This window comes from Clostridioides sp. GD02377, from assembly GCF_045899875.1.
GTDB classification, from domain to species: Bacteria; Bacillota; Clostridia; order Peptostreptococcales; family Peptostreptococcaceae; genus Clostridioides; species Clostridioides difficile_A.
Window position 1 is genome coordinate 57672 of record NZ_JBJODA010000002.1, and the last position, 205463, is coordinate 263134.

174 protein-coding genes, 5 pseudogenes and 2 riboswitches (1 of these 181 only partly in view) are annotated in these 205463 nt (G+C 28.4%); of the genes and pseudogenes, 145 read left to right on the top strand and 34 right to left on the bottom strand.

Annotated features, from left to right (window positions below):
• Positions 1-1002, top strand: partial view of a DUF262 domain-containing protein gene (locus Q3304_RS02100; RefSeq protein WP_407814583.1) — the 3' portion only. 291 nt of this gene lie to the left of the window's left edge; the window shows 1002 of its 1293 coding nt (coding positions 292-1293); the start codon falls outside the window, past its left edge; its stop codon occupies positions 1000-1002.
• Positions 1003-1229: 227 nt separating this feature from the next.
• On the opposite strand, the gene Q3304_RS02105 is transcribed toward Q3304_RS02100, so the two are convergent.
• The 4 genes and pseudogenes from Q3304_RS02105 to Q3304_RS02120 form a co-directional block, all read right to left on the bottom strand.
• Positions 1230-1415 (bottom strand): IS3 family transposase, encoded by a 186-nt coding sequence (locus tag Q3304_RS02105; protein WP_407814582.1) that lies wholly within the window; start codon positions 1413-1415, stop codon positions 1230-1232.
• Positions 1416-1444: 29 nt separating this feature from the next.
• Entirely contained in the window at positions 1445-1669 is a 225-nt protein-coding gene (locus tag Q3304_RS02110; protein ID WP_407814581.1) for a hypothetical protein, read from the bottom strand.
• Between the two features lie 266 nt (positions 1670-1935).
• A complete protein-coding gene (locus Q3304_RS02115; protein WP_083273925.1) occupies positions 1936-2178 on the bottom strand; it encodes a transposase in 243 nt (80 codons plus the stop codon).
• Between the two features lie 3 nt (positions 2179-2181).
• Positions 2182-2229: pseudogene (locus Q3304_RS02120) on the bottom strand (hypothetical protein); the annotation flags it as partial.
• A gap of 494 nt (positions 2230-2723) precedes the next feature.
• Here Q3304_RS02120 and Q3304_RS02125 point away from each other — a divergent pair.
• The 21 genes and pseudogenes from Q3304_RS02125 to Q3304_RS02225 all read left to right on the top strand — a co-directional run bounded on the left by Q3304_RS02125 (position 2724) and on the right by Q3304_RS02225 (position 26665).
• Positions 2724-3734, top strand: a complete 1011-nt coding sequence (locus Q3304_RS02125) for a Wadjet anti-phage system protein JetD domain-containing protein (protein WP_009891516.1) — start codon at positions 2724-2726, stop codon at positions 3732-3734.
• Positions 3734-5353, top strand: a complete 1620-nt coding sequence (locus tag Q3304_RS02130) for a hypothetical protein (RefSeq protein ID WP_407814580.1) — start codon at positions 3734-3736, stop codon at positions 5351-5353. The genes Q3304_RS02125 and Q3304_RS02130 overlap by 1 nt, the downstream gene beginning before the upstream one ends.
• A 17-nt stretch (positions 5354-5370) precedes the next feature.
• Positions 5371-6099: a DUF6063 family protein gene (locus Q3304_RS02135; protein WP_407814579.1), complete on the top strand. Its 729-nt coding sequence runs from the start codon at positions 5371-5373 to the stop codon at positions 6097-6099.
• Positions 6086-9313, top strand: coding sequence for a hypothetical protein (locus tag Q3304_RS02140; protein ID WP_407815407.1), 3228 nt, complete (start codon positions 6086-6088; stop codon positions 9311-9313). Before Q3304_RS02135 ends, Q3304_RS02140 begins: the two co-directional genes overlap by 14 nt.
• A gap of 239 nt (positions 9314-9552) precedes the next feature.
• Positions 9553-10440 carry a hypothetical protein gene (locus Q3304_RS02145; protein WP_407814184.1) on the top strand — a complete coding sequence of 296 codons (888 nt, stop codon included), beginning with the start codon at positions 9553-9555 and terminating at the stop codon, positions 10438-10440.
• A 320-nt stretch (positions 10441-10760) separates the two neighbouring features.
• Positions 10761-10883 (top strand): hypothetical protein, encoded by a 123-nt coding sequence (locus Q3304_RS02150; RefSeq protein ID WP_407814185.1) that lies wholly within the window; start codon positions 10761-10763, stop codon positions 10881-10883.
• Positions 10884-11146: 263 nt separating this feature from the next.
• Positions 11147-11254 (top strand): annotated as a pseudogene (locus Q3304_RS02155) (helix-turn-helix domain-containing protein); the annotation flags it as partial.
• 170 nt (positions 11255-11424) lie between these two features.
• Complete coding sequence (locus Q3304_RS02160; protein ID WP_407814186.1) at positions 11425-12387, top strand: helix-turn-helix transcriptional regulator; 963 nt, start codon at positions 11425-11427, stop codon at positions 12385-12387.
• Positions 12388-12464: 77 nt separating this feature from the next.
• Positions 12465-13094, top strand: a complete 630-nt coding sequence (locus tag Q3304_RS02165; protein ID WP_407814187.1) for a type 1 glutamine amidotransferase family protein — start codon at positions 12465-12467, stop codon at positions 13092-13094.
• A 494-nt stretch (positions 13095-13588) separates the two neighbouring features.
• Positions 13589-14002, top strand: coding sequence for a hypothetical protein (locus tag Q3304_RS02170; RefSeq protein WP_407814188.1), 414 nt, complete (start codon positions 13589-13591; stop codon positions 14000-14002).
• A 60-nt stretch (positions 14003-14062) separates the two neighbouring features.
• Complete coding sequence (locus Q3304_RS02175) at positions 14063-14479, top strand: hypothetical protein (protein ID WP_407814189.1); 417 nt, start codon at positions 14063-14065, stop codon at positions 14477-14479.
• Positions 14480-14692, top strand: coding sequence for a helix-turn-helix transcriptional regulator (locus Q3304_RS02180; RefSeq protein ID WP_176702544.1), 213 nt, complete (start codon positions 14480-14482; stop codon positions 14690-14692).
• A gap of 470 nt (positions 14693-15162) precedes the next feature.
• The gene (locus Q3304_RS02185) at positions 15163-16206 is read left to right on the top strand and encodes an extracellular solute-binding protein (RefSeq protein WP_407814190.1); all 1044 of its coding nucleotides are present in this window, start codon (positions 15163-15165) and stop codon (positions 16204-16206) included.
• 238 nt (positions 16207-16444) lie between these two features.
• Entirely contained in the window at positions 16445-17437 is a 993-nt protein-coding gene (locus tag Q3304_RS02190) for an ABC transporter ATP-binding protein (protein ID WP_407814191.1), read from the top strand.
• 1 nt (position 17438) lies between these two features.
• Positions 17439-19133: an ABC transporter permease gene (locus Q3304_RS02195; protein WP_407814192.1), complete on the top strand. Its 1695-nt coding sequence runs from the start codon at positions 17439-17441 to the stop codon at positions 19131-19133.
• Positions 19134-19804: 671 nt separating this feature from the next.
• A complete protein-coding gene (locus Q3304_RS02200) occupies positions 19805-20695 on the top strand; it encodes a ketose-bisphosphate aldolase (RefSeq protein WP_054271611.1) in 891 nt (296 codons plus the stop codon).
• 24 nt (positions 20696-20719) lie between these two features.
• A complete protein-coding gene (locus Q3304_RS02205) occupies positions 20720-22615 on the top strand; it encodes a fructose-specific PTS transporter subunit EIIC (protein ID WP_407814193.1) in 1896 nt (631 codons plus the stop codon).
• Positions 22616-22830: 215 nt separating this feature from the next.
• Entirely contained in the window at positions 22831-24738 is a 1908-nt protein-coding gene (locus Q3304_RS02210; RefSeq protein WP_407814194.1) for a BglG family transcription antiterminator, read from the top strand.
• On the top strand, positions 24728-25177 hold the full coding sequence (locus tag Q3304_RS02215) for a PTS sugar transporter subunit IIA (protein WP_054271608.1): 450 nt from the start codon (positions 24728-24730) through the stop codon (positions 25175-25177). Before Q3304_RS02210 ends, Q3304_RS02215 begins: the two co-directional genes overlap by 11 nt.
• A 330-nt stretch (positions 25178-25507) precedes the next feature.
• On the top strand, positions 25508-26284 hold the full coding sequence (locus Q3304_RS02220) for a nitroreductase family protein (RefSeq protein WP_054271606.1): 777 nt from the start codon (positions 25508-25510) through the stop codon (positions 26282-26284).
• A 3-nt stretch (positions 26285-26287) separates the two neighbouring features.
• Positions 26288-26665, top strand: coding sequence for an ArsR/SmtB family transcription factor (locus tag Q3304_RS02225; RefSeq protein WP_407814196.1), 378 nt, complete (start codon positions 26288-26290; stop codon positions 26663-26665).
• Between the two features lie 164 nt (positions 26666-26829).
• Here the strand turns inward: Q3304_RS02225 and Q3304_RS02230 are convergent, their stop codons facing one another.
• Complete coding sequence (locus Q3304_RS02230; protein ID WP_407814197.1) at positions 26830-27579, bottom strand: EFR1 family ferrodoxin; 750 nt, start codon at positions 27577-27579, stop codon at positions 26830-26832.
• A 362-nt stretch (positions 27580-27941) separates the two neighbouring features.
• On the opposite strand from Q3304_RS02230, the gene licT reads away from it, so the two are divergent.
• The 3 genes from licT (at position 27942) to Q3304_RS02245 (ending at position 32384) form a co-directional block, all read left to right on the top strand.
• On the top strand, positions 27942-28784 hold the full coding sequence (licT, locus tag Q3304_RS02235; RefSeq protein ID WP_054271603.1) for a BglG family transcription antiterminator LicT: 843 nt from the start codon (positions 27942-27944) through the stop codon (positions 28782-28784).
• 146 nt (positions 28785-28930) lie between these two features.
• Complete coding sequence (locus Q3304_RS02240; protein WP_407814198.1) at positions 28931-30859, top strand: beta-glucoside-specific PTS transporter subunit IIABC; 1929 nt, start codon at positions 28931-28933, stop codon at positions 30857-30859.
• 97 nt (positions 30860-30956) lie between these two features.
• Positions 30957-32384: a 6-phospho-beta-glucosidase gene (locus Q3304_RS02245; RefSeq protein WP_407814199.1), complete on the top strand. Its 1428-nt coding sequence runs from the start codon at positions 30957-30959 to the stop codon at positions 32382-32384.
• A 361-nt stretch (positions 32385-32745) separates the two neighbouring features.
• Here Q3304_RS02245 and Q3304_RS02250 read toward each other — a convergent pair whose 3' ends face one another.
• Positions 32746-33294: a PadR family transcriptional regulator gene (locus Q3304_RS02250; protein WP_054277565.1), complete on the bottom strand. Its 549-nt coding sequence runs from the start codon at positions 33292-33294 to the stop codon at positions 32746-32748.
• Between the two features lie 190 nt (positions 33295-33484).
• Here Q3304_RS02250 and Q3304_RS02255 point away from each other — a divergent pair, with 190 nt between their 5' ends.
• The 7 genes from Q3304_RS02255 (at position 33485) to Q3304_RS02285 (ending at position 44516) form a co-directional block, all read left to right on the top strand.
• A complete protein-coding gene (locus Q3304_RS02255; protein WP_407814200.1) occupies positions 33485-34741 on the top strand; it encodes an OFA family MFS transporter in 1257 nt (418 codons plus the stop codon).
• Positions 34742-34759: 18 nt separating this feature from the next.
• Positions 34760-36715: an FAD-dependent oxidoreductase gene (locus Q3304_RS02260; RefSeq protein ID WP_407814201.1), complete on the top strand. Its 1956-nt coding sequence runs from the start codon at positions 34760-34762 to the stop codon at positions 36713-36715.
• A 232-nt stretch (positions 36716-36947) separates the two neighbouring features.
• Positions 36948-37808, top strand: coding sequence for a PRD domain-containing protein (locus tag Q3304_RS02265; protein WP_074179894.1), 861 nt, complete (start codon positions 36948-36950; stop codon positions 37806-37808).
• The gene (locus Q3304_RS02270; protein WP_054271596.1) at positions 37798-39669 is read left to right on the top strand and encodes a beta-glucoside-specific PTS transporter subunit IIABC; all 1872 of its coding nucleotides are present in this window, start codon (positions 37798-37800) and stop codon (positions 39667-39669) included. The genes Q3304_RS02265 and Q3304_RS02270 overlap by 11 nt, the downstream gene beginning before the upstream one ends.
• A gap of 19 nt (positions 39670-39688) precedes the next feature.
• Positions 39689-41131 carry a family 1 glycosylhydrolase gene (locus Q3304_RS02275; RefSeq protein WP_231301072.1) on the top strand — a complete coding sequence of 481 codons (1443 nt, stop codon included), beginning with the start codon at positions 39689-39691 and terminating at the stop codon, positions 41129-41131.
• A 767-nt stretch (positions 41132-41898) separates the two neighbouring features.
• Positions 41899-43107 (top strand): hypothetical protein, encoded by a 1209-nt coding sequence (locus tag Q3304_RS02280; protein WP_054277562.1) that lies wholly within the window; start codon positions 41899-41901, stop codon positions 43105-43107.
• Between the two features lie 29 nt (positions 43108-43136).
• Entirely contained in the window at positions 43137-44516 is a 1380-nt protein-coding gene (locus Q3304_RS02285; protein ID WP_243193260.1) for a M20 family metallopeptidase, read from the top strand.
• 164 nt (positions 44517-44680) lie between these two features.
• Here Q3304_RS02285 and Q3304_RS02290 read toward each other — a convergent pair whose 3' ends face one another.
• Together Q3304_RS02290 and Q3304_RS02295 are read right to left on the bottom strand one after the other, a co-directional pair.
• Positions 44681-46006, bottom strand: a complete 1326-nt coding sequence (locus Q3304_RS02290; RefSeq protein WP_407814202.1) for a hypothetical protein — start codon at positions 46004-46006, stop codon at positions 44681-44683.
• A gap of 124 nt (positions 46007-46130) precedes the next feature.
• Positions 46131-46307 carry a hypothetical protein gene (locus Q3304_RS02295; protein WP_407814203.1) on the bottom strand — a complete coding sequence of 59 codons (177 nt, stop codon included), beginning with the start codon at positions 46305-46307 and terminating at the stop codon, positions 46131-46133.
• 229 nt (positions 46308-46536) lie between these two features.
• Here Q3304_RS02295 and Q3304_RS02300 point away from each other — a divergent pair.
• The 11 genes and pseudogenes from Q3304_RS02300 to gatY all read left to right on the top strand — a co-directional run.
• Positions 46537-46719 (top strand): annotated as a pseudogene (locus tag Q3304_RS02300) (helix-turn-helix transcriptional regulator); the annotation flags it as partial.
• 27 nt (positions 46720-46746) lie between these two features.
• Complete coding sequence (locus Q3304_RS02305; RefSeq protein WP_407814220.1) at positions 46747-46962, top strand: AbrB/MazE/SpoVT family DNA-binding domain-containing protein; 216 nt, start codon at positions 46747-46749, stop codon at positions 46960-46962.
• A gap of 32 nt (positions 46963-46994) precedes the next feature.
• Entirely contained in the window at positions 46995-48170 is a 1176-nt protein-coding gene (locus Q3304_RS02310) for a macrolide family glycosyltransferase (RefSeq protein ID WP_407814204.1), read from the top strand.
• A gap of 293 nt (positions 48171-48463) precedes the next feature.
• Entirely contained in the window at positions 48464-48865 is a 402-nt protein-coding gene (locus tag Q3304_RS02315; protein ID WP_054271586.1) for a DUF3139 domain-containing protein, read from the top strand.
• A 314-nt stretch (positions 48866-49179) separates the two neighbouring features.
• Positions 49180-49359: riboswitch (Lysine riboswitch) on the top strand.
• 146 nt (positions 49360-49505) lie between these two features.
• Entirely contained in the window at positions 49506-50897 is a 1392-nt protein-coding gene (locus tag Q3304_RS02320) for a YfcC family protein (protein ID WP_054271585.1), read from the top strand.
• 13 nt (positions 50898-50910) lie between these two features.
• A complete protein-coding gene (locus Q3304_RS02325; RefSeq protein ID WP_407814205.1) occupies positions 50911-52098 on the top strand; it encodes a M20 family metallopeptidase in 1188 nt (395 codons plus the stop codon).
• Between the two features lie 95 nt (positions 52099-52193).
• Positions 52194-53354, top strand: coding sequence for a glycerate kinase (locus Q3304_RS02330; protein ID WP_231301069.1), 1161 nt, complete (start codon positions 52194-52196; stop codon positions 53352-53354).
• 240 nt (positions 53355-53594) lie between these two features.
• Positions 53595-54347, top strand: a complete 753-nt coding sequence (locus Q3304_RS02335) for a MurR/RpiR family transcriptional regulator (protein WP_407814206.1) — start codon at positions 53595-53597, stop codon at positions 54345-54347.
• 101 nt (positions 54348-54448) lie between these two features.
• On the top strand, positions 54449-55369 hold the full coding sequence (locus tag Q3304_RS02340; RefSeq protein ID WP_054271581.1) for a 1-phosphofructokinase family hexose kinase: 921 nt from the start codon (positions 54449-54451) through the stop codon (positions 55367-55369).
• Positions 55370-55371: 2 nt separating this feature from the next.
• Positions 55372-57303, top strand: coding sequence for a fructose-specific PTS transporter subunit EIIC (locus Q3304_RS02345; RefSeq protein ID WP_407814207.1), 1932 nt, complete (start codon positions 55372-55374; stop codon positions 57301-57303).
• 11 nt (positions 57304-57314) lie between these two features.
• Positions 57315-58184, top strand: a complete 870-nt coding sequence (gatY, locus tag Q3304_RS02350) for a tagatose-bisphosphate aldolase subunit GatY (RefSeq protein WP_407814208.1) — start codon at positions 57315-57317, stop codon at positions 58182-58184.
• Positions 58185-58647: 463 nt separating this feature from the next.
• Here gatY and Q3304_RS02355 read toward each other — a convergent pair whose 3' ends face one another.
• Positions 58648-59214, bottom strand: coding sequence for a CD3073 family putative ECF transporter S component (locus tag Q3304_RS02355; protein ID WP_054271578.1), 567 nt, complete (start codon positions 59212-59214; stop codon positions 58648-58650).
• A gap of 164 nt (positions 59215-59378) precedes the next feature.
• On the opposite strand from Q3304_RS02355, the gene Q3304_RS02360 reads away from it, so the two are divergent.
• From Q3304_RS02360 to Q3304_RS02385, 6 genes are all read left to right on the top strand, one after another.
• On the top strand, positions 59379-59900 hold the full coding sequence (locus Q3304_RS02360) for a CD3072 family TudS-related putative desulfidase (RefSeq protein WP_407814209.1): 522 nt from the start codon (positions 59379-59381) through the stop codon (positions 59898-59900).
• Between the two features lie 588 nt (positions 59901-60488).
• Complete coding sequence (locus tag Q3304_RS02365) at positions 60489-62567, top strand: TIM-barrel domain-containing protein (RefSeq protein WP_054277539.1); 2079 nt, start codon at positions 60489-60491, stop codon at positions 62565-62567.
• Entirely contained in the window at positions 62567-63346 is a 780-nt protein-coding gene (locus Q3304_RS02370; protein ID WP_021385973.1) for a PTS sugar transporter subunit IIC, read from the top strand. The genes Q3304_RS02365 and Q3304_RS02370 overlap by 1 nt, the downstream gene beginning before the upstream one ends.
• Positions 63333-64148, top strand: coding sequence for a PTS system mannose/fructose/sorbose family transporter subunit IID (locus tag Q3304_RS02375; RefSeq protein WP_223153229.1), 816 nt, complete (start codon positions 63333-63335; stop codon positions 64146-64148). The genes Q3304_RS02370 and Q3304_RS02375 overlap by 14 nt, the downstream gene beginning before the upstream one ends.
• A 19-nt stretch (positions 64149-64167) precedes the next feature.
• Entirely contained in the window at positions 64168-64650 is a 483-nt protein-coding gene (locus Q3304_RS02380; protein WP_044213929.1) for a PTS sugar transporter subunit IIB, read from the top strand.
• Positions 64651-64670: 20 nt separating this feature from the next.
• Positions 64671-65075 (top strand): PTS sugar transporter subunit IIA, encoded by a 405-nt coding sequence (locus tag Q3304_RS02385; RefSeq protein ID WP_054271575.1) that lies wholly within the window; start codon positions 64671-64673, stop codon positions 65073-65075.
• Between the two features lie 471 nt (positions 65076-65546).
• Here the strand turns inward: Q3304_RS02385 and Q3304_RS02390 are convergent, their stop codons facing one another.
• Positions 65547-66728 (bottom strand): ROK family transcriptional regulator, encoded by a 1182-nt coding sequence (locus Q3304_RS02390; protein WP_227832069.1) that lies wholly within the window; start codon positions 66726-66728, stop codon positions 65547-65549.
• A 208-nt stretch (positions 66729-66936) separates the two neighbouring features.
• Between Q3304_RS02390 and xylB the strand changes: the two genes are divergently transcribed.
• Both xylB and xylA read left to right on the top strand, forming a co-directional pair.
• Positions 66937-68487: a xylulokinase gene (gene xylB, locus Q3304_RS02395; RefSeq protein ID WP_407814210.1), complete on the top strand. Its 1551-nt coding sequence runs from the start codon at positions 66937-66939 to the stop codon at positions 68485-68487.
• 88 nt (positions 68488-68575) lie between these two features.
• Positions 68576-69913: a xylose isomerase gene (gene xylA / locus Q3304_RS02400; RefSeq protein WP_407814211.1), complete on the top strand. Its 1338-nt coding sequence runs from the start codon at positions 68576-68578 to the stop codon at positions 69911-69913.
• 87 nt (positions 69914-70000) lie between these two features.
• Here the strand turns inward: xylA and Q3304_RS02405 are convergent, their stop codons facing one another.
• From Q3304_RS02405 to Q3304_RS02415, 3 genes are read right to left on the bottom strand one after another with little or no spacing between them, the layout of a single operon-like run.
• Complete coding sequence (locus Q3304_RS02405) at positions 70001-71731, bottom strand: alkyl sulfatase dimerization domain-containing protein (RefSeq protein WP_407814212.1); 1731 nt, start codon at positions 71729-71731, stop codon at positions 70001-70003.
• Positions 71732-71761: 30 nt separating this feature from the next.
• The gene (locus Q3304_RS02410; protein WP_407814213.1) at positions 71762-73021 is read right to left on the bottom strand and encodes a DUF1254 domain-containing protein; all 1260 of its coding nucleotides are present in this window, start codon (positions 73019-73021) and stop codon (positions 71762-71764) included.
• Between the two features lie 14 nt (positions 73022-73035).
• A complete protein-coding gene (locus Q3304_RS02415; RefSeq protein WP_054271569.1) occupies positions 73036-73809 on the bottom strand; it encodes a sulfite exporter TauE/SafE family protein in 774 nt (257 codons plus the stop codon).
• Positions 73810-74144: 335 nt separating this feature from the next.
• On the opposite strand from Q3304_RS02415, the gene Q3304_RS02420 reads away from it, so the two are divergent.
• The 8 genes and pseudogenes from Q3304_RS02420 (at position 74145) to Q3304_RS02455 (ending at position 82834) form a co-directional block, all read left to right on the top strand.
• A complete protein-coding gene (locus Q3304_RS02420; protein WP_407814214.1) occupies positions 74145-75344 on the top strand; it encodes a S41 family peptidase in 1200 nt (399 codons plus the stop codon).
• 331 nt (positions 75345-75675) lie between these two features.
• Entirely contained in the window at positions 75676-76134 is a 459-nt protein-coding gene (locus Q3304_RS02425; RefSeq protein WP_054271567.1) for a helix-turn-helix domain-containing protein, read from the top strand.
• 20 nt (positions 76135-76154) lie between these two features.
• Positions 76155-76511, top strand: a complete 357-nt coding sequence (locus Q3304_RS02430) for a DUF4180 domain-containing protein (protein WP_074179882.1) — start codon at positions 76155-76157, stop codon at positions 76509-76511.
• Positions 76512-76670: 159 nt separating this feature from the next.
• Positions 76671-77423, top strand: coding sequence for an ABC transporter ATP-binding protein (locus Q3304_RS02435; RefSeq protein ID WP_407814215.1), 753 nt, complete (start codon positions 76671-76673; stop codon positions 77421-77423).
• Positions 77424-79331, top strand: coding sequence for an FtsX-like permease family protein (locus tag Q3304_RS02440; protein WP_407814216.1), 1908 nt, complete (start codon positions 77424-77426; stop codon positions 79329-79331). It begins immediately after the preceding gene.
• 151 nt (positions 79332-79482) lie between these two features.
• Positions 79483-80160 (top strand): response regulator transcription factor, encoded by a 678-nt coding sequence (locus Q3304_RS02445; protein WP_407814217.1) that lies wholly within the window; start codon positions 79483-79485, stop codon positions 80158-80160.
• A complete protein-coding gene (locus Q3304_RS02450; RefSeq protein WP_407814218.1) occupies positions 80157-81176 on the top strand; it encodes a sensor histidine kinase in 1020 nt (339 codons plus the stop codon). Before Q3304_RS02445 ends, Q3304_RS02450 begins: the two co-directional genes overlap by 4 nt.
• A gap of 627 nt (positions 81177-81803) precedes the next feature.
• A pseudogene (locus Q3304_RS02455) lies at positions 81804-82834 on the top strand (transglutaminase domain-containing protein).
• 115 nt (positions 82835-82949) lie between these two features.
• Here the strand turns inward: Q3304_RS02455 and Q3304_RS02460 are convergent.
• Complete coding sequence (locus Q3304_RS02460) at positions 82950-83924, bottom strand: aromatic acid exporter family protein (protein ID WP_407814219.1); 975 nt, start codon at positions 83922-83924, stop codon at positions 82950-82952.
• A 470-nt stretch (positions 83925-84394) separates the two neighbouring features.
• Here Q3304_RS02460 and pepI point away from each other — a divergent pair, with 470 nt between their 5' ends.
• From pepI to Q3304_RS02490, 6 genes are all read left to right on the top strand, one after another.
• Positions 84395-85276, top strand: coding sequence for a proline iminopeptidase (gene pepI, locus Q3304_RS02465; RefSeq protein WP_407815161.1), 882 nt, complete (start codon positions 84395-84397; stop codon positions 85274-85276).
• A 289-nt stretch (positions 85277-85565) separates the two neighbouring features.
• Positions 85566-86369, top strand: coding sequence for a hypothetical protein (locus Q3304_RS02470; protein ID WP_074179877.1), 804 nt, complete (start codon positions 85566-85568; stop codon positions 86367-86369).
• Positions 86370-86380: 11 nt separating this feature from the next.
• Positions 86381-87511 (top strand): ATP-binding protein, encoded by a 1131-nt coding sequence (locus Q3304_RS02475; RefSeq protein WP_407815162.1) that lies wholly within the window; start codon positions 86381-86383, stop codon positions 87509-87511.
• 3 nt (positions 87512-87514) lie between these two features.
• Positions 87515-88924, top strand: a complete 1410-nt coding sequence (locus Q3304_RS02480; RefSeq protein ID WP_407815163.1) for a VWA-like domain-containing protein — start codon at positions 87515-87517, stop codon at positions 88922-88924.
• Positions 88925-89138: 214 nt separating this feature from the next.
• On the top strand, positions 89139-89636 hold the full coding sequence (locus Q3304_RS02485) for a CarD family transcriptional regulator (RefSeq protein ID WP_054271555.1): 498 nt from the start codon (positions 89139-89141) through the stop codon (positions 89634-89636).
• A 1907-nt stretch (positions 89637-91543) separates the two neighbouring features.
• Positions 91544-92899, top strand: coding sequence for a peptide MFS transporter (locus Q3304_RS02490; RefSeq protein ID WP_054271554.1), 1356 nt, complete (start codon positions 91544-91546; stop codon positions 92897-92899).
• A gap of 200 nt (positions 92900-93099) precedes the next feature.
• On the opposite strand, the gene Q3304_RS02495 is transcribed toward Q3304_RS02490, so the two are convergent.
• Both Q3304_RS02495 and Q3304_RS02500 read right to left on the bottom strand, forming a co-directional pair.
• Entirely contained in the window at positions 93100-93981 is an 882-nt protein-coding gene (locus tag Q3304_RS02495; protein WP_407815164.1) for a PhzF family phenazine biosynthesis protein, read from the bottom strand.
• Complete coding sequence (locus Q3304_RS02500) at positions 93968-94720, bottom strand: TrmB family transcriptional regulator (RefSeq protein ID WP_407815165.1); 753 nt, start codon at positions 94718-94720, stop codon at positions 93968-93970. Before Q3304_RS02500 ends, Q3304_RS02495 begins: the two co-directional genes overlap by 14 nt.
• A gap of 254 nt (positions 94721-94974) precedes the next feature.
• On the opposite strand from Q3304_RS02500, the gene trxA reads away from it, so the two are divergent.
• Positions 94975-95292: a thioredoxin gene (trxA, locus tag Q3304_RS02505; RefSeq protein WP_407815166.1), complete on the top strand. Its 318-nt coding sequence runs from the start codon at positions 94975-94977 to the stop codon at positions 95290-95292.
• A 293-nt stretch (positions 95293-95585) separates the two neighbouring features.
• Here the strand turns inward: trxA and Q3304_RS02510 are convergent, their stop codons facing one another.
• Positions 95586-96860, bottom strand: a complete 1275-nt coding sequence (locus Q3304_RS02510; protein WP_407815167.1) for an aminotransferase class V-fold PLP-dependent enzyme — start codon at positions 96858-96860, stop codon at positions 95586-95588.
• Between the two features lie 1004 nt (positions 96861-97864).
• On the opposite strand from Q3304_RS02510, the gene Q3304_RS02515 reads away from it, so the two are divergent.
• From Q3304_RS02515 to Q3304_RS02555, 9 genes are all read left to right on the top strand, one after another.
• Complete coding sequence (locus tag Q3304_RS02515; protein ID WP_054271549.1) at positions 97865-98701, top strand: PRD domain-containing protein; 837 nt, start codon at positions 97865-97867, stop codon at positions 98699-98701.
• 434 nt (positions 98702-99135) lie between these two features.
• The gene (locus Q3304_RS02520; RefSeq protein ID WP_054271548.1) at positions 99136-100713 is read left to right on the top strand and encodes a PTS transporter subunit EIIC; all 1578 of its coding nucleotides are present in this window, start codon (positions 99136-99138) and stop codon (positions 100711-100713) included.
• Positions 100706-101887 (top strand): MalY/PatB family protein, encoded by a 1182-nt coding sequence (locus tag Q3304_RS02525; RefSeq protein ID WP_079739797.1) that lies wholly within the window; start codon positions 100706-100708, stop codon positions 101885-101887. Before Q3304_RS02520 ends, Q3304_RS02525 begins: the two co-directional genes overlap by 8 nt.
• A 19-nt stretch (positions 101888-101906) precedes the next feature.
• Positions 101907-102506, top strand: a complete 600-nt coding sequence (locus Q3304_RS02530) for an SIS domain-containing protein (protein ID WP_407814835.1) — start codon at positions 101907-101909, stop codon at positions 102504-102506.
• Between the two features lie 24 nt (positions 102507-102530).
• Positions 102531-103001: a PTS glucose transporter subunit IIA gene (locus tag Q3304_RS02535; RefSeq protein ID WP_054277507.1), complete on the top strand. Its 471-nt coding sequence runs from the start codon at positions 102531-102533 to the stop codon at positions 102999-103001.
• A gap of 239 nt (positions 103002-103240) precedes the next feature.
• On the top strand, positions 103241-103987 hold the full coding sequence (locus Q3304_RS02540) for a DUF2087 domain-containing protein (protein WP_407814836.1): 747 nt from the start codon (positions 103241-103243) through the stop codon (positions 103985-103987).
• Positions 103988-104054: 67 nt separating this feature from the next.
• A complete protein-coding gene (locus Q3304_RS02545) occupies positions 104055-104729 on the top strand; it encodes a 4Fe-4S binding protein (RefSeq protein WP_407814837.1) in 675 nt (224 codons plus the stop codon).
• A 184-nt stretch (positions 104730-104913) separates the two neighbouring features.
• The gene (locus Q3304_RS02550; RefSeq protein WP_407814838.1) at positions 104914-105846 is read left to right on the top strand and encodes a TDT family transporter; all 933 of its coding nucleotides are present in this window, start codon (positions 104914-104916) and stop codon (positions 105844-105846) included.
• Between the two features lie 105 nt (positions 105847-105951).
• Positions 105952-106419, top strand: a complete 468-nt coding sequence (locus Q3304_RS02555; protein WP_054277503.1) for a C-GCAxxG-C-C family protein — start codon at positions 105952-105954, stop codon at positions 106417-106419.
• A 118-nt stretch (positions 106420-106537) separates the two neighbouring features.
• Here the strand turns inward: Q3304_RS02555 and Q3304_RS02560 are convergent, their stop codons facing one another.
• On the bottom strand, positions 106538-107392 hold the full coding sequence (locus tag Q3304_RS02560) for a GRP family sugar transporter (RefSeq protein WP_054271541.1): 855 nt from the start codon (positions 107390-107392) through the stop codon (positions 106538-106540).
• A gap of 165 nt (positions 107393-107557) precedes the next feature.
• Here Q3304_RS02560 and Q3304_RS02565 point away from each other — a divergent pair, with 165 nt between their 5' ends.
• The 10 genes from Q3304_RS02565 to Q3304_RS02610 all read left to right on the top strand — a co-directional run bounded on the left by Q3304_RS02565 (position 107558) and on the right by Q3304_RS02610 (position 119724).
• Complete coding sequence (locus Q3304_RS02565) at positions 107558-109522, top strand: BglG family transcription antiterminator (RefSeq protein WP_407814839.1); 1965 nt, start codon at positions 107558-107560, stop codon at positions 109520-109522.
• Complete coding sequence (locus Q3304_RS02570; protein ID WP_054271539.1) at positions 109522-109980, top strand: PTS sugar transporter subunit IIA; 459 nt, start codon at positions 109522-109524, stop codon at positions 109978-109980. Before Q3304_RS02565 ends, Q3304_RS02570 begins: the two co-directional genes overlap by 1 nt.
• 2 nt (positions 109981-109982) lie before the next feature.
• On the top strand, positions 109983-110303 hold the full coding sequence (locus tag Q3304_RS02575) for a PTS fructose transporter subunit IIB (RefSeq protein ID WP_407814840.1): 321 nt from the start codon (positions 109983-109985) through the stop codon (positions 110301-110303).
• Positions 110304-110318: 15 nt separating this feature from the next.
• A complete protein-coding gene (locus Q3304_RS02580) occupies positions 110319-111419 on the top strand; it encodes a PTS fructose transporter subunit IIC (protein ID WP_054271537.1) in 1101 nt (366 codons plus the stop codon).
• A gap of 85 nt (positions 111420-111504) precedes the next feature.
• Positions 111505-114105 carry an alpha-mannosidase gene (locus Q3304_RS02585; protein WP_407814841.1) on the top strand — a complete coding sequence of 867 codons (2601 nt, stop codon included), beginning with the start codon at positions 111505-111507 and terminating at the stop codon, positions 114103-114105.
• A 472-nt stretch (positions 114106-114577) separates the two neighbouring features.
• Positions 114578-114910 carry a helix-turn-helix domain-containing protein gene (locus Q3304_RS02590; protein WP_021385918.1) on the top strand — a complete coding sequence of 111 codons (333 nt, stop codon included), beginning with the start codon at positions 114578-114580 and terminating at the stop codon, positions 114908-114910.
• A gap of 46 nt (positions 114911-114956) precedes the next feature.
• Positions 114957-116234 carry a cytochrome c biogenesis protein/redoxin gene (locus Q3304_RS02595; protein WP_407814842.1) on the top strand — a complete coding sequence of 426 codons (1278 nt, stop codon included), beginning with the start codon at positions 114957-114959 and terminating at the stop codon, positions 116232-116234.
• Between the two features lie 124 nt (positions 116235-116358).
• A complete protein-coding gene (locus tag Q3304_RS02600) occupies positions 116359-117747 on the top strand; it encodes a dihydrolipoyl dehydrogenase family protein (RefSeq protein WP_407814843.1) in 1389 nt (462 codons plus the stop codon).
• 275 nt (positions 117748-118022) lie between these two features.
• Positions 118023-118736 carry a DUF434 domain-containing protein gene (locus Q3304_RS02605; protein ID WP_407814844.1) on the top strand — a complete coding sequence of 238 codons (714 nt, stop codon included), beginning with the start codon at positions 118023-118025 and terminating at the stop codon, positions 118734-118736.
• Positions 118737-118863: 127 nt separating this feature from the next.
• On the top strand, positions 118864-119724 hold the full coding sequence (locus Q3304_RS02610) for an SH3 domain-containing protein (protein WP_255645736.1): 861 nt from the start codon (positions 118864-118866) through the stop codon (positions 119722-119724).
• A 180-nt stretch (positions 119725-119904) separates the two neighbouring features.
• Here Q3304_RS02610 and Q3304_RS02615 read toward each other — a convergent pair whose 3' ends face one another.
• Positions 119905-121050 (bottom strand): iron-containing alcohol dehydrogenase, encoded by a 1146-nt coding sequence (locus Q3304_RS02615; protein ID WP_054271532.1) that lies wholly within the window; start codon positions 121048-121050, stop codon positions 119905-119907.
• A gap of 338 nt (positions 121051-121388) precedes the next feature.
• Positions 121389-122165, bottom strand: coding sequence for an IclR family transcriptional regulator (locus Q3304_RS02620; protein ID WP_054271531.1), 777 nt, complete (start codon positions 122163-122165; stop codon positions 121389-121391).
• Between the two features lie 593 nt (positions 122166-122758).
• Here Q3304_RS02620 and Q3304_RS02625 point away from each other — a divergent pair.
• The 8 genes from Q3304_RS02625 (at position 122759) to Q3304_RS02660 (ending at position 131357) form a co-directional block, all read left to right on the top strand.
• On the top strand, positions 122759-123733 hold the full coding sequence (locus Q3304_RS02625) for a 2-keto-3-deoxygluconate permease (RefSeq protein WP_167641037.1): 975 nt from the start codon (positions 122759-122761) through the stop codon (positions 123731-123733).
• A 92-nt stretch (positions 123734-123825) separates the two neighbouring features.
• Entirely contained in the window at positions 123826-124131 is a 306-nt protein-coding gene (locus tag Q3304_RS02630; protein ID WP_054271529.1) for a UxaA family hydrolase, read from the top strand.
• A 157-nt stretch (positions 124132-124288) separates the two neighbouring features.
• Positions 124289-125449 carry a UxaA family hydrolase gene (locus Q3304_RS02635; RefSeq protein WP_021385940.1) on the top strand — a complete coding sequence of 387 codons (1161 nt, stop codon included), beginning with the start codon at positions 124289-124291 and terminating at the stop codon, positions 125447-125449.
• 51 nt (positions 125450-125500) lie between these two features.
• The gene (locus Q3304_RS02640; protein WP_407814845.1) at positions 125501-126403 is read left to right on the top strand and encodes a fumarylacetoacetate hydrolase family protein; all 903 of its coding nucleotides are present in this window, start codon (positions 125501-125503) and stop codon (positions 126401-126403) included.
• 81 nt (positions 126404-126484) lie between these two features.
• The gene (locus Q3304_RS02645) at positions 126485-127378 is read left to right on the top strand and encodes a dihydrodipicolinate synthase family protein (RefSeq protein WP_074179854.1); all 894 of its coding nucleotides are present in this window, start codon (positions 126485-126487) and stop codon (positions 127376-127378) included.
• Positions 127379-127517: 139 nt separating this feature from the next.
• A riboswitch (cobalamin riboswitch) is annotated at positions 127518-127703 on the top strand.
• Positions 127704-127929: 226 nt separating this feature from the next.
• Complete coding sequence (locus Q3304_RS02650) at positions 127930-129060, top strand: ABC transporter substrate-binding protein (RefSeq protein WP_054271525.1); 1131 nt, start codon at positions 127930-127932, stop codon at positions 129058-129060.
• Between the two features lie 72 nt (positions 129061-129132).
• Complete coding sequence (locus tag Q3304_RS02655; protein WP_054271524.1) at positions 129133-130158, top strand: iron ABC transporter permease; 1026 nt, start codon at positions 129133-129135, stop codon at positions 130156-130158.
• A 2-nt stretch (positions 130159-130160) separates the two neighbouring features.
• Positions 130161-131357, top strand: a complete 1197-nt coding sequence (locus tag Q3304_RS02660) for an ABC transporter ATP-binding protein (RefSeq protein WP_243193286.1) — start codon at positions 130161-130163, stop codon at positions 131355-131357.
• Positions 131358-131440: 83 nt separating this feature from the next.
• On the opposite strand, the pseudogene Q3304_RS02665 reads toward Q3304_RS02660, so the two are convergent.
• From Q3304_RS02665 to Q3304_RS02685, 5 genes and pseudogenes are all read right to left on the bottom strand, one after another.
• Positions 131441-131539, bottom strand: a pseudogene (locus Q3304_RS02665) (hypothetical protein); the annotation flags it as partial.
• A gap of 311 nt (positions 131540-131850) precedes the next feature.
• Positions 131851-132408, bottom strand: a complete 558-nt coding sequence (locus tag Q3304_RS02670; protein ID WP_074179851.1) for a hypothetical protein — start codon at positions 132406-132408, stop codon at positions 131851-131853.
• Positions 132409-132414: 6 nt separating this feature from the next.
• On the bottom strand, positions 132415-133425 hold the full coding sequence (locus Q3304_RS02675) for a hypothetical protein (protein WP_407814846.1): 1011 nt from the start codon (positions 133423-133425) through the stop codon (positions 132415-132417).
• Positions 133426-133828: 403 nt separating this feature from the next.
• Positions 133829-133960, bottom strand: a complete 132-nt coding sequence (locus Q3304_RS02680; RefSeq protein WP_407814847.1) for a hypothetical protein — start codon at positions 133958-133960, stop codon at positions 133829-133831.
• A gap of 354 nt (positions 133961-134314) precedes the next feature.
• A complete protein-coding gene (locus tag Q3304_RS02685; RefSeq protein ID WP_054271522.1) occupies positions 134315-135040 on the bottom strand; it encodes a pentapeptide repeat-containing protein in 726 nt (241 codons plus the stop codon).
• A 438-nt stretch (positions 135041-135478) separates the two neighbouring features.
• On the opposite strand from Q3304_RS02685, the gene nrdE reads away from it, so the two are divergent.
• The 16 genes from nrdE to Q3304_RS02765 all read left to right on the top strand — a co-directional run bounded on the left by nrdE (position 135479) and on the right by Q3304_RS02765 (position 152938).
• On the top strand, positions 135479-137578 hold the full coding sequence (gene nrdE / locus Q3304_RS02690; RefSeq protein ID WP_407814267.1) for a class 1b ribonucleoside-diphosphate reductase subunit alpha: 2100 nt from the start codon (positions 135479-135481) through the stop codon (positions 137576-137578).
• A 12-nt stretch (positions 137579-137590) separates the two neighbouring features.
• Positions 137591-138562, top strand: a complete 972-nt coding sequence (gene nrdF, locus Q3304_RS02695; RefSeq protein ID WP_407814268.1) for a class 1b ribonucleoside-diphosphate reductase subunit beta — start codon at positions 137591-137593, stop codon at positions 138560-138562.
• Positions 138563-138641: 79 nt separating this feature from the next.
• A complete protein-coding gene (locus Q3304_RS02700; protein ID WP_407811479.1) occupies positions 138642-139268 on the top strand; it encodes a GyrI-like domain-containing protein in 627 nt (208 codons plus the stop codon).
• Between the two features lie 63 nt (positions 139269-139331).
• Complete coding sequence (locus Q3304_RS02705) at positions 139332-140231, top strand: helix-turn-helix transcriptional regulator (protein ID WP_407814269.1); 900 nt, start codon at positions 139332-139334, stop codon at positions 140229-140231.
• 366 nt (positions 140232-140597) lie between these two features.
• A complete protein-coding gene (locus tag Q3304_RS02710; protein WP_054271517.1) occupies positions 140598-141227 on the top strand; it encodes a hypothetical protein in 630 nt (209 codons plus the stop codon).
• A complete protein-coding gene (locus Q3304_RS02715; RefSeq protein WP_407814270.1) occupies positions 141228-142010 on the top strand; it encodes an ABC transporter permease in 783 nt (260 codons plus the stop codon).
• Positions 142003-142881: an ABC transporter ATP-binding protein gene (locus Q3304_RS02720; protein WP_407814271.1), complete on the top strand. Its 879-nt coding sequence runs from the start codon at positions 142003-142005 to the stop codon at positions 142879-142881. Before Q3304_RS02715 ends, Q3304_RS02720 begins: the two co-directional genes overlap by 8 nt.
• A gap of 32 nt (positions 142882-142913) precedes the next feature.
• A complete protein-coding gene (locus Q3304_RS02725) occupies positions 142914-143873 on the top strand; it encodes an NrtA/SsuA/CpmA family ABC transporter substrate-binding protein (protein ID WP_407814272.1) in 960 nt (319 codons plus the stop codon).
• Positions 143874-144018: 145 nt separating this feature from the next.
• The gene (locus tag Q3304_RS02730) at positions 144019-144711 is read left to right on the top strand and encodes a response regulator (protein ID WP_407814273.1); all 693 of its coding nucleotides are present in this window, start codon (positions 144019-144021) and stop codon (positions 144709-144711) included.
• 261 nt (positions 144712-144972) lie between these two features.
• Positions 144973-145722, top strand: a complete 750-nt coding sequence (locus tag Q3304_RS02735; RefSeq protein ID WP_407814274.1) for an ATP-binding protein — start codon at positions 144973-144975, stop codon at positions 145720-145722.
• Positions 145723-145945: 223 nt separating this feature from the next.
• The gene (locus tag Q3304_RS02740) at positions 145946-146797 is read left to right on the top strand and encodes an undecaprenyl-diphosphate phosphatase (RefSeq protein WP_054277480.1); all 852 of its coding nucleotides are present in this window, start codon (positions 145946-145948) and stop codon (positions 146795-146797) included.
• Positions 146798-146905: 108 nt separating this feature from the next.
• Positions 146906-147652: an ABC transporter ATP-binding protein gene (locus Q3304_RS02745; RefSeq protein WP_054271510.1), complete on the top strand. Its 747-nt coding sequence runs from the start codon at positions 146906-146908 to the stop codon at positions 147650-147652.
• Positions 147652-149568: an FtsX-like permease family protein gene (locus Q3304_RS02750; RefSeq protein WP_407814275.1), complete on the top strand. Its 1917-nt coding sequence runs from the start codon at positions 147652-147654 to the stop codon at positions 149566-149568. The genes Q3304_RS02745 and Q3304_RS02750 overlap by 1 nt, the downstream gene beginning before the upstream one ends.
• A gap of 268 nt (positions 149569-149836) precedes the next feature.
• Positions 149837-150754: a helix-turn-helix transcriptional regulator gene (locus Q3304_RS02755; protein ID WP_407814276.1), complete on the top strand. Its 918-nt coding sequence runs from the start codon at positions 149837-149839 to the stop codon at positions 150752-150754.
• A 556-nt stretch (positions 150755-151310) separates the two neighbouring features.
• Entirely contained in the window at positions 151311-151739 is a 429-nt protein-coding gene (locus Q3304_RS02760; RefSeq protein ID WP_407814277.1) for an N-acetyltransferase, read from the top strand.
• Positions 151740-152020: 281 nt separating this feature from the next.
• Positions 152021-152938: a putative RNA methyltransferase gene (locus tag Q3304_RS02765; RefSeq protein ID WP_407814278.1), complete on the top strand. Its 918-nt coding sequence runs from the start codon at positions 152021-152023 to the stop codon at positions 152936-152938.
• A 186-nt stretch (positions 152939-153124) separates the two neighbouring features.
• Here the strand turns inward: Q3304_RS02765 and Q3304_RS02770 are convergent, their stop codons facing one another.
• Positions 153125-153904 (bottom strand): hypothetical protein, encoded by a 780-nt coding sequence (locus tag Q3304_RS02770; RefSeq protein WP_407814279.1) that lies wholly within the window; start codon positions 153902-153904, stop codon positions 153125-153127.
• Between the two features lie 293 nt (positions 153905-154197).
• Here Q3304_RS02770 and Q3304_RS02775 point away from each other — a divergent pair, with 293 nt between their 5' ends.
• The 5 genes from Q3304_RS02775 (at position 154198) to Q3304_RS02795 (ending at position 158832) form a co-directional block, all read left to right on the top strand.
• Entirely contained in the window at positions 154198-154746 is a 549-nt protein-coding gene (locus Q3304_RS02775) for a biotin transporter BioY (protein ID WP_054271498.1), read from the top strand.
• A gap of 16 nt (positions 154747-154762) precedes the next feature.
• The gene (locus tag Q3304_RS02780; RefSeq protein ID WP_407814280.1) at positions 154763-155899 is read left to right on the top strand and encodes a thiolase family protein; all 1137 of its coding nucleotides are present in this window, start codon (positions 154763-154765) and stop codon (positions 155897-155899) included.
• 3 nt (positions 155900-155902) lie between these two features.
• Positions 155903-157288: an AMP-binding protein gene (locus Q3304_RS02785; RefSeq protein ID WP_407814281.1), complete on the top strand. Its 1386-nt coding sequence runs from the start codon at positions 155903-155905 to the stop codon at positions 157286-157288.
• Positions 157289-157363: 75 nt separating this feature from the next.
• Positions 157364-158239: a dipicolinate synthase subunit DpsA gene (gene dpsA / locus Q3304_RS02790; protein WP_054271495.1), complete on the top strand. Its 876-nt coding sequence runs from the start codon at positions 157364-157366 to the stop codon at positions 158237-158239.
• 2 nt (positions 158240-158241) lie between these two features.
• The gene (locus tag Q3304_RS02795; protein ID WP_407814282.1) at positions 158242-158832 is read left to right on the top strand and encodes a dipicolinate synthase subunit B; all 591 of its coding nucleotides are present in this window, start codon (positions 158242-158244) and stop codon (positions 158830-158832) included.
• Between the two features lie 125 nt (positions 158833-158957).
• On the opposite strand, the gene Q3304_RS02800 is transcribed toward Q3304_RS02795, so the two are convergent.
• The gene (locus tag Q3304_RS02800; protein ID WP_074179836.1) at positions 158958-159146 is read right to left on the bottom strand and encodes a hypothetical protein; all 189 of its coding nucleotides are present in this window, start codon (positions 159144-159146) and stop codon (positions 158958-158960) included.
• 387 nt (positions 159147-159533) lie between these two features.
• Here Q3304_RS02800 and adhE point away from each other — a divergent pair, with 387 nt between their 5' ends.
• From adhE to Q3304_RS02885, 17 genes are all read left to right on the top strand, one after another.
• Complete coding sequence (adhE, locus tag Q3304_RS02805) at positions 159534-162188, top strand: bifunctional acetaldehyde-CoA/alcohol dehydrogenase (protein ID WP_407814283.1); 2655 nt, start codon at positions 159534-159536, stop codon at positions 162186-162188.
• A gap of 273 nt (positions 162189-162461) precedes the next feature.
• Positions 162462-164687 carry an EAL domain-containing protein gene (locus tag Q3304_RS02810; protein ID WP_407814284.1) on the top strand — a complete coding sequence of 742 codons (2226 nt, stop codon included), beginning with the start codon at positions 162462-162464 and terminating at the stop codon, positions 164685-164687.
• 250 nt (positions 164688-164937) lie between these two features.
• A complete protein-coding gene (locus tag Q3304_RS02815; protein ID WP_054271491.1) occupies positions 164938-165600 on the top strand; it encodes a B3/4 domain-containing protein in 663 nt (220 codons plus the stop codon).
• 327 nt (positions 165601-165927) lie between these two features.
• A complete protein-coding gene (locus Q3304_RS02820) occupies positions 165928-167337 on the top strand; it encodes a L,D-transpeptidase family protein (RefSeq protein ID WP_407814285.1) in 1410 nt (469 codons plus the stop codon).
• A gap of 95 nt (positions 167338-167432) precedes the next feature.
• Complete coding sequence (locus tag Q3304_RS02825) at positions 167433-167708, top strand: hypothetical protein (RefSeq protein ID WP_054271489.1); 276 nt, start codon at positions 167433-167435, stop codon at positions 167706-167708.
• A 629-nt stretch (positions 167709-168337) separates the two neighbouring features.
• A complete protein-coding gene (locus Q3304_RS02830) occupies positions 168338-168649 on the top strand; it encodes a hypothetical protein (RefSeq protein ID WP_054271488.1) in 312 nt (103 codons plus the stop codon).
• A 1-nt stretch (position 168650) separates the two neighbouring features.
• Entirely contained in the window at positions 168651-170576 is a 1926-nt protein-coding gene (locus Q3304_RS02835) for a V-type ATP synthase subunit I (protein WP_407814286.1), read from the top strand.
• Positions 170577-170578: 2 nt separating this feature from the next.
• Positions 170579-171070 (top strand): V-type ATP synthase subunit K, encoded by a 492-nt coding sequence (locus Q3304_RS02840; protein ID WP_021385913.1) that lies wholly within the window; start codon positions 170579-170581, stop codon positions 171068-171070.
• Between the two features lie 51 nt (positions 171071-171121).
• Positions 171122-171685 (top strand): V-type ATP synthase subunit E, encoded by a 564-nt coding sequence (locus tag Q3304_RS02845; protein WP_407814287.1) that lies wholly within the window; start codon positions 171122-171124, stop codon positions 171683-171685.
• A 14-nt stretch (positions 171686-171699) separates the two neighbouring features.
• Complete coding sequence (locus tag Q3304_RS02850; RefSeq protein ID WP_054271485.1) at positions 171700-172677, top strand: V-type ATP synthase subunit C; 978 nt, start codon at positions 171700-171702, stop codon at positions 172675-172677.
• Entirely contained in the window at positions 172670-172987 is a 318-nt protein-coding gene (locus Q3304_RS02855) for a V-type ATP synthase subunit F (protein ID WP_009893746.1), read from the top strand. The genes Q3304_RS02850 and Q3304_RS02855 overlap by 8 nt, the downstream gene beginning before the upstream one ends.
• A 116-nt stretch (positions 172988-173103) precedes the next feature.
• A complete protein-coding gene (locus Q3304_RS02860; protein WP_074179830.1) occupies positions 173104-174882 on the top strand; it encodes a V-type ATP synthase subunit A in 1779 nt (592 codons plus the stop codon).
• Entirely contained in the window at positions 174879-176252 is a 1374-nt protein-coding gene (locus Q3304_RS02865) for a V-type ATP synthase subunit B (RefSeq protein ID WP_407814288.1), read from the top strand. The genes Q3304_RS02860 and Q3304_RS02865 overlap by 4 nt, the downstream gene beginning before the upstream one ends.
• A 5-nt stretch (positions 176253-176257) precedes the next feature.
• Positions 176258-176926, top strand: coding sequence for a V-type ATP synthase subunit D (locus Q3304_RS02870; protein ID WP_054271482.1), 669 nt, complete (start codon positions 176258-176260; stop codon positions 176924-176926).
• A 287-nt stretch (positions 176927-177213) separates the two neighbouring features.
• Positions 177214-178263, top strand: coding sequence for a putative 2-aminoethylphosphonate ABC transporter substrate-binding protein (locus tag Q3304_RS02875; RefSeq protein ID WP_407814289.1), 1050 nt, complete (start codon positions 177214-177216; stop codon positions 178261-178263).
• 84 nt (positions 178264-178347) lie between these two features.
• On the top strand, positions 178348-179337 hold the full coding sequence (locus Q3304_RS02880; RefSeq protein WP_407814290.1) for an ABC transporter ATP-binding protein: 990 nt from the start codon (positions 178348-178350) through the stop codon (positions 179335-179337).
• A 4-nt stretch (positions 179338-179341) separates the two neighbouring features.
• Positions 179342-181060, top strand: a complete 1719-nt coding sequence (locus Q3304_RS02885; protein WP_054271479.1) for a putative 2-aminoethylphosphonate ABC transporter permease subunit — start codon at positions 179342-179344, stop codon at positions 181058-181060.
• Between the two features lie 80 nt (positions 181061-181140).
• Here the strand turns inward: Q3304_RS02885 and Q3304_RS02890 are convergent, their stop codons facing one another.
• A complete protein-coding gene (locus Q3304_RS02890) occupies positions 181141-182292 on the bottom strand; it encodes a GGDEF domain-containing protein (RefSeq protein WP_407814291.1) in 1152 nt (383 codons plus the stop codon).
• 206 nt (positions 182293-182498) lie between these two features.
• Positions 182499-184262, bottom strand: coding sequence for a bifunctional homocysteine S-methyltransferase/methylenetetrahydrofolate reductase (locus tag Q3304_RS02895; protein WP_407814292.1), 1764 nt, complete (start codon positions 184260-184262; stop codon positions 182499-182501).
• Between the two features lie 301 nt (positions 184263-184563).
• Here Q3304_RS02895 and Q3304_RS02900 point away from each other — a divergent pair, with 301 nt between their 5' ends.
• The 12 genes from Q3304_RS02900 (at position 184564) to Q3304_RS02955 (ending at position 196763) form a co-directional block, all read left to right on the top strand.
• The gene (locus Q3304_RS02900) at positions 184564-185925 is read left to right on the top strand and encodes an MATE family efflux transporter (protein ID WP_054271476.1); all 1362 of its coding nucleotides are present in this window, start codon (positions 184564-184566) and stop codon (positions 185923-185925) included.
• 94 nt (positions 185926-186019) lie between these two features.
• Entirely contained in the window at positions 186020-186724 is a 705-nt protein-coding gene (locus Q3304_RS02905) for a GntR family transcriptional regulator (protein WP_054271475.1), read from the top strand.
• A 200-nt stretch (positions 186725-186924) separates the two neighbouring features.
• Positions 186925-187236 carry a PTS sugar transporter subunit IIB gene (locus Q3304_RS02910; protein WP_407814293.1) on the top strand — a complete coding sequence of 104 codons (312 nt, stop codon included), beginning with the start codon at positions 186925-186927 and terminating at the stop codon, positions 187234-187236.
• 22 nt (positions 187237-187258) lie between these two features.
• Positions 187259-188566 carry a PTS sugar transporter subunit IIC gene (locus tag Q3304_RS02915; protein WP_054271474.1) on the top strand — a complete coding sequence of 436 codons (1308 nt, stop codon included), beginning with the start codon at positions 187259-187261 and terminating at the stop codon, positions 188564-188566.
• 82 nt (positions 188567-188648) lie between these two features.
• A complete protein-coding gene (locus Q3304_RS02920) occupies positions 188649-189959 on the top strand; it encodes a 6-phospho-beta-glucosidase (RefSeq protein WP_407814294.1) in 1311 nt (436 codons plus the stop codon).
• 22 nt (positions 189960-189981) lie between these two features.
• Complete coding sequence (chbG, locus tag Q3304_RS02925; protein ID WP_407814295.1) at positions 189982-190713, top strand: chitin disaccharide deacetylase; 732 nt, start codon at positions 189982-189984, stop codon at positions 190711-190713.
• Positions 190714-190725: 12 nt separating this feature from the next.
• Complete coding sequence (locus Q3304_RS02930) at positions 190726-191043, top strand: PTS lactose/cellobiose transporter subunit IIA (RefSeq protein WP_021385850.1); 318 nt, start codon at positions 190726-190728, stop codon at positions 191041-191043.
• A gap of 467 nt (positions 191044-191510) precedes the next feature.
• Positions 191511-192449 carry an ABC transporter substrate-binding protein gene (locus Q3304_RS02935; RefSeq protein WP_054271471.1) on the top strand — a complete coding sequence of 313 codons (939 nt, stop codon included), beginning with the start codon at positions 191511-191513 and terminating at the stop codon, positions 192447-192449.
• A gap of 123 nt (positions 192450-192572) precedes the next feature.
• A complete protein-coding gene (locus Q3304_RS02940; RefSeq protein ID WP_407814296.1) occupies positions 192573-193586 on the top strand; it encodes a FecCD family ABC transporter permease in 1014 nt (337 codons plus the stop codon).
• Positions 193587-193591: 5 nt separating this feature from the next.
• Positions 193592-194614 carry an iron ABC transporter permease gene (locus Q3304_RS02945; protein ID WP_074179820.1) on the top strand — a complete coding sequence of 341 codons (1023 nt, stop codon included), beginning with the start codon at positions 193592-193594 and terminating at the stop codon, positions 194612-194614.
• 14 nt (positions 194615-194628) lie between these two features.
• Positions 194629-195411: an ABC transporter ATP-binding protein gene (locus tag Q3304_RS02950; protein ID WP_167640469.1), complete on the top strand. Its 783-nt coding sequence runs from the start codon at positions 194629-194631 to the stop codon at positions 195409-195411.
• A gap of 11 nt (positions 195412-195422) precedes the next feature.
• Positions 195423-196763: an MATE family efflux transporter gene (locus tag Q3304_RS02955; RefSeq protein WP_074179818.1), complete on the top strand. Its 1341-nt coding sequence runs from the start codon at positions 195423-195425 to the stop codon at positions 196761-196763.
• A gap of 159 nt (positions 196764-196922) precedes the next feature.
• On the opposite strand, the gene Q3304_RS02960 is transcribed toward Q3304_RS02955, so the two are convergent.
• From Q3304_RS02960 to Q3304_RS02980, 5 genes are all read right to left on the bottom strand, one after another.
• The gene (locus Q3304_RS02960; protein WP_054271466.1) at positions 196923-198086 is read right to left on the bottom strand and encodes a UxaA family hydrolase; all 1164 of its coding nucleotides are present in this window, start codon (positions 198084-198086) and stop codon (positions 196923-196925) included.
• Positions 198087-198098: 12 nt separating this feature from the next.
• Positions 198099-198374 carry a UxaA family hydrolase gene (locus Q3304_RS02965; RefSeq protein ID WP_054271465.1) on the bottom strand — a complete coding sequence of 92 codons (276 nt, stop codon included), beginning with the start codon at positions 198372-198374 and terminating at the stop codon, positions 198099-198101.
• Between the two features lie 20 nt (positions 198375-198394).
• Positions 198395-199369 (bottom strand): 2-keto-3-deoxygluconate permease, encoded by a 975-nt coding sequence (locus Q3304_RS02970; RefSeq protein WP_054271464.1) that lies wholly within the window; start codon positions 199367-199369, stop codon positions 198395-198397.
• Positions 199370-199638: 269 nt separating this feature from the next.
• Entirely contained in the window at positions 199639-201546 is a 1908-nt protein-coding gene (locus tag Q3304_RS02975) for a sigma 54-interacting transcriptional regulator (RefSeq protein WP_407814297.1), read from the bottom strand.
• A gap of 197 nt (positions 201547-201743) precedes the next feature.
• Entirely contained in the window at positions 201744-202958 is a 1215-nt protein-coding gene (locus tag Q3304_RS02980; protein ID WP_407814298.1) for an NAD(P)/FAD-dependent oxidoreductase, read from the bottom strand.
• A 244-nt stretch (positions 202959-203202) separates the two neighbouring features.
• Here Q3304_RS02980 and Q3304_RS02985 point away from each other — a divergent pair, with 244 nt between their 5' ends.
• Both Q3304_RS02985 and Q3304_RS02990 read left to right on the top strand, forming a co-directional pair.
• Positions 203203-204585, top strand: coding sequence for a TldD/PmbA family protein (locus Q3304_RS02985; protein WP_054271461.1), 1383 nt, complete (start codon positions 203203-203205; stop codon positions 204583-204585).
• An 11-nt stretch (positions 204586-204596) separates the two neighbouring features.
• Positions 204597-205463: TldD/PmbA family protein (locus Q3304_RS02990; protein ID WP_407814299.1), on the top strand; the 867-nt coding region annotated here is incomplete at its 3' end.

The window sequence follows — 205463 nt, forward strand, 5'->3', positions numbered from 1 at the left end:
CATGTAATGGATGGGCAGCATCGTCTGAATGCTATATATAGGTATGTTAAGAATAAATATCCACTTAAAAATTTAGATATATTAGGCAATGACCCACTATATGATAATAAAAGGTTTTCAGAATTAGAGAAAAAAGATAAAATTAAAATATTAGGAAGTCATTTATCAATTCTAGAATTTGATGGTTTTGATAATCCAGAAATAGAAATAGAATTATTTAAAAGATATAACAGAAATACAAAACCATTAGAGATGCAAGAAATCGAGATGGCAACATATTTTTCAGAAACTAGTAAGTATATAAGTAAATTTATAAATACTCTAATAAAAGATAAATATGAGGGTGAAATAGATAAATCAGAATATAAATATGCTAATTACAAATCAGATTTACTTAGAATATATAACATAACTAAATCTCGTAATGATAAACAAAAAAATCATCAAGAAATATGTATAATATTTAGTATTTTAGAAAATGGGCTACAAGAAAATATCAGAGATGGAGTTACAGCCTCTAAGAAATTTTTAGAGTATAAGTCAATTCAGTATAAAAATAATGAAAGTGAAAAATTAGAGTTATTAAAAGATAAGTTTGATGAGTTTAATAGGATGATACTGAAAATATCTGAGAAGATAGAATATCCATTCTCAACAAGTTTAATATCTGATGATAAGCAAAGACAAAGTAAATACTTGATAGGAGTATCTATTGTGTTGGCTTCTATTTGTTATTATTATGATATAGACTTGGAAAATAATTATTTAATACAAGATATTAAAAAAATAATATCTTGTTCACCCATAGCAGATATAGAATATAAGGCGTCTTCAACTAATATGAAAAATATGATTCTATACTTATTTATAAAGAATAAAATACAAGATAATAAATTTGAATCATTAAATTTAAAAAGAGATAAAATTAAAGAAATAAATACTTTAGTAATGAATAATGATGTTTATTTAAATGAACAGACAAGGCTATTAGAAATATATTAACAAGTTATAAAATAAATCATGGTAATATAAAATAATTCGTGCTTTTTAAGGTTAATAAAAATCTTCTTTATGGCAATTATTTAAATATAATCAAATGTCGTAAAGGAGATTTTTTATGAACACTTTAAGAAAACAATTAGCCAAAGAAATTATATCAGATATCTAAAAAAGAGCATGTCAAATAAAACCCTAGGTATTTAAATTTTTTTAGAGCTACTTAAAATAAATTATGCTATCTCTGTATTTAAATATTTCCTAAATGCAAATGGAGACATAGAATTTAATCTCTTTTGATATCTAAAATTATTATAGTAATATATATAATCCTCTATTGTTTTGACTAATTGTTCGTATGTATCAAGTTTTCTTAAATAGCACATTTCCACTTTTAAAATTCTCCAAAATCCTTCCATAGGAGCATTATCAATACAACGATCAACTCTTACATACTTTGTATCATGCCTTGTGTTAAAAGTTTTGATTTAAATACCTTACTAGTATACTGGAAACTTTTATCATTATGAAAAATAGGTTTTGCATTTGGATATAGCTCTATTGCTTTATCAAAAGTTTCTAACACCAAGTTATTGTTATTTGACTTTCCAATAACATATGAAACTATACTTCTATCGTCTAAATCTAGAATTGTGCTTAAATAGGCCTTCATCCCATTGGTTAATTTAAATTCAGTTACACCTATTAATCATTTTTGAGAGGTTTTATCCGCACTAAATTTTTTACTTAATACATTTTCCGCGATCACTTCTGGCGTACATTTAACATAACTAAATTTCTTTTTTCTGCAAACAGAACTTAAGCCTACGGCTCTCATTAGTCTGTACACTCTCTACAATCTTTAACAATTTCAACTCTTTCATCTAATGCTGTTTTTCTAGTCTCCATAAAGATTTCTCCCTTCGAGGTTTCTTTTATCTACTTATGAGGATTATACTCTTTACCCCAAGCTTTTAGTGAATAAACTGATCTCATTTTATATTTTTTTGAGATTGTGTCATAAGATCCTTCACCATTTAGATAAGATTTTATAGCATTCAATTTAAATTCTTCACAATAGCATAATTTACAACTTTGTTTTATTAAACCATCATTTCCAAAAGCTTCATAATTTCGCATCCACTCTCTGAATGTACGTTTTCCAATATTTAATTCTTCCATTATTTTTATTACTGTATTCTCACCTTTTAAATATGATTCAATTGCTTCGATTTTTTTGCTCTGAGGATATCTTAGTTTTAGATAGTCTTACATATTTTAACTGTCTCCTAAGATGAGTATAGTTCATTCATCATCAGTTCACCTTCTTCCCACTTACTGTAGGAACTAGGACTATATGAAACCCATTCATAGATTGTAGTTTCTTCTGTCGCATTATAGCGCAGAATAGTAAATTCATGTGAAATTTTATTTTGAATTTACTATTTATATATAAATGAAAAGTGGTCTTATTTTCAATTAAAATTTGGAACAATTTTGGGTTGACATCTACAATTAAGGATTTAAGTTTTTGTTATACTAATAAATAAAGACAGAGATTCAAAATATATAAATAATACTTAAACTAGTGCTGATAGATTTTCTTTAAGTTCTAGTTTTTTTATTGCCATTATCTAATATGTACTATTTTATGTACAGTCAATATAATCTGAAATTGTAAAATGGTGTATAATATAGTTATAAGTAAAGAAGGGATTTAAACATGTATGATTACAAAAATAAAAAAGACTTATATATACCTTAAGGAAATACAAAAAATATACAAAATCAATGAGCATAAAGAACTAGTACACATAATAAAAAAACTAATAAATGATAATAAAATAAAACCAATAAAAACCTCAGATCTAACACCTCAGCATGAGCAATTATATACAAAGTATAGAATAATAAAACAAGAAACAGAAGAAGATAAAAAGATATTAGAAGAAATAAATTACAAAATATGTGATAAATTAAGTATAGATTATTATAGAAAAAACTTAGTACACTATAAAAACAATAGAGTTGCAATAATGGATTTAAATAGTTATCTTATTAAAAAATCTGATAATCTATCAAAGAAAATATCGATTAACGAAAGATCTTATGAAATATTCAAGGATGAGAAATTCATAAGTAGTAAAGTAGGAAAAGAAGTACTAAAAAACTTAAAAATAGATCTAATAAAGGATTTAAACGTATATAAGACACCAGAGCCATTCATATATTTATCAATAAATCGTATATCTCCACAAAAAATATTAATTATAGAAAATAAAGACACTTACATAACAATAACAAAAATGCTATTAGAAGGAAAAGAAATACTTAAAAATAAAATAGATACCGTTATATACGGAGAAGGAAAAAAAATAATCAACAGTATTAAAGGATTAAAGGAAGATATAACAATTGAATATCTTACAAATAAAGAAAATGAATTTTTATATTGGGGAGATATAGATAAAACTGGATTATCAATATACACTTCCCTAAAAGATACCAATGAAATTAATAATATAAGATTATTTGAAGTTGCTTATGAGCATATGATAGATAAAACAAAGGAAAATACCTTGAGGAATATTCCAAAAAATCAAAAAGATAATTTTGAATGTGGATTAGAAAATATTAATAACCTAAACTTAAAAGAAAGTATTAAAAATATTTTAGTACAAGGAAAATACATACCTCAAGAAGCTCTAAATAGATTCGACTTGGAGGAATATAACTAATGGAAATGATTAATATTTTAGAAGGTTACAATAAGAGAGTAAACTGTATAGGATCTTATTATCTTATTGCAACTCTTGCTAACAATAGAAATAAATTTAAAGAATTTGACAACATTCAATTTTACAATTTATTAATTCAAGTTTTGTGTCATATATTTGATAGATCTCTTAGAAGAAAGAACTGTTTAAGAGATGATATTAAGGATTTTATTGAAGAAATAAATCGTATGGATTATAAAATAATGCTTTCAGAGGATGACTTAAAGGATTTAGCAAACTATATAATTAATGGATTAACCAATAGTGGTAAAGTATATCTATTTACCTACTATTCTTTAGAACAAGAAAAACATATAGATGAAAGTATTAAAATTATAGAAGATAAAAATGTAAAAATAAATAATCAGGAAAGACTATCCTACTCCTTAACAACAGAGGGTTATAGATTGTTGTTATCAACAAAAGAATATGATGAACTATTCCAAATTCAAATATCACAAATGATTGCAAAGTTAAGGATAGAAAAGGGTGATTATCAAGGCGCAAAGGAAGATATTTACGATATAATAAATACCTTAGAGATTCAGCAACAGAAAATTGATAATTATATAAAAATAATAAAAGTAAATATACTATATATAAAAGAAGAAAAATATTCAACAGTAATAGATATAACTGTAGAAACACTTTTAGAAGAAATGGACAAATATGAAGAATTAAAAAAAGAAGTAAAACTATTAATCAAAGATAAAGAGGACTACTTGGAAAAGGATGAGGATATAGACAAAGAAAAGATAAAAAATATAAGAACTCAACTATTACAAATGAAAGAATTAATAGATGGAATAGTTTCAGCAAAGTCTACAGCCACAAATTTGTTATCTAGAGTTCAAGATTTTAGAGAAGAATTTAAAGAAATACTTAAAAAACTATTAACAACTCCAGTACTTAAAAGATTCAATTTCAAGGAAGAAATTTTAGATAGACTTGAAAAAGACAGTGATTTTTTATTGATAATAAGAGAATTATATATATCTTTATTTAAAGTAGAGTTGCCAAATCGATTTAATATTGGAGTGGCATATCAAGAACAGAAATTATTAAATACTAGAGAAATTGAAAATGAAATAGTTAATGAAGAAGAGTTAGAAATTATTGAAAATAAAGAGAAGGAGGAACGTATAAATTATTGTGAAAATTACTATTTTGATTTTTTTAAATACTTAATTAAATATGGACTTGAAAAAGGACAATTTACATTAGAAGAATTTCTAAAAAATTATCTGAAATATGACAAAGTTATTTACTTAGAAATAACTAAAGACTCCAAATTGATGAGAGATATAATAATTTACTTTGCTAATCAAAGGGAAAGTATCAATATCAAAAAGATAATCAGAATGTTAGAAAATAGTACCTTCTCACCAAATACAGATTTTCAAATTGAAAGATTAATAGAACGTTTATTAGTAGAAGATTTTGAACTATTAAATAGCGTTAGCCATATTAAAAGTAATAAAATATTTGAAGATGAAATGAAAATAAATACTGAAATAAATTTAGAAACTATGACTGCAGTTAAGCTAGAAATAGCAAATATAAAATTTGAAATAATCTAAATATAAGGGGAAATACAATGAATATATCTTTAAATGACTATAAAATAGCCAATGAAATATTTTATAGATTACTTAAAAAAAGTGAGTTAAAAGAAAAAGAAGCTAAAGAATTATTTTTAGCTTATATAAATAACAATAATGTAAGGTATGCTTTAGAGGCAATTTGTGAAGTATCTAAAATAAAAATAATATTAATTTCAGATACCTTATACTTAATACCAAATAATGACAATAATATTTTTGGGTTTGACTATAGAAGAGAATCTTTATTAGGGAAAGATTTAAAAGATAGTTATTTAGGATATTTGATAATGACAATAATATTTTCTGAATTTACAAATGGGGTAGCACCAGCATCATATATTCAAGTATTAAACTTACTGGATTTAGTACAAGAATCCTTAGAACGTTCAATAGCTCGTGATAATCTAGAAGAAATAGAAAAATCATGTGAGTTTAATATAACTATCTTAAAGAACTATTGGGAAAGTAAAAGAAAGTGGGACGAATCTAGTAAGAAAGGAATAGAAACAACATCAGCAGATTTCCAAATAGGGTTTATTAGAAAAATAATTAATTTCTTAAAAAATGAAGGCTTAATTGTACACATTGAGGATGAAGATAAGATAAAACCAACTAGAAGATTTCTTGATCTTATGAATAATTATTTTTTAGATGAAGAAAGGACAGTATTAATAGAAAAACTAGTTTTAAGAAAAGGGGAAAGTATTAATGCCAGTAATTAATAAATACAAAATTATAAATTTTAAATTTGGTATGGGACAAGAAAGAATACTTAGTAACAGAACCATGGAACTGTATGGAGAAAACTTACAAGTAGAAGCAGAAAATACAGCAGGCAAAACTATGAGTATTCAAACTATCATACAAAGTATTTGTCCACTATCGGATGTAGCCAAACCGTTTACTGCAATATATAATAAAAAAGAACCATTATACTCAATGACTGAATGGTTGCTAGATGATGGTAAAACATTATTATTAACGGGAATAGGATTTGAGAGAAAGGCTGGATCATCTAAAGAAGAAGGGAAAGAAAAAAAGGACAATTTATACAAATACTTTATGTTTATTATAGAAGAATCTAAAGAAATGGAGGTTGATATAGATAATATACCTTTATTAAAAAACAATGACAAAGGTATAAGGATAGTACAACCTTTAACGGACTCACAAGACTATATAAAAATGCTAAGAGATAAGTATGGAAAAAACAAAGTACACTTCTTTAATAATTACTTAAGAAAACAACATAGAGAAAAATTAGAAGAATATGGGATTAACCAAAGTGAATGGAAAGAAATTATTATAAAACTTAATAGTAATAACAAAGAAGGTGGACTATCAGACTTTGTTAAAGAACATAATACTTCAGAAAAACTTATAAGAGATAAAATATTACCTTTAATAGAGATAAGCTTAACAACAGAAGAATTCGCTCCAATATTGCAAATTAAGGAACAAGTAAGAAAGTGTATAAATAATATTATAGACATGAATGAAAAATTATCAGATTATGAAAACTATAGAGATTTAAACATTAGAGTTGAAAGTTTACAAAATAAAATAAATAAGATCCTATTCATAGAAGAAGATAAAAATAATGTATTAGGAGAATTAGCTAATCTATATGTACATATAGAAAATAAACGCAATGAATTAAATGAAGAAATAAAACAGTATCAAAAAATGAAAGCATCAAAAGAAGAGGAATTTAAGATAGTAGAATATGAAGAAGATAGCTATGAGTATTTTAGAAAAGAAAAAGAGATACAAGATACTCAGGTAGAATTTGATAAAGCCAAAAATGAATTAAATGATAAAATAGAAGAACTAGAATTAGATGAACAATATTTAAATATATCAAAGTTCAAAAGAAAAAAGAAGGGGCTAGAAGAAGGGGAAAAAGATAAGATAGAAAAAGAAAGTGAAAAACAAAGAAAAGAGGTAAATCAAGAAGAAATAATGGCTATTATAAATTGTCTAGGTAGCAGTATTCATTATTGTTTAAAGGAAGAAAGTATTATAAATAATGAAAAATTTAAAGAAAATACAAACAACAATATAGCTATACAAGAAAAAAAGAATCAACTTAATGATGACAAAAGTAAGCTCACAAAAGTATTGATAAGTAAAAATTCAGAAATTAAATATATAGAAGGCAAAGAACGTGATTTTAATAATCAACTACATGAATTTAAACTTAATAACACTGATATTAAAGACTTTATTTCTAATAATTTTTTAGGCGAAGTAATAGACTATACTAGGTATATAAATTATTTAAATATAAAAGTAAAATCAATAGAAGAAAATCTTGAATCGAAAGTCATGCAAATAGAAGAATCGAATAAACTTAAGGATGATATAAATGAAGCTATAAATAATCTTAAATTAGATAATCATGAATCTGATATGAAACTGCAAGTATTAAAAACTAGAAAGAAAGATATAGATAATTTTAAAGAAAAATATAAGATCATTAAAACAAGATTTGAAATAGACAATGAATTAGATAACTCTACTAAACTATATAAAGAGGTAAAACAAGAGCTTAACAAAATGGAACTTCAAGTACAGGACTTAGAAAATAATAAAAAGCAATTAGAAAAAGAGCTAGAAGATTTACAAAATTATAAAGATATAATTTTCGAAGAAGAAATATTAACAGATCTAGAAAGAAATGGAATAAAACCTATTGAAGGCATGAAATATCTATTAACCTTAGATGGAGATTTAGAATACAAAAATAATCTCATATCTAAAAATCCATTGCTACCATATTCTATAATAATTACAAATAAAGAGTATCAAAAACTGAAGCAAATAAACTTAAAAAATAAAACTAAAATCTCAATGCCTATATTTGTAAGAGATAACATAGAAGATACTTTTATAACTACATCTAGTAACCTTGTAATTAGTAATGGATTAAATATACTATCTTCTTTCGATAACAAAGCTTTAGATCCTGAAAAAAGAGAAAAGGATATGAATCTAATCAAAGAACAAATAAATAGTATTCGAGATAAAGTGGAGCAATATAAAGCAGAAATTGAAATATTAGAAGAATTTAAATTTCTAACTAATAAAATTGATTTTACAGCTGAAGACTTATCCATAGATGCGAAAATTGAAAATTATAAAAAAACTATATTTGAAATAAACAATAAAATTAAGAGTAATGAAAATAATGAGAAGAATTTATCTAATAAAATTAAAGAACTTTACGAAAATAAAGAAAAGCTATTAAATAACAAGAATATATTATTTAATAAATTGAAGGACATTAGAAATATACAAGATACATATTCTATAATTTTAGAAAATAAAAATGAAATAACTAAGTTAAAAACAAGTATTGAAAAAATCGAAGAAGAAAAAAAAGTTATTAAAAAATCAATAGAAGATATTGATGTTAATATATTTAATTTAAAGTCAGAAAAAGATAGGATAAATAGGCATATAGATGATACAGAAAGCAAGATAAATAAATTTGAGATTTATGAACCTATTAAACTTGAAAATGCTAAATTAGAAGAATTAGAAATAAAATACAAGAAATACTTAGAAGACCCTACAAAAAAAGAGATTGAAACATTAAATTATGAAATCTCAGTTTGCTTAAAAAGAATAAAGAGTATTACTATAGAGTTAGAAGAATTTAGACAACTTATTAGTATTGATAATTTTGAAAATATACCTATATTATTCACAATAGAAGAACTTAATAAAAGAATAGTTTTAAATAAAAGTAAGGTTGATGAACTAGGAAAACTTAAATATAGTATTAAAAGCGACATAGATAAAAATCAAGGTTCATTAAACACTAAGAGGGAGGAGATACTTAAAAAATTTAATGGAAAAGAACCTTTATCTACTAGCTTAATAGTGAACTTTAATTTTGAAGAAAGAAAAATAGATATAAAAAAGATATAAAGGATATTGGTGAAATTATAGAAGGTAATAGAACTACTTGTCAAAATCTAGAACAGGAATTAAGAGACTTAAAGAAATATAAAGTAGAAAGAAAAGCTATAACCTATCAACCTGAAGATATTTTTGTTGAAAGTAAAAAACTACAATCAAAACTGCAAAATGTTGAATATAATTTAATTAAATCTATAAATAGCTATGAAAATACAATATTAGAAATAAAAGAATTTAATTATAAGCACATGGAAAAATACAAAAACTTTATAGAAACTTTAAATGTAAATAAAGATAATTACTCTCGACAAAAAGAACAAGTAGAAATAGTATTACTAGTTATAAGAGAAGAGATAAGCAAATTAGAAAAACATAGCGAACAACTAAGAAAAGAAAAGACTATAATATCAAGGCAAATAAAAGATTATGTTATGGACTGTATTGATGAATTTAAAATCATAAATAAACTTGGTAAACATAAAGGGCAAGCCTTATTCAACATATCACTACCTAAATCTGATAAAATAGAAAATAGCTTGAGCTTAGTAGATATGCTAATGGATGAAATTGTAGAAGAAGCAAACCTAGGTGATGTTGAACAAAAAATAAATACCTTTTATATTTTAAATAAGATTCTTAATATAGGGAGAATTCCTGTATCAGTTATAAAATATGAAATAAATAGAAATGAAACTATAAAGTGGAACTCTATTAATAACGAAACAACAGGAGGACAGAGATTTTGTATCTCATTTATTGTGACAATATTATTGATGGAATATAAAAGATATGATAGAAATGCAATAGTTGATGAAAGTAAATATAAGGGTAAGGTACTACTTATGGATAATCCTTTTGGAGAAACGTCGCAGCAAGATTTCCTTAAAGAAATATTTGAACTTGCTAAAAAATTCAACGTTCAAATTATATCCTATACTCATGTAACAAATGCTTCTATAAGAGCAATGTTTAATAAGATTTATTTAATGACAGTTGAAAAAACTACTTCTAATAAAGAATTTGTGGATATCAATGAGATTAAGCAAAATAAAACTGATGAATTGGTGTATATGAGTAAATTTTATATAGGTAATAAAGAAGAATTAATTCAAGAGGATATATTTAGTTTAATATAAATAACAAGTAAACAAATAAAGTGATTACTATCAGTGAGGCAGGTAGAAACTGAATTACTTTGTGACTCATTACGACTCTTGGGGTAAAATTGTGTATAAATGTGAAGAATTTCGTGATTGTCAGTACAAAAGCAGCTTTATTAAGGGTAATAATAGTAAGACTCCTCTTGAAAATAGGACTAAAAACTTACAAGTATCTAAGTTATTTCATGAAAAAAGAAAAATTAAAGAGAATTATAAGACCAGAGGGATGTGAACTTAGAGTGAATAGAAGTGTACAAGTAGAAAGAGATATCACAGAACAAATTTAATTTTATCATATGATAGCCTCTTGTTATTTTAGTGATGAAATCCATCAAGCATACCATGACTACAGAAAAAGAGGCTTTTCTGATGGTATATTGGGTTCTTTTAGAGTGTGTGATTTGCTACATGTTCATTAGGATAATAATAGTCAGTAAATGATATTACTGATAGAATAGATATAATAAACTAATCTAGTTCCATATTGTAATGTTTATTAAAGAGTATACTTTTATGATTATAATAGCTATTTTCTTTGAGGCTTATTGTACAAGAGATTTGAATATATCAAATTTGGATATAGGTATAATTCTCTTAGCAGTTTTATTTATACAGTCTTTATCTAAATTAGTGTTGTATATACTTTGATAAAAGGGGGATATGTAACTAAGTTGTAATATTGATGAAAATAAAAATTAAAAAATATAGAGAAAAACTCCTTATGATACAAAATGAACTTGCTAAATCAGTTGGGGTAAGACGAGAGACTATTGTACACTTAGAAAATGGATTAATGTACCATAAAGGTATCCAAGATAAATAGTTAAAAAACTATATAAGAATAAGGAGCCTTTACAGAACAAATTTAGTGTGCTCATGCGACAGCCCCTTTTTTTATGAAAATTAATCTAATAACCTATATAATTAACTTATAAAACACACACAAAGAGGTAAAACTATATGGCTAAAATTGATAATATGATGTCCATATTATGGATGCTAAACTCAGATAAAAAAATAACCGCAAAACAAATATCTGAAAAACTAGAAATAAACATAAGAACTGTTTACAGACACATTGATGCATTATCTGCTAGTGGAATACCTATAATTTCAGATACAGGTCATAATGGTGGATATACACTTTTGAATAATTTCATCAAAGCACCTCTTTTTTTTGATACAGAAGAGCAAACTGCTCTACTTCATGCAGCTATATTTGCTAAAGAAGAAGGGTGTTTCTTAGATGAAACATTAGATAAAGCAACTTCAAAGTTAAAAATGTATTCAAATCAAAAACAAGAAGAAATTTTAACAAAACATTTAATCGGTTTTGAAGTAATAAAACCCACTGGAAAAATATCCATAGAATCTGTACTTAAAAAGTTGAAAAATAGTATAGCAAATGAATCATCTGTAGAAATTAACTATCGTACAGCTCATGAAGAAAAATCAAAATGTAGGATTATAAATCCATATGGAATTGTTCGTTGGAATAATAATTGGTACATAGTAGCATTTTGCCAAATGAGAAATGAGATTCGTAGTTTTAGGTTAGATAGAATTAGTAGTGTTATAGAAACATCAGATACTTTTAATAGACCAAATGAATTTTCAGCAAGTGAATTCTTTATAAAGGGGATTATGGACGAGACAAAAGATGAAGATAATACTATACAATTAGTTATAGAAGGAAAGATAAATGCATTGGACAACTTATGTCAGCATTGGCTTCTAGGATATTATTTAAAAGAAAGGACTTCAAATAAAGCAATATTTAAACTTCAAGAAGAGATAATATTTACATATGTACCAAATATACTTATACCTTATAGAAAATCTATACAAATAATTGAACCATTAAGTCTTAGGGATAAAATGGTTGAAGATTTATTCGAATTAATTAATCACTATCAAATTTAATAACTTAACTGACAGAGTATGTCAGTTAAGTTATTTTACAATGTAGGTATATTAATTGATAAGATAAGGAGTAAAAGATGAAAAATAGAAAAGTATATATGTATGTATTCGATACTATGTCAGATTGGGAAGTTGGATATTTAACTGCTGAATTAAACACAGGAAGATATTTCAAAAAAGGATTAAAGCCACTAAAAGTAATTACAGTAGGAGTTGATAAAAATCCTATTATAACAATGGGTGGATTAAAAGTTTTACCTGAGATTACAATTGATGAGCTTAATATTGAAAGTAATGATTTATTAATTTTGCCAGGGGGAAATACTTGGATGTCTATGGGTCATGAGAAAATATTAGAAAAATCTAAGGGGGCTTTGGAACAAGGGTCTATAGTTGCAGCTATTTGTGGTGCTACTTTAGGGTTAGCTAAAACAGGTTTACTAGATTTTAGAAATCATACAAGTAATGATTTAGAATTTCTAAAAATGGTGATACCAAGTTATTCTGGAGAAAAATATTATAAAATGGAATCTGCAGTTAGTGATGAAAATTTAATTACTGCTTCAGGAATTGCACCATTAGAATTTACGATACAAGTTTTAAAAGTTTTAGATGTTTTTAAAGAAGAAGCATTAACTTCTTGGCTAAATCTTTATAAGACACATGACTCTAAATATTTTTTCGAATTAATGAATTGTAATAAATAAATTTAAGATTTATTTTTAAATTCAAATTCTAAACCACTTTCTCTATGGCAATAGATAAGTGGTTTTTTATTTTGATTATGAAATCCAAAATCACACTCCAGTCGCCCAAAAAGGTATTTTTGAAGGATATTGAAGTGAATTTAGGTTGTATAACTATACATTTCAATATTTCATATTAATTAGGATAATAGTTAGTAAATGATATGATTGAGAGAATAGATATAATAAACTAATCTAGTACTGTACTGCTTACTAAAGAATAAATTTTTAGGGTATAAGAATTTTTTAGAGCGTTGGTTATATAGGAGTGAATAAAAAAGTAATTTTATAATATTATTTGTAAGCATTAGATATCTATTATGAAATCTTTTATGGACTATACTTGTAAAAATATTATTAAGTATTTACAATATTTTCTTGCAATTTATTTGAAAAAGTTATATATTTATAACATGAGGTGTTATAAATATATAACTTTTAAGGGGTGATTTTATATGTCTAGATTGAAGCTTGGTGTTAAAGCAAATCTTGTTTCAGAATTCCTGATGCTATCCTATTTCTTTATAGACTTATTATTAGAAAAGTTTATTTTTAAAGGCGAAGGTATTTGGATTACTTTTATAATCTTATTAGTTTTTTGGGTATTTGACTCAATGTATAATAAAAAATATAATGATTTAGTCGATGAGGCATCAAAACTTATGTTATTAAAGGTTGATCAAATTGCATCAAAAATAATGATGTACTCTATGTTTGTAATAGCTGTTCTCTTTTCAGCTAATCATACAAGAGCTTTGGATGTATCAAATTTGGATATAGGTATAATTCTATTAGCAGTTTTATTTATACAATCGTTATCTAAATTAATTTTGTATATACATTTTGATAAAAGAGGTATATGTAATTAAGTAATTATATTAATGAAAACAAAAACTAAAGAATATATAACTTTTAAGGAGGATTTTTATATGTCTAAATCAGAAACTGGAGTAAAATCAAAGCTTATCTTAGAATTACTTGTAATAACTTATTTTTTTATAGCGGTATTAGCGACTAAGTATATTTTTAAAGGTCCAAGTACGGCTTCTCTTCCAGGGCTGAGCTGGTTAATAGTTTTTGGTTGTTATCTAATTTATAATAAAAAATATAATGATTTAGTTGATGAATCATCTAAATTTATACTATCAAAAGTTAATCAGATTGCAATAAAAATAATGATGTATTCTATAGTTATAATTGCTATTTTCTTTGCAACTCCTTATACAAGGAATATAAATATATCAAATATGGACACTGGCATAATTCTTATTGCAGTATTATTTATACAATCATTATCTAAATTAATTTTGTATGTGTACTTTGATAAAAGGGGGATATGTAACTAAGTGGCAATATTGATGAAGACAAAAATTAAAGAATATAGGGAAAAACTCCTTATGACACAAAATGAACTTGCTAAATCGGTTGGAGTAAGACGTGAGACTATTGTACACTTAGAAAATGGAAAATATAATCCTTCTTTAAAGTTAGCTATGGATATTGCTAAAGTATTCAATACTACAGTGGAAAATTTATTTGAATTTATTGAGGAAGAATAGTGGATAGGTTATATAACTATTTATAAGATGGTTAATGAAATATAGCTATTTAGTTATTAAGTTTGCTAAAAATATTTGCATGTAATATAATTTGTGATTAAAGTTAGATTATAATTATTTTAAGATAAAAAGAGTATTGTAAATGATAAAAATAATAAATGATTTAAGAAAATATCTCATATACCATAAAATCATTAGTTCAGATGACCTATTTATAGGTCATTTTTTATGTATATAATGATAATACTAATACTTAAAATATGTCTTGAAGAAATACAATACTAATATTAAAAAAGGATTAATGTGAATACAAAAATTATATGTATAAAAATAAACATGGATATAGAAAAAAACAATAACAAAATAAGTGACTATAGAAAAATACAATTATATAGATTGTTGTCGAATCGTTGACTATAAGAATAATAACATTTAAAATGAACATGGAGAATATGGGGGGAGGAGTCAATATGAAGAGAAAAATAGCAGCTATTTTATCAACTGTAGTGATGGCATTATCACTGGTAGCTTGTAGCAATGATAATGCAGCAAAAAGTGATAAATTAGAGGATACATTAATAGTATATACTACTCATGGTGAGGATATGCTAGGAGCGATTTCTGAAGAATTTACAAAGGAAACAGGAGTTAATGTTGAATTTATAAACTTAAAGGGTGAACTAGCAGATCGTGTTAGAAGTGAAAAAGATAATCCACAAGCAGACATAATGTTTGGTGGGGATACGTCTACATATATGCAATTAAAAGAAGAAGGATTATATGAAAAGACTGAACCAAGTTGGAATAATGAATTGGACAAGTCTTATAAAGATTCAGAAGGATATTGGTATGGAACTATAAAAACACCAGTAATGATGTTTTATAACACAAAATTATTATCAGCTGATAAAGCACCAAAAGATTGGAGCGATTTAACAAAAGAAGAATATAAAGATTTAATAGTTACTAGAGATTCATTATCATCATCTATGCGTTCTACTGTTAGTAACTTAATCAATTACTATTCAACTACTAAGAGTGAAGCTGAAGCTTGGAAGTATCTTGAAGATTTAAATAAAAATATAAAGAACTACTACAATAGTGGAAGTGTTATGTATTCAGCAATAGGTAAAGGTGAAGCTGCTATATCTGTTGCAGTGTTAAGTGATATAATAGATAATAAAGAAAAAAATAATATGCCATTAGAAGTTGTGGATGCAGAGAGTGGTTCTGTAGTAATTACAGACTGTGTAGCAGCTCTAAAAAATGCACCACATCCAAATGCAGCAGCTAAATTTGTAGATTTTGTTGGAAGTGCTAAGGTTCAAGCTATGATTGCAAATGATTTTAACCGTATACCAACATTAGATTCTGCACTTAAAGATTCACCAAAGTGGATGTCGAAAGAATATAAAGCTATGGATGTAGATTGGTCTGTAATTGGAAAAAATCAATCTAACTGGATTGAAAAGTGGGAAACAGATATAATAGATAATAATAAAACTATAAAATAGTCTAGTTAGATAATTTAATATTATATACAAAAATAGTGAGGATTTTCCTCGCTATTTTACGTATAAGGGAACTATAGTATATCATGGTTTTTGTGTAATTCACGCTACCTAATGATGCTAATACTCTGATATTAAATAAAATAGCTTTTGAGTAATTAATGAAGTAGTCAATGATGTGAAGTGATTCATCATGTGTATATTTAAAATTTATAAATATTAGATAATTTGTGGGGTCGATATGAAGAATATAGAATTAAAGGAAATTAATCATTATTATGGAAAAGAAAAAGTATTACATGATATTAATATATCCATCAAAGAAGGCGAATTTTTTACTTTATTAGGTCCTTCTGGATGTGGTAAAACAACCATTTTAAGAATAATTGGTGGATTTATAAAACCTTCTTCTGGGAGTATTTATGTTGGTGATAAGAATATTACCAACCTAGAACCAGAAAATAGAAATATGGGAACTGTTTTTCAAAACTATGCATTGTTTCCAAATATGACTGTAGAAGAAAATGTATCTTATGGATTAAAAATAAAAAAATTATCTAAAAAAATTATAGTAGAAAAATGTGATACTTATTTAGAACTAGCAGGAATGAAAGATTTTAGGAAAAAAAAGATTGATGAATTATCTGGTGGACAGCAACAAAGAGTGGCAGTAGCAAGAGCATTAGCTATTGAGCCTACGATGCTTTTATTAGATGAACCAATGTCTAATCTAGACGTAGCTTTAAGAGTCAAAATGAGGGAAGAAATAAGAGAGATACAGCAAAAAATTGGTATTACTACTTTATTTATTACTCATGATCAACAAGAGGCGTTGGCTATTTCTGATAGAATAGCTGTAATGGATAAGGGTAAAGTTCTTCAAATTGGTATGCCAATGGAAGTCTACAAAAGACCATTGAATGATTTTGTGGCAAATTTTGTAGGCACTTCAAACTGTATTGAAAAAGAGGATTATGTTAATTTTAATATTGAAAAAGAGACAAAACCTTATATTTATAAAAGACCTGAAGAAATGGTATTGTTGCAAAATACTAACCAAAGTGGGTTTGTAAAAGTAAAAGTAGAATCTAAGCGTTTCTTAGGTCCAATTTTAGAATATACAGTATCAAATAATGAGAAAAAATATCAAGTGACTGAACTTAATAGGCTGAATAATAGTAATAAATTAAATGTAGGGGATAGGGCATATTTAGGTGTGCTACAAGGTGAATAATATGATTAAAAAAAGAAACCATAGTAAATTCACATCTAAAAATATTATTTCTATTATTTTATACAGTATATTATTTTGGATTCTGATTGGATATATTATCGTTCCAATAGCTAACACCTTTGCACAAGCATTTCAAGGTGAAGGTGGATATTCTTTTGAAGTATTCAAAGAATATTTTTCAAATACTAATAATTTAAGGGTAGTAAGCAATACTATAATTTTGGGATTGGGTTCTGTACTTGTATGTGGAATTATGGGTATATCACTTGCCTTGTATATGACATTTGTTTGTGATAAACACAAAAAAATCATACATATTCTTTTACTAAGTCCGATGATGATTCCTGGAGTAATTATGGTAATTGCATGTATTCAGCTTTATGGAGAAAGTGGGATAGTTACAAAATCTATAGAAATTTTACTCTCATTTATCAACAAACCCTATGATTTTAGTGGATTAAAGGGAATTTTATTTGTGGTTGCCTATACTCAGTATGTGTATTTTTATTTAAATGTATATGTTGCCTTAAAATATGTGGATTACTCAACAGTTGAAGCCGCAAAGGGAATGGGAGCATCAAAGCTAAGACTATTTTTCGATGTAATATGGCCTGTTATTACACCAGCTGTTATAACTTCTACTATTATAACTTTTGCATCAGGGATTAGTTCTTTCTCAGCACCAAATCTTATAGGTGGTGGTTTTAAAGTTTTGAGTACTCAGATTGTTAGGTCTAAGGCTAATAACCATATGGATATAGCCTCAGTTCAAGTGATTACTTTGTTACTAATGGGGATTGCATTTATGCTTTTGTTACAGTATTATGGCAAAAAATATGGAGTAGTATCATCCCTAAAATCTCAAAGTTATAAAGTTAATAATAGAAAAAAAGACTTATTTACATTTGTATGTAAGATTATTATTGAAATACAAATTATTATTATTATACTCCCTATAATTACTATTGTATACTTATCATTTGTAAGTACACATTCAATTATGACGACCATATTTCCTAGAGATTTTACACTGGAAAACTACCAGATGATTTTCCAAAAATCACGTGTATTACAGCCTATTTTAAACAGTTTGAAAATGTCTTTAATGGCAGTGGCATTAGGATTGATAATTACAGTACCAGTATCATATTTAGTAATTAAAAAAGATAATACATATAATCGACTAGCAAAATTTATTATAATGTTACCTTGGAGTATGCCTGCAAGTGCTATTGCAGTTAACCTAATTAACACATTTAATCAAAAAAGTATATTTGCTTTTAATGAGTCCTTAATAGGTGGTTTTTATATTTTGCCTATAGCATATACAATTTATGCCTTGCCATTACTATTTTCATCCAATGAGGTTGCTATGAAGTCAATAAATTTAGGATTAGAAGAATCATCAAGGAGTTTAGGTGCTGGAAGAATACAAACCTTTTATAATATAATAATCCCAAATATGATGCCAGGAATAATTTCAGGGGCTATATTGGTATTTATTCGTACAATTGGAGAATATACAATGTCAGCCTTGCTTTATGGCGTTTACAATAGACCTATTTCAATCTCCATTGTAACTAATATGCAAGAATTTAAGATAGGAGTATCTATGGCTTATGGTGTATTAGTAATTGGGATATGTTATATAGCATTAGGAATAATTTTTAAATTAGATAGAAAAAGATTTACATAAAATAATAGAGACTAACTTATAAATTAGTGATTAGAAAACCAAGTTTCTTTATTTCTTAGAAATGAACTCAAGAAGTGTAATTTTGGTGTGTTATGTCAAGCTTATGACATCTAAAAATTAGATAATTGTGAGTATGATTCCTATAAATCATCTCTACCATTGAAATGTACAAAAAGATATTGGCTGTCTGGCTAATATCTTTTTGATTTTTTGATGTCAATATAGCATTAACTATAGTGCTAGTGTTTTAAAATTTATAACTATAGGTATGTAAAATATAACATCTATGTAAGATATGCTATTATTGAATGTTAATTTTCAAGTAAATGAAAGTAGGGTATTTGATATGTTTGTATCTTTTGATAAATTGATGATATAGCTAGAGGATAGAATTTAAATGAAGATTTACAAAGTAATCACAATTATTAGAGTCAGCTTTTGAGCTTATTGAGTATTGATAATAAATAAGTTTAAGAAATATAATTAACTGTGATACAGACTTCTAAAAGCTCCTTATTGAAAAGGAACTAAGAATATATAATAAAAGTTCCTTTTCAATAAGGAAAACGATTGTTATTTTCTGACTTTTATTACCCTGATATTATTTAAATATAAACAACAACAAAATCAATAACAAATAAATCAAAATTAAAAATATCAGGAGGTACAATATGTTAATAAATATGAAGGAAATGTTACAAGTGGCACAAGAAAATCAATTTGCAGTACCAGCATTTAATATAGGGAGTGGGCAAATACTTAAAGCGGTAGTACAGAGTGCTAATGAAAAAAATGCACCAGTAATCCTTGCAATTCACCCAAATGAGTTAAGTTTTCTAGAAGATAGTTTTGTAGCTAGTTGTATAGAAGAAGCACATAAGAGTAAGGTACCTATGGTAATACACTTAGACCATGGAGCAAATAAAAGTCAAATATTAAGAGCTATAAGATGTGGATTTACATCAGTAATGATTGATGGGTCACATTTACCATATGAAGAAAATGTAGCTATATCTAGAGAAATAGTGGAAATAGCAAAAGGATTAAATGTATCTGTAGAAGGAGAACTTGGGACAATAGGGACAACTGGAACATCAGGAGAAGGTGGTTCTGATGAAATAATATATACAAATCCACAATTAGCTAGGGATTTTGTTGAAAAAACAGGAGTAGATACGCTAGCTATTGCAATTGGTACAGCACATGGTATATATCCAAAAGGGTTTAAACCAGAACTTAGATTAGACTTATTGAAAGAAATAAAAGAAGTAGTAGATATACCTTTAGTCCTTCATGGAGGCTCATCAAATCCAGATGAAGAAATAGCACAAGCAGTTAAACTAGGAGTTTGTAAAGTAAATATTTCAAGTGATGTTAAATCAGCATATTATAAGAAGTGTAGAGAAGTATTACAACAAAATCCAAGTCTGTATGAACCAGATGCTATATATCCACAATGTATAGAAGCTGCAAGGGAGGTTATAGAGTTTAAAATGAATTTATTTAATGACATAGATAAATTAAAATGTTTTTCACAAAAAGAAGAATTAGTAATTGGATAATAAATTACGAGGAGATGAGAGTCTATGATAGAGCAAATATTACGTAGTGATTGTATTGTATTAGATAAACAGTTTAAAACTAAGAAAGATGTAATTGATTATATGGCAAATCATTTGTATCATGGAAATTATATAAATGATAAAGAAAAATTTATAATTGATATTAATAAACGAGAAAAAGAATCACCAACCAACATGGGAAATTTAATAGCTATCCCCCATGCCAAGTCAAGTGCAGTAAATCAACCTGTAATGATGTATTTAAGAACAGATAAGGAAATTATGGATAATGATGGTCAAAAACTTAGGTCATTTTTTATGATAGCAATTCCAGAATCAGGTTTAGACATTCATCTTAAGATTATATCTAAATTAGCTACATATTTAATGGATGAAAATCTTATTAAGAATCTACTAAATGCAGAAACTCCATATGAAATATTAAATATATTTAATTGTAAGGCAGTAGAATCAGGAGATTTAAGTAATAATCAAAGTAAAGGTCTTATAGTTGGAATAACAGGGTGTCCAACAGGGATAGCCCATACTTTTATGGCAAAAAAAGCGTTAGAGGAAGCAGGGCAAGAGCTGGGATATGAAGTAAAAATAGAAACACATGGAGCTATAGGTATAGAAAATAAGTTAACTAAAGAGGATATAAAAAGAGCGGAGTATGTGATAATAGCTTGTGATAGAGAAATTCAGACAAGTAGATTTATAGGAAAGAAAGTATTACAAAAGAAAGTAGCAGATGCTAAGAATGTTTCATTAGCAAAAAATTTAATTATAAATGCTGAAAATGGCATGGCTAAAGAAATTAAGCCAGGTGGAAAAACTTTAGAAGATTCAAAAGAAATACTTCAAGGAGCAGAGAAAAAAGGTATTTATAAACACTTAATGAATGGTGTATCTGAAATGATTCCATTTGTAGTAATAGGTGGGATTGGTATAGCTATAGCATTTATGTTTGGTATATTTGCATCAGACCCAACTCATGAAACATACAATCCTATAGCTGGATTCTTTGGACAACTTGGAGGCGACTCAGCATTTAAGTTATTCATACCAATACTTGCTGGTTTTATAGCTAAATCAATTGCTGGAAGGCAAGGTTTTGCTCCTGCTATGATATCTGGTTTTATGGCAGTTATTGGAGGCTCAGGATTTCTAGGTGGTATGGTAGCCGGATTTGCAACAGGATATATAGCTTTAGGAGTAATGAAGATAACAGAAAACTTACCAGATGTATTAAAGGGAGTAAATGCTGTACTGATATGTCCACTATTGATTGCATTCACAAGTGGGGCTATAATGTTCTTCATAGTTAATACGCCAGCATCATGGCTAAATGAAGCTTTACAGTCTTGGTTACAAGGTATGTCTGGAACTAATAAAATATTATTAGGTGCAATATTAGCAGGAATGATGGCTTCAGATATGGGAGGCCCTATTAATAAAACAGCTTCAGCATTTGGATTAGCTATGTTCTCTAGTAATGTATTTGAACCATCAGCAGCATTAATGGTAGGTGGAATGGTACCTCCATTAGCAATAGCATTAGCTATGTTAATATTCAAAAATAAGTTTACTAAAGAAGAAAGAAAGTCAGCACTGCCAACTGCTATAATGGGTGCATCTTTTATAACAGAAGGAGCAATACCATTTGCAGCTGCAGACCCATTAAGAATGATTCCAGCAAATATAATTGGTTCTTGTATAGGTGGAGCAATATGTATGAGTTTAGATATAACTTTGATGGCACCACATGGAGGAATATTTGTAATACCATTTGCATGTAGTTCGCCAATTGCGTATATAGCTTGCATATTAGTTGGCACAGTGATAACAACATTAATTATAGGAATAACAAAACCTACTATAAAGAGTGAAAGTAGTGAATTTGAAGTACTTAGTGCTTAAATTATAAATAAGATTGAAAATAAGGATATTGAAGAAGTAGTTGGCTACATCTCAATATCCTTATTTTTTATTTTGAAATTATATTATATGAATTTTGCAAAGTGTATCATAAATTCTTTTATGATACAGAAGTATCTTAGTATTCTTACATAGCTATGAAATATGCTAAAATAGTACTTAATAGAAATATCAAAAAATAGGTAGGGGGCATAAGTATGCTTGTATCAAGACAAATTGAATTTCTTAAATTGATATTAAATGAAAATGAATATAGACCTATAAAATACTTTAAAGATAAATTAAATGTATCAGATAAAACATTACAGAAAGATTTGAAGGTTATTGAGGTATATTTAGAAACTTTTAATATAAAAATTGATATAAAAAGAGGTTGTGGAATATTAATAGAAGCTTCAGCAAAGAACAATATAGACCTAATTAATAGTTTAAATATACAACCAAAAGGAAATAAATCTTTATCAGTAGAGCAAAGAAGAATGGAAATTTTAAAATATCTATTATTAAATTCAAGTAATATAACTTCAATAAATCAGTTATCAGATAAATATTATGTAAGTAAAACCTCTATAGTAAATGATTTTAAATATATAGAGGAATGGATAAAGGAATATAATTTAAAACTTAATAAAACCCTAGAGGGAACTAAAATTATAGGTAAAGAAGTGGATATAAGGAAATCGATTGCTAAGATGGTGGACGACTTATTAGATGAAAATTATGAACAGCATGATATATCTGAGTTAACAAGATTAGATTCTGCTACATTTAGTGCATTGATAAATTTATTTGATATTGATTCCATTATATTTGTAGAAACTATAATTACAGAGTTGGAAGATAATTTAGGATATGTTATAAGTCAGCCCTACTATATAAATTTAATTACACATATACTTATATGTTTAAAGAGAGTTGAAGAAGGTAATCAAATAGAGTTTCAGGAGGAAAAGGAAGTTTCTATATGTAATTTAGATGAGTTAGTATATAAAAAGGTAACTACACTTATAGGAAAAATAGAAAATAGATATAGAGTAAAAATAACTAAAGATGAAATTAAATATATTTATATATATTTAGTATCATCTGGATTTAGTAGCGAAAGTAATAAGAGTAGCAATGATGAATCAGAGATATTAAGTGATAGTGAAAAAGTATCATCTATAATGATAGAGAATATGTCACAGTTTTTAAATATAAATCTTAGAGATGATGAATTATTACAAAAAAGTCTAACATCTCATGTAAGACACATGTTAAACAGATTAAGATATGATATCCAAATAAAAAATCCATTATTAGAAGAGATACAAGAGCGATTTTCAGATGTATTGGGGTTGTGTATGATGACTTTAAATATTATGACAGAGTATTATAATTTAAAAAATATTAGTATAGATGAAGTTTCATATCTAGCTACATATTTTCAAGCAGCTATAGAAAGAAATATGAGTGATAAAAGAGTAATAGTAGTTTGTAATACAGGGTATGGAACATCTCAGCTTCTTGCGGCTAGATTAAAAAGAGAATTTCCTGAGTGGACTATAGTTGATATAATCCCTATGCATCAATTGAATAAGCGAAATTTAGATGATGTAGATTTTGTAATATCTACTGTAAATTTAGACTTGAAAGACAAATTACATATAGTTGTATCAGTACTATTAATGGAAAGTGACATTAATAATATAAAAAATGCCCTACTTAATAAACCTCAAAATAACAAAGACTTAGATACAAACTTATTAGGAGTATATTTAAAAGATAATATATATTTTAATTCTGATATAAGTCAGATGAAAAGTCTAATAGGTATGAATTTAAGTAGTAAATATGAATCTATCTCATTAGGAAAAGATTTAAATATATATATATGCAATCAAAGCAAAGTAAATAGAGGAATAATGAATGTCGATAATGTTAATAGAACGATTAATCTTTATTTAGAAACTAGTAATCGTAGCTTTTTAAAACATATTCTGATTGAAGTATCAAATCTATATAGGCAAAAGAACTATATAAATTATATAATAGATTGTGAGAGAAAAGAGGATATTAAAATATTATTTAATAACAATGTACTGGAGAAAATAAATGGAAATTAGAGATATATTAAGTGAAGAAAGTATTATCTTAGACTTAAAATCAACTACAAAAGAAGGCATAATACAAGAATTAGTGGATAAATTATACGATGAAGGAAGTATAACTTCAAAAAGTAAGTTCATAAAGGCACTAAAGCATAGAGAGAAAATAGGCTCTACAAGTATAGGTTATCAGATGGCGATGCCACATGGAAAAACAAAGTATGTAAAGAAAGCATCTGTGGTAATAGGTAAATCTAGAGAAGGTGTAGATTGGCCAAGTATAGATGGGTTGCCTGTAAAAGTAATAATTATGTTTTCTATGCCACAATCTGAAGGAAATGAAGATATAATATTAATATCTAAAATATCTTATATTTTAGGTGGTAAAGATATAAGTAAAAAGCTTTTAAATGCACATACTAAAAAAGAAATATTAGATGTGTTTTATGAAGCGTAGATATTGTATAAACTAGAGATTTGAATTTACTTTGGGGTATTGAATTAATCTAAAAAAATCTAGTGAAATCTACATGGATTATAATCTTTATAAAAGATATATTTATTTAAAATGTGCATCTGATTGGGGATGTGCTTTTTTGTTATTTGTTATAACTACAAATAAAAGAAAGTTATTATATGAAAACCATAATACTTTAAACTCTATGAAAAGATTGTGTAATATAGATGGTAAAAATTTAATGGTAATCAAATTCTTTACCAATGAATATAAAAAATATCTACGTGTTATAATAGTTTAAACTAATGAACGAAAGGTAGATAAAAGCATATGAGATATAAGCATATAATTGAAGTTAATAAAGAACTCTGTATTGGATGTGGACTTTGTAAAAATGATTGTCCAGTAAATAATATAGATATAAAAAATAAAAAATCAGTAATAAAAAATCAAGATTGTCTAATGTGTGGACATTGTTCAGCAATCTGTCCAAAAGAAGCTATTACACTAACAGGATTTGATGAACCACCAATAGAACTTACAAAGAAGCCAAATCTGGACCCAGATGAATTGCTAATGGCAATAAAATCAAGAAGAAGTATTCGTAAGTTTAAAGATAAAGATGTTTCTTCAGAGATTGTAAAGCAAATTATAGAAGCAGGTAGATATACACCTAGTGCTAAAAATTCACAAGATGTTTCATATATTGTTTTGGATAATAAAAAATCAATATATGAGAAGGAAGCAGTAAAGTTTTTTAGAAAAATAAAACCTATTGCAAATATTACTGTTAAACATTCAAAGGAAGTCTCGATTGATGATAACTTTTTTTTCAAGAATGCTCCTATTGCAATAATGATAGTTACAAAAGATAAGATTAGTGGTTCACTTGCAGCATCAAATATGGCACTAATGGCAGAATCTTATGGATTAGGAGTTTTATTTAGTGGATATTTTTCAGATGTAGCAAATAATTCACCAAAGTTAAAAAAACTTTTAGGTCTAAAACATAGGGCTCATGTACTTACAACACTAGTGATTGGATATCCAGATGTTAAATATAGACGTACTGCACAAAAAGAACCAGCAAATGTTAGATACTTATAAGAGATGGAGGATTTTATGGAAAAAGAATGTCAGCAAAGAATGCAAGAAGTAACATCTAGATTTAAAGAATGTCGCAAAGCTATCTCTGCTATGGGTGATGAAACTAGACAATTAATTTTAATTACGCTTTTAGAGAGTGATTTTAATGGAATACGGGTGGGCGAGATTACAGAAAAAACACATCTTTCTCGTCCTGCTGTATCTCATCATCTTAAAATATTGAAAGAAGCAGAAATTGTTAATGTACGTAGAGAAGGAACAAAAAACTATTATTATCTTGATTCAAAAAAATCACAATGGAAATCACTAACAGAACTAATAAATCTTATATTTATTGGGATACAACATATTGGTGAAAATGATGCAAGAAAAGGCGAGTAAAATAATTTAACAAAAAGGTAGTATCTCAAAACCAACTTTTTAGTTCATGAGGTTCTCTTTTTTGTATGAAATCAAATATATTTCTATGATTTTAACAATGAAAAAGGGGCTTATCTCAATTTTGAGACTGCCCCTTTTATAATGGTTTAAATAGCAAAAATATATTATTCTAAATAGTATCTTTCTTTATTCTGAGTATTATTTTTATACTCAATAGCTTCAGTAGGGCAACCGCAAATACATGCCATACAATGAGTACAGTTATTTCCCCAATCTGGTTTTTGATTTTTTAAGTTAATATTATTTAAAGGACATAGTTCTACACATTTTCCACAACCAATACATTTATCAGTATAGTGAAATCCTTTAGCATTAATAATCATTTTATAAAAAACTATATTTGTTATCCCACTTTTAATTGTACCTCCTAAACCACTAGGGGTAATGATTTCAAATTCATTTTCATTATTTATATCAGAAATAATTTTATGTATTTGTTTATCTGCTTCTTTAATAATTTGTTTTGATGTTTCTTTATCTGGTGTAGGAAATAAAGCTATATAGTTTTCTGGCATTTTAATTTCTGCCATACCTTTGAGTTGCCAATCTTTATATTCACACAATTTTTTAATATAGTTTATGGATTTTGCTGTATCACCACCACAAGTCATTATAAAGTAAACTTTTTTGTTTCCCAAAAACTTTGTTTTTTTTATAAAATCTGTAACAACTATTGGTAATCTCCATGCATAAGTAGGGCATACGAATATGAATGGCTTGTTTGTTGATATTAAGTCATCTGTTTTTTCTTCTTTTATAAGTTGATTTAATGATATTAACTCATCGCTTAATTCTTGTGCAATTTTGCGAGCTATATATCGGCTATTGCCAGTACCACTAAAATATAAAATCATAATTATATCTCCCTAACTATTTTTTATTTTAATTCTTAATACTTTTGTTCTGATAAAGTATTTTATGGATATACTGTATTATAATAAACATAAAATTTACTAGTTAAAGAAATTATAGCACATTAATCGTTCTTATACTTATTGGTAAAGAATTTGATTACCATTAAATAATAGTCATAGAAGATGAAATATATAAAGAAAACGTTGACAAAATATGTCTAATGTTTTATCATAATAATTGGAATTAGGTAGTAATTGTTTAAGTACAAGCTAAGCTTATTCATTAATAATAGCAGTATCCTAGGAAGGAGTATGCCCATTATTATGGATAAGCTTTTTTTATGCTTAAAAGGAGGATAATCATGATAATTAATAAGATATTAAACAATAATGTTGTAATCACATTAGATGAAAATGATGAAGAAATTATCGTCATGGGTAAAGGCATTGGTTATCAAAAATCAAAAGGTAGTCTAATAGATAAAACTAAAGTAAACAAAGTATTTAGAATATCGAACAAAGAAATATCAAATAAGCTACAAGAATTACTTAATAACATTCCTATAGAACACATGAAATTATCAAGTGAAATTATAGAATATGCACAGACAAAGTTAAACAAGAAGTTAAATGAAAGTATTTATATATCACTAAGTGACCATACATATTCTGCAATTCAAAGAATGAAAGAAGGAATAAACGTAAAAAATGCAATACTTTGGGAAATTAAAAGGTTTTACAAAGAAGAGTTTGAAATTGGAATGAAAGCACTAGACATTATCGAAAGCAAAACAGGTGTAAAATTACCTGAAGATGAAGCTGGCTTTATAGCTTTTCATATAGTAAATGCCCAGCTAAGTGAAGGTCATACTTTAGCATCTGATATTACAAAGTTAATACAAGAAGTACTTAGCATAGTTAGATATCATTTTAGGATAGAATTTCATGAAGAATCAGTATTTTATTATAGATTTATAATGCATCTTAAATTCTTTGCGCAGAGATTACTTTTAAATAGTGCACATGAAGGTGAGACAGATAAAGAGTTATTAAGTATTATTAAGTCTAAGTACAATAAAGAGTTTGAATGTGTAATCAAGATTAAGAATTTTATTAAAAAACAATATAACTACATATTAACAGATGATGAACTTATATATTTAACTATACATTTAGCTAAAGTAGTTAAAGATTCAAAAATATAAGTTGAATAATCTTGTAGTAGTTTATATAGGAATAGCCATTGAAAGGAGTGATACTAAAAAGATATACCTATGGTTGGATGGTAACATTGAGTTGGCCAAACCTTCAAATTTCAAAAATTTAATTTAAACGAAATATGGAGGAGAAAATGGGAAAATACAAACAATTAGCACAAGACATAGTAAAAAATGTTGGAGGAAAAGAAAATATTAGTGGATTAGTACACTGTATTACGAGATTACGTTTTACATTAAAAGATGAAAGTATAGCAAATGACGATGTGTTGAAAAATATGGAAGGTATTGTTACTGTAATGAAAAGTGGGGGGCAATATCAAGTAGTTATAGGAAATCATGTTGAAGCTGTATATAAAGATGTAGTTGAAATAATTGACTTAGATGACTCAAGTGAAAATTTGGAAACAAAGAAGTCAGGTAGTATGTTGGATAAATGTATAGATATAATATCAGGAATTTTCCAGCCAGTACTAGGAATAATGGCAGCCTGTGGTATGTTAAAAGGTTTTAATGCTTTATTTGTAGCAATGGGACTATACAGTGATGTATCTGGCGTATATATGGTAATAAATGCAACAGGAGATGCATTATTTACATTTCTTCCTTTATTTTTAGGATATACTTCAGCCAAAAAATTTGGTTTAAAACCAATGTTGGGATTAGCACTAGGAGCTGCAATGTGTTATCCTGCTATACAAGGTAGCGGTATATCAGCAGGTACAGATGCGATGTATACTTTATTTAAAGGGACTATGTTTGCATCACCAGTATATATTGATTTCCTTGGATTACCAATAATATCAATGGATTACACTGGAACAGTTGTACCAATTATATTTATAGTGTATTTTGCATCTAAGTGTGAAAAATTATTTAATAAGTTTATTCCAGACTTAGTTAAGTTCTTCTTTGTACCAATGCTCACATTATTAGTTACATTACCTGTTGCACTTATAGTTATAGGTCCTATAGCAACATTTGGTTCTACACTTATTTCACAAGTTGTACTTTCAGTAAGAGATTTTAGTCCATTATTAGCAGGTGCTATAGTAGGATTTACTTGGCAAATTCTTGTTATTTTTGGTATGCACTGGGGATTTATTCCTGTATATATAAATAATGTTATGACTTTAGGATACGATAATGTTATGATGCCGTTCTTTGCTTGTACATTTGCAAGTTCGGCAGTTGTATTAGCTATATTTTTTAAGACTAAAAATAAGAAATTAAGAGAGATGGCAATACCAAACTTTATATCTGGTATATTTGGAGTTACAGAGCCAGCAATTTATGGGATACTACTACCTTTAAAGAAACCATTTATAATAAGTTGTATTGCTAGTGGTATTGGAGGAGCTTTCTATGGATTCTTTAATCTTAGAAAGTTTATAACTGGAGGGATGGGAATATTCGAACTTCCAGCAATGATTGAACCAGATGGAGGAATGGGCAACTTAATAGTAGCTCTTTCTGGTATAGCTATATCAATGGTTGTAGCTTTTGTATTAACTATGGTTTTATATAAAGATGAGAAAACAGAAGAATCTAAAAAGGTAAACAATAAAGTAGAAGAAGAAACAAAAGGAGTTAAGTCTGTTAAATTAGAAAAAGAGATAATAGCAAGCCCTATAAAAGGAGAAGTATTAAATTTAAGTGATATAGAAGATGCAGCATTTGCATCTGGTGTACTGGGTCAAGGTGTAGCAATAATACCTAGTGATGGAAAAGTAGTTGCACCAGTAGATGGAGTGGTTACGACCTTATTCCCAAGCTTGCATGCTATAGGAATCATTTCAGATGCAGGTGTTGAGGTACTTATTCATATTGGATTAAATACTATTCAATTAGAAGGAAGAGGTTTTGAGGCATATATAAAACAAGGTGACAGGATTATAAAAGGTCAAACAATACTAAAATTTGATATTGATGTAATAAAAGAGTCAGGATATAGTGTTGTAACTCCAATTGTTATTACAAATTCATCGCAGTTTTTAGATGTGGTAGAAACAGAAAGTAAAAATACTGAATTAAAAGATAATCTAATTACAGTTATATTTTAGTAAAAGATTAAGGAATTAATAAAATACTAAGGTATTAATAAAAGACTAAAGTATTAGCATAAGTTAATGCTTTAGTGTAATTTTAGGAGGCTTAACTATGAGTTTAAAAAAAGATTTTCTCTGGGGAGGAGCTACTGCTGCTAATCAATGTGAAGGTGGATATAATGAAGATGGAAGAGGTCTAGCAAATGTAGATGTATGTCCAACAGGAAAAGATAGAACAGCAGTTATTACAGGAAAATTAAAAATGTTTGATTTTGATGATGAACATTATTATCCAGCTCAAACTGGTATTGATATGTACCATAATTATAAAGAAGATATAAAGTTATTTGGTGAAATGGGATTTAAAGTATACAGAATGAGTATTGCATGGAGTAGAATATTCCCAAAAGGTGATGAAGAAACGCCAAATGAAAAGGGTCTTCAATTTTATGAAAATATATTTAATGAATGTAAAAAGTATAATATAGAACCATTAGTTACTATTACACATTTTGATTGTCCTATGCATTTAATTGAAAAGTATGGTGCATGGCGTAATCGAAAGATGATAGGTTTTTATGAGAAACTATGCAATGTAATCTTTAGAAGGTATAAAGGATTAGTGAAGTATTGGTTGACTTTTAATGAAATAAATATGATTTTGCATGCTCCATTTATGGGAGCTGGTATTTGTTTTGAAGAAGGAGAAGATGTTGAAAGGATAAAATATCAAGCTGCCCATCATGAACTTGTGGCTAGTGCGGTCGCAACTAAAATAGCACATGAAGTTGATGAAAATAACTCAGTTGGATGTATGTTTGCAGCTGGAAGTGTATACCCTTATAGTTGTAATCCTAATGATGTATGGGAAGCTACGAAGCTAGATAGAGAAAACTATTTTTTTATAGATGTACAATCTAGGGGAAAATATCCTAATTATGCCTTAAAGTATATGGAACAAAAAGGTATTACACCAGAAATGGAACCTGGTGATATTGAATTATTAAATAAACACACTGTAGATTTTATTGCATTCTCATATTATAATAGCCGTTGTGTTAGAACTGATAAAAGTGTAGATGATGTAGCTGAAGGAAATATATTTACATCTGCTAAAAATCCATATCTTTCATATAGTCAATGGGGATGGCCAATTGACCCACTAGGTCTAAGAATTACGTTAAATCATGTATATGATAGATATGAAAAGCCATTATTTATTGTAGAAAATGGATTAGGAGCTAAAGATATAGCTGATGAAAATGGTTACGTAGAAGATGATTATAGAATCGATTATTTAAGAGAACATATAAAAGCTATGTATGATGCAGTTTCTATAGATGGAGTAGATTTGCTAGGATATACTATGTGGGGTCCTATTGATTTAGTAAGTGCTAGTACAGGTGAAATGGAAAAGCGTTATGGATTTATATATGTAGATAGAGATAATAGTGGTAATGGAAGTTTGAAAAGAAGTAAAAAGAAAAGTTTTGAATGGTATAAGAAAGTAATTGCTTCAAATGGTGAAGATTTAGATTAAATAAAAAAATATGAAACTAATAATGGGCATAATTTTTTAGTTTTGTATCGACTATTTAAACTCGCAAAAATGAACTGGATAAATAACTTATAATTATTATGTTAGATTGATTGAGATGAAAATTCATTTTAATAGACATAAAAAGTCATGAAAATAGAGTAAAATTAAAATGTACCCTATAGAGTAGATATATAATGTCTATTTTGTAGGGTATTTTTAAAGATTTAAAAGATGAAATAGATTAGTATGTTTATGACTATAATAATTAAAAGAATTAATGAGTACAAAAAAGATGGTTCCTATTCAATATAGGAATCATCTAATTAATGTTGTATAGATTTAAAAAAATTATTTTTGATATTTATTTTTTACTTTGTTGTAGGCAAATATCTATACAATTACTTAGCCATTTAATTTGACCTTCTTCTCTTATAATCGCCCCATCTAATACAAGATAATCACCAAAATAATCATCATAAAAGTCAGGAATTTCAGCATAAGCATCTTTTTGGCTCATTAAAAATTCAAGTCTTTTACTATGCTGAATAAGTTGATGTTTAAGTAAATCAATTCTATTTTCTAAATCTAGATTATTGTAAAAATATACTCTCAGTCTAAACTTATTTTTAGGAGTAGGCTCCATTGGGATGTCTTTAGATAGCCAAGTTAAAAATTCATCTTTTCCTTTTTCTGTTATGTAGTAAACCTTTTTTTCTAACACATCACCACTAATTTCAACTTCATGAACTATTAAATCTTCATTAGTTAATTTTTTTAACTCTGGATAAATTTGACTATGTTTTGCACTCCAAAATTCATTTAGTTGAAAATTAAATTCTTTACTTAAATCATATCCTGTCATAGGTTTTCTGTTTAATAGTCCTAATATTGCATATTTAAGGGTTCCCATATTTCACCTCTTTAGTTTTATTATCAATAAGTCTATTATATCATTATTTATAAAAAAATAGGTTAAATAAAAAAAAGTGTAAATACAAACATGTAATTAATTACATGTTTATATTTACATGAAAACATTATTATGATAATATTAACCTAAATAAAAGGAATAGATTGAATTGTTTGGAGGGGAAAAAATAATGAACTATACTAAAAAAAGATGGATTATATTAATCGCAAGTTGTTTTATTAATTTGTGTATTGGGTCAATCTATGCATGGAGTGTATTTGCTACACCTATGGCAGAATACTTAAGTGGAATTAATGGAACAGCATTTACTGCAGGCACTTTAGCAATAGTATTCACAGTTACTAATTCAGTTGGACCTATAACTATGATTACTGGAGGTCGAATAAATGATAAGTTTGGACCTAAGAAAGTTATTTTTGTAGGCGGTCTTATATTTGGTATTGGTATGATTTTATCTGGATTTTCAAAAAGCTTACCAATGTTAGTATTAACATATGGAATCGTACTAGGTCTTGGAGTTGGAATGGTATATGGGTGTACAATAAGCAACTCTGTTAAATTTTTCCCAGATAAGCGTGGATTAGTAGGGGGAATAACAACTGCTGCTTATGGATTTAGTTCTGTAATTATACCACCAATAGCAAATAGCATAACTACTAGTTTTGGTATTACAACAGCATTTAAGTCAATTGGGATAGTATTTCTTATAGTTGTATGTGGAGCATCATTTTTTATTGAAAAATGTCCAGATGATTTTGTACCAGAAGGATGGACATCACCAGTTATGCAAGGGAAGCAGTCAAAAAATAAAGATTGGAGAGAAATGCTTTCTTCATCAATATTCTATGTGATGATTATTTTACTAACATGTGGAGCTTTTTATGGATTGATGTGTACATCCATGGCATCTGCTTTAGCACAAAATATGATAGGCATGACATCAGCAACAGCTGCAATGGCAGTTTCCATTTTAGCTTTATTTAATACAGCAGGTCGTATTGTAGCAGGTTATATATCAGATAAGATAGGTAGAATAAATACCTTATCAATGGCATTTATAATTTCAATTGTAGGTTTATTTTGTTTATCAACTTCAGTACAAGGAGAAGTAGTGAAGTTTTACATAGGAATTTCTATTATAGGAGTATGTTTTGGGGCATTTATGGGGGTATTCCCAGGGTTTACAGTAGACCAGTTTGGTCCTAAAAATAATAGCGTTAATTATGGAATCATGTTTATAGGATTTGCATTTGCAGGATACATTGGACCTACAGTAATGAAAAATGTTTACGCAGTGGATGGTAATTATACAAGAGCATTCACAATAGGAATTGTTATGGCAATAATAGGCTTAGGATTAACCTTTGTTTATAGATTTGTAAATAATAAAGAAATATCAAAATATCAGAGCAAAAAAATAAGTTAATATGGAGGAGATAATATTATGAAAAGAAAATATCCAAATTTATGTAAACCAATTCAAATAGGAAATGTAATATTCAAAAATAGAATGTTTTCTGCACCAATGGGTGGAACAGATATAACAGCCGACTGTACAATAGGACCAAAGTCAACAGCATTTTATGAATTAAGAGCAAAGGGTGGGGCTGGAGCTGTAACTATAAGTGAATGTATGGTTCATCCAGAGACTGATGGTTCACATGCGTATCACTTAGATTTAAAAATAGTTGATTCTTTAGCCAGTTTTACATATACAGCAGATGCTATAAGACGTCATGGTGCAATACCAAGTGTAGAACTATCACATTCTGGTCAATATGCAGGAACTTACCTAGTGGACAAAAACAAAAAGCAAGGTTTGTCACAGTATGGAGTAAGTCCAAGTACAAGAGTTGATGGTCTAGAAATAAAGGAATTAACTCAAGAATTAATAGATGATATAGTAAAGTCTTATGGAGAAGTCGCAGGTATTGCCAAAAGAGCTGGGTTTGAAATGATAATGGTTCATGGAGGACATGGATGGTTAATCAATCAATTCTTATCACCATACTTTAATAAAAGAACTGATAAATATGGAGGTACTTTAGAAAATAGGGTACGTTTTGCACAAGAAGTATTAGATAGTGTTCGTAAAGCTGTAGGTCCAGGATTCCCAATAGAATTTAGATTAAGTGGCTCTGAGTTATTTGAAGGTGGATATGATTTAGCTGAGGGTATTGAAATATCTAAGCTATTAGAGTCAAGAATTGACTTGCTTCATGTTTCAGCAGGAACATATCAAAGAGGGTTTGGAATAACACATCCATCTATGTTTGTACCTCATGGATGTAATGTTTATCTTGCAGCGGAAATCAAAAAACATGTAAGTGTACCAGTTGCAACTCTTGGCGGACTAAATGACCCAGCTCAAATGGAAGGGATAATAGCAAGTGGAAAAGCTGATGTAGTTGAAATGGCAAGAGCATTATTAGCAGACCACGAACTTCCAAAAAAGGTAATGTCAAATAGAGATGAGGATATAGTCAAGTGTTTAAGATGTTTCACTTGTATGGCTGAAAGAGCTGCAACTTCCACTAGAAGATGTACAGTAAATCCACTTATAGGTCGTGAAATAGAAGGTATGGAAATAACTCCAGTATTAAAACCTAAAAAAGTTTTAGTAGCAGGTGGAGGGCCAGGAGGATTAAAAGCAGCGATAACAGCAGCACAACGTGGTCATAAAGTAATACTTTGTGAAAAAGCAGATGCATTAGGTGGAATCTTAAAAGGAGAAAAAGCTATACCATTTAAATATGAAATGTATGAACTTGGAAATACTTTTAGCAAATTAGCAAAAGATGAAGGTGTAGAAATACGTTTAAATACAAAAGTTACTAAGGAGTATGTAGAAAAAGAAAATGTGGATGCCCTAATAATAGCAGTAGGTTCATCTCCATTAGTTCCTCCAATTCCAGGACTTGATGGCGATAATGTAGTAGTTGTAAACAATTATTATCTAGAAAGAGATAAGGTAGAAACTGTGAAAGAAATAATAGTACTTGGTGGAGGTCTTGCTGGATGTGAAACAGCGATACATTTAGCTAAAGAAGGTAAGAAGGTTCATATAGTGGAAATGAGAAGTGAACTTGCTCCAGATGCAAATATAAGACATCGTCCAATACTTTTAGATGAAATAGAAAAACAAGGTGTTGAAGTACATACAGAATTTAAAGGATTAAAAGTATCAGAGGAAGGCGTTCTTTGTGCTGATAAAAATAATAATGAAATTTTAGTACCAGGAACACATGTTATATGTGCACTTGGACAGAGAGCTAATAGAAATATAGTAGAAGAGTTAATAGATTGTGCTCCATATGTAGCACAAATCGGTGATTGTGTACGTCCATCTACTATAACTACTGCAGTATATCAAGGATATCATGCAGCACTTGATATATAATATATGTGAAGTTTATAAAACAAAAAATATTTAGGAAATCGTTGACAGATTTACATAGATAGTATACTATATAGAATATAAAATTAAACAAAAAAGAATTCTAATTATGGCGATGTAGTCATAATTTTGAGTATGTTACTGATTAGCAGGCAGAACTCAAGTATATATGTGAAAAATAGAGGAATACTCTATACATATATGCTTGGGTTCTTTTTATTGAAAGGAGGAATATATGAAAATAATTCAGATTTTAAATAATAATGTAGCCTTAGTAAAAAGAGGTAAAAATGAAATTATTGTATTTGTCAAAGGAATTGGTTTTAAAAAAAGAGTGGGACAAGTAATAAATGAAGATGAAATAGAAAGAACTTATATACTAGATTCATATGATATGTTAGAACACTTTAGCTATCTATTACAAAACTCAGATTCTAACAACATAGTCCTTATTAATGAAATAATTGAATATGGTGAGAAAGTTTTAAACATAAAATCAAGTGACTATCTAAGTTTAACTTTACTAGATCATCTAGAGTTTTTGCTTAAAAGATGTGAAAAGAATCAATTTATAAAAAGTCCTTTGGTATGGAATGTTAAAAGATTTTATCCAAAGCACTTTGAAATTGGTATGCATGCATTAAAATTAATTGGTGATAGTAAGAAAATTAATCTTCCTGATGATGAAGCAGTATCAATAGCGCTTCATTTTGTAAATATGGAGGTAAATAAAAAATCTCATGATGATACAGTTGTGGAATTAAGAACTTTAGGAGATATAATTTCTATAATAAAATATCATTTTAATGTAGAGTTAAATGAAACTTCAACAAACTATATGAGATTTACGACTCATCTACAGTACTTTATACAAAGAATTATGTCAGATGAAGCTTCAACAGATGAAGATGGTTCAATAGACCTATATAAGCAGGTGAGTAAACTTTATCCAAAATCATTTGGAAGTGTTCAAAAAATAAGAAAATACGTAAAATCACAATTTAATGTTGATATATCTATAAGTGAAGAAACTTATCTAATGTTACATATAAATAGGGTGACTCAAAGATTGGAGGCAAAATCAGATGAAGTATAAAGATTTAAATGAAAATATAATAAAACTCATAGGAGGAAAAGAAAATATAAAGTCTGTAGCACATTGTGTTACTCGTTTAAGACTTACATTAAATGATAGGAGTATATCTAAAACAGAAGAAATTAAAAAACTAAAAGGAGTAATTGATGTAGTTTCTAATGATGTTGCTTATCAAATTATAATAGGAACTCATGTTGTAGATGTATATAATGAGTTTATGTCTATGATAGGTTTAAATTCAAGTGAATCAAGTATAAAGAGTGAAAGCAAAAAAGGAGTTAAAGGTATCAAAGGTATATTTAATTCCATACTTGTGGTAGTTTCAGAGACTATGACTTCAGTAATTGAAGTACTACTTGCGGCTGGGATACTTGCAAGTATACTAGCACTTTTAAACATGTCAGGTATAATTCATAGTGATAGTCCTACATATCAAATATTGGACACATTAAGAAGTGCTACGTTTCACTTCTTACCAGTATTAATTGCAATAGCATCAGCAAAAAGACTTAATGTAAATCCTTATATAGCAGTAGTATTAGCAGTTACATTATTGTCCTCATCAATAGATGGCGTGGAAGGGTTAAGTCTATTTGGTATAAATTTACAAACAACAACTTATGCAAATAGTTTTATTCCAATACTTTTAGGAGTATGGGCAATGGGAATTGTAATTGAATGTTTGAAAAAAATCTTACCTAAAGCACTACACTATTTTTTAGTTCCAGTATTATCTTTAATAATAACTTTATCAGTTACATTAACAGTATTTGGACCTATTGGTATGTGGATTGGTGATGGATTAAACTATGCATGTATGTTTTTAATTGATACATTAGGAAATTGGAGTGTTGTTGCTTTATATGCAGCTTTACAACCACTCTTAATAGTATTTGGTGCAGCAAATTTTACTATGCCAATAGCTTTAAATTCTGTAACAGCATTAGGATATGACCCAATTTTTATGGGAGCAGCAACAATATCTGATATTGCAGTTTGTGGTGCTATGTTTGGATATTTCTTAAAAACTAGAAATAAAGAACAAAAGCAATTATTTGGTACAGTAAGTTTTAGTGCACTTATGGGAGTCACAGAGCCCTCAGTGTTTGGGGTATTTATGAAATATAGAAGACCATTTGTAGCAGTAATGATAGGTGGAGGCTTAGGTGGTTTAATAGCAGGATTAGCACAAGTTAAAACATACGGAATGGTCTGGGGATTAGCAGCATTACCAACATATCTTGTTGGAGGAGAGATGTCTAACTTTATATTTATGATAATAGGTGTAGTAGTAGCATTTGTGGTAGCAACAATAGCCTCTTATTTATTAGGAATACCTTCAGGTGAAAAAGAAAAAGTTGAAAACGATAATAAAAAGGAATTAGAACTAATAGTTAATGAAAATAGCTCAAGAACTATTAGTGTTGGAAATGTTGCCAAAGGTCAAGTAATTGCACTTGAAGAGGTTAATGATAAGGCGTTTTCATCTGGAGCACTAGGCAAGGGGATTGGAATTATACCTAGTGAATCAAAATCAATGGTTATGTCTCCTGTGGATGGTACTATAACTATAGTATTTCCAACTAAACATGCCTATGGTATAGTGACTGATGAAGGACTAGAAATCTTAATTCATATTGGGATAGATACTGTAAATTTGGATGGAAAATTCTTTGAAAGCCTTGTAACACAAAATCAAAGAGTTAAAAAAGGTGACTCTTTAGCAATATTTGAATCTGATAAGATTATCGAAGAAGGATTTGATTCAACTATAATAATAGTAGTTACAAATACTAGTGATTACTTAGATGTAATTTCATCAAATGATGAATCAGAAGAGCTATTAACTGTAATAGTATAAATTTTAGGAGGAGAAATTTATGAATTTTGAAGATACATTTTTCTGGGGAGGAAGTATTGCAGCACATCAATGTGAAGGTGCATGGGATGTTGATAATAAAGGAGCTGCAATTATGGATTTTGTAACTAAAGGCTCTTATGAAACACCAAGAGTAATTACTGATAAAATAGAAGAAGAATTAGATTATCCTTCTCATAATGGAATTGATTTTTATAATAGATATAAAGAAGATATAGCGTTATTTAAAGAAATAGGCTTTAGTGCATTAAGGATATCTATAGATTGGTCAAGAATTTTTCCAAATGGGGATGATAATAATCCTAATGAGTTAGGTCTTAAATATTATGAAGATTTAATAGATACTTTAATAGAAAATAATATAGAGCCTATTGTAACACTATATCATTTTGAGTTACCTATTAATTTAGTACATAAATATGGTTCATGGAATAACAGAAAGCTTATAGATTTATATTTAAAGTATAGTGAGACTATAATGAGAAAGTTTGATAACAAAGTAAAGTACTGGGTTACATTTAATGAGATGAATCATATTGACCCTCAGACAGAGCACTCTGATATTTTTACTTATATGATAGCAGGGATTAAGTATAGTGAAATGCAAGACAAGGTTCAGACATTGGCAAATGTAGGGTATAATATGACATTAGCAAGTGTAAAGGTTACAAAGTTGGCTAGAGAAATCAATCCAAATAATAAAGTTGGATGTGTGTTTGGATTAAATCCAATTTATCCATATAATTGCAATCCTAGTAATGTACTAAATGCGTTCTTAGATAATGACTGTGACTATTATCAAATTGATGCAATGTGTAATGGAAAGTTTCCTCAATATAAACTAAGAGAATATGAAAAAAATAATATAAATATTGAAGTAACTAATGAAGATAAAGAAGCATTTAAAGAAGGTAGATTAGATTTTATAGGACTTAATTATTATTTTTCAAGTGTGTCTATTCCAAAAGAAAGCTTATCAAGTGATAAATCTTTATTTGGAGGAGTTCAAAATCCATACTTGGAACAAAGTAAGTGGGGATGGGCAATAGACCCTATAGGACTAAGATTTACTTTAAACTATATTTACAGAAAATATCAGTTACCTATCTTAATTACAGAAAATGGATTAGGAGCATATGATAGAGTTGAGGAAGATGGAACTATAAATGATGATTATAGAATTGAGTATCTAAGTAAGCATCTATCACAAATGAAGTCTGCAATTAAAGAGGATAATGTTGAATGTTTTGGATATTTAATGTGGGCACCAATTGACTTAGTCAGTGCAACTACAGGACAGATGAGTAAAAGATATGGATTTATATATGTTGATTTAGACGATGAAGGTAAAGGTAGTTTTAAGAGATGTAAGAAAAAATCATTTGACTGGTATAAAGAGGTCATAAAATCTAATGGAGATAATTTAAGTTCGTTAGATATATAAAATAAAATGTGTATTCTCCTAAAAATAGTGATAGTAAAGTGGTTAATCTAATTACTATAATTGGAGGTACACATTTTTATATATAAAAAATATCAGAATATATTGACAAGAATGAAATTTGAAACTATAATTTATATCAAGAATAGTATGACAATATAAAGGGTAAGGTCTTTAAAACTTAATAGTTTTTTATGGTTATTTTAAGAATAATTTAGGACTATAAATATAAATAGCTTAACATTAATTTAACATGATAAATAATTTTGTTTCTTAAAACATACTTTTTAAAGTTATTAGACAAAGCTTAATTTGAAAGGGGGAGAATAATATCAAATATAAGTTTAGATTTAAGGTTAAAGAAGATTTAGAAGGAGGTATCTTTTAGTAATAGATATGTTAATAATTTATATTAGATAATTTAGGAATAATTTAAGACGCATACAAAGTGCAAATCTTATATACAATATTTAAATAAATATAAGTTTTCTAACATGTATATCAAAATTAAAGATAATTGTGGTACAATTCTACATCTATCTAATAATGCAGAGGCTTAAAGGTTCAAAAGAAATCTAGTAATTCAATAATTTATAGCTAACATTTAAAAGATTAACTATAGATATATTTATTTAGGTATTTTGAGAATAATTTGAGACGCATGGAAATATCAAGTTGTGCTATATGTAGTTAAAATTAACTACAGAATATACATTTTATAATTATTGTTTTATTGATAAAAAAATTATTATATTCAGGAGGAAACAACAATGGAAAATTTTTGGAATCCACTTACATGCTTTACTGTATGTGTAATGATTTATGCTTTTAGTGAGTTTTTATCTAAGAAAACAAAAGGTGCAATTTCGACATTGCTATTTGTGTGTATTATATTTTTATTGGGATTTTGGACAAATATTCTACCAAAAGACATTACAGGTGCATCAGGCATATTGGCTGCAATGAGTAACTTTGGCATAGCATTACTAATAACTAACTTAGGAACACTTATAAATCTTGAAGACTTATGTCGTGAATGGAAAACGGTTGTAATTGCATTAGTAGGGATTGTAGGCATAGCAGTTGGCTGTCTCACAGTGGGTAGTATGTTATTTGGGAGAGAGTATGCTTTAATAGCAGCACCTCCAATAGCAGGTTCTACTGTTGCTGGTATTATTGTAACAACTGTAGCAGAAGCAGCAAATAGACCTGAACTTGCAGCATTTGTAATTCTAGTATTATCATTTCAAAAATTCTTTGGTATTCCTATAACAACATATTGTATAAATAAAGAATTAAAATCTAAAAGAGATAAAGGTGATTTCTTAAAGGATGAAATAAAAAGTAATTTTAGACTTCCAAGTATGAAGATTTTTAAGGAAGATTCAAGTAAGAAATCATCCACTCTAGTATATCTTGCGAAACTTTCAATTGTAGCCATGATTGGTAATTTTGTAGGATTGGCAACTATAATACCTGGATTTACTCCTACAAACTATTATTTAAATCCCAATATAGCATGTTTGTTGGTAGGGTTAATTTTTACAAGGATAGGGTTTTTAGAAAAAGGGATTTTAGATAAATCTCAATCTAATGGAATTATAATGTTTGGTTGTATGCTGATGTTACCTGGAGGGCTTGCCAAGGTGACTCCAACAGCATTATTTGGTATGATTGTTCCGACTATAGGAATACTTGTTGTAGGTTCTGTATTTATAATACTATTTACTGCAACTGTGGGAAAAATGTTAGGATATTCTCCAAGAATGTCAGCTGCAATTGGGGTAACTTGTATGCTTGCATATCCAGCAACACAGATAATTTCTAATGAAGGTATTGATGCAATGGAAGGCTCTGAAGAAGAAAAGCAAAGAGCAACAGATTATTTATTACCAAAGATGATTATAGGAGGATTTGTTACTGTAACTATTGCCTCAGTGGCATTTGCTAGTATAATAGGTCCGCTTATATTTGGTTAATATGTAATAATTTATAGGGGGTAGAAGTAATGATAGGAAGTATATCTATAAGTGAGATAGATGATAAAAGATTTAAACTTGATGATTTGAGTAAGAAAATATGGAGAAATCCAGAAAAGGCATTTAAAGAGTTCAAAGCATGTGAAAATACAGCAAACTTTCTAAGATGCGAAGGATTTGATGTGGAAGTAGGAGTAGGAGGTCTAGCTACAGCTATTAAGGCAAGCTTTGGTTCAGGTAAACCAGTTATAGGTTTTATGGGAGAATTTGATGCACTACCTGGTTTAAATCAAAAAGTTTCAACAAAGCAAGAAGCATTTGAATTGGGAGGTTATGGTCATGGGTGTGGACATAATTTATTATGTACTGCACATGTAGGCGCAGTAGTAGGACTTAAAAGAGAAATGATAGAAAACAATTTAAGTGGGACTATAGTGTTTTATGCATGTCCAGGAGAAGAGCAATTAACAGGTAAAGGGTTTATGGCTAGAGGTGGCGCATTTGAAGGATTAGACTTAGCTATAAATTTCCATCCAAATAAGATTAGTGAAGCTACAATTGGTATATCAACAGCTGTTAACTCTGTAAAATTTCATTTTAAAGGAAGAACTGCACATGCTGGTTCAGACCCTCAAAATGGAAGAAGTGCTTTAGATGCTGTGGAACTTACTAACGTAGGAGCTAATTATTTGAGAGAACATGTTACTTCTGATGTAAGAATTCATTATACCATTACAGATGGAGGAGTAGCACCTAACATAGTTCCTGATAAAGCATCAGTATGGTATTATACAAGAGCTTTAAGTAGGGAAGCTGTGGAAAATACATATGAAAGACTTATAAAAGTAGCAAAAGGAGCTGCAATGATGACTGAGACTGAGGTTGAAGTGGAGTTTTTAGGAGGGTGTTATAATACTTTAAACAATCATGTCTTAGCAAATCTTGTGTCAGAATGTATGGATGATATTAAACAAGAGCCTTGGACTCAAGATGAATTGGATTTTGCAGCTGAGTTGGATAGACAAAGTCCTCAGCAATATAGTGCTATGATAAGTAAATATAATTTGCCAGAAGGAACTCATCTATATTATGGTGGAGGAAATGTTACAAACTTCAATAGTTATGGGTCTACTGATATTGGAGATGTAATGCATATAGTTCCTACAGCATACTTTTTTACAGGATGCACAAATCTAGGCGCTCCTGGGCATAGCTGGCAGTTTACAGCTTGTGCAGGGAGTTCTATTGGAGAAAAAGGTATGATATATGCAGCAAAAATTATGGCTATGTTTGGAGCTAAAATACTTAACAATCCAGAAATAGCCAAAAAAGCAAAAGAAGAATTTGATAAATCTATGAATGGAAAAACATATAGGTGTCCTATTCCAGATGATATTCCAACTCCTTAAATGAGATATAAAGTTTAAAATATAATTTAACAAATAATAACATAAATTATTAATAAATATTACAAAAGGTATATCTTAAAACACAAATATAAGATATACCTTTTAAAAACTTATATAATTTCATTTACTGATTAATGATAAAATATTTTATTATACACTATATTTTAATATTTATTTTCTGATATAAATAATTTGTATACTCTCTCAGGTCTACCTTTTGTTGAGTTCTGCTTCTCATATAATATGGTAGCATTTCCAGATTTCAAGAGACTACTTAAAAATCTATTGGCAGTTCTTACTGTTACATTTAAACATGAAGATAATTCCTTAGGAGTAACTTCATCTTTTTGTAGAATTTCAATAACAGATATAATTTTTTGAATAGTAAGAGTAGACAATTTAGAATCTTTGGCAATTGTATTTATGTGTGGAGTTACTTTATTTGAAACTGTAAGTAACTTATCACATAGTAAAGGCCCTATTGTCTCATAACTTTCATTAACTAAGAAACTGTAGTTTAAAGAATTTATTTTAGATTCCTTATTAGCATTTATGGCATTAGACATGGCTTGTTTTATGTTATTACCAATCCCATATCCAACGCATATTTTAAGGTTTATACTATTTTCAATAGATTCTTTTATATAACATGTAGTGAAATTTTTAGTTAATGATTTAATGGTCTCACATTTAGTAAAAATCTTAAAAGAGCTACTATCTTTCTCAATTATAAAATCAGTTAATTTATCTTTTTTTAGATTGTCTAATATTTTATAAATTTGGTCTATAGTATAATCATCATGGTTCGTATCTTTAACTGTTATATATATTATACCTGGTTGGTTTATCTTCATCCTATGTAAATTGATGTCTTTTATTAAGCTATTAAAAGTATTTTTTAATAAGTCTATGTCAGGATATATGAAATGAAAATTTACTCCTGCATCTTGTAGCATAGGAACAATACTACTAAAACGAGTAGTAGAAAAATCAATTTTACCTTCATTCCATAAATCAATATGTTTTTTTGCAATACTTTTTTCAAGTTCTGCTATATCATATAAACTCATTTTAGAGGCATTTTCATTAATACTACACATTAAGTCTCCAAATGTGCCATTTGATAGATAATATGATATGTCTTTTGGATTATCTGCCCAATCCATTAGGTCAAAGTATGCTCTAGAAAAATCTAATGTATTGTATTTAAAAATAAGTTTTAGAAACATATCATAATAACTTTGTAAATCAGTACCAAAATCAACTAAAGGTTTTTTTATAGTACCAACTTTTTTTGTAATAGCTTCCTTAGGTATGGGTCCACTGACTGCGAATCCATCAAACTTATCCTCAATTTCTAGATATAAATCTCCAACATGAGAAAAGTTTTTATAAATATATATTTCAACTTCTGCATTTATATTTAATTTTTTTATAGAATTCTCTACAAATTCTTTTAAAAATTCAGTTGTTATGATTGCTATTTTCATATATTACTTCCTTTTCAATTATTATAGTTATTTATATGATTTTTACTTTTTCTATTTATGGCAAAACTATATTTCTTCGTACTATTATATATAATAATATCATGCTCAAATATTTATTGTCTAACTAATTATAATGTATTAAAAATGGGTGATAGACATCATTACTGAAAATCATCTCCATTATGGAAATCTTTGAAGTAGCTGTCACATAACGTTTTATAATTGCTAGTGTGACAACCATAAGTTCATTTAAATTTCGTTTTAAAAATTCTGTAAAACAATTTTGTACTAGTAAAGCCATAATATTCTAATATATTACAAAAAGTCCCACTTGTACTTTTATAAATAGAAGATGACATTTTAGATAAATTAAAGATTGTATCTATTAATTATAAATTTTCTTATAATATATTTATTAAAGGGTAAATGTGTACAAGAGAAATGTATATCAATATATACATAAATGTTAAAATTAGTTGATAGAATTTAAATAATAAATTTAGTACGATAAATATAGGAGATATTAAAATATGCTTAATACAAATTTGAAAAGACTAAGAAAAATTCATCAGTATACGCAAGAGGATTTAGCTGAAAAACTTAATATATCTAGACAATCAGTAGCAAAATGGGAAAGTGGAGAATCCACTCCTGATATAGATAGTTGTATTAAACTTGCAAAATTGTACAATGTCAAACTAGATGATTTAGTCAATCATTCAGAAGAAAAAACAGGTATTATAATACCACCTAAAGGAAAATTTTTCTTTGGAGTTGTTGTAGTTGGAGAATGTGGTCAGATTGTTATTCCAAAAGAAGCAAGGGATATATTTAATATAAACACAGGAGATAAATTATTGATACTTGGAGATGAAGAAAGAGGACTAGGAATTGTTCATCAACGTGATTTGGTAAATTTTATAGGTCATATGGGAGTAACAGATAAAGAAGAATAATTTTAAAAAAATTATAAAAGGATGGATAAAATATGAGTAAAATAGTTTTTTTCAGCATTCCTGCATATGGTCATACTAATCCGACCATTGAAGTAGTTCATGAATTAGTAGACAGAGGGAATGAAGTATTGTATTATTCTTTTAATGAATTTAAAGATAAAATTGAAGGTGCTGGAGCAAAATTTATTAGTTGTGATAAATATCTCCCAGAATTACGTCCTGAAGATGAGAAAAAAATTGGCAAGGATTTCTCTGGGTTAATTGAGATGATAGCAGACACTACAATATCTTTAGATGAAAAAGTATGTAGAGAACTTAAAGTTTTTAATCCAGATTGTATTGTATCAGACTCATTAAGCTTTTGGGGAAAGTTGTTTGCACAAAAACTTAATATTCCATATATATGCTCTACAACAACTTTTGCATTTAATAAACATACAGCAAAAATGATGAAGCAAAGTTTTATGGAAGTTGTTCATATGTTTTTGGGGATGAGACGTATTAATAAAAAAATAAAGCTCTTACAAAGAAAAGGATATTATATAAAAAACTTTGTTTCTATGATTTCTAATGATAATGATACAAATACTATTGTATATACATCAAAAGAATTTCAGCCAATGTCAGAAACTTTTTCCAGTAAATATTCTTTTGTAGGGCCATCAGTATCAAAGTTGATTGTTAGGCCTAAAGATAAAAAGAGAAAACTTATATATATTTCACTTGGTACGATTAATAATAAAAATGTTAATTTTTATGAAAACTGTATAAAAGCATTTAAAGATTGTGATGTTGATATAATTATGTCTGTTGGTAGAGATACTGACATTAAAAGTTTAGGGAATATACCAAATAACTTTGAAGTTAAAAATAGTGTTGAACAGATTGCTATACTTCAAGAAGCTGATGTGTTTATCACTCATTGTGGTATGAATAGTGTGAATGAAAGTTTATATTATGGAGTACCTATGGTCTTATTTCCACAACATTCAGAGCAGAGAATGGTAGCTAATAGAGTTGCTTATTTAGGTGCAGGACTGATGTTAAAAGAAAATAGGTCAAAAAATATTAAAGATACTGTATTTAAAGTTATGAATGATAATGAATACAAAGAAGAGGCAATTAAACTATCAAAAAGCTTTTATAATGCAGGTGGTTCAAATAAGGCAGCTGATGTAATATTACAGCTTATAAAGTCATATTGCTGAATATATAAATTTAGAAGCTTAATATGATACTTATTATGTTAATTGAAATATTGCAATAGATATTCTAAAACAAATACTTGTGAAATTTTTATAATAATGAAATAAAACTACATGGAAAGTAGGAAATATATATACTACTTAATAAAAATACTGACAGTAGGGCCTTTTAACCTACCAGTTAGGGCATGTATATTGATACTAAATACGAGGGATGTTATATTCTAATAGAAAAATATAACATCTTTTTTTAGTGAATTATAATAGTTTTAAATAATAAAAGAAGGGGAATTAGCATGAGAAAATATAGAATTATTTTAGTAGTATTAATTATAGGTATTGTAGGTATAGCAGGAAGTGTTGTATATAATAACTATTTCAGACCATGGAAGGAGGCTGAGATATATATCAATAAATATATGGTAAAGCAAGGCATTTTGGAAGATGATATAAAGAGTATTACAAAAGAAAAAGCAAAGAAAGCAAGCTATAATGGAATACTGTATAGAGTAAATTATAAAGATGATTCACAATATGAATATCAATATTTTTATAGTGATGATTATTATGCCCTATATGTAAATAAAGTTATGTTACAAATTTATAATGTAGAAAACAATAAGCTTCTAAAAAGTAATGAAGAATTAAAAAGTGTTAAGTATCCACCAATTTATCTTAAAAAAGAATTGAATAAATAGTTGAGGATACAATGGAATGATTTCTTATGGTAATCAATTATTAATAAACATCTAATAAAAATATCCAAAGATTCACTTAATAGAGAAAGTATAATTTGTTACATATAAAAACATATATCTTCAGACTTTAAAAAATTAGATATAAAAATATACTACATTCTTTGAATGTATGTGCAGATATAAAGTTTATTGATGTGGAAAATAAAATTTAATTCTAAGTATATTATATTGAAAATATTTACAATCTCGACATATTATGCTACAATTATTTACAATAAATAAAATTTAATAAGCATTACCTCATCTAATAAAAAGATTGAGGTAGAGGTTGCATTTACTAAGATTAGTATTGAAGAGGTTGGAAACCAATGAAGCAATATAAAAGGAGTAAGTGCCGAAGTGCTAGTGTCCAAAGCTAGTGCTGGGACTGTATTTAATAGATACAGTACTGTCATCAAATTCATCCCGAATTTTGATGGAGAGCTATCTTAGATAAGATAAAGGGAAGATGTAGGTATATTGTATTTAGCACATTTAGCTCAACATGTATCCATGTTGAGCTTTTTTACATCTATACAAAATAGGATAGAAAAGGGATGCAATAATAAAATATTTTAATTTAAAAGTGGGGAGAATAAAAATGAGCAGTTTAAAAAAGAAGAGGTTTACTATGCCGCAGACACTTACTATAATATTCTTATTAATAGTAGTAATGGCAGTTCTTACTTGGATAGTACCAAGTGGAAATTTTGAAAGGGTAGATATAGACGGAAGGTCAGTTGTTGTAGCTGGAACTTATGAAAAAGCACCATCAAATCCACAAGGTATTACTGATGTATTTTCAGCTCCTATAAATGGATTTATAGATGCGGCTGAAGTAGTTGGATTTGTTTTGATAGTTGGAGGGGCTTTTGGAATAGTTAATAAAACAGGTGCAATAGAAGCCATTATAGCACACACTGTAAATAAAATGAAGAAGTTTCAATTTTTAATAATACCTATATCTATGATTTTATTTGGTCTTGGTGGTACAACTTTTGGAATGAGTGAAGAAACATTACCTTTTTATATGATATTTATTCCACTTATGACCAGTATGGGATATGATTCATTAACCGCGGTGGCAACAGTATTTATAGGGGCAACAGCTGGATTTGGAGCGGCGACTACTAATCCTTTCTCTGTAGGAATAGCACAGGCATTGTCACAAATAGCACCAGGTTCTGGAATAGAGTTTAGAGTTGTTATGTTTATAATATATATGGCTATATCTATAGCATTTGTTATGATGTATGCTAATAAAGTAAAAAAAGACCCTAAAAAGTCTTTAGTACATGATATATCACTGAATCAAGAATCAATGGTTAATAGTGATACAAACATAAAAGAATTTACAAAAAGAGAAGCCATTGTAATAGCAATTTTCGTAATAGGTATGGGAATTATGATATTTGGTGTTTTAAAATTAGGATGGTATATAGCTGAAATTGCAATGATATTTACAGCCATAGGTATAATATCTGGAATAGCATCAGGGCTTAAGCAAGATGAAATAGTTAATTCATTTATAAGTGGAGCTGGAGATTTAATGACAGCAGGATTATGTATAGCATTTGCACGTGGAATCGTAATAATAGCAGAAAATGGATTTATAATAGATACAATTTTAAATTCTGCGGCAAATTTATTAAATGGATTACCAAAAACTATATTTATAAACTTAACTTTCTTAATAGAAGGATTAATAGCATTTTTAATACCATCAGCATCAGGACTTGCATCACTTACAATACCTGTACTTGCACCACTTGGAGACTTAGTAGATGTATCTAGACAAATGATAGTTACAGCTTATCAATTTGGGATAGGTGTAACTAACTTAATAACACCTACATCAGGTGTTTTAATGGGAGCACTAGCAGTAGCTAATATTCCTTGGTCAAAGTGGGTTAGATTCATAGTTCCTCTAATGGTAGTATTAACAATTCTTGTAATGGTATTTTTGACAGTAGGATTATATCTAGGATTCTAATAGGAGGTAAGTTATGATAGAGAGTATAAAGAAAAGAGCTTATGAGATAGAGATTGAACTTGGAAAAGAAATTGAAGAAGTATGCGATTTTATATTCAACAACCCAGAGCTAGGAGATGAAGAATATATATCATCGAAATATTTAGTAGAGAAAATGAAGGAATATGGATTTGATACAACTTATCCATACTGTAATATGGATACTGCTTTTAGAGCAGAGCTAGGAGATAGTGATGGTCCTACTATAGCGTTTTTAGCTGAGTATGATGCACTTCCTGGATATGGAGAAGATAAAGAGCCAGGTCATGCTTGTGGTCATAACTGGATTGCAGCATCTACACTAGGAGCTTGTATAGTATTAAGCAAGTTAAAAGAAAGTTTTAAAGGAAAAATTGTATTAATAGGAACACCAGCTGAAGAAACAACAGGAGGAAAATGTGACTTAGTTAAAGCAGGAGCTTTTGATGATATTGATGTAAGCTATCAGATGCATATAGAAGCTTTTAATAATATAAACTGCAAAGCTTTAGCAATAGATTCATTAGAGTTTAGTTTTGAAGGTGTATCAGCACATGCGGCTAGTCATCCTCATATGGGAGTTAATGCATTGGATGCAGTACAACTTACTTTTGCTGGAATAAATGCTCTAAGACAACATGTAAAATCAGATGTTAGAATACATGGTATAGTTTCAAATGGAGGAGAAGCTCCAAATATAGTTCCAGAAAAAGCTGCTTGTAAGTTTTTTGTAAGAGCTGCTGAAAGAAGTTATTTAGATGAAGTTACCAAAAAAGTTATAAACTGTGCAAAAGGTGCAGAGTTAATGACAGGAGCTAAGCTATCTTATAGATATTTTGAAAATTCTTTTGACAATATAATAAATAATAAAGTACTTCAAAATATAACAAAAAATAATTTGATTGAAGCAGGTATAACAGATATACTAGAGGGAAAAGATGGACCAGTGGGTTCTACAGATATAGGTAATGTAAGTCAAGTTTGCCCTACTATGTATACAGAAATAGCTTTAGATATAAATCCAATGGTATATGTTCACGAAAAAGAATTTCTAAATTATGCAAATTCTTCAGAAGCTTATGATAAACTTCATAAAGCAGTAAAGGCAATGGTGGGTTGTGCATTAGAAATTTATTTAGAAGATGGACTACTTGATGAGATTAAGAAAAATCACATAAATTAATTTAAAAATAAAACAAAGAGGTATTACTTGAAAATCGGTAATACCTCTTTTATTAATATTATAAAATCGTATATTAAAATAAGGAGTAGATAAATATGAAAATATTAATCTCTATAGATTCCTTTAAGGGGAGTTTATCCTCAATTGAAGCAGCAAATGCAATCAAAAAAGGGATATTAAAAGTTGAAAAAAATGCAAAGGTAAAGATACTACCACTTGCTGATGGTGGTGAAGGAACAGTAGATGCTTTAGTTCAAGGAATGAATGGGACAAAAGAAACTATAGAAGTTACTGGGCCAATAATTAAGAAAGTAAATGCGACATATGGATTATTAAAAGATACGAATACTGCAATAATAGAAATTGCTCAAGCATCAGGATTGACATTAGTCCCAACTGAACTTAGAAATCCTTTATACACTACAACTTATGGTGTTGGAGAAATAATAAAGGAAGCAATAAATAAGGGCTGTAGAAATTTTATAGTAGGATTAGGTGGAAGTGCTACCAATGATGCAGGAGTAGGTATGCTTCAAGCTTTAGGGTTTGAGTTTTATGATAAGAATAATAAATTAGTAGATTTAGGTGGAAAAGTTTTAAATAAAATAAGACACATAAAAATAGATAATAGACTAAAAGAATTAGATGAATGTAACTTTAAAATAGCTTGTGATGTAAACAATCCACTGTTTGGAGAAAATGGAGCTGGATACATATATGGACCTCAAAAAGGTGCAACACGAGAAATAATTGAAGAGTTAGATAATGGGCTTAGAAATTTTTCTAATGTAGTTAAAAATGATTTGGACAAAGATATAGCCAATGTAGAAGGGGTAGGAGCAGCAGGTGGATTAGGATTTGCCTTTTTAGGATTCTTAAATTCAAAGTTAGAATCTGGCATAAAAATAATATTAGAAGAAATTAAATTAGAGGATGAGTTGAAAGATGTAGACTTTGTAATAACAGGAGAAGGTAGATTGGATAAGCAAACTGCTATGGGCAAGGCACCAATAGGAGTTGCAAAATTGGCTAAAAAATATGGGATAAAAGTAATAGGTTTGGCTGGAGCAACAACAGAAGATGCAGTTAAGTGTAATGAAGACGGCATAGATGCTTATTTTTCTATAGTAAATAGAGCTATGACAATAGAAGAGGCTATGGATAAAAAAACTGCTAGCGATAATATGACTGCTACCACAATACAAATATTTAATCTCATAACTAGTGTACAACAGTTAGGAAATAAGTCATATTAAAAATAAGATATGCTAGATAAAAAAGAAAGATATTACACATGAATTTAGATTTTTTCAGTGAGATAGACTGTTTATTTTTATTACAGAACACTATAATAAATTGAAGTACAAAATTATGATATTATAAATTTACATATATAGACATTGACTAAATCTTAATTGTGTATAAAAATAAGTAGTTAAGAGGGAATATATTATTTATATAATATTTGACAAACTTAGATATAAGGAGAGAAAAATATGATAATTGAGCTAAACAAAACTAATTCTGAAAATCTAACTAAGACAGAACTTGAAATAATTAAATTTATAAATGAAAATGAGTCGATATTACCAGAATTATCTATAGTAGAGATTGCTCATGAAACATATTCATCTCCAGCAACTGTTTCAAGGGCAATTAGAAAATGTGGTTTAAATGGATTTAATGAACTAAGGTATAGATTAACAGTAAAAGATGAAAATGATGATATACAAAATATGGGGGATATAATAAATAAATCTTTTATTGAAGCACAAAGGGTTATAGAACAAATATCTTTAACTACATTAATTAATATAATAAAAGCTATAAACGAGTCTAGTAAGATATATATTTTAGCAAGAGGACTTACTGAATATGTAGCAAAAGAGTTTAGTCTTAAATTGCAACTGCTCGATTTCAATGTGGTCTTTATAAATGACCCTAATATAATGAAAATAAAATCTAAATCAATAAAAAAAGATGAGCTTATAATTATTTTTTCATTGAATGGAAATACTGTGGAACTTGTAGAGTCAGCACAAAATGCCAATTTAGGAGGAGCTAAAGTTATAACATGTTGTTGTAGTGAAAATGCAAAACTTATAAAGTATTCAGATTTATATATTGTAGGATATAAGCATGAGCATATATCAATTTCTGAATATGAAGTATCATCTAGGTTACCCTTGTATATTATATCTAGGATAATTATAGACTATATGGTTAGGTATAATAATTCTGAGAATTAAATTGAAGAGTCTATGAAAATCGATTTTCTATTTGTGAAAAGATTTTCATAGACTTTTTTATTATAATGAAAATATACACAACAGAAGCAAGGGGGAAGACAATGATATATACATTAACTACTAATCCAGCAATAGACATGAATATATCTACTAATGGTATAAAAAGCAAATTAGTAAATCGTACATCTAATGCTATATATTCTCCTAATGGAAAAGGTCTAAATGTATCATTTGTACTAGGTCATTATGGTATAGAATCCAAAATATTAGGTTTTTTTGGAGGATTTTCAGGAAGATATATAGTTGAGGAAAGTGAAAAAAGAGGGTTTGATGTATTACCCACTTGGGTAGAAGATACGACTCGTATAAATATATTTTTAAATGATGGGAGTGACGAGTTTAAATTTGTTAACTCTGGGTCATATGTAGATGAAAAACAAAAGCTAGATATGTTGGAGAAGATAGAGTCTCTAGAAGATATAAGTCATCTATCGATAAGTGGGAGTCTACCACCTGGAATTGATGATAATTACTATGAAGAGATATTTAAAATTTGTAAAAATAAAAATATAAAAATAATACTGGATATAAGTTCACCAAAACTAAAGGAATTACTACAATATAATCCATATTTGATAAAGCCAAATGATGAAGAAATAAAAGATATATTTGGAATTATTGTAAGAGATGAAGAAGATATTAAAGATGTACTTAAGCTATTACACTTGAAAGGTGCTCAAAATATCTTGCTAACTCTAGGGGAAAAGGGTTCTTATTTTTATAATGGAAAATCGATTTATTATGCTAGTACTCAACCGGTTACAGTTGTTAGTTCTGCTTGTGCTGGAGATTCTGCATTGGCTGCTTTTTTGAGTATATGGTTAGAAAATCAAGAAGATATTGAAAATGCATTAAAAAGGTCATCAGCAACAGGAGCAAGTGTAGCTGAAAGTAATGGTATAGGTAATTTGGAGAATGTAGAAGACTATATAAAAAATATAAAAGTTAGAAAGGTGGTATAAAAATGGGTAAGAGGATGATTCTAGGTGTAACAGGTTGCCCAACTGGGATAGCTCATACTTTTATGGCAGAAGAAGCATTAAAAAAAGCTGCCAAAGAATTAGGTTGCGATATAAAAGTTGAAACGAATGGAGCTATAGGAGTAGAAAATAAACTAACAGCAAAAGATATTGAAATGGCAGATGCAATAATAGTGGCTTGTGATAAAAACGTTGATATGGATAGATTCAATGGAAAGCCAGTAATAGAAGTACCTGTCAAAGAAGGTATACACAAAGCTACTGAACTTATACAAAAATGTATTGATGAGAAAGCCCCTATTAGAAAAGGAAGTACATCAAGTAGCAAACTTAAAGAAGAAGGTAATTTATCATTTGGTCAAAAGTTATATAAGGACTTAATGAATGGTGTATCTCATATGTTACCTTTAGTAGTAGCAGGTGGAGTACTAACTGCCATATCATTTTTGTGGGGTATTTACTCATTTGACCCAAATTCAGAACAGTATAATCAGATAGCAGCTACATTAAAATCTGTTGGTGGATATTCTATGAATTTGATGGTTCCTGTATTAGCAGCATTTATAGCTCAATCTATATCAGGAAGACCTGGTATGTTAGCGGGTCTTGTTGGAGGAATGATATCTTTTGACACAGGTTCAGGATTTTTAGGTGGAATTATAGCAGGATTTTTAGCAGGTTACTTAGTAAATTTATTTGTACATATATTAAGAAAATTACCAAGACAGTTAGAAGGTCTTAAATCAATTTTTATAATTCCTATAGTCAGTGTAGGTTTTGTCGGTGTAGTTATGTTATTGCTTGGAGGGCCATGTTCAGCACTTAACAATGCTATGATGAACTTCCTTTCAGGATTACAAAATTCAAGTCCTATAATATTAGGAATCGTAATAGGTTGTATGTCAGCATTTGATATGGGAGGTCCAGTAAATAAAGCAGCATATGTAACTGGAACAATGCTTTTAGGACAAGGAAATTATTTATTTATGGCAGGTGTATCTGCAGCTTGTATAACACCACCATTAGTAATAGCAATAGCATCTACTTTATTTAAAAACAGATTTACAGAAGAAGATAGAGCAGCAGGGTTAATTAACTATATACTAGGTAGTACTCATATAACAGAAGGAGCAATACCTTTTGCAGCAAAGAATCCATTAAAAGTGTTGCCAGTACTTATGATTGGTTCATCAATATCAGCAATTTTAACTTATATAATGAAAATAGAGGTACCAGCTCCACATGGAGGATTTTTGGTTCTAGGATTAGTCAATAAGCCACTTTTATGGGTAGGGTGTATATTGGTAGGTTCATTAGTAGGAGCTATACTTTATATGGTGGTTACACCTAAAGTAGTAAATAACAAAACTACTACAGAAAATTCAACTGAAATTAAAAATGAAAATAGACATAAAAGCACAGATAACATTACAAGATTGGAAAACGTATCTAATGGCATAACTTTATATGATGAAGAAACAGTAGTTTTAAATGTTAAGGGAAAAAAGAAAGCAGATGTAATTGATGAGATGGTTGAAATACTTGATAAATCAGGTGTTCTTTTAGATAAGAATAAATTTAAAGAAGAAATTTATAAGAGAGAAGAAATATCGTCTACAGGTTTTGGGATGGGGATAGCTATACCACATGCAAAGACAGATGCAGTAAAAATACCACGTGTAGCAGTAGGCGTATCAAAAGAAGGATTTGATTTTGAATCAGAGGATGGAAGTTTAGTAAATATTATATTTATGATAGCAGCAACAGATAGTGATGATAATTTACACTTAAAGACACTGTCTCAGCTATCTTCAAAGTTAATGCACGAAGAATTTTTAAATGAGTTACTAAATAGTAAAACAAGTAGAGAAATAGTATCGAAATTAAATAATGAAGAAATCAGTATAAGTATATAGGAGGATGAATTATGGCATTAGTGACAACTAAACAAATATTATTAGATGCACAAGAAGGACATTATGCAGTAGGTGCATTTAATGTAGAAAATATGGAGATGGTTATGGCAGTAATAGAGGCTGCTGAGGAACTTAAATCACCTGCAATACTACAAACAACACCTTCAACAATAAAGTATGCAGGGTTAGATTATTATTTAGCAAATGTAAAGGTAGCATCAGAAAAGGCAAGTATACCTGTAGCAATGCACTTAGACCACGGTTCAAGTTTTGAACTAGCTATGCAAGCACTTAGAGTTGGATATACTTCTATTATGATTGATGGTTCTCATGAAAGTTACGAAGACAATATTTCAATATCCAAATCTGTTGTAGATGCATGTATGCCTTCAGATATACCTGTTGAAGCTGAATTAGGTAAAGTTGGAGGTAAGGAAGACGACTTAGATGGTGGAGATGGTGGAGCATACACAGACCCACTAGAAGCAAAAGAGTTTGTAGAGAGAACAGGAGTATCATCTCTAGCAGTAGCAATAGGTACAGCACATGGTCTATATAAAGGAGAACCAAAGCTTGATTTAGATAGATTGTCTGACATTAGAGAAGTGGTATCAGTTCCATTAGTGTTACATGGAGGGTCTGGAATACCAGATGAGATGATTAAAGAATCTATAAAAAGAGGAATTTGTAAGGTTAATTATGCGACAGAATTAAGGATTGCTTATAGTAATGGTGTTAAGGATGTGATTAATTCTGACCCAGAAGTGATTGACCCTAAGAAGTATGGTAAAAAAGGTTTAGATTCAGTTAAAGAGTTTGTGAAGAGTAGAATGGAAGTTTGTGGATGTGTAGGAAAAGCAGTAGGAACAGTAGAGTGTTAATAAAAGAAAATAATCTTATGAACATTTGAGATAAAGTTATATACAAATACAGAAAAATTAAAAAATAAAATAGAGAAGATTTAGTGTGTATTTATTTAACTAAATAACTAGTTCTTCAAGTATCTAGATAAATCTAGTTAAAAGATATTATACAAGTTTTAAAGTTACAATTGTATTAGAATATATAGAGGATTCTGTATATAAGTCAAATAATCTTAACAAGTATAAAGAATAAATTTATAGTTTAATAGTAGATTAAAATAAACAATTGAATATGGATAATATAGAAATACAAAAAGAGATATTGAATGTTTCTGCAATATCTCTTTTTGAGTAATAAATTAGATAATTAAATTAATTTAAATACTATCTAATTAAATTGTTAATATTAATGCCTAATAAAAAATATTATACAAAGATAAGTCTATGACTTTATTAATAAATCATATGTATAAATAACTCATTAAGACGAACTAGACGTATTTCTACTATATTGGCTTATAAAACCTTTAGGCATTTTACTTATAAAATATACAACCATGATACAAGATAAAGGCTTGTCCACTATATTGCTGAGAATTCTTGGAAAGAATGCAGCAGTAAATATCTTCTGCCCAGATTGAACTAAAAAACCAACCAATAAATCAGCACCACTTCCACTTAATCCCCCAAATAATAAAACTGAAATAGGAGTACCAATTAAAGGACAAACAACAGCTAAAATTATTCCTGTGATAAGAGCCTCTTTATAGCCAAACCCTTTTTTCTTAGAAATATAACCGACAATAAGACCAAGAGCAATATTTACAAGAGCAAAAGGAATATTTGTAGGTCCTGATATAACACCTAAAACTAAGTTTGTGCATCCACCAATAAGAGCACCCCAAAAAGGACCTAATACAACAGCCCCAAGTACAGTACCAACTGTATCTAAAAATAATAAAGGTATGTTTATCATAGATATAAATATACCTAAGACAATGTTAATAACTATACACATTGAAGAAAACGTGATTTTTTTAGTATTCAATTATAATACCTCCTAAAAAATGTATACATTTATCATATTATAGATTATAAAAGATTACTAATTGTATATTTCTATATAGAATATTACGAATATAGAGCAAATAAATAATATAATTGGTGAAATATATAGTATTATTAAAGTTAAGAATAACTAAGGAGATTATTATGAAAAGAAGTAGAGAGATTGTAGTAGTATGTCATTGTATATTAAACTGTAACTCCAAAGTAGAGGGCTCATCAGAATTTAAAGGTGCACAAAATATAGCAGTAGATTTAATAAATAATGGATATGGAATAATTCAACTACCTTGCCCAGAGATAATTATGTATGGAATAAATAGATGGGGGCATGTAAAAGAACAGTTTGATAATATGTTTTTTAGAAAACAGTGTAGACAAATGTTGGTACCTTATATAATGCAGTTTGATGAATACTTAAAAAATAATTACAATATAAAAAGTATTATTGCAATAGATGGTAGCCCAAGCTGTGGTTATAATAAGACATGTAGTTCTGAGAAGTGGTCTGGTGAATTATGCGGTTGCACTGATTTGATGAACAAAATAAATGATGTACAAATGGTAGATGGTAAAGGAATTTTTATAGAAGAGTTGGAAAAATTACTTAATGAATACAATTTTAATATACCAATAGTTGGATTTGATGAATCTGAAGAAGGAAAATAAATATATTTTTAGAAAGTATGATAACTATTTAATATTAAAAGAGTATTGAATACCTATAATAATATAAATGAATTTATAAAATGATTATTTATATAAATTAAATTTGTAGTAATTTTAAAATTAAAAGAACAAAACTCTTGAAGATACTAGTTTGTTAAAGCTAGTATCTTTTGTTTTTGTCATAAAATCTATAAATTATATTTAAAACATGTATTAATTAATCAAATTACTAACAAATTCAAATTATACCAATTACCATTATAGAATGATTTAATACATATGGGGCAGTACAAAAAAATTACTAAAAATATATGATTTGTTATACTTTCTAATCATGACAAACTAAAAAATATAAATTAAAAGAAATTTAAGACATTAAAAAGTATTATTTTTTATTAAATTGGAAAATTACGTTAAATTATGGAAAACGATTGACAAATAGAGTCAAATAAAGTATATTATTGGTAAGTTAGTTTAATGTACAAATAAATGACAAAATAAAATCATCTACATCAATTGATATATTAAAGTAGTTGACCTAACAGTACATTAAATATAACACTATATCATCTATTTAGGAGGGTGGCTGTGGTAAGAATATTTGAAGATTATATTGAAAAAAGGTTTGACAATGAATTATTGCGAATAGAAGCATGGGGAAAAAATTCTTTACGTATCAGGTCATTTGTGGACCAAAATTTTGTTGATGAAAACTATGCTCTTAACGAAAAACCTAAGTTAAATAAAGACGATATTATAATTAATAAAAATGAAGATGGTAGTGTAATCATTAAAAATGGAAAGATAAAGGCTGTCTTAGACCATAGAGATAGAATCACTTTTTACAATGATAAAAATGAAATATTATTGAAAGAGTATATTCGATTAAGAGCTGTAAAACATGATGATGGTGGGGAAGATGTAGGTACAATAGAAATTACCAAAGACTTCAACTCTACTCTTAAATTAAAATCAAGAGAATATCGACCAAGTTATAATGGAGACTTTGAAGTGACTACTAGATTTGAGTCTGAGCCTTCTGAAAAAGTTTTTGGAATGGGACAATATCAACATAAATTTTTAGATTTAAAGAATACTGTGCTAGAATTGGCACAAAGAAATTCTCAAATATCAGTTCCTTTTTATATTTCTAGTTTAGGTTATGGATTTTTATGGAATAATCCAGGGATTGGAAAAGTATCTTTTGCCAAAAATATGACAGAATGGAAGATGTTTTCTACGAAATTTATAGACTATTGGATTACTTGTGGAGAAAGCCCAAAAGAGCTAAATAAAAATTACTCTCAAGTTACAGGAACTGTTCCTATGATGCCTGAAAACCTTTTAGGGCTATGGCAAAGTAAATTAAGATATAGAACTTCAGAAGAAGTTTTAGATGTTGTGGAAGAATATTCTAAAAGGGGAATTAAACTTTCATCAATTGCAATTGACTATTTCCATTGGCCTAAACAAGGTGAATATAAATTTGACCTAGATTATTGGAAAAATCCCAAGGAATTAGTTAGGAAACTAAAAGAAGAGTATTCAGTAGAGCCAATGGTATCTGTATGGCCTACAGTTCAAAGTGATGCAGAAAACTACAATGATTATTTAGAAAATGGTTATTTAGTTAATGTTAATCGTGGTGTCAGAATGACAATGCAAATTCAAGGGAATACGGTATTTGTAGATATGACAAACAGAGATGCAAGAGACTATGTTTGGGATAGAATAGATAAAAATTATAAACAGCTTGGAATTAACTATTATTGGTTAGATGTAGCTGAACCTGGATATTCTGTTTATGATTTTGATAACTATAGATATAAAAAAGGAAATGTTTTAAGTTGTGGTAACATTTATCCTATTGATTATTTAAAAATGATTTATCATGGTTTACATGATGATACAGAGTCTGTTGTAACTCTTGTAAGAGGAGCTTGGGCAGGAGCTCAAAAGTATGGAGCTTTAGTATGGTCTGGTGATATTGATTCTAGTTTTGAAGCTTTTAATAATCAAGTAAATACAGGATTAAATATGGGACTAGCAGGTATACCATGGTGGACAACAGATATTGGAGGTTTCCATGGAGGAAATCCTAAAGACCCAGAATTTAGAGAACTTATGGTAAGATGGTTCCAATATGCTACCTTTTCACCAATTTTAAGAATGCATGGAGATAGATTGCCTCATAGCAAACCATTATCAAATAAAGGTGGAGGTTCAATGGTAACAGGAGCTCCTAATGAAATATGGTCTTATGGTGAAGAAGTTGAAACAATTCTTACAAAGTTTATCAAAATTAGAGAGAGTATAAAAACTTATTTATCAAAATTGATGAAAGAAGCTCATGAAGAAGGTACACCAGTTATGAGAACTTTATTTTATGAATTTCCTGAAGATGATAAAGCTTGGGAGATTGATAATACATATATGCTTGGAGATGAAATTTTGGTTGCTCCAATAATGAATTATAAAGATAGAGGTAGAAAAGTATATTTACCAAAAGGATATACATGGGAGAATATCTTTAGTGGGGTCAGTTATGAAGGTGGAAAAATTTATGAAATTGAATGCCCTCTTGAAGAAATTCCTATTTTCTTAAAGCAAAATTCTAAATATAACTTTGAAGAGTTAAAAAATATTTTGAGCGAGGTGAAATCATAATGGAACCACAATTATGGCAATTATTATTAATAGTAGTATATGGATTTTTTATAAACTATGAAAAAAATTCAACAATGTTTGGAACATATCAACCAGTAACAGCAGGTTTTATTACTGGTCTTATCTTAGGTGATATAAACACAGGTTTATATATCGGAGGGACACTACAATTATTATCATTAGGTATTAGTAACTTTGGTGGAGCATCAATACCTGATTATCAGACAGCAAGTATAGTAGCAACATTTATAACTATTACAACGAAGCAAGAAGCATCTGTAGGAATCTCTATAGGTATTCCAGTTGCTTTATTGATGGTACAGTTAGATGTTCTTAGAAATACTATTGGTATATGGCTAGTTCATAAAGCAGAAGATGGAGCTAGAAAAGGAAATTACAAAAATATAACATATATGCAAATGTTAGGAGTATTATTAACAGCAGCTACAACAGGTATTCCAGTTGCTTTATCTGTAATATTTGGACCTTCTTTAATTAACACAATTTTAAAATATACACCTGAATGGTTAACAGGTGGTTTAACAGTAGCTGGAGGATTACTTCCAGCAGTAGGAATAGGATTATTACTTAGATACCTTCCTGCTAAGGAGTATTTTAGTTATTTAGTAATTGGTTTTGTTTTAGCAGTATATATGAAAGTACCATTGTTAGGTGTAGCTTTAATTGGAGGAGCAATTGCACTTATAATTTACAAAAAGAATGTAGAAAATCAAGCACAACATTATACTGTGGCAGGAGGTATGGATGAAGATGAGTGATAATGTATCAGTAAATAAATCAAATGAAAAAGTTAAGAAAAGTGTTCTATGGCGTTGGTTTTTCACAAGTTCTGTTTCTTCAAATTATGAGAAGATGCAAGCTTTAGCATATTGTTATGCAGTACTACCATTTTTAAAGGTAGTATATAAAGATAACCCAGAAAAACTTCAAAAAGCTGTATTAAATCATTTACAGTTTTTCAATACTAATCCATGGGTTGCACCTTATATTTTGGGTATTAATGTAGCTATGGAGGAATTATCAAGTGAAGATACTGAAGAGGCTGTTACTTCAATTAAAACAGGATTGATGGGACCAGTGGCAGGTTTAGGAGATAGTTTATTTGTTGTTATTCCATGGACAATTTTTGGAGCAATAGCAGCTAATATGGCGATAGATGGAAGTCCATTTGGAATCTTATTATGGATTGCAGTGAGTGTAGCGTTAAAATTATTAAGTATACCACTATTTAATGCTGGATATACATCAGGTACTAAGCTAATATCTTCAATTGAAAAAAGTTTGAAGATTTTAACTGAGAGTACATCTATTTTAGGATTAATGGTGGTGGGAGCATTAATACCATCTGTAGTAAAAGCTAATGTTGCTTTGAATTTTCAACAAGGGGACTTTACAATGAAAGGTCAAGAAATATTAGACCAAATTATGCCTGGACTAGTTCCTGCAATTTTAGTTTTAGTTGTTTATTGGGCTCTTAAAAAGAACATAAAGCCTATATACTTAATTTTAGGTGTAATGGTTGTTTCAATAATTTTATATGCATTAGGTATTTTAAAATAAGGAAAGGGTGATATTAGATATGGAAATGAAAGGTATAAAAAATATTCGTATAGATGACCGTTTAATCCATGGTCAAGTTGCAACTATGTGGAGTAATAAGTTAGGTGTTACAAGATTAATGGTAGTAAATGATGCAGTAGCTAATAATTCTGTTCAAAAACAAGTTCTAAGAATGGCTACACCTGCTGGAATAGCATCATCTATAATTACAGAAGAGACTGCTATAAAAAATATTACTGCTGGGAAGTATGAAGGGCAAAATGTATTATTAATTGTTAAGTCTCCTGTTGACCTTATTCCATTTGTAGAAGCTGGATTAAAAATACACAATATAAATGTAGGAAATATGTCAAGTAGAAAAGATACAACAGTATTAAAACCTAATATCAGTGTTACAGAGGAAGAGAAAGAAGCATTTAAAAAACTTTTAGATGAAGGAATTGAAATAACAACTATAATGACACCTGATGACAAGAAAACTTATCTTGTAGATATTTTATAGATTTAGAGAGGTGTATTAAAATGAATAGTATTATTTTAATGAGTCATGGAAATATGGCTGAAGAAGTATTAAATTCTGCAAAAATGATAATAGGAAATTCTATAGATTATCCTACTGTAAATATGAAACAAGATGATGGAATTGAAGGAACAATAAAAAAACTTAAAAAGGCTTTGGAAGTATACAAGGAAAGTTCAGAAATAGTTATAATGGTAGATTTACTAGGTGGAACACCATGCAATGCAGCGTTATTAGAGGCTAGTAGTGATAACAGAATTAAGATTATTTCAGGGCTAAATTTAGGTATGGTTGTTGAATCAGCTTTTTCAGACGCAAAAGAATTAGCAGTAAAACTGGAGAAAATAGGTAAAGATAATATTTCTATTGTTGAGCCAACAGCAAGTTTATTATCTGATGATGAATAAATACAATATATATTAAGATTTAATTAATATATAACTTCTGAGAAAAGAATGCAAATAATTTTGTATTAACTACAGAATAAATTTGATTTTGGAATATACAATTTAAAGGGGTTATGGCTATATAGTCATAACCCTTATTTAAGATTATTTATATCCTTATAAAAATAGAACATGTATGAAGATATTCTTAACTTTTTTGAATTTCATAATTACTATAACTAATATTTAATTAAGATGAATATTTTATTGATTTAATAATTTAGGTCAGTTTCTAAGACTTTGAATTCACTTATATAACTTAAAGCTATTAAATAAAGTGACTTATGAAGTGATTCATCTGTTGTAAATGCTGATTTAGATGTAGTTGTATTTTTTAGCCTATTACAATCTTAGTAAAAGTAATAGATAGATTCAATTTGATATTAAAAAATGTAACTAGCTTAAATAAGCTAGTTCTCAGATTATTCAATATTATAATACAGCTATTTTATCATTTATTTCATTCATCAAAGTTAGGTTTTGTATATTTAAGAAGCTTTTAATATTGACAGCAGAGCCACCATATAGAGATGCCTCAGAACCTAACGATGAAATTTCTATATTTATGCCTTTGTTAAAAGAGCTAACTAGCATATCTTTTGTAATCTCTAATATTTCAGGTATATTTCTGATTATTTGGCTGTTTAAATATATTATCTCAGGAGCATAAGTTGCAATAGCGTTGTTTATAGCTAGTGATAGATAACTACAAAACTCATGGATAACTTTTTTAGTATTCTCATTATCTTCATAGTATAGTTGTTTTACCATATCAGGGTCTATTTTAGGAATATTTTCTAAAGAACAAATTTGTTCAAACACTTTCTTCTCTGAGCAGTATTGTTCTAAACAACCACGATTTCCACAAGGACATAGTTTACCATTAGGCATGATAATAGTGTGACCAATTTCGCCACTCATGCCATTTCTACCACTATATAATTTATTGTTTATTATAATGCCTGAACCAAATCCACTATGAATACTAAGACTAAGTAGTGAATTATGTACAGTTGAAAAAGTACTCTCAGCTAAAGCTGTTAAGTTTGCTTCGTTTTCTATATGAATAGGGAAGTCGTATTTTTTACTTAGGATACCATATAAATCAATCTCATTGAGGTTATAATATGGAGTGAATAATATGTTATTTTCACAAGTAATCCCATGTATAGCTAAAGTAAGCCCTATTACATTATAAGGAGTATCTATTTTGGATATGTTATAGCTATCTATAATTTCATCTATTAATTGTATAACATTATCTTTATTTACTTGTATATCCATTAATTTCTTAGATTTTATAATAGTCCCATCTAAGTAAGATAGAGAAGAAAATATATAGTCATATCCAATATCCATACTTAAAGAAATCCCTGCACATTTGTTGAATACTAAAAGTATGGGCTTTCTTCCGCCACTATGAGTACTATTTCCAATTCCTATTTCATGAATCAGAGACTCATCGATAAGTTTTTTGGTAATAGCAGATATAGTTGCTTTATTTAATCCTATAGTAGAGGCTATACTTGCTCTAGAAATAGGACCATTCTTTATAATTTGTTCAAGTACCAATCTTTCATTCATTTCTCGAATAGTGTATTTATCAGTAACCAATTTGATATTCCTCCTTAAAATAATATTGTAATACTTTTTAGACAAAAATAAAAGGCTATTTTGCATTGACAAAGATAATTAAATATTTTATTATTAGTTCATAAGTTAGTTTAATATACTAACAAAAATAAAGCAAGTAAAATATGCCTAAAATATAAAAAATTTGAATTAGGAAAACGATAATTATTAAGTGATGTCTCAAGGAGGGATGAAGTTGGAGTATGTATTAGGTGTAGATATTGGTACATCAGGTACTAAGACAGTCTTATTTGATAAACTAGGAAATACTATAGAAAGTTGTACATATGAATATCCTCTTATACAAGAGAAAGCAGGTTGGGCAGAACAGGATGCAAATGATTGGTGGGAAGCTGTAGTTGAATCTATAAGACATGTAATTCAAAGTTCAGATATAAGCAGTGAATGTATAAAAGGAATTGGATTATCAGGACAGATGCATGGTTTAGTTATGCTAGATAAAGAAGGGAATACCCTAAGAAACTCTATAATATGGTGTGACCAACGTACAGTAAAAGAATGTGAAGAGATAACTGATTTGGTAGGTAAAGAAAGATTGATTGAAATAACTGCCAATCCAGCGCTTACAGGATTTACAGCATCAAAAATATTGTGGGTTAGAAATAATGAGCCTGACATTTATAAAAATACTAATAAAATACTTCTTCCAAAAGATTATATAAGATACAAATTAACAGACGAATATGCTACAGAAGTATCAGATGCTAGTGGTATGCAGTTACTTGATATAAGAAAAAGAAATTGGAGTAATGAAGTACTAGACAAGTTAAATATAGATAAAAGTCTTTTAGGTAAAGTTTATGAATCTCAAGAGATTACAGGATATGTGACTAGGGAAGTAGCAAACTTAACAGGACTTAAAGAAGGAACAATAGTTGTAGGTGGAGCTGGAGACCAAGCAGCAGGAGCAATAGGAAATGGAATAGTTAAAGATGGAATAGTTTCATCTACTATTGGTACATCTGGTGTAGTCTTTGCATATACAAAGGAACCGAAAATTGATAAGGAAGGTAGAGTTCATACTTTTTGTCATGCAATACCAAATACATGGCATGTTATGGGAGTTACTCAAGGAGCTGGATTGTCACTAAAATGGTTTAAAGATAATTTCTGTCAAAGCGAGCTGGAAGTGTCAAACTCTTTAGGTAAAGATGTATATGAAATTATAAATAGTCAAGTAAGTCAAGTACCAACAGGATGTAATGGATTACTTTATCTACCATACATGATGGGGGAGAGAACTCCTCATCTCGACCCTTATGCAAGAGGAGTATTCTTTGGATTATCTCCAATACATTCTAAAAGAGAAATGGCAAGGGCAATTATGGAGGGAGTTTCATATAGTCTAAAAGATTGTATGGATATAATAGAAAAACTTAATATAGAAGTCAATGAAGTAAGAGCCTCAGGTGGAGGTGGAAAAAGTAAAGTATGGAGACAGATGCAAGCAGACCTGTTTAATCAAGATGTATATACTATAAATTCAAGTGAAGGGCCAGCACTAGGAGTTGCAATTCTTGCATTAGTAGGAGCTGGTATATACGAAAATGTCCAGAAAGCTTGTGAGACTATAATAAAAACTTCAACTAAATTAGAGCCAATAAATCAAAATGTAGATACATACAAGAGATATCATAGATTGTATAAAAAGATATATAAATCTTTAAAAGATGATTTTAAATTATTAGATGAAGTAGTTAATTTTAAAGATGAAGAATAAAAATATTTTAAGAATGAAAATAAAAGATAGTTTAAATTGAGAAAAATATTACATACATCATATGTGTAAAACATTAGGAGGATATGAAATGAGTGAAATATTTAAAGGAATAGGACAGATAAACTTTGAAGGAGCACAATCTAACAATGAGTTAGCATTTAGATACTACAATCCTGAACAATTAGTAGGAAATAAGACTATGAAAGAGCACTTAAGATTTGCAATGAGTTACTGGCATACTTTATGTGGAGAAGGTAATGACCCATTTGGAGTAGGTACAGTGGAGAGACCTTGGAATAATATAACAGACCCAATTGAAATTGCAAAGATTAAAGTTGATGCAGGATTTGAATTTATGTCTAAAATGGGAATTGAGTATTTCTGTTTTCATGATAGAGATATAGCTCCAGAAGGCAAAAATTTAGAAGAAACAAACAAGATATTAGATGAAATAGTTGAATACATAAAAGTTAAGATGAAAGAAACAGGGATAAAGTTATTATGGGGAACTGCTAATATGTTTGGAAACCCAAGATTTGTTCATGGTGCATCTACAACATGTAATGCTAATGTTTACGCTTATGCAGCAGCTCAAGTTAAGAAAGCCATGGAAATAACTAAGTATTTAGGAGGAGAAAACTTTGTATTCTGGGGTGGAAGAGAGGGTTATGAAACTTTACTTAACACTAATACAGAGCTTGAAATGGATAACTTCGCAAGATTTCTACAAATGGCTGTAGATTATGCTAAAGAAATAGGATTTACTGGGCAGTTTTTAATAGAACCTAAACCAAAAGAGCCAACTAAACATCAATATGATTTTGATACTGCTACTGTTTTGGGATTTTTGAGAAAGTATAATCTAGATAAATACTTCAAAATGAATATAGAAGCAAACCATGCTACACTTGCAGGTCATACTTTCCAACATGAATTGAATATGGCAAGAATAAATGATGTTTTAGGAAGTATAGATGCGAATCAAGGAGACCTATTATTAGGGTGGGATACAGACCAGTTTCCAACAAATATATATGATGCAACACTTGCTATGTATGAAGTGTTAAAACAAGGGGGAATAGCTCCAGGAGGCTTCAATTTCGATTCTAAAGTAAGAAGAGCATCTTTTGAAGTGGAAGACTTATTCCTAGCATATATTGCAGGTATGGATACATTTGCAAAGGGATTATTAGTAGCTCATAAATTATTAGAAGATGAGGTATTTGAAAACTTTACTAAAGAAAGATACTCAAGCTTTAGTGAAGGTATAGGTAAAGACATAGTAGATGGTAAAGTTGGATTTAAAGAATTAGAAATTTATGCACTACAAATGCCAGTGATAAAGAATAAGTCTGGAAGACAAGAAATGCTAGAAGCTATACTTAATAGATATATATATGAAGTAGATACAATATCTAAGAAGTAGATATAATATATAAAATACAAAATCAAATTAAAATCATAATAAAATACCTATTTTGAAATAACAAATTCAAAATAGGTATTTTAAAATTTACTGCAACCAAAATGGCATATTTACAAATGGAGTAAACTTATCAAATAAGTCTAAATAATCTTGAGCTTTTTTAGGGGTATCACATTGAACTAGACCATTTTCAATAGCTTGAATAATTGAGAGTTCTTTTGTAATTAATTTTGCCCAAGTTTCTTTAGAAGAATTAATTGAAACATCAGCTTTTATGTCACTATCCTGATTATGTATTTCAACAATCCCTCTACGTAACTCTAGCTTAAATGTTTCATTAGTATCAGTCACACATGCAAGTAGTGTCATATGAACATCAGAACTTTTAGGGCCATTTAATTTAACCTTAAAAGATTCAAACATAGCTTTGGATGTTAGACCTATAAATGAGTTTGAAAATGGAGGAAATCCAGCATTAGCTCCAACTTGATTTACTATCTGTTCAAAACATCCATCTAATGCCATAGCACTAGTCAAATACCAATTACGCCAAGTAGCATTTTCTGTTTGGTATCCAAGCATACGAATAGCAGTTGCTTTAAGTCTTCTAGCCTCCATATCATTATTATCTATACGTATAGGATAATTTAATATCTCTGTAGCCCATTCATAATCTTCTTCATGGATAGCTTTTTTAGCCTCAGCTAATATTATTTCACGACCACCCATAATTTTTACATATTTTTTAGCTGCATCTTTAGGATAAATAGGATTTAATTTACTTGCCTCACCATTAAACCAACCTATATACTGGTCATAAACAGCTTTGATTCCCTGCTTAAATGTTCCATAAAATTCACCTAGACGTTCTCTTTGAAATAGATGAGGAGGAAGTTTTCCTAACTCATTTAGTGCATAATCAGGAGTATAACCCATATTTATAAGTCTAACAGCTTGGTCATGAGTATATTGTATAGCATCTCTATAATCTGTTAGAAGGGAATTACATTCATCTTTACCATGTAAGGGTCTCATATGAGTTCCAACTAAATAATGTGGTTGATATTCACGAATTTTATCAATCCCTGTGTACCATTTCTTGGCATCACGGACAGTACCTCTAACAGTATATATATTAGGGAATATTTCACCTTGGACAGCATCTCCAACAAACATTATCTTCTCATTAGGTAAAAATATACACATAGCATCTTCTGTCTCAGCTTCACAGTGGAATAGTTTTAAATCAACTCCTGATATAGTTATCTGTAATCCATCTTCAACAGATGAAAATGTATTCGGTTCAATAAATTTATTAGAACCTTTTGATAAAACTGGTCCACATCCTAAATTAACATAACCATGTTCTCCTTTAGGAAGTATAGAGCCATACATCCAAACAGCTCTTCCCATTCTAATATCTAGTAGTTCCCCACTAGCTTGTGAGAAGTGTTTTATAAATGTTTCATCAACAATAACTAGAACTTCTTTACTTTGGCTTTGTTCTTGACTCACACAAACACTCATACCACCCCAATGGTCACCATGATTATGAGATATTATCACAGCTTTAATAGGTTTATCAGTAATCTTACGAAAATGCTTCATGATTTCTTCCATCATTTCAATAGTTTCACCTGGGTCAATAATTATAATTCCATCAGTTCCTTCAATCATAACAGGATAAGATAATCCAAAACCAACTGCACTATATACATTTTCGCCTGTTTTATAAATTTTCTGTTCCATTGTTTTAGAATGCTCTGTTAATCTAGGATTAACAAATTTTGATTTTTCAGTATAAGCAAAATTACTCATGAATATAACTCCTTTTAAATATTAACAAATTTATTGGTTTACTCTAGTAACAACTGGAGGTAACCATTTACCTAAAATGGCATCTTCACTTGGGCCATATAATCTTAGTGTCATGTAAAATTTATCTTTAGGTGATGGTAACCAGTTTGATATTTTATTTTTATCTTTAGGTGATTTATTTTGTATATATATGGTTAGTGAACCATCTTCATCGTAAAATAGTCCTTTTGTACGGTCTCCAATAGAGTAGCGGTCAATTTCATTATCTACTAAGAACGCATTTTTAAACAAATACATCGTTAATGACCAAAATTGGCTAACAGGAGGAAGTTCATTTTTATTGAACTTTATCTCATAATCAAAATTTCCATCTAAAAATTGACCAGTACTATCTTGGAAAGTGCTTGGGTATAAAGATTCTTCTGGTTGATTAGCTAAAGCACCTTTATGCCACACTACTGAACGTTGTAAATAATCTTCTCCATAATTACCAATACCTTTTCGAGCAACTCTCCAGAAGTTATGGGATTCTCCAAATGCTAAGCCACCTTCATTAATAAGTTCTTTCGCACTATTACAAGCTTCATTTAATATATCATCAGGAACTTCTTTTAGCTGTTTTGATGACAATATGTCTGTTCTAGTTTTTAAGGTTGGGATTAATAAAAGTATGCTATTAAGGGTTTCAAAAAATTCATGGTAATTTGAATTTTTATATATTGGCAAATCTTTGGTATCATGGTCATCATGATGTGTCTTGTTAGACATCTCGGAGAGTCTATGTATTCTAAACTTGTTTTGTATATCTTTAACTTCCTGAACATCATTTTTATCATTGATAAGAACCCTTAAAAATGCTAGTGCAAAAGGTGTATCACTTTTAATTACATTGGTATCTTTAGGTAAATCACCATTCCAATCTGGTCCAATAACAGTAAATTTATTTGATTTTGTCCCAGTTAATCTTCTACCAATATTAGTAATTGTTTCTGTAAATAAGTCTAATAACTGTATAGAGTAGTATCTATCATTGGTGTCTGGAACTTCTATTACTGCTGGTTGTTCACGTAAGTCTAGCCAAGCTCTTGAATATGTTGTATCATTGTTTGGTGCTGGTATAAATGATGTTTTTGGTGATGCTACAGTGGCAGTATGAGCAAATTCATTAAAACTTGTTGTCTTAGTCTTTGGGTTAATAATTTGTGTATAGAGTAATTCATACATACCTACTATTGGATATCCATAGATATAAGCATTTTTAACTGTTTCAAATAAATTAGTTTTGTTCATTTATAGTCTCTCCTTTAAAATAATCTTATTATATTCCACAGACATGTCATTATAACGAATAACATGACTGAATTATAAGCAATGATTAAATTACTTTTATTTATTTTTTTATTAATAGTTGTACCGAATATTCCACCTAAGATTGCAGCTGGAATTATATATAGTAACATCGATATTTCAAGTCCTGAAGGTATTGACTTTGAAATTAATAGAGTTATTATCTTTGAAGCTTGTGAGAATAGTATTAGTATTATTGAGTTAACAGATGCACTCTTTAAATTCATTGAGAAAAATAATGTCAGAGCAGTTATATTTATAGGGCCTCCACCTATTCCTAAAAAAGATGAAATCATTCCTAGAGTATATCCAAGTAAAACTGTAAATATACGATTCTTTATATGGAATTGTTTTTTGTTAGGTAGGTTTATGTACACCAGTATAATTACTAATAAAGACAAAAGGAGTCCATTTTGAATTAGCTTTATAAACCTATCTTTGTTAATAAAATCAACTATAAATTCAAATATCTCAGTACCAATTAAACCACCTAAAATTGCACCTATTCCAAGTAGGACAGTCGTAGGTTTTTCAAATTTAGTTTTATATTTAATATGTTTAGTAACAGCAGAACAAGACATAGTAAATACTGCACATGTTGATAAAAAATTTATAACTGAAGCATCTAGTTCAGTTACTGCATCTAGTACTGGTTTTATGATAATTCCGCCACCAAGACCAGAAATTGCACCTATAATAGAGGCTATAAATCCTACTATAAAAAATACCATATATATCTCTCCTATTCTGAAGTTTTATGTTGATTTCTTGATAGTAAGTGTTCCCTAAAATAGTAAAATAATTTATCTATTTTTACAAATACTTTAGGTATATGATAAAATGTAGTAATTATTTGACCCTTACATTTTGATTTGTTTGAAGTTATTTTGAGTTAAAATAAATTAAAAAAGATAAGAATAGTAATTTCTATTTACGATAAGAATATTAAGATATTAAAGATGCCTAACTAATATACGAATTATAATAAAGTTTAAATATTATTGTTAGAGATTTATAATGGTACTAATATATTAAAATATAAAATTTGAAAGTTGATGAGAACTATATGAAAAAGAAAATATTGTTTTTAGTAATTATTTTAACATTTATAATTTTATTAGGTAATTCTACTTATTCCCAAAAGAATCAACTATCTGAAGAAGAAAAGATGGATGATTTTAAACATGTATATAATGTTATAAAAACAGGATATCCTTATTTAAATGTAAATAAAAGAATTAATAATACTGATTGGTTAGAAAATAAGGACGAATATATAAAAAGAATAAAGAGTACTGAAAGTGATGAAGAATTTATAGAAGAAATGTCATTCATATTATCTGAATTAAATAACAAACATACAGAGGTAATCGATAATAAAAAACGATATGAGCTTTTTAAGAAATCATATTCTAATAATGATTGGTACGATTTTCTTAATGATGAAAAAGTTGTTGATAGATACGATTCTATAAATCCTAAAATAAAAGTTCCAAATGATATTTTTGTGAAAAGAGAATTAATTTTGGAAGATGCAATCAAAGGTAAAGTAGGATACATGTATCTACCATCTATGTCATCAAAGCATGGACCTATAGACAATGATTTAAAAGCAATTGAAGCATATATTAATACTCTAGAAAAACATAAAGCTTTAATTATCGATATAAGAGGAAATTCAGGTGGAAGTGATAGATATTGGCAAGGAATTGTATCTAAACTTATAAAAAATGATGTTAAAATAAATGGATATAGAATCTATAGAAATAATAATGAAATAGTAAAAAAATATACAAGTGTAAGAAATATAAAATTAGAACCTGTAGAAAACTTACCAACAAACATAAAGAAAAATGCACCAGAAGAGATTATGAAAGATTTCAGTGGTTTTGAAAATACTTCCTATACCATAAAATCGAAAAGTGACTTAAAGTTTAAAGGCAATATATATTTGCTTGTAGATAAAAAAATATATTCATCATCAGAGGCATTTGCTATGTTTTGTAAGGAAACTAAATTTGCTACTTTAGTAGGTGAAACTACTGGAGGAGATGGTGGATGTATAGACCCTGTATTGTTTAACTTAAAAAATAGTGGTCTGATAGTTAGAATGGCGAGTTGCATGTATTTAAATAAGAATGGAGTATGTGATGAAGAATTTAAAACTATTCCAGACTTTAAAGTGAGAGATTGTGATAGAACTAAGAATTTTGAAGATGATAATTGTATAAAAAAGGTAATAGAGCTTGAAAATATTAAGAATTAGAAAGCTTTTAAAAGTTATCTTGTTAGTCGAAATATTGAAATATAAAAATGTAAAAATACACTGTGAAAAGCAATTTGAAAAGATTTTAAATTTTTTCAAATTGCTTTTTTACTTAAGAGATTTTTCATTATAGTTGGACATGATTAAGCAATTTAATTTATAAGTTTAGTAAAGATATTATAATAAGTTACTAGAAAATGTTAGAATGCAATAAGATGGAATTAAAGTGCATTAAAATCTAATAGATAGCAATAAAATACAAAATAAATTTGACTTTTTGATATTTCTAAATTAATATATTGTTATTATCAAATGAAAGGTAAGTGTAATTATGGACGAAAAGTTTTATACAATAGACCAAGTTGCAGAGATTTTAGAAATGCATCATAAGACAATAAGAAAATTTATAAAAGATGAAAAATTAAAAGCTAATAAAGTTGGCAAACAATGGAGGATATCAAAAGAAGATTTAGATAGGTTTATGGATGTAAAGAGTGATGAGAATAATGGTTTAGAATTTAAATTGAATTCATATAAGGAACTAGGATGTATTCCAAAGGTTAATGTATCTACAGTAGTTGATATAAATAGTATCTCGAATAATGAATATTCACGTTTATCAAACTTACTTTTGGCACTTGTAAATAATCCGACTTCAATGTCAAGTGGCTCCACTATTAACTTGAAATATAATGAAAATGAAAATAGGCTTAGAGTTATGTTATGGGGAGATATAAAGTTTATTGAGGATATGTTAGGTTCTATATCCATATTAATAGAAAACATTTAAAACAGAAGTGAGGAATAAAAATGAATTATAATATAAAAAAACAAAATGACAGAAAATATATTTTTTTAGAGAGTAAGTTTAATTCTGAAGGAGAAATAATGGATATTATATCTATATGTATGGAGCATGGTATAAATTATCTTATGCTTAGTAATAATTCACTTTCAGATGGTTTTTTAAATCTAAAAACTGGATTAGCAGGTATTGCATTACAAAAATTTATGACTTATAGGATACAAGTTGTTGCAATTATTGATGATGAAAGCAGGATAAATAAGAGATTTTCAGAATTAATGCTAGAGCTAAATAAATCAAATAATTTTAGAGTAGTGAACAATTTTGAGAGTGCTAAAAAACATATCTCAAATATAAATTGATAATATAAAGTTATAGACTAAATACTTTAATAGCCTTTTTGCCTATGTTACGAAAGTGTAATGTTAACAGTTAAAATGTAATATTTGCTTAAGGATTTATTTATATAAAACCTTTAAAATAAACATATATTAAAAAATTAGCAACTGGAGGCTATTATTATGAAAGAAATATTAAAAATAAAAAATATATCAAAAGATTATGGGATAAAAGGATTTAGAACAAATGTATTAAAAAATATATCTCTTACAGTCAATGAAGGTGATTTTATAGCGATAATGGGTCCATCTGGTGCAGGGAAAACAACATTACTAAATCTTATGTCTACACTTGATAAACAAACTTCAGGAGAGATAATCCTAGATGGAATTAATATATCAAAAATAAAAAATAATGAACTGTCAAAACTAAGAAGAGAAAAAATAGGATTTATATTTCAAGACTACAATTTATTAGATAACATGAAGTTAATGGATAACATAGCACTTCCTCTAGCATTAGGAAAAAAGAAAAGTAAGGAAATAGAAGCTAAGGTATTTTCTATAGCCAAAAAATTTGGATTAGAAAATCATTTAGATAAATATCCTTATCAGTTATCAGGAGGGCAAAAACAAAGAGGAGCAGCAGCTAGGTCATTAATTACAAACCCAGCAGTTATATTTGCAGATGAACCAACAGGTGCTTTAGACTCTAAGTCAGCATATGAGCTTTTAGAATCATTAGAAAGAATAAATAGAGAAAATAATGCTACTATTATAATGATTACACATGACCCTCTAACTGCAAGTTATTCTAATGAAGTATACATGATAAATGATGGGAATATAAAGTGCAAATTAAACAAAGGAAGTAACAGAAAAGAATTTTATAAAAAAATTATGGATATGTTGGCCTCTATGGGAGGTGACATGTAAGTGAGTATACTTGGAATTGCGTATAATAATTTTAAGAGTAATATAAGAACGTATCTAGCATTTTTTATATCTATGGTTTTTTCAGTAGTTGTACTAACTAATTTTGAATTATTAAGATATGGTGATGCTATAAATGTATTGCAAGGAGAAAATAAAAATTTTACATTATCAGTGTTAATAGCTGTAATAATGATACTATCAGTATTTTTATTTTTCTTCATCTGGTATGCAACAAATATATTTTTTAAAAATAGGTCAAAAGAAATTGGGATATTGTCTTTTATGGGGTTAGACTTATATACGATAGGAAGAATATATTTTGTAGAAAATATGCTTATAGGGGTAAGTTCTTGTATAACAGGAATAATTATAGGAATAATAACTTCTAGGTTTTTTCAAGTAGTGATAATAAAGTTATCTGGATTTGATATAAAGGTATCTAATGGGCTTAGCATGGAAGCTATACTATATACTACTTTGATATTTATCTCTATATTTATAGTAATGGCTATAAAAGGTTTTATAACAATATGTAGAAGTAGCGTAATAAATCTAATTAATACATCTAAAAAGCAAGAAAAAATACCTAAAGTAGGAATAGGTATATATATTTTAGCTATAATATCAATTATAGTAATAGGATATGGTTATTACCTTTCTACTAATATAAGGACTGGAAATATAATGAGTGTAATACCTGTTATAGCTATAATAATAGTTGGGACTTATGGACTATTTAAATCAGTTGTTCCTGTTATATTTGATATTATAATAAAAAATAAAAAAATATTATTTAATGGAAACAATATAATTGCAATAAACAATATAAATTACAGATTAAATAAAAACTATAAAACTTATGCTATAATAGCAATAATTATAACCACTACAATATCTACTCTTGGAGCATCAGTTGCAATGAAATTTATACATCAAAATGCTCAAGAGCAAAGAAATGTATATACTGTCAGTATAGTTTCATTGGACAAAGATGAAGTGAATAAAACACAAATAGAGAATATAATAAAAGATACTAATAAGATAAAATATTCAGTAAACCCAGAGCTAACAATTTTAGAAAACACAGATAGTAAGAATGTTTATGACAAAACTAATGCTATAATAAAATATAGCGATTTTAGCAATATCCTTAAAGAAAATGGTCATGATGAAGAATTAAAAGAGTATGGTGATAAGCTAGTTAGAGGAGATAATGTAATAGAGTTAAAAAGCCCTCAAACTATAGTAACAGTAGCTACAAAAGAAGCTCATGTAACCCTTGATGGACATTTATATAATATTTCAAAGGGAGAAGTAAAAGTTCCAGTGTTAGGCACAGGATTTAATCAAAGTATCATAGTAGTAAATGATGATACATATTTCAAATTAAGAAATGAAGGACAACAAGTATATTTTTATGGGGCAAAAGTATCTAAAGAAGAAAATAGCCAGGTGATGTTTAAAAATATTGAAAAGAATCTAAGTTTAAAAAATGGTTATATTCAAAATGGATATAAAGCTCAAAATGAAAGTCAATGGATGAAGTTTGCATATGTAGTGCTTGTATTTTTATTCTTAGTATTTGCACTTGTGGCTGGAAGTATAATTTACATGAAAATATATAGTGATGCATATGAAGATAAAGATAAATACAAGATTTTATTGAAAATAGGTACTACAGAAAAAGATATAAATAGAGCTATACTTAAAGAAGTAGCTATTTTTTATACTTTACCAATGTTAAGTGCAACAATATCTAGCTATTTTGCATTGAGGTTAGCAGGAGAATTAATGATGGCTAATTTATTTAGTATATATATACTAAGTTTAGTTATATGCTTGATAATATTTATAATATATGGAGCAGTATCTGTCAGTAAGTTTAAGCGTGTAGTATATAAAAGCTAATTGATAAATTACTAAAAAACGAGGAGATTCTTTTAATAAGAGTCTCTTTGTTGATTAACTAAAGAATTTGACCAATAAACCTATATAAAATATGTTATTATATTAATAATTTATAACATAATTAAATATTAAAATAATGGAGAGTACGCAAATGTATAGAATTTTATTAGTAGAAGACGATATTGATTTATCAAAAGAAATTGCTCTTGCATTGGATAAATGGGGATTTAATGTAGAATTAATTAATAACTTTGAAGTAGTTTTAGATGAATTTATAGACAAAAAACCAGATGTAGTACTTTTAGATGTAAACTTACCATTATATAATGGTTTTTACTGGTGTGAGAAAATTAGAGCTATTTCTAATGTACCAATAATATTTTTATCATCAAGAGATTCTGATATGGATTTAATAATGGGGATAAATAATGGAGCAGATGATTATATTACCAAACCATTTTCTATAGATATATTAGTTACCAAAATAAACGGTATAATAAGAAGAGTCTACAATTATAGTGACTCTAGTAGTATTATGTACTACGACGAGTTGATATTTGATGTGGGAGGAGGAATTATAAAGCACAAATACAAGGATGAAAGTTTAGAATTGACTAAAAATGAAATAAAAATTTTAACCTTATTATTAAAAAATAAGAATAGAGTTGTATCAAGGGAAAGTCTTATGATGACTCTATGGAATAATGATGAGTTTGTGACAGATAATGCACTTACTGTAAATATGAATAGATTGAGAAGTAAAGTTAAAGAGTTAGGTTTTGATGATTTTATAAAAACTAAGAAGGGCATAGGATATATAATACAATGATAGCGAAGTATTTAAAAGGTAGGTCTAAGTATCTTATCATCTGTTTAATTATAGTCAGCATAATAAATATATACTTATTTGCTATAGATGTATTTAAAAATAAATATGCAGAGTTGGTATATTTGGATTTTTTAGTAATATTTATAACAATATTATTTTTTGTTGTGGATTATATCAGCTTTAGAAATAGTTATAAAAGTTTATATGATTGTATAGAAGATAATGGTGAAATAGATGGTTATTTGGTTGAGGGACAATCTTTTGAAGAGAATCTAATGAGAGCTATTATAGAAAATCTAAAAATAAAAAATAACAATGATATAGAAATTTATAAACAATCTTTAAAAGAATTAGATGAGTACATGGCTAAGTGGGTTCATGAAATAAAGATTCCAATATCTTCTTTGAGTATAATTACAGATAGGTTAAGCAGTATAGAAGATAGTATAGATATTAAGAATCAAGTTGCTAAGATAAACTTTTTAGTTAACTCCATTTTATATAGTAGTAGAAGTAATACCATGTTTGAAGATGTATTTATAAATAAGGTTAAATTAGAAAAATTAGTAAAAATGGCTATAAAAAATAACTCATTTTTGCTTATAAAAAATAACATTGAAGTTAGTTTAAATAAACTAGACTATGATGTCTATACAGACTCTAAATGTATGTCATATATTTTAGACCAAATTATTAATAATGCCATAAAGTATTCTAAAAAAGTTGGTAAAATTGAGTTTGATTCAAGAGAGTTAGAAAATGGAGTAGTATTATCTATAAAAGATTTTGGAATAGGCATAAGTGAAGAAGATATAGTTAGGATTTTTGATAAAGGTTTTACAGGTACAAATGGAAGAAATCAATTGTATAAGTCTACTGGAATGGGGTTATATTTTGTAAAGAAAATGATAGATAATTTGGGTCATGACATTGATGTATGTTCAGAAAATAGTTCGTATACAATTTTTAATATCTATTTTTATGATATATCAGATTATTTAAACCTAGATAGTTAGGTTATTATAAAGACTATAACAATATTAGAGATAAAAATATTTGCATAAATTTTATAAAGACTTTTATCTACTTTAAAATAAAAATATTACTGGAATAAAAAAATTCCAGTAATATTTTTATTTTAAACCTGTCTCTATATTTAAATAAATAATATTTATAGTATAATTAAAATATAATAAAGTTTATCATAATATAGTATTTTTATGAATACATTCTATATTTTTCCAGAAACTGTATTGAATATTAAAATTATAATAGATATAATATTAGGTGGAGATTGTATAAAATGTATACAAAATTAGCCTTAACTCTATTATTTACAATTCTATTTATTCTTGCCATTACTAATAATTGGATAGAGATAGCATTTGCTACATGATAATGGTGTTGAACATATTAATTAACATTATTTTATCAAGCTGACAGCAAAGGCACTGATTTTCTAGTTATATTGTATACAAACTATGTAAAAATATCGACTAGATTTTCCATGAAATTTGAACATTTCACAAAAGTATGAATGTAGAAACAGACATGTTGACAATCCACCTTTTTAAATCTAAAGTGAGCCTTATTAATGACAAGGAATAGGAAGTAACTATATTTTATAAAGGAGAATATTGAGTATGAAGAAAATTAGAAAGTTAGCTACCAAGTTATTGATTGCGACAATAATTTTAACTTCAGGTATGAGTATCACAGTTTATGGTATGACAGCCAAGGAAGTAACTGCAAAAACACCAAAAAGCTATGTCACAGGAAGTAATAGTGTATATGGTCCGAAGCTATCACAAGCACAATTGAATTCAGTAGCACAAGCAACAGCAGATTTTATGAATAAGAAAATCACAAAGAATATGACCACAGATGCTAAGATTTTAGTTGCCTATAATCACATTAAAAATAACACAACATATGTTGACTGGAACGCAGCAGAGGGAGCCAATACTGCCTATACATTGGTTACTAAAAAAGGAGCATGCTCTGGAATGGCTAGGAGCATGAAGGCTTTGTGTGATGCGATGGGAATTGAATCTTATTATGTCCACAGTAAATCAAATGACCACCAGTGGAATCTTATACGTTTTGGTGATGGGCGTTTGTATCACGTAGATATTGATGCTAATAAGTCAGCAGGAAAGGACATTATATACAAGAGTCTTAGCCACCCATTACCATTTGATAAAACAGCATATCCAACAGTTGGAGCAGTAGTGCAAACTCAAAAACAGCACCACTTGGGAAGCACACTATGTTACCACATCAAGAAGGGGCAAAGGTTGTTGGAAAATTTGGAGATATAAAGGACAAACATATAATGTATGAAGGTGTTCGATGTATTGTAATTAATTCATCAGTAAATACAGTTAAATTTATAGGTAGTAAATCAAATTTAAATCCATCAAATCTTACGATTGCTGTAATAGGATTTATGAACACACCATATGGGATGTTTGCATTAGCGTCAGAAGGTAAACCTGTTGAATATCCTTTTGAATATGATAAGCCTTTTTCTTTAGATTTTAGTGGTAGAAATCGTTCTGGTGCAGAATTAGCGAAGTACTGCAAAAAAAATGATGTGACTATTAAAATAGAAATTACCGATGAAAAAGCTAATATTGGACTTGGTCAAGTAATGTATATTCGATATGAATAATGATTAACTCATGACCGTAGAATAAATTATAAACATTGCGCCCTCTTATTGGGGGCGCATTTAACATTATATCTGATATTTTTTAGTTGGGTCAACTACTGTATTTCTCCTCTTTTTATTTATAAAAATTATTATCTCTAAGTTCCTGAGCATGTATACGATTAATTAAAAACTGTTTTAACTTAGTCAAGCATAAGAATAAAATGGCTCTATTCTCAAATTCTATTCTATTTACAGGTAAAGGTTGATTTTTCATACTTAACAATAATCTATCCGATTCCTCAAGAAGTAGATTGCCTGTTTCAGCTTCAAATTTGGTATAACCTATCTTATGTATGAAAGCAGATAGAATATGAGCTTGTGGTGGTGTAGAATTTAGTTGAGATACATAACCATACAAACTTTCTAAAATATCCCGTTGGCTTTTTATAATATCCATGTGTTCTAAGAAGAATTTAGTGTCATTTAATAAAGTATTGTTAATATTATCATAAGTTTCAGAAATACTTCTATCAATAAGTGAATTTAATGTATATAAATCTCTACTATATTCATTCTCTTTTTTAGGGTTTACAATAATATCTGCAATGTCTATAAGTACAACGCTCACTTCTTCCTGTAACTTTTTTTGAACTTCATAGATTTTATGTATATTTGTTGGAATATACATGTTTATTATGACACCTATTCCAGTCCCTATTGCAAATATTCCAGCTTCGTTTAAAATCCACTTAATAGATGTTTCTCCTTGAATGAAGTAATGGGATGCGATGACTACACACATAGCAATGACATCTTGAATATTTAATAAAAAACAAATTGGTATAATTATAAATATAAATATTGAAAATGAAGTCAAATTATATCCTAAAATATTAAAACATAAGTAGGAAAAAAGAGTACATAAAAGAAAACCATAAAACTTTCCAATAAAGCCTTTAAGAGTTTCTTTTTTAGTGTTTTTTACTGTAAGTAGTACTATAACTCCAGCAACCATTGAGTATTCTAATTTTAATAGCCAAGCAATAAATATAGCAAGAGAGCATCCTAAAGACAACTTTATAACTTTAAGTAAATCGATATCGTTCAAATACAAGCCTCCTTTAAAATATAATAAAAATAATTTTATCATAAAACCAATTTTATTTGAAATGGAGTTAACAATATTTTATTTAAAAAATACTGTAAAAATCGATAAAAAGATAAGCAAATAGAAATACAAAGATATCTTTTTTAATGTAAAACATTGTAGAATACAAAATATTATAATGAATATAAAATAATTATATTCTATTGAGGAAATAATATTTTATATTACTATATATATTATCGAACAATATAACTATAAATATATCTATTATTATTAACATAAAATAAAATTATATAGTTAATGTGATTTTATAATTGATTTGGTATGGAGATTTTTTTCTTTTATGTTATACTATTTATGAACACAAAAGTAAAGATTAAAATACATCAATAAAGGTGTATTATAAGCTTTAAATAGCCATATTAATGAACATAATTATTGTTCATAATAGCAAATTGGAGGAGATAAACATGAAAATTACTGAAGGATATATGCCTTTTGAAGGTTTTAAAACCTATTATCGTATAGTAGGAGAAAACACTGAAGGGAAGAAACCATTAGTACTACTTCACGGAGGACCAGGTTCTACACACAACTATTTTGAAGTATTGGATAAGGTAGCTGAGAGTGGTAGACAAGTAATAATGTATGACCAAATTGGTTGTGGAAATTCATTTGTAGAAGGGCATCCTGAGTTATTTAATGCTGACACTTGGATAAAGGAGCTTATTGAACTGAGAAAGCATCTAGGACTTGAAGAAATTCATCTATTAGGTCAATCTTGGGGAGGTATGCAGGCTATTTGGTATGCTCTTGAGTATAAACCACAAGGTATCAAGTCATACATTCTTTCATCTACTCTTTCTTCTGCAAAGCTTTGGGAGAAAGAACAAAAAAGAAGAATCTCATATATGGATGAGGCTGACCAAAAAGCATTGCTTGATGCAGTAAATACTGGAGATTACTCTAGCAAGGAATATAATGATGCGCTAGAAAAATTTATGGAAATGTATTGTGCAGGTGAAGTAACAGAAGATTCTCCTGAATGCCTAAGAAGACCTAAAAAATCAGGTTCTGAAGCATATATTGTAGGATGGGGACAAAATGAATTTTCGCCTACAGGGACACTTTCTGGATATGAGTTTACAGATAGATTACATGAAATCAAGGAACCTTGCTTAGTAACTAGTGGAGCAATAGATTTATGTTCACCATACATTGCAAAAACTATGTATGATAGAATTCCTAATAGTAAGTGGGAGTTATTTGAGTATTCAAGACATATGCCATTTGTTGAAGAAAATGATAAATATATAGAAGTTTTAACTAAATGGATAGATGCTAACGATTAAAAATAATGTGAATTTATATAAAAAAGAGGCTGGACATATTGTCTAGTCTTTTTTTATTATTAATAGAAGTATTAAAATCTTATTTAGATTTACAGATAATGGAATTAAATTTATGTATATGTATTTAATTTTACTGTATTTTAGAAATTTTTTTATATATTGGTATAATTATTCTGTTTAAATTTGCTTAAAAAGTATATTAATTATAATAAGAAACAATTATATAAATAGGAATAGATTATTATAATTAGTATAGAGATAAAAATAATTATAGAGAGAAAGGCATATTATGGAAAAATCAAGAGTTATTGAAATGATAAAAAATAATCCTAATATTATATCTACTTTAAATAATCCAACTGATGAAATGAAACTACTAGCTATCAAAGAAAATGGGCTTGTACTAGAATATATAAATAATCCAACTAGAGAGATGCAAGAGTTAGCAATAGATAATAATGTTAGGGCGATTAAATTTGTAGATAATCCAACTGAAGATATGATGATAAAAGCAGTAAATGAGGGGTGGAGTATACTAGACTATATCAAAAATCCAACTGATAGAGTTATTAAGATGGCTATAAATCAAGCTGGATGGGCTATTAAGTATGCTAAAAATCCAAGTGAAGAACTGCAATTATTAGCAGTAAGAAAAAATTATGATTCAATAAAATTTATAAAAGAGCCTTATGAAAGTGTACAAGAAGAGGCAGTTAGAATAAGTTATGATGCATTAAGATATATAGAATCACCTAGTTATAATGCAGAAATTATAGCTATAAAAAATAATGAAGCAGCTATTGGCTTTATAACTGATTTAGATAAGAATAAAATGTTAGAGTTTTTGAAAGTTAACATTTTAGTGATTAAATATATTATAAAGAAAATATCTAAAGATGAATTAGAGGGAGTATTAAAAGACGTATTATCAAAGGAAAATGTTGAAGAAAAATATGTTAGAGATTTTTTAAACTGTAGTGTTATAGATAGGAATAGTGAAAATCTGCCAATAGATAAAATTATGTTTATTTATAAGTATGGAAGTAAGACAGCAAAAAAAATAGCTGTGGATGAGAAATTAAAGATTATGTAGGAGAGAGAAAAATGAATTTTATAGACACATTAAAAAGCGTTGACTTAATATTATCCACTGGAGAAGTTCCCTTAATAGTGGGAGAAAGTGGGATAGGAAAAACAGCTTTAGCAAAAAAACTTGCTGAAGAAAATAATTGGAGTTTAGTTGTTATTGATGGCAACCTACTTAAAGAGGGTGAAATAGGTGGTCTTCCAACTATAGAATCTTATGTAGGAGTTAATTCAAATGGATATAAGATTGAAAAGAAAACAACAGTATATGCTGTTCATAACAAATTAAGAGAAATTGATGAAGAGATATCTAAAGGTAAGAGTGTTCTTTTATTTATAGACGAGATAAATCGTTGTGAACATACAGTGCAACAAGAACTTATGAATTTAATTTTGAATAGAGAGATTAATGGATATAAGTTGCATGATGATGTAAAGATTTTGGCAGCAATGAACCCATCAAGTAAATATGGTTCAGACTTTGATTATCAAGTTGTGGATATGGATGCAGCCCAAGAAAATAGATTTGTTTGGCTGAATATGGAGAGTGAGCATACACAATGGTTAAAGTGGGCAGTTGATGAAGGAATTGAAAGAGAAGTTATAGAATTTATTTCTACTTTTCCAGAATATCTTCATAAAATAAATGAAGATGATGTAAGAGCAACTCCTAGAAGTTATGAAAGAGTATCTAAAATTTATAAAGTTTATAAAGAAAAAAACAATTCAATTCCTAGAGCAGTATTTTTAAATGTTATAAAAGGGAATATAGGTAAGGTTATTGCAGAAGAGTTTATAAGTTTTATTGAATCAGATTCTAAACCATTAATATCTTATGAAGATGTTTTTTTAGGAGAATCTATGGATGATTCTATTATAGAAAGAGTAAAAGATGAAAGTCATACAAGGCTTTATCTATCAGCTATGAATATCTTAAAAAACTTAGAATTAAATATTAAGAATGATAAATATGAATCAAATCAATATATTAATAGATTTATTGAATTTTTAAAAGTATATCCTGTAGACTTAATGATAGGAATTATGAAGGATATTAGAAACAGTTATACTGAAGTGTATAAAAAAGCCATAGAAAATGAAGAGTTCGTAAAATCATATTTTGAATCTTATAGTCTAATAAGGGGATAATGTATGGAAAATTATTTTGATAAGCAAGCAAAAGAACTTTATAATAAAGCAAGTGAAATTATAAGTACTCATTCTATGCTAAAGGCAAATCGTGCGAATGAGAAATTTGATGTAGATATACCACAAGATTTTAAGTATGAGTTTTTTAATCTTATAGATAAAGTTAATTTAAGTCTTATGGAAGAAAAGGATAATTTTTATGGATATTTTTTGTTTCAGATGTCAAGAGAGATAAGATTTGATATAAGTAGCCCTACAGGTGTAAATTTTAAAGGAGCTAAATATGTTATATACTTTAATCCAATGATTTTTTTAACACTTGATATAGAGCAAATGGAAACTACAATTAAACATGAAATTCATCACATACTATCTATGCATTTGGTGAGAGCTAAGGAATTAAAAGGAAAGTACAGCACATTAGCTATCAATATGGCAATGGACATAGTAGTAAATAAATTCTTAACTAATTTGCCACCATATGCAACTACTTTGGAATGGGTAAATTTAAAATATTCCTTAAAACTTGAGCCATATGAGACTTTTGAATATTATGTAGAAAAAATTCAAACAGAATTAGATTTACTAGAAGAGGATGAAGATGGTGAAGAAGATGATAGTGATAAATATGGAAATATAGAAACTGAATATAGTCCAGAAAACACTCATAATATTTGGGAAGAATCTAATGATATAGATGAAAAAACTCTTAAAGAATTTACTGAAAAATTTATTAATAGTTCTCAAAAAGGTAAAATTCCTGCTTACTTAGAAAGTATGATATCATCAATTAAAAATAGTAAAGGTGAATTGCCATGGAACTTGTATCTTAATAGGATAATGGGTACAGTTGAAAGTAATAAAAAGAAGACTATAACAAGAAGAAATAGAAGACAACCAAATAGATTAGACCTGAGAGGGGAGCTTAGAAGTCATAAAGCAGAAATAGCAGTTGCTCTTGATATAAGTGGAAGTATCAGTGATGAAGAGTTTAAACAAGCGATTAAAGAAGTTCTCAATATTGTGAAAAACTATAGTCATGAAATTACGGTTATAGAATGTGATAACGAAATTAGACGTGTATACAAGGTGAGAAACGAAAAGGACCTAAAAGATAGAATTAGTATAGGTGGAGGTACTAGATTTTCTCCAGTATTTGAATATGCCAATAATAAAAAGATTAATTTGTTAGTTTATTTTACTGATGGGAAAGGTGAAAGTAAACTACAAGTAGTACCTAAAGGGTACAAGATTTTATGGGTTATTTCTGGAAGGGGAGATGAACTTTCATTGAAAGAGTCTTATGGAGCAGTTAAGAAACTTACTAAAGTTGAAATAAAGAATGAAATATTAGAGATAAACGATGTAAGAAGTGATGGATATTCAATGAATAGTCAAGCTCCAATTTTATAAGTACTCATAAAATATAAACTATTTTAATTTATATTTGCGATGTAAATCTAAAAAAATACATTAACTAGTGGTTAATGTATTTTTTTATTTTAATAATATAAGTTTTATTCACATTAAAGTCCCAAAATATGTTAAAATATAATATATAGCAGATAGTTTTGGCAAGATGAATTCAGTTGCCAAAGCTATTTTTTATTAAGGATGGTGATGTTTTTTGTTTAAGGTTGATGATTATATAATGTATGGTATGACAGGAGTATGTAAAGTCCTGGATATAACAAACGAACAGATTACAAAAGGAATAAAAAAAGAGTATTATGTGTTAAGCCCTATTTACTCTAGTAACACAGTAATAAAAATTCCTGTAGATAATGAGAAAGTACCAATGAGAAAGTTACTTTCTAAAATTAATGTTATTTCATTAATAAATGATATTCCTAATATGGATACACTATGGATAGACAATGAAAAAACAAGAAGTGAGCAATTTAAAAAAATACTTAGAAATGGTAAATGTGAAGAGTTAATAAAACTAATAAGAAGTATATATGATAATAAAGAGTATGTAAAATCTATTGGTAAAAAAACACATCAAGCAGATGACAATATAATGAAAGAAGCCGAAAGATTATTGAATGAAGAATTTGCAACTATTTTAGATATCTCTCCTGATGAAGTTAGTTCATATATATCAAGTCATATACCTCAATAAAGTATTTTATAGTATCTTTTATTTAAAAATCATAATCTAATAAAATATAATTAAAAAATACGAGCAGAATATAATTTAGATTGTAAGTATTAAAACATAAAAAATATTGAATTTAAAATAATTATACATAATTTAAATATAGACTGTAATAAATTTGAAAAAATTAATATTCAACACAAAAGGTAAAATGAAGTATAAAATTAATTTTAAAATATACATTTATAAATATTTTTTTGTTGTTTTTAATCAATTTATAAAATTAGCTACTTGGATTTATAGTATGATGGTTTATCTAGGTTAAAAACTGTATAATATTATCAAATATTTTTTTATTTTAAACAAATAAGATGGATACTATATTGAATAGAATCCATCTTATTTAAATTTCATTTATAGTTATTTGTTTAGGAACTATTTTTTATATATGAAAATCTATTGTAATAGAGTGTTTTTGGATTAGGATGTTTTTAAAAAAATATAATCGACAAAATAAGACTAAATATATGATGAAACTTATAATTAAGAAAATTACTGTATATTTACAGTATAACTTGAAAAATTATAGTTGTACAAAATTTGTTAATAATTTTATTAGAGTAATATGGAATGATTAAATAGTTTGTTTTTAAATAAACTTTTTCTTTTTTAGTTAAAGTGTAATTAAGATAATAAATAAATATAATTATTTATAAATGCTTCAATATTGTTAAAAGAATATTTATTAGGCGTATTTAGTTAGATTACTTATAATATACTTGGAATAATTGTATTTATCTACATTTAGAAATTTAAGATAAGAAATCATTTTTAGAAGATAAAGTATATATAAGTTTGAAAATTTAATAAATCTATTAAGTTAATTAAATATATAACAGTTATTTAATTAACGTAATAAATTTCTTAAATTCAATTTGAATTTTTTTATATCTTATTTACTGATATTATTTTTAGAAAATATATCTATTTTGAAATGTATGATTTGCTTATTATATATTGAATACAAAAAGCTTATTTTAAGAAATAAATAAACTAATAAAAAGGTCAAAATTTCATTTCTAAAAAACATTCTAGAGGTTGATTTAACTTATATTTCCATACAAAATATTTTATATAATATACTTGACAAATATAATTTAAATTTTTCTAATTATTTACTGTCGATTAATCGATTTTTTCCTTGCATATAAGTATATATTTATGGTACGATTTACATGGTGAAATAAATAGGGGAGGTGAAAAATAAATATTCGTGAAAAAGTTTTCAAATTGAGGCATTTTTGTGTGAAATACATTATAAATACATAACATAGCTTCAGTTAATATTATTAAAACGAATATGTTGATAATCACTTTAAAGTAACAGTTTTTATGTTTAGATTCACAGTGTTTAGTATAAGCTTAATTATAAGAAATAAATCTAATCTGTGAATAGATAGTAGTTTATTTGTTTAAGTTGAGAATTGGTTAGATGAAGTAATATATAGATTTAAAAAGTAAATAAAAACATTATTTTAATAAATATATGTTGCTTTATTTGAGACTCCTTTAAAAAAGCACTTAAATGTAATTATATAAGTCGCCACAAAAGGAGGAATTTAGTTTGTAAAATACTATCACGTAAAAAAATAAGAATTGCTATGGTGAAGATTTTTTCATGGTTTTAAGTAAGAATCTAATGATTTATAAATATATCTGAAAATAATGAATTTATATAATTTAACTTTATAATTAAAAAGCATATTAAATTTGTTCCATGAAAAGATAAACTCTACAAATAAAAACGCAATTATCTTAATAATTATTACAAATTGTTTTACAAAACAATGTCACCATATCTTTCATTAAAAAGAAAGAATCTGGATAAAACGTAAAAATATAAAAATACAATTAAGAAAGGATTTAAACTTATGAGCACAACAGTAAATAAGAAGGGTAAATTCCCTATAGGATTTTATATCTGTTCTACAACTTTCTCATTTGAAAGAGCAGCATATTATTCTGCGAAATTTTTAATTTATATATTCCTTACAACAGCTGTAATTCATGGTGGTCTTGGAATAGATAAGGGGCAAGCTGCTATAATGCAAGCTAACCTTGTTGCATTCACATATCTTGCGCCAATCATTGGGGGATATATATCAGATAGATGGATAGGAGCTAGGTATACTATACCTATAGGTATGCTTATCATGGGAATAGGATATTATCTTGGTTCTATTGCAACTACAGTTTCTATGGTAAATGCAATGATAATATTAGTTTCAATTGGTACTGCGTTCTTTAAAGGAAACGTATCAGCAGTAAATGGACAGCTTTTTGATAATCAAGAAGAGCTTGATACAGCATTCTCAGTACAGTATTCTTTTGTTAACATAGGTTCTTTTATTGGAACTACAGCAGTTGGGATACTTTATGCTAAGACATTTGCAAAAAATGGTGTGCTTGGATTCTCTCAATGTTTCTTCATAGCAGCTGTACTTTGTGTAATAGGTGCTATATGGTTCACATATGGATGGAGATTCCTTGGAAATGCAGGAAAGAGACCATTTAAAGAAGGTGTAGTTGCTGAAAAAGTTGAAGCAAAAGATAATTCGCCTCTTACAGGTATGGATAAGAAGAGAATTTGGGCTATTATACTTATTTCATTCTTCTCTGTAGTTTTCTGGTTATTCTGGTACTTAACTTATCTTGCAGTTTATGATTATGGTGCAGCATTTGTAGACATGACTATAGGAGGGTTTGAGATTCCTCTTGCTTGGTTTGACTCATTAAATGCACTTGTATGTATAGTATTAGGGCCAGTTCTTGGAGCATTATGGTTCAAACTTGCTAGTAGACCACAAGGAGATATAAGTTTATTTAAAAAGACAGGTCTTGGATTAACATTCTTAGGTCTTGCATTCTTAATGCTTGTTGGAGCAGAACTTTCAAGAGGTGTTGGAGCTCCTGAAACTGCTAAAGCTAGTATAATATGGATAATCATGTTTGGTATACTTCTAAGTTTTGGAGAAATGTTATTCTCACCACTTGGAAACTCTTTCGTAAGTAAGTATGCACCTAAGAAACTTCTAGGTGTTCTTATGGGAGTATGGACATTTGCAACTTTCTTAGCTGGTCAAGGATATGGATATATATATGCATTCACTCTTAAATTTGATATGATTAAGGTATACACTGTAATTCCAGTAATACTATTTGTTGCAGCTATACTATTATTCTTATCTGATAAGACATTAAGTAAACTTGTTGAGGATGATAAATAATCAATAAATAATTATTATTTTATATAGATTAATCTACAGTAATCATATTGTATTAGGTTGATTTGTAACTAATTAATAATAAAAAGATTTGCTCTTAAGTATGATATTATTATATATATTAGAGTAAATTTATTAGAAAATAGATAAAAAAATACTAGTCTTAATTGACTAGTATTTTTTTTATTAAATTAGATAAAGGATTAATACATAATTTCTCCACTTAAAACAGTATAAGCACTTCCTCCAATTTTTACAGAAGATATATTATTATTTTCCTTTTCTATATTTACATATACTTTTCCAGGTCTGTTTATAAAATTACCTTCCTCACCAATAAAACTAGTTTTTTCTAAAATATTATGTTGTACTATATAAGATGATACACAAGCATTTCCAGTTCCACATACAGGGTCTTCTGTAACTCCAACATATGGTGCAATAGATCTTAAATGATAGTCACATTTTTTATCTATAGTCTCTATGCAAAATGGAGTTATACCAATTATGTTATTTTCACCACTAAATTTTTTGATTTCATTTAAGTCTGGAGAAATATTTTTTAAATCATCTAAAGATTTTAATCCAAATATAAGCCACCAAAGTCCAGTATTTACCTTCATAATTGGATATTCAAGAAGTCTATCTTCATTTACACCTATCATTTTCGCAAGTTCTTTTCTGTAGTTATCTAAATTTACAAATTCAGGAGAATTTTGCTCCATCATAAATATATTTTCATTATCTATTTCTTTAAGTTCTACAGATAGCACACCAGCTTTTGTTTCTTGATAAAATATATTTTTATTAGTATCAAGTTTTCCCTCTTCTAAAAGTGCATGAAAAGCTCCTACTGTTGCATGACCACATAAATCAACTTCTAAACCAGGTGTAAAGAATTGCACTTTGAAATCTGCTACATTTGATTTTGAAACGAATGCAGTTTCTGATAAGTTCATTTCTTTAGCCACATTTTGCTTGATTTCATCAGAAATATTGGATGCATCAGTAACTACACCAGCAGGATTTCCACCAAAAGGTACAGTTGTAAAAGCATCAACTTGTTTAATCTTAATTTTGTTCATTTTTGAAACCTCCCTTTGTTTTTTCTGAAATATAAATTTCATGTTTTATGTATTGAGTTCCAATATATAAAATATTAGAGTTTTTTGTCCAAATTGAAATAGCTTCACTTCCTTCAGATAAGTTTCCTGTCAATATTTCATTGTTATCTACAATTAAAATCATTCCTTTGTAAAGTTTTTTATTTTCAAGTGTAGTATCATTTCCTCCATGAATATGAACATTACTTAGACCTTCAAGCATTTTATTTTCTAAAAGTAGTATTTCAACATTAATATTTTTTTTACAAGCAACTAGAAGGTCATTTTTTAGTTCAAGAATTTCTTCATAGGGGCAAGAAATTATAATCTCTTGACTTGCATTATTTATCATTTCTGTTGCTTTTTTTAAGATATTTTTATCACCTTTTATATTTAAAACATATTCTATATTCTTACCTTTATTTAATACCTGTAAGTTATCATTTAGTTTGTCTATAGAATTATTAAATTCTTCTTTTTTATTTTTTAATAATCCACTAGGATTTATAGGTACATATTTAATGGGGTCAGCTCCAACATTGATAATTATATTATTGTTTATTAGTCTTGTTATATTTTCATAGACTTTTGATTGTGGGACACCTGATAATTTGCTTATCTCGTATCCTGTTAAAGGATTTTCTTTTAATAATGCTATGTATATTTGAGATTCATATTTTGTAAATCCTATATTTTGTAACTCATTAACTATATCATCCATAGGTAAACTCCTTTTATAAAATATTAGTAACTACATAGGTAGTTATTAATTAGATTTTATAACTTAAATAGTGAAATGTCAACTATAATTAAGTGAAAAATAAAAGTTTATAGTATAAATATTTAACATTACAATTATACCTGGTGTAAGATTAAAATCATTAAAAATGAGTAGTTACAAAAAAGTGACTAATTGAACTGTTACATGGGTCGTAGTATATTAATATCAAGAAAACAATAAAGGAGATATATGTTATGTCAAAAATAATAAATAACAATGAATTTATAAACGAAGTAGAAAATAAAGATGGATTAGTGGTTGTAGATTTCTTCGCAACTTGGTGTGGACCTTGTAAGATGTTATCACCAGTATATGAAGCATTAGGAAATGAGATGGCTGAAAAAGCAAATTTTTTTAAAGTGGATATAGACCAAAGTATAGAATTAGCTCAAGAATTTGAAGTATCTACAGTACCAACTGTAATAATATTTAAAGATGGAAAACCTGTAGATAGATTAATAGGATTCATACCTAAAGATAATTTGAAAAAGAAAGTTGAATCATATATGTAATTAAAATAAATCTCATATGCAAACAAAAAACTCATCACAGTGAGTTTTTTTGTTTATATTTATCTAATGATATATTATTTATATAAAAGAAAAAGGAAAGGTTATTAAAAATAAAAATTCAATGTAAAAAGGTGAATTCTAGTAGATAAATTCACCTTTTTACATTGAATATTATATAGATTTTGTATAAAAAATGTATCTCTTTTGATGATTAAAAGTATTTTGATATAGTTCATTTTTTATGTGGCAATAAGATTAATCTTTATCTATTGCTGAAAAAGAATAGAAAAATCTTATTTAAAAGCCAAAGTTTTAATAGCATATATAAATCTATCTATCTCATCAAAAGTATTGTACATTCCTAAACTTATCCTAACAAGACCTACAGGATTTTCCCTCATAAATCTGATGTATGCTTCTTTTGGGCTTATACCTAATAGTCTTTGTACATAAATATCTGCTCCTACTAATCCAGCTCCAGTTTCTATTCCAAAGTTATTAACTAGATATTTTGCGACATCTTTATAATACATATTACTTATATTGAAAGATATATTTGGGATAATTACATTGTTTGATTTATCTCCATATATTATCACGTTGGGTATTTTCTTCAATTCTTCTTTAGTATATAAAAATAATTCTCTTTCATATCTTGAAATTCTGCTTAGACCAATTTTATTTAAAGTATTTAGTGCTTTTCCCATTGCAAGAGTTCCAAAATATTCTGGATATCCTGCTTCAAAACGCTGTGGGATATTTGCATATATTATTTTGTCATCGGATACAAACTTGGTAGAACCTGAGCCATATAGTGCAGGAGTAAATTTTTCAAAGAATGATTTAGGGCCTACTAGAGCACCTCCATTTAGTGGGGAATAACATTTATGCCCACTAAAAACAATAAAATCTATATGCTCATCACATTCATATGGCATCATTGAAAAAGGTTTGTGCTGAATTACTTGAACAATATCTACTAATATCTTGGCACCATACTTATGAGCCATTCTTGCTATTTCATATATAGGAGTGGTTATACCTGTAACATTACTAGCACCTGTGACTGTAACAAGAGATACATTACCAGCATTATTTTTAAGCACATTTTCTAATTGACACAAATCAAGTTCTCCTTTTTCTGTAATTCCAACAACCTTTGTAGGAAAATTAACTTTAAAAGGCAGATAATTAGCCATATGCTCCATTGCTGTAGTAATAACAAGTTTATTTGAATTTTCTTTCTTAAAAAATTCTGCTAATAAGTTGATTCCTTCTGTAGCACTTTTCACATAAATAACAGAGTCTTTTTCTTTATCTCCATCAATAAGCTTGAGAATAGTATGTCGTACATTCTCATATTCTAAAGTGTTTTTTTCTGAGATTATTCCTGGAGCATTGATATAAGTAAGCCAAGGAATCTCACAATTTAAATTATCTACCACGTTTTTTAAAACTAATGGAGTAGCAGAGTTGTTAAAATATATTCTTTTAACAGTTTCACCATTTTTAGTTTTAACTTTAAGATTTGCACCTTCAATGTATTCTGATAAATCCATGAATGGCATAAAAAAACTCCTTATCTAATAAACTATTTTATTTTTTATTAAACAAGCTTAAGTTTTAATCAAGAGCTTGTTTAATATATGTTATGTTTTTAGAAGAGGTTTTGTTAATTATTCTTTATTAAGTAAATGTTTGATAATAGATGTAACTTTGGATAGAATTGCTTTATATGCTGATGAGTTATGGGGAATAAATAATGGAAAATTAATGTTTATAAAAAGTAGAGATAATGAGATAGATTAAACTATTAAATTACACGAAAATGAGCTACAGTTGGGGGAAACTGTAACTCATTCTATTTTGGGGGAGATAGGTTGAACTTATTGGTTATCCGTATCATGTTTTTAGTATAGTCACTTATTTAAATTTATATACATTTTTTTATAAATTTTACATAAAATGTTAAATATTTATTGAAGATAGTAATAGACATGAATAGTAATCTTATAAAAATAGTAAAGATGTAGCTAAATAAAAGGAATGAAAATGCATTGTAAATAATTAAAAAAAGTATTTTTAAAGTTATAGGAGATAAACAAGTACTATAATTTAACAGAAAAACAAAAAATATAATATAAATAAAATTATAAAATATATTATAAAAAATATAGTCTAATTTATGAAAATTAAAAGTTATATTATTTAATACATATATATTTGAGAAAAGATTAGCAATACACTATAATCTGAATTTCAATAAATACATATATTTTTTAAATTAAAATACTTGAAAATACTGGAAAACAATTAAAAGTTAGTTTTAGAAGATAAAATATAGAGTAATTTTAATTAATTGAATACACAAAAGAAATACTTGAATATATTTAAATAAAAAAACGATAAAATATGACAATTTAATTAAGAGGATTTAAAATATTTTGTTATTGTAGTATTATAGGGGAAAATGCAAAATATATTCGAAAATGAAATTTTAAATATTGACATTAAATTAAATATAATATACTATGTAATTGTGATGAGAGATTTTTTTTAGAGGGGATTTATAGTGAATATAAAAAAAATATTTAATAACAATGTAGTAGTAAGCTCCCTAGAAGATGGCACAGAAATAATTATTACTGGTGCTGGAGTTGGATTCAAGAAAAAAGTAGGAGATTTGATAGATGAAAATTTGATTTCTAAGAAATATTTTGTTCAAGATAATCAAAAAGACAAATACAATCAAATACTTAACAAGACCTCTATTGAATACTTTAAAATTTCAGAAGAAATTATAGAAAAGGCTAATGAAGTTTTAAATACTCAAGTGAATGATTCAATAATATTAGCCTTAACTAGTCACATAGAATTCGCTGTCCAAAGAGAAAAACAAGGTATAAAATTACCAAACTTAATATTGAATGAGACAAAACAACTTTATAGAGAAGAATTTGAATTTGGATTATGGGCAATTGATGAAATTGAAAAAAAGATAGGAATAAAATTGCCTGAAGATGAAGCTGGATACATAGCTATTCATATAATCAATGGGTTGGAGAATTCTCAGAAGGATGAAGGTATTAATATACTAGAGTTTTCAAAACAAGTTATTCAGATAATTGAAGAAGTACATGGGTTTAAATTAGATGTAAATTCACTAAATTACACTAGACTTATAACTCACTTAAAGTTTTTTGTTCAAAGGATTCTAAGAAAAGAAACTTATAAAGATAGTGATATTGAAGATATGTATAAGTTGGTGAATAAAAATTATAATAAACCTAAAATATGTACTGAGGAAATTGCAGCATTGGTATTAGACAGATTTGAATATAAAATTAGTAAAGAAGAAGAATTATATCTAATGATTCACATAAATAAAATAACAAACAGTGGTTGTTAGGATTGTAACTGATAAGCAGGCAAAACCTAAGTCATTGAACTTAACTATTAGATTAAGTTTTTTGATTTAGGCTTTTTTATTAAATACAGACAGTGAGTTTTAGGATTGTAACTGGTTAAGCAGGCAAAACCTAAATCATTGAACTTAACTATTAGATTAAGTTTTTTGATTTAGGTTTTTTTATTAAATACAAGCAGTGAGTTTTAGGATTGTAACTGGTTAAGCAGGCAAAACCTAAATCATTGAATTTAACTATTAGGTTAAGTTTTTTGATTTAGGTTTTTTTATTAAATATAGACAGTGAATTTTAGGATTGTAACTGATTGAGCAGGCAAAACCTAAATCATTGAACTTAATTATTGGATTGAGTTTTTTGATTTAGGTTTTTCTATAAATTTGATTATGTTTTTAGATAAAAATAGGAGGGTAAAATTATGAAAAAAAATAAGTTAGGTTTATGGAACTTCTTCCAAATGTTAGGAAAAACGTTTATGTTCCCAATAGCACTACTTAGTGTTTCAGGGATGATGTTAGGACTTGGTGCAGGTTTTACAGACCCTAAGATGATTGCCATGGTTCCGTTTTTAGGAAATGAATATGTCAACATGATTTTAAATTTCATGCTGACAATAGGATTATTTGCATTTAATAATTTGGGAGCATTATTTGCAATGGCAATTCCATTGGGATTATTAAAAAAAGAAAAAGAGTTTGGAGCTTTTTCAGGTCTAGTAGGATTTATAGCAATGCATATAGGTACGAATTTTTATTTAACAAGAGCTGATTTATTAGTACCAGTAGACCAAATGTCAACTAATGGTCAAGCTATGATTATGGGAATACAAACATATAATACAAGTGTTTTAGGTGGTATTGTGGCAGGTCTAATTGTTTATGCAATATATGATAAAGTTAGTAATTTAAAAATGCCAGAATCCTTAGGATTCTACAGTGGGCCAAGACTAGTTCCAATTGTGAGTTTAATAGTTATGAGTATTGTCGGATTATTAATACCTATTGTTTGGCCACCATTTTTCAATGCATTCCAAAATTTAGGAAAATGGATTTCTTCAGCTGGGCCATTGGGATATTTCTCATACGCAGTGGCAGAAAGAGTTACAATTCCATTTGGATTAAATCATCTTGTAACATCTGTATTCCGTTTTACACCAATAGGTGGAACTGCTGTTATTGATGGAGAAACATACTTTGGTACATTGAATATGTTTATGGCATATGTAGAGAATAATCAGATTATACCTCTTGATTTAGCTGGCAAAATGGAACAAGGTAAATTAATGATTCAATATGGATTAGCTGGTGCTGCATTAGCTATATATCGTACAGCAAAACCAGAAAATAGAAAAGCACTTAAGGGGCTTTTAATATCAGGAGTGTTGACAGTTATTATAGGTGGTATAAGTGAGCCAATAGAATTCTTATTCTTATTTATCTCACCAGCATTATTTGCTTTCCATACATTTATGAATGGTTTAGCAAACATGGTACTTCCATACTTAGGTGTATTAATGGGATTCACAGGAGATTTAATTGCATTCATAAGTTTTGGTGTGTTAAGAGGAACAGCTACAGGATGGCCAATAGCAGTATTAGTAGCAGCTTTATACTTTGCAATATACTATTTTGTATTTAAGTGGGCAATTATTAAGTTTAATATAAAGACTCCAGGACGTGAGGATAAAGAGCTAAAAGTATCTGAAGGAAATGGTTCAGATTTTAAAAATTTATCTACATATAAAGGACAACAGATGATAGCTGCGTTAGGTGGGCAATCTAATATATTATCATTAGACAATTGTGTAACTAGATTACGTTTAAAATTAGAAGATGTATCATTGATAAATGAGGATGCAATTAAAGAAGCTGGTGGTATAGCAGTTGTTAAATTGGACGAGCACACAATACAAGTGATTATAGGAACTCAAGTGTACTCTTTAAGAAAGCAAATGGATAAGGCTATGGAAGGTCATTTGGAGGCATGTAATGATTAACTTTGATAAAAAAATAGACCGATTGGGTACATATTGTACCCAATGGGATTATGTAGAAGATAGATTTGGAAAAAAGGGATTACTTCCTTTTACAATATCAGATATGGATTTAGAGTTTCCATATGAAATAACAGAAGTTTTGCAGGAAAGATTGAATCATAGAGTTTTGGGATACAGTAGATGGAAACATGAGGATTTTAGAGATTCAGTTACAAACTGGTATACTAAAAGGTTTAATTGTAATATTGATGGTAATTGGATATACTACAGTCCTAGTGTAATGTACTCAATTAGTAAACTTATTGAGCTATTCAGTGATGAGGGAGATGGAATTTTGATAAATACTCCTGCATATAATGCTTTTTATGATGTTATAGCAAATAATAATCGTAATATTATAAAATCACCTCTTGTAAATGAAGATGGATTCTATTTGATTGATTTTGATGATTTCGAGAAAAAGTGCAAAGAATCTAAGATATTTATTTTATGTAATCCACATAATCCAACTGGAAGAGTGTGGAGTGAGTTAGAACTTGCTAAGATGATAGGTATTTGTAAAGACAATAATGTAAAGATAATATCAGATGATATACATATGGATATTGTGTATGATAATAGAATGACTCCTATTTTAAAGGTTGCAGAAAGCTATTTAGATTCTATATTTATTTGTACATCAGCATCGAAGTCTTTTAATATACCAGCATTGACTGGGTCATATGTGATTATACCAAATGAAAGTACGAGAAATAAATTTGAAAATATCACTAGATATCGTGATTTTGTAAACTCACCTGCAATACTGGCAATACTAGCAACAATGGTTTGTTATAATGATTGTGAATATTGGTTGGATGAATTATTAAAATATCTTAAAGATAATCTTGAATATACAATTAAGTATATAAAGGATAATTTAGAGCCATTAAAGTTGGTTATGCCAGAAGGTTGTTATTTTGCTTGGATAGATTTTTCTGACCTTAAGGTAAGTAGTGAGATATTTCAAAAGTTATTGATGGATATTGGAGAAGTAGCTATTATGTCAGGAAATGTATATGGTGAAGAAAGTGAATTTTATTTACGATTAAATGTAGCCTGTTCAAGGGAGAAACTTGAAGATGGTTTAAATAGAATTAAAAAAACTATAGATTATATTGCAAAAAATATTTAATATAGAAAGGGAGATAGTTATGAGCTATTTAAAAACAATGGTTGATGTTATGACTACTGAAATGAATGCCATAAAATGTTTAATAGATGAAGCAGGTATTGAATATGAAAGTATAGTTAATGAAATTGCCAACTGTGAAGGTAAAGTGATTTTTATGGGTGTAGGTAAATCTGCACATATAGGTAAGAAATTGGCAGCTACATTTGCCAGTACTGGGACACCAAGCTTTTTTGTACATGCAACAGAGGCAGTACATGGAGATTTGGGAATGATTGAAAGCAAAGATATTACAATTCTAATCTCAAATAGTGGAAATTCTATGGAAGTAGTGAATTGTATAAAGTATGTTAAAGCAATTGGTTCTAAAACAATTGCATTTACTTCAAATAGAAATTCAGTATTGGCAACAGAGTGTGATTATGCTTTAATATATCCAGCAAAGGATGAAGCAGACCACTTAAATTTAGCACCAACAACATCATCTACGATTACTTTAGTTTTAGGAGATTCTATTGCATGTGCATTATCTAAAAATAGTAATTTTGATTCAGCTGATTTTTATAAATACCATCCAGGAGGAAGTCTAGGTAAGAAACTAAAAGCAGCTAATAATGGTTAAAAGTAAAGAAGGAGAGTATGTTTTATGTTCAAAATGTTTAAAAAGAAATCAATAAAGTCGCCCATATCAGGGAAAGTAATAGAATTATCTAAAATTCCAGATGCTGTATTTTCTCAAAAACTTATGGGAGAAGGTGTAGCTATAGATTCTACAGGAGACATTGTTTATGCGCCACTTAATGGAAAGATAGCAGTAATAGCAGAAACTAAACATGCATTTGTAATAGAATTAGAAAATGGAATGGAGCTTCTTATTCATGTTGGTCTAGATACGGTAAATCTAAAAGGCGAAGGGTTTGAAGCGTTAGTAAGTGTGGGTGAACAGGTCAAAGAAGGAACACCAATGTTGAAGATTAACCGTTCTTTGATTGAATCAAAGGGTATATCACTTATTACTCCAGTTACAATAACTAATTATTCAGAGTACAATATGAATACATATAATGTAGGTAATAGTGTTGAAGGTGGAAAAGACACTATAATTGAGTTTAAATAAAAAACTAAAATATAGGATTAGTATCTATAAATTTATATTTTATAAGATTAATCACATAGGTTTGTTGGATAAAAAGAAATTCTTTAATTATTAATTGAGGAATTTCTTTTTTTATATTCTAATTTCAAATTAATAAATAAACGAATTTCATAAACAAAAAATGAAAATGTTGACTATATAAATAAACTTTAATATAATATATCTATGCAAAACATAAACTATGGAATGGAGATATACATATGAAAATTGAAAATCTTTCTATCAATGATATTAAACAAGGTTATGTATTTAATGATGAGTTAAATTGTTATATTTGCATTACATGTGCAAAAACATATGAAGTGGGAGAAATATACAGAATAGGTGATAGATTCTTTGAAGCTTCAAAGGCTATTGAATTGCATATGGAATTAGAGCACAGTGATTATTTAGAAAAAATGATTAATGGTGATTCAAAATATAACACACTGACTGAAAATCAAAAACAATTATTTCAATTATTTATTAGTGGTTTACCGGATAAGGAAATTGCAAAAAAGGTTGAAGTATCTACATCTACTATTCGTCATCAAAAATTTATGTTTAGAGAAAAAGCAAAACAGGCAAAACTGTATTTAGCATTATATGAGTCTGTATTTGAAGAAAAATCTAATAAAGGTAGTACCATAATACCAATCCATGAACATGCTAAAATGGTTGACGAAAGATATGTAGTAACTGAAGAGGAGAGAAAACACATTTTAGAGACTTCCTTTGAAAGTATGAATCCTCTAAAATTAAAAGTATTTTCCTCAAAGGAAAAGAAAAAAGTTGTAATTTTATCTAAGATTTTGGAAAAATTTGAGTATGGTAAGCAATATTCAGAAAAGGAAGTCAATCAGATTTTAAAATCTATATATAATGATTTTGCAACAATTAGAAGATATTTAATTGAATATGGTTTTATGAGTAGAAATAAAGAATGTACAAAGTACTGGTTAACATAATGCTAATGGAAAAGTCTACCAATATATAATATTATTTTTACTTTGTTAATTCTGGAAGGAGTTAAATATGAATAATGAATTGAAATGTATTTTACACAGTAAAGGTGTAGATATTGTTCGTTTTATTGATATATCTGAATTTCCAGCAAGTCAAACACATGGTTTTTCTAAAGCAATTTTATTTTGTATAGGATTATCAAAAAAATTCGTTACAGATATATATAATAACTTACCTACAGATAGTGATGATTTCTTAGAAAAAGAGGAGAAAGTAGAAGAGTTAGCTGATTGGATTTCAAAATATATTCAAGATAAAGGTTATAAAGCTTATTCTCAATCAGAAAAAAATAATCTAGAACATGGATATTCTGAAAAGGGTTATATTAATCCAACAATGCAATCAGGTATTAGTACTTTACCACATAAGACAATAGCAAATATTAGTGGTCTTGGATTTATGGGAAAAAATAATTTGTTTGTAACTGAGGAATATGGTTGTGCTTTTAGCATGTGTACTGTGCTTACAGATGCTCCAATTTCTGTTGAAAGATATCCTTTAATGGATTCGAAGTGTTCAGATTGTAATATTTGTGTAGAAAACTGTCCTGCAAAAGCTATACATGGAAATGAGTGGGCTTTGCCAGGTAAAAGAGAGTCTCTTATTGATATTTCAAAGTGTTTTTGTGTATTGAAATGTATGATGAGTTGTCCATGGTCATTAAAATATGCAAACCAGAAATAAGTCTACTAGATATTAAATAAATAAACCAATCGCCTTAATATATTAAGTATATAGATACTTATAATAATGAAATTAAACTTAATAGATATTTTCTATATAAGAAAAATGGTCGCAATATGTCAACTTGACCATTTTTTTGATATAATTAAAAATACAAATAACTTAGTAACAAAGGAGGTAGAATTTGAATTTTTTAAAAAAATATCCTATACCTATTGCAAGTCTGATTTTATCAATATTTACTTTAGGTAACTTATTACAATCTTATAGTGAATCATTACGTAATGTAATTGGATTTATAGGATTTGTTTTATATGCAATTTACATAGTAAAAATAGTATTACTAAAAAAGGGTGTTAAAGAGCAATTAGAAAACCCCTTAATATCAAGTACATTTCCAACTATAACAATGGCAACGATGATATTTGCTACATATGTAAAACCATTATCTTTAGAATTAGGTATTGTAATTTGGAGCATCGGAGTTGTAGGTCATATTGTGTTGATAATCTTATTTAGTAAGAAATTCTTAGTTAAATTTTCAATAAAAGCAGTATTTCCATCTTGGTATATAGTCTATGTCGGGATAGTTGCAGCAAGTGTTACAGCACCAGCATTTAATCAGTTTTTAATAGGTAAAGTTGCTTTTTGGATAGGATTTATATCTTATATAGTTCTTATACCAGTAGTTTTAAAAAGAGTGTGGATAATCAAGGAAATGCCTGAACCATCTTTACCAAGTATAGCTATATTAGCTGCACCAGGGTCATTACTATTGTCTGGATATATTAATTCTTTTTCAGATAAGAATAGTGTAATATTATACTTGTTATTTATACTTTCGATTGTATTTTATATTATAGTTTTGGGGTATTTACCAAAATTATTAAGATTGCCTTTTTATCCAAGTTTTGCTGCATTTACATTCCCTATGGCAATAAGTGCAATGGGTATGAAACTAATGAATGGTTATCTAACTAAATCAGGCCATCCTGTAAGTTGGATTTTATATGTTTCTAAACTAGAAGAGATAATAGCTACAGTGATTATTTTGTATGTTTTAGTTTTATTTATTATGTATCTTAGTAAATCAGAAACTACATCTAAAGCTAAATAAAAATTATTAAATATACGTATTTAGTAAAGAGATTAATATCAATGGATGAAAGTGATATTAATTTTAGAGATTTAATTTAGCTTAATTTTATTGGAGGATAAACGAATGAAAACAAAAGAGGAATATGTAAAAGAGGTTAGAGCAATAGCAGAAGAATACTTTAGAAAAGGAGAGTTTTTTTGTTCTGAAGCAGTTCTTCAAACAATAAATGATGCTTTAGGACAACCTTTGAGCCCCGAGATAACTAAGTTAGCATCAGGATTTCCAATAGGACTTGGAAAAGCACAATGTCTTTGTGGAGCAATATCTGGAGGTGAAATGGCTTTAGGTATTGTATATGGAAGAGTTCATGGTGAAACTATGAATCCAAAGATGTTTGAATATGCTAAGGATTTACATGATTATATTAAGAAAGAGTATGGTGCAACATGTTGTAGAGTTATTACAAAGAAGTGGGATGGTGATAACTTTATGTCTCCTGAAAGAAAAGAACACTGTATTAAAATAACAGGTCAAGTCACAGAGTGGGTTGCAAATAAACTTGTTGAAGATGAAAAACTTAAGATTAAATAGAATTATAGTAGCCTGTAAATTTTAAAAACTAAATTTACAGGCTTTAATTGTATAATTAATTTTTAATAATACAATTAACTCTAAATATATAAATAAAATTGTTCAAACAAATAAATAGTTATTTTATAATACTCAGCATAAGGACACCAGACATGATTAATATTATGCCAAGAAAAATAGAAAACCATTCTTTTTTATTTTTCTTCTCTTTAAAGAATATAATACCTCCTAAAGTGGCTACTATCACACAACTTTGGGAAATAGAAAAACTTATTGTAACCCCAAATGTATTAGTTGTTATAAACATACCTAAATTTGCTATTGACCATAGTACTCCAGTAATTAAATTAAATAAAACATTTTCCTTATATACAATTTCTTTAGAAAAATACTTCACAATAATAAATGAAGTTATCAACATACCCACAGATTGAGGTAATATAATTCTATATCCTTCGATTGAAAATATTTGATTAGTTACAACATATAATGCTAAAAATAAAGAAGATAATAATACAACTCCTACACATTTTAACATATTGTTGTCAGTAGATTTTTTTGTTTGATAGTTTGTAAGAAGTATGCCAAGTACTATACATAATATCGATGAAGAACCAATCAAGAACATTTTAGAACTAGTCCACTCATTAAATAAGAGTACAGCTAATAGTGTTGTAAAAGTCAATTGTGAACCATTTGAAATTGGCATTACTTTAGATACACTAGTAATTTGAATTGCTTTAAACTGCATTAGTTGTCCTAAACTCCAGAATATCCCAGAAATCATACTTACAAAGAATGAAAAAAATGTAATCTCAGGATGCATAACCAAAGTTATTATAGTGGAAAATATAAACGCACTTATAGATGTACCTAAAAGTTGTTCATAAGGAGAACTTTTTTTAAGATTCGCAACTATAGGCATCAATCCCCATCCCATTACAGGAAGCAAAGCAATAATTATTGTCAGCATTAGGTTATTTCCTTTCATATTAAATTTAGACAGTTTTTAATTTATCATCTAAAATTAAAGTATTCAATACATCAAAATTACCGTATTTAATAAGGAAATATTAGTAGTTTTTTAGAAAAACATTTTCCATTAAAATAAAAACAAAGGGAAGGAGTAAATTTGAAAATGTTAACTGATATGATTCAAAATCGTGAAATTAGAATAATAAAGTTTTTATTAAAAGAAGGTCATACAACTGTCAAAGAAATAGCAGATGATTTAGATGTCTCAGAAAAAACAGTTTCAAAATCTCTTAAAGAAGTAGAAGCAGTGCTCAAAAAGATAGGTCTTTCTTTAGTGAGAAAACCTAAAATAGGTGTTTATATTGATGGAGATTTGAAAAAAATACTTCCTTACCTAGATAATAAAGGAAGTCAAATTCCTACAACTAGAGAGGAGAGAGTAATATATATATATTCAATATTGTTGAAAAGTAATGATTATATCACTATACAACAAATCTCTGACGAATTATATATAAGTCGTGGAACTATTGAAAGAGATTTAGCTGAGGTTGAAAAATTGCTAAAAAATGAAGGAGTATCTATATATAAAAAACCTAGTAAAGGAATAAAATTGGATATAAGTGAAAGAGATAAAAGGCAACTTACTGCTAAGTTTATACATAAATTTTGGAGCAGAAACTGGTATATTAAGCAAGAACAAGAAAGCTTTTATCAGGCCTTTGAAAAAATACAAGCAGATGTAAATGGTATTTTTTCTGAAGATGATTTATCTATAATCATTGACATTCTTAGGAATTTCAGCAGAGAAAGAAATTTTGAGTTTTCTGATTATGAATTTCAGTCATTAGTTATCCATTTAGCCATAGCTGTAGAGAGAATTAGAAAAGGTGAGTATATAGAAGAAAGCTTGTATGTTGGTAATATTGAAAATAATCAAATGTCAAATACAACTTATTTAGCAAAACAATTAGAGCAAAAGTTTTCTATACTATTGCCAAAATCTGAAATTGGATATATAAATTTACATCTAGTAGCATCTGACCAACATAGAGATACTACTGAACTAAAAGATACGTCAGATAATCACTATGAGACAAATACAAATAATATCTCAAATCTTCGAGAAATTATTAAAAATACATTGTATGAGACAGCTTACGACAAAGATTTGATTGATGGACTAACTTCACATGTACATTCATCAATAAATAGATTGAAATACGGTCTTAGTATTAAAAATCCATATGTAAATACAATAAAGCAAAACTTTTCTTTATCATTTGAACAGGCTTTGGATTTAAAGAAGGTAATTGAATTTATATATGATATTAGGATAAATGATGATGAATGTGCTTATATAGCGCTACATTTTGAAGCTTTTAGGGAAAGAATGAAAGAACTTCCACAAAATGTTAGAGTTGTTCTAGTATGTAGTACAGGTCTAGGTTCATCCAGATTATTATCTGCAAGGATAAAAAAATACTTTCCTATGATAAAAATTGAAAAGATACTTTCTGTACAAGAATTAGTATCTAGTAAAATTGATGCAGATTTGGTGATAAGTACTATTTATTTAGAGTTAGAGACGATTCCTACAATAATAGTTAGCCCTATTTTAAATGAAAGTGATATAAGAACATTGGAAAAAAATATACAAAATGTTTCAGGGAATACTTCTAAAAAATATAAATCTTTTAAAAACCTAATCTTTAAAGAAAATATTCTATTAAATATTGAAGCTTTAAATTATGAAGATGTAATTAAATGTATAACAGATAATTTGATAAAAAAAGGTTTTGCAAGAGATGGAATCGCTGAGAGTGCAATTGAGAGAGAAAGTTTATCTTACACCTCTTTTCAATCTATAGCTACACCTCATGCTAATCCTAGTTATATTAAAAAATCTAATATATCTGTTGCAACTTTAAAAAATCCTATTACATGGGGAAATGAAAAGGTAGAAGTTATTTTCTTTATTTCATTAGAAAATGACAAAAACTTAGAGCTTGATGAAATATATGAAGTTTTTTATGACTTCATTGACAATAAAAAAAATATAGATGACATATTAAGTGCAACTTCACCAAAAGAAGTGTACGATTTGCTAATGGAGGAGAATATATAGTGAAAATATCAGATGTATTAAAAAAAGAGCAAATTGTTTTTAATCTTGCTACAACTACAAAAGAGGAAACAATAAAAGAATTGAGTAGCATATTTGTTAAAAATGGAATTGTAGATAACAAAGAAGAATATGTTAAGTCTGTTTTAGAAAGAGAAGAACATGCAACTACAGGTATTGGTAATGGGATTGCTATTCCTCATGGGAAAAGCAATGCTGTCAAGCAATCTTCTATAGTATTTGCAAGAACTAAAAATAAGATTGAGTGGGACGCTTTAGATGAAAAACCAGTAGATAGTATTTTCTTACTGGCTATAAGTGATATTGATAAGGATAGTAATCATCTTGTATTATTATCTAAATTGGCCACTAAGCTTATGGATGATGACAATGTGGATGCACTAAAATTAGCTAATTCAGAACAAGAAATAATTAATATATTTAATGAAGGAGATATGTAGAGATGAAAAGAAAAATCATAGCAGTAACAGCATGTGCGACAGGAGTTGCACATACATATATGGCAGCACAAGCATTAAAGAAAGCTTCAAAAAAAATGGGACACCTTATAAAAGTTGAAACACAAGGAGCTACAGGGATAGATAATGAATTAACTGAAAAGGATGCACAAATTGCAGAAGTAGTAATATTTGCAGTAGACACTAAAGTTAGAAATGCTGAACGTTTTGAAGGGAAAGAAATATTAGAAGTACCAGTTAATACACCTATAAAGGATGCAGAAAAAGTAATAAATGATGCACTAAAGTTAATTGACAATAAATAAGTGGAGGGAAATATAATGTTAAAAAAGATAGTCTCTGAGTTAAAAAAGCATGTCTTAACAGGAATTTCATATATGATTCCATTGGTAATTGCAGGTGCTATGATAATGGCAATATCTCGTGTGGGAGGTTCTTTCTATAACATACCAGATATATGGGATGCTAAATATGCAGAAAGTGCTAGTAGTATTGTTAGACTATTGCATGATTTAGATGGTTTTGGAGGCACTGCCTTAGGATTAATGTTTCCTGTAATTGCTGCATTTATAGGATTTTCTATAGCTGACAAATTAGCCATTGTACCAGGTCTTGTTGGAGGTATGATTGCTAAGGATATAGGAGCAGGATTTTTAGGAGCTTTAGCAGTTGGTTTAATAGCAGGATATACATGTTTATTTATTAAAAATCATGTTAAACTACCAAAATCAGCAGCTTCAATAGTACCAATATTCATAGTACCAGTATTTGGTACGTTAATCACTGTTGTATTAATCAATTATGTGATAGGTATTCCTTTTGCTACATTAAATACTGGATTAGAAAATTGGTTAAATGGATTATCAGGTACAAATCAGATATTAATGGCAGCTATTATTGGAGCTATGATGGCAGTTGACTTAGGAGGACCAGTTAATAAAGCAGCTTTAACAACATCACTTGCATTATTAACAAGTGGAATTTATGCACCTAATACTGCTGCAATGGTGGGAATTGTTATACCACCATTAGGATTGGGCCTTGCTACTATATTAGCAAAACAGAAGTATAATAAGCAGTTACGTGAAGCAGGTAAATCATCTCTTATAATGGGGCTAATTGGAGTAAGTGAAGGGGCTATTCCTTTTGCAGTAGAATCTCCATTAAAAGTAATCCCTTCATGTGTAATTGGAACAGCAATTGCTTCAGCTATGGCAGTTGGTCTAGGTTCAGTAAATGCAACTCCAATTAGTGGATTTTACGGGTGGTTTACAGTAGAGAACTGGCCAATGTATATATTATCAATAGCAGTTGGAACAGCAATTGTGGCTGGTCTAGTTATAGTATTACGTGGAAATCCAGTAATTGAAGATGATGAATTTGAAGAAGATGATTTTGATGAAGCAGAGTGGGAATCTTAAAATTCAATATAAATCTTATGCTAGATAAGGTATTAAATATTAGTTTTGGATTTAAATATAAAAGACAAGGAACAGAGGAGATTAAATGATAAAAGCACATATTGTTAATCATACACACTGGGATAGAGAATGGTATTTTACTTCTGGGGATGCATTAGTACTTAGTGAACAACTATTTACAGATATAATTGATGAACTAGAACGTAATACAGATGTAAGTTTTGTACTTGATGGCCAACTTTCTATTTTGGATGACTATGTACAACTACATAGAGAAAAAATAGAAATCATCAAAAAGCTAATAAAGGAAGATAGACTGCATATTGGACCATGGTTTACTCAAACAGATGCATTCTTTGCTAGAGGAGAGTCTATTTTAAGAAATTTAATGATTGGTATTTTTGAAAGTAAAAAATATGGTAAGTATATGAGAATTGGATATTTGCCAGATACATTTGGATTTAATGCACAAATGCCTGTCTTATTAAAACATGTAGGTCTTGACAATATATTCTTTTGGAGAGGGATACATCTTGGTAAACAGGTTCAATCACCATACTTTAAGTGGAAAAGTCTAAATGGTGAAAGTTATATATATGCTGTAAATATGCCACATGGATATGGAACAGGTATGCTTTTAGAACCTTCATCAAAGTATGTAAATGGACGTTTAGACCCTGCAATTGATTTTATCAAATCTTATAGTGATGTAGATGAAGTACTAATACCTTCAGGAAATGACCAATTGAATATAATCGGTGATTTTAAAAACAAAGTTAAAGAGATTAATGATATAGGAAAATATTCATATATAACAAGCTCATATCAAGAGTTTTTGAAGTATGTAAAATCTATAGAGTCACTAGAAAGTTATAGGGGTGAATTTAGAGAGCCAGTACTTGCGAGAATACATAAATCAATTGGTTCTAGTAGAATGGATATAAAATTAGCCTGTGATAAACTAGAAAATAAGTTGATTAAAAGGATAGAACCACTATTAGTAATTGCCAAAAAGAGTAAGATTGAAATAAGCAATCAGTTATTGATAAATACATGGAAAAAACTTTTAGAAGGACAAGCACATGATAGTTTGGCTGGATGTGTAACTGATACTGTGACAGAGGATATTCTTCATCGTATAAGAGAAGCAAACGAAATATGTGATAGTATTGAAAATACTATTGTTAAAAAAATTTCGGAAGCGCTTAAATTATCTAAAAATGATATTTTAATATTTAATACAGAAGCTAAAAGTTTTAATGGATATAAAGAGATACAGGTTGTAAGTGATAGTAAAAATATTTGTTTTAAAGATAATTTAGATGCCACTATAATTGAAGAAACTTATGTTAAATCGAGAGAAAATATATTAGAAGAGACACCTGCTGGTAATATATTTATTGAAGAGCCAGGTTATTATATATTAAAAATAAGAATAAATATACAGCTTCCTGCACTTGGATATAAGGTTTTTAGTTTTGAATCAAGTGATAAGGAAATGTTGGTACTTAATGAATCTAATGATACATTTATATCTAATGATAATTATAAAATAATGTATGAAGATGGAAGCTTAAATTTACAGCTTAAAGATGGCACTTATATATCAAATTTTTTAACATTAAGAGACAGTGGAAATGCAGGAGATACTTATGATTTTTCTCCATTAAAAGATGATGAAGATATCAAACTTTCATTTAATAAAGTATCTACAGAAAAAGTTATAGGATATGAAAAAATAATGGTTGAAGGTATCACTTTACTACCACTTACATTAGAAGATAGGAAAAATAAAAACCTTAATGGAAAATTAAGTGTAAAAGCTAGTATTACTTTAGTAAAGGAAAGCCCATTAATAGAAGTAAAACTTTATGTTGATAATACAATACACAATCATAGATTACGTGTTCATCTAAAAACTGATATAAAGGATAACAAAAATATAGCATCATTACCATTTGGATATATAACAAGAGAAAATGGAGTTGTTGACAACTGGGAAAAAATTTATAATGAGATGCCTATAGATTTAGAGCCTTTAGAAAGTAATATTACACTAACAAATCAAAATAGAAGTTGTACTGTATTTACTAGAGGAATAAAAGAATATCAACATATCGAAGATGAAATTGCACTGACTTTACTTGCTACTACAGATGAATTAGGGAAGCCTGACTTATTATATAGACCAGGACGTGCTTCTGGTGATACGACTAAAAAAGGTCATATAAGAATTAAAACTGATAAAGCCCAAATTCTTAAAGAGGTAGAGTTTTCATTTGCAGTATACATGAATTCTAAACCATTTGATGAATTAGAAGTTGCAAGTTTAACTCACAATTATCTACAGGAATGTGTAAATTATCAATTACAGGATTACAATTTCTTTTTGTATCGTATAGATAATAAGATTCAAAAATCTATCATTGAAAAATCTGTAAGTAGAGAATTGGAAATAATATCTTTACCAGAGAACTATCTTGTGTCAGCATGTTACCTTTCTTACTATAGTAAAGAAAAATTTGTAATAAGATTGGAAAATCCAACTAGTAAGAAAATGATATTAGATGAACAAATATTTAAAAGTAGAAACGGGAAAATAGTAAATGCAATAGAAGAATTACAAGAACAACAAGTGTATGAAATAGCACCTTTTGATGTTATTTCAATATTATTAGATTTATAAGTGAAAAATAAGTTTATTATTTTAAAGTCTGACTGACAGCAATCGGTCAGACTTTTTAATTTGCATAAATTTGGGTAAATATTAATATATAAGTCTAGTATTTTGTATAAAGTTTGTTAAAGTAGAAAAATAGTTTAACAGGATAAGTTGTTTATACAAAGAACTATTATATTAGAGTAATTTTATATGCAGTTTAGAATCGACAAAATTTTAATGAAATGAATTAGGGTATATACTTCAATAACAATTATTCAATTTGATTTTATGCTAAGTTCTATGTAGTTACAAAAAAGTGACCAATTGTGATATGTATATAAAACTGATATATTAATTACATGAAACTTAAAATAATTTGTTTTAGGGAGATATACAATAAAAATTTTAATTAAATAAGGTTAGAAGTATACATAATACCTATAAACACATACTGTTATAACAATTTATTTAATATTAAAGAAAAGAGGAGAGTAAAATGTACAATATAGATGACATGATATATGATTGTCCAGTAGAGGCTTTATCTAGTATATTAGGTAAAAAATGGGTAGCTATAATAATATGGGAAATACAAAAAGATAAAAAAAGATTTGGAGAGTTACAAAGAGCTATACCAGAGTGTAGTAAGAAAATGCTAACTCAACAATTAGATTTTTTAATTGAACAAGAGATTATAGTTAAGAAAAAAAGGTTGGTTAATAATATTGTAGAGTCAACCTATTTTTTAAGTGAGTCAGGATTACTATTACTTCCTGTTATGGAAAAAATGATAATGTGGAGTAATAAAAACTTAAACTGTGATAAATAAATCTTAAAATTTTAATATTGGAAATAAAATAAGGAGGAATTTTAGCTTGCAAAATGTAAATTTATTTTTAGTATTTATAGAAGGTATAGTGTCGTTCTTTTCACCATGTATATTGCCAATTTTGCCTATTTATTTGAGTATATTATCAAATAGTAGTGTAGAGAGTTTAAAAGAAGGAAAGACAAATTTTATAAGAAGTTCTCTATTTAAAAATACTATATTCTTTGCTCTTGGAATCTCGACAACATTTTTTATATTAGGTTCATCAGTAAGAGTTTTGAGTATGTTCTTTAGTGAGAATAAAGATTTAATAATGTTCATTGGTGGGATTATAATTATTATCATGGGCTTATTTTACATGGGAATAATTAAATCTTCAATATTGAATAGAGAAAAAAGATTTAATGTAAAGTTTAAAGAAATGAAAGCAATAACAGCCTTTATATTAGGTTTTACGTTTAGTTTTGGGTGGACACCTTGTATTGGACCAATACTAGCATCTGTATTAGTAATGGTTTCAAGTTCAACCAATCACCTTAGTGCAAATCTTTTAATAGCAGTATATACTATTGGATTTATTTTGCCATTCATAATTACATCTATGTTTTATAGTAAACTTTTTAAAACTATAGACAAGATAAAATCCAACATGGAAATTATTAAAAAAATAGGTGGGCTTATACTTATAGTATCAGGAATATTAATGATGGTAAATGGATTTGGGAGTATAAGCAAACATTTTAATATCCCACAAAATAGTAAAATTGAAAGTAATCAGGAAGATAATAAACAAGCAAATCCTAATAATAAAGAAGATAGCTCTAGTGATACTGGTGGTCAAAAAGACTCTAATGATGGAAATAATGAATCAGGAGCTAAAGATGAAGAGAGAATAAAGTCTATTGATTTTACTCTAACAGACCAATATGGTAAGACACATAAATTAAGTGATTATGAAGGTAAAGTTGTATTTTTGAATTTCTGGGCTACATGGTGTCCTCCATGTAAAGAAGAAATGCCTCACATAGAACAACTATACAAAGACTATAAGAAAAATAATGAAGATGTAGTAATTTTAGGTGTAGCTTCACCTAATTTGGGTAGAGAAGGTTCAAGAGAACATGTGATTAACTTCTTAAAAGAAGAAGGGTATACTTTCCCTGTTGCACTTGATGAAGATGGAGCATTAGCGTATCAATATGGAATTAATGCTTTTCCAACTACGTTTATAATTGATAAAGAAGGATATGTAACTCAGTATATTCCAGGAGCTATGGATAAAGAGACTATGGCATCTTTTATTGAGAATCAAAGAAATAAATAGATTAAAATGTTTAAATATAAGGATTCAAATCAATTTAAGGTTACAAAAAAGTGCCTAATTGTACTACCTAGATAATCTTGTTATAGTAAAAGTATAAATAATACAAGAAGGGGTTGAAAATTATATGAAAAAAACATTTGATGCAATAATAATGGGATTTGGAAAAGGTGGAAAAACATTAGCAGGAGATTTAGCAAATAAAGGCTTAAAAGTAGCTTTAATAGAAAAATCAAATAAGATGTATGGTGGAACATGTATAAATATGGCATGTATACCAACTAAAAGTTTAGAGAACTCGGCAAACAGTGTAAAAGCGAAATATATAAGTTCTTGGGAAGAAGCTCAAGCTGAATATGAGAAAGCTATAGATAAAAAAGAAACTTTAATTACAAAACTTAGAGAAGTTAACTATAATAAATTAAATTCAAATGATAATGTAACTATATTCACAGGAATGGGAACTTTTATTGATGAAAATACAGTTCAAGTTAAAACTGAAAATGAAGTTTATGAGTTAGTGGCAGACAAGATATTTGTTAATACTGGTTCAAGACCATTTATACCTAATATTAAAGGTGTGGAAAATAAGAATGTAGTATATGATAGTGAGTCTCTTATGAATCTAAGGACTCTACCTAAAAAAATGACAATCATAGGAGCTGGCTTTATAGGTCTAGAGTTTGCAGGTATTTACAGTTCATTTGGAGCAGAAGTTACAATATTAAATTCTAATAATGGTATTTTACCAAATGAAGATATTGAGGATTCAGAAGAAATAATAAAACTACTTGAAAAGAGAAATGTAAAAATTATAAATAATACAAAGATAAAAGAAATTAAAGAAGTTTCTAACTTAGCTATAGTAGAGTATGAAATAGAAGGTAAATTACAGGAATTAACAAGCGATATGATACTTGTAGCCACAGGAAGAAAGGCAAATACTGAGGGGTTAGGACTAGAAAATGCAGGTATAGAATTAAATGAAAGAGGATTTATTAAAGTATCAGATACTCTTAAGACTAACAAAGAGCATATATGGGCTATAGGAGATATAAATGGAGGTCCACAATTTACTTATATTTCACTAGATGACTATCGTATAATTATTAATCAATTATTTGGAGATAAGACTAGAAGCAATAGTGATAGAAAAAATATACCAAATTCTATATTTATAAGTCCAGCATTTTCAAGAGTTGGTCTTAATGTTAAACAAGCTAAGGAAAAAGGATATGAAGTATTAGTAGCAAAGATGCCAGTCGAAGCGATTCCAAGAGCTAAGCAAATCGGTAAGACAGATGGTTTTATAAAGATTGTGATTGATAAAAAATCAAATAAGATACTTGGAGCTACTATGATATGTGAAGATTCAAGTGAGATTATCCACTTAATTCAATTAGCTATAGATTTAGAAGTAGAGTACACATATTTAAGAGACCGTGTTTATGCACATCCAACTATGACAGAAGCTCTTAATGATGTTCTATCTCCTAATATGATAAAAGAAGTATAATCATAAATTTAAATATATAAAGCCTAAAATTATCATTATAAATAGATTTTATAAAAAGGATACTATAATAAATTACTAATAGTATCCTTTTTGTATTGTAAAGTTATAAATGTACTATAGAAATTATTATTTTGTATTATAAACTGGAATTAAACGATATAATTTAAGTATTGGATAACTTAAATGGATAAAATAGTATCAAAAATATTTTAAAAGAGTAAGTTTATCATACTTAAGATATTAGAGCAATGTTTAAAATAGGGAGGTGAAATCATATGAATAAAGTATCTAAAAGAGGGTTTGATGAGAATGACAAGATATGGTTTTCAAGTAATGAACTAGTAAGGCTTATAAAGGCTAAGGAAGAAATAGAATGGTTAATAAATAGGGATTATAAAATAGACCCAGTTGTTACTTTTGTTGGAGATAGGTATCAGTTTTCCATAAGACAAAGAGATGCACTAAAAAGGGCAGTATGCACTGAAGAAAAAAATATAATAAGACAGTCAAAAAAACTTTCTCTAGATAAAATCAAAGAAGGACTTATAAATATAGATGGTTTTAATTTAATAATAGCTATAGAAGTGGCATTATCTGGTGGAACTTTAGTAATAGGTAGTGATGGTAATATGAGAGACTTAGCAGGGCTTAGGGGGACATATAAGATTATAGATAAAACAGAAGAAGCCTTAAAGTTGATAGGAGAATTTTCAAATAAATACAATGCACAAAAAATTAGATTTTATCTAGATTCTCCAGTTTCTAATTCAGGAAATTTAAAGTATAAGATACTGGAGTATGCTAAAATATGGGGAATTGAAACTGAGGTAGAGCTAGTAAAAAATGCAGATGTCGTATTAGAAAAATTAGATAGAGTAGTTAGTAGTGATGCAGTTATAGTTGATAAATGCATAAGCTATTTTAATATTGCTAGAGGTATAATTGAAGAATATATTAAGGATTGTAATATTGTGAATTTAAATAAATAGATAAATATAAGTGAGAAAAAACCAGTCTGTATATAGCAATATTATCAGTAATACAAGTAAAGTTTGAAAATAGGAGAACGAATACATATCGAATTTCATAAAATGTTGTAAAAAGACATATGAGAGGATGGTATGTGTGAAGCTAACTAAAATAAATATTAAAAAATATAGAACACCTATATATAAATATGCTTTAGTAAATGTAAATTTGAGGTCCGGCAAATCTACAAATTCAAGTATTATAACTGTAATACCTCAAGGAGCAAAAATGGAGGTATTAGATGAAGAAGATGAATGGATTAAAGTAATGTATAATTCTCAAGAAGGGTATGTATATAAGGACTTAGTATCAGTAAGCGAATATACTTGGAGTAACTTAAATTTAAGAGAAGACAAATCTACGACTTCAAATATAATTACAGTAATTCCCGAAAAATCTAGGGTCGAAGTTTTAGAAATAGATGGGGATTGGAGTAAAGTTGTATATGATGACAAAATAGGATATGTTTTTAATTATTTCTTATCAACTGATGGAAATAAACCTAATGAGTTAGATTATAAGTATTTTTATACTGATATGACTAAATTTGTTAACGAAAATAATATTAAAAGCACGAGTGATTATCTAATTGTGACAGACCTTAGAAATAAATATACTTATATTTTTAAGAAAGATAATGGAAGTTGGGGTCAACTTTATAAGTGGCAATGTACTATAGGGAAACCTGAAACTCCAACTATAACAGGGACATTTTATATAAGTGGAAGAAAACCTTCTTTTGGGACAGATGAATATTCGGTTAAGTACGCTACTAGAATTAAAGGTGGATATTATTATCATTCGGTATTATATGATTCGACAGGTAGCTATATAATAGATGGTAGACTTGGTGAAGCTCTTAGTCATGGTTGTATAAGATTGAATACAGAAAATGCAAAATGGATATACGATAATATACCAGATACAACAACAGTCATAATTCATTAATAAAATATTTGATTTGTTAATTAAGAGCTAAGATTCTTAATTAATAATAGTATATGTTAGTATTTGATAAGAATTATGATTTGAAAGATGTAGTAAGAGAGTGCCAATAATAAAATAATTGTATTTTGAGGCACTCCCTTATAAGTATATATAATTAATTTATGGGGTAGGTTGTTATAATTAAGATATTTTCATAAATAATTCTATAAGTTTATCCTTGTCAAAGAAAACAGGATTAGCTCCAGCACATGCATCCTTCATAGAGTTTTCTGCAAGTAACTCAAAATTAGGATTATCAACACCTACATCTTTTAAAGATTTTGGGATTCCTACTTCTTCAGAAAGAGCTTTTATTTTATTTATTACAAAGTCAACACACTCTTTATCTGACTTATTATGTACATCCATTCCAATAATCTCAGCGATTGGACGGAATTTAGAAGGAGCAGATTTAGCATTTTCTTCTTCAACTATTGGAAGTAGCATGGCATTACATACTCCATGAGGTAAATCATATAAACCTCCTAATTGATGGGCCATGGCATGTACATTACCAAGTCCTGCATTACTAAATGCAATTCCATTTAAGAAACAAGCGTAACACATTTGTTCTCTAGCTTCTATGTCATTACCATTTTTAACAGCTCTTGGAAGGTATTTAAATATCTGTTTTATAGAATATAAAGCTGTTGAATCTGTAACATCATAAGCTCCATTAGCCACTACAGCTTCTATAGCATGAGTTAAAGCATCCATACCAGTTGCTGCAGTTAAATTAGATGGTTTACTAATCATTAATTCTGGGTCATTTACTGTCATTGTAGCTAATGAATTGGTATCAACCATTATCATTTTTACATGTCTGTCTTCATCAGTTATAACATAGTTTATTGTAACTTCAGCAGAAGTACCAGCAGTAGTAGTTATGGCTACAATAGGAAGACATTTTTTAGAAGTTTTGTTGACACCTTCATAATCTCTAATATCTCCTCCATTAGTAGCTAATATAGAAATAGCCTTACCACAGTCTTGTGGAGAACCTCCTCCTATAGTAATAACAAAATCACAATTTTCTGACTTTAATATTTCAAGCCCTTTATTTACATTAGTTACAGTTGGATTTTGTTTAACTTCATCATAAACAACAAAATCTACACCTATCTGAGATAGAATATCTGTTACTTTTTTTACAGTACCATTTGAAACTAGAAATTTATCACTAACAACAAATGCTTTTTTAGTTCCCAGTGATTTAATTGAATCTTTAGCTTCATTAAGACACCCTTTTCCAAGTAAATTTATTGGTGGTACATAATAAATGCTCATAACTAAAATCTCCTTTTATTTTAAATTGATTTTTATATAAGAAATGTATATCTAATAATCTTTCTTTAGCTTGTTTATCATATAATTATGCCTTAGATTAATACAGATATATGAGTTCTTATATAAGAACTTAATTCGTAAATACGATTATGATTAGAATTTAACATAGTATTTTTATCATGTCAACAAAAAAATAAAAACTATCATAAAAAAACAAAGCTACTGTAGTTAAATCAGTAGCTTTGTTTTTTATTGTATAAATCAAATAAATATGCCAGTTTAAAATAGAATCTTTAATTATTACAATTTTCAATATATCGTATCTGTGAAATATTAACTTAATTTATTATAATATCTTCATTGCGTTCTTCCATCATAGATTGAATATTTTTCTGAGCATTTAAAAGTAATTCTTTTATCAGTTCTATTTTTTCTTCATTAGCTCTAAATAATGGTAGTGTTACACTAACAGCAGCTCTTATACATCCATTTTTTCTTATTGGTACAGCAAGACATTTTAGATGTTGCATTGATTCTTCACATTCTGAAGCTATTTGTGTTTTTTTAACTTCAAGAAGTTGCTCATATAAAACATCAAAGTCTGTAATTGATTTTTCTGTAAAGCCTTTTAAACCATCTGGATATAAACTTATTAGTGTTTCCTTATCAAAATCACATAAAAGAGCTTTTCCAAGACCTGTACAATTAGCAGGTATTTTTTTACCAACATAAGAAATAAGTCTAATTGGTTCTGGCGAATCTACTTTACCAACATAAAGGACTTCATTGTTGTCAAGTATACCAAGCTGGCAAGTTTCAGAACAAGAATTAACTATATTAGTCATTTCTTCAATTACATAATTGAAAATAGTTCTTTTTTCAAAGAATGAAGAACCTAATGTGTAAGAACGTATCCCTATAGAGTATTTGGATGTATTCTTGTCAATAGTAATATATTTTCTAGCACTAAGTGTATGAACTATAGGAAAGATGCTACTTTTTGGAGCATTAATAGCATCTGCTATTTCTGTAAGAGTATATCCGTTTTCGGATTCAGCTAATGCTTCTAAAATATCTAATATCCTAGCTGTCGGGCGATGATTATCTGAAGTCATAAATTTCCCCCCTCTTTTTATTAATTTAAAGTATTAGAATATGTTGATTTTAGCACACTATGTGATATTTTACAATGTGGAAAATAAATATGTAAATTTGTACATGAAGAAGCTGTTGATTTAAGGACTGATAGATATTTTTTAGAAGATTATAGATTAATAAGTACATTAATTTCCAAAATATACCTAAAGAAAGTTGGTGATATTTAGTTATATAATTTAAGAGAATCTATTTAATAGCTATATTTTGTATAGATATATCAAAATATTATGAATTGTATCTTATAATTTGTGTGTCATTTCAATTATGTGAAAAAATTTGTACATTTTAGGAATCTATATTTTTTAGTGCTTTGTATTTTTGCATATAATGAAGCTATTTGATAATACATAATACATTGTCAGATAATTTGAAAAAATTTTGACAAAAACTTATTTTTTTTATTGACTCATAAATAGGAAAATGCTATCATTAACTCAAAGATTCGTAAATAAAAACTTAGTTCTTAAATACGAACCGAAACGGCCGTTAGAATTAAAGCTAAAAATTTAATAAGAGTAATTAAATATCATGTTTTAGGAGGAGTAACTTTATGATAATGGATTTTATTAAAAAAATTCCTGCAGGTATGATGATAGTTCCAATGTTTATAGCAGCTTTCATTAATACATTTTGCCCAGATATTGTGCAAATAGGTTCATTTACAACAGCAGTATTTTCAAGTGTTGGGTCTGCAACTATAATTGGAGTTCAGCTAGTGTGTTTGGGAACTCAACTTCAATTTAGAGAAATGCCAAAAGTTTTAAAAAGAGGTGGAATCCTTCTTGGTTCAAAATTTGCTATAGGTGCTTTAATAGGTATACTTATAGGTAAACTATTTGGAATGGATGGAGTACTTGGTCTTACAACATTAGCTGTTATAAGTGCAGTTACAAATAGTAATGGTAGTATATATCTTTCATTGATGACTTCATATGGAGATGAAACAGATTGTGCAACTATGAGTTTACTTACTTTAAATGATGGACCATTTTTTACATTGATAGCTCTTGGGACTTCAGGTCTTGCAAATGTACCTTTGTTGTCTTTATTGGCTGCAATAGTACCAATACTTGTTGGTATGATAATAGGTAATTTTGATAAAAAAATGAAAGAATTTCTAGAGCCAGGATGTAACTTGCTTGTACCTTTTGTAGGATTTGCGCTAGGTAGTAGCATAAATCTTGCAAGTATACTAAAAGGAGGCTTATCAGGAGTACTACTTGGATTAATATCTGTGTTTGTAGGAGGTATATTTATAGTATTCTGTGATAAATTTATAGGAAAACGTCCAGGATATGCAGGGTGGGCTGTAGCTACAACTGCTGGAAATGCGATTGCCGTACCTGCTGCTGTTGCATTAGTTGACCCATCATGGCAACCATATGTTGCAACAGCAACAACTCAAGTAGCAGCAGCAGTAGTTGTCACTGCGATATTAGTACCTCTTATAACTAGTTGGTGGGCTAAGAAGTATGGGTGTCCTAAGTTTCCAAAACAAAAAGAGGATGGAACAATAGTAGCTTAATATTACATAGTTTACTATTTAAATAGTAAACTCTCTAATTAGATTTTAGGATATTAATAAAACTATATTATTTACAAAGGAGAATAAGAATAATGATAAATGCAGTGATAATTGATGAAAAAGATAATGTTGCAGTAGCTATTGAAGCAATAGGTAAGAATAGCGAAATTAGTTTTAAATTAAAAGATAAAACAGTAAAAACAATTACAGCACTAGATGATATAACTATTTATCATAAATTGGCTATAAAAGATATGGCTGAAGGCGATAAGGTTACTAAGTATGGGGAACATATAGGAGAAGCAAATCAGGAAATAAAAATTGGTCAACATGTACATATCCATAATGTTAGAAGTGTTAGAGAAGATTTGGATGAACAAGCTATGGCTAATGTATAAAATAATTCTTTTAAGTTTATAGAAGTTAAATTCATTGTTTTTTACTATTTAATAATTGTCAAATATTATTTTAAATATTTGATTAGTAAGTGTAATAAAAAGTTATAATACATAAAAATTACAGAAGGTATATAGATTATTTTAGGAGGAAATCAGTATGAAATTTTATGGATATAAAAGACCCGATGGAAGAGTTGGTATAAGAAATCACATATTAGTATTACCTACTAGTGTTTGTGCATCAGATACAACTAGAATAATAGCATCTCAAGTTCAAGGAGCAGTTACTTTTAATAATCAAAATGGATGTTCACAAGTAAATTCAGACCAACAATTGACTATGGATGTCATGGCTGGATATGCAGCAAATCCAAATGTATATGGGGTAATAGTTGTATCTTTAGGATGTGAGAATTGTCAAAATGATTTGGTAGTTGATGCAATAAAAGAGAGAACAAACAAACCAATAAAAACTCTTGTAATACAAGAAGAACATGGGACTTTGAAAACTATAGAAAAGGCTGTTCGTTATGCTAGAGAAATGGCTCAAGAGGCATCTTTACTCAGAAAAGAAGAATTTCCAATATCCGAAATTATACTAGGAACTGAGTGTGGAGGGTCTGACCCAACAAGTGGATTAGCAGCAAATCCACTAATAGGTGAATTAAGTGATAGACTTGTTGATTTAGGAGCAACATCAATTTTAAGTGAAACTACTGAATTTATAGGAGCAGAGCATATATTAGCTAGAAGAGCAGTAAATGAAGAAGTAAAAGAAAAAATATTACATATAGTACATAGGTATGAAAATTCGTTAAAATTAGTTGGAGAAGAGGTTAGAGAAGGAAATCCATCTCCTGGAAATATAGCTGGTGGATTGACAAGCCTTGAAGAAAAATCACTAGGTTGTATACATAAAGGTGGTCATAGACCAATAAGTGAAGTATATGATTATGCTAAACAAATTGATAAAAAAGGTCTTGTTATAATGGATACACCTGGAAATGATGCTTCATCTGTTGCTGGTATGGTTGCAGGAGGGGCTCAAATAGTAGTATTTAGTACAGGTAGAGGAACTCCATCAGGAAATCCAATAGCTCCAGTGATAAAGATAACTGGAAACAAAATAACTTTTGCAAATATGGAAGATAATATGGACTTTGATGCCAGTCCAGTTATATATGGTCCACAAACAATGGAAGAATTGACAGATGATTTATTAAACATGATTGTAGATGTAGCAAATGGAAAGCAATCAAAAGCAGAGTCTCTTGGATATACTGAAATGGCAATAGCTAGAGTATGTAACTATGTATAAGATTTAAGTAAAAGACTGAATATATATAGAATTTTAATAAAGGGTGAGATTATGAAGTTTGTCAGTTTTACTAAAGGAAAAAATGAATGTAAAAGGATAGGTTTTTTTTCTAAAGATGAATTATTTATTATAGACATTAATTCCTTAAATATTAGCAAATCTTTTAAAGATTTAAATGATTTAATTCAAAATATATCTCAAGACGATATTATAAGGATAAAAAGTATTATAAAGGAAGATAGATTCCACAATTATGATGTTTTTAAAAGAGAAGAATGTATTATACATGTTCCGATAGAAAAACCTATACATGATATTTTATGTGTGGGAGTGAACTATAAAGACCATCTTGAAGAAACTCAAGCTCACTTTGATAATAGTTTTGAAGAACCTCAAAAAACAGTTTATTTTACAAAACGTGTAACAAAAGCGATAGGTCCAGAAGATGAGATAGATGGTCATTTTAATATAAATAGTCAATTAGACTATGAAGTTGAACTTGGAGTAGTAATAGGTAAAACAGGTGTTAATATTAAAAAAGAAGAGGTCGAAGATTATATCTTTGGGTACACTGTTATAAATGATATTTCTGCTAGAAAGTTACAAAAAGAGCATGTTCAGTGGTTTAGAGGAAAGGGATTAGATACATTTACATCTTTAGGCCCATGTATCTTACATAAAAGTGAAATTTCTTTTCCTGTAAAACTTAAGGTATGTAGTAGAGTAAATGGTGAAGAAAGACAAAATTCTAATACAAGATTATTCATATCAGACATTTCAGACATAGTTTCAGAACTTTCAAAGGGGATGACTTTAGAGGCTGGAGATATTATAGCTACAGGTACACCTTCTGGAGTTGGTATGGGTTTTTCGCCCCCTAGATATATGAGTAGTGGAGATGTAATTGAATGTGAGGTTGAAAGTATTGGAATTTTAAGAAATTACATTAAATAAATGTTTTAATATAGGTAATGTTAAGGCAAAACCTGAATGTATTAAATGAACATATTAAAATAAATTTTAGGAGTTTAAATTATGAAAGCAGAATTTTTGACACCAGTGGTTACAATATTTGATGAAGAAGGAAATTTAGATAAAGAAGGAAATAAGAAAGTCTATGACCATCTTATAGATGGAGGTGTAGATGGTCTAGTTATAATGGGAAGTACTGGAGAGTTCTTTAATATGTCTATGGATATGCAAAAAGAACTTATAGATTTAGTAATTAGTCATGTTAATAAGAGAGTAAAAGTGTTTATAGGTACAAGTCGTATGAGTATAAAAGAGTCTATAGAGCTTTCAAATTATGCACATAATAGTGGAGCTGATGGAGTTATGATAATAAGCCCTTATTATTTCTCTCTTGATGATGACAGTATTGAGTTGTTTTATAGTGAAATAGCTAAAAATACAGAAGCTGAAATATATCTATATAATTATCCAGATAGAACTGGTTATGATTTGAGTCCAGAACTTACATTAAGACTTGTAAGAAAACATAAAAATATAGTTGGTTATAAGGATACAGTAACTTTAATGGGACATACTAGAGATTTAATAAATACTATGAAAGCAGAGTTCCCAAATTTTAAGATATATAGTGGTTATGACGAAAACTTTATACATAATCTAATGTCTGGGGGAGCAGGTTGTATAGGAGGTTTATCAAATTTAATTCCAGAAGTTTGTTCAAAATGGGCAGAAGCTTATAATAATAGAGATATGGATAAGGTTATAGAAATTCAAAAATATATCAACAAAGCAATGGATTTTTATTTAATAACAAACCCATTTATACCAGCAATGAAAAAGGCTCTGAATATAAGGGGATTACAAGTAAGTGATTATATGACTGCTCCTTTTACAAAACCAAATGAAAATCAAGTATGTGAGATTAAAAAATTAATGAATGAATTAAATATATGTTAACTGCTTAATTAGATATATAGTAAAAAACAAAGAGTGTTTTAAAATGATTTTTATAGTCATTTTAGGCACTCTTTATTTTATATGTTAAATCAACCTTGCAAAGTTGCCAACAATAAACTACAATTATCTTAATAAAAATTAAATTAAATAATACTAGGGTACTAGATTAGTTTAATAGGGAAAGTGATGCAAGTTCACTACAGCCCCCGCTACTGTATACGGATACGAAATCAAAATCCACTGAGATTTTATATGAAAAATTTTGGGAAGGGTGATAGAGGAAAAGCCGTGAGTCAGGAGACCTGCCCAGTATTACATAGGTTCAATTTAGGGTGGAAATTGTAATTTATAATAAAATGAAATATCAATTCATTTTTTGTAAAATTGATATATAAACTTCTCCTTTCTAAATTAGGAGAAGTTTTTTATTTTATTAAAAGGTTATAATTATTAAAGATGACTTTAATATAATTCTAATGAGATATATTTTAGAAATATATGTTATTAAAATTTTTAACCACTTATAAAAATAAAATATTGGAGTGAAAGAGATGAAATTTAAAGTAAATGTTTTAAAGCAATTTTTTCTAAGTATTATGATAGTTCTTTTAGTAGGAGGTCTTATAGGATGTAGTAAAAATGATAAAGAGAATGCACAAGTTAGTAGCGGTAAGAAGTTAGAATTAAAATATGCAAGTGGATTTAGTGTTGAAGACTTAGAGGATGGAATTAAAAAAGTAACTGATGGAGATAAAAGAGAACTGATTTTAATCCCTAAAAAAATTGAAGTTCCTGAAAAGTATAAAAATGCTAATATAGTTAGAACACCTGTAGATAATGTATTAATAGCATCTACAACACAAGCCTGTTCTCTAAGAACAATAGGTGAGCTAGATAGCATAAAAGCAGTAACAACAGAGGAACAGTATTGGACTATCAAAGAAATTAAAGATTTGATGAAGGACGGAAAGATACATTATGTTGGTTCAAACTTAGCACCAGATTATGAAAAAATAGTAGACTTAAATCCTGATTTAACTATAGTTAGTAGTGGTCTATCAGAAGCTGATACAAAATTTATTGATAAACTAAAAGAATTAGGACTTAACTATGTTGTAGATAATGAATACAAAGAGCAAAACCCATTTGGAAGAATGGAATGGACAAGTTTAATAGCTGCGTTTTATGATAAAGAAGATATAGCCACTAGTGAATTGAATAAAACAGTACAAAAGATAGAAGAAGTAAGTAAAAAGATAAAAAACAAAAACAAGCCTAAGGTAGTATGGGCATCTGTATATGAAGGAAATGCTTATGTAGCACCTAAAGATTCATATGTAGATAATATGATAAGAATGGCAGGTGGAATAAATGCATGTGCTTCAATGGATTCAAATGAAGGAAGAGTGAGTATTGAACAACTACATGAAGTTGCAAAGGATGCAGATATATTTGTATACTCATCAAGCTCAGATTATGCACCAAACTTAGAGTCTATAAAATCTAGTGCACCTGTATTGGCTGATTTGGATGTTGTAAAAAATGGTAACTTGTGGGTATTTGCTCCAGATTATTATCAATCAGTAGATAAGACTGATGAATTAATAGTAGATTTAGTTGAGATGTTTCATCCAGGTACTACAGGTGAAAAAATTAAACATTATATAAATTATGATAAATAATATATAATAAGACACTAAAAGATGAGTTTTATGGATTTTAGTTAATATAGATTTGTTAAGAGGGGTATATAAATGGATTTTATCAATAAAATGAGAATAAAGAATACTACAATATTTATAGGACTAATTATAGGCATGATACTTACTTTTTTAGTGTGTGTAGCATTTGGCTCTGTAAAAATTGAGTTTAAAGAAATAATAGATGTTGTATTAAGAGGTATGGATAATACAGAACATTATAAAATAATATACAACATAAGGATTCCAAGAGTACTTGCAACTATGGTGGGTGGAGCTTGTTTAGCAGTATCAGGAATTTTACTACAGATATTTTTTAAGAATCCAATAGTTGAACCATATATATTAGGTGTATCTTCAGGCTCTACTTTATCAGTAGCACTTATGATTTTAGGTGGATATACATTAGGATTTGAAAATATAACTTCAATGAGTATATTTGTAGCAGCATTTATAGGAGCTTTGATTGTAATGTCTGTAGTCATTTTATTTGCAAGTAAGGTAAAGAATATAACAACTCTTTTAATAATAGGAATTATGACTGGATATGTATGTAGTGGTATAACTAATGTACTACAATCATTTGCAAATAGTGAAAAATTAAAAGAATTTACTGTTTGGTCGATGGGAAGTTTTTCTGGATTTACTTGGGAAAAAGTAGAGATACTTATACTGATTGGTATGTTAGGTCTTTTAATGAGTATCTTTATAATAAAACCTCTAAATGCTTTTTTATTAGGAGAAGAGTATGCTAAAAGTATTGGTATAAATATAAAATTTTTTAGATTTTTGGTAGTATTTATATCTAGTATACTAGCAGCAATAGTATCAGCATTTGCAGGCCCTATAGGATTTATTGGACTTGCAGTACCACAAATTTCAAAACTGATATTTAAGACATCAGATAATAGAGTGCTAATACCAGTGGTAATCTTTTTAGGAGGTATAGTTACAGCTCTTTGTGATTTGATATCAAGAGTAATTTTGTCACCAGTAGAGTTACCAATAAGTACAATAACATCTTTATTAGGAGCACCAATTGTAGTAATGCTATTGATGAAAAGGAAGGACAGGGCTTAGGTATGTTGAAAACTAATAATTTAAGTGTGGGATATAATAAAAAAGTAGTTGTGAGTGATATAAATATAGAGGTAAAAAATGGAGAAATATTATGCCTTTTAGGAAGTAATGGTGCTGGAAAAACTACTATATTAAGGTCTTTATCTAAACTTATAACACCAATAAAAGGGGATATATATCTAAATGACGTAGATATAAATCATATATCAAGAAAAGCATTATCGAAAAAAATGGCTTTAGTGCTTACAAATAGATTATTAGGTGATTTAATGACTGTACAAGATATAGTTAATATAGGAAGATATCCATATACAGGTTTTTTTGGTAGTCTATCTAAAAAAGATTTAATAATGATAGATGAAGCATTAGAATCTGTAGATGCATTGCACTTAAAAAAAAGATATTTTGATGAACTAAGTGATGGAGAAAAACAAAAAGTATTAGTTGCAAGAGCTTTAGTTCAAGAGCCAGAAATCATTATATTGGATGAACCTACAACTCACTTAGACATAAAGCATAGGTTAGAGCTTATAAATATACTAAAAAAATTAAGTAAGGAAAAATCAATTTCAGTAATACTTTCATTGCATGAAATAGATATAGCATTAAAAAGTTGTGATAAAGTTGCTCTTATAAAGAATAATAAAGTCATAGCTTATGGTCAGCCTGAAGATGTAGTGGATGAAGATATTATAAATTCACTTTATGAATTGGATGATAAAAACTTTAATAGTCTATTAGGTTCGGTAGAGATTAGTAATAAATCTAAAAATGAAGTTTTTATAATTGGCGGAGGTGGTAAGGCTACACCAATTTATAGAGCTTTTACTAAAAAGGGTATAGGTTTATATTCTGGAATAATACATGAAAATGATGTTGATTATGAAATTGGTAGAACTATGGGCATAAAGATGTTTACAGAAAAGCCATTTGAACCAATAAGTGAGGAGAGTTTCGATTTGGCTATTAGAAATTTAAATGATTCTAAGATTATAATAGATACAGGGTTTAGTGTAGGAGAAACAAATAAAAAAAACATAGACATTATAAAAGAGGCTTTAAAATTGGATAAAAAAGTGTATTCATTTAGAACAATAGATGAGAGTAAGAAGTATTATAATGAGCTGAGTAATAATATAGAATATATAGATAAAGTTTCAAAAATTATGGATAGTATCAGCATGAACAATTTTCTATAGATTGTAAGATAAATTTTAATTTTAAACTAGAAAATTTATAAAAGAGTATCTTAATAGTTTTAAATACTATGGATACTCTTTTTTTAAGTCTGGAAATATTTATATATATCATTATCTCCATTTCGGTTTCTTGGAATATTTAAAATCATTTTTCCAAAATCTGATTTAACACTTTTATTTCTATCTTCATTTCTAGAGTTTTTAGTATTTTTGTTCTTATTATCATAACCTAAATGGTCATCAAGCTATGCTTCTAACATTTGATGAGTTTTACTTGCCAATAAATCTTTTAGTATATCTTGAATATCTGTAGTTGTTTTTACATCATATTTTTCAATAAGTTTTTTAATATTTTATTTTTGTTAAACATAAAAAGTGTGCACCTTCCTTTGTATAGTGATATTTAATAGTTTTAATTATCATCACTTTTTAGAAGAATACACACTTTATTTTAAAGACTCCTTCACTCTAATTAGAATGAAGTCTTATTTCATTATTTGTTGGAATTTTCTTTTTTATTAATATAGGATAAATAATAACTATCATCAAAAATAATTAATATACATTCTAAAATTATTATAAAATTTCCAACTCCATAAACAGTCCAATATTCTTTAAATAGATAATCTCCATTGAATATTCTATTTACAAGAGGTGCTGAAAAATAGATAGTCCCAAATATAGATATTAATATCATAATTGACATAAATAATATATTGTTCAGGAACTTGTGTCTTTTTTCTCCTCTCTTTAGAGAAAGAACTAAAACTAATACGGATATCGCAGAAGGAGAATATTTAATATAAATATCATAATAATCCTCAATATGGATTTGAATAAAAAGCTCTACAAGTACATGAATTGCTACTGTTGAAAGAATTATGGTTGATAATATGTTGCCTTGTTTAATTTTTTTCTTTAATTTAAATTCATTAACTTTATTTTCAAAACTTTTCTGACATATATTTTCATTAGACTTTAAGACTGATTTACATTTAGGACATACAGTTGTATTATCATCAAATTCTAAATCACAATTTTCACAATACATAAGTATTTATACCTTTTTTTCCATATACATTCCATTCTCTTCCATCCATAAGTTAAATCTTTCTGCTTTTCTTGCACTTCTAGAATATTGTAGTGCAGCATAATTAGCCTTATCAAATATGTCCTTAATAACCATGCTATATAAGTTCACTTCTGCCAACATTGTCATAACTGGAGGAGTAAATGTTAGTGCTGAGAATACTAATCCAAGTACCATGTATCCTATTTGTTCATTATAATCCTTATATTTAATTTTCATACTACCTTGTACATCTTCAATTATAGCTTCAGGAGTATCATGTTTAGAATATGCATCTTTAAAAAATATAAACATATCATTTTCTACCATAGCCTTTACAGATTGTAAATCTATTTCAAATGATTTTATATCAGTCATTGTTTTAACTACTGAAGCTTTTTCTTTAGTAAGCGTTGTATATAGTGAAGGTAAATCACCTTTTAATGCTATTAAATTTGTTATAACTGAACGCATAGAATTAGCACTTCTAAAAGCAGAGCCTCTACTTAAATATCTGTCATAAGCTTCTCTGTCATATTTAGTTATATATGTACATAAACCTTCTTCATAATTATTTCCTTCAAAATCTACAAAGTGAGATAAATACATGTATACTACCTCATCATTATACTTTGGTGCTCCTACTTCTTGATTTTTTCTAGCTGCTGACATTGCATATGATAATTGACTTGCATTAGTCGTATGTTTAATGGGTTCTTCACTATAAGTCTTAGGGACATCCATATTTTTTTCTAAATATGAATTACATTTTTGTATGAAATTACTTCCTTTAGGTGTCAAATCTTTTAATTCACCAACTGAGATACCAATATCTTTTAATGCATTACTGTATTCCTCTGATGCAGTAAGTACATCTGCAACAGTGTTCATATCCATATCTGAAGATTTTGCAGATATAGCATATGAATTTACTGTTGTTGATACAAGAAAAGTAGTTGCTAGTGTTAAACTTAATACCTTTGATTTAGTTTTTTTCATTTGTTTTCCCCCTCAATATATATTTAATTAAAGTTAGAATATTCTTGAAATTCTAACTAAAATTCAAAAGGATTTTATGAATGATATTGTAGTGATAATATAATTTATATAAAAGGACTAGCCATAGATTTAAGAGTGATAATTTAAGAAATGTATTCTATACAAGTAGTATAACATAAAAAATTAAAGTAAGAAATGTATAAAAAAAATAATATATAAATGTAAATTAATGTAATGATTTATATTTATCAGATTAAAACAATTAATATAATATTTTAAATCTGATAAATATTGAGCTTCTATATTCGCTTTTAAGACTTTGTAAAAATTAGTGACTATATTTTCAAACCTAATGTCATGTTTTGAAGCATTTACAAATATTTCAATATATCTGAAATTCAAATCAAGTATTAGAATTTGATAATGATAAAAACTGTTCGATTTCTGAAATTGTAATCTGTTTTAAATCAATTTTCATTTGAAACTTTGTTATTGGCATATCGAATACTAAATGAGGATTTTTTACATTCAGCACTTTTTTCCTCCCAAGTAACAATATTATTTTCTTGGGCATATTTCAATTTATCATTAATTAAAATAGTAGAATAATACATACATCTCTCGCCGCAAAGTGCAGGATATAACCTAAATGGTCATCAAGCTACGCTTCTAAGATTTGATGAGCTTTACTTGCAAATAAATCTTTTATCATATCTTGAATATCTGTAATTGTTTTTACATCATATTCTTCAATAAGTTTTTTTAATATTTCGTTTTTGTTAAAAATAAAAAGGGTTCACCTTCCTTTATATAGTGACATTTAATAGTTTTAATTATCATCACTTTTTAGAAGAATACACACTTTATTTTAAAGACCCTTTTTTTACATTTATAGGTAGCCAATAGCTTCCTCTCTAGTTAGAAAGAAGTGAATTCCTGTAGTTGATTCTTTCCATCTATTTTCATTAAATTCTTCAGCTATAATCGTTTCTCCTACTCTATATATAAAATTTTCATCAGCATATGCACGAGCACTTTTAAAAGATTCTTTGCCATCTATGCTTGTAATTGACAGTACTTTTGCTTTATCACATCGACAAGCATTTGATGTAGCAGAAACTCTTTTTGCATCACTTGGAATTAATAATTGTACCATTCTAAAATTAAAACACTTTTTATAGCCTATAAATGCTCCTGTCTCAGGACAGTATAACTTGAAAAAGCGAGTATTTTCATCTGATACTACTCCATCTAAAGTGGCATATTCTAAGTTGGAGTTTTCTAAATTAGTACCTCTTATATCTGAATTAGATAAATCACAAAATCTAAAATTAGCTCCACTTAGGTCTGCATTTTTTAAGATGGAATTTTTTAATGAGCAATTTGAAAAATAAGAGTTACTAAAGCTAGAGTTTTCTAAATCTGCTTCTTCTAAGTTTAAATCAATAAGGTCAGACCATGAAAAATCAATATTACTTAAACAATATCCCTTTAAATTCATATTTTCTAATTTTATTTCTCTTAAATCAGCTCTTTCTCCATCATTCTTGTCTTTAAGCCATAAATAATGTTTTTTAAGTATCTTTTCAAGTTCATATTTAGAAATATCTCTCATAAAAATCACCTTCATGAATTTATTTTTATACCTTCAGTAGTAAAATAGTTATATATATAATTATATAACAACAAATGGAAAACTCCTAACTATTATATAAAATATTAAATATATTATAAGAATATAAAAATAAAAAGATTATAGGAATAGTATATAAATTAATTTTCTGTTAAATCCTTTAGAATTTCTTGAAAATAAAAATAATAGAAGTAATAGAATAATAAAAGTTTAGATATAAAAAAATTTGTGTATATACTATATGTAGTATATAATAGATAAAGCACTGACTATATGTAGTGCTTTTGTTTTTGAAAAATACTTATTATATTTAGATATCTATAAGTTATTTTAGGAATTTAAACTAGTAAATACTAAAAGAAATAATAATCAAATTAAATGAAATTATAGCACAAGATTATGTTAAAAGGACGGTAAATAATGAATTGGATAGAGCTTAACAATCAAGTGATAATTAAAAATGAACAAGGTAAATACCAATTAGAAAAAGACAAGGAAGCCTTAAGTAGTTACATAGAAGAATTTATAAAACCAAAGTTGAAAAAATTTAAAGACTTAGAAGAAAGATTAAAGTACTTAATAGATGAAGGTTATTATTCAGAAGAAGTAATAAATAAGTACAGTATGGATTTTATTAGAAAGGTATATAAGTTTATTGAGGAATATAAGTTTGAATTTCAATCATATATGAGTGCAAACAAGTTTTATCAAAATTACGCATTAAAAAGCAATGATGGAAAAGAAATATTAGAAACATATAATGAAAAAGTATTAATTGTAGCTTTGACATTAGGAAATGGTGATGAAAGTCTAGCTCTAAGTCTTACAGATAAAATAGTAAAACAAGAGTTTCAACCAGCTACTCCAACATTTTTAAATGCTGGAAGAAAAAGAGCTGGAGAGATGGTATCATGCTTCTTATTATCTGTAGAAGATAGTACAGAAGGCATATCATATGCTATATCTTCATCAAACCATTTATCAAAGATTGGTGGAGGAGTTGCACTAAACTTATCTAAACTTAGAGCATCAGGTGAATCAATTAAAGACATAGAAGGAGCAGCTGGAGGAGTTGTTGGTGTAGCAAAAATGTTGGAACAATCCTTTAGTTATTTCAATCAAATGGGAGCTAGACAAGGTTCTGGAGCAGTTTACCTTACTGTGTTTCATCCTGATTTTGAATTATTGATGGATACGAAAAAGATAAATGCTGATGAGAAAATAAGACTTGCTACATTATCACTAGGGGCAATAATACCTGATAAGTTTATGGAATTAGCAGAAAAAAATAAGATTGCATATGCATTTTATCCTCATACTGTATATAAGAAGTATGGAGTTTATCTTGATGAGATAGAAATGAATGAGTGGTATGAAAAGTTGGTTAATGATAAGGACATAAGAAAAAAAGAAATAAATCCTAGACAGATGTTGACTAAAATAGCACAGATGCAACAAGAGAGTGGATACCCATATGTAGTATACATAGACACAGCAAATAAGGAACATACATTAAGAGATGTTGGAATGGTCAAGATGTCTAACTTGTGTTGTGAGATATTCCAATATCAGACACCTTCAAAAATAGAAGGTTATGGAGGTAAAAATGAATGGGGACAAGATATAAGTTGTAACCTTGGCTCTCTAAATATAGCTAATGTTATGGATAATAAAACTATAGAAAGTACAGTTGAGACAGCAATAAGAGCATTGTCATTTGTAGCAGATAGTACAGATATAAAACCAGTGCCAACGGTTAGTAATAGTAATAGTAAGTCTCATTCTATAGGATTGGGAGCTATGAATTTACATGGATATTTAGTAAGAGAAAATATTTTATATACCTCAGAGGAGGCCATAGATTTTTCTAATGTATTTTTTGCAATGATTAGATATTACTCAATTAAAGCATCGATGAAAATAGCTATAGAAAAAAATCAAACTTTTGAAGGTTTCAATAAATCAGAATATGCTAAAGGTAGAGAAAGCAAAGTACTATCAAAATACTATGAGCAATCTTATTTACCAAATTCAGATAAGGTAAAGGTATTATTTGAAGGTATCCATATACCAACTAAAGAAGATTGGGCAAGTTTGTTAGACGAAGTAAAAGAAAAAGGCATATATAATGCTTATTTGATGGCAATAGCACCAACTCAAAGTATTAGTTATGTGCAAAATGCTACATCAAGTATAATGCCAATTACTGAACCAGTAGAAGTAAGAACGTATGGAGATTCTACTACAATATATCCAATGCCATTTTTAACAAATGATAATATGTTATATTATCAATCAGCATACAGGATGGATATGAGAAAAGTAATAGATTTAGTAGCAACAGTTCAAAACCATGTTGACCAAGGCATATCAACAACACTGTTTGTCACAGATGAAAAGACAACTAGAGACATAGCTAGACATTACATATATGCATATAAAAAAGGTCTGAAAAGTTTATATTACACAAGAACAAAGATGACAAGAGACACTCATGAGTGTTTAGTATGTTCAGTATAGGGAGAGAAATATATGACGTTTAATTTACATAAAATACATAATGCAGTTAACTGGAATAGAGAAGAAGATGGATTTACACAGGCTTTTTGGGAACAAAATGTAAAACAATTTTGGCTTCCTGAAGAAATATCTGTTTCTAAGGACATCAAGGTATGGAATGAACTAAGCGATAAGGAAAAGGAACTATATAAGAAAGTATTGGGTGGTTTAACATTATTGGATACAAAACAAGGGAATAATGGAATCCCATCTATGATGAGTTTAACAGAAAATCTACAAAGAAAGGCTGTCCTATCTTTTATGGGAACTATGGAAGAAATACATGCCAAAAGCTATTCTTCTATATTTATGACTTTACTTTCTAACTCAGAAATAGATGAGTTATTTGAGTGGATAGAAACAGAGCCAACTTTACAAAAAAAAGCTGACTTAGTTTTAGCTCAATATGAGAATACAACAAGTAAAAAAGGTTTGTATTTATCAATGATTACAAGCGTATTTTTGGAGAGTTTCTTGTTTTATTCAGGGTTCTTTTATCCATTGTATTTATCTGGTCAAGGAAAGATGGTTGCTAGTGGAGAAATAATATCACTCATTCTTAGAGATGAGTCTTTACATGGTAAGTATATAGGATTGCTTGCGCAAGAAATATATGACGAATTTGATGAAATGGAGCAAAATAAATTAGAAGAGAATATGTATTCTATACTTAATAGTCTTATGGATAATGAGGTAGAGTACACAAATGTTATATACAGAGAAAGTGGGCTTGAAAAAGAGGTTGTGAATTTTTTAAAATACAATGCAAATAGGGCTTTAGAAAATCTAGGGTTTGAGAAATTATATACTGTAGATGCTATTAATCCAATTGTATTAAATGGTCTTAGTACGGAAACTAAAACACATGATTTCTTTTCAACTAAGGGGAATGGATACCAAAAAGGAGTATATGAAGAATTAGAAGATGAAGATTTTATAATATAATTTATAAATTGTGACATACTGTTGTCACTTTTACCATGATAATATCAATGTATAAAATATATATACGGAGGTATTTTTTATGAAATATGAATGGAGAAAAAAAGAAAAAGAGTTATACTTACCTAAGGAGAATCCTATATTAGTTGAAGTACCAGAGCAAAAATTTATCATGTTAAGAGGTAGTGGAGACCCAAATGATAAAGAATTTACTGAAGCAATAGGAGTACTTTATTCTTTGGCATATGCAATAAAAACTATGCCTAAGAAGGGAATTGTGCCAGAAGGATATTTTGATTATACAGTTTTTCCTTTAGAAGCTATATGGGATAAAGGAGAAAAAAGCAAATACTCAGATATACTTATTAAAGAAGATTTAGTTTATACTATGATGATACGTCAGCCAGATTTTGTTACGCAGGACCTATTGGACAAAGCTATCAATATAGTAAAAAAGAAGAAGCCACATAATCTTCTTGAAAAAATTGGGTTTGAGTCTATTAATGAAGGATTGTGTGTGCAAATGCTTCATGTAGGTTCATATGATAATGAACCAGAAAGTTTTGACATTATGAGTGAATTTTGTAAAAGAAATAATCTTATAAGAAAATCTAATGTACATCGTGAAATTTATATAAGTGATGCTAGAAAAGTATCACCTGATTCATTAAAGACTGTTTTGCGTTTTGAAGTAAAAAGAGAGTTATAAGCGTTATATTGTGGTATTATATTACTTTATTGTTATACTATAATAAAGTAATGAGGTGATTATATGAAAAGTAATAGATTGTTTGAAATTATTTATATCCTTTTAGATAAGAAAAAAGTAACTGCAACAGAATTAGCTGAACACTTTGAAGTATCTAGGAGAACTATTTGTAGAGATGTTGAAATACTGTCAGCTTCTGGTATTCCAATTTATACTGACAAAGGCAGAAATGGGGGTATAGGTATTTTAGATAATTTTACCTTTGATAAATCTATTTTGTCTGAGCAAGAACAGAAAGAAATTCTAGCCTCATTGGAAAGTTTAAATATTCTTAAATATCCAGAAGTTGATTCTACACTATCAAAACTTAAACCTTTATTTTGTAAGTCAGATATAAACTGGATGACTGTTGATTTTTCTCATTGGGGTAGTAATGATATAGAGAAAGATAAATTTATAAAAATAAAATCAGCCATTTTAGATTGTAATATTATAACTTTTGAGTACATAAATACTTATGGAAAGGTAACGAAGCGTTGTGTAGAACCACTTATGCTTTGGTTTAAAGAGAAGTCATGGTATATCAAATCCTATTGTCATCAAAAAAATGATTATAGAATTTTTAAGATTGTAAGGATGAGAAATATATGTGTTTGTGAACAGACCTTTATAAGGAGTATACCAGTTGAAGTTGGAGAGATAAAAGAAAATGAGAATGAAAGTATTACTTTAAAGTTAAAAATTTCTAAAGATGTAGGCTATAGAGTGTATGATGAATTTGATATTGATAATATATTGTATGATAATGATGGAGATTTCATCGTAACAGTACAGTATCCAAAAAATGATTGGATTTATGGATATATACTTTCTTTTGGAAAAAATATTGAAGTACTAGAGCCAATAAATGTTAGAAATAAAATTTTGCAAATTATAGATGATGTTAAAATGAAATATTTATAAATATTATAAAAGGTGAAGTCTGTTTAGACTTCACTTTTTTACTTTAGTTTTAATATTCGATTTAATTTCTTATAATACTTCCAAATATTTCTACTTTTATTGATATTATTATCAAATATTAATACTAATTATGTACATATCATTATATAATATTTATAGATTATTATATAAGTAGATTACTAGCGTTATGCGTATATTAATATTTAAAATAGATTGAATATACTATTTAATATTTTAATTTAAATAGCAAAAAAATGTAGAGAAAGATTATTTTATTAAGAAAAATTTAATATATTGACAAAATTTAAGTGCTCATTTAAACTAGTAGTTGATAATAATATTCAATATTAAATAATAGGAGGAGCTATGAATAAATATCTTCTAATAAATCCAGTGGCAGAAAGAATGTATGGGGAAAAGTTTCATCTTGTCAAAGAAAATTTGATAAAAAAGGGGTACATAATGGCAGAATGTGAGCCACAATTAGAATATGTAAAGAAGCAATATAAAGAGTATACAAAAAAGACTGAGAATACAATGTTAGATTGTAGATGTCCAGAGAGTATAAACCTTTTAAAAAGAAATAATTTGATAGATAGTTTTGAAATACCTATGATAGAACCAATACTAGTAAGAACTTGTAGGGTTTTATATGACAAATATATCAAGAGTGAAGATGATATGCTGATAGTAACCTCTCCATGTACACAATTAAGGGATTTTGCAAGTGAAAAATTTAAGGATAAGAGTAATGCTATATTTTATACATGGAAAGAATTTGCTGAAAAAGAAGGTATAAAATCACTTGGAAAGATAGATGAATCTCCTATTCCATTAGGATATTTCAAAGACTCTTTTGAAAAGGTTCTTGAAGTATCGACTGAAGAAGAAATCTTAAGCGAAATACAAAATATAAGAGATGGTTCTAAAGATAAGTATGATATAGTAGAAATGTTTTATTGTAAAGATGGGTGTAATAATGGAGATGGTTTGTAAATGGTCAATAAATTTAATAATAGGTTTTTAAGTCTAGTAAAAAGTGTTTTGATATTTTTTATAATTCTTTTATTATGGAAAATTACTAATTATCTTGGTATCTGGAGTGATTATATATTACCATCACCTGAAAAGGTGTATAGTACATTTTTAAATATGATAAGTGATGGTTCAATATTTATTAATGTATATGCAAGTATGAAAAGAGTTTTGATAGGATTTGCAATAAGTACTGCAATAGGTGTACCTCTAGGGATATTCTTTGGAATTCATAGTGAAGTATATGAATATTTTAAGTCGCTAATAAATTTTTTAAGAAATACACCTCCACTTGCCTTAATACCAATGCTTATACTATGGTTTGGCATAGGAGAAGAATCGAAAATTATAATTATAGTTTTGGCTTCTTTTTTCCCAATCTTTACAAGCACATTAAAGGGGATTAGGAATTGTGACTCAAAACTGATTGAAGTAGGTAGAGTATTTGAGTTTTCAAAGATTCAAATAATATTTAAAATAGTTATACCTAATGCCATTCTTGATATTGCAGTTGGACTAAAGTTGGCTCTTGGATATAGTTTTAGAGCGATTATTGGGGCAGAGCTTGTAGCAGCTTCTTCAGGTCTTGGTTACTTGATATCTGATGGAAAGGAAATGTCTAGAACAGATGTTGTCATTGTAGGTATAATTGTAATTGGACTTTTAGGAATAATTACAGATTATATATTTTCAATTATTGTGAAAAAGGTAAGTAAGGGAAAGATGGTGGAAGCCTATGAATAATTTAGTATGTGATTCTGGGTACATAATCAGAAATCTATCTAAAAGTTATGAAGTCAACAATGAAGAACACATAGTTCTTAGTAATATTTCTTTGAACATAGATAAAAATCATATAACTGTAATTTTAGGTGAAAGTGGATGTGGAAAGACTACTTTACTTAGAGCAATTGCATCCCTTGAAGATATAAATAGTGGTGAGATTAGATTTATTAAAGATAATAAAGAGTATAGACCTAATGTAGGATTTGTATTTCAAGAGAGTAGATTGATGCCTTGGTTAAATGTAAGTGAAAATATAGCCTTTCATAATCAAAGAAAAAACACTATTTTAAGTAAAGTATTTGGTAAATTCAAATATCACAGAAACATTGCTAGTAAAGGTATAAATGATGATTCCATAGATTTAGAGACTAATGATAATTTAAATTACTTAAATAGACCTAATAAGAAAGATTGTATTGATGTAGAAAAATATCTTAAGATGATGAACTTGCAGAAATTTAAAAATTCTTATCCAAATGAGTTATCAGGAGGTATGGCGCAGAGAGTAAGTATAGCTAGAGCTCTTTCTTTCAATCCAGATATGTTGTTTATGGACGAACCTTTTTCGGCATTAGATTATTTTACAAGGATTGATATGCAAAATGAAGTTATAAGAATACATAAATCAACTAATAAAGGTGTAATATTTGTAACTCACGATATCGATGAAGCATTAAAGATAGGCAAGAAAATAGTTGTTTTTACAAACAAAAGAAAAATAAAAGAATTTAATATAGAAGATGATTATGATAGAGATTTGACTTCAGACTATTATATTAAATTAAAAAAAGATATTTTAATGACAATGAAATTAAATAAAGACATGTAAAGAAATTAATAATATTTTAAGGAGTAAAGTAAATGAAATTAAAAAAACTATTGGTAGGTATAACGATATTAACGCTTGCAACAACATCTTTAGGTGGATGTGCTAAAAAAGATGATGGAGAAAAACTTTCAGAAATAAATTTAACTTATGTAAAATCACCATTAAATGTTCCTTCTATAATTCAAAAACAGGATGAGTTATTTGGAAAGGAATTTAAAAAGGATAATATAAAAGTTAATTTCCATGAAATTACTACAGGACCAGAGCAGACACAGGCCTTAGCTGCTGGAGAAATAGACTTTTTACATGCATTGGGTGGTACATCAGCTTTGATAGCTGCATCTAATGGAGTGGAATTAAAGATACTGAACACTTATAGTAGGTCACCAAAAGGATTTATGATTTTAACTAACGATGGTTCAATAAAATCAGCAGCAGATTTGGCAGGTAAGAAGGTAGCAGGTCCAAAAGGAACTATACTACATCAAGTATTAATTGCAGCTCTTGATAAAGAAGGATTAAGTATGGATAATGTAGAGTTTATTAACATGGGTATCCCAGAAGCATCAGCAGCTCTTGCTGATGGCAGTGTTGATGCTGCATTGATTGCTGGACCAGCAGCCCTTAAAGCTATGAAGTCTGGAAGTAAACTTGTAGCAAATGGTGAAGGTTTAGTAGATGGGATAATAGTAACAGCTGTTAGTACAGATTTTGCAGAGAAACATCCAGAGATAGTTGAAAGATTTATGAAGGTTGAAGAAGAGACTTTAGAATATGTAAATAATAATTTTGATGAAGCTATGGAAAAAGTAGCTAAAGAAGTTGATTTAAGTATTGAAGAAACTAAAGAGTTGTATGCTTGGTATGATTTTAGTTTAGATATAACAGATAAAGACATATCTTCACTTGAAGATACACAAAACTTCTTAATAAAAAATGGATTGCAAGAGAAAAAAGTAGAGATAAAAGAATTAATATATGCTGCTAAGTAGAAATTATGCTAAAATAATATTAAATAGAAACTATAATAAAAGTTTAAGTTACCTTAATTAAGGTAACTTTTTCTATTTTATATTAATAATTATATTTATTTTTAGTAGGTTTAGTTAATGTTAAAATAGATATTGGGAGGAATATATGAGTCATAAAATATATATTGTGGAAGATGATATATCAATAAGTACATTACTTAAGGATTATATTGAGAAATATGGATTTGAAGTGGTTGTTGAAGAAAACTTTGATGATATAATGATTACATTTGAAAAAATAAAGCCAGATTTAGTGTTATTGGATGTAAATTTACCTAAATTTGATGGTTTTTACTGGTGTAGATGTATTAGACAGCAGTCTAATCTACCTATAATTTTTATATCAGCTAGAGATGGGAGCGTAGACCAGATTAGAGCTTTAGAAAGTGGAGCAGATGATTATATAACAAAGCCTTTTTATTATGATGTAGTAATGGCAAAGATAAAGAGTCATATAAGAAGAGTATATGGTGAATATTCACCTAAAATAGAGGAAAGAATAGTTGAATTAGATGGATTGAAGTTTTATCCAGAGAGGTTGGAGTTAGAATTAGGTGGAAAAGTTCTAATTATTACTAAGAAAGAAGGGATATTGATTGAATGCCTCATTAGAAAATACCCAAAAGTAGTAAGTAGAGATTATCTGTTAGAAAAGATATGGGACGATATTGAATTTGTAGAAGAAAATACTCTAAATGTAAATGTTAGCAGGATAAGAAAAAGATTTGAGGAATTAGGTATAGATAATGCTGTTCAAACTGTACGAGGATTAGGATATAAATTAAATAAAAATTGGTAGGGAGAAAATATGAAATTATTTTTTAGAGATTGTAAGGGTTATATTTTTATATATTATATAGGAATATTTATGACAATTATTTATTGTAATCTTATGAAATTTATCAATTTGGGAGAGAGTTTATATATTCTTTTATTTAGCTCTTTTATATTATTGTGTTTTTTAATATATAAATACTATAAGCATAGAGAAGTATATACTCTATTCAAAAAAGGCATAAAATCTCTGGATGAATCATTCTTGTATTTAGGAAATTCTTTCTTGGGAAGAAATATATCAGCTATTTTAAAACAACAACATAAATTATATCAATCAATTATACAAGAACATAAAAAAGTACATAGTGAGCATTTAACTTTCATCAATCAATGGATTCACCAGATGAAAACACCAATATCAGTTATAAGTCTTCAACTTCAAGAATATGAGGGAGAAGAAGTAACAGAAAACATAAGAGAAGAACTAGACAGGCTAAATAAAGGTCTAAATATGGCGATGCACTTTGCAAGGGCAGATAATTTCCAAAAAGATTTTGTGGTTGAGAAAGCTAAATTGAACGAAATTGTAGTTGGTATTGTAAATGAAGAAAAGAGGCTCTTTATAAAAAATGAGATAATTCCGAAGATAAAAATAGACAAATTTACTTATGTTTATACAGATATAAAATGGATGAAATTTATAATAAACCAGTTGATTACAAATGGTGTGAAATATTCTAAAGGTTATAGTAACTACCTAAATATAAAAGCTGAAGAAAACAATAACTATGTAACACTAAGTATAATAGACGAGGGGGTTGGGATTGTTTCTAAAGATATAAAAAGAGTATTTGACCCGTTTTTTACAGGGGAAAACGGTCGTAAGTTTGGAGAGTCTACAGGTATGGGACTTTATCTAGTAAAAAAAGTATGTGATGATTTAGGGCATAAAGTCAGCATAAAATCAGAAGTAGGAAAAGGCACAGAAGTTTCAATAATGTTTAATAAAGATAATATGAATAATTTTCTATAATAAATCTTTAATTGATTATGTTTTTTATTAATTTATATATCATTTGTTGAATGAGATAATTACAGTTAAAAAATCTAATTTTAATAGAGTTTACTTGCAAACCTTACATAGCTGTAAGGTTTGTGTAATGTTTGTAGATAGTTAAATTTTCTAATCTAAATTACAATTAGTATAAGAAATAACATAAAAAATAAATTTTGCAAAAAGGAAAGGATGTTTATTGATGAGTTTAGATATTATTTTCATATTAAAATCAGTTATGATAGCTATAGTAGAGGGGCTTACGGAATTTATCCCAGTTTCATCTACTGGTCATATGATATTGGTTGGTAGCTTGATAGATTTTAAAGGACAATTTGCTGAAATGTTTGAGGTTGTAATACAACTTGGAGCAATATTAGCAGTAGTAGTACTTTATTGGAAGAAAATAAAAGATAGTGTTATAGAATTTTTTAAATTTATATTTACTGGTGGAAAAGAAGGAAAAACTGGCTTTAAATTTGGAATGAATGTAATTATAGCATGTATTCCATTTGCGATTGTGGGGGTTCTATTTTATGACAATATAAAAGCCTTGTTTAATTTACAATCTGTAATTATAGGATTTATAGTTGGTGGGATTTTATTACTAGTGGTAGAGACTTTGTTTAGAAAAAAGAAACACTCTACTGACAATATAGACAAAATCACGCCAATACAAGCATTAAAAGTTGGAGTTTTACAAGTTTTATCTGCATGGCCAGGTATGTCAAGAAGTGCATCTACTATTATGGGTGGATGGATAGCAGGACTTAATTCTCCTATAGCAGCTGAATTTTCTTTCTTTTTAGCTGTGCCAGCTATGGTAGCTTCATCAGGAAAGGATTTATTTGAATTTGATTATTCAATAATGACACCAACATTGTGGATTGCCTTGATAGTTGGATTTATAGTAGCTTTTATTGTATCAATAGTAGTTATGGAAAAATTTGTGGATTTTCTAAAGAAAAAATCAATGAGAGTATTTGCTATATATAGAATACTTATGGGAATATTGCTTGCTATATTAGCTTTTACAAACATAATTAGTGTATAGATTAAGATATATTTATTATTTACGAGAATTAGCTAACCAATATAAATAATAATTAACAAATAAATATATATGTTATTTCAAAAATTAGATTAGAAAGGATAGTTAATAATGAAAATTTTAACTGTAAATAATTTAAGTAAAGTATATGGCAAGAAAATAATTTTTAATGCATTAAATGATATAAATTTTAGTATAGATGATGGAGAATTTGTAGGAATTATGGGACCATCTGGCAGTGGGAAAACTACTCTTTTAAATATGATTTCTACTATTGATAAACCAACTACAGGAACTATGGAGCTAAAAGGTAAGAATCCACTACTATTAAAAGGTGAAGAACTTGCACTATTTAGAAGAAGAGAGTTAGGTTTTGTATTTCAAGATTTTAATTTATTAGATACCTTAACTATAGGTGAAAATATAGTATTGCCATTGACATTAGATAAGGTTAGTGTAAAAGAACAAAATAATAGATTGGCTGAAGTATCTGGAATTTTAGGGATAAAAGATTTATTAGAAAAAAGAACTTTTGAAGTATCAGGTGGTCAAGCTCAGCGAACTGCTATTGCTAGAGCATTAATAAATAGACCATCAATACTTTTAGCAGATGAACCAACTGGTAATTTAGATTCAAAGTCATCAAAGACTGTTATGGAGTTATTTGAGAATATAAATAGAGAAAATAAGGTTACTACTATGATGGTAACTCATGACCCATTAGCTGCGAGCTATTGTAGTAGGATTTTATTTATAAAAGATGGAGCTATATATAATGAAATATATAAGGGAAGTAGTAGAGAGCAGTTTTATCAAGAGATAATGGATGTACTTACATTATTGGGGGGCGATAATTAATGAATATAAAACAATTTGCCATCAACAATATTTCAAGAAACATTAAAGCTTATGTAGGGTATTTAGCAAGTATTGTTATATCCTCTGCCCTACTATTTTCTTTTATCATGTTTACAAGTCATCCCGACTTAGAGATATCTCAATTTCCCGATTATCTAAAAGAGGGGCTTAAGATGAGTAAAATAATTGCATATTTATTTTTATTCTTCTTTGTATTTTATTCAGTGAGTATATTTCTTAAAAGTAGATATAAAGAATTTGGAATACTTTACATTACAGGTATATCAAAGCAACAGGTAATGAAGTTAATTTTTATAGAAAATATAATAATAAATATAACATCTTCTGTAATTGGAGTAATAATAGGTTTAGTCTTTTCAAAGATATTTTTAGTGATTATGTCTACCTTTTTAGAATTATCACCATTGAAGTTCTATATACCAATAAATGCAATATTATCTACTTTATTTTACTTCATAATTTTAGCTATATTGACATCAGTATTTGCTTCTTTTATAGTTAAGGAAAATCAAGTATTGAGATTGCTTAAAGGTACAAAGACTCCAAAACCAGAGCCTAAAACATCACTAGTATTTGTTATATTAAGTATTTGTCTGTTTGTAATAGCGTATTATAGTGCTGTTACATCAACTGACCAATATACAACATATCTACGCTTAGTTCCAGTTACATCTCTTACTATATTAGCAACCTATTTATTTTTTTCTCAATTTAGTGTTTTTTTTCTAAAAAAGCTAAAATTAAATAAGAAATTTTATAGAAAAAATACGAATATGCTTTGGATTTCAAATTTAATTTACAAAGTAAAGGATAATGCTAGGATATTCTTTTTGATAGCTATAACTTCTGCAGTAGCATTTACTGCTATAGGTACAGTTTATTCATTTTGGAAAGATGTAAAGCGTCAAATTAATTTAATATATCCTAACACAATGTATTATTCAACAATGACTTTGCATAATGATGCTAACAAGCCTGATAGTAAAGAAAAAGATACGGAAAGAATGAGATTTATAGAAAGCAAATTAAAAAAAGAAAATGTAGATTATACAAGAATTAATGGAGAATTTAAAACTGTATTTCCTAAGAAAAGCGATTTTAATGTGAGAATTATGAAAGAATCTAAGTATCTAGAAATCACAAAGACTATAGGAGTTAACCCTATAAGTTTTGAAGATAATGAATCTATATCATTGCTTTCATCAAACTTGCCAGGTGATAAGAAAGTTAAAGACAATGTTGTTATAGGTAATAAAAGTCTAAGGATAGTAAAACAAGTAGAAGAGTGTATTATGCCAGCATATTATGACAATATGTATGTGGTAAAAGATAATTTTTATGATAGTATAAAATCAAAATTTATAGTGGATAGATTTACTACATTTGAAGTAGCTGATTCAAGTAAAACTACAGAGATATGTAGACAATTTGAGAATAAATTTAATGATGAGTCTGGAATGCAACCATATTTATTCTTCTCTAAAGAATTAATGATAGAAAATGGTAAATTAACATATTCTACATTTATGTTTTTGGCAATATTTATAGGTATGATTTTCTTTGTTACTACAAGTAGCTTTTTATATAATAAGTTTTATATGGATTGTCAAGTAGACAAGAAAAAGTATGAGCAGTTAAATAAGTTAGGTATGACATATAATGAGATTAAAAAAGCTTCAACTATTGAGATTGGAATTGTGTTTTTATTGCCTTATGTAGTGGCAGTTATACATTCGATATTTGCACTTACTGCACTGAGAAATTCTTTTGATATAGAGGTAGCATCTTCAGCAGTTTTGGTAATGGGAAGTCTATTTTTAGTTCAAATAGTGTATTTCTTAATTGTGAGAAATAATTATTTAAAAGAGATAAGATTAAATTTAGTTAATTTTTAGGATATGCTATTAACTAATAAAAAGTATTTAAAATTGATTAATATTACTGGAATTATAAATATTTATTTTTTCAGTAATATTTTTTATTGTATTAATTATTAAGATTATATACTAATATGTCGTAATAAGTATCTAAATAGTAAAATATTCTACTTATATAAAATATAAGGAGGTTATATGTATATATGTGTAGAAATAAACAATATAAGATGTTAATTAATATTATTAGGAGGTGTTATTCATTAGTAAGTTAGTTAATACAATAAGAATGATGATATTAATTCAAAGTAGAGGAAGAATGAAGTGTAAAGAGCTAGCAGAAGAATTGGAAGTAAGTGAAAGGCAAATAAAAAGTTATAAGGAATACTTAGAACAAGCAGGTATATTTATAAATTCAACACCTGGGATTTATGGTGGATATGAAATTGATAAATGTAATAGTATCTCACTAATTAAATTATTGGATAGTGAAGTTTCAATTCTAGACATGATAAATTCACAACTAGAGTACAATAATGATATTTACAAAAATGAATTTAATAGTATTGTAGAAAAAATAAAAGCAGTATTAAATACAGGAGAAAAAAGCGATACATATATGGATTATTTCACAGTACAAGCACAACGTAATTGTGATTATGAGTTTGAAAAAGAAAAATTCAGTGAAATAACAAGGGCATATACAACAAAACGCAAAATCAAGATAAAATATTATTCTTTGAATTCTGGAAATAGTGAAAGAGTTGTACATCCATATTGTTTGTTTAACTATAAATCAGATACATATATGGTAGCTTTTTGTGAAAAAAGACTTAAGTTTATAGATTTTAAATTATGTAGAATTAAAGAGTATACTGTTTTAGACGAGAAATATCTTGTAGATAGAAGTTTCAATTGGAACGAATATAGTAAGAATAGTATAGGTATTTATAAAGGAGAAGAAATTAATATAATTATGAAAATTAAGCATCCATTTTCAACAGTTGTAAGGGAAAAGGTATGGGTTAATAATCAACAAATTAGTGAGTATGATGAAGAATCTATATTATTTAAAGCTAAAATGAGAGGTTATGAGGAAATAAAAAGCTGGATTTTAAGTATGGGAGCTTATGTTGAAGTCATAGAACCTGAGAGGCTTAAGAATGATATATTATCTGAAATTGAAAAAATGAGAAAACTTTACTGATTTTTTTCAATCTCTTTATATTTAGACAGATATACTTTATAGTCTAGTGTTAATATATTAGTTAGGAGTGGAGATATTACTGATGGAAAGTTACATAAATATATTTCTGAAATAGAAAATATTATTGATAATAGTGAGGATTCAATCTATGTTTATGAGATAAAAAACCCTAATTCAATTAAAAAGAAATGTTATGGTATTGATAAGTATTCTGATGAAATATTTATATAAGTTTGCAGTGAGCGATATTTATGCTGAAATAGGTGTCAGCAGTTGAAATATAAGGGATTGAAGGTGGGTGATAAATGTTATCAATTGCGCTACTGCTCGCTCACTGCAAATTTTGATGTTTTTATTAAATTATAATTTCTTGAGAGCAGTATATTCAATTATATCTATTTTGAAGTTTTATATTAACTAAGTGGTATGTAAAGATTAAAATAAAAATAATTAAGATATAACACTTTAAAGTTTTATATTAACTAAATCATATCTAAATGAAGTAAACTTATACTATAAATAAAAATCAACATAAAAATGGAGTGAAATAAAATTTATGATAAGAAAATCAAATGACAAAGATATAAACAAAATCATGGAAATATGGAAAGAAAGCACAATCAAAGCACACAACTTTATAAATAAAGAATACTGGGAAAATAACTATAACACTGTCAAAAACGAATATATACCTATATCAGATACATTTGTATATGAGGATTGTCAAGAAATAAAAGGATTTATAAGCATAATAGATAAAAGCTTCATAGGAGCCTTATTTATAAATTCAAACTATCAAAACCTAGGTATAGGAAGTAAACTTTTAGACTATGCAACTAAAGAATACAAGAATCTAAGTCTAGCAGTATACAAAGACAATAAAAAGGCAGTTGTATTTTACAATAAAAAAGGATTTAATATAGTAAAAGAGCAAATAAATGAAGATTCAGGATTTAAAGAGTACATCATGGAATATAGTAAATAACATTAATATATTTATTATTCCAATAGGCATAATTTAAAGAATATTTTTTAGAGTTGTGAATTACATGTACTTAAGATATTAATAAACATAATGGCAGGGGGAAAAATAATGAATAAAAGAGCATTTATATATTACACTAGAATAAGAGGATAGCGCACAAATTGTGGCTATTTTACAATAGCTTATAACACATTTTATATAATCTAGAAAAGTTATCTTATGCAAGTAGCCATAATTTCGTGCTATTTAAATTAAATAGTGAATTTAAGGAGATTATGGGAATGAAACAGAATATAAGTAATGTAAATAAAAAAAATATTGGTAAACTAAAAAAGATAGAAACAACTAGATTACTACTTAATGAAAATATAGAAGTATTTAAATGCCCACTTTGCAAAAAAAATATGGTTACTGTTGATAAAAATAGTGTCAAATGTGTGAATAAACACTGCTTTGATATATCTAAAAAAGGATATGTTAATTTATTAAATAGAAATACAAAAACTATTTATAATAAAGAATTATTTGAGTCAAGACATGAAATATATAATTCTAATGTGTATGATTATTTAATAGAAGAAATAAAATCTATAATTAAAAATTACACTTTAAATAAGTATAGTAACTATGTATTAGATGCAGGTTGTGGTGAAGGATATTTCTTAAATAAATTATATGAAGATGAAGAGATTAATAATGGATGTAAATTAATTGGAATTGACATAGCTAAAGAAGGGATTTCTATTGCTACAAGAGGAGAAAATGAAATTATATGGTGTATTTCAGATTTAGCAAATCTGCCACTTCAAGATAGTAAGCTTGATATAATATTAAATGTACTTTCTCCTGCAAACTATAAGGAGTTTACAAGAGTTTTAAATAATGGTGGAATAGTAGTAAAGATTGTTCCAGAGTCAAATTATTTGAAAGAAATAAGAAAAAGTATACAGAAAAATGTAAAAAATAGTGATTATGATAATAAAAATATTGTAGATGTATTTAAGAAGCATCTTGATTTAATTTATGATAGTAGAATTAATTATAAGACCAATATCAATGTATTAAACTTAAGTAATTTAATTAAAATGACCCCTTTGACATCATCATTAGGTGAAAAAGAGATTTTAATGTTGTTAGAATCAGGTATATCTGATATAACAATCGATTTAAGAGTCATAGTTGGTGCTATAAAGAAATAAAAAGAATCCTTATAAGAGTTAGATAAAGTTTAATTATGGTTTTATAATAGAAAATTGCTATGAGGCCAGCTTAGTAAAGTTGGATTTCATAGCAATCTTAATTATCATAAAAATGTTTATTTTATATATTTTAAAAACTTATATAGTATCTAATAAAATATTCTTCTTATTTAAAACTATAAATTATTAAATCTTAAAATATTCTTTTTGAGACATGTTTATTTCAGAGTCACAATTTCCACAACAATAAGACGTTGAGATATCTTTAAATTCTTCGTTATTCTCATCAAACTCCATTTTTTTCTTTGCAAGAATACCAACCTTAGTTAAATTAGAACCACAATTATTACAGTTTTGGATTTTACATATACTATATAATTTGTCAGGTGTAATATTTTCTAATAGTTCTTCACAATTACAACATCTAATAGAAGCAATTTCACTAGATATTTCAATAGGTTCAGATTTATCAAAAGAGAATTTATATATTATGTCATTTGATACTTTATAACCAGTATCAAAAATATTCGAATTACAGTTTGGACACAAGTATTTTGGGATATATACATCTTTCTTTTCAAGAATATCACTACTAGTATGACAATCTAAATCATTTAAATCTGAACTTTTATCTATAGTTTTATACTTATTTAAATTTAGAAGATAATTATAAATTCTTTTATCTTCATTCTGTTTTGCTGTATTTAAAAGATGACTCATTATATTAGGATATTCTTTATTTTTTGATGGTGCATTCAAATCTATATAATTATTCTCAATAGCAAAGGATAATATATTAAAGTAATTATACTTAACTGCAAAAAATAATAACATTTCATCAAATACTTTATCTATTACTTTGTCAGAAATGCTTATCCAAAAATCTGGCGAATCTAAATAAACTTTCTTACTAAGTTCATCCAACTCTTCATCTATGTTATTTAAAGTATTTTCATTAATTTTCATATCATCACTTCCTTATTATTTTTATATAAAATAAAATCTCATATAAAAATATATCATATTATAATTTACAAGTATAGACAAAATAGGTTTGTTTCTAAATAAATTTTTCTAAATGACCATTAAAATATAAAGCATTAATCCACAGTTTACTTAAAAATGAAATGTAAACCTAAAATAGATTTCGAGTTGACAAAAAAACGTCTTTCTTTTATACTAAAACAAAGCTTTGATAGAAAACTTGTATATATACATATAAACTAAATTGAATAAGACATATGAAGGGAATTATAAAAATGAAAAATACTAAGGTAAATATTCAAGATTTAACTAAAATGTCAATATGTGTAGCATTGTTATGTATATCATCCTACATATATATACCATTGCCATTTACACCAGCAGGAGTAACAGCACAAACAATAATGATAAATTTAATAGCTTTGATTTTAACACCAAGACAAGCCTTTAGCACAGTTGGCGTATATATAATGATAGGTTTAATTGGAATACCAGTATTTGGTGGAGGAACATCTGGGATTGGAAAATTGTTAAGTCCAACAGGAGGTTTTTATTTTGGATTTTTGTTTGCAGCATTAATTATTAGTTTATTAAAAGGAAAAAATAATGATATTAAACGATATATACTAATAACAATTTTTATTGGTATGCCAATTATATATTTTATGGGAACAGTATTTATGTGTTATTTTAATCAAATGACAGTAGAAGCAGCACTTTTTGCAGCTGTTGTACCATTTTTAATTGGAGATACAATAAAAGCAGTTATTGCATCCTTTTTGGGTATTAAATTAAATAATGTACTAAAAAGAAATCTATTATAAGGAGAGATTATAATATATGGAAGAAGTTTTTATATTAGGAGGACTTAGAAGTCACATAGGTCTAAAAAATGGGATATTTCAATTTGTTCAACCTGAATCATTAGGCGCAAGTGTATTAAAACATCTAATTGAAAAATATGAAATTGATAAGATTGATGAGATTATATGTGGAAATGCAGTTGGAACAGGTGGTAATATAGCAAGATTAATGACTTTAACAGCAGGTGTGTCAAATGAAGTACCTGCTTTTACTGTAGATATGCAGTGTGCTTCTGCTATGATGAGCATAGACATAGCATTTTCAAAAATTAAATCTGGGCAGTGTGATTTAATTATTGCTGGTGGGTTTGAAAGTAGCTCTCTGCAACCAATGCGTACATACCATAAAAATGATAAACGATATGATATAAAGAATCCTAATTATATAGTTGCTCAATTTTCACCTGATGATAATAGTGAAAATAGCATGTTAGAAGGTGCAGAAAGAGTAGCAAAATTGTATCAGATTAAGAAAACAGAATTAGATTTTTGGGTGAAAGAAAGCCACAAAAGAGCAAAGAAGGCGAGAGAAGATAAAGTACTTGAGGATATCATATATCCTATAGATAATAATACTTATGACGAAGGTATACGAGACAAGATGAGCCAAAGATTATTAGACAGAGTTCCACCGATTTTGAGAAAAGAAACTATTACAAATGCAGCAAATTCATGTCTTATTAATGATGGAGCTTCATTTATTATATTGTGCTCTAAAAAATACATAGAAAATACAAAAAAGAAGCCTAAAGCAAAGATTGTCAATGCATGTACAATAGGAACAGATGCAAATTTAAGTCCAACATCTGCTATAAAGGCAATGGAAAAAATTTTAGAAATAGAAAAAATTAATTATCTAGATATATCTGCTGTTGAATTTAATGAAGCATTTGCAGTTATAGATGTACTATTTCAAAGAAAATATCCAGAATTGATTGATAGATACAATGTATTTGGTGGAGCTTTAGCATATGGCCATCCATATGGTGCTTCAGGTTCAATTATTGCATTACATCTTTTAAAAGCATTAGAAAAGACTAATGGTAGATATGGGATTTGCTCTATAGCTGCAGCTGGTGGATTGGGTTCAGCCTTATTAATTGAAAGGGTGTAGATTATGAACTACTATGAACTTCTAAAAATAAAAAGAGATAGTCATAAAAATAAAGATTTTTTAATTATAGATGGGGAAAAACATACTTATGAAAATATGTTAAGTTATAGTGAGGAGCTTGGAAAACAAATTTCTATAGGAGATAATACACCTATTTTAATATATTCTAAAAGTATAATGTTTCAGTTAGTGAGTTTTTTCGCAATTAATTATTCAAAAAATGTACCTATTATTTGTCATTATAATCTTTCTAAAAAAGTATTGAATGATATTCTAATAAAAAATAATATTTCAATAGTTATATCTGATGAGCCTATGGACAACATTAATTTATTTGATGATAATGAAAAAGTAAAGAAAACTAATTTTTCTATATTTAATCCTAAATTTAATATATATATGTATCAATATAATACTCCTATAAACTATATAGATAAAGATATTTGCATGGGTGTTTTGTCTTCAGGTTCTACAAGTGTTCCAAAAGTATTGTATAGAACATATGAGAGTTGGGTTGGATTCTTTCATATTCAAAATGATATTTTTAATATATCTAAGGAATCAATTTTATTTATTAATGGAACATTGAGTTTTACAGGAAATCTAAATTCTCTAATATCAGTATTATATGAAGGTGGAAGTGTTGTAATAAATTCAGGTATGAATTGTAAGGCATGGATAAAAGCAATAAAACAATATAATATAACGAATATATATCTCATACCTACAAAGCTACAACTCTTAGTCAAACATTTAAAAGAAGAGATACTCAATGTTGTAAGCATTTTCACTGGCTCTCAATTATTGTTTGAAAATACTGCAAAAAGTTTAAAGTATTATATGCCAAAATCTGAAATTATTTTATATTATGGAGCAAGTGAATTAAACTACATTACATATTTATGTTATGATGAATTGATTAAGAAACCTCTAAGTGTAGGAAGACCATTTCCCAAAATAGATGTATATGTTAAAGATGGAAAGATTTTTGTAAATACAAAATATGCAGTATATGATGCAACAAGACCTTATTCTGTTAATGATGTTGGATATTTTGATGATGATGGATATTTAATTTTTGAAGGAAGAAATGATGATATTGTAAATATTGGAGGATTTAAAGTTAGCTCTACTAAGGTTGAAAATGAAGTGAAAAAAATTCCTCAAATTGAGAACGCAGTTGTATTACCATATTCAGACTCCATAAGAGGGAGTCAAATTGCATTATTTGTAACAATTATAGATAAAATTACAAAGAAAGATTTATTAATTAAAATGAGAGAGAATCTAATAAAAAATGAAATACCAAGAAAAGTTATCTTTTTAAATTCATTTCCATATACCTCTTCTGAAAAGATAGATAGATTAGCATTATTAAAAATATTATAGATATAATATTTAGTAATTTTAGTGAACCAATATATTGATAAAAACATATTGTATATAGTAAAGGAGGCTTACAATATGTCAAATCAATACGATATAACTGTTATCGGGGGAGACCTGCGACAAGTGTACATGGTAAAAAAACTAATTAATAAAGGGTATTCTGTAGTCACTTATGGAATATCAAATGAAATAATAAATGGAATCGTTGGAAAAGCAACTTCACTAGCTGAGGCACTATCCAAAAGTTCCATTATTTTATGTCCAATTCCATTTACAAAGAATCAAGTTAACATTGAAAATACGGATGGTTGTCTAGATGCTACTATTGATAACTTGCTAATTAATTTATCTCCTAATCAAATATTATTTGGAGGTAACATACCAACTAAAGTTTGTAAATTTTGTGAGCAACACTCTATTCAGATTTATGATTTTATGAAAATGAATGATGTTGCTATTTTAAATGCAGTTGCTACAGCTGAAGGCGCTATAGCAGAAGCTATTAAAAGAAGTATAATTAATATACATCAAAGTAACTGCTTAGTATTAGGTTTTGGAAGATGTGCACAAATACTTGCAAAAAAATTATACTCTTTAGATGCAAATGTATGTGTTGGAGCAAGGAGTAATGATGCAAGAAGTACGGCTAATGCATTTGGATATTCTAGTATTTCTTTGAATCAACTTGATGAAAAACTTTTACAGTTTGATTATATTTTTAATACTATACCAGAATGTGTTTTAACAAAAGAAAGACTGGAAAAAGTATCACAAGAAGTAACTATTATTGATATAGCTTCTTCTCCTGGTGGAGTGGATTATTCTGTTACGAAAGATACAGGTATTAATGCGACTCTTTGTCCTGGGCTTCCTGGTAAATACTCACCAAAAACATCTGGTGAAATTCTTGTTAATGCTATAGAAAATATTATAAATGAAAGAAGGGATTAGAAATGAGACTTGAAGGACTTACAATTGGAGTAGGATTTACTGGTTCGTTTTGTACTTATGATAAAATATTTAGAGAGTTAGAGAATTTGGTTAAAGAGGGAGCAAATGTACACACTATATTTTCAGATGTATCACAAAATATTGATTGTAGATTTGGAAATTCTGAAGAGTTTATGAAAAAAGCATATGAACTTACAGGTAATAAGCCTATAGTTACAATTGAAGAGGCAGAGCCATTTGGACCTAAAGGGATTGCTGATATTATAATAATAGCACCTTGTACTGGAAATACTGCTGCAAAATTAGCTAATGGGATTACAGATTCACCAGTATTGATGGCAGCTAAAGGTCATCTTCGTAATGATAAACCATTAGTAATATCAATATCAACGAACGATGCTCTGAGTTTCAACTTCAAAAACATTGGTATTCTCCTTAATTCTAAAAATATATATTTTGTACCTTTTGGTCAAGATAATTGTAAAGCAAAGCCTAATTCTATGATTGCACATACTGAGTTAATAGTTCCAACTATAGAACTTGCTCTAGAGAATAAGCAATTGCAACCAGTTATAAAAAGTCCACATCAATAAATTAGTGATGCGATATATGTATTGTATGTAATATTAATAAAAGTCCAGCAATATTATTTGCTGGACTTTTATCTATAATATATTAAAAGTATTTACCTAATTTAATTTATAAACTGGAATTTATATTACTTTGCTTCTTTGAATATCAAGTTAACTGTACTTGATACAAAACAAGCAGACATAATTAAGATAAATACTGATAGTCCTCTAATAAACAAATTGTCCACATAATAGGTTACTACTGCAATACCTCCAAGAGCTAAAATTGTACTCATAATTAAAGATAAAATGCTAATTACTTTTAATTTTTTCATCCTTATTCCTCCTATGAACTCTAAGTTTATCTATATTGTATTAACTATATCTTATTTTATATCACATAAGAATTGTGAATGTATATGTTTAATTATACTATATTAAAAAATTCTCTGTATATATTTTTATTTATAAGAAAAATGTTGTGTTAAAATAATAACGTTATCATTAAGTTTTGAGATGGATTTTTCTATAATCTACATAAAAAATAAAGTGATATATGATGAAAATAAGTATTCTTAAAGTAGAGTATTAGTGGGACAAGTGAGATTATTTTAAATAAAAATAAAATGTTAAAAAAATAACTTGAAAATAGAAAAAGAAGGTGTTATACTGTTAATAAATTAACAGTTAAGTAAAAAATACTATTCTAGGAGGTTGTCAAAATGGCCAATAAAGAACAGGATATAATAGAAAATATAAAGGGAGATGAGGTTATGTCAATTAATGTAGGTGTTGTAAATAATGTTGAAACTTTAGTTAAAAAGTTAGCAAAAATTAGAGAGGCTCAAAAAATATTTGCCACATATACTCAAGAGCAAGTAGATAAGATTTTTTTAGCAGCATCTTTAGCAGCTAATAAGCAAAGAGTTCCTCTAGCTATAATGGCACAAAAAGAAACTGGTATGGGGATTGCAGAAGATAAAGTCATAAAGAATCATTATGCTTCAGAGTATATATATAATGCATATAAAGAAACTAGAACTTGTGGTGTAATAGAGAAAGATGAGGCATTTGGCATGACTAAAATTGCTGAACCAATAGGTGTTATTGCAGCTGTTGTACCTACAACTAATCCAACTTCTACTGCTATATTTAAAGCACTTTTGGCACTTAAGACTAGAAATGGGATAATTTTCTCTCCACATCCAAGAGCAAAGAATTCTACTATAGAAGCTGCAAAAGTAGTTCTTGAGGAAGCTGTTTTAGCTGGAGCTCCTGAAGGTATAATAGGATGGATAGACGAACCTTCTTTAGAATTAACTACAACTGTTATGAAAGAAGTGGATTTAACTCTTGCTACAGGGGGACCTGGAATGGTTAAATCAGCATATTCATCTGGGAAGCCAGCTATTGGAGTTGGAGCAGGTAATACACCAGCAATAATTGATGATAGTGCAGATATAAAAACTGCTGTAAATTCAATTCTTGTGTCTAAAACTTTTGACAATGGTATGATATGTGCTTCTGAACAATCAGTTATAGTATTAGAAAATGTATATAATGAAGTTAAAAAAGAATTTGAAGAGCGTGGCGCTTATTTATTAAATAAAGATGAAACAGAAAAAATGAGAAATGTAATTTTGATAAATGGAGGATTAAACTCTAAAATAGTTGGACAGACAGCTTGTACAATAGCAAAACTTGCAGGTTTTGAAGTTCCAGAAGATGCTAAAGTTTTAATAGGTGAAGTAGAGTCTGTTGAGTTAGAAGAGGCTTTTGCTCATGAGAAACTTTCACCAGTACTTGCAATGTATAGAGCAAATGATTTTGATGATGCAGTTAGAAAAGCAGAAAAATTAGTAGAAGATGGAGGATTTGGTCATACATCTTCACTATATATTGATGATGTAAATCAAAGGGAAAAACTTGATAAATTTACTTCTGCTATGAAAACTTGTAGGATTTTAATTAATACTCCTTCTTCTCAAGGTGGTATAGGTGACTTATATAATTTTAAACTAGCTCCTTCTCTTACTTTAGGATGTGGGTCTTGGGGTGGAAATTCAGTATCTGAAAATGTAGGAGTTAAGCACTTACTTAATATTAAGACAGTAGCTGAGAGGAGAGAAAATATGCTTTGGTTTAGAGCACCAGAAAAAGTTTATTTCAAAAAGGGTTGTTTAGGAGTTGCATTAAAAGAACTTAAAGATGTAATGAATAAAAAGAGAGCTTTTATTGTAACAGATACATTCCTTTACAATAATGGATATACTAAAGCAGTGACTGACTTATTAGATGAAATGAATATTAAACATACTACATTCTTTGAAGTAGAGCCAGACCCAACTTTGGAATGTGCCAAGATAGGTGCTAAAGCAATGAGAGAATTTAACCCAGATGTAATAATATCTATAGGTGGAGGAAGTGCAATGGATGCAGGAAAGATAATGTGGACATTGTATGAACATCCAGAAGTAGATTTCCAAGACCTAGCTATGAGATTTATGGATATAAGAAAAAGAGTATATACATTCCCTAAAATGGGTGAGAAGGCCAATTTCGTAGCAATACCAACATCAGCAGGTACTGGCTCAGAAGTAACACCATTCGCTGTTATAACTGACCAAGATACAGGGGTAAAATATCCACTAGCTGATTATGAGTTAATGCCAAATATGGCTATAGTTGACTCTGATATGATGATGAATATGCCAAAAAACTTAACTTCTGCTTCTGGTATAGATGCTTTGACTCATGCATTAGAAGCATATGTATCTATGCTTGCAACTGATTATACAAATGGTATTGCACTACAAGCTATTAAGAGTATATTTGAATATCTTCCACGTGCATATGATAATGGAGCAAAAGACCCAGAAGCTAGAGAAAAAATGGCAAATGCTTCAACAATGGCAGGTATGGCTTTTGCAAATGCATTTTTAGGGGTTTGTCACTCTATGGCTCATAAATTAGGTGCTTTCCATCATGTACCACATGGTGTTGCAAATGCTCTTTTAATAACAGAGGTTATGAAATTTAATTCTTCAGATGCACCAAAGAAAATGGGAGCATTTTCTCAATATAAATACCCAGAGGCGTTGAAAAGATATGCTGAAATAGCTTCATTCTTAGGTTTAAAAGGAAATTCTGATGAAGAGAAATTCAAAAGCTTACTAATAGCTATTGAAGAATTAAAATCTAAAGTTGGTATTCCTAAAACTATAAGAGACTTTGGTGTTGAAGAATCTAAGTTTATGGATTCAATAGATGAAATGGTAATTCAAGCATTTGATGACCAGTGTACAGGAGCAAATCCAAGATATCCTCTTATGAATGAAATAAAAAATATGTATTTAAATTCATATTATGGAAGATAAATTAATAAAAAATAGATAAAATAAAGTCCCTTATGCATAAGATAAAAATTTACTGTATAAGGGATTTTTATTTTAAAAAATGAATAGTTTTTATTCTTTAATTCAAAATTTAATTAAATAGTGTTATTATAATAATTAAGGATGTTTTATATAATAATTATATTGGTTTTAGACATTATATTTGGGTATATGTGTATATAACATAAATGATAAATTTGTATTAAAAAGATATGTTAGCTATATAAGGTATTGACTAATTAGGGGAGGAGTCAAATGACAAAAAGGAATAAGAATATTACATTAATTATAATTCTTTTATTGACCTCAATATTTCTGATAATGGGGTATCTATATATAGAAGATACAAAAAATCTTCTTATATCAGAGGCAGAGGTACATATAAAAGAAGTTGCAACACAAGGTTCTCAATTAGCGCAAAAACAAATTGAAAAAGATTTAGATGTTTTAAATATTTTTTCAAATTATTATACTTCAAATCCAGACATATCTAATGAAGAAAAAATGAAAAAACTTTTAGAGGAAATGGAAAATCAAAAATTTTATACTATGGCAATTGTTGACATGGAGGGTAATGCAGAAAATACTAAGGGTAATAAGTTTTCAGTTAAGGATAGAGAATTTTTTAAAAATTCAATCAAAGGTAAGGAATACGTTTCAAGCCCATATGTTGATGAAGTAGATAAATCTGTAAAAAAAGTTACTATCTCAGTACCAATATTAAATAATAATAAAGTGGTTGGAGTTTTATATTGTACTTATGATGTTAATACTCTAATGAAACTTATAAATGTATCTTTTTATGAAAATAACAGTATATCTTACGTTGTAAAAAATGATGGTACAGTCATACTTCATCCTCGACAAGATAGACTATCAGAAAATATTTATAAATTGTTAAAACAGGATAATGATATTAAAGATGTAAATAAGTTAAAAAAAGAGTTACAAGAAAACCAAACAGGTGCGACAATCTTGGAGATGTCAGGAGAAAAAAGATACCTAGGATATGCCACTATGGATAATGGAAATGAGAAAAATAACTATATAAAGGATTGGAATTTGATTTTTTCAGTTCCAGAAAGTGTTATATTTAAGAATTCAGAGCAGATTATCAAGAGAGCTTTATATGCAGTGTTATTAATTATATTTATATTTATTACAATAATTTTCTACATAATGTACATAAAAAATTCTAATGAAAAAGAAGTCTTGAGTTTGGCCTATGAAGATAAGATTACTCATATAGGAAATCAAAACAAGTTTTATAAGGAGTGTAGTAGATATCTTTTAAATAAACCATCTTTAAATTATATTATAGTATATTTTGACATTAACAATTTTAAGATGATTAATGATACTTTTGGATATGGATTTGGTGATAATCTGTTAATTACAATAGCAAAAGCTTTAAAAGAAGAACTAACAGAAGGTGAAATATATGCAAGACTTTCAAGTGATTATTTTTCAATTTTCTGTGATTATAAAAAAGGAAGAGATAAAGTTATAAGAAAACTTGATAATATACGAGATAATATTGAAAGAAATCTAAATACCGTATTTGAGATTTCTCTGTGTGTAGGGATTTACTTTGTAGAAGAAGAAGAAGTAGATATTCAAAAGGCTGTAAATAAGGCAAATATGGCTAGGTCTGTTGCCAAAGGTAAAAATGTAAATTATGCTATTTACAATGAGGATGTTAGAAATAAGCTTAGTGAAGAATCAATTATTTTAGATGACATAAAAACAGCCCTAGTAAAAAATCAATTTGAAGTATATTATCAACCTAAGTTTTCACTTGTAAATGGTGAAATGATAGGAAGTGAGGCACTAATAAGATGGAATCATCCAGAATATGGATTTATAAGCCCAGCAATATTTATACCTATAGCAGAGAAAAGTCAATTGATTTTAAAAATTGGAAGGTTTGTGTTTGAAAGAGTATGCATAGACCTATCTGACTGGAAGAAAAAAGGTAAAAATATAGTTCCAGTTTCAGTAAATTTATCTAGAGTTGAGTTATACCAACCAGATATAGTGAAATTCATTAATGATACTATACAAAAGTATAATATAAATTCAGATTTAATTGAATTGGAGATAACAGAAACTGTAGCTATGAATGAATTAAATATTTTAAAGAATGTCTTAAATGAGTTAAGAAAGTATGGATTTTTTATTTCTATGGATGACTTTGGGACAGGCTATTCTTCTATCAGCTGTTTAAGGGATATGCCAATTGATGTACTTAAATTAGATAGATCTTTTCTTGATGGTATTGAAAATGATAAGAGAAGCCGTAATATAGCAAAATCTATAGTATCTCTAGCTAAATCACTAGACTTAATTGTAATTATAGAGGGTGTTGAGACTAAGGAACAAGCTGAATTAATGAAGCAATTTGGATGTGATTTAGTTCAAGGATTTTATTTTGCAAGACCAATGCCAGGTATAAATTTTATAAATTTACTAAAAGATTAGGATTTAATCTTTATATAAAGCACTAGTTATAAATACTTGAGTTTAATAAATTCTTGTTAAATAATTAGTGTTTTTTTGATTTTTAGTCATATATTGACTGTATGTAAAGGAAAAATAATCGCCTTTTACAAAAATTGTATTAAAAATAAATTATTTTGTTAATAAACATGTCATTAACAAAGGAATAGTACTATAATGTATAGATGATAAAAACTTTAATAAAAATTTAGTGTATAGGAGTTGTTTGAGTATGATAGATGTAAGTATTGATAAAAAACTTAAGGAAAGATGGCCTAATGCTAAGTTAGGATGTATCCAAGCAAAAGTAGCAGTAAGTAAGAGCTCAGAAAAATTGATTAGTGAGATAAACGCATTTTGTGATATTTTAAATCAAAGTCTAAAAGTTGAAGATATTACAAAATTGGATAAGATTAAAGATGCAAGAAACGCTTATAAAGAGCTTGGTAAAAATCCAAGTAGATATAGAACATCCTCAGAAGCATTAGTTAGAAGAATTATTCAAGGGAAAGGTCTTTACACAATAAATAATATAGTTGAAATAAATAATCTAATATCAATAAAATCATTGTATCCAGTAGGTACATATAATGTAAGTAAATTACATTCACCAGTATGCTTTACTGTAGGAGATGAAGGAGAGCAGTATAAAGGTATTGGAAAGGAATTGATAAATATAGAAAATCTTCCGATATTATCTGATTCACTAGGTAAATTTGGAAGTCCAACTAGTGACTCTGAGAGAGCAATGATAACAGAGGATGCAAATGAAATATTGATTTGTATATTTTCTTTTAGCCAAGAATCTGATATTGAAGAATATTTTGACTATGCTAAGGAATTACTTAAAGAATATGCAGATGGAAAAGATATAGAAACTAAAATAATTAAATAGAATGTATATAACAACGTTATGTTAGATTGAAATATAGTATTTAAAAAATAAGTAGTTATTAGTTACAAAAACAGATAGATATCCCCATGATTCTTAAAAGTATGGTAATATATTAATATAGTAGAGCCTATATTTAAGGGATTTTGAAAGTAGGTATTTACAATAACTATTTTATTTAAAACATAAAATAGTATTATGAAAATAACTCTATATTTAAAAATGTAAATAATACTACAGTAATTTGGGTATATAAAATAAGGCAAATATGATTTTGTTTAAAAAGCAATAAAGTACATAGGTAATTATAATGTAAGGAAGGATTTAATTATGATTGATGGAAAAGAGGTAAAACAAGAAAGTGCGCAAAAAAATCTGAAGTTTAAGATAGGTATAGTAGTAGCTGTTTTAGTAGTAGCTTATATAGGAATGGCAATCTTCTTTAGAAGTCATTTTTATTTTGGGACAACTATTAATGGAGTTAAAGCTTCAGGAAAAACAGTTGAGCAAGTAAATGATTTATTAGCATCAAGTACTAGTTCTTATACCTTAAATTTAGAGGAAAGAGATAGTAAGAAAGAGCAAATAAAAGCAAAAGATATTGATTTAAAGTTTACATCAGATGATAAAGTCCAAAAGATAAAAGATAGCCAGAGTGCATTTGGATGGATTGTTGGGATATTTAAATCTAAAGAGTATAATAATATGGTAACTCTTTCATATAATAAAGATTTACTAGAAAAGAAATTTAATGCTCTAGCTTGCTTTGATAGTAAAAAAGTTGTAGAACCTAAGAGTGCTTACCCTAAGTATGATAGTACTAAAAATGCTTATACTATAGTTCCAGAGGTACTTGGAAACAAGGTAAAAAAAGATGACTTTTATAAGTTAGTACAAAAATCAATTAATTCTGGAGAGACTTCTATTTCTTTAGACGAAAATAAGGTGTATGAAGCACCAAACAATACAAAGGATTCAGAAAAATTGAAAGAAGCTATTAAGACATTAGATAAGTATGTCGGTGTAGTTGTTACATATGATTTTAGTGACCGTAAGGAAACTTTAGATGGTGTTGAGATTAATAAATGGTTAAAGGTAGACTCAGAAAAGAATTATGAGATAAGCTTTGATAATGCTGCTATGGTTGAATATGCAAGAGGTCTAAGCAAAAAATATAGTACTTTTGGAGATTCAAGACCATTTAAAACTGCAACAGGTAAAGACATTACAATTTCAGGTGGAATTTATGGTTGGTTGATAGACAAAAACAAAGAAGCTGAAGCATTGGTTGATGTTGTAAAAGCTGGTAAAAATGTTACAAGAGAACCTATTTACATACAAAAAGCTGTATCTCGTAATAAAGATGATATTGGAAATACATATGTAGAGATTAGTCTTTCTAACCAACATATGTGGTTCTTTAAAAATGGAGAGATGCTTGTATCAACAGATGTTGTAACAGGGGATTTAGGTAGAGGATTTGCCACACCATCAGGTATATACCCTCTTAATTATAAGGCTAGAAATGTTTCATTAACTGGGCAAGGTTACAGTTCACCTGTAAGCTATTGGCTTCCATTCAATGGAAATATAGGAATTCATGATGCTACTTGGAGAAGTTCTTTTGGTGGAGGTATATATAGATCTTCAGGTTCGCATGGATGTGTAAATACGCCTTTTTCTAAAGCAAAGAAGATATATGAAAATATAGAGCCAGGTACACCAATTATTTTATATTAGTGAATATATAGGATTATATGCATTAAGTGAAGTCATCTTAGTTTTTTAAGATGGCTTCATTTTTATATAGAGGTTATTAAAAGGAGGAATATATAATGAATGAAAAGTTAATTAGGATTTTAGAAGAAGCTAGGAAAGATGAGAAGTTCAAAATAGAGCTTATAAAAACAAGAGAACAACGTGATGTTATGGATTCGTTTTGCAAAGTTGTTACATCTAGAGGTTACAATATAACAGTAGGGGAACTTTTTTCTATAGGAGAAGAATATACATCAAATCTATTGAAAAGTGTAAATGGAGGAGCAGCATATCCTATTGAAGATTGGAGTGATTGGTACGAGGATTTTTTTATAATGTTGTCGAATATATAAAATAACTGTATATATTATCAATTTTAAATTAATATAACTAGTTAAAATAAAAATATCAAATATAAGTGTAAATTTTATCAATCTTAGAAAATATTAATTTATATCTAAGTAAATACAAAAAATTAAATTAAAAATAAGGTGACAAAAATCGATATAGCTCAATGATTTATAAAACTTAGATGAAATAGTGTGAGATATTTCTAAAAATTCAAAAAAAACAATTAGTTTCAATACTATAAGTGTTGAAAAAACTGATAAAAATATTTTATATGTAATAAATAAAATTATATATAGAAAAATATTGAAATAAAAATTAAAAATGTCGATAAAACGTTAATTTTAAAACAGAATAACGCTATTGACAAACCATATCGCTTTAAATTATAATTATTGAAAATAATGGTATTAAAAAATCATACTCATGTCATAGTCTAAAAGTAAGTCAAAAAAGGATGTAAATCTAAGTAAATGCTACTCTAAAATATGTTTTATTAAGAGATAAACGTTAAAAAATATTAATTATTATATAAAAATGCTGTTTATACTTTAACAATGAGGTAGTAATCTAATTAGAATAAAAAAATCTAATTGGTTATATACATAGTAAAAAGGTAAGAGAGGTGATTTGGATGGCTTTTGAAATAATAAAAAGCATTGTTGAGGCAGAGCAGACAGCAGACAGTATCAAAGTAAAAGCTGTTACTGATGCAGAGTCTATCAGAGCTGATGCTGTAAACAAATGTGAAAGCATCTTTGCTGATGTAAAAAAGCAAGCAAAGCTTATGGAAGAAACTCTTATTGAGAAGGCAGTCACCGACAGTAAGGTGGAGGTTGATAAAATCTTAGCTAATGCTAAAAGTGAATGTCTGAAAATTGAAAAAACTGCTAAAGAAAGAAAAAGTAAGGCGATTGAAGCGGTTATTGGAAAGGTAGTGAGATAATATGGCAATAGTTAATATGAACAAAATATCTATTGTTGGCTTAGAAGCTCAAAAAAGCCAGATTTTAAAGCTACTTATGAACCGTGGGTTTGTTCAGATTGATGATAGTGCCTTTCTTACTGAGGAGGAGGAGTTAAAAAATTATCTTGTAAAAGATAGTGAAGAATCAGAAGTTATAATGTTAGAGCAAAAGATGTCTCATGTAAATCAAGCAATTAACATTGTTTCTTCACTAGTGAAACAAAAGAAAGCCATGTTTGCACCAAAAAGAGAGTTTAACAGAATTGATAGCGAAAAAGAAGAACAAATTTACGCTGAAGCTTTAGAGTTAAACACTCTACATAAGGAGATAGGTACAATAAGGACTAACATAAATCTATTGAATAACAATAAAAATATGTTAGAACCATGGGTGAATTTTGATATTCCTCTTGAAAATATGGAAACTAAGTATACAAAAACTATACTTGGGACTTTGCCTACAAGTGCAAATGTTGATGCCTTAAGAGTAAAATTAGAAGATGAAATACCAGAAAGTGTTCTTGGAATTATTAATTCCGACAAGTTAATGAACTATGTTTATTTAATTACTTTGAAAGAAACTTTTGATAATGCTTTAGAGGTTCTAAAAGAATTTAATTTTTCAGTAGTTGCATTGCCAAATGAAGAAGGTACACCATCACAAGCTATTAAGAAATATAATGAAATGATAATTAGACAGGAAAACGTTTCTAAGAATAAGACAGAAGAAATTAAAAGCCATGCAGATAATATGCACATGCTTGAAAATCTATATGATTTTTACACTATAGAAAGAGACCAAAAAAAGATTATAGAGAGGCTTGTCAAAACAAAAACAACATTCTGCCTTAACGGTTGGCTACCAAGCAAAAGAGCAGATGAGCTAATTAAAGAAATTACAGAAAAGTTTGACTGTTGTGTTCAAACAGAGGAAGGAGATAAAGAAGAAGGTTTCCCAATTCTGCTTGAAAACAATAAAGTTGTAACACCTTTTGAAAGTGTAACAAATATGTACAGCTGTCCAAGCACAAAAGATATTGACCCAAATACAATTATGACTTTCTTTTATGTTGTATTCTTTGGAATGATGCTAAGTGATGCTGCATATGGGATGATAATTGCACTAGCATGTGGATTTATTGTATACAAATCAAAAATGCAAAAAGGTGAAGGAAATTTAATTAAACTTATTGGTATTTGTGGAGTTTCAACTACTATATGGGGTCTTATATTCGGGGGTATTTTGGGGGATTTAATTCCTATAAAAGCTCTAATCAATCCTTTAGAGGATGTTATGGTACTTATGGGAATGTCATTACTGTTCGGTATTATCCATATATATGTAGGTTTGGGAATTAAAGCATATACATTAATAAGAGATGGCAAGGTAATAGATGCAATTTTTGATATAGGTTTTTGGTATTTATGTATAACAGGGGTATGTCTACTTATAATACCTTTTGTTGCAGGCGATATAGGTGTATTTTCTGAAGTAGGAAAATATTTGGCAATTATAGGTGCTTTAGGTCTTGTCCTTACTCAAGGAAGAAGCTTTAAAGGTGTTCCTGTTAAGCTTTTCAAAGGATTCTCAAGCCTTTATGGTATAACAAGTTATTTTGCTGATATATTATCTTATACAAGAATTATGGCACTTTGTCTAACAACAGGAGTTATAGGGCAGGTTATCAATCTTTTAGGGGCTATAGCTGGTCCAATATTTGCAGTTGTAATTGGCGTTGTAGGACACACAATAAACCTTCTTATAAATGCACTAGGTGCATATGTTCATACAAGTAGGTTACAGTATGTAGAATTTTTCAACAAGTTTTATGAAGGCGGAGGAGTTCCTTTTGTTCCGTTTAAGTATAAAACAAAATATACAAGCATTAATAAAAAGGAGATGTAAATATGGAATTTTTAAACGCGTTAGGAAATGGTCAATTTTTGGCAATATCAGGAGCTGCTATAGCAGCATTATTTGCAGGTATGGGTTCTGCTAAAGGTACTTCAATAGCAGGTCAAGCCGCAGCAGGTGTTGTAACAGAAGACCCTAGTAAATTTGGTCAACTTCTAGTTTTACAACTTCTTCCTGGTACACAAGGTCTATATGGATTTATCATAGCTTTCCTTATTTTATCAAAAGCAGGGATTATTGGGGGAGATGCAATACCAACATCAGCTCAAGGTTTACAACTTCTTATGGCAGGACTTCCAATTGGTTTAGTTGGTTTGGTGTCAGGTATCGCACAAGGTAAGGCAGCAGCAGCAGGGGTTGGAATAGTTGCTAAAAGACCTGAGGAACTTGGTAAGGCTATAACATTTGCAGCGATAGTTGAAACATATGCTCTTTTAGGACTACTTGTTTCTTTCTTAGCTTACAATGGAATTGCAGTTGGTTAATTATAGATTATAATTCATAAGTAAAAAAAATGAAAAGGAGGAAGCACTCCTATGGGTAATGAACAAAAAATGATTGACAGAATTATAGCTGATGCCAAACAAGAAGCACAAGAAATATTGGATAAAGCTAAGAGTGAGGCAGATTCAAAAATAAATTCAGCTACTGAAAAAGCTGAAAAGGAAATGGCTTCCTATACAAAGCTTGCAGAGGCAGAAGCAGAAAAAGCAGCTTCTAAGGAAATATCAGGAGCTTATATGGAGGCTAAGAAACAAATATTATCAAAAAAACAAGAGATTTTAGAAGAAGTAATCTTAGAAGCTAAAAATAAACTTTTAAATCTTAAAGATAGTGAATATGAAGAGATTATATTAAATATGATTGAAAAATCAAACTGTACAGAAGATTCACAGATAGTATTATCTAAAAAAGATAAAAAAGCATTGAAAGATGTGTTATCAAAAAAAGGCATTAAAGTATCTGATGAAATCAGAGATATTACTGGAGGCTTTATAGTTAAAAAAGGCGACATTGAGTATAATTATTCATTTGAAGCCATAATTGCAGTAGAATATGAAGATATTGAGCAAATTGCAGCAGAAATTTTGTTTAATTAAGGAGGGGTTAAAAAATGGCAGAAGAAAAAACTTATCCCTATGCCGTGGCACGAATAAGAGTGCTTGAAAAACAGCTTCTTAACAGACAAATGTTTATTCAAATGGCAGAAGCCAAAAGCCCTGAAGATTCTTTAAGAATTATAGCTGAAGCAGGTTATGTGGATACATCGAATAATAATATCCATAATTTTGAGAATATTTTGACTCAAGAATTATCAAAGACATATGAAATTCTTAAAGGTCTAGCTCCTGAAGAAAAATTTGTTGATGTATTTCTTTATAAAAATGACTATCACAACTTAAAAGTGCTGATTAAAGAAGAAATTTCTGGTGTAGATGGTGAAAAATATTTGATTGATGGAGGTACAATTCCTCTTATTAAGCTTAGAGAATCTTTAGCAAATCGTAATTTTAGTGATTTACCTAATATAATGGCAGCAGCCATAGTAGAGGCATTTGATGTTTATAGTAAGACACAAAATGGTCAGATGGTCGATATTGCTTTAGATAAAGCGACTTTTTCTAGTATGAAAGAGACTGCTAAAGAAAGTCAAAACAAATTTGTAATAGATTATGTTATGAAAGTTTGTGATTTAACAAATCTAAAAAGTTTTATAAGAGTTAAAAATATGAAGAAAGATTTTCACATGTTTATGAATGTGTTTGTTTCAGGTGGCTCACTTGATAAGGAAAAATTCTTAGAAGCTTTTTCTTCAGACACTCCAGCATCATGTTTTAAATCTACTTCTTACTCTGATATCTGTAAAAATGGTATGAGTAATGGATTCACTGTATTTGAAAAACTTTGTGATGACTATCTTATGGAATATGTTAGAGAAGCAAAATTTAAACCTCTTACATTAGAGCCATTAATTGCTTATTTATATGCTAAAGAATCAGAGATAAAAACAATAAGAATTATTTTGACTAGTAAGCTTAATAATATAGACGCAGATACTATAAAAGAAAGGCTAAGGGATGCTTATGTATAAGGTAGGAGTAGTTGGAGATAAAGATAGCATCATGGGATTTTTAGCTCTTGGAATAGATATCTTCCCAGCCTATGATAGTGACGAAATTAAAAAAAGTATACATAAGTTGGTTGAAGATGAGTATGCGATAATTTATATTACAGAACAGGCATCATTGCTTGCAAAAGAATCAATAGCAAAATACAAGGACTACCAACTTCCTGCTATTATAGTTATTCCAGGTATTGGAGGAAGTATGGGATTAGGTATGAATGAAGTAAGAGAATCTAGTAAACGTGCTATAGGTGCAGATATATTATTTAAAGAATAAATGGAAGTTGAATAAAAGACAATCTCAAATTTTATTAGTGCTAAAAGTACGTATTGATAAAATATAGGAGGGAGTATTTAAATTTTGATAAAGTATATGATTGCAGGTGAGAGAATATGAAAACAGGCACAATTGTAAAGGTGTCAGGACCGCTTGTTGTAGCGGAGGGCATGAGAGATGCGAATATGTTTGACGTCGTAAGAGTTTCAGATAAACATCTTATAGGCGAGATTATAGAAATGCATGGAGATAAAGCTTCTATACAGGTTTATGAGGAGACTTCTGGTCTAGGACCAGGGGAGGAAGTTGTTTCTCTTGGAATGCCTATGAGTGTTGAGCTTGGACCAGGTCTTATTTCAACTATTTATGATGGTATTCAACGTCCACTTGAAAAAATGTATGATATTTCAGGTACTAATATAACTAAAGGTGTTGAGGTATCTTCACTTGATAGAGAAGTTAAGTGGGAATTTAAACCTAAAAAAGCTGTAGGCGATAAAGTTGTATCTGGTGATATAATTGGTGGAGTTCAAGAAACAGCTGTAGTGGAATGTAAAATTATGGTTCCTTATGGAGTTAATGGTACTATAAAAGAAATATATTCTGGAGAATTTACTGTTGAAGATACAGTTTGTGTTATTACAGATGAAAAAGGTAACGATATAGCTGTAACTATGATGCAAAAATGGCCAGTTAGAAAAGAAAGACCATATAGAGAAAAGAAAACACCAGATTCACTTCTTGTTACAGGTCAAAGAGTTATAGATACATTTTTCCCAATCACAAAAGGTGGGGTAGCAGCTATACCAGGTCCTTTTGGAAGTGGAAAAACTGTTACACAACATCAGCTTGCTAAATGGGCAGATGCAGATATAGTTGTATATATAGGTTGTGGTGAACGTGGAAATGAAATGACTGATGTTCTTCTTGAGTTCCCTGAATTAAAAGACCCAAGAACAGGCGAGTCACTTATGCAAAGAACTGTGCTTATAGCAAATACATCAGACATGCCAGTTGCCGCACGTGAAGCTTCTATATACACTGGTATTACAATAGCTGAATACTTTAGAGATATGGGATATAGTGTTGCACTTATGGCAGACTCTACATCAAGATGGGCTGAGGCTCTTAGAGAGATGAGTGGTCGTCTAGAGGAGATGCCTGGTGAAGAAGGTTATCCTGCATACTTAGGTTCACGTCTTGCTCAATTCTATGAGAGAGCAGGAAAGGTAAATTGTCTAGGTATGGATGATAGAGAAGGAACACTTACAGCAATTGGTGCAGTTTCTCCTCCTGGTGGAGATACATCAGAACCTGTCAGCCAAGCAACACTTCGTATAGTAAAAGTATTCTGGGGGCTTGATGCTTCTTTGGCATATAAGCGTCATTTCCCAGCAATCAACTGGTTAACAAGTTATTCACTCTATCAGGAAAAAGTTGATGTATGGACAGATAAAAATGTAAATGATAATTTCTCAGCTCAAAGAGCTCAGGCTATGAAACTTTTACAAGTTGAATCTGAACTTCAAGAAATAGTTCAATTAGTTGGTGTGGATTCACTTTCAGATGGAGATAGATTGATATTAGAAGTTACTCGTTCTATAAGAGAAGACTTCCTTCATCAAAACTCTTTCCACGAAGTTGATACTTACACATCACTTCATAAACAATATAGAATGATGGGACTTATATTAAAATTCTATAAGTCAGCACAAGATGCCATCAAGCAAAATGTTACTATAAATGATATTATCAAGCTTTCAGTTCTTGAAAAGATTGGTCGTGCTAAGTATGTAGAAGAAGACAGTATAGATGCTACTTACGATTCAATTGAAGAGGAAATAGACAATGAGCTTGCAGACCTTATTAAAAAGAGGGGGGCTGAAGAACTATGATAAAGGAATATAAGTCAATACAAGAGGTAGCCGGTCCTCTTATGCTAATAAACGGTGTAGAAGGTGTAAAATTTGATGAACTTGGAGAGATTGAACTTTCAAATGGAGAGATTCGTCGTTGTAAAGTTCTAGAGGTAAATGAAGATACTGCACTTGTTCAGCTTTTTGAAAGTTCAACAGGTATAAACCTTGCTGAAAGTAAAGTTCGTTTTTTAGGAAAGAGTCTTGATTTTGGAGTTTCACCAGATATATTAGGTCGTGTCTTTAGTGGAATGGGTAAACCTATTGATGGAGGCCCAGAAATTATACCAGATAAAAGACTTGATATAAATGGAGCTCCAATAAATCCAGCAGCACGTGATTATCCAGCAGAATTTATACAGACTGGTGTATCTGCGATAGATGGACTTAATACACTGGTTAGGGGGCAAAAGCTTCCTATATTCTCAGCAGCAGGTTTGCCACATGCTAACCTTGCTGTTCAAATTGCAAGACAGGCAAAAGTACGTGGAACTGATTCTAAGTTCGCCGTTGTGTTTGCTGCAGTTGGTATAACTTTTGAAGATGCAGATTTCTTTATAAGTGACTTTAAAGCAACTGGTGCTATTGACCGTTCTGTAGTATTTGTAAACCTTGCAAATGACCCAGCTGTAGAGCGTGTATCTACACCTAGAATGGCACTTACAGCAGCTGAATATCTTGCTTTTGACCAGGGCATGCATGTACTTGTTATAATAACAGATATTACAAACTACGCAGAAGCATTACGTGAAGTTTCAGCAGCTAAAAAAGAAGTACCAGGACGTCGTGGATATCCAGGTTATCTTTATACTGACCTTGCTACAATGTATGAAAGAGCAGGAAAAATGAAAGGGCATGAAGGTTCTATAACTATGATTCCTATACTTACAATGCCTGAGGAGGATAAAACACATCCAATTCCTGACCTTACAGGATACATTACAGAAGGACAGATTATACTTAGCCGTGAACTTTATAAAAAAGATATACAGCCTCCTATAGATGTTTTACCATCACTTTCTCGTCTAAAAGATAAGGGGATTGGTAAAGGTAAAACTCGTGAGGACCATGCAGATACAATGAACCAACTTTTTGCCGCTTATTCAAGAGGTAAAGATGCAAAAGAACTTATGGCAATACTTGGTGAATCTGCACTTTCTGAGATTGATTTAATGTATGCAAAGTTTGCAGATGAATTTGAGAAAGAATATGTTTCACAAGGATTTAGAATTGACAGAACTATTGAGCAAACATTAGAAATTGGATGGAAGCTTCTTAGTATGTTACCAAAGAGTGAACTTAAACGTATTCGTGATGAATATTTTGAAAAATATATGCCTAAGGAGTGATATCTGTGGCTAGATTAAATGTAAATCCAACACGTATGGAAATGACTAGACTTAAGAAACTCCTTAAAACTGCTACAAGAGGTCATAAGCTTCTTAAAGATAAGCTTGATGAACTTATGAAACAATTTCTTGATATTGTAAGAGAAAATAAGCGATTACGTGAAGAAGCAGAAAATGCTCTTGATGGTGCTTATAAAAATTTTATAATTGCAAGAGCAGTTATGAGTCAGGAGTATCTAGGTTCAGCACTTATGATGCCAAAGCAATCTGTTTCAGTAGATGTCTCTACGAAAAATATAATGAGTGTCGATGTTCCTGTGTTTGACTTTAAAACTGAAAACAATCAAAGTGATATTTATCCTTATGGACTTGCCTTTACATCAGGTGAATTAGATTCTGCTATGGAAGCATTCTCAGCTGCTATGGAGCCACTTTTAAGACTTGCAGAAAGTGAGAAAAGTGCACAACTTCTTGCTCAAGAGATAGAAAAGACACGTAGACGTGTTAATGCTCTTGAGAATGTAATGATACCAAATTACATGGAGACTATTAAGTATATTGCTATGAAGCTTGAGGAAAATGAAAGAGCAAGTACTACTAGACTTATGAAGGTTAAGGATATGGTGCTTAAAAAAGCACTTGAAGAAAAGAAGAAAAATAATTTGGTTGTGTAATTAAATACTTATAAAAGTAAGTCTAACATTCTAGTTTATAGGAGTTAGGCTTATTTTTTATGCTCAAATTAAAAATATAGATACCATAAAAATAAAATATTGTTTAAAAGCATACTAGAATTAATCAAAAATAACATATTTAACAAAAATTTCTAAAAATTAACGAACTGTTAATTTACACTTAACTTTATATTAACAAATTAGGTGTATTATATAAACATAAGCAAAAACAATAAAAAACAATTAAAAAAAGATAAAAACACATAAAATACATAAAGGGGGAAGATATGAAAGAATTTATATTTACTTGTCTGTGTATTGTAGTAATTACATTTATGACAAGTTGCATATCAACAACACCACAAACTACTCAAGGAAAAGGAAATAATAAACTTACAATATATGCAGCATTAGAGGAAGAGCAAATAGCTTACTATATGGAAGGTTTTAGAGAAGAGTATCCAAATATAGATGTAGAGATAGTTATGGATTCTCATGGAGTAATAGCTTCAAAATTGTTAGCAGAAAAAGATAATCCGCAAGCTGATGTTATATGGGGATTGTCAGCAATGAACATGATAGAGTTAAAAGAAGATGGAGCCCTTGAAGTGTATAAGCCAAAAAATTATGATAAGGTTGATAAAAAATTCAAAGATATTGGAGAAGATGTATCCTGGGTAGGAATGAGTGTACCAGAAACAGCTATAGTAGTTAATTATAAAGAGCTTGAAAAACTAGGTATTGATGTTCCAAAAAGTTATAAAGATTTGATAAAACCAGAATATAAAGGGTTAATAACAATGCCAAATCCAGCATCATCTGGAACAGGGTATCTTACAGTATCAGGACTTATTCAAATGATGGGCGAAAAAGATGCTTACGATTATATGGATAAATTACATAAAAATATAGCTACATATACACACTCTGGTTCAAAGCCTGCTAAACTAGCTGGTTCTGGAGAATATCCAATAGGTATTACACTTGGATATAGAGCTACACAACAATTATCTAGTGGTGAACCTATAGAAGTAGTATTTCCGAAAGAGGGTTCAGGTTGGGATTTAGAAGCAAATGCTTTAGTTAAAAAAGAGAATATAAAAAAAGAAGCAAAGATATTTTTAGACTGGGCAATGAGTGATTCAGCTATGAATAGATATGCACACGAAGTAGCAGTTACTTCTATAAAGACAAATAATCCGGTTCCAAAGGGTTATTCTAAACAACCATTTGAACAGCTAATAAAGGAAGTAGATTTAAACTCTGCTGCAAAAAATAGAGGTATGGTATTAAAAACTTGGGAATCAAAGTATGGTTCAAAATCTGAAAGTAAGTAAAATTTAACTGAATAGTTTAGAAGAGATAATTTTAGGAGAAAAAAATTTAAAATAAAAATATAATTAGATAAGGGGAGATAAGATATGAGTTACTTAAAAATAAATAATGTGTTTAAAAATTATGACCAAAAAAGGGTTTTAAATAATATTAGTTTGGATATTGAAGAAGGTGAATTTTTATGTTTACTTGGGCCTAGTGGATGTGGTAAGACTACATTACTTAGAATAATAGCTGGTCTTGAAGAAGTAAATAGTGGAGCTATAATTCTTCAAGATAAAGATATTACAGATTTAGAACCGTCAAAGAGAGGTTTTGGAATAGTGTTTCAATCATATGCTTTGTTTCCAAATATGACTGCATATAACAATATAGCTTTTCCACTTAAAGAAAGAAAAGTTTCAAAAGAAAAAATAGATAATAAAGTTAAGGAAGTTCTTGAAATAGTGGGATTAACTCATGAAGCTCATAAATATCCTAAAGCGTTATCAGGTGGGCAACAACAAAGAATTGCAATAGCGAGAGCATTAGCGCTTGAACCAAAGTTTTTGCTTTTAGATGAGCCAATGTCTGCATTAGATGCAAAGGTTAGACACAAGCTTAGAATGGATATTAAAAGGCTACAAAAAGAACTTAATATAACAACAATAATGGTAACACATGACCAAGAAGAAGCTATAACAATGGCAGATAAAATCGCTATTTTAAACGGAGGAGATATAATGCAGATAGGAACTCCAGAGGAAATATATCAAAATCCTCAAAATCTATTTACAGCTCAATTTATAGGAGATACAAACTGCTTTGATGATGGAGATTCTATATTAACTGTAAGACCTGAATATGTTCAAATGGAGAAATCAACAAAAGAAAATTATCAAGGAATAATATCTAACATAGAGTTCAGAGGAAATCTCCTAAGAGTAGAAATAAAAGATAAATTAAATGAAAATTTCATAATAAGTGATGTTTCTATAAAAGAATGGGTTAATTTAAATTTAGTAGAAGGTGACCTTGTAAAGATAAATATAGATGAAAAATACTATTTAAAGTATCCAAAAGTTAAAGGAGCATAAGTATATGAATAATAATGCTATGAGTTCTAAGGGTATAAGTCTTAAATCAAAAATGAATCTAGATATAAAAAAGTGCATGCTTACAGTATTGGTTATGTCTTTAGTAATATTCTTACTGGCACCTATAATATATCTATTTGTGCAGGCATTTTTAGATAAAGATGGAGTCTTTGTTGGATTGCAAAACTTCCAAGAATACTTAGCTTCTGAAGCTCTGTTGAATTCGCTGAAAAATACAGTATTTGTATCTATTATATCAACTGTAATATCATTAACACTTGCATTAGTATATGCGTATGCACTAACGAGGACAAAGATTAAATTTAAGGGATTTTTTAAGTCGTTAGCAATGTTTCCTATGTTTGCTCCAACAATGATGCACGCAATAGGCTTAGTATATTTGTTTGGGAATCAAGGGGTTGTAACTAATTTACTTGGAATACATGTTCCAATATATGGAGCAGTAGGAATAATATTAGCACAAATTATATATGTATTTCCTCAATCATTTCAAATACTTTATATATCATTAAGTTCAACGGATTATAGATTATATGAAGCTAGTAACACTATGGGTATAAGTAAAATAAGAGAATTTATAAGTATAACAATTCCTAGTATAAAATACTCTTTGATAAGTTCTGCATTTGTATCATTTACATTATGCTTTACAGACTTTGGAGCTCCAAAAGTAATTGGAGGAGAGTTTAATGTATTATCAATAGATGTGTATAAGCAGATTATAGGACAACAAAATATGCCAATGGGTGCTACTGTATCAATTTTACTTTTAATACCTGCAATAATATCATTTATGGTAACTAAAAAAATTGAAAAGAATCAAAATTCGTATATAAATTCAAAGTCAATTCCATATAAAATTAAATCTAATAAATTAAGAGATAGTATTTTTGGTGGGATTGTAGGGTTTATTGCATTTGGTATAATAGCTGTAATGTTAACTGTAATCTTATCATCCTTAATATCTGTTTGGCCATATGATTTAAGACTCACACTAGAACACTTTTCTATGAAAAATAGTATTGATGGAATTACACCATTTATAAATTCAATAAAAATGTCACTATTAACAGCTATTCTTGGTACAAGCTTTGTTTTCTTATTTGCATATCTAAATGAAAAAACAGAAAAAGCTCCGTATTTAAAATCATTTGGATATTTTTTAAGTACATTACCTATGGCATTGCCAGGGTTGGTTTTAGGTATATCTTATGTACTATTTTTTAATAAGTTAGAGTTTAATTTTATGGATACAATATACATTAAAAACTTATTCAATGGATTATATGGAACAGTACTTATAATGGTTATATGTAATGTAGTACATTTCTTTTCAGTAGCGTTTATAACTGCTACTACAGCCATTAAGAAAGTAGATAAGGAATTAGATATGGTGGCTAAGTCGATGGGGATAAACAGTGCATCAATTCTTAAAAATGTAACTATACCACTTTGTTTGCCAGCAGTTTTAGAAAATTTTATGTATTTTTTCTTAAACTCTATGGTGACCATATCAGCTTTAGTATTTATATATACTGCAAGTTCAAAAGTGGCTGCAATATCAATTGTACAATTGGATGATAAAGGTAGCACTGCACAGGCTGCAGCATTGGCAGTATTAATACTAATTACAAACATATTAGTGAAAGTAATACATGAGTTCATAAAAAATCGTTTGGAAAAAAGGACAAATCTTAACTAAATAAATTCTTAAAAAAATACAAATTAAAAAAGTCTATTCTTGTTATTTATGGAATAGACTTTTTAAGCTTAGAATTAATGTTAATCACGTGTTTTAAATTTCCTTTTATTATCGTACATTTGAGAATCTGCACGATGATATGTATCAAACAAAGAAACATCTAATTTATCATCAAAAACAGCATATCCAATAGACATTGATAACTTTAACTCGTTAGTCGAGTTTTCTTCAATTATTTTTAAATTGATATTATTTATAATAGTATTTATCTCTTCATGAGATGAATTTTTTAGAATGACTATGTATTCATCTCCGCCAACACGATAAACTACATGTTTTTTAGCTATAACATCTCTTATAATTTTACTTGCATGCTTAATGTATAAATCTCCTGTCTGATGACCAAATTTATCATTGATTTTTTTTAAGCCATCTAAGTCTATTGATATGATAGATATTAGCTTTTTTATACTTAAATTGTTCAAATTATTCATGTCTATTTCGAAGGCATTTCTATTTTTTAAACCTGTTAAGTAATCTGTATTAGCAAAATCAGTATATGTAGGGTTTGATATACGCTTAAATAGAACTACCGCAACCAATGCTGATATTAGACAAGTCAATAATGCTATAAGTGGTGTAACTATGCTTATAAATTTAAATGTATTGTATTGATGGTTTGCTTCAAATTCAATTCCTATTACCCCAACAACTTCACCATCATTATTGTGAATAGGAAAGTATGATATGAATATGTATCCCCAGGATGTTGCTTTAATTTTTTTAGGGAGCAATATATTATTATCCAGCGCTTTGTTAAGGTCACCCCAAATTTCTTTTTCTATTAAATCACCAGCGTTTCTAAAATCACTCCTAGATGAATCTAAGCCATCAACAACATACACTAATGAGCCATCTTTTGTTTTTTTAGCAGTATATAGATACATGACTCCAGTGGTATTTTTTATAGATTCTAATAAGGTCTTAGAACTTTTATAAGAGTTTTTTGATTGGTCTTCTTTAGAGTTAATTTCAGTAAATGTATCTTTATCAATATTTTTTTCTGCATACTCATATATGCGTCTAGAACTTTCACTCAAAGTATATATCATATCATTGTAAGTCAATTGATAGTTAAAAAAATACACACACGAAGAAGATATTATTACAATAATTTCAGTAAGTATTGAAACCTGCATATCAACTCTATTAAATTTTTTATTTATTTTCATAGCTTAGTTGTTTTGTGAAAAGAGCTTCCCACAATCTCCTCATAATTAATATATATCTATAAATTTCACCATAATATATCTATATATTACCAAATTTATATAAAAATTACAACGAATAAACAAGCCTATAACCTTAAAATATAAAGCTTTATAGAATTATAATATATTTTAATAAATATTTTAATATTACTTATATTATAAATATTTTATTTATAAATATTTGCTATTATATCACATATTATATCAATTCTTTTAAAAGGTGTAATAATGTAATAACCATCTACATAGGGTTCAATTTCTTTTGCTATTTGAGTAGATATATTAATAGCAAGCTTGGTAGACTCTTCTTTTGATGTATCTTTGTACAGGTCTATAATATTTTGAGAAACAGTAATCCCTGAAATCTCATTATTCATAAAGCAAGCATTTCTATAGCTTACAACAGGTATTATTCCTCCAAGTATCTTTGCAGGAAGTATTTCTTTAGCTTTTTTTAGGTTTATTAAAGCTTGTTCTGTTAAAACTGGCTGAGTTAAAAACATAGTAACTCCATTTTCTATTTTAATCTTAGCATGTTTAAGTTGAGAATCGAAGTTTATTGCATTTATATTTAATGCTCCAAGTATATTAAAAGGTGTATTAAATGTATTTTCATTCAATGTTTTTATGTAATTTGCTAATATTGAGGAATTAAAGCTAAACATAGCTTTTATTTCATCTCTTTCAGCAGATGGTATAGGGTCTCCAGTTACTACAAGTACATTATCTATATTTTCAATATTAAGTCCTAAAAGGAGAGCTTTAGTTGCATTAATATTCCTATCTCTACATGTCATATGAGGTATAGGGGTAATATCTAATTCTCTTTTTATTTTGCAAGCTAATAAACTACTATCAACTCTTGCCCTAGCTATTGGACAATCTGCAATTGTAATTGCATCGACTCCGTGGTCTTTTAATTTTTTGGCACTACTCATAAAAAATTCAATATCTGTATCAATTGGAGGGTCTAATTCAACTGCTATAATTTTTTTACCTACTTCAAGTTTTTCCAAAAGTTTATTTTTTGATATTGGTTTGATTTTTTCCTTTGAAGAAATAACTTTTTCTATAGCAGATTCACCTCTATATGAAGAATTTATTATATCAACAGTCTTTTTTATAAATTCTGGCGTTGTACCACAACATCCACCTAATATATGAATCCCTTGGTTTAGTATTTCCAACATTTGTTCTGAAAAATAGTCTGAATTATCTTCAAAAAAAGTACGGTTATTGATGATAGTAGGATAGCCTGCGTTAGGCATAATGGAAACTATACTGTCATTAATATCAATTGTCTTTATAAAATGCAATAGATGATGTGGTCCAGAGATACAATTAAATCCTAATGCGTCTATGTTTTTATTCTTTGAAATAGATTCAAATATTTTTGCACCACTTTTTCCAAGTCTAGTAAATCCCTCAGGATTAACTGCAAATTCTGTTAATATAAATGAATTTGGTTGTTTTTTCTTTATATAACTTGAGATTTCTGGTAGATATTCATCATTACTAAATGTTTCAAATATAAAGTTTGTTGCACCAAGCTCTAAAAATATATCTACTATTTTTTTATAGTCAGATAGTAAATCTCTGTCATTTAAAGCAGGTATTGGACCTATGTCAGCAAATACAAATACATCTGTATTTTTTGTTGCCTCTAATGCAATTTCATATCCATTTTTGATAATATCTTTGACAGTTTTAAAATCACATTCTAGGAGTATTTCATTGGCAGCAAAGGTATTTGTTTTAATAGCTTTACACCCAGCTCTTATATATTCTCTATGAATAGATAAAATTGTAGATGCATCATTGATATTAGCCATTTCACAGTTGAAAGCGTTATTCTTTAGTTTAGAATAGTATGTTCCCATAGCACCATCAAAAACTAAGATAGAGTCTTTTATATATTCATTTATGTTCATTGATTCACCTCATAAGAATTTAAAATATTTTAAATATTAGTATATCAACCCCAAAAAAGCTTGTCAATCTTTGGAAAATATAGAATAAATAATTCTAATTAATTACAAGTTTATTATTTATTGAACTATATCCACTTAATTGATGTTAAGATAAGAATTATAATAGTAATTGAGGAAATAATTATATTTATACTTATGAGTATATAGCAATTATATTTATGATAGAGAGTTTAACTAAATAAGTTGATAAATCTAGCTGTATAAATAAATTTAAAATTTTATAATCTATAAGAGGTGGGAAATGAAAGATAGACTTGATTTAACAGAAGGAAGAATTACAGAAAAATTACTTAAACTATCACTTCCAATAATGGGGACTTCATTTATACAAATGGGATACAACATGATAGATATGATATGGGTTGGTAAAGCTGGAAGTAAGGCAGTAGCAGCGGTTGGAACGGCTGGATTTTTTCCATGGCTTGCAATGGCATTTATTATGATTTCTAAGGTGGGTGGAGAAGTAAAAGTAGCACAAAGTATAGGAGAAAACAATATAAGTGCCACCAAATCATATATAAAATCAGCAATAGAAATAAATATTATGTTAGCAATAATATATACAATATCTTTAATAGTGCTTAATAAACAACTGATAGGTTTTTTTAAATTAGGAGATTTAGAAGTTATTACTATGTCTAGACAATATTTGATAATAGTAGCCTTAGGTATGGTATTTTATTTTATAAACCCAGTGTTTACTGCAATTTTCAATGGTCTTGGAAATAGCAAAACTCCTTTTTGCATTAATACAGTAGGATTAATAACTAATATTATACTTGACCCTATATTAATTTTTGGATGGGGTCCTGCTCCAAGACTTGGTGTAGCAGGAGCTGCTATAGCAACTGTATTTGCACAGATAGTAGTTACAATGTGTTTTTTATATATAGTTCTTAAGAGTAAAGAAGAATATTTTAGAATAAAGATATTTAGAAAAATAGAACTTAGATATTATAAAGTGTTGTATAAATTAGGTTTTCCCGTAGCGATACAGAATGGAATGTTCACAGTATTTTCAATGTTGCTAGGAGTAATCGTAGCATCATGGGGACCTGTTGCTGTTGCTGTTCAAAAAGTGGGCTCACAGATAGAAGCAATATCGTGGATGACTGCTGAAGGATTAGCAGTTGCATTAGGAAGTTTCGTTGGACAAAACTATGGTGCTAAAAAGTACTCTAGAATAAACAAGGGTTGTAAAATAGGTATAATTGTGTCTTCTATACTTGGAATAATAACTACTTTAGTACTAGTATTTGCAGGAGAGAGTATATTTTCTGTTTTTATAGATGAAAGTGAAGCTATAGAAAAAGGGGCAACTTATCTTAAAATCCTAGGATATTCTCAGTTTTTTATGTGTTTAGAGATAATTACAACGGGAGCTTTCAAAGGATTAGGGAGAACCTATATACCTTCTACTATAGTTACTATATTGACTGGTGCAAGAGTACCATTAGCTTACCTTATATCCAGACCAGAAATATTAGGTTTAGATGGTGTATGGTGGAGTATAACGTTATCAAGTATCTTAAAAGGGACACTAATGATAAGTTTATTTATATATTTACTTAAAGTTGGAAAGTTGTATAAGATGTCTGAATAAAATTAAAATTATCTTAAATGTATAGACATTTTCTTTATTTGTATATAAAATTATCTTATTATGCAAAAGATTTAACTAATAAGGAGTGAATTAAATGAAAGAGCCAATTTATAAAGTTATAGAAAATCATGTTAGAGAATTAATAAATTCAGATAGTTTGAAGAAAGGGGATTTAATCCCCTCTGAAAAACAGCTAAGTGAGGAGTTTAATGTGACTAGAATGACTGTAAGGTCTGCACTAAATAACTTAGTAAAAGAAGGATATATAGCCAGACAAAGAGGTGTAGGAAGTATAGTTCTTGCAAATAATATATATGATAATATATCATCTGTCAGTGGATTTACTAAAGAGATGGAAAGTAAAGGATATAAAGTATCTAACATATTGGTATCTCTTGAGATAGTTCAGGCAGATGAAGAATTATCAAGTAGATTGAATATAAGTCTGGAAGAAAATGTATGGGAAATAAAAAGAGTAAGATTAGCAAATGATGCAAGAGTTTCATATATGATTACTTATATGCCAGTTAAGCTATTTCCAAATTTAAATAAGATGCATTGTGAAAATTCTCTTTATAATTTTGTTGAAGAAGTGTGTGGATATAAGATAGCTATGTCAGAGAGAGAAGTACAAGCTGTAATATCAAATGAAGAATGTATGGTCAACTTGAAGTTAGAAGAACCAGAGGCACTTTTATATATAAATCAAATCTGCAAGTTACAAAATAGTGAGGTTTTTGAATACTCACACACATATCATCATGGATATACTTTAACTTTGAGTGCTGTTGTCGAATAAAATTTAAATAAAATGAAAAAGTTTTCTTGAAATGTATATACATTTGATATATAATAATATCAAGAATTAAATGTATATACATTTAAAAATAAGATATATACATTGGAATAATAATTAATAAAAAAGCATACTTTAAATGTATAATTTAAAGAAATTATGACTTAAAAAATATTTAATAAATCTAATTTGGAGGGAAAAAAATGATAAAAATAATGTTAGCTTGTTCAGCAGGAATGTCAACTAGTTTGTTAGTTACGAAAATGGAGGATGCTGCAAAGGAAAACGATATAGAGGCGAAAATATGGGCTATATCAGAAGTAAACTTAAAAAATGAAATAGAAAATTGTGATGTCTTACTTTTAGGACCTCAAGTTAGATATGTATTAGGAAAAGCAACTGAAATGGCAAAACCACATAATATTCCAGTAGAAGTTATAAATATGATGGATTATGGAAGATGTAATGGAAAATCTGTATTAGATAGAGCCATAGAATTAAATAATTCGAAATAAAGTTGTACTGGAGGATGTAAATATGGAAAAGTTCATGTCATTTATGGATAAATATATAGTGCCTGTAGCTGCTAAAATAGGAGCTCAAAGGCACTTAGTAGCAGTAAGGGATGCATTTATAGCTATGATACCTATAACTATGGTAGGTGCATTAGGAACATTAATAAACAACTTGCCACTAAAAGCATATAAGAACTTAATGGCAAGTATATTTGGAGAAAACTGGACTACATTTGGAGGCGATCTTTGGTGGGGAGCAATAGGTACTATGGCAGTATTTTTAGTAATAGGTGTTGCCTATTTCTTAGCTAAATCTTATGAAAGTGATGGGTTACAGGCTGGACTTATAGCACTATCTATCTTTTTTATAATGGCTCCACAAATTGGTAAAATAGTTCCTGAAGGAGGAACTACAGCAGTTGAAGGATGGGGAATGATACAACAAACTTACTTAGGTACAGCAGCATTGTTCTCTTCTATATTAATAGGATTATTATCAACTGAGATATTTGTAAGATTATCTAAAGTAAAAAAATTAACTATAAAAATGCCAGATGGAGTTCCACCAGCAGTTTCAAGGTCATTTGCAAAGTTAATACCAGGAATGTTAACTATAATGATATTTACAGTAATAGGACTATTTATAAAGATGTTTTCAAATGGAAGTTTCTTAACAGATATTCTAAATACTTATTTAGGAGCACCACTATCAAATGTAGCTGATAGTCTAGGTTCTACAATGCTTATTGCATTTATAATTCATATACTTTGGACTGTTGGTCTTCATGGTGCAAATATAGCACTTCCTTTTACAGAAACTATACTTATGAAGTTAGGTGGAGAAAATGCTGCTTTAGCCCAAGCAGGAGCAACTGAAGGATACCATGTACTTGCAGGTTCATTCTTTGATGCATTTGTATATTTAGGTGGTTCTGGAATGGTATTAGGATTAATTATAGCTTTAATAATAGCAGGAAGAAGACGTAAAGAAATGATAGTATTAGGTGGGCCACCAGCAATATTTAATATAGGAGAACCATTAATATTTGGACTTCCAATAGTTTTAAATCCTATATTTATGATTCCATTTGTACTTGCACCAGTAATATGTAGTGCTGTATCATACTTAGCAATAGATTTTGGATTAGTAGCACCAGTAATTTTACCTAAAATACCTTGGGTGACACCTCCTATACTAGGTGGAGCAATGGCTACAGGCGATTGGACTGGTGGAGCTTTAGCACTATTTAATTTAATATTGTCAATATTAATATATATTCCATTCGTCATAGCATCTGAAAAAATGGAGGCTAAGAAACTAAAAAATTAACAACTAGGTAATTTTATACGCATAATTAATTTATCAAGTTGTATAGAATACACTAAATTATAGGTAAGGATGGTATAATGAGATGAAAAATGGACTAAAAATAGTTACAATCGGAGGAGGTTCAAGTTATACTCCTGAGCTTGTAGAGGGTTTTATAAATAGATATGAAGAGCTACCTGTAAAGGAATTGTGGCTTGTAGATATAGAGGATGGAAAAGAAAAATTAGAGATAGTAGGAAATTTAGCTAAAAGGATGGTAAAAAAAGCTGGAATAGATATGAAAATAAATCTTACATTAGATAGAAGAGAAGCTCTAAAAGATGCAGATTTCGTGACAACACAACTTAGAGTAGGTCTTTTAGATGCAAGAATTAAAGATGAAACTATTCCTTTATCTCATGGAGTTATGGGTCAAGAAACTAATGGTGCTGGAGGGCTATTCAAAGCCCTTCGCACAATACCAATTATATTTGATATAATAAAAGATGTGGAAGAATTATGTCCAAATGCATGGATGGTGAACTTTACAAATCCAACAGGAATAATAACGGAAGCTGTATTCAAATATACTAACTTTAAAAAATATATAGGTTTATGTAATGTTCCAATTCATTTAAAAAACGATGTTGCCAAACTATTTAATGTAAAAAGCGATAGAGTAAGTATGGATTTTGCAGGTCTTAATCATATGGTTTATGGTTTAAATGTATTTTTAGATGGAGAAGATGTTACAAAAGAAGCAATAGATAAGTTTGTTAAAGCAGATATAAGTATGCAAAACATAAAGGCAATTGACTTTAATTCAGAATTTATAAAATCTCTAGGTGCAATACCTTGTCCATATCATAGATATTATTATAAAACTAAAGAAATGCTTGAAGATGAGTTGAGAGAGTTTAAAGAAGGAAAAGCCAGAGGTCAAGTAGTTAAAGAATTAGAGGAGCAACTATTTGATTTGTATAAAGATGAAAAACTAGATATAAAACCACCTCAGCTTGAAAAAAGAGGGGGAGCTTATTATAGTGATGCAGCTTGTAATTTGATAAGCTCTATATACAATGATAAAAAAGATATTCAAGTAGTTAATACATTAAACAATGGTGCAATAAGAGACTTTAAAGACGAGCAAGCTGTAGAAGTCAGCAGTGTAATAACAAAAAATGGTCCAAAACCACTAAGTATGGGATACTTACCAGATTCTGTACATGGGTTAGTAAGTCAAATTAAGTCATTTGAAGTATTGGCAGCTAAAGCAGCTGTCTATGGAGATTATGAATCTGCCCTTTTGGCACTTTGTATAAATCCATTGATTCCTTCAGATGATTTGGCGAAAACTATATTAGATGAAATGTTAGAAGCTCATAAGGATTATCTTCCTAGATTTAATAGATAATCTATAGAAAGTAGGTTGTGGTATGACTAAAATTATAATAAATGCAGATGACTTTGGCTATTGTGAAGCTGTGAATTATGGTATAATATCAGCTCATAATAATGGGATAGTGAAGTCTACTTCTATGATGGCGAATATGCCTGGAGTAGAACATGGAGTAAAATTACTTAAAGAAAATAAGTCTTTAAATTGTGGCGTTCACATGACTTTAAGCTGTGGTAGACCATTATTATCTGACTTAAAAACTATTGTTGACAAAGAAGGTTTTTTTATTAGAAGAATTACAGACGAAATTATTAAAAATATGGATTGTGATGAGATTTATAGAGAACTTTGTGCTCAAATAGATAAAGTAAAAGAACTTGGAATAGAAATATCTCATCTGGATAGTCACCATCATATCCATACTTTAGTAAGTTTAAAGCCAGTTATAGAGAAGATTGTAAATAAGTATGACCTTCCAATAAGAGGCGGATTTGAATATAATTTAGAGTATTCAAAGGTAGTTCCATTAATTGATAGTTTTTATAAGGAAAATGTAAGTGAAGAGTTTTTTATAAAAAATATAGACAAAATAATGAAGTATGATGTAGTGGATATTATGTCTCACCCAGCTTTTTTAGATGATTATATTTTAAATTCTACATCTTATGCAATTGATAGAACAAAAGAGCATAGGATACTTACATCTAAAGGGGTCAAAGAATTTTTAGAAAAGAATGGATTAGTCATATCAAGCTATAGAGATATTTAGGAGGTAGAATATATGGATGAAAAAATGATAGAAATATCTTTTGGAATAATTGGATTTGCAGGGGATGCAAAAGGATTGGCATTTGAAGCTATAAAAGAAGCGAAGAGTGGAAATATAGACAAAGCTAGAGAATGTATTGAAAAGTCAAAAGAATCAATTCATAAAGCTCATAAATTCCAAACAGAACTAATACAAAATGAAGCTAGTGGTAATAAAACTGATATAAGCGTTATACTTATTCATGCACAAGACCATTTAATGACATCTATGAATTTTCAGCAATTAGCAGAAGAATTTATAGATGTATATGAAAGATTAGAAAATAAGTAATTTAAAGCATTTATCATAAAAAGAGTATCTGTAATGATTTATTATAATTATTACAGATACTCTTTTTATTAAAATAGAATTTACTAATCTATTATGCTTTTATCCATGTTTTAAAATTTAGACTTCTCATAATTATAAGGTATACTAGTGCCAACAACTACATCTTCAATTTTTTCAATAATAAGCCAATCATCCATATTTTAAACCCTTCTTACTAAAGATTTCTTTATAAATTGTATTTTATCATTGTTTAACTGAAAAGTCATTCTGTCTATATAAAAATTCAAGTTTTAAATTATTGTTTAATATGAGAAAACCTTATCTGTAGTATATATAATTAAGATTAATTAGGAATTTTTATCCTTTTACAAAATAATATTGACTAAAAATAGAAAAATGCTATAATAAATATGTGCTTATGATAATCAATATCATATAAATATAATAAACAAGTAGGAGAAAAAATCATGAAAAAAATAAAATCACTTGCAATATTTATATCTATTATAACTACGCTAGTACTTGTTACAGCATGTTCAGATAAGAATGCAGAGAATGAAGATAAATCAGATACAAGGGTTGTACAATCTGTTAAAGGAGAGGTTAAAATACCATCAAATCCTAAAAAAATAGTTGATATATCAGGAAGTAGTGAAGAACTATTATTAGTAGGCCATAAACCTGTTGCAACAGCAAATGTAGACTCATATGAAACTGATAAATTACCAAGTTACATAAGAGAAGAACTTAAAGATGTAAAAATAGTTGGACACTCAATGATGGATACTATGGATATGGAAGCTATATTGGAAGTAAATCCTGATTTAATAATAATGAGTCAAAGACAAGAGAAAATATATGACCAATTAAAAGAAATAGCACCTGTAGTAATGATGAAAGATTATGCAAATGACTGGAGAAGTAAGTTAACTGATGTTTCAAAGTTATTTGATAAAGAAGAGGATGCTAAAAACTGGTTACAGAAGTATGATGAAAAGGCTACAAAATTGGGTAAAGAAGTTACGGAGAAAAATGGAGAAAAAACTTACTTACCAGTATTAGCTAGTTCAGGTCAATTTATGGTATTTAGTGATGGTGGAATAGGAACTTTAATCAATGATGATATGAAGCTAGCTAGACCTAAGAATATGCCTAAACAAGATGGAATAACATTGCCAATGGTAAGTATGGAAGGTCTAACAGATATAGATGCAGACCATATAGTTGTAATTGCCACAGAAGCAGATAAAAAAGATTTAGAAAATAGTGCTATCTGGGCTCAAATAAGAGCAGTAAAAGATGGAAATGTAACAATACTTGACGCAGCGCCATTTTTTAGTCAATCATATAATCCAATCGGAAAAGAGTTATTATTAGAATCAGTTAAAAATGAATTAACAAAGTAATTCTTAACTTAGTAGGTGTGAGATAATGATATTCATTTTTCACACCTATTTTTAATAAAACTTAGAAAATATTTAATAGATATTATTATACTAACAATTAAAAGGGAGAAGGAGGTAGGATAATTGACTAAGTTTAATAAAAAAAATTTAACTTATTTACTGATATTAATAAGTCTAGTTGTACTTGTGCTTGGAATTGTATTATCCATAGCTATTGGGGCAAAAGATATGAATCTGTCAACTGTTATAGATAGTTTAATAAAAATGGAAGATGGGATAAATATGAGAATAGTAAAGGATGTTAGACTTCCAAGAGCAATAGCAGCAGCACTTGTTGGAGGCTTTTTAGCAGTTTCTGGGGCAATAATGCAGGGGATAACAAGAAATCCTATAGCGGAACCTTCTGTTATAGGTATTACACAAGGGGCTACATTTGCAATTGCAATATCACTAGTGCTTCAAAAAAAACTTCCTCAGCTTATACATGGAAATCTTAGTGTAATGATGTTTGCATTTATTGGAGCAAGTATAAGTGGATTATTTATATACTTTATAAGTTCTAAGTCAAGAGGAAGAGTTAATAATGTAAAATTAGCTCTTGCAGGAGTAGCACTTGGGACACTGCTAATTTCTTTAGCATCAGCGATATCTATGTATTTTAATCTATCTCAACAATTGAGCTTCTGGATATCAGGAGGTCTTGTAGGAGTGAATTGGGAAGGTGTAAAGTTATTATTTATAGCTGGTGGTATTGGATTTATATTAGCTATGGTTATGGCTCCAAGAATAACTATATTAAGCCTTGGGGAAGAAGTAGCAATAGGATTAGGTCAAAAAACTAACACTGTTAGATTCATATGTATAATACTCGTAATATTAATGACTGGAGCATCTGTTTCAGTTTCTGGTAATATTATTTTTATAGGTCTTATAGTCCCTCAAATAGCTAAAGGAATAGTAGGTTCAGATTATAAGTATATAATACCAAGTTCTTTAGTTCTAGGAGCTGTATTGCTTGTATATACAGATATATTAAGTAGGATTATAAATCCTCCGTATGAGACACCAGTAGGTTCTATAACAGCACTTATAGGAGTGCCAATATTTATATACCTTGTTAGAAAGGGGGAAAAATAAGTACTATGAAAAATATTATGAAAAACAATTCAAAAACATTGCTTGTTGTATCCATTTTAGTGGTGCTTATTTTTATCACTTTTCTAGTGAGCTTAAACATGGGTTCATTTTCTATAGAACCAATGGATGTTATAAAGACTTTTTTAGGGCAAGGTCAGCGTAATCATGAAATTGCAATATTTAAATTGAGATTACCAAGAATAGTAATAGCTCTTTTGGTTGGTTCAGCATTATCAACAGCAGGTGTAATTCTTCAAGGTGTTACAAAGAATGATTTAGCAGACTCTGGTATTTTGGGGATAAACTCAGGCGCTGCATTATTTGTAGTCGTTTATATATACCTTATGAATGGGAATGTTTATGAAGGAATGAGTAATCTTACCGTATTTACAATGCCAGTCGTTGCACTTGTAGGAGCTTTATTTGGAGCTTTTCTTATATATTCTCTTGCATGGAAAGGTGGTATAAATTCTTCAAGATTACTACTTATTGGTATAGGTATAAACATAGCTTTCACATCGATTTTGACGATATTCCAATTGAAGTTTACAACACAAGAATTTAACAGAGTCATGGCATGGACATCAGGTAGTATTTGGGGAACTAGTTGGAAATATGTGATAGCTGTACTTCCGTTTATAGTAGTTTTTATGGGTATAACTATATATAAAGCAAAGTATATAGATGTTTTAAACTTGGGTGACGAAGTATCTACGAGTCTTGGTGTAGAAGTAGAAAAACAGAGAAGAAGACTTATAATATATGCAGTAATTTTATCAGGTGTATCTACAGCAGTAGCGGGTAGTATTTCATTTTTAGGTTTAATAGCTCCACATATAGGTAGAAAAATAATAGGACCAAAACATAAAAGATTAATACCAGTATCAGCACTTATAGGGACATTATTACTTTTAGTTGCAGATACGATATCTAGAAATATTCTGGCACCTATAGAGATACCAGTGGGTATAGTGGTTTCTATAATAGGAGTGCCATACTTTATTTATTTAATGTTGGCAAATGATTAAGAAAGGGTGTTGTTATGAACTGTATAAATACTAAGAATTTAAATATATCATATGGAAATACAGATATTGTAAAGAATTTAAATTTGAATATACCAAAAGGAAAAATAACTACTATAATAGGGGCTAATGGTTGTGGAAAATCAACAATACTTAAAACTATAGGAAGAATTATTAGCCCTAAGAGTGGAAGTATATATATAAATGGAAAGGACATCCATAAAAAGAAATCCAAAGAAATAGCAAAAGATATGGCTGTACTTCCACAAAGTCCTCAGGCTCCTAGTGGTCTTACTGTTTCAGAGTTAATTTCTTATGGAAGATTTCCTCATAAGAGTGGGTTTGGTAATTCTAGCAAAGAGGACAGAGATATTGTAAATTGGAGTTTAGAAGTTACTGGAATTTCAGATTTTAAAGATAGAAATATAGAAGATTTATCAGGAGGGCAAAGACAAAGGGCATGGATAGCTATGGCTTTAGCACAAGAGACTGATATATTACTACTAGATGAGCCTACAACATATTTAGACTTAGCTCATCAGTTAGAGATACTAAAATTATTAGATGAATTAAATAAAAAACAAGGAAGAACTATTGTCATGGTAATACATGAACTTAATAATGCAGCGAGATTTGCTGACCACATGATAGGTATTAAGAAAGGTAAAATAGTTTGTGAAGGTGATGCACATGATGTTATGACGAAAGATAATCTAAAAGAATTATTTAACATTGATGCAGAGATAGCAACAGACCCAAGAACAAACAAACCAATTTGTATAACTTATGACATGGTATAAATGGTGACAACATGGAAAATCAAGAAGCATTAAGACATGAAAAAATATGGATTTTATTATTTAGATATTCGATACCTGCAATAATAGCAATGATGGTAACTTCACTTTATAATGTAGTAGATAGAGCATTTATTGGCTCTATGGAAGGCATTGGTTCCATAGCTATTGCAGGTCTTGGTGTAACTATGCCAGTATTCACACTAATAATAGCTTTTGGGATGCTAATATCGGTAGGTGCTAGTACAAGATTGTCTATCAAGCTAGGTGAAAGAAATAAAGAAGAAGCAGAAAAGATATTAGGTAATGCTTTGACATTATCTATAATTATATCTTTAATAATAACTGTATTAGGGTTAGTTTTTTTAGAAGATATACTTTTTATTTTGGGTGCAAGTAAAGATTCAATCTCTTATGCAAAAGACTATATGAGTGTTATATTGGTTGGAAGTATATTTAATCTAGTTGCATTTTCTCTTAATAATGCAATTAGGGCAGAAGGTAATCCAAAATTAGCAGCAAGGACAATGATTGTAGGTTGTGTACTAAATTTAATATTAGACCCTATATTCATATTTGTGTTTGATTTAGGTATAAAAGGAGCAGCTATAGCAACAGTACTCTGTCAAGTTATAGTATGCATTTGGGTAACACAGTACTTTATAAGAGGGAAGTCTAATTTAAAACTAAAAAAGTGTAATTTAAAGTTGGATAAAGATATAGTGAAAAATGTATTTGCAATAGGTATGACACCTTTTGCTATGGAAGTAGCTATAAGCATAACTCATATGTTTACAAATAATTCTCTAAAGGCTTATGGTGGAGATTTGGCTATTGGAGCTATGACAGCACTTACATCTATTTTATTGATGTTTATGATGCCTGTGTTTGGTTTGAATCAAGGTATGCAAACTATAATATCATACAATTATGGTGCAAAACAATATGAGCGTGCAAAGAAAACTTTAATACTATCTATTATAGTATCAATTGTTATATTATCATTTGGATTTTTAGTAGTACAAGTTTTTCCAGAAGTATTTGTAGGTATATTTAATAAAGATTCAGATTTAATGGAAATAGCTGTAAGAGGTATAAATATAAATCTAATTACATTGCCTATAATGGGAATTTCCATTGTAGGGCCTGTATATTTCCAATGTATAAGTAAGGTTAAACATTCTATGTTTTTAACTCTTTTAAGACAATTTATTTTATTTATACCATTAATTATTGTACTTCCAATTCAGTTCAATTTGGATGGGGTTTGGTTAGCACAGCCAATTGCAGATTTTATTGCTATGATAATTGTATTGTTATTCTTAAAAAGGGAATTTAAAACAAGTCAAGTATAGATATATGAAAAAGTAAAAGGTCTATCTAGAAATAATTTTGATTATTGAGAGATAGACCTTTTTATATATTTCAAATTTTATGTTGAAGAATAGTATCCTGTATATTTATAGAGGGAGTATATCTATATAAAGATATTTTATTATTATATTTATCAGATATTAAAATGTAGAAGCAATTCTATAAATACCAAATTCTCTATGACCAAGACTTTCAGCTTTAGTATATTTACCATTACAGACTTCTACTATTTCGTTGAATATTTCTTGACCTATATCTGCTATTTTAGCACCATCTGTTATTATTCTACCCGCATTTATATCTATATTGTCTGGCATTTTGTTGTATGTACCACTATTTCCAGTGATTTTAATAACTGGAGAAATTGGGCTTCCTGTTGGAGTACCTCTACCAGTTGAAAAGATTACGATTTGCGCACCACCTGCTACCATACCAGTAATAGAATCTATGTCTTGTCCGGGTGTATCCATAAAATACAGACCTTTTTTATCAGAAGGTACAATATCGGCGTATTCAAGAGCACCTTTGAATGGTTTGTTACCCGCTTTATACATACATCCAAGTGATTTTTCTTCAATTGTTGAAAGTCCGCCAGCTTTATTACCTGGAGTAGGTTGACCACTACGTAAATCTTCTCCCATGGCAATTGCTCTCTTTTCTACATCACTTACAAATTTAAGAAACTTATCTTTCATTTTTTCATCTTCAAAACGAGTAGCTAATAAATGTTCTGCACCAATTACTTCTGTAGTCTCACTTAGTATACTGCTTCCACCCTCATCTACAAGAAGGTTTGAAGCGACTCCAATTGAAGGATTTGAAGCTATTCCACTTGTTGGGTCAGAACCACCACATTCAAGTGCTAATGTAATTTCGCTCATATCGAACTCAACCCTTACTTCTTTTGATACTTCACGAGACATTTGACCTATTATTTCAGCTCCTTTAGAGACTGTTTTTAATGTTCCACCACATTCTTGTATAACAACATAATCTACTTTTTTTCCTGTTGTAGCTATCTCAGAAGCTAAGTCTTTTGCTTGAATACCATCACAACCAAGACCAACTACTAAAACTGCGGCAACATTAGGATTTTTCCCAAAGCCTATCAATGTTTTTGCTGTAAGTTCTATATCAGAACCAATTTGACAACATCCATGTTGATGAGGTATAGCTATTGCTCCAGGTACAAGTGATGCTATTCTTGTAGCTGTCTCACTTGAACATACAGATGTTGGAATAACTAAAATATGATTACGAATACCAAATTGTCCATTTTCTCTTAAATAACCCATTAATTTCATTTTAATTACCTCCTATTTTTTGTCTCCACGACCACGTGTACTTTCAATATTATGTACATGAACATAATCACCAGTTTTTATGTCAACTGTTGCGATTCCTATAACTTCACCATATTTATAGACAACATCACCTTTTTTTACATCCTCTGTAGCCATCTTGTGAAAAACAGGGATATCATCATTTACTATGTAAGATTCTCCATCAATTGAAACTTTTTCACCTTTAACTAAAGGTCTAACACATGTAACTAGATTATCTTTTTCATTTGCATGAATAATTGCATTCATTACTTTTACCTCCTTAAATATTAATTTACTTCAATGTTTTTATTTGCTTTAAAAATAGCTTTTTTCCTTTTTTCTCTCTTATCTAAATAAGAAACCAACATTGGACAACATATTGCTGTAACAATGATAGCAGCAGCAACCTGCACTGTTGAAACGGCTGCAATTGTCGCTAGAGTAGGGTCTATAGCAGCTAAAGCTTCAGGAGTACCAGCTGCATTACCAGCTGTTGTACCAGTAGCTGCACCTACTGCTGGATGCTCTGCACGTATAAGTTTCATTACAAAATATCCACCCATACCAGTTATTAGAGTAACTCCTAAACCAAGACCAACCCCAGGTAATCCAGCAGTTATAATTTGATTAAAGTTTAATGCTGCTCCTAAAGGAAAAGCAAAGAAAGGAATTAATAATGTTGTACCAGGTGCAAGGAATTCTCGTATATCTTCATCAAGATTTCCAAGTATAAATCCAAGTAATATTGGTATAAGTGCTGCAAATAGTGCTACTATAGGTACATTTGCAAGCCCAGTCACTCCAAAAGCAAGCATTGTGAAAAAAGGACCATCATTTAGTGATAATATAGATATTGCTCCAACATCTGTAGAGTCTCCATATTCCCCTGCAAGTGCAGCAAATAGACCTCCATTTGAATTAGTCATGGTAGCAACTATGGCAAGAGGTGTAATACCAAGTATACCTTTAGGTCCTATAAATTTACTGACAATAATACCTAATACTGCACCAATTACGAATTTTGTTGCTGTAAGTGCTATTCCTTTAGTCAATGGTTTACCAGCTTGTCTAATGTTAATTTGAGCTCCATTACATAGACAAAATAGAGCAAGTATACTCATTGCACCAGTTTTAAATAAGGATGTTGTGAATCCTCCAATTTCTAGAGCTTGTGGACATACTGTATTAAATAGTGCTCCCAATAACAGGGGACATACCATAAGTCCTCCTGGCATCTTTTTCACTGATTTCAAGATGTGCATTTAGTATCACTCCTTTTTATTTTTATATAAGTATCTAAAAGCAATTACTATGCCAATATATAGATTTTATGTTTTAAGTTATTATGATTATTTTTGCTGATTGCTTGAAGTGCTGTAGAATACTTAGAACTAAAAGTATAATTGTGTAAATCTTAACATTGAAAATAATTATTTCATTATGCAATAATATTTCTCAGTGAAAACAAATAAACGTCTTATGTATTAAAATTAAACATAAAACGTTTCGATATATTAAGTATGTATTATTTTTAAACATCACTTTCAATTTCTTTTAACTTTCTCCATAGAGTAGAGCGAGTTATTTTTAGAATTTCACAAGTCTTTGTAGTGTTTCTATTGTTTTCGTTGTAAATTTTATAGATATATTTTTTTTCTAGTGTCTTTAAATCTAAGTTATTACATTCAAAATTATTATTTATATTATCTATATTGCTCGTATTATCTATATTATTTATATACTCGCTGTTATATTTTTCTAACAAAATCGAGTCAAATGATTCTACAATAACAGCTCTTTCCATCATTCCTTCTAATTCTCTTATATTTCCTTCATATTCTTGTTCGAGAAGTACTTGCTTAATATTTGGAGTGATAATTAAAGGGGTTTTGTTGTATTTGATTGAGTATTTATGTATAAAAAATTCTGATAGTTTTAATATATCTTCTTTTCTTTCTTTTAATGAAGGGAGATATAGTGTTAAGATATTTATTCTAAAATAAAGGTCTTGTCTAAATAAACCATCACGCATCATATTTTTTAAGTCTTTATTAGAAGCACAAATAATTTTTACATCTATAGGAATGACTTTATCACCACCAATTCTCATAACTTGTTTTTCCTGTAAGACTCTCAATAGTCGTCCTTGAAGTTCAAGAGGAATTTCACTTATTTCATCGAGAAAAATTGTACCCTCATGTGCTAGTTCAAATACACCTGCTTTGCCTTTTTTTCTCGCACCTGTAAATGAACCTTCCTCATAACCAAAAAATTCACTTTCTATTAAAGATGGAGGTATAGCAGCACAATTTACAGCTACAAAAGGTGCATTTTTACGTTTACTATAGTTGTGTATGCTTTGACAAAACAGCTCTTTACCAACACCTGATTCTCCAGTGATAATCATAGGGGTGTCATAACAGGCATATTTCTTTGCAATTTCTATGCAATTTTTCGTTTTTTCACTAGCATGAATTATGTCATCGAAAGTGTATTTAGCAGAGAGACCTTTATTTAATAGACTTCTTCTTATTGTATGCTCAAAAGAACTTATCTCCTTGCTATCTTGAAAGGTAGAAACAGCTCCTTGGATTTGACCATCGACGATGATTGGAACTCTATTTGTTATGATTTTTGTACTTCCTATATTTTGTATTTCACCAATTTGTGGCTCCATAGTTTCAACTACTTGAGGAAGGACTGTATTTGGGATTACATCTATAATGTTATGATAAAGTGCATTCTCTTTTTTTATACCAAATATTTTTTCTGCACTCTTATTAAATAATGTGATTATAAAATTTTTGTCAACAGTTATTATGCCATCATGTACAAAATCTGTCATAGCTTCTATCTGTAATCTTCTTTTTTGTTCATCTTTGGTTGCATCAAGTATTTGTTCTGCTTGTTGAATGGCTCTAAGTATATTTTCTTCCCTAGATTCGATTAATATCCCCTTGCAATTGAGTCTTTTAACAATATGTGCAACAGTAGTATCTCCTATGTATGTGTTGATACCTTTTTTTCTGTATTTCTCTATAGCATCATAAATCTCTTCTTCTTTTTCAATTTCAATCATAGTTATTTTCTTATTTAATATTTCTTCTATGATGTCAAAACCATAGATTACATTATTAAATCCAATTATTCCAAATGGCTCATTAGAGTTTTTTACTTCTTTATAGCTTTCTATGATATCATAAGCATCTACTTTAATCTCAACTATAGGTATGTTGTAAGTAGCTTTTAGCATATTGTAAGTACCACCTCGGCTTATGATGATTCTAGTTCCATGATTAATACTTTTTTCCGCAAGAGGTATCCCTTCTTTTAGATTACCAAATACAACATCAATATTTGTATAATTGTATTTTTTAACTATATGAATTGATTTTTCATAGGTTCCTTTAGTGGGAGCAATAACGAGTATTTCTTTCATAATAATTCCTCCATTTTTCATCAAATAAACTTAAATATTATACTGTGACTAAATTTTATCAGTTATATTTTAATATTTTACTTTATATTTAATTATAAATAAAGTGTTTTTAAAAAGAGCATTATAAAAGACTGTATAAAAGTTAGATTTTAGAATTCTAAAACTTCTTTTTTGTACAGTCTTTTAATGTGTAATATCTATTTATCAAATCTATTTACTCTAAATAATTTCATATTTTTATTTTCTTTACCAAGATACAATTCACTCAACATTATACCACCCAATATTGCAAAGAGTATTCCATTGGCTCCATAACCTAGGCAATACCATAGATTGTGGTTTTTGTTATCTGGTCCAATAAACCCTAAATTATCTAAAGTAGAAGCAAAGCAACCACAATATTTATATTCAATCTGTATATCCTTTATATCCTTAAACATGCTTTTCAATCTTTGTTCTAAAATATCATACTTTTTATTAGCTAAAGTTTCATTTTCTATATCATCAAAACTTACATCCTCGCCACCTATAATTAATCTATTATCTTTTGTAGTTCTTAGATAATTATATGGGTCGCAGTTATCTCTAATTAGAATATTGTTTTTCCAAGAATCTATGTTTTTAATTGGCTTTGTTGCTATATTAAAAGTATTTGACTTAGTTGCAAAGTTTCTTTTGGTAAATAAACTTGTATTGTATCCTGTAGCTACAATTAGTTTTTTTCCATGAACTTTATAACCATAAGATACTTCAGCAGTTACTTTATCATTTGCGAAATCTACTTTTTTTACTTCTGTATTTTCATATACCTGAAGACCATTTTTTAGACTTACATCGATTAAATGATGACTGTATTTATATGGGTCCAATTCTCGTCCTCCGTTTTTTGCTATTAATCCTGATTTCAAATCAAAACTAAAAGGGTTTGTAGATTCATCAATATATTCAACATCAAATCCATTTTCTTTTCTTAAATTATATTCTTCTTTTATAGCCTTAATTTCAAGCTTATTAGCAGTGTAAAGTAGAGTATCTCTTTTAGCATAATCACACTTATTTCCATATAGTTCTATAAATTCATCTAATTCTTCAAGTGCTGATACACAAAGATTGTATGCTTTTATTGCATCAGCTAAAGTCATAACTTCTGTTAAGTCTATCAAATTGTCATCTAATTCGTACTGTAAAAGAGAAGTGGTTACACTAGTGCTTCCGTGTGCAATCCTTCCTTTTTCTAGAATGACTGATTTTATATTGTTTTTAGCTAGATAGTAAGCACAAATGCATCCAGTAACACCGCCACCAACAATTATAACATCAGTATCAATATCATCAGTAAGATATGGAAATTGTTTTGGTATTTTGTTTATATTGGTAAAAATAGGCTTTCCTTTTACATATTCTTGATTCATATATTTCACTCCTAACATTTATTATGTATGAGTGTATTATTTTCTATAGCAAATAATATTATACATTTTAATTATCTAGATATATGGGTATGTATAAATAAAAATGTGATAACATTTTAGAGTAAAACATATGTATAATATATTCATAAGTACTTTGTTTTAAGTAATAGTGGTATATAATGTTTTTAATAAGAAAAGATATTTAATAAAAATCAATTAAAAATTTAAAGTAGGAGGTAAATTTATGCTTTCAAAAGATATAGCTTCAAAGGTATTAGAAAAATGTCTAATTACTGGAGGAGATTTTGCTGAGATTTTTGAAGAAGACACTCTAAATAATTCTATCAGTTTAATAGATAATAAAGTAGAAAATGCAATAGGTGGAAGAAATTATGGTATAGGAATAAGAATATTTAAAGGTTTAAAGAGTATATATGCTTATACAAGTGACAATTCTCTAAGTAGTCTGTTGGATGTAGCATATAAAGCTGCTGTTGCTTTAGGCAAATTAGAAGATGGTAAAAGTATAATATTAAATGACAGTATTAAAATAAATAACATACATAATATAAAAATTTATCCAAATTCAATAGATAATAGAGATAAAGTAAATGTAATGAAGGTTGCATATAAGAGTGCAAAAGCGTTTAGTAGTGATATATCTCAAGTAAGTGTTAGTTATTCAGATAAAGACCAAAAAATATTAATTGCAAATACTGAAGGGATATATGTTGAGGATAGAAGAATAAGAACGAGACTTGGAATAAGTTCAGTTGCATCTAAAGGCAATGAAAATCAAACTGGATTTGAAGGGCCAGGAGGTTGTAAAGGATTTGAGATATTTGAAGAAATAGACCCGGAATACTATGCGAAAGAATCAGCTAGAGTAGCACATACTATGTTGCATGCTAAAAATTGCCCAGCAGGTAATATGATGGTAGCAATCGATAATGGATTTGGTGGGGTAATTTTCCATGAAGCTTGTGGTCATTCTCTGGAAGCTACATCAGTTGCAAAAGGAAACTCTGTATTTGCAGATAAATTAGGTCAACAGATTGCTTCTACAAAGATTACAGCTATAGATGATGGAACAATACCAAATTACTGGGGCTCTATGAATATAGATGATGAAGGAAATCCAGCTCAGAAAAATATACTAATTGAAAATGGGATATTAAAGTCTTATATGATAGATAAACTTAATGGTAGACGAATGGGAATGAATCCTACAGGAAGTTCTCGTAGACAAAACTATAAATTTGCTCCAACTTCAAGAATGACCAATACTTATATTGCTGCTGGAGAAGATAAACCAGAAGATATTATAAAGTCAATACCAGATGGACTTTATGCTAAAAAAATGGGTGGTGGCTCTGTAAACCCTGTAACAGGAGAGTTTAATTTTGCAGTTTCAGAGGGATACTTGATAAAAAATGGAGAAATACAAGAGCCAGTTAGAGGAGCTAGTTTGATTGGAAAAGGTAGTGATGTACTTATGAATATAGATATGGTTGGGGATAACTTAGAACAAGCTCAGGGGATGTGTGGTTCATCCTCAGGAAGTATACCAACTAATGTAGGTCAGCCTATGATAAGAGTAAAAGAAATTACTGTAGGTGGAAGATAGGAGGGATAAGTATGGAACTTAAAAATTTTAAAGATATATTATTTAAAAAAGCTCTAAGCGAAGGTTTTGAAGAGTGTGAGGTATACTATTATACAGGAGAAAATCTAAGTATAAATATATATGAAGGCGAAGTTGAGAAATACAATCTTGATAAGTCTTTTGGTTTGTCTTTTAGAGGAAAAATAAATGGAAAGATAGGTTACTCTTATACAGAAATTTTAGATGATAAAGCTGTTGATATGTTGATAAAAAATGTAAAAGATGGAGTAAATACTATTGAAAATGAAGATGTACAATTTATATATGAAGGTGATAAGCAATATAATGAGGTAAAAACTTATTCTAAAGAGCTAGAAAATTTAGAAGCAGATAAGTTGATTGATTTAGCCTTACAAATGGAAAGAGAAACTAAAGCTTATTCAAACAAGGTAATAAATTTATCTAGATGTACTCTATCTTATTCTGTATCAAGTAATGGTATATATAACACTAAAGGTCTTGATTTAAGCAATAAGACTAATATGCTTATAGGATTTGTAGTTCCCATTATACAAGACAATGAACAAAAATATGATGGAGTAGGGTATAATATAGCAACTTCTATTGAAGAAATAAAGCCTTATGAGATAGCAAAACTTGGTGTTGAAGATGCTTTATCTAAGGTAGGGGGTAAGAGTATCCCATCAGGTAAATATAAAACTATATTGTTTAATGAAGCTATGGTATCTTTGCTTAGCACATTTTCTGGAATATTTAATGCAGATTCAGCTCAAAAAGGATTATCTTTATTGAAAGATAGAGAAGGAGATATGATAGCATCTCCTATAGTTACAATAGTTGATGACCCACTTTTAGAAAATGGTATGGCATCTACTCCT

Coding starts and splice junctions, on each gene's coding strand:
- Q3304_RS02255 (WP_407814200.1), top strand. CDS start 33,485: ATGAACTATACTAAAAAAAGATGGATTATATTAATCGCAAGTTGTTTT.
- Q3304_RS02835 (WP_407814286.1), top strand. CDS start 168,651: ATGGCAATAGTTAATATGAACAAAATATCTATTGTTGGCTTAGAAGCT.
- Q3304_RS02150 (WP_407814185.1), top strand. CDS start 10,761: ATGATAGCCTCTTGTTATTTTAGTGATGAAATCCATCAAGCATACCAT.
- Q3304_RS02860 (WP_074179830.1), top strand. CDS start 173,104: ATGAAAACAGGCACAATTGTAAAGGTGTCAGGACCGCTTGTTGTAGCG.
- Q3304_RS02445 (WP_407814217.1), top strand. CDS start 79,483: ATGTATAGAATTTTATTAGTAGAAGACGATATTGATTTATCAAAAGAA.
- Q3304_RS02935 (WP_054271471.1), top strand. CDS start 191,511: ATGAAAAAAATAAAATCACTTGCAATATTTATATCTATTATAACTACG.
- Q3304_RS02645 (WP_074179854.1), top strand. CDS start 126,485: ATGAAAGCAGAATTTTTGACACCAGTGGTTACAATATTTGATGAAGAA.
- Q3304_RS02775 (WP_054271498.1), top strand. CDS start 154,198: ATGAAAAATACTAAGGTAAATATTCAAGATTTAACTAAAATGTCAATA.
- Q3304_RS02615 (WP_054271532.1), bottom strand. CDS start 121,050: ATGAGCATTTATTATGTACCACCAATAAATTTACTTGGAAAAGGGTGT.
- Q3304_RS02490 (WP_054271554.1), top strand. CDS start 91,544: ATGAGCACAACAGTAAATAAGAAGGGTAAATTCCCTATAGGATTTTAT.
- Q3304_RS02430 (WP_074179882.1), top strand. CDS start 76,155: ATGAATTATAATATAAAAAAACAAAATGACAGAAAATATATTTTTTTA.
- Q3304_RS02825 (WP_054271489.1), top strand. CDS start 167,433: ATGAATGAAAAGTTAATTAGGATTTTAGAAGAAGCTAGGAAAGATGAG.
- Q3304_RS02220 (WP_054271606.1), top strand. CDS start 25,508: ATGAGATATAAGCATATAATTGAAGTTAATAAAGAACTCTGTATTGGA.
- Q3304_RS02815 (WP_054271491.1), top strand. CDS start 164,938: ATGATAGATGTAAGTATTGATAAAAAACTTAAGGAAAGATGGCCTAAT.
- gatY (WP_407814208.1), top strand. CDS start 57,315: ATGGCATTAGTGACAACTAAACAAATATTATTAGATGCACAAGAAGGA.
- Q3304_RS02800 (WP_074179836.1), bottom strand. CDS start 159,146: ATGAAAAAATTAAAAGTAATTAGCATTTTATCTTTAATTATGAGTACA.
- Q3304_RS02580 (WP_054271537.1), top strand. CDS start 110,319: ATGTTAAAAAAGATAGTCTCTGAGTTAAAAAAGCATGTCTTAACAGGA.
- Q3304_RS02905 (WP_054271475.1), top strand. CDS start 186,020: ATGAAAGAGCCAATTTATAAAGTTATAGAAAATCATGTTAGAGAATTA.
- Q3304_RS02845 (WP_407814287.1), top strand. CDS start 171,122: ATGGGTAATGAACAAAAAATGATTGACAGAATTATAGCTGATGCCAAA.
- Q3304_RS02225 (WP_407814196.1), top strand. CDS start 26,288: ATGGAGGATTTTATGGAAAAAGAATGTCAGCAAAGAATGCAAGAAGTA.
- Q3304_RS02575 (WP_407814840.1), top strand. CDS start 109,983: ATGAAAAGAAAAATCATAGCAGTAACAGCATGTGCGACAGGAGTTGCA.
- Q3304_RS02145 (WP_407814184.1), top strand. CDS start 9,553: ATGGAAAAATACAAAAACTTTATAGAAACTTTAAATGTAAATAAAGAT.
- Q3304_RS02315 (WP_054271586.1), top strand. CDS start 48,464: ATGAGAAAATATAGAATTATTTTAGTAGTATTAATTATAGGTATTGTA.
- Q3304_RS02345 (WP_407814207.1), top strand. CDS start 55,372: ATGGGTAAGAGGATGATTCTAGGTGTAACAGGTTGCCCAACTGGGATA.
- Q3304_RS02520 (WP_054271548.1), top strand. CDS start 99,136: ATGAAAAAAAATAAGTTAGGTTTATGGAACTTCTTCCAAATGTTAGGA.
- licT (WP_054271603.1), top strand. CDS start 27,942: ATGATAATTAATAAGATATTAAACAATAATGTTGTAATCACATTAGAT.
- Q3304_RS02170 (WP_407814188.1), top strand. CDS start 13,589: ATGTCTAGATTGAAGCTTGGTGTTAAAGCAAATCTTGTTTCAGAATTC.
- Q3304_RS02560 (WP_054271541.1), bottom strand. CDS start 107,392: ATGCTGACAATAATTATTGCTTTGCTTCCTGTAATGGGATGGGGATTG.
- Q3304_RS02295 (WP_407814203.1), bottom strand. CDS start 46,307: ATGGCTTTACTAGTACAAAATTGTTTTACAGAATTTTTAAAACGAAAT.
- Q3304_RS02740 (WP_054277480.1), top strand. CDS start 145,946: ATGAGTTTAGATATTATTTTCATATTAAAATCAGTTATGATAGCTATA.
- Q3304_RS02340 (WP_054271581.1), top strand. CDS start 54,449: ATGATATATACATTAACTACTAATCCAGCAATAGACATGAATATATCT.
- Q3304_RS02795 (WP_407814282.1), top strand. CDS start 158,242: ATGAGACTTGAAGGACTTACAATTGGAGTAGGATTTACTGGTTCGTTT.
- Q3304_RS02290 (WP_407814202.1), bottom strand. CDS start 46,006: ATGAAAATAGCAATCATAACAACTGAATTTTTAAAAGAATTTGTAGAG.
- Q3304_RS02135 (WP_407814579.1), top strand. CDS start 5,371: ATGAATATATCTTTAAATGACTATAAAATAGCCAATGAAATATTTTAT.
- Q3304_RS02250 (WP_054277565.1), bottom strand. CDS start 33,294: ATGGGAACCCTTAAATATGCAATATTAGGACTATTAAACAGAAAACCT.
- Q3304_RS02535 (WP_054277507.1), top strand. CDS start 102,531: ATGTTCAAAATGTTTAAAAAGAAATCAATAAAGTCGCCCATATCAGGG.
- Q3304_RS02620 (WP_054271531.1), bottom strand. CDS start 122,165: ATGACTTCAGATAATCATCGCCCGACAGCTAGGATATTAGATATTTTA.
- Q3304_RS02585 (WP_407814841.1), top strand. CDS start 111,505: ATGATAAAAGCACATATTGTTAATCATACACACTGGGATAGAGAATGG.
- Q3304_RS02450 (WP_407814218.1), top strand. CDS start 80,157: ATGATAGCGAAGTATTTAAAAGGTAGGTCTAAGTATCTTATCATCTGT.
- Q3304_RS02205 (WP_407814193.1), top strand. CDS start 20,720: ATGATAGAGCAAATATTACGTAGTGATTGTATTGTATTAGATAAACAG.
- Q3304_RS02200 (WP_054271611.1), top strand. CDS start 19,805: ATGTTAATAAATATGAAGGAAATGTTACAAGTGGCACAAGAAAATCAA.
- xylA (WP_407814211.1), top strand. CDS start 68,576: ATGAGTGAAATATTTAAAGGAATAGGACAGATAAACTTTGAAGGAGCA.
- Q3304_RS02785 (WP_407814281.1), top strand. CDS start 155,903: ATGAACTACTATGAACTTCTAAAAATAAAAAGAGATAGTCATAAAAAT.
- Q3304_RS02865 (WP_407814288.1), top strand. CDS start 174,879: ATGATAAAGGAATATAAGTCAATACAAGAGGTAGCCGGTCCTCTTATG.
- Q3304_RS02950 (WP_167640469.1), top strand. CDS start 194,629: ATGAACTGTATAAATACTAAGAATTTAAATATATCATATGGAAATACA.
- Q3304_RS02915 (WP_054271474.1), top strand. CDS start 187,259: ATGGAAAAGTTCATGTCATTTATGGATAAATATATAGTGCCTGTAGCT.
- Q3304_RS02370 (WP_021385973.1), top strand. CDS start 62,567: ATGGAACCACAATTATGGCAATTATTATTAATAGTAGTATATGGATTT.
- Q3304_RS02105 (WP_407814582.1), bottom strand. CDS start 1,415: ATGGAAGGATTTTGGAGAATTTTAAAAGTGGAAATGTGCTATTTAAGA.
- Q3304_RS02640 (WP_407814845.1), top strand. CDS start 125,501: ATGAAGTTTGTCAGTTTTACTAAAGGAAAAAATGAATGTAAAAGGATA.
- Q3304_RS02310 (WP_407814204.1), top strand. CDS start 46,995: ATGAGTAAAATAGTTTTTTTCAGCATTCCTGCATATGGTCATACTAAT.
- Q3304_RS02960 (WP_054271466.1), bottom strand. CDS start 198,086: ATGAAATTAATGGGTTATTTAAGAGAAAATGGACAATTTGGTATTCGT.
- Q3304_RS02375 (WP_223153229.1), top strand. CDS start 63,333: ATGAAGATGAGTGATAATGTATCAGTAAATAAATCAAATGAAAAAGTT.
- chbG (WP_407814295.1), top strand. CDS start 189,982: ATGACTAAAATTATAATAAATGCAGATGACTTTGGCTATTGTGAAGCT.
- Q3304_RS02605 (WP_407814844.1), top strand. CDS start 118,023: ATGAATAAAGTATCTAAAAGAGGGTTTGATGAGAATGACAAGATATGG.
- Q3304_RS02125 (WP_009891516.1), top strand. CDS start 2,724: ATGATTACAAAAATAAAAAAGACTTATATATACCTTAAGGAAATACAA.
- Q3304_RS02540 (WP_407814836.1), top strand. CDS start 103,241: ATGAAAATTGAAAATCTTTCTATCAATGATATTAAACAAGGTTATGTA.
- Q3304_RS02725 (WP_407814272.1), top strand. CDS start 142,914: ATGAAATTAAAAAAACTATTGGTAGGTATAACGATATTAACGCTTGCA.
- Q3304_RS02810 (WP_407814284.1), top strand. CDS start 162,462: ATGACAAAAAGGAATAAGAATATTACATTAATTATAATTCTTTTATTG.
- Q3304_RS02910 (WP_407814293.1), top strand. CDS start 186,925: ATGATAAAAATAATGTTAGCTTGTTCAGCAGGAATGTCAACTAGTTTG.
- Q3304_RS02425 (WP_054271567.1), top strand. CDS start 75,676: ATGGACGAAAAGTTTTATACAATAGACCAAGTTGCAGAGATTTTAGAA.
- Q3304_RS02700 (WP_407811479.1), top strand. CDS start 138,642: ATGAAATATGAATGGAGAAAAAAAGAAAAAGAGTTATACTTACCTAAG.
- Q3304_RS02260 (WP_407814201.1), top strand. CDS start 34,760: ATGAAAAGAAAATATCCAAATTTATGTAAACCAATTCAAATAGGAAAT.
- Q3304_RS02895 (WP_407814292.1), bottom strand. CDS start 184,262: ATGAACATAAATGAATATATAAAAGACTCTATCTTAGTTTTTGATGGT.
- Q3304_RS02745 (WP_054271510.1), top strand. CDS start 146,906: ATGAAAATTTTAACTGTAAATAATTTAAGTAAAGTATATGGCAAGAAA.
- Q3304_RS02955 (WP_074179818.1), top strand. CDS start 195,423: ATGGAAAATCAAGAAGCATTAAGACATGAAAAAATATGGATTTTATTA.
- Q3304_RS02330 (WP_231301069.1), top strand. CDS start 52,194: ATGAAAATATTAATCTCTATAGATTCCTTTAAGGGGAGTTTATCCTCA.
- Q3304_RS02270 (WP_054271596.1), top strand. CDS start 37,798: ATGAAGTATAAAGATTTAAATGAAAATATAATAAAACTCATAGGAGGA.
- Q3304_RS02765 (WP_407814278.1), top strand. CDS start 152,021: ATGAAACAGAATATAAGTAATGTAAATAAAAAAAATATTGGTAAACTA.
- Q3304_RS02415 (WP_054271569.1), bottom strand. CDS start 73,809: ATGGTATTTTTTATAGTAGGATTTATAGCCTCTATTATAGGTGCAATT.
- Q3304_RS02360 (WP_407814209.1), top strand. CDS start 59,379: ATGAAAAGAAGTAGAGAGATTGTAGTAGTATGTCATTGTATATTAAAC.
- Q3304_RS02500 (WP_407815165.1), bottom strand. CDS start 94,720: ATGGATGATATAGTTAATGAGTTACAAAATATAGGATTTACAAAATAT.
- Q3304_RS02715 (WP_407814270.1), top strand. CDS start 141,228: ATGGTCAATAAATTTAATAATAGGTTTTTAAGTCTAGTAAAAAGTGTT.
- Q3304_RS02885 (WP_054271479.1), top strand. CDS start 179,342: ATGAATAATAATGCTATGAGTTCTAAGGGTATAAGTCTTAAATCAAAA.
- xylB (WP_407814210.1), top strand. CDS start 66,937: ATGAAGTTGGAGTATGTATTAGGTGTAGATATTGGTACATCAGGTACT.
- Q3304_RS02240 (WP_407814198.1), top strand. CDS start 28,931: ATGGGAAAATACAAACAATTAGCACAAGACATAGTAAAAAATGTTGGA.
- Q3304_RS02320 (WP_054271585.1), top strand. CDS start 49,506: ATGAGCAGTTTAAAAAAGAAGAGGTTTACTATGCCGCAGACACTTACT.
- Q3304_RS02890 (WP_407814291.1), bottom strand. CDS start 182,292: ATGAAAATAAATAAAAAATTTAATAGAGTTGATATGCAGGTTTCAATA.
- Q3304_RS02555 (WP_054277503.1), top strand. CDS start 105,952: ATGAAAACAAAAGAGGAATATGTAAAAGAGGTTAGAGCAATAGCAGAA.
- Q3304_RS02475 (WP_407815162.1), top strand. CDS start 86,381: ATGAATTTTATAGACACATTAAAAAGCGTTGACTTAATATTATCCACT.
- Q3304_RS02110 (WP_407814581.1), bottom strand. CDS start 1,669: ATGAAGGCCTATTTAAGCACAATTCTAGATTTAGACGATAGAAGTATA.
- Q3304_RS02635 (WP_021385940.1), top strand. CDS start 124,289: ATGAAATTTTATGGATATAAAAGACCCGATGGAAGAGTTGGTATAAGA.
- Q3304_RS02495 (WP_407815164.1), bottom strand. CDS start 93,981: ATGAACAAAATTAAGATTAAACAAGTTGATGCTTTTACAACTGTACCT.
- Q3304_RS02975 (WP_407814297.1), bottom strand. CDS start 201,546: ATGAAAGAAATACTCGTTATTGCTCCCACTAAAGGAACCTATGAAAAA.
- Q3304_RS02830 (WP_054271488.1), top strand. CDS start 168,338: ATGGCTTTTGAAATAATAAAAAGCATTGTTGAGGCAGAGCAGACAGCA.
- Q3304_RS02410 (WP_407814213.1), bottom strand. CDS start 73,021: ATGAACAAAACTAATTTATTTGAAACAGTTAAAAATGCTTATATCTAT.
- Q3304_RS02965 (WP_054271465.1), bottom strand. CDS start 198,374: ATGAATGCAATTATTCATGCAAATGAAAAAGATAATCTAGTTACATGT.
- Q3304_RS02545 (WP_407814837.1), top strand. CDS start 104,055: ATGAATAATGAATTGAAATGTATTTTACACAGTAAAGGTGTAGATATT.
- Q3304_RS02820 (WP_407814285.1), top strand. CDS start 165,928: ATGATTGATGGAAAAGAGGTAAAACAAGAAAGTGCGCAAAAAAATCTG.
- Q3304_RS02265 (WP_074179894.1), top strand. CDS start 36,948: ATGAAAATAATTCAGATTTTAAATAATAATGTAGCCTTAGTAAAAAGA.
- Q3304_RS02755 (WP_407814276.1), top strand. CDS start 149,837: ATGATGATATTAATTCAAAGTAGAGGAAGAATGAAGTGTAAAGAGCTA.
- Q3304_RS02420 (WP_407814214.1), top strand. CDS start 74,145: ATGAAAAAGAAAATATTGTTTTTAGTAATTATTTTAACATTTATAATT.
- Q3304_RS02590 (WP_021385918.1), top strand. CDS start 114,578: ATGTACAATATAGATGACATGATATATGATTGTCCAGTAGAGGCTTTA.
- Q3304_RS02920 (WP_407814294.1), top strand. CDS start 188,649: ATGAAAAATGGACTAAAAATAGTTACAATCGGAGGAGGTTCAAGTTAT.
- Q3304_RS02530 (WP_407814835.1), top strand. CDS start 101,907: ATGAGCTATTTAAAAACAATGGTTGATGTTATGACTACTGAAATGAAT.
- Q3304_RS02435 (WP_407814215.1), top strand. CDS start 76,671: ATGAAAGAAATATTAAAAATAAAAAATATATCAAAAGATTATGGGATA.
- Q3304_RS02675 (WP_407814846.1), bottom strand. CDS start 133,425: ATGAAAAAAACTAAATCAAAGGTATTAAGTTTAACACTAGCAACTACT.
- Q3304_RS02280 (WP_054277562.1), top strand. CDS start 41,899: ATGGAAAATTTTTGGAATCCACTTACATGCTTTACTGTATGTGTAATG.
- Q3304_RS02285 (WP_243193260.1), top strand. CDS start 43,137: ATGATAGGAAGTATATCTATAAGTGAGATAGATGATAAAAGATTTAAA.
- Q3304_RS02685 (WP_054271522.1), bottom strand. CDS start 135,040: ATGAGAGATATTTCTAAATATGAACTTGAAAAGATACTTAAAAAACAT.
- Q3304_RS02980 (WP_407814298.1), bottom strand. CDS start 202,958: ATGAATCAAGAATATGTAAAAGGAAAGCCTATTTTTACCAATATAAAC.
- Q3304_RS02970 (WP_054271464.1), bottom strand. CDS start 199,369: ATGCACATCTTGAAATCAGTGAAAAAGATGCCAGGAGGACTTATGGTA.
- trxA (WP_407815166.1), top strand. CDS start 94,975: ATGTCAAAAATAATAAATAACAATGAATTTATAAACGAAGTAGAAAAT.
- Q3304_RS02165 (WP_407814187.1), top strand. CDS start 12,465: ATGAAAAATAGAAAAGTATATATGTATGTATTCGATACTATGTCAGAT.
- Q3304_RS02380 (WP_044213929.1), top strand. CDS start 64,168: ATGGAAATGAAAGGTATAAAAAATATTCGTATAGATGACCGTTTAATC.
- Q3304_RS02565 (WP_407814839.1), top strand. CDS start 107,558: ATGTTAACTGATATGATTCAAAATCGTGAAATTAGAATAATAAAGTTT.
- Q3304_RS02660 (WP_243193286.1), top strand. CDS start 130,161: ATGTTGAAAACTAATAATTTAAGTGTGGGATATAATAAAAAAGTAGTT.
- Q3304_RS02210 (WP_407814194.1), top strand. CDS start 22,831: ATGCTTGTATCAAGACAAATTGAATTTCTTAAATTGATATTAAATGAA.
- Q3304_RS02855 (WP_009893746.1), top strand. CDS start 172,670: ATGTATAAGGTAGGAGTAGTTGGAGATAAAGATAGCATCATGGGATTT.
- Q3304_RS02710 (WP_054271517.1), top strand. CDS start 140,598: ATGAATAAATATCTTCTAATAAATCCAGTGGCAGAAAGAATGTATGGG.
- Q3304_RS02760 (WP_407814277.1), top strand. CDS start 151,311: ATGATAAGAAAATCAAATGACAAAGATATAAACAAAATCATGGAAATA.
- Q3304_RS02840 (WP_021385913.1), top strand. CDS start 170,579: ATGGAATTTTTAAACGCGTTAGGAAATGGTCAATTTTTGGCAATATCA.
- Q3304_RS02470 (WP_074179877.1), top strand. CDS start 85,566: ATGGAAAAATCAAGAGTTATTGAAATGATAAAAAATAATCCTAATATT.
- nrdE (WP_407814267.1), top strand. CDS start 135,479: ATGAATTGGATAGAGCTTAACAATCAAGTGATAATTAAAAATGAACAA.
- Q3304_RS02275 (WP_231301072.1), top strand. CDS start 39,689: ATGAATTTTGAAGATACATTTTTCTGGGGAGGAAGTATTGCAGCACAT.
- Q3304_RS02880 (WP_407814290.1), top strand. CDS start 178,348: ATGAGTTACTTAAAAATAAATAATGTGTTTAAAAATTATGACCAAAAA.
- adhE (WP_407814283.1), top strand. CDS start 159,534: ATGGCCAATAAAGAACAGGATATAATAGAAAATATAAAGGGAGATGAG.
- Q3304_RS02730 (WP_407814273.1), top strand. CDS start 144,019: ATGAGTCATAAAATATATATTGTGGAAGATGATATATCAATAAGTACA.
- Q3304_RS02625 (WP_167641037.1), top strand. CDS start 122,759: ATGATAATGGATTTTATTAAAAAAATTCCTGCAGGTATGATGATAGTT.
- Q3304_RS02655 (WP_054271524.1), top strand. CDS start 129,133: ATGGATTTTATCAATAAAATGAGAATAAAGAATACTACAATATTTATA.
- Q3304_RS02600 (WP_407814843.1), top strand. CDS start 116,359: ATGAAAAAAACATTTGATGCAATAATAATGGGATTTGGAAAAGGTGGA.
- Q3304_RS02185 (WP_407814190.1), top strand. CDS start 15,163: ATGAAGAGAAAAATAGCAGCTATTTTATCAACTGTAGTGATGGCATTA.
- Q3304_RS02385 (WP_054271575.1), top strand. CDS start 64,671: ATGAATAGTATTATTTTAATGAGTCATGGAAATATGGCTGAAGAAGTA.
- Q3304_RS02705 (WP_407814269.1), top strand. CDS start 139,332: ATGAAAAGTAATAGATTGTTTGAAATTATTTATATCCTTTTAGATAAG.
- nrdF (WP_407814268.1), top strand. CDS start 137,591: ATGACGTTTAATTTACATAAAATACATAATGCAGTTAACTGGAATAGA.
- Q3304_RS02140 (WP_407815407.1), top strand. CDS start 6,086: ATGCCAGTAATTAATAAATACAAAATTATAAATTTTAAATTTGGTATG.
- Q3304_RS02190 (WP_407814191.1), top strand. CDS start 16,445: ATGAAGAATATAGAATTAAAGGAAATTAATCATTATTATGGAAAAGAA.
- Q3304_RS02215 (WP_054271608.1), top strand. CDS start 24,728: ATGGAAATTAGAGATATATTAAGTGAAGAAAGTATTATCTTAGACTTA.
- pepI (WP_407815161.1), top strand. CDS start 84,395: ATGAAAATTACTGAAGGATATATGCCTTTTGAAGGTTTTAAAACCTAT.
- dpsA (WP_054271495.1), top strand. CDS start 157,364: ATGTCAAATCAATACGATATAACTGTTATCGGGGGAGACCTGCGACAA.
- Q3304_RS02985 (WP_054271461.1), top strand. CDS start 203,203: ATGCTTTCAAAAGATATAGCTTCAAAGGTATTAGAAAAATGTCTAATT.
- Q3304_RS02780 (WP_407814280.1), top strand. CDS start 154,763: ATGGAAGAAGTTTTTATATTAGGAGGACTTAGAAGTCACATAGGTCTA.
- Q3304_RS02930 (WP_021385850.1), top strand. CDS start 190,726: ATGGATGAAAAAATGATAGAAATATCTTTTGGAATAATTGGATTTGCA.
- Q3304_RS02115 (WP_083273925.1), bottom strand. CDS start 2,178: ATGGAAGAATTAAATATTGGAAAACGTACATTCAGAGAGTGGATGCGA.
- Q3304_RS02245 (WP_407814199.1), top strand. CDS start 30,957: ATGAGTTTAAAAAAAGATTTTCTCTGGGGAGGAGCTACTGCTGCTAAT.
- Q3304_RS02750 (WP_407814275.1), top strand. CDS start 147,652: ATGAATATAAAACAATTTGCCATCAACAATATTTCAAGAAACATTAAA.
- Q3304_RS02610 (WP_255645736.1), top strand. CDS start 118,864: ATGGTATGTGTGAAGCTAACTAAAATAAATATTAAAAAATATAGAACA.
- Q3304_RS02175 (WP_407814189.1), top strand. CDS start 14,063: ATGTCTAAATCAGAAACTGGAGTAAAATCAAAGCTTATCTTAGAATTA.
- Q3304_RS02195 (WP_407814192.1), top strand. CDS start 17,439: ATGATTAAAAAAAGAAACCATAGTAAATTCACATCTAAAAATATTATT.
- Q3304_RS02325 (WP_407814205.1), top strand. CDS start 50,911: ATGATAGAGAGTATAAAGAAAAGAGCTTATGAGATAGAGATTGAACTT.
- Q3304_RS02335 (WP_407814206.1), top strand. CDS start 53,595: ATGATAATTGAGCTAAACAAAACTAATTCTGAAAATCTAACTAAGACA.
- Q3304_RS02405 (WP_407814212.1), bottom strand. CDS start 71,731: ATGAGTAATTTTGCTTATACTGAAAAATCAAAATTTGTTAATCCTAGA.
- Q3304_RS02850 (WP_054271485.1), top strand. CDS start 171,700: ATGGCAGAAGAAAAAACTTATCCCTATGCCGTGGCACGAATAAGAGTG.
- Q3304_RS02130 (WP_407814580.1), top strand. CDS start 3,734: ATGGAAATGATTAATATTTTAGAAGGTTACAATAAGAGAGTAAACTGT.
- Q3304_RS02160 (WP_407814186.1), top strand. CDS start 11,425: ATGGCTAAAATTGATAATATGATGTCCATATTATGGATGCTAAACTCA.
- Q3304_RS02720 (WP_407814271.1), top strand. CDS start 142,003: ATGAATAATTTAGTATGTGATTCTGGGTACATAATCAGAAATCTATCT.
- Q3304_RS02480 (WP_407815163.1), top strand. CDS start 87,515: ATGGAAAATTATTTTGATAAGCAAGCAAAAGAACTTTATAATAAAGCA.
- Q3304_RS02770 (WP_407814279.1), bottom strand. CDS start 153,904: ATGAAAATTAATGAAAATACTTTAAATAACATAGATGAAGAGTTGGAT.
- Q3304_RS02630 (WP_054271529.1), top strand. CDS start 123,826: ATGATAAATGCAGTGATAATTGATGAAAAAGATAATGTTGCAGTAGCT.
- Q3304_RS02230 (WP_407814197.1), bottom strand. CDS start 27,579: ATGATTTTATATTTTAGTGGTACTGGCAATAGCCGATATATAGCTCGC.
- Q3304_RS02670 (WP_074179851.1), bottom strand. CDS start 132,408: ATGTATTGTGAAAATTGTGATTTAGAATTTGATGATAATACAACTGTA.
- Q3304_RS02945 (WP_074179820.1), top strand. CDS start 193,592: ATGAAAAATATTATGAAAAACAATTCAAAAACATTGCTTGTTGTATCC.
- Q3304_RS02510 (WP_407815167.1), bottom strand. CDS start 96,860: ATGCCATTCATGGATTTATCAGAATACATTGAAGGTGCAAATCTTAAA.
- Q3304_RS02650 (WP_054271525.1), top strand. CDS start 127,930: ATGAAATTTAAAGTAAATGTTTTAAAGCAATTTTTTCTAAGTATTATG.
- Q3304_RS02525 (WP_079739797.1), top strand. CDS start 100,706: ATGATTAACTTTGATAAAAAAATAGACCGATTGGGTACATATTGTACC.
- Q3304_RS02875 (WP_407814289.1), top strand. CDS start 177,214: ATGAAAGAATTTATATTTACTTGTCTGTGTATTGTAGTAATTACATTT.
- Q3304_RS02900 (WP_054271476.1), top strand. CDS start 184,564: ATGAAAGATAGACTTGATTTAACAGAAGGAAGAATTACAGAAAAATTA.